This window comes from Luteimonas sp. RC10, assembly GCF_014192745.1.
Classification (GTDB): Bacteria; Pseudomonadota; Gammaproteobacteria; order Xanthomonadales; family Xanthomonadaceae; genus Luteimonas.
This window is the reverse complement of sequence record NZ_JACHYJ010000001.1, coordinates 397,415-599,535: the sequence shown is the minus strand read 5'-3', so window position 1 is coordinate 599,535 and position 202,121 is coordinate 397,415. Positions and strand designations below refer to the sequence as shown.

The 202,121-nt window shown below is 69.9% G+C and carries 185 protein-coding genes and 4 pseudogenes (1 of these 189 cut by a window edge); 93 read left to right on the top strand and 96 right to left on the bottom strand.

Annotated elements, in window-relative coordinates:
- On the bottom strand, positions 1-4,231 hold a 4,231-nt coding region (locus tag FHW73_RS17340; RefSeq protein WP_255492548.1), incomplete at its 3' end, for an ESPR-type extended signal peptide-containing protein.
- Between the two features lie 208 nt (positions 4,232-4,439).
- Between FHW73_RS17340 and FHW73_RS02610 the strand changes: the two genes are divergently transcribed.
- Positions 4,440-5,792, top strand: coding sequence for an ATP-binding protein (locus FHW73_RS02610; protein ID WP_183425141.1), 1,353 nt, complete (start codon positions 4,440-4,442; stop codon positions 5,790-5,792).
- Here FHW73_RS02610 and FHW73_RS02605 read toward each other — a convergent pair.
- The 6 genes from FHW73_RS02605 to FHW73_RS02580 form a co-directional block, all read right to left on the bottom strand.
- Positions 5,776-6,480 carry a response regulator transcription factor gene (locus FHW73_RS02605; RefSeq protein ID WP_183425140.1) on the bottom strand — a complete coding sequence of 235 codons (705 nt, stop codon included), beginning with the start codon at positions 6,478-6,480 and terminating at the stop codon, positions 5,776-5,778. The two genes, FHW73_RS02610 and FHW73_RS02605, sit on opposite strands and share 17 nt — an antisense overlap.
- A gap of 126 nt (positions 6,481-6,606) precedes the next feature.
- Positions 6,607-7,950 (bottom strand): ammonium transporter, encoded by a 1,344-nt coding sequence (gene amt / locus FHW73_RS02600; protein WP_255492547.1) that lies wholly within the window; start codon positions 7,948-7,950, stop codon positions 6,607-6,609.
- 19 nt (positions 7,951-7,969) lie between these two features.
- A complete protein-coding gene (locus FHW73_RS02595; RefSeq protein WP_183425138.1) occupies positions 7,970-8,308 on the bottom strand; it encodes a P-II family nitrogen regulator in 339 nt (112 codons plus the stop codon).
- A gap of 28 nt (positions 8,309-8,336) precedes the next feature.
- Entirely contained in the window at positions 8,337-9,041 is a 705-nt protein-coding gene (locus FHW73_RS02590; protein WP_183425137.1) for a TorF family putative porin, read from the bottom strand.
- Positions 9,042-9,269: 228 nt separating this feature from the next.
- Positions 9,270-10,679: a type I glutamate--ammonia ligase gene (glnA, locus tag FHW73_RS02585; protein WP_183425136.1), complete on the bottom strand. Its 1,410-nt coding sequence runs from the start codon at positions 10,677-10,679 to the stop codon at positions 9,270-9,272.
- Between the two features lie 167 nt (positions 10,680-10,846).
- Positions 10,847-11,320, bottom strand: a complete 474-nt coding sequence (locus FHW73_RS02580; protein ID WP_255492546.1) for an Lrp/AsnC family transcriptional regulator — start codon at positions 11,318-11,320, stop codon at positions 10,847-10,849.
- Positions 11,321-11,450: 130 nt separating this feature from the next.
- On the opposite strand from FHW73_RS02580, the gene phhA reads away from it, so the two are divergent.
- The gene (gene phhA / locus FHW73_RS02575; RefSeq protein ID WP_183425134.1) at positions 11,451-12,353 is read left to right on the top strand and encodes a phenylalanine 4-monooxygenase; all 903 of its coding nucleotides are present in this window, start codon (positions 11,451-11,453) and stop codon (positions 12,351-12,353) included.
- A gap of 34 nt (positions 12,354-12,387) precedes the next feature.
- Here the strand turns inward: phhA and FHW73_RS02570 are convergent, their stop codons facing one another.
- From FHW73_RS02570 to FHW73_RS02555, 4 genes are all read right to left on the bottom strand, one after another.
- Entirely contained in the window at positions 12,388-14,535 is a 2,148-nt protein-coding gene (locus FHW73_RS02570; protein WP_183425133.1) for a TonB-dependent receptor, read from the bottom strand.
- Positions 14,536-14,629: 94 nt separating this feature from the next.
- Positions 14,630-15,658 carry an alcohol dehydrogenase AdhP gene (adhP, locus tag FHW73_RS02565; RefSeq protein WP_183425132.1) on the bottom strand — a complete coding sequence of 343 codons (1,029 nt, stop codon included), beginning with the start codon at positions 15,656-15,658 and terminating at the stop codon, positions 14,630-14,632.
- Between the two features lie 99 nt (positions 15,659-15,757).
- A complete protein-coding gene (locus tag FHW73_RS02560) occupies positions 15,758-16,396 on the bottom strand; it encodes a response regulator transcription factor (protein ID WP_183425131.1) in 639 nt (212 codons plus the stop codon).
- Positions 16,393-17,646, bottom strand: a complete 1,254-nt coding sequence (locus FHW73_RS02555; protein WP_183425130.1) for a histidine kinase — start codon at positions 17,644-17,646, stop codon at positions 16,393-16,395. Before FHW73_RS02555 ends, FHW73_RS02560 begins: the two co-directional genes overlap by 4 nt.
- Between FHW73_RS02555 and FHW73_RS02550 the strand changes: the two genes are divergently transcribed.
- Both FHW73_RS02550 and FHW73_RS02545 read left to right on the top strand, forming a co-directional pair.
- Positions 17,645-18,076, top strand: coding sequence for a DUF2141 domain-containing protein (locus tag FHW73_RS02550; RefSeq protein ID WP_183425129.1), 432 nt, complete (start codon positions 17,645-17,647; stop codon positions 18,074-18,076). The two genes, FHW73_RS02555 and FHW73_RS02550, sit on opposite strands and share 2 nt — an antisense overlap.
- Positions 18,077-18,098: 22 nt before the next feature.
- Positions 18,099-19,616, top strand: a complete 1,518-nt coding sequence (locus FHW73_RS02545) for a carotenoid oxygenase family protein (protein ID WP_183425128.1) — start codon at positions 18,099-18,101, stop codon at positions 19,614-19,616.
- A gap of 76 nt (positions 19,617-19,692) precedes the next feature.
- On the opposite strand, the gene FHW73_RS02540 is transcribed toward FHW73_RS02545, so the two are convergent.
- Both FHW73_RS02540 and FHW73_RS02535 read right to left on the bottom strand, forming a co-directional pair.
- Positions 19,693-20,739, bottom strand: a complete 1,047-nt coding sequence (locus FHW73_RS02540) for a hypothetical protein (RefSeq protein ID WP_183425127.1) — start codon at positions 20,737-20,739, stop codon at positions 19,693-19,695.
- 7 nt (positions 20,740-20,746) lie between these two features.
- Complete coding sequence (locus FHW73_RS02535; protein WP_345776136.1) at positions 20,747-21,949, bottom strand: amino acid aminotransferase; 1,203 nt, start codon at positions 21,947-21,949, stop codon at positions 20,747-20,749.
- Between the two features lie 157 nt (positions 21,950-22,106).
- Here FHW73_RS02535 and FHW73_RS02530 point away from each other — a divergent pair, with 157 nt between their 5' ends.
- Positions 22,107-23,135, top strand: coding sequence for a class 1 fructose-bisphosphatase (locus FHW73_RS02530; protein WP_183425125.1), 1,029 nt, complete (start codon positions 22,107-22,109; stop codon positions 23,133-23,135).
- Positions 23,132-23,833 carry a 2OG-Fe(II) oxygenase gene (locus FHW73_RS02525; RefSeq protein ID WP_183425124.1) on the top strand — a complete coding sequence of 234 codons (702 nt, stop codon included), beginning with the start codon at positions 23,132-23,134 and terminating at the stop codon, positions 23,831-23,833. The genes FHW73_RS02530 and FHW73_RS02525 overlap by 4 nt, the downstream gene beginning before the upstream one ends.
- A 95-nt stretch (positions 23,834-23,928) precedes the next feature.
- On the opposite strand, the gene FHW73_RS02520 is transcribed toward FHW73_RS02525, so the two are convergent.
- The 3 genes from FHW73_RS02520 to FHW73_RS02510 form a co-directional block, all read right to left on the bottom strand.
- Positions 23,929-24,363 (bottom strand): response regulator, encoded by a 435-nt coding sequence (locus tag FHW73_RS02520; RefSeq protein WP_183425123.1) that lies wholly within the window; start codon positions 24,361-24,363, stop codon positions 23,929-23,931.
- A complete protein-coding gene (locus FHW73_RS02515) occupies positions 24,360-25,436 on the bottom strand; it encodes a PAS domain-containing sensor histidine kinase (RefSeq protein WP_183425122.1) in 1,077 nt (358 codons plus the stop codon). Before FHW73_RS02515 ends, FHW73_RS02520 begins: the two co-directional genes overlap by 4 nt.
- A gap of 80 nt (positions 25,437-25,516) precedes the next feature.
- The gene (locus tag FHW73_RS02510; RefSeq protein ID WP_183425121.1) at positions 25,517-26,614 is read right to left on the bottom strand and encodes a PA0069 family radical SAM protein; all 1,098 of its coding nucleotides are present in this window, start codon (positions 26,612-26,614) and stop codon (positions 25,517-25,519) included.
- Positions 26,615-26,719: 105 nt separating this feature from the next.
- On the opposite strand from FHW73_RS02510, the gene cls reads away from it, so the two are divergent.
- The 4 genes from cls (at position 26,720) to FHW73_RS02490 (ending at position 29,772) form a co-directional block, all read left to right on the top strand.
- Positions 26,720-28,162, top strand: coding sequence for a cardiolipin synthase (gene cls, locus FHW73_RS02505; protein WP_183425365.1), 1,443 nt, complete (start codon positions 26,720-26,722; stop codon positions 28,160-28,162).
- 53 nt (positions 28,163-28,215) lie between these two features.
- Entirely contained in the window at positions 28,216-28,593 is a 378-nt protein-coding gene (locus tag FHW73_RS02500) for a hypothetical protein (protein ID WP_183425120.1), read from the top strand.
- 124 nt (positions 28,594-28,717) lie between these two features.
- Positions 28,718-28,990: a hypothetical protein gene (locus tag FHW73_RS02495; protein WP_183425119.1), complete on the top strand. Its 273-nt coding sequence runs from the start codon at positions 28,718-28,720 to the stop codon at positions 28,988-28,990.
- Positions 28,987-29,772, top strand: coding sequence for a pyridoxine 5'-phosphate synthase (locus tag FHW73_RS02490; protein ID WP_183425118.1), 786 nt, complete (start codon positions 28,987-28,989; stop codon positions 29,770-29,772). The genes FHW73_RS02495 and FHW73_RS02490 overlap by 4 nt, the downstream gene beginning before the upstream one ends.
- Positions 29,773-30,235: 463 nt before the next feature.
- Here the strand turns inward: FHW73_RS02490 and FHW73_RS02485 are convergent, their stop codons facing one another.
- The 10 genes from FHW73_RS02485 to dnaA all read right to left on the bottom strand — a co-directional run bounded on the left by FHW73_RS02485 (position 30,236) and on the right by dnaA (position 42,278).
- Positions 30,236-30,646, bottom strand: coding sequence for a biopolymer transporter ExbD (locus FHW73_RS02485; protein ID WP_183425117.1), 411 nt, complete (start codon positions 30,644-30,646; stop codon positions 30,236-30,238).
- A 15-nt stretch (positions 30,647-30,661) separates the two neighbouring features.
- The gene (locus FHW73_RS02480) at positions 30,662-31,087 is read right to left on the bottom strand and encodes a biopolymer transporter ExbD (protein ID WP_183425116.1); all 426 of its coding nucleotides are present in this window, start codon (positions 31,085-31,087) and stop codon (positions 30,662-30,664) included.
- 34 nt (positions 31,088-31,121) lie between these two features.
- Complete coding sequence (locus tag FHW73_RS02475) at positions 31,122-31,877, bottom strand: MotA/TolQ/ExbB proton channel family protein (RefSeq protein ID WP_183425115.1); 756 nt, start codon at positions 31,875-31,877, stop codon at positions 31,122-31,124.
- A 108-nt stretch (positions 31,878-31,985) separates the two neighbouring features.
- Complete coding sequence (locus tag FHW73_RS02470) at positions 31,986-32,645, bottom strand: energy transducer TonB (RefSeq protein WP_183425114.1); 660 nt, start codon at positions 32,643-32,645, stop codon at positions 31,986-31,988.
- A gap of 135 nt (positions 32,646-32,780) precedes the next feature.
- A complete protein-coding gene (locus FHW73_RS02465; RefSeq protein ID WP_183425364.1) occupies positions 32,781-33,980 on the bottom strand; it encodes a tetratricopeptide repeat protein in 1,200 nt (399 codons plus the stop codon).
- A gap of 137 nt (positions 33,981-34,117) precedes the next feature.
- Entirely contained in the window at positions 34,118-34,924 is an 807-nt protein-coding gene (locus FHW73_RS02460) for a M48 family metallopeptidase (RefSeq protein WP_183425113.1), read from the bottom strand.
- A gap of 120 nt (positions 34,925-35,044) precedes the next feature.
- Positions 35,045-37,480 (bottom strand): DNA topoisomerase (ATP-hydrolyzing) subunit B, encoded by a 2,436-nt coding sequence (gene gyrB / locus FHW73_RS02455; RefSeq protein WP_183425112.1) that lies wholly within the window; start codon positions 37,478-37,480, stop codon positions 35,045-35,047.
- Between the two features lie 894 nt (positions 37,481-38,374).
- Positions 38,375-39,475, bottom strand: a complete 1,101-nt coding sequence (gene recF / locus FHW73_RS02450; protein WP_345776135.1) for a DNA replication/repair protein RecF — start codon at positions 39,473-39,475, stop codon at positions 38,375-38,377.
- Positions 39,476-39,577: 102 nt separating this feature from the next.
- On the bottom strand, positions 39,578-40,678 hold the full coding sequence (gene dnaN, locus FHW73_RS02445) for a DNA polymerase III subunit beta (protein WP_183425110.1): 1,101 nt from the start codon (positions 40,676-40,678) through the stop codon (positions 39,578-39,580).
- Between the two features lie 253 nt (positions 40,679-40,931).
- Positions 40,932-42,278, bottom strand: a complete 1,347-nt coding sequence (dnaA, locus tag FHW73_RS02440; RefSeq protein ID WP_183425109.1) for a chromosomal replication initiator protein DnaA — start codon at positions 42,276-42,278, stop codon at positions 40,932-40,934.
- Positions 42,279-42,499: 221 nt separating this feature from the next.
- Between dnaA and rpmH the strand changes: the two genes are divergently transcribed.
- From rpmH to FHW73_RS02415, 5 genes are all read left to right on the top strand, one after another.
- The gene (gene rpmH / locus FHW73_RS02435) at positions 42,500-42,640 is read left to right on the top strand and encodes a 50S ribosomal protein L34 (RefSeq protein WP_047138036.1); all 141 of its coding nucleotides are present in this window, start codon (positions 42,500-42,502) and stop codon (positions 42,638-42,640) included.
- A gap of 106 nt (positions 42,641-42,746) precedes the next feature.
- On the top strand, positions 42,747-43,133 hold the full coding sequence (gene rnpA / locus FHW73_RS02430) for a ribonuclease P protein component (RefSeq protein ID WP_255492544.1): 387 nt from the start codon (positions 42,747-42,749) through the stop codon (positions 43,131-43,133).
- Positions 43,134-43,146: 13 nt separating this feature from the next.
- Positions 43,147-44,853 carry a membrane protein insertase YidC gene (gene yidC, locus FHW73_RS02425; protein ID WP_183425107.1) on the top strand — a complete coding sequence of 569 codons (1,707 nt, stop codon included), beginning with the start codon at positions 43,147-43,149 and terminating at the stop codon, positions 44,851-44,853.
- A gap of 66 nt (positions 44,854-44,919) precedes the next feature.
- Positions 44,920-46,251: a tRNA uridine-5-carboxymethylaminomethyl(34) synthesis GTPase MnmE gene (gene mnmE, locus FHW73_RS02420; RefSeq protein ID WP_183425106.1), complete on the top strand. Its 1,332-nt coding sequence runs from the start codon at positions 44,920-44,922 to the stop codon at positions 46,249-46,251.
- 190 nt (positions 46,252-46,441) lie between these two features.
- Entirely contained in the window at positions 46,442-47,452 is a 1,011-nt protein-coding gene (locus tag FHW73_RS02415) for an energy transducer TonB (protein WP_345776134.1), read from the top strand.
- A gap of 80 nt (positions 47,453-47,532) precedes the next feature.
- On the opposite strand, the gene FHW73_RS02410 is transcribed toward FHW73_RS02415, so the two are convergent.
- The 7 genes from FHW73_RS02410 to FHW73_RS02380 form a co-directional block, all read right to left on the bottom strand.
- Entirely contained in the window at positions 47,533-48,714 is a 1,182-nt protein-coding gene (locus FHW73_RS02410; protein ID WP_183425104.1) for an ABC transporter permease, read from the bottom strand.
- Entirely contained in the window at positions 48,711-49,457 is a 747-nt protein-coding gene (locus tag FHW73_RS02405; protein ID WP_183425103.1) for an ATP-binding cassette domain-containing protein, read from the bottom strand. The genes FHW73_RS02410 and FHW73_RS02405 overlap by 4 nt, the downstream gene beginning before the upstream one ends.
- Before the next feature lie 46 nt (positions 49,458-49,503).
- Positions 49,504-51,030 (bottom strand): alpha/beta hydrolase, encoded by a 1,527-nt coding sequence (locus FHW73_RS02400; RefSeq protein WP_183425102.1) that lies wholly within the window; start codon positions 51,028-51,030, stop codon positions 49,504-49,506.
- Complete coding sequence (locus tag FHW73_RS02395; protein WP_055250723.1) at positions 51,027-51,227, bottom strand: helix-turn-helix transcriptional regulator; 201 nt, start codon at positions 51,225-51,227, stop codon at positions 51,027-51,029. Before FHW73_RS02395 ends, FHW73_RS02400 begins: the two co-directional genes overlap by 4 nt.
- A gap of 9 nt (positions 51,228-51,236) precedes the next feature.
- A complete protein-coding gene (locus FHW73_RS02390) occupies positions 51,237-51,812 on the bottom strand; it encodes a hypothetical protein (RefSeq protein WP_183425101.1) in 576 nt (191 codons plus the stop codon).
- A gap of 70 nt (positions 51,813-51,882) precedes the next feature.
- Entirely contained in the window at positions 51,883-52,971 is a 1,089-nt protein-coding gene (locus tag FHW73_RS02385; protein WP_221187392.1) for a hypothetical protein, read from the bottom strand.
- Between the two features lie 124 nt (positions 52,972-53,095).
- On the bottom strand, positions 53,096-53,857 hold the full coding sequence (locus FHW73_RS02380; protein ID WP_183425099.1) for a ferredoxin--NADP reductase: 762 nt from the start codon (positions 53,855-53,857) through the stop codon (positions 53,096-53,098).
- A 137-nt stretch (positions 53,858-53,994) separates the two neighbouring features.
- Here FHW73_RS02380 and FHW73_RS02375 point away from each other — a divergent pair, with 137 nt between their 5' ends.
- The 5 genes from FHW73_RS02375 to FHW73_RS02355 all read left to right on the top strand — a co-directional run bounded on the left by FHW73_RS02375 (position 53,995) and on the right by FHW73_RS02355 (position 58,215).
- Positions 53,995-54,963 (top strand): ABC transporter ATP-binding protein, encoded by a 969-nt coding sequence (locus FHW73_RS02375; RefSeq protein WP_183425098.1) that lies wholly within the window; start codon positions 53,995-53,997, stop codon positions 54,961-54,963.
- A gap of 55 nt (positions 54,964-55,018) precedes the next feature.
- Entirely contained in the window at positions 55,019-55,807 is a 789-nt protein-coding gene (locus FHW73_RS02370; RefSeq protein WP_183425097.1) for an ABC transporter permease, read from the top strand.
- Complete coding sequence (locus FHW73_RS02365; protein ID WP_183425096.1) at positions 55,807-56,559, top strand: DUF3800 domain-containing protein; 753 nt, start codon at positions 55,807-55,809, stop codon at positions 56,557-56,559. Before FHW73_RS02370 ends, FHW73_RS02365 begins: the two co-directional genes overlap by 1 nt.
- Before the next feature lie 123 nt (positions 56,560-56,682).
- Positions 56,683-57,639, top strand: a complete 957-nt coding sequence (gene panE / locus FHW73_RS02360) for a 2-dehydropantoate 2-reductase (protein ID WP_183425095.1) — start codon at positions 56,683-56,685, stop codon at positions 57,637-57,639.
- A 90-nt stretch (positions 57,640-57,729) separates the two neighbouring features.
- The gene (locus tag FHW73_RS02355; protein WP_183425094.1) at positions 57,730-58,215 is read left to right on the top strand and encodes a hypothetical protein; all 486 of its coding nucleotides are present in this window, start codon (positions 57,730-57,732) and stop codon (positions 58,213-58,215) included.
- Positions 58,216-58,235: 20 nt separating this feature from the next.
- Here FHW73_RS02355 and FHW73_RS02350 read toward each other — a convergent pair whose 3' ends face one another.
- Positions 58,236-60,971, bottom strand: coding sequence for a pitrilysin family protein (locus FHW73_RS02350; RefSeq protein ID WP_183425093.1), 2,736 nt, complete (start codon positions 60,969-60,971; stop codon positions 58,236-58,238).
- Between the two features lie 87 nt (positions 60,972-61,058).
- Here FHW73_RS02350 and FHW73_RS02345 point away from each other — a divergent pair, with 87 nt between their 5' ends.
- The 3 genes from FHW73_RS02345 (at position 61,059) to FHW73_RS02335 (ending at position 62,923) form a co-directional block, all read left to right on the top strand.
- Entirely contained in the window at positions 61,059-61,751 is a 693-nt protein-coding gene (locus FHW73_RS02345; RefSeq protein ID WP_183425092.1) for a pseudouridine synthase, read from the top strand.
- Between the two features lie 118 nt (positions 61,752-61,869).
- On the top strand, positions 61,870-62,280 hold the full coding sequence (arfB, locus tag FHW73_RS02340) for an alternative ribosome rescue aminoacyl-tRNA hydrolase ArfB (RefSeq protein WP_183425091.1): 411 nt from the start codon (positions 61,870-61,872) through the stop codon (positions 62,278-62,280).
- 34 nt (positions 62,281-62,314) lie between these two features.
- A complete protein-coding gene (locus FHW73_RS02335) occupies positions 62,315-62,923 on the top strand; it encodes a lysophospholipid acyltransferase family protein (RefSeq protein WP_183425090.1) in 609 nt (202 codons plus the stop codon).
- 4 nt (positions 62,924-62,927) lie between these two features.
- Here FHW73_RS02335 and FHW73_RS02330 read toward each other — a convergent pair whose 3' ends face one another.
- Complete coding sequence (locus FHW73_RS02330) at positions 62,928-63,230, bottom strand: hypothetical protein (RefSeq protein ID WP_183425089.1); 303 nt, start codon at positions 63,228-63,230, stop codon at positions 62,928-62,930.
- A gap of 178 nt (positions 63,231-63,408) precedes the next feature.
- Here FHW73_RS02330 and dcp point away from each other — a divergent pair, with 178 nt between their 5' ends.
- The 3 genes from dcp (at position 63,409) to FHW73_RS02315 (ending at position 66,906) form a co-directional block, all read left to right on the top strand.
- Entirely contained in the window at positions 63,409-65,562 is a 2,154-nt protein-coding gene (gene dcp, locus FHW73_RS02325; RefSeq protein ID WP_183425088.1) for a peptidyl-dipeptidase Dcp, read from the top strand.
- 317 nt (positions 65,563-65,879) lie between these two features.
- Positions 65,880-66,332, top strand: coding sequence for a nuclear transport factor 2 family protein (locus FHW73_RS02320; RefSeq protein ID WP_345776133.1), 453 nt, complete (start codon positions 65,880-65,882; stop codon positions 66,330-66,332).
- Between the two features lie 286 nt (positions 66,333-66,618).
- Entirely contained in the window at positions 66,619-66,906 is a 288-nt protein-coding gene (locus FHW73_RS02315) for a putative quinol monooxygenase (protein WP_183425087.1), read from the top strand.
- An 848-nt stretch (positions 66,907-67,754) separates the two neighbouring features.
- Here the strand turns inward: FHW73_RS02315 and FHW73_RS17335 are convergent.
- Positions 67,755-67,988, bottom strand: coding sequence for a hypothetical protein (locus tag FHW73_RS17335; protein ID WP_221187391.1), 234 nt, complete (start codon positions 67,986-67,988; stop codon positions 67,755-67,757).
- Between FHW73_RS17335 and FHW73_RS02305 the strand changes: the two genes are divergently transcribed.
- Positions 67,987-68,487, top strand: a complete 501-nt coding sequence (locus tag FHW73_RS02305; protein WP_183425085.1) for a hypothetical protein — start codon at positions 67,987-67,989, stop codon at positions 68,485-68,487. The two genes, FHW73_RS17335 and FHW73_RS02305, sit on opposite strands and share 2 nt — an antisense overlap.
- Before the next feature lie 175 nt (positions 68,488-68,662).
- Here the strand turns inward: FHW73_RS02305 and FHW73_RS02300 are convergent, their stop codons facing one another.
- On the bottom strand, positions 68,663-69,067 hold the full coding sequence (locus FHW73_RS02300) for a hypothetical protein (RefSeq protein WP_183425084.1): 405 nt from the start codon (positions 69,065-69,067) through the stop codon (positions 68,663-68,665).
- 527 nt (positions 69,068-69,594) lie between these two features.
- Here FHW73_RS02300 and FHW73_RS02290 point away from each other — a divergent pair.
- Both FHW73_RS02290 and FHW73_RS02285 read left to right on the top strand, forming a co-directional pair.
- Complete coding sequence (locus FHW73_RS02290; protein ID WP_183425083.1) at positions 69,595-70,359, top strand: SDR family oxidoreductase; 765 nt, start codon at positions 69,595-69,597, stop codon at positions 70,357-70,359.
- A gap of 94 nt (positions 70,360-70,453) precedes the next feature.
- Positions 70,454-70,840: an ester cyclase gene (locus FHW73_RS02285; protein WP_183425082.1), complete on the top strand. Its 387-nt coding sequence runs from the start codon at positions 70,454-70,456 to the stop codon at positions 70,838-70,840.
- A gap of 58 nt (positions 70,841-70,898) precedes the next feature.
- On the opposite strand, the gene FHW73_RS02280 is transcribed toward FHW73_RS02285, so the two are convergent.
- Positions 70,899-71,825, bottom strand: coding sequence for a LysR family transcriptional regulator (locus tag FHW73_RS02280; RefSeq protein WP_183425081.1), 927 nt, complete (start codon positions 71,823-71,825; stop codon positions 70,899-70,901).
- Positions 71,826-71,914: 89 nt separating this feature from the next.
- On the opposite strand from FHW73_RS02280, the gene FHW73_RS02275 reads away from it, so the two are divergent.
- From FHW73_RS02275 to FHW73_RS02265, 3 genes are all read left to right on the top strand, one after another.
- On the top strand, positions 71,915-72,391 hold the full coding sequence (locus tag FHW73_RS02275; RefSeq protein WP_183425080.1) for a DMT family transporter: 477 nt from the start codon (positions 71,915-71,917) through the stop codon (positions 72,389-72,391).
- A gap of 91 nt (positions 72,392-72,482) precedes the next feature.
- The gene (locus FHW73_RS02270; protein WP_183425079.1) at positions 72,483-73,217 is read left to right on the top strand and encodes a helix-turn-helix domain-containing protein; all 735 of its coding nucleotides are present in this window, start codon (positions 72,483-72,485) and stop codon (positions 73,215-73,217) included.
- Between the two features lie 97 nt (positions 73,218-73,314).
- A complete protein-coding gene (locus FHW73_RS02265) occupies positions 73,315-73,665 on the top strand; it encodes a VOC family protein (RefSeq protein ID WP_183425078.1) in 351 nt (116 codons plus the stop codon).
- A gap of 148 nt (positions 73,666-73,813) precedes the next feature.
- Here the strand turns inward: FHW73_RS02265 and FHW73_RS02260 are convergent, their stop codons facing one another.
- Positions 73,814-74,488, bottom strand: coding sequence for a hypothetical protein (locus FHW73_RS02260; protein WP_183425077.1), 675 nt, complete (start codon positions 74,486-74,488; stop codon positions 73,814-73,816).
- A 333-nt stretch (positions 74,489-74,821) separates the two neighbouring features.
- Between FHW73_RS02260 and FHW73_RS02255 the strand changes: the two genes are divergently transcribed.
- The gene (locus FHW73_RS02255; RefSeq protein ID WP_183425076.1) at positions 74,822-75,217 is read left to right on the top strand and encodes a GFA family protein; all 396 of its coding nucleotides are present in this window, start codon (positions 74,822-74,824) and stop codon (positions 75,215-75,217) included.
- Complete coding sequence (locus FHW73_RS02250; RefSeq protein WP_183425075.1) at positions 75,214-76,038, top strand: trypsin-like serine protease; 825 nt, start codon at positions 75,214-75,216, stop codon at positions 76,036-76,038. The genes FHW73_RS02255 and FHW73_RS02250 overlap by 4 nt, the downstream gene beginning before the upstream one ends.
- 33 nt (positions 76,039-76,071) lie before the next feature.
- Here FHW73_RS02250 and FHW73_RS02245 read toward each other — a convergent pair whose 3' ends face one another.
- The 3 genes from FHW73_RS02245 to mgtE all read right to left on the bottom strand — a co-directional run bounded on the left by FHW73_RS02245 (position 76,072) and on the right by mgtE (position 80,157).
- Positions 76,072-76,797, bottom strand: coding sequence for an ankyrin repeat domain-containing protein (locus FHW73_RS02245; RefSeq protein ID WP_183425074.1), 726 nt, complete (start codon positions 76,795-76,797; stop codon positions 76,072-76,074).
- Positions 76,798-76,900: 103 nt separating this feature from the next.
- Positions 76,901-78,649: a DUF2974 domain-containing protein gene (locus FHW73_RS02240; protein ID WP_183425073.1), complete on the bottom strand. Its 1,749-nt coding sequence runs from the start codon at positions 78,647-78,649 to the stop codon at positions 76,901-76,903.
- Between the two features lie 161 nt (positions 78,650-78,810).
- Positions 78,811-80,157 (bottom strand): magnesium transporter, encoded by a 1,347-nt coding sequence (gene mgtE, locus FHW73_RS02235; RefSeq protein WP_183425072.1) that lies wholly within the window; start codon positions 80,155-80,157, stop codon positions 78,811-78,813.
- Positions 80,158-80,447: 290 nt separating this feature from the next.
- On the opposite strand from mgtE, the gene FHW73_RS02230 reads away from it, so the two are divergent.
- The 4 genes from FHW73_RS02230 (at position 80,448) to FHW73_RS02215 (ending at position 83,250) form a co-directional block, all read left to right on the top strand.
- Positions 80,448-81,551, top strand: coding sequence for a catalase family peroxidase (locus tag FHW73_RS02230; RefSeq protein WP_183425071.1), 1,104 nt, complete (start codon positions 80,448-80,450; stop codon positions 81,549-81,551).
- Positions 81,548-82,105, top strand: a complete 558-nt coding sequence (locus FHW73_RS02225; RefSeq protein WP_183425070.1) for a cytochrome b — start codon at positions 81,548-81,550, stop codon at positions 82,103-82,105. The genes FHW73_RS02230 and FHW73_RS02225 overlap by 4 nt, the downstream gene beginning before the upstream one ends.
- Positions 82,106-82,178: 73 nt before the next feature.
- A complete protein-coding gene (locus tag FHW73_RS02220) occupies positions 82,179-82,760 on the top strand; it encodes a hypothetical protein (protein WP_183425069.1) in 582 nt (193 codons plus the stop codon).
- An 82-nt stretch (positions 82,761-82,842) separates the two neighbouring features.
- A complete protein-coding gene (locus tag FHW73_RS02215) occupies positions 82,843-83,250 on the top strand; it encodes a hypothetical protein (protein ID WP_183425068.1) in 408 nt (135 codons plus the stop codon).
- Positions 83,251-83,321: 71 nt separating this feature from the next.
- On the opposite strand, the gene FHW73_RS02210 is transcribed toward FHW73_RS02215, so the two are convergent.
- Positions 83,322-83,480, bottom strand: a complete 159-nt coding sequence (locus FHW73_RS02210) for a hypothetical protein (protein WP_183425067.1) — start codon at positions 83,478-83,480, stop codon at positions 83,322-83,324.
- A gap of 166 nt (positions 83,481-83,646) precedes the next feature.
- Here FHW73_RS02210 and FHW73_RS17395 point away from each other — a divergent pair.
- Positions 83,647-83,772: pseudogene (locus tag FHW73_RS17395) on the top strand (peptidase); the annotation flags it as partial.
- Positions 83,773-83,925: 153 nt separating this feature from the next.
- Positions 83,926-84,219 (top strand): HigA family addiction module antitoxin, encoded by a 294-nt coding sequence (locus FHW73_RS02200; RefSeq protein WP_183425066.1) that lies wholly within the window; start codon positions 83,926-83,928, stop codon positions 84,217-84,219.
- Positions 84,220-84,329: 110 nt separating this feature from the next.
- Here FHW73_RS02200 and FHW73_RS02195 read toward each other — a convergent pair whose 3' ends face one another.
- Positions 84,330-87,107 carry a TonB-dependent receptor gene (locus FHW73_RS02195; protein WP_183425065.1) on the bottom strand — a complete coding sequence of 926 codons (2,778 nt, stop codon included), beginning with the start codon at positions 87,105-87,107 and terminating at the stop codon, positions 84,330-84,332.
- Between the two features lie 287 nt (positions 87,108-87,394).
- On the opposite strand from FHW73_RS02195, the gene htpG reads away from it, so the two are divergent.
- Positions 87,395-89,302 (top strand): molecular chaperone HtpG, encoded by a 1,908-nt coding sequence (htpG, locus tag FHW73_RS02190; protein WP_183425064.1) that lies wholly within the window; start codon positions 87,395-87,397, stop codon positions 89,300-89,302.
- An 836-nt stretch (positions 89,303-90,138) separates the two neighbouring features.
- On the opposite strand, the gene FHW73_RS02185 is transcribed toward htpG, so the two are convergent.
- From FHW73_RS02185 to FHW73_RS02165, 5 genes are all read right to left on the bottom strand, one after another.
- Positions 90,139-91,605, bottom strand: a complete 1,467-nt coding sequence (locus FHW73_RS02185; protein WP_183425063.1) for an efflux transporter outer membrane subunit — start codon at positions 91,603-91,605, stop codon at positions 90,139-90,141.
- Complete coding sequence (locus FHW73_RS02180) at positions 91,599-92,351, bottom strand: SDR family oxidoreductase (protein WP_183425062.1); 753 nt, start codon at positions 92,349-92,351, stop codon at positions 91,599-91,601. The genes FHW73_RS02185 and FHW73_RS02180 overlap by 7 nt, the downstream gene beginning before the upstream one ends.
- Positions 92,352-92,372: 21 nt before the next feature.
- The gene (locus FHW73_RS02175; protein WP_183425061.1) at positions 92,373-95,543 is read right to left on the bottom strand and encodes a multidrug efflux RND transporter permease subunit; all 3,171 of its coding nucleotides are present in this window, start codon (positions 95,541-95,543) and stop codon (positions 92,373-92,375) included.
- Positions 95,544-95,735: 192 nt separating this feature from the next.
- Complete coding sequence (locus tag FHW73_RS02170; protein WP_183425060.1) at positions 95,736-96,905, bottom strand: efflux RND transporter periplasmic adaptor subunit; 1,170 nt, start codon at positions 96,903-96,905, stop codon at positions 95,736-95,738.
- The gene (locus FHW73_RS02165; RefSeq protein ID WP_183425059.1) at positions 96,902-97,735 is read right to left on the bottom strand and encodes an SDR family NAD(P)-dependent oxidoreductase; all 834 of its coding nucleotides are present in this window, start codon (positions 97,733-97,735) and stop codon (positions 96,902-96,904) included. Before FHW73_RS02165 ends, FHW73_RS02170 begins: the two co-directional genes overlap by 4 nt.
- 369 nt (positions 97,736-98,104) lie before the next feature.
- On the opposite strand from FHW73_RS02165, the pseudogene FHW73_RS02160 reads away from it, so the two are divergent.
- A pseudogene (locus tag FHW73_RS02160) lies at positions 98,105-99,016 on the top strand (LysR family transcriptional regulator); the annotation flags it as partial.
- A 180-nt stretch (positions 99,017-99,196) separates the two neighbouring features.
- Here the strand turns inward: FHW73_RS02160 and FHW73_RS02155 are convergent.
- The gene (locus tag FHW73_RS02155; RefSeq protein WP_183425057.1) at positions 99,197-100,165 is read right to left on the bottom strand and encodes a LysR family transcriptional regulator; all 969 of its coding nucleotides are present in this window, start codon (positions 100,163-100,165) and stop codon (positions 99,197-99,199) included.
- A 119-nt stretch (positions 100,166-100,284) separates the two neighbouring features.
- On the opposite strand from FHW73_RS02155, the gene aceB reads away from it, so the two are divergent.
- From aceB to FHW73_RS02115, 8 genes are all read left to right on the top strand, one after another.
- Entirely contained in the window at positions 100,285-101,925 is a 1,641-nt protein-coding gene (gene aceB, locus FHW73_RS02150; RefSeq protein ID WP_183425056.1) for a malate synthase A, read from the top strand.
- A 55-nt stretch (positions 101,926-101,980) separates the two neighbouring features.
- Positions 101,981-103,312 (top strand): isocitrate lyase, encoded by a 1,332-nt coding sequence (gene aceA, locus FHW73_RS02145; RefSeq protein WP_183425055.1) that lies wholly within the window; start codon positions 101,981-101,983, stop codon positions 103,310-103,312.
- A 250-nt stretch (positions 103,313-103,562) separates the two neighbouring features.
- Positions 103,563-103,769 (top strand): DUF6229 family protein, encoded by a 207-nt coding sequence (locus FHW73_RS02140; protein WP_183425054.1) that lies wholly within the window; start codon positions 103,563-103,565, stop codon positions 103,767-103,769.
- 9 nt (positions 103,770-103,778) lie between these two features.
- Entirely contained in the window at positions 103,779-106,670 is a 2,892-nt protein-coding gene (locus FHW73_RS02135) for a type 2 lanthipeptide synthetase LanM family protein (protein WP_183425053.1), read from the top strand.
- 39 nt (positions 106,671-106,709) lie between these two features.
- Positions 106,710-107,813 carry an ATP-binding protein gene (locus FHW73_RS02130; RefSeq protein ID WP_255492543.1) on the top strand — a complete coding sequence of 368 codons (1,104 nt, stop codon included), beginning with the start codon at positions 106,710-106,712 and terminating at the stop codon, positions 107,811-107,813.
- The gene (gene ntrC, locus FHW73_RS02125; RefSeq protein ID WP_183425051.1) at positions 107,810-109,255 is read left to right on the top strand and encodes a nitrogen regulation protein NR(I); all 1,446 of its coding nucleotides are present in this window, start codon (positions 107,810-107,812) and stop codon (positions 109,253-109,255) included. The genes FHW73_RS02130 and ntrC overlap by 4 nt, the downstream gene beginning before the upstream one ends.
- 54 nt (positions 109,256-109,309) lie before the next feature.
- On the top strand, positions 109,310-109,858 hold the full coding sequence (locus FHW73_RS02120; protein WP_183425050.1) for a superoxide dismutase family protein: 549 nt from the start codon (positions 109,310-109,312) through the stop codon (positions 109,856-109,858).
- 62 nt (positions 109,859-109,920) lie between these two features.
- Positions 109,921-110,541 (top strand): superoxide dismutase family protein, encoded by a 621-nt coding sequence (locus FHW73_RS02115; RefSeq protein WP_255492542.1) that lies wholly within the window; start codon positions 109,921-109,923, stop codon positions 110,539-110,541.
- 463 nt (positions 110,542-111,004) lie between these two features.
- Here FHW73_RS02115 and FHW73_RS02110 read toward each other — a convergent pair whose 3' ends face one another.
- A complete protein-coding gene (locus FHW73_RS02110) occupies positions 111,005-111,904 on the bottom strand; it encodes a hypothetical protein (RefSeq protein WP_183425048.1) in 900 nt (299 codons plus the stop codon).
- Positions 111,905-111,996: 92 nt separating this feature from the next.
- On the opposite strand from FHW73_RS02110, the gene FHW73_RS02105 reads away from it, so the two are divergent.
- Together FHW73_RS02105 and FHW73_RS02100 are read left to right on the top strand one after the other, a co-directional pair.
- Positions 111,997-113,274, top strand: a complete 1,278-nt coding sequence (locus tag FHW73_RS02105) for an acetyl-CoA C-acetyltransferase (protein WP_183425047.1) — start codon at positions 111,997-111,999, stop codon at positions 113,272-113,274.
- Positions 113,275-113,300: 26 nt separating this feature from the next.
- Complete coding sequence (locus tag FHW73_RS02100; protein ID WP_183425046.1) at positions 113,301-113,864, top strand: hypothetical protein; 564 nt, start codon at positions 113,301-113,303, stop codon at positions 113,862-113,864.
- A gap of 52 nt (positions 113,865-113,916) precedes the next feature.
- Here FHW73_RS02100 and FHW73_RS02095 read toward each other — a convergent pair whose 3' ends face one another.
- Together FHW73_RS02095 and FHW73_RS02090 are read right to left on the bottom strand one after the other, a co-directional pair.
- A complete protein-coding gene (locus tag FHW73_RS02095; RefSeq protein WP_183425045.1) occupies positions 113,917-115,188 on the bottom strand; it encodes a heme biosynthesis HemY N-terminal domain-containing protein in 1,272 nt (423 codons plus the stop codon).
- Between the two features lie 85 nt (positions 115,189-115,273).
- Positions 115,274-116,059, bottom strand: a complete 786-nt coding sequence (locus FHW73_RS02090) for a uroporphyrinogen-III synthase (protein WP_183425044.1) — start codon at positions 116,057-116,059, stop codon at positions 115,274-115,276.
- 67 nt (positions 116,060-116,126) lie between these two features.
- Between FHW73_RS02090 and FHW73_RS02085 the strand changes: the two genes are divergently transcribed.
- Both FHW73_RS02085 and FHW73_RS02080 read left to right on the top strand, forming a co-directional pair.
- Positions 116,127-116,594, top strand: a complete 468-nt coding sequence (locus tag FHW73_RS02085) for a YiiD C-terminal domain-containing protein (protein ID WP_183425043.1) — start codon at positions 116,127-116,129, stop codon at positions 116,592-116,594.
- Positions 116,595-116,701: 107 nt separating this feature from the next.
- On the top strand, positions 116,702-117,130 hold the full coding sequence (locus FHW73_RS02080) for a YkgJ family cysteine cluster protein (RefSeq protein WP_183425042.1): 429 nt from the start codon (positions 116,702-116,704) through the stop codon (positions 117,128-117,130).
- A 22-nt stretch (positions 117,131-117,152) separates the two neighbouring features.
- On the opposite strand, the gene FHW73_RS02075 is transcribed toward FHW73_RS02080, so the two are convergent.
- Positions 117,153-118,001: an alpha/beta fold hydrolase gene (locus FHW73_RS02075; RefSeq protein WP_183425362.1), complete on the bottom strand. Its 849-nt coding sequence runs from the start codon at positions 117,999-118,001 to the stop codon at positions 117,153-117,155.
- 200 nt (positions 118,002-118,201) lie between these two features.
- Between FHW73_RS02075 and FHW73_RS02070 the strand changes: the two genes are divergently transcribed.
- Positions 118,202-118,789: a biliverdin-producing heme oxygenase gene (locus FHW73_RS02070; protein ID WP_183425041.1), complete on the top strand. Its 588-nt coding sequence runs from the start codon at positions 118,202-118,204 to the stop codon at positions 118,787-118,789.
- The gene (locus FHW73_RS02065; RefSeq protein WP_183425040.1) at positions 118,786-120,504 is read left to right on the top strand and encodes a GAF domain-containing protein; all 1,719 of its coding nucleotides are present in this window, start codon (positions 118,786-118,788) and stop codon (positions 120,502-120,504) included. The genes FHW73_RS02070 and FHW73_RS02065 overlap by 4 nt, the downstream gene beginning before the upstream one ends.
- Before the next feature lie 87 nt (positions 120,505-120,591).
- On the opposite strand, the gene FHW73_RS02060 is transcribed toward FHW73_RS02065, so the two are convergent.
- The 3 genes from FHW73_RS02060 to FHW73_RS02050 form a co-directional block, all read right to left on the bottom strand.
- Positions 120,592-121,608 carry a 3-oxoacyl-ACP synthase III gene (locus FHW73_RS02060; RefSeq protein ID WP_183425039.1) on the bottom strand — a complete coding sequence of 339 codons (1,017 nt, stop codon included), beginning with the start codon at positions 121,606-121,608 and terminating at the stop codon, positions 120,592-120,594.
- A 153-nt stretch (positions 121,609-121,761) separates the two neighbouring features.
- On the bottom strand, positions 121,762-122,073 hold the full coding sequence (locus FHW73_RS02055) for a DUF4156 domain-containing protein (protein WP_183425038.1): 312 nt from the start codon (positions 122,071-122,073) through the stop codon (positions 121,762-121,764).
- Between the two features lie 77 nt (positions 122,074-122,150).
- Positions 122,151-124,919 carry a pitrilysin family protein gene (locus FHW73_RS02050; protein WP_255492611.1) on the bottom strand — a complete coding sequence of 923 codons (2,769 nt, stop codon included), beginning with the start codon at positions 124,917-124,919 and terminating at the stop codon, positions 122,151-122,153.
- A 283-nt stretch (positions 124,920-125,202) separates the two neighbouring features.
- Here FHW73_RS02050 and FHW73_RS02045 point away from each other — a divergent pair, with 283 nt between their 5' ends.
- From FHW73_RS02045 to FHW73_RS02035, 3 genes are all read left to right on the top strand, one after another.
- Complete coding sequence (locus tag FHW73_RS02045) at positions 125,203-125,907, top strand: SDR family oxidoreductase (protein ID WP_183425036.1); 705 nt, start codon at positions 125,203-125,205, stop codon at positions 125,905-125,907.
- 45 nt (positions 125,908-125,952) lie between these two features.
- On the top strand, positions 125,953-126,417 hold the full coding sequence (locus FHW73_RS02040) for a tRNA (cytidine(34)-2'-O)-methyltransferase (RefSeq protein WP_183425035.1): 465 nt from the start codon (positions 125,953-125,955) through the stop codon (positions 126,415-126,417).
- 251 nt (positions 126,418-126,668) lie between these two features.
- On the top strand, positions 126,669-127,247 hold the full coding sequence (locus FHW73_RS02035) for a diffusible signal factor-reguated Ax21 faimly protein (protein WP_183425034.1): 579 nt from the start codon (positions 126,669-126,671) through the stop codon (positions 127,245-127,247).
- A gap of 320 nt (positions 127,248-127,567) precedes the next feature.
- Here the strand turns inward: FHW73_RS02035 and FHW73_RS02030 are convergent, their stop codons facing one another.
- The 6 genes from FHW73_RS02030 to FHW73_RS02005 all read right to left on the bottom strand — a co-directional run bounded on the left by FHW73_RS02030 (position 127,568) and on the right by FHW73_RS02005 (position 131,132).
- The gene (locus tag FHW73_RS02030) at positions 127,568-127,858 is read right to left on the bottom strand and encodes a hypothetical protein (protein WP_183425033.1); all 291 of its coding nucleotides are present in this window, start codon (positions 127,856-127,858) and stop codon (positions 127,568-127,570) included.
- Positions 127,859-127,881: 23 nt separating this feature from the next.
- The gene (locus tag FHW73_RS02025; RefSeq protein ID WP_183425032.1) at positions 127,882-128,307 is read right to left on the bottom strand and encodes a hypothetical protein; all 426 of its coding nucleotides are present in this window, start codon (positions 128,305-128,307) and stop codon (positions 127,882-127,884) included.
- 227 nt (positions 128,308-128,534) lie between these two features.
- The gene (locus tag FHW73_RS02020; RefSeq protein WP_183425031.1) at positions 128,535-129,557 is read right to left on the bottom strand and encodes an NAD(P)H-dependent glycerol-3-phosphate dehydrogenase; all 1,023 of its coding nucleotides are present in this window, start codon (positions 129,555-129,557) and stop codon (positions 128,535-128,537) included.
- A 2-nt stretch (positions 129,558-129,559) separates the two neighbouring features.
- A complete protein-coding gene (secB, locus tag FHW73_RS02015) occupies positions 129,560-130,090 on the bottom strand; it encodes a protein-export chaperone SecB (protein WP_183425030.1) in 531 nt (176 codons plus the stop codon).
- A gap of 71 nt (positions 130,091-130,161) precedes the next feature.
- Positions 130,162-130,599, bottom strand: coding sequence for a rhodanese-like domain-containing protein (locus FHW73_RS02010; protein ID WP_183425029.1), 438 nt, complete (start codon positions 130,597-130,599; stop codon positions 130,162-130,164).
- Between the two features lie 101 nt (positions 130,600-130,700).
- Positions 130,701-131,132, bottom strand: a complete 432-nt coding sequence (locus FHW73_RS02005; RefSeq protein ID WP_183425028.1) for a hypothetical protein — start codon at positions 131,130-131,132, stop codon at positions 130,701-130,703.
- An 85-nt stretch (positions 131,133-131,217) separates the two neighbouring features.
- On the opposite strand from FHW73_RS02005, the gene oleC reads away from it, so the two are divergent.
- Both oleC and FHW73_RS01995 read left to right on the top strand, forming a co-directional pair.
- Positions 131,218-132,885 (top strand): olefin beta-lactone synthetase, encoded by a 1,668-nt coding sequence (gene oleC, locus FHW73_RS02000; RefSeq protein ID WP_183425027.1) that lies wholly within the window; start codon positions 131,218-131,220, stop codon positions 132,883-132,885.
- Entirely contained in the window at positions 132,878-134,461 is a 1,584-nt protein-coding gene (locus tag FHW73_RS01995) for a winged helix-turn-helix domain-containing protein (RefSeq protein ID WP_183425026.1), read from the top strand. Before oleC ends, FHW73_RS01995 begins: the two co-directional genes overlap by 8 nt.
- Here FHW73_RS01995 and FHW73_RS01990 read toward each other — a convergent pair.
- On the bottom strand, positions 134,445-135,551 hold the full coding sequence (locus tag FHW73_RS01990; RefSeq protein WP_183425025.1) for a serine hydrolase: 1,107 nt from the start codon (positions 135,549-135,551) through the stop codon (positions 134,445-134,447). The genes FHW73_RS01995 and FHW73_RS01990 overlap by 17 nt on opposite strands.
- A 170-nt stretch (positions 135,552-135,721) precedes the next feature.
- Between FHW73_RS01990 and oleD the strand changes: the two genes are divergently transcribed.
- From oleD to ubiB, 4 genes are all read left to right on the top strand, one after another.
- Positions 135,722-136,741: a 2-alkyl-3-oxoalkanoate reductase gene (gene oleD / locus FHW73_RS01985; protein ID WP_183425024.1), complete on the top strand. Its 1,020-nt coding sequence runs from the start codon at positions 135,722-135,724 to the stop codon at positions 136,739-136,741.
- Positions 136,742-136,797: 56 nt separating this feature from the next.
- Positions 136,798-136,956: a DUF1328 domain-containing protein gene (locus tag FHW73_RS01980; protein WP_047137175.1), complete on the top strand. Its 159-nt coding sequence runs from the start codon at positions 136,798-136,800 to the stop codon at positions 136,954-136,956.
- Between the two features lie 106 nt (positions 136,957-137,062).
- Positions 137,063-137,707, top strand: a complete 645-nt coding sequence (locus FHW73_RS01975) for an SCP2 sterol-binding domain-containing protein (protein ID WP_183425023.1) — start codon at positions 137,063-137,065, stop codon at positions 137,705-137,707.
- Positions 137,704-139,386, top strand: a complete 1,683-nt coding sequence (ubiB, locus tag FHW73_RS01970; RefSeq protein ID WP_183425022.1) for a ubiquinone biosynthesis regulatory protein kinase UbiB — start codon at positions 137,704-137,706, stop codon at positions 139,384-139,386. Before FHW73_RS01975 ends, ubiB begins: the two co-directional genes overlap by 4 nt.
- Positions 139,387-139,420: 34 nt before the next feature.
- On the opposite strand, the gene FHW73_RS01965 is transcribed toward ubiB, so the two are convergent.
- The 3 genes from FHW73_RS01965 to FHW73_RS01955 form a co-directional block, all read right to left on the bottom strand.
- A complete protein-coding gene (locus FHW73_RS01965; protein ID WP_183425021.1) occupies positions 139,421-140,317 on the bottom strand; it encodes a pirin family protein in 897 nt (298 codons plus the stop codon).
- Between the two features lie 222 nt (positions 140,318-140,539).
- Complete coding sequence (locus tag FHW73_RS01960; RefSeq protein ID WP_183425020.1) at positions 140,540-141,349, bottom strand: TatD family hydrolase; 810 nt, start codon at positions 141,347-141,349, stop codon at positions 140,540-140,542.
- A 91-nt stretch (positions 141,350-141,440) separates the two neighbouring features.
- A complete protein-coding gene (locus FHW73_RS01955) occupies positions 141,441-143,207 on the bottom strand; it encodes an endonuclease (protein WP_183425019.1) in 1,767 nt (588 codons plus the stop codon).
- 132 nt (positions 143,208-143,339) lie between these two features.
- On the opposite strand from FHW73_RS01955, the gene hrpB reads away from it, so the two are divergent.
- The 3 genes from hrpB to FHW73_RS01940 all read left to right on the top strand — a co-directional run bounded on the left by hrpB (position 143,340) and on the right by FHW73_RS01940 (position 147,706).
- Positions 143,340-145,895 (top strand): ATP-dependent helicase HrpB, encoded by a 2,556-nt coding sequence (gene hrpB / locus FHW73_RS01950; RefSeq protein ID WP_183425018.1) that lies wholly within the window; start codon positions 143,340-143,342, stop codon positions 145,893-145,895.
- Between the two features lie 190 nt (positions 145,896-146,085).
- Complete coding sequence (locus FHW73_RS01945) at positions 146,086-146,451, top strand: hypothetical protein (RefSeq protein WP_183425017.1); 366 nt, start codon at positions 146,086-146,088, stop codon at positions 146,449-146,451.
- Between the two features lie 205 nt (positions 146,452-146,656).
- Positions 146,657-147,706, top strand: a complete 1,050-nt coding sequence (locus FHW73_RS01940; protein WP_183425016.1) for a patatin-like phospholipase family protein — start codon at positions 146,657-146,659, stop codon at positions 147,704-147,706.
- Positions 147,707-147,756: 50 nt separating this feature from the next.
- On the opposite strand, the gene FHW73_RS01935 is transcribed toward FHW73_RS01940, so the two are convergent.
- The 4 genes and pseudogenes from FHW73_RS01935 to coaBC all read right to left on the bottom strand — a co-directional run bounded on the left by FHW73_RS01935 (position 147,757) and on the right by coaBC (position 152,848).
- Complete coding sequence (locus tag FHW73_RS01935; protein WP_255492541.1) at positions 147,757-148,662, bottom strand: DNA ligase; 906 nt, start codon at positions 148,660-148,662, stop codon at positions 147,757-147,759.
- Positions 148,663-148,860: 198 nt separating this feature from the next.
- Positions 148,861-151,164: a phosphomannomutase/phosphoglucomutase gene (locus tag FHW73_RS01930; RefSeq protein ID WP_183425015.1), complete on the bottom strand. Its 2,304-nt coding sequence runs from the start codon at positions 151,162-151,164 to the stop codon at positions 148,861-148,863.
- 12 nt (positions 151,165-151,176) lie between these two features.
- Entirely contained in the window at positions 151,177-151,635 is a 459-nt protein-coding gene (gene dut, locus FHW73_RS01925) for a dUTP diphosphatase (protein WP_183425014.1), read from the bottom strand.
- A pseudogene (gene coaBC / locus FHW73_RS01920) lies at positions 151,632-152,848 on the bottom strand (bifunctional phosphopantothenoylcysteine decarboxylase/phosphopantothenate--cysteine ligase CoaBC). Before coaBC ends, dut begins: the two are co-directional and overlap by 4 nt.
- Positions 152,849-153,024: 176 nt before the next feature.
- Here coaBC and radC point away from each other — a divergent pair.
- From radC to FHW73_RS01905, 3 genes are all read left to right on the top strand, one after another.
- Complete coding sequence (gene radC / locus FHW73_RS01915) at positions 153,025-153,699, top strand: DNA repair protein RadC (protein WP_183425013.1); 675 nt, start codon at positions 153,025-153,027, stop codon at positions 153,697-153,699.
- Between the two features lie 46 nt (positions 153,700-153,745).
- Positions 153,746-154,144, top strand: coding sequence for a YchJ family metal-binding protein (locus tag FHW73_RS01910; RefSeq protein WP_183425012.1), 399 nt, complete (start codon positions 153,746-153,748; stop codon positions 154,142-154,144).
- A 140-nt stretch (positions 154,145-154,284) separates the two neighbouring features.
- Positions 154,285-155,508, top strand: a complete 1,224-nt coding sequence (locus FHW73_RS01905) for a lytic murein transglycosylase (protein ID WP_183425011.1) — start codon at positions 154,285-154,287, stop codon at positions 155,506-155,508.
- Positions 155,509-155,598: 90 nt separating this feature from the next.
- Here the strand turns inward: FHW73_RS01905 and FHW73_RS01900 are convergent, their stop codons facing one another.
- Positions 155,599-156,177, bottom strand: coding sequence for a hypothetical protein (locus FHW73_RS01900; protein WP_183425010.1), 579 nt, complete (start codon positions 156,175-156,177; stop codon positions 155,599-155,601).
- A 7-nt stretch (positions 156,178-156,184) separates the two neighbouring features.
- Positions 156,185-157,273 (bottom strand): LysM domain-containing protein, encoded by a 1,089-nt coding sequence (locus tag FHW73_RS01895; RefSeq protein WP_183425009.1) that lies wholly within the window; start codon positions 157,271-157,273, stop codon positions 156,185-156,187.
- Between the two features lie 308 nt (positions 157,274-157,581).
- On the opposite strand from FHW73_RS01895, the gene FHW73_RS01890 reads away from it, so the two are divergent.
- Complete coding sequence (locus tag FHW73_RS01890) at positions 157,582-157,806, top strand: hypothetical protein (protein WP_183425008.1); 225 nt, start codon at positions 157,582-157,584, stop codon at positions 157,804-157,806.
- A 22-nt stretch (positions 157,807-157,828) separates the two neighbouring features.
- Here the strand turns inward: FHW73_RS01890 and FHW73_RS01885 are convergent, their stop codons facing one another.
- Complete coding sequence (locus FHW73_RS01885) at positions 157,829-158,248, bottom strand: I78 family peptidase inhibitor (RefSeq protein ID WP_183425007.1); 420 nt, start codon at positions 158,246-158,248, stop codon at positions 157,829-157,831.
- 235 nt (positions 158,249-158,483) lie between these two features.
- Between FHW73_RS01885 and FHW73_RS01880 the strand changes: the two genes are divergently transcribed.
- The gene (locus FHW73_RS01880) at positions 158,484-160,079 is read left to right on the top strand and encodes a M28 family metallopeptidase (protein ID WP_345776144.1); all 1,596 of its coding nucleotides are present in this window, start codon (positions 158,484-158,486) and stop codon (positions 160,077-160,079) included.
- A gap of 201 nt (positions 160,080-160,280) precedes the next feature.
- On the opposite strand, the gene FHW73_RS01875 is transcribed toward FHW73_RS01880, so the two are convergent.
- Entirely contained in the window at positions 160,281-160,592 is a 312-nt protein-coding gene (locus tag FHW73_RS01875) for a hypothetical protein (RefSeq protein WP_183425005.1), read from the bottom strand.
- Positions 160,593-160,868: 276 nt separating this feature from the next.
- Between FHW73_RS01875 and FHW73_RS01870 the strand changes: the two genes are divergently transcribed.
- From FHW73_RS01870 to FHW73_RS01835, 8 genes are all read left to right on the top strand, one after another.
- Entirely contained in the window at positions 160,869-161,933 is a 1,065-nt protein-coding gene (locus FHW73_RS01870; RefSeq protein ID WP_183425004.1) for a DUF4105 domain-containing protein, read from the top strand.
- The gene (locus FHW73_RS01865; RefSeq protein WP_183425003.1) at positions 161,930-163,942 is read left to right on the top strand and encodes an alpha/beta fold hydrolase; all 2,013 of its coding nucleotides are present in this window, start codon (positions 161,930-161,932) and stop codon (positions 163,940-163,942) included. Before FHW73_RS01870 ends, FHW73_RS01865 begins: the two co-directional genes overlap by 4 nt.
- A 256-nt stretch (positions 163,943-164,198) precedes the next feature.
- Positions 164,199-164,975 (top strand): ATP-binding cassette domain-containing protein, encoded by a 777-nt coding sequence (locus FHW73_RS01860; RefSeq protein ID WP_345776143.1) that lies wholly within the window; start codon positions 164,199-164,201, stop codon positions 164,973-164,975.
- A gap of 52 nt (positions 164,976-165,027) precedes the next feature.
- Positions 165,028-165,771, top strand: coding sequence for an MlaE family lipid ABC transporter permease subunit (locus tag FHW73_RS01855; RefSeq protein WP_183425001.1), 744 nt, complete (start codon positions 165,028-165,030; stop codon positions 165,769-165,771).
- Between the two features lie 67 nt (positions 165,772-165,838).
- On the top strand, positions 165,839-166,384 hold the full coding sequence (gene mlaD / locus FHW73_RS01850; protein ID WP_183425000.1) for an outer membrane lipid asymmetry maintenance protein MlaD: 546 nt from the start codon (positions 165,839-165,841) through the stop codon (positions 166,382-166,384).
- A gap of 5 nt (positions 166,385-166,389) precedes the next feature.
- Positions 166,390-167,055: an ABC transporter substrate-binding protein gene (locus FHW73_RS01845; RefSeq protein WP_183425360.1), complete on the top strand. Its 666-nt coding sequence runs from the start codon at positions 166,390-166,392 to the stop codon at positions 167,053-167,055.
- Positions 167,052-167,342 (top strand): STAS domain-containing protein, encoded by a 291-nt coding sequence (locus tag FHW73_RS01840; RefSeq protein ID WP_183424999.1) that lies wholly within the window; start codon positions 167,052-167,054, stop codon positions 167,340-167,342. Before FHW73_RS01845 ends, FHW73_RS01840 begins: the two co-directional genes overlap by 4 nt.
- Before the next feature lie 181 nt (positions 167,343-167,523).
- Positions 167,524-168,606, top strand: a complete 1,083-nt coding sequence (locus FHW73_RS01835; protein ID WP_183424998.1) for a VacJ family lipoprotein — start codon at positions 167,524-167,526, stop codon at positions 168,604-168,606.
- A gap of 57 nt (positions 168,607-168,663) precedes the next feature.
- Here FHW73_RS01835 and FHW73_RS01830 read toward each other — a convergent pair whose 3' ends face one another.
- Entirely contained in the window at positions 168,664-169,209 is a 546-nt protein-coding gene (locus tag FHW73_RS01830; RefSeq protein ID WP_183424997.1) for a glutathione peroxidase, read from the bottom strand.
- Between the two features lie 75 nt (positions 169,210-169,284).
- Positions 169,285-170,718 carry a DNA recombination protein RmuC gene (gene rmuC, locus FHW73_RS01825; RefSeq protein ID WP_183424996.1) on the bottom strand — a complete coding sequence of 478 codons (1,434 nt, stop codon included), beginning with the start codon at positions 170,716-170,718 and terminating at the stop codon, positions 169,285-169,287.
- 101 nt (positions 170,719-170,819) lie between these two features.
- Between rmuC and FHW73_RS01820 the strand changes: the two genes are divergently transcribed.
- A complete protein-coding gene (locus tag FHW73_RS01820) occupies positions 170,820-171,362 on the top strand; it encodes a nucleoside 2-deoxyribosyltransferase domain-containing protein (RefSeq protein ID WP_183424995.1) in 543 nt (180 codons plus the stop codon).
- An 18-nt stretch (positions 171,363-171,380) separates the two neighbouring features.
- Here the strand turns inward: FHW73_RS01820 and FHW73_RS01815 are convergent, their stop codons facing one another.
- Positions 171,381-172,529 (bottom strand): aldo/keto reductase, encoded by a 1,149-nt coding sequence (locus FHW73_RS01815; RefSeq protein ID WP_183424994.1) that lies wholly within the window; start codon positions 172,527-172,529, stop codon positions 171,381-171,383.
- Between the two features lie 214 nt (positions 172,530-172,743).
- Between FHW73_RS01815 and FHW73_RS01810 the strand changes: the two genes are divergently transcribed.
- Positions 172,744-173,352, top strand: coding sequence for a LysE family translocator (locus FHW73_RS01810; protein WP_255492540.1), 609 nt, complete (start codon positions 172,744-172,746; stop codon positions 173,350-173,352).
- Positions 173,353-173,378: 26 nt separating this feature from the next.
- Here the strand turns inward: FHW73_RS01810 and FHW73_RS01805 are convergent, their stop codons facing one another.
- The 5 genes from FHW73_RS01805 to FHW73_RS01785 all read right to left on the bottom strand — a co-directional run bounded on the left by FHW73_RS01805 (position 173,379) and on the right by FHW73_RS01785 (position 180,730).
- Positions 173,379-175,343, bottom strand: coding sequence for a S9 family peptidase (locus FHW73_RS01805; RefSeq protein ID WP_183424992.1), 1,965 nt, complete (start codon positions 175,341-175,343; stop codon positions 173,379-173,381).
- On the bottom strand, positions 175,340-176,320 hold the full coding sequence (locus tag FHW73_RS01800) for an alpha/beta hydrolase (protein WP_183424991.1): 981 nt from the start codon (positions 176,318-176,320) through the stop codon (positions 175,340-175,342). The genes FHW73_RS01805 and FHW73_RS01800 overlap by 4 nt, the downstream gene beginning before the upstream one ends.
- On the bottom strand, positions 176,317-176,949 hold the full coding sequence (locus tag FHW73_RS01795) for an FMN-binding negative transcriptional regulator (protein WP_183424990.1): 633 nt from the start codon (positions 176,947-176,949) through the stop codon (positions 176,317-176,319). The genes FHW73_RS01800 and FHW73_RS01795 overlap by 4 nt, the downstream gene beginning before the upstream one ends.
- Complete coding sequence (locus FHW73_RS01790) at positions 176,949-178,403, bottom strand: amidase family protein (RefSeq protein WP_183424989.1); 1,455 nt, start codon at positions 178,401-178,403, stop codon at positions 176,949-176,951. Before FHW73_RS01790 ends, FHW73_RS01795 begins: the two co-directional genes overlap by 1 nt.
- Before the next feature lie 74 nt (positions 178,404-178,477).
- On the bottom strand, positions 178,478-180,730 hold the full coding sequence (locus tag FHW73_RS01785) for a TonB-dependent receptor (protein WP_183424988.1): 2,253 nt from the start codon (positions 180,728-180,730) through the stop codon (positions 178,478-178,480).
- 282 nt (positions 180,731-181,012) lie between these two features.
- Between FHW73_RS01785 and FHW73_RS01780 the strand changes: the two genes are divergently transcribed.
- Positions 181,013-181,504 (top strand): Lrp/AsnC family transcriptional regulator, encoded by a 492-nt coding sequence (locus tag FHW73_RS01780; RefSeq protein WP_183424987.1) that lies wholly within the window; start codon positions 181,013-181,015, stop codon positions 181,502-181,504.
- 18 nt (positions 181,505-181,522) lie between these two features.
- Here FHW73_RS01780 and FHW73_RS01775 read toward each other — a convergent pair whose 3' ends face one another.
- The 6 genes and pseudogenes from FHW73_RS01775 to FHW73_RS01750 all read right to left on the bottom strand — a co-directional run.
- Complete coding sequence (locus tag FHW73_RS01775; RefSeq protein ID WP_345776131.1) at positions 181,523-183,541, bottom strand: NHL repeat-containing protein; 2,019 nt, start codon at positions 183,539-183,541, stop codon at positions 181,523-181,525.
- A gap of 76 nt (positions 183,542-183,617) precedes the next feature.
- The gene (locus tag FHW73_RS01770) at positions 183,618-184,790 is read right to left on the bottom strand and encodes a class I SAM-dependent rRNA methyltransferase (protein ID WP_183424986.1); all 1,173 of its coding nucleotides are present in this window, start codon (positions 184,788-184,790) and stop codon (positions 183,618-183,620) included.
- A 55-nt stretch (positions 184,791-184,845) separates the two neighbouring features.
- On the bottom strand, positions 184,846-185,613 hold the full coding sequence (locus FHW73_RS01765) for an endonuclease/exonuclease/phosphatase family protein (protein ID WP_345776130.1): 768 nt from the start codon (positions 185,611-185,613) through the stop codon (positions 184,846-184,848).
- 35 nt (positions 185,614-185,648) lie between these two features.
- Positions 185,649-186,446: a thiol:disulfide interchange protein DsbA/DsbL gene (locus FHW73_RS01760; protein ID WP_183424984.1), complete on the bottom strand. Its 798-nt coding sequence runs from the start codon at positions 186,444-186,446 to the stop codon at positions 185,649-185,651.
- 68 nt (positions 186,447-186,514) lie between these two features.
- Positions 186,515-187,174: a thiol:disulfide interchange protein DsbA/DsbL gene (locus FHW73_RS01755; RefSeq protein ID WP_183424983.1), complete on the bottom strand. Its 660-nt coding sequence runs from the start codon at positions 187,172-187,174 to the stop codon at positions 186,515-186,517.
- A 347-nt stretch (positions 187,175-187,521) separates the two neighbouring features.
- Positions 187,522-188,292, bottom strand: a pseudogene (locus tag FHW73_RS01750) (cytochrome c4); the annotation flags it as partial.
- 132 nt (positions 188,293-188,424) lie between these two features.
- On the opposite strand from FHW73_RS01750, the gene yihA reads away from it, so the two are divergent.
- Positions 188,425-189,054 (top strand): ribosome biogenesis GTP-binding protein YihA/YsxC, encoded by a 630-nt coding sequence (gene yihA, locus FHW73_RS01745; protein WP_183424981.1) that lies wholly within the window; start codon positions 188,425-188,427, stop codon positions 189,052-189,054.
- Between the two features lie 37 nt (positions 189,055-189,091).
- On the opposite strand, the gene FHW73_RS01740 is transcribed toward yihA, so the two are convergent.
- Together FHW73_RS01740 and FHW73_RS01735 are read right to left on the bottom strand one after the other, a co-directional pair.
- A complete protein-coding gene (locus FHW73_RS01740) occupies positions 189,092-189,385 on the bottom strand; it encodes a hypothetical protein (RefSeq protein WP_183424980.1) in 294 nt (97 codons plus the stop codon).
- An 89-nt stretch (positions 189,386-189,474) separates the two neighbouring features.
- Positions 189,475-190,464: a trypsin-like serine protease gene (locus FHW73_RS01735; protein ID WP_183424979.1), complete on the bottom strand. Its 990-nt coding sequence runs from the start codon at positions 190,462-190,464 to the stop codon at positions 189,475-189,477.
- A 564-nt stretch (positions 190,465-191,028) separates the two neighbouring features.
- Between FHW73_RS01735 and FHW73_RS01730 the strand changes: the two genes are divergently transcribed.
- Together FHW73_RS01730 and ppc are read left to right on the top strand one after the other, a co-directional pair.
- A complete protein-coding gene (locus tag FHW73_RS01730) occupies positions 191,029-192,393 on the top strand; it encodes a glutamate--cysteine ligase (protein ID WP_183424978.1) in 1,365 nt (454 codons plus the stop codon).
- A gap of 57 nt (positions 192,394-192,450) precedes the next feature.
- The gene (ppc, locus tag FHW73_RS01725) at positions 192,451-195,180 is read left to right on the top strand and encodes a phosphoenolpyruvate carboxylase (RefSeq protein WP_183424977.1); all 2,730 of its coding nucleotides are present in this window, start codon (positions 192,451-192,453) and stop codon (positions 195,178-195,180) included.
- A gap of 36 nt (positions 195,181-195,216) precedes the next feature.
- On the opposite strand, the gene FHW73_RS17330 is transcribed toward ppc, so the two are convergent.
- Genes FHW73_RS17330 through FHW73_RS01715 form a run of 3 tightly spaced genes read right to left on the bottom strand, consistent with a single transcriptional unit; the run spans position 195,217 to position 196,055 of the window.
- A complete protein-coding gene (locus tag FHW73_RS17330; protein WP_345776129.1) occupies positions 195,217-195,414 on the bottom strand; it encodes a HepT-like ribonuclease domain-containing protein in 198 nt (65 codons plus the stop codon).
- Positions 195,401-195,655, bottom strand: a complete 255-nt coding sequence (locus tag FHW73_RS17325; RefSeq protein WP_221187390.1) for a HepT-like ribonuclease domain-containing protein — start codon at positions 195,653-195,655, stop codon at positions 195,401-195,403. Before FHW73_RS17325 ends, FHW73_RS17330 begins: the two co-directional genes overlap by 14 nt.
- Complete coding sequence (locus tag FHW73_RS01715) at positions 195,645-196,055, bottom strand: nucleotidyltransferase domain-containing protein (RefSeq protein WP_221187389.1); 411 nt, start codon at positions 196,053-196,055, stop codon at positions 195,645-195,647. Before FHW73_RS01715 ends, FHW73_RS17325 begins: the two co-directional genes overlap by 11 nt.
- Positions 196,056-196,328: 273 nt before the next feature.
- Between FHW73_RS01715 and frmR the strand changes: the two genes are divergently transcribed.
- The 4 genes from frmR to fghA are packed head-to-tail and all read left to right on the top strand — an operon-like array spanning position 196,329 to position 198,967.
- Positions 196,329-196,601, top strand: coding sequence for a formaldehyde-responsive transcriptional repressor FrmR (frmR, locus tag FHW73_RS01710; protein WP_183424976.1), 273 nt, complete (start codon positions 196,329-196,331; stop codon positions 196,599-196,601).
- Between the two features lie 49 nt (positions 196,602-196,650).
- Entirely contained in the window at positions 196,651-197,760 is a 1,110-nt protein-coding gene (locus FHW73_RS01705; RefSeq protein ID WP_183424975.1) for an S-(hydroxymethyl)glutathione dehydrogenase/class III alcohol dehydrogenase, read from the top strand.
- 8 nt (positions 197,761-197,768) lie between these two features.
- Positions 197,769-198,140 (top strand): YqcC family protein, encoded by a 372-nt coding sequence (locus FHW73_RS01700; protein ID WP_183424974.1) that lies wholly within the window; start codon positions 197,769-197,771, stop codon positions 198,138-198,140.
- The gene (gene fghA, locus FHW73_RS01695) at positions 198,137-198,967 is read left to right on the top strand and encodes an S-formylglutathione hydrolase (protein WP_183424973.1); all 831 of its coding nucleotides are present in this window, start codon (positions 198,137-198,139) and stop codon (positions 198,965-198,967) included. The genes FHW73_RS01700 and fghA overlap by 4 nt, the downstream gene beginning before the upstream one ends.
- Positions 198,968-199,205: 238 nt before the next feature.
- Here the strand turns inward: fghA and FHW73_RS01690 are convergent, their stop codons facing one another.
- Together FHW73_RS01690 and FHW73_RS01685 are read right to left on the bottom strand one after the other, a co-directional pair.
- Positions 199,206-199,694, bottom strand: coding sequence for a hypothetical protein (locus FHW73_RS01690; RefSeq protein ID WP_183424972.1), 489 nt, complete (start codon positions 199,692-199,694; stop codon positions 199,206-199,208).
- A 45-nt stretch (positions 199,695-199,739) separates the two neighbouring features.
- A complete protein-coding gene (locus tag FHW73_RS01685) occupies positions 199,740-200,471 on the bottom strand; it encodes a ComF family protein (protein WP_183424971.1) in 732 nt (243 codons plus the stop codon).
- Between the two features lie 49 nt (positions 200,472-200,520).
- Between FHW73_RS01685 and bioB the strand changes: the two genes are divergently transcribed.
- Positions 200,521-201,594 (top strand): biotin synthase BioB, encoded by a 1,074-nt coding sequence (gene bioB / locus FHW73_RS01680; protein ID WP_183424970.1) that lies wholly within the window; start codon positions 200,521-200,523, stop codon positions 201,592-201,594.
- A gap of 27 nt (positions 201,595-201,621) precedes the next feature.
- Positions 201,622-202,121 carry the 5' portion of an 8-amino-7-oxononanoate synthase gene (gene bioF / locus FHW73_RS01675; protein ID WP_183424969.1) on the top strand. Its footprint extends 709 nt past the window's final position, so the window shows 500 of its 1,209 coding nt (coding positions 1-500); it begins with the start codon at positions 201,622-201,624; the stop codon falls past the right edge of the window.

Sequence of the window (202,121 nt, the reverse complement as noted above, 5' to 3'; positions counted from 1 at the left end):
CTGCATCGGTGCTGTCTTCGCTGAGATCGCCCGCGGCGACGTTGGTGATCACCGTGCCGTCGGCACCAGCCAGCGAGATGCGCGTCTTGTCGGCGTCGTCGTAGGCCACCGCGTTCTGCGCGATACCGGCCACATCGCCGATGCGCGTATCCAGATCGTCCACGCGACCTTCGACCGCGGTCACGCGCGTGTTCGTCTCGAACAGCTGACCGCCATTCACTGCATCGGTGCTGTCTTCGCTGAGATCGCCCGCGGCGACGTTGGTGATCACCGTGCCGTCGGCACCAGCCAGCGAGATGCGCGTCTTGTCGGCGTCATCGTAGGCCACCGCGTTCTGCGCGATGCCGGCGACATCGCCGATGCGCGTGTCCAGGTCGTCCACGCGGCCTTCCACCTGGGTCACGCGCGTGTTGGTCTCGAACAGCTGACCGCCATTCACTGCATCGGTGCTGGCTTCGCTGAGGTCGCCCGCAGCGACGTTGGTGATCACCGTGCCGTCAGCGCCCGCGAGCGAAAGCCGGGCCTTGTCGGCGGCGTCGTAGACCACGGCATTGGCCGAGAGCTCGCCCAGGCCGCCAGCGACCGCCTCGAGCTGGGCCAGGTTCACCGCATCGGTCGATTCGGTGCCGGCAGCGACGTTGGTGATCTGGCGCTCGGCGCCCGCACGGCCGACCGAGATCGTGTTCTCGCGATTGGCCCGCGAGTTCGCGCCCAGCGCGACGCTGTTGTCGACGCCGGTCCACAGGCCATTGGCCTGCTGGCGGCCGACGATGGCCGAGGTGCCCAGCGCGATCGAGTCCGATCCGTAGGTATTGGTGCCGACACCGATGGCGATGCTGTTGAGGTACAGGATCGGCGACGGCGCGAAGAAGTCGCCGTTCCAGACCATCGAGCGGTTGCCGATCGCGATCGAGTTCTGGCCGGCGGCCGCCGATGCCGTCCCCAAGGCGACGGCGTTGACGTTGCGGGCCGACGCTGCATTGCCCAGTGCCGTGCCGCCCTCGTAGAGGGCGTTTGCGCTCGACCCGACGACCGTGGTGCCCTTCGCGTTGGCGCGCGCACCCGAGCCGATCGCCGTGGTGAAATCGAACATGGCCTGCGCGCGATCGCCGATCGCGGTCGCATCATAAGCGGTCGCCTGGGTCCGATAGCCGATCGCGATCGAGCGGATCGCGGTGGCTTCGGCCAATGCACCGATCGCGGTGGCGGCATATTCGGTCGCCTGCGCACCGCCGCCGATCGCCGTCGACAGGCGGCCCTGCGCCTTGGTGTTGCGCAGGATCTGGCCCATGAAGTTCGAGCCGATCTCGTCTTCGCGCACGTCGACGATGCCACCGATCGCAACGGACGACTTGCCACTGGTCTCGGACTGCGCACCGATCGCGGTATTGAAGTCGCCGTTGGCCTGCGCGCCGGCGCCGGCAGCGGTCGCGCCCAGGCCCGAGGCCGCGGTCTGCTGGTGGACCACCACGCCGCGCGGCAGGGCGCTGTAGTCGATGTCGAGGACGCCACCGAGCGCAGTCGACGAATCACCGACCGCCAGACTGTCGCGACCGACCGCCGTCGCATTGCTCGCATACGAGACCGCGCCTGCGCCCAGCGCGACGGTGCCCGTCCCTACGGCCGCGGCCGCCTCGCCGGCCGCCAGCGTGTTCTCGCCGTCGGCGTAGGCGCCGGCATCGCTGTCGGCGCTGCCGGTGGCCTGCAGATAGCGCGAGGCATCCGCGGCCACCGCCTCGAGCTGGGACAGGTTCACCGCGTCGGTGGCCTGCGTGCCCGCGGCGACGTTGGTGATCTGCCGCTCGGCACCCACACGGCCGACCGAGACCGTATTGCTGCGATCGGCGATCGACCCTGCGCCCAGCGCCACCGCATCGTCGATATTGCTGGGCAGGCCGTCGGCTTCCAACATCGTCCAGCCGCCGACCGTTGCGCCGGCGCCCAGTGCGATCGAACGGCTGCCATGCACCTCGGCGCCGGTGCCCATGGCGATGCCGTCGGTGAACACGACGGTCTCCTCGCGCCAGGGATTGCTGTTCCACACGAAGGATTTGCCGATCGAGATGCTGTTCTCGGCGGCAGCCCAGGCGCCGCTGCCCAGCGCCGTGGCGCCGACGCCATTGGCCATCGCGGCCTCGCCGACGGCCGTTGCTTGCGCTGCGATCGCAGTGGCGAAGCTGCCCAATGCGGTCGCTCGGACGTGGGTGGCCCGTGCGCCGCCGCCGATCGCGGTCGCCCATTCTTCCGACGCCTCGGCGCGGTCGCCGATCGCGGTCGCGTCGTAGGCCGTCGCCTGGCTGGCATAGCCGATGGCCACCGCGCGGATGCCGCTCGCGCCGGCCAGTGCGCCGATCGCGGTGGCCGCGTAGTCGGTCGCTTGCGCGCCACCGCCGATCGCCGTCGACAGGCGGCCCGCCGCGCGGGTGTTCTGCAGCTCGACGCCGGCGAAGTCCTCGCCGAGCTGGTCTTCGCGCACATCCACGATGCCGCCGATCGCGACCGCGGACTTGCCGCTGGTCTCGGTCTGCGCACCGATCGCGGTGTTGAAGTCGTCGTCGGCACGGGCGCCCGCGCCGAGTGCCGTCGCTGCCAGCCCGTTGGCGGCGGTCTGCTGGTCGAGCACCACGCCGAACTCGCCCATCGCACCGTAGTCGAGCTGCAACATGCCGCCGAGCGCCGTCGACGACGCGCCCGTCGCAAGGCTGTCCTTGCCGATCGCGGTTGCGGTGTCGGCGTAGGCCAATGCGCCGCCGCCGACGGCGGTTGCACCTTGTCCAACGGCCGAGGCCGCCTCGCCTGCGGCCAGTGCATCGTCACCGTCGACGAATGCCCCCGCGTCGCTATCGGCGCTGCCACTGGCCTGGAAGTAGCGCAGGGATTCATTGGTGGCCGCCTGCAACTGCGCCAGGTTCACCGCATCGGTGGCCTGGGTGCCCGCGGCGACATGGGTGATCTGGCGCTCGGCGCCCGTACGGCCGACCGAGATCGTGTTCTCGCGGTTGGCCCACGAGTTCGCGCCCAGGGCGACGCTGTTGTCGACGCCGGTCCACAGCCCATTGGCCTGCTGGCGCCCGACGATGGCCGAGGTGCCCAGCGCGATCGAGTCCGATCCGTAGGTGTTGGTACCGACACCGATGGCGATGCTGTTGAGGTACAGGATCGGCGACGGCGCGAAGAAGTCGCCGTTCCAGACCATCGAGCGGTTACCGATCGCGATCGAGTTCTGGCCGGCGGCCGCCGATGCCGTCCCCAATGCAACGGCGTTGACATTGCGGGCCGACGCCGCATTGCCCAGGGCCGTACCGCCCTCATAGAGGGCGTTTGCGCTCGACCCGACGACCGTGGTGCCCTTCGCATTGGCGCGCGCGCCCGAGCCGATCGCCGTGGTGAAATCGAACGTGGCTTGCGCACGATCGCCGATTGCGGTCGCATCATAAGCGGTCGCCTGGGTCCGATAGCCGATCGCGATCGAGCGGATCGCGGTGGCTTCGGCCAATGCACCGATCGCGGTGGCGGCATATTCGGTCGCCTGCGCACCGCCGCCGATCGCGGTCGACAGGCGGCCGGCTGCCTTGGTGTTGCGCAGGATCTGGCCCATGAAGTTCGAGCCGATCTCGTCTTCGCGCACGTCGACGATGCCACCGATCGCAACGGCCGACTTGCCACTGGTCTCGGACTGCGCACCGATCGCGGTATTGAAGTCGCCGTTGGCCTGCGCACCGGCGCCGGCAGCGGTCGCACCCAGGCCCGAGGCCGCGGTCTGCTGGTGGACCACCACGCCGCGCGGCAGGGCGCTGTAGTCGATGTCGAGGACGCCACCGAGCGCAGTCGACGAATCACCGACCGCCAGACTGTCGCGACCGACCGCCGTCGCATTGTTCGCATACGACACCGCGCCTGCGCCCAGCGCGACCGTTCCGGCGCCGATCGCCGAGGCCGCTTCGCCCGCTGCCAGCGCGTTGTCGCCTTCGACGTAGGCGCCGACATCGCTGTCGGCGCTGCCGCTGGCCTGGAAGTAGTGCGCCACGGTGTCCGCGTCGACAGCGGCCGGTGTGTTGTAGGCCTGCACGCCGACGGCGGTGGCCTGCGCCAGTGCGGTCAGCGGCAGGGCCAGCACCAGGCCGGCCACGAATGCGCCTGCGCGGCGTCCGCTGCGGCTGCGCGCCAGTTCCGAGGCCACGACCATGCGGCCGAGCTCGGCGTTCCAGAGGGTGCGGTAGATGCGGTTCATTTCGGAGGTCTCCGGCAGCGTGTCATGAAGGCGAGCGCGGTCGTGCGGCAGGCTTGCGCCCGCCACCACCGGCTTTCCGTGTCTTGGCCCTGTCATCCAGATCGGATAGGGCGTCCCCGTCTGCGACCGTACGAGGCGTCGGCGCCTCTTGTCACCCGCACGTTCTCGCCGGAATATCACGCGATTCTCACCGCCCGCCGGACTCGCCATGTACCGCCCGTTCCTGCGCTGGCTCGATCGCGCACCGGTCATGGACCCGGTCGACCAGCGCAATGCGCGCGTGATCCAGGCGCTGTTGCTGTTTCTCGGCGTGACCGTGCCGGCGACGGTGGCCTTCGCCCTGGTGGCCAGCTGGCCGATGCTGCGTGCCGAAGGGCTGCCGTGGCAGAGCGTCGTGTCGCTGGCGATGAGCCTGGCGATCGGTCTGATCGCATTGGGCGGCGTGGCGCTGATCCGCCGCGGTCGCTTCCGCCTCGCGGTCAAGCTGCTGATCGGCGTGCTGCTGGCGGTGTTCGCGGTGAACATGGCGCTCAACGGCCTGCAGCAGCAGATCCCCGACCAGCTCGCCCAATTGCTGGTGATGCTGCTCAGCGGGCTGGTGCTGGGGCGACGCGCGCTGTGGACGAGCTTTGCGCTGCTCGCAACGAGCGTGGTGCTGGGCGCGGTGCAGGACGCGCACGTGCTGTTTGCGCAGACGCCGGCGCGTGCGTTCTACAACCTGCCGTCGGTGCTGTTCACCTACCTGCTCGTCGCCATCCTCATCGACCGCACGACCGAGGCGCTGCGCGAGAGCCTGCGCGAGTCCAATGCACGCGGCGCGGCGCTCGAGCAGGAGATCCGCGAACGCGAGCGCACGCATGCCCAGCTCATCCACGCGCAGAAGAAGGAAATCACCGAGCGCATGGCCAGCGGCATGGCGCACGATTTCAACAACATCTTCTCGGTGATCGCGGGGTTTTCGGCCGAACGCCACGAGGACGACGGCGGCAGCGATGCCCAGCGCGCCGCGCAGCTGGAGAGCAGCCTGGCCTCGGTCGAAGCCTCGGCGCGGCGCGGCATGGCGATCAGCCGCCGGCTGCTGCGCTTCAGTCGCCGCGACGAGACGCAGGTCGAGGTCTTCGATGCCGGCGAAGCGATCGATGCACTGCAACCGATGCTGCGGCAACTGCTCGACGCGCGCATCGTGCTGCGCTTCGATCGCGACACCGCGCCGCTGCCGATCCTGTTTGACCGCAGCCAGTTCGAGCTGATGCTGCTCAACCTGGCCTCCAATACACGCGATGCGATCAATGGCACGGGCGTATTCGACATCCAGGCGCGATGCGCAGCGGGCCACGTTGTGATCGACCTACGCGACGACGGCGCCGGCATGCCGCCCGAGGTGGCCGCGCGCGTGTTCGAACCGTTCTTCAGCACCAAGCCGGCCGACAGCGGCACTGGCCTGGGCCTGGCAGTCGTGCATGAGCTGGTGACCACCGCCGGCGGTACGATCGCAGTGACCAGCGCGCCGGGCGCCGGCACCACGTTCCGGATCGCGTTGCCGCTCAGTCCTGCGGCGTGAGCAGGTAGCCGCGGCCGTGTACGGCCGTCAGCGGCAGCGTTTCGCCGCAGCGCGTGCGGGCCTTGCTGCGCAGGCGATGGATCATCGAATCGATGCGGTGGGCATCGAAGTCATGCACCTGATCGGTCAACGCCTCGATCAGCGCTTCGCGTGCCACCAGTTCGCCGGGCGTGTCGAACAGCCGCCGGCACAGCCGCCGCTCGCTCTGGGTCAGGGCCGCCGAACCGCCCGACGGCGACAGCAGGCACCAGCCATCCGCACTCAAGCGCCATCGGCCGGGCGTGTCGCGTCCCTCGGTGGGCGTTGCAATGGTGTCCAGGCGCCGCGCGAGGCTGTGCAGCGTGGCGGCGAGCAGGTCGATCTCGATCGGCTTGGTCAGATAGGCATCGGCGCCTTCGGTCAGGCCGCGGACGCGGTCGCCGGTCTCGGCGCGGCTGGTCAGCATCACCACCCCCAGCTGGGGCCGTGTCTCGCGCAGCGCGCGTGCCAGGCTGAAGCCGTCGCCGTCGGGCAGCCCGACGTCGAGCACGACCAGCTCGACCGGGTGCGCATCGAGATGCGCGCGCAACGCCGCGATGGTCGCAAACCCCACCGCGTCGAAGCCAAAGCGCTGCAGGCCGGGCAGCAGGATCCGCTCGCGCAACATGGCCTCGTCCTCGAGCACAGCGACGTGCAGCGCAGCGGTCATCGACAGTGGCCAGGTCCGGTCATGTGGGCCGCATCCTAGCCCCGCCGCCGCGCAGCGGACAAATCACGTCTGCCTGCAAACGCGGGCGGCAGTCCCCACTGCCGCCCGCGCGGTCCCTTACCGCGATCAGGTCTCGTAGGCCGACTCGCCGTGCGAGACGATGTCCAGGCCCTGGCGCTCGTCCTCCTCGCTCACGCGCAGGCCGACCACCGCGCGCGTGACCAGGATCGCGAGCGTGGTGACGACGGCGCACCAGAGAATCGTGAACAGCACACTGAAGGTCTGCGCCCAGACCTGAGCACCGATCGAGCCCTCGATGCCGGTGCCGCCGAGCGAGGCGTCGCTGAAGACGCCGGTCAGGATCGCGCCGACGATGCCGCCGACCGCGTGCACGCCGAACACGTCGGCGGTGTCGTCGGCGCGCAGCAGGCGCTTGAGGCCGTTGACGCCCCACACGCACACCGCACCAGCGGCTGCACCGATCACCAACGCGCCGATCGGGCCGACACTGCCGGCAGCCGGCGTCACGCCGACCAGCCCGGCCACCGCGCCCGACGCCGCGCCCAGGGCCGACGGTCGCCCCTTGCTGATCGCTTCGACCAGGCTCCAGGCGACCACGCCGGCGGCCGTGGCCACCATCGTGTTGATCATCGCCAGCGCCGCACTGGCATCGGCGGCCAGCGCCGAGCCGGCATTGAAGCCGAACCAGCCCACCCACAGCAGCGAAGCGCCGATGAAGGTGAACGGCACGCTGTGCGGCTTGATCGCCTCGCGGCCGTAGCCCAGCCGCCGACCGACGAAGTAGGCGCCGACCAGTCCGGCGATGCCGGCGTTGATGTGCACCACGGTGCCACCGGCGAAGTCGATCACGCCCTTGTGCGCGAGGAAGCCGTCTTCGCCGCTCCACACCATGTGCACCATCGGCAGGTAGGCGAAGGTCACCCACAGCACCGAGAACAGCAGCACCGCACAGAACTTGATGCGCTCGGCGAAGGCGCCGATCACCAGCGCGGCGGTGATGCCGGCGAAGGTCGACTGGAACACCACGAACAACAGTTCGGGCAGGCCGCCGGCATCGCTCTGCGGGGTGATCCCGCGCAGGAACGCCTTGTCGGTGAACGAGCCGAAGAACGCGTTGCCGCTGGTGAACGCGGCACTGTAGCCATAGGCGATCCACAGCAGGATCACCACCGAGAACACCACCAGCACCTGCACCAGCACCGACAGCACGTTCTTGGCGCGCACCATGCCGCCGTAGAACAGCGCCAGGCCCGGCACCACCATCAACAGCACCAGCAAGGTCGAGGTGAGCATCCAGGCGACGTTGCCGCTGTCGAACACCGGGGCCGCAGCCTCGGGGGCCTGGGCCAGTGCGCCGGTCGATACGCCGAGCAGGGCAAGTGCACACAGCAGCGACGGGCCCGCTGCCTGCATCCGGGGGGTCCACCCGCGGGTTTGGATCGAGTTCATGGCATGTCTCCGGATGGGGTTAGAGCGCATCGGCGCCGATCTCGCCGGTACGGATACGCAGGACCTGTTCGAGCGCGACGACGAAGACCTTGCCGTCGCCGACCTTGCCGGTCGCCGCGGCCGCGGTGATCGCTTCGAGCGCGGCCTCGTAGGCCTCGTCCGTGACCGCGCATTCGATCTTGAGCTTGGGCAGAAAATCGACGACGTACTCGGCGCCGCGGTAGAGCTCGGTGTGGCCCTTCTGCCGGCCGAAGCCCTTGACCTCGGTGACCGTCAGGCCGGTCACCCCGGCCTCACCGAGCGCTTCGCGGACCTCGTCGAGCTTGAAGGGACGGATGATCGCGGTGATCAGTTTCATGGATGTCTCCGGTTGCGCGATCGCGGTGTCAGAACGACTTGGTGATCGCGAAGGTGAGGGTGTCGTCGGGACCGACGAGGTCGTTGTCATGCCACGTCAGGGCGAGATCGAAGCCGTTGTCGAAGGTCTTGCCGACGCCCGCCGACCAGAACGCGTAGGTCGCCGTCCCCGCGCTGCCGGCGACCCACTGCTTGCCGGCGGCGCCGTTGAGCGACCAGCCCGGGGCGAATTCCCAGCCCAGGCTGAGGTCGAGGTTGCTGCTGCCGTCCGAGTCGGGAATACCGAACAGATCGGTGACGGCGTAGGAATACTTCACGCTCAAGATGCCCCAGCGCAGCCCGGCATAGAGCTCGGTGGTGTCGGCCTTGTCGAAGCCGGCCGGGTAGCGGCCCGGATACCAGTAGTGCACAGCACCGACATCCCAGCCGATGCCCGACGCGCCGAAGTCGCCGCGAAAGCCGAGATAACCGTCGAGTTCGAGTTGGCTCGAGACCGCGGGATCACTGTCGGCGAGCCAACTGATGCTGCTGCCCCAGGTGCCGGCATAGAAGCCGCTCTCGTGCGCCCACTCCACGCCGCCCTGCAGGGCAGGCTTTTCGTCGGTCTGGCTGATCCCGCGGAACAGGTAATCGCTGGTCAGGGTGACCGTGCCGGACACCTGCGCGTGCGCGGCGCCTCCCGACAGCAGCCCTGCGCACAGCAGGACCTTGCATACGTGCTTGCATGACGACATGACAGGCTCCTCATCTGAAAGGAAAGCCCTCCCCGGTCATTGCTGCCTGCATCGGCGAAGCCGAGCAGATGGTGCTTCGGCGAGTCGACCTGCCCCCTGGCGGTCTCCGCCGCGACCGGCGCTCTGTGGCGTCTGTTGGCCGCTTCCGGTCCTGCGTTGATTGCGTATGGCGCCGCTTGCGCGGTGAAACGAAGAAGGGCCTGCCGTATGGCAGGCCCTTCGGGTGCATCAGATCGCGTAGTACATCTGATACTCAAGCGGATGGGTCGCGCCGCGGAACGCGGTGACCTCCTTCATCTTCAGCGCGATGTAGGCGTCGATGAAGTCGTCGGTGAACACGCCACCGGCCTTGAGGAATTCGCGGTCCTTGTCGAGCGCCTCGAGCGCCTGGTCGAGCGAATGGCAGACGGTCGGGAAGTTCTTCTCTTCCTCCGGCGGCAGGTCGTAGAGATCCTTGTCGCTGGGGCCGCCCGGGTCGATCTGGTTCTTGATGCCATCCAGGCCGGCCATCATCAGCGCGGCGAAGGTCAGGTAGCCCGACTGCATCGGATCGGGGAAGCGCATCTCGATGCGGCGTGCCTTCGGATTGGCGACGTAGGGAATGCGGCAGGACGCCGAGCGGTTGGAGGCCGAGTAGGCCAGCATCACCGGCGCCTCGAAGCCCGGCACCAGGCGCTTGTAGGAGTTGGTCGAGGCGTTGGCGAAGGCGTTGATCGCACGCGCATGCTTGAACACGCCGCCGATGTACCACAGCGCGGTCTGGCTCAGGCCGCCGTAGCCGTCACCGGTGAACAGATTGGTGCCGCCCTTGGCCAGCGACTGGTGCACGTGCATGCCGCTGCCGTTGTCGCCGACGATCGGCTTGGGCATGAAGGTCGCGGTCTTGCCGTTGCGGAAGGCGACGTTCTTGACGATGTACTTGAGCGTCTGCAGTTCGTCGGACTTGGCGACCAGCGAGTTGAAGCGGGTGCCGATCTCGCACTGGCCGGCATTGGCGACCTCGTGGTGGTGCACCTCGACCTCGATGCCGACCTGCGACAGGGTCTTGCACATCTCGGCGCGAATATCGTGCAGCGAGTCGAGCGGAGCGACCGGGAAATAGCCGCCCTTGATGCCCGGACGGTAGCCGCTGTTGCCGCCCTCGTATTCCTTGGCCGAGTTCCAGTGCGCCTCTTCCGAATCGATGTGGAAGAAGGTGTGGCCCATCTCGTTGCCGTAGCGCACCGAGTCGAAGATGAAGAACTCGGGCTCGGGGCCGAAGAAGGCCTGGTCGGCGATACCGCTGGACTTCAGGAAGGCCTCGGCCTTCTTGGCGATGCCGCGCGGGTCGCGCTCGTAGGACTGCATCGTCGTCGGATCGAGGATGTCGCAGGTGATCACCAGCGTCGGGTCGGCGGTGAACGGGTCGACGAAAGCGGTCGAGGGGTCGGGCATCAGCACCATGTCCGAGTTCTGGATACCGCGCCAGCCGCTGATCGACGAGCCGTCGAACATCTTGCCGTCCTCGAACAGGCCGGGCTCGACGATCGACTGCGGGAACGTGACGTGGTGCTGCACGCCGCGCATGTCGGTGAAACGCAGATCGATGAACTCGATCTTGTGGTCCTTGATCAGCTTTTCGACGTTGTCGATGGACATCGGGAACGACCGCCTTGAGGTTGGGTGTGCTGGTGATCAAGCAACCCTCGTGCCAACCGATGTCTGTCTTTCAGATCAATGGTTTGCGCCAAACCAGTGAATGACGTGATGGAGGCCATGCACCATTCTGGTGCTATCTTCTCGAGTTCGCACTGATCCGGTGCAAATCAGATCGGCAGCGGCAGTCCGCGCCAGGCCTTGACGGTGCGCAACACGAAACTGGAATTGACGTCGTCGACCGCCGGCTGGTTGAGCAGCCGGTCGAGCAGGAATCGCGAGAAGTGCTCCAGATCGCGCACCGCGACCTGCAACAGGTAGTCCATGTCGCCGGTCAGCGCGTGGCAGGCGACGACCTCGTCCCAGTCGTCGACCAGCTGCGCGAAACCGGCGACCGCGGCGCTGTCGTGATGCTTGAGTTGCACCCGGACGAAGGCCTGCAGCCCCAGGCCCAGACGCTCGGCGTTGACCTCGGCGCGGTAGCCGGCGATGACGCCGTCGCGTTCGAGCCGCTGGACCCGGCGCAGGCAGGCCGAGGCCGAGAGATGCACGCGCTCGGCGAGATCGGCGTTGCTCTGCCGGCCATTGCGCTGCAGCTCGGCGAGCAGCAGCAGATCGGTGCGGTCCAGCGTGGCAGCGACCATGGATTGCTCCATTCCGTATTCAGACGCACGGATCTTGCGCGCAAACCTGCGGTGCGCGCAACGAACGCAAGCCCGTTGCGGGCCTGCGGCGTTATCGTCGGAGGCCTCGTGTTCTTCCTAGGAGCGTGCGATGTCCGCCCAGCCTTCGAGCGCCCCGCGCCGGGTCGAGAACCTGCAGACCGACAAGGGCAAGGTCCCGGTCTATGCCACCGGCATCGTCGAGCAGCCGTGGGACGACTACAGCGCCGACGACCACGCCACCTGGGCCACGCTCTATGCGCGCCAGCGCGCACTGCTGGTCGGGCGCGCCTGCGACGAGTTCCTGGAGGCGCAGGACGCGATGGGCATGACACCCGACGCGATTCCCAAGTTCTCCGAGCTCAACACCGTGCTCGAGGCCGCGACCGGCTGGACGCTGATGGGCGTCGAGGGCCTGCTGCCCGAGCTCGATTTCTTCGACCACCTCGCCAATCGCCGCTTCCCGGTGACCTGGTGGATCCGCCGCCCCGACCAGATCGACTACATCGAGGAACCGGACCTGTTCCACGATCTGTTCGGCCACGTGCCGCTGCTGATGAACCCGGTGTTCGCCGACTACATGCAGGCCTACGGCCGCGGCGGGGTCAAGGCGCACGGCATCGGCCCCGAAGCGCTGCAGCATCTCACGCGGCTGTACTGGTACACGGTGGAGTTCGGGCTGATCCGACAGGCCGAAGGCCTGCGCATCTTCGGCGCCGGCATCGTGTCGTCGAAGGGCGAATCGATCCATTCGCTCGAATCCGATGCGCCCAACCGCATCGGGTTCGATCTGGCGCGGATCATGCGCACGCGCTACCGTATCGACACCTTCCAGAAGACCTATTTCGTCATCGACAGCTTCGAGCAGTTGATGGAGGCCACGCGCCCGGACTTCGCGCCGATCTATGCGCGGCTGGCGCCGCTGGACGCGATCGATGCCGGCACCGTGCAGGACAGCGACCGAGTGTTCCACCGCGGCACCGGCGAGGGCTGGGCCAGCGGCGGCGACGTGTAAGGCGGCGACTAAGCGCGATGTGCCGATCCGCGGTTCAGCGGTGCCAGGTCCACTGCGCGCCGAGCAGCACGCCGCGGCCGGGGCCGGGTTCGTAGAACCGGCCGTTGCCTTCGTTGACGATGACCGAGCCGATGTAGGCCTGGTCGAGCAGGTTGTCGACGCGCAGGAACGTGCGCAACTCGCCAGCCTCGAAGCGCCAGCGGCGTGCGCCTTCCAGATGCAGCAGCGCGTAGCCCGCGGCGCGGCCGGTCGCGAGATCGTCGACCACGACATCCCCCACGCCGACACCTTCGACCGCCGCACTCCAAGGGCCGCCGGTCCAGTCCAGCCGCGCGAACAGCTGGCGCGCCGGCACACCGGGGATGCGCGCGCCGGCCGCGACCGGCGTCGTCGGCACCGTGCAGCCCGCGCCGGTGCAGACGCGGTAGGCGTCACGGAAGCTCGCATCGAGCCAGGTCGCCGCGACATTCAGCTCGAACGCCTCGCCCAGCGGCTGGCGGAGCGACAGTTCGGCGCCCTGACGACGCGCGCGTCCGACATTCTGGAAACTGCTGCGGCCGCCGACATTGCGTGCGACCGCCAGCTCGTTGTCGGTATCGGCGCGGAACAGCGCGGCGTTCCACGTGGCGCCGGCGGGCGCACGCCACTTGGCGCCAAGCTCGAGGTTGTCGCTGATTGCCGGCGCGAGGTCGAACGCCAGCCCGGCGCCGCCATCGCTGCGATAGCCCAGCTCGTTGAAGGTCGGCGTCTCGAAGCCACGGCCGGCCGAGAGGTAGGCGCGCAGGTCGTCGCGCGGTGCGAACACCAGCCCGGCGACCGGCGAGGTCTGGCGGTAGGCGACGCGACCACTGTCGTCGGGATTGCCCGCGGTGACGTAGGCATCGCGCGAGACGAACTCGACCTCGCTGTGGCGCACACCGGCCAGCAGCGACCAGCGCGGCGCGAACGCCCAATACGCCTGCGCGAACTGGTCGCGGTTCTCGACCGTGTTGCGTTCGTCGCGGCGCCGCGCACCGCGCACGCCGAGCGTATCGCCGACGACATTCTCGAAGCCCTGGCGATGCTGGCGCTGGCGATCGGCGTTCGTGCCGACGGTCAGTTCCAGCGGCCGACCGGCGAGTGCACCCTCCCAGCTCCAACGCAGATCGAGACCGCCGTAGGCGTTGTCCAGGTCGATCACGCCGCCCGCGTTCAACGGATTGGCCTGGGCGGCCGCAGGAATCGGCAGGAATTGCACCACCGCGCGCTCGCCGCCATAGACCATCGCGCGCAACGTGTGCGCCTCGCCCACGCCATGTTCGTAGACCGCGCCAGCCTGCTGCTGGCGTACCGTCTTGCGGGTGTCGAACTGCCGCGCCACCGAGGCGACCTGGCGCGGGTTCGCACGGACCTGGTCGGCGGTCAGCCCCAGCGGATCCTGGGCCTCGATGTCGACCCAGTTGGCGACCAGATCCAGGCGCCGGCGGTCGCCCAGGTCGAAGCGCAGCTTCGCGTTCGCCGAGTCGCGGCGCGCGGCGCTGTGCTCGCGCCAGCCATCGGTGTCGAAACGCGACAGCGCGAGGTTGTAGCCGACCGACTCGCTGCCGCCGCGCAGTTGCGCGGCCAGGCTGGTGGTGGCGTCGCGGCCGCGGTTGGCCTTGAACCGCCAATCGTCGCCAGGCGCCCCATCGGCGCTCCAGATCTGCAGCACGCCGCCCGAGGAATTGCCGTACAACGACGAGAACGGGCCGCGCATGATCTCGATGCGGTCGCCGCCGACGAGGCTGAAGTGCGACAGCTGGCCCTGCCCGTCAGGCATCGAGGCCGGGATGCCGTCGGCATAGAGCCGCACGCCACGCACGCCGAAGGTCGAACGCGCGCCGAAGCCGCGGATCGACAGCTGGGTGTCCTGCGCGTGGTTCTGGCGATCGCGCGCCAGCAGCCCGGGCACGCCGGCCAGCGGCTCGGAGGCGACGGTACCGCTGCGGTTGCTGTCGACATCGTCGAGCCGCAATGCATCGACCGAGGCCGGGGTGTCGAAATCCGACACACCGCGCAGTCGGGTCGCGTCGACCCGCACCCGGTCGAGGGTGTGCGGCACCTCAATCGCGCGGGCCGGCAGCGCGGCGCACCAGGCGGCGATCGCCAGCGGCAGGGACGCGAGGAACGGGGCGGAGCGGAACGCGACGAACGGCAGAGACATCGGCAGGCAGGCGCAACGGGGGCGTGCACCGTAGCAGACGCCCCGCGACGCGCCTGTGCCGCCGGCCGCATGCGGGCCGGCGGCGCCGTGCAGTTCAGGCCGCGAAGTCGAGGACCACGCGTCCTTCGATCTTGCCCGCGTGCATGCGCGAGAACACGTCGTTGATGTTCTCCAGGCGATCGGTCGAGACCGTCGCGGCGACCTTGCCCTGCGCGGCGAAATCCAGCGACTCCTGCAGGTCCAGGCGGGTGCCAACGATCGAACCGCGCACGGTCACGCCGTTGAGCACCATGCCGAAGATGTCGAGCGGGAACTCGCCCGGCGGCAGGCCGTTGAGCGAGACCGTGCCGCCACGGCGGACCATGCCGATCGCCTGCTCGAAGGCCTTGGGCGAGACCGCGGTGACCAGCGCCCCGTGTGCGCCGCCGATCTCCTTCTTCAGATAGGCAACCGGATCGGTGGTGCGGGCGTTGACGGTGACCGTCGCGCCCAGCCGCTTGGCCAGGTCGAGCTTGTTGTCGTCGACATCGACCGCAGCCACGTTCAGCCCCATGGCGCGGGCGTACTGCACCGCCATGTGTCCCAGGCCGCCGATGCCCGAGATCACCACCCAGTCGCCGGGCTTGGTGTCGGTGACCTTCAGGCCCTTGTAGACGGTGACGCCGGCGCACAGCACCGGGGCGATCTCGACAAAGCCGACATTTTTCGGCAGATGGCCGACGTAGCCGGCATTGGCCAGCGCGTACTCGGCAAAACCGCCGTTGACCGAGTAGCCGCTGTTCTGCTGCGCCTCGCACAGCGTTTCCCAGCCGCCCAGGCAGTGTTCGCAATGGCCGCAGGCCGAGTACAGCCACGGAATGCCGACCCGGTCGCCTTCCTTGATGTGGGTCACGCCCTGGCCGACCGCGACCACGTGGCCCACGCCCTCGTGGCCCGGGATGAACGGCGGATTGGGCTTGACCGGCCAGTCGCCATCGACCGCATGCAGGTCGGTATGGCAGACGCCGCAGGCCTCGATCTTGACGAGGATGTCGCCGGCGGCCGGCCGCGGCACCTCGACCTCCTCGATGACCAGTGGCTTGCCGAACTCGCGGACCACCGCGGCCTTCATCGTCTTGTCCATCGTCCAGGCTCCAGCGCAGTCAAGGGACGATCAGGCTAGCGCGGCGCGGGCGCGGCCGCCTTGATCCGCATCAATCCCGTCTTCGCGGCGATGGCCGGGTCAGATGACGCGCAGCGTGATCGCCTTGAGCACCGCGCGCGTACGGTCGCGGGTGCCGAGCTTGTCGAGGATCGCCGAGACGTAGTTCTTCACCGTGCCCTCGGCCAGGAACAGGCTGCGCGCGATCTCCTTGTTGGAGTAGCCGCCGGCGAGCAGGCGCAGGATCGCGACCTCGCGTTCGTTGAAGGTCTCGCGCGGGGCCTGGTCGTCGTGGAACCGGTAGCGCGCCCGCACCGGTTCGGTGCTGACCGGCTGCAGCAGCGTCTCGCCCGCGGCGACGCGCGCGATCGCATCGCGCAGATCCTCGGGCGCGGCGTCCTTGAGCAGGAAGCCCTGTGCGCCGGCGTCGGTTGCGCGCAGCAGCAGGTCGCTGTCGTCGAAGGTGGTCAGCAGCAGCACCGGCGTGGTGTCGCCGCGCGCGCGCAGTGCGGTCAGCGCATCGATCCCGTCCAGGCCGGGCATGCGGATATCGCTGAGCACCACGTCGACCGGCTGCGCAGCGATCCGCTCGAGCAGGCTCGTGCCCGAGTCGACCTCGAACACGATGACGATGCCCTGGCGTTCCAGCAGCGCGCGCAAGCCGGCGCGGACCAGCGCCTGGTCGTCGGCGAGCGCAACACACACGGGGGTCGCGCTCACGCCGGCAGCTCCGCCTCGATCCGCATCGCACCACGGGCATTGCGCGCCAGGCGCACGCGGCCCCGCAACGCCGCCAGGCGCTCGCGCATGCCGGCGATGCCATTGCCTTCGCGCCAGTCCTCGCGCACCAGACCGTCGTCCTCGATGGTCACATGCAGCACATCGCCTGCGCGATGCAGGGCGACATCGAGCGTGTCCGCGTCGGCGTGCTTGGCCGCATTCGTCAGCGCTTCCTGCACCAGCCGCAGCACCGCCTCGGCGAGCGCGGGGTCCGTCACCTGCACATCGTCGGCGATCGCCAGCCGCAGCAACGGGCGCGGCATCGGCGCGGCGAGCGCGCGCAGCGCGGTCGCCAGATCCAGCCCACCGGGCTCGCGCATCGCCTGGACCACGTCGCGGATGTCGGCCAGCAGTTCGCCCGACAGCTGCTCGGCCACGCGCAGCTGCGGGTTATCTGCCAAGGCCGGTTCGTCGACCAGCGCACGCAGGTTCAGGCGCATCGCGGTGAGCTTGTGGCCGGCGACGTCGTGGAGCTCGCGCGCCACGCGCAGGCGCTCGGCATCGCGTGCGCTGTCGGCGAGCAGCGCGCGCGTGGCCAGCAGATCGGCATTGACGCGCGAAAGCGCATCGCGGGTGCGTTCGGCGCTGCGCGCGTAGTGCATGCACAACGCCGCGAAGGCCTGGAAGCCGGCGAAGATCAGCACCGCCATCAGCGGCGCGCCGAAGCCGGCGATGTGCTTGAGGATCAGGTAATAGACCGCGTCGGCGAGCACCAGCGCGATCGTCGCCACGCGCGGCGGCCAGTGCGAGAACGCCGCCGCGATCCACACCACCAGCAGGATCGGCGCAGTGCCGGGCTTGGGATCGAGCGCGATCAGGGCCAACGCGATCACCGGCAACAGCGCGCCCACCGCGTGCTCGACCCGTCGCAGCCGTGGCGGCCACAGCGACAGCGACAGGAAGCCGACGGCGAACAGGCCGAGCAGCAGCCAGGCCGTCGCCTGGCGCCCCGGCTCGTAGTACCGCATCGAGAACGCGACCGCGCCGAGCGTCAGCAACGCGGCGAGATTGAGCGGTTCGAACAGGCGGCGGGGCTGGGTCATGGCGCCATGCTGCAAGCCAGTGGCGGCGACGGCAATGGGCGGGGTGCAGAAAGTGACTTCCGGCACTGCGGATCGGTGACCACTGGCAGCAGGCGGCGGGGAACGGCGCACGGAGACTGTGGCCACACCCAACGAGGACCTCGCCATGCGCCGCACCCCCGCCTCCATCACCGCACCGTTCGCCCTGCTGGCCGCTGCCGCCCTCGCCGCGCCGGCGCATGCCGCCACCCTCGAGGTGTCCATTCGCGATGCCCGCAACCAGGACGGGCAGTTCCAGGTCGCCCTGGTCGATGCGGCGGGCTATGCCGGCGAGGCGCCGCCGATCGCCGGCCGCCTGCTGGCCCCCGAAGGCGATGTCACCCGCCTGCGCTTCGACGACGTGCCGGCCGGGCGCTACGCGTTGCTGGTGATCCACGACGAGAACGGCAACGGCAAGCTCGACACCAACCTCACCGGCATGCCGGTCGAAGGCTACGGCTTCAGCAACAACCCGCGGGTGATGCGCAAGCCGACGTTCGACGAGGCAGCGTTCGAAGTCGGTCGCGACACCACGGCGCTCGACATCGCGATCCGCTGATCCGGCCGACTCAGGAGCCCCCATGGACCGCCGCCGCTTCCTCCGCAATCTGCTCTCGGGCGCCACCATCGCCGCACTCGGGCCCGCGCTGTTGCACGGCGCGGACGCATTCGCCGGCGATCCGGCCGAGTTTGCCGCCGGCCTGCGCGAACACCCGTATCTGGCCGGCTGGCGCCAGGTGTCGGCCGAGGCCTTCGGCCCGACGACGGTGCAGATCGAAGGCCGCCTGCCAGCGGACTTCGCCGGCACGCTGTATCGCAACGGACCGGCCTGGTTCGAGCGCGACGGCTTCCGCTACGAGCACTGGTTCGACGGCGACGGCATGGTCCACGGCTGGCGTTTCGGCAACGGCACGGTGACCCACCGCGGGCGCATGGTGCAGACGCCGAAGTTCAAGCGCGAACGCAGCGCCGGACGCTTCAACACGCTGGCCGCGGGCACCACGGTCGCCGACCCGGTCGCACTGCGCAACAACGACGATGCCAGCACCGCCAACACCTCGGTGGTGGTCATCGGCGGGCGCCTGTTCGCGTTGAGCGAGGCCGGCTCGGCCTTCGAGCTCGACCCCGACGCGCTCGATACGATCGGTCCCAGGACCTGGCGGCCCGACCTGCAGGCACTGCCGTTCTCGGCCCATCCGCTGCAGGACCGCGACGGCAGCTGGTGGAACTTCGGGGCATTGTCGATGCTCGGCGGCGCCGGCCTGCTGGTGTGGCACATCGGCCGCGATGGGCAGCTGATCGACGCGCAGGTGCACGACATGGGCGCACCCGGCTACCTGCATGCCTTCGTGCAGACCGACCGGTATCTGGTCTTCCTGCTGACGCCGTTCGACTACACGCCGGCCGGGTCGTTCTTCGAAAGCCTGACCTTCGCGCCGCAACGCGCCTCCACGGTCCTGGTCGTCGACAAGACCGCACCCGACCGCGTTGCGCGCCGCTTCGAGGTCGAGTTCACGATGGCCTACCACTTCGGCGATGCCTTCGAGCGCGACGGCGAGATCACCGTGCGCACGATGCGGCTGGCCGATGTCGCACGGGCGCGTTCGCCGCATCGCGAGGCGATGTTCGGCCATCACGGGCCTGCCGCGCCCGCCGAGCTGGTCGAGCTCCGGCTGGACATGCGCACCGGCCGCGGCCGCTGGGAGACCACGGGCCTGGGCGGCATGGAGTTTCCGATGTTCGACGCGCGCACGCCGAGCAACCGTGGCGCCCGGCTCTACACCCCGACCAATGCCGGCGACGCGACCGCGCCGTACTTCAATGCGGTGCAGATGATCGACCCGGTCGCCGGCCGACGCGAGCTGCACCGCTACGGGCGCGACATCCTCGCCGAGGAACACGTCTTCATCCCGCGTCCGGGCAGCACGCGCCCAGACGACGGCTGGCTGGTCGGCACGCTGCTCGATCCCACGCGCGATCGCAGCGGCATCGCGGTGCTCGACGCCCAGCACATCGGTGACGGCCCGATCGCGACTGCCTGGCTGCCGTACGCATTCCCACTCGGCTTCCACGGCCACTTTGCGCAGGCCGCGGCCTGAGGCCGCGGCGTCGTGCCAGGCACCGCTTGCGCCATCGCCCGCGAGCGCGGGGCGCGGCGAAGCCGGGTCCGATGCCTCAGTCGCGCGCGAACGTCCGCGGCCGCGCCGCGACCCGGACCGGCCGTTCGCGCAGGCCCGCAGCACGCAGCCACTGCACCAGCGGCGGCGGAAGCGCGGGCAGTTCGGCGCTCGTGCCTTTGGGCACGCGCGCCACACCCGCCAGCAGGCTCACCGCCTCGACACCGGGCGCGGCGAGTTCAAGCCGCGCGTGGTCCGACGCGCTCTGCCAGCGGAACAGCGTGAGATCGCGCAAGGCGAAGACGCGTGGCGGCTGGCCGAGCCGTCCCAGGGTCAGACGCTCAGCATCGATGCGCAGCGTGACGGTCTCGGTACCGCGGCGCAGCAGGACCGTCAGCCCCAGGTAGCCGGGCAGGCCGACGACCAATGCGAAGATCAGGATTGCGCCGTAAGCACCGACGCGCAGCGTCGCGTCGTAGAACGTGATCAGGCCGGTGACCGCCAATCCCCCGGCGATCACCGTCACCGACGCGATCAGTGCGACGAGCGTGCGCGTGCGCATGGGCACAGCCGGAAAGCACAGCGTCCAGGCCGCGCCGTCGCGCTGCCAATCGGTCCGCGCCATCGTCGCTGCGCGCGCGTGGGCGTCGCGCTGGAAATGGCCGCTCACCCGACCGAGCAATGCCAGCCAGATCCAGCCGAACATCGGCGCGACGCCGAGCTGTATCCAGAGCACGGCATGGCGCAGCGACTCGGGGAGCGCGGACAGATCGGGCAGCTCGCCGTGGATCAACCACAGCACCACGCCCGCGCCCACTGCGGCGCCGGCAATATGCAGCCATACGCCCAGACGTGGCGAGACCCGCAAGGTCAACGCCACGAAGGACACGCCGCACAGCACCCCGGCCAGCAGCACCGCCAGGTACGGCGGGAACGCCATGCCGTGGCGCCCGGCAAGAATCGCGAACCCCGTGCAGGCCGCGGCCCAGGCCAGCGGCGAGCGACGCGCGCGCCGCCACCACGGCAGCCGCGCCGGGACCGGCGGCGGGCCCTGGCGCGCGCGGACGGCGGCGTTGCGGGATCGCGAACGCCGCCGGGCGCTCATGCCTGACTCAGCGCGCCACCGTCGCCACCGCCTCGGCGACGTAGTCGAGGGTCTTCAGGCTCAGCGCCGCGACGCAGATGCGCCCGGTGCCGACGGCGTAGATGCCGAACTCGTCGCGCAGCCGATCGACCTGCGCACGGCTCAGGCCCGAGTACGAGAACATGCCCGCCTGGTCCTGGATGAAGGCGAACTGCGGGGCGCCATGCGCGGCGAGCTTCTCGACCAGCCCGGCGCGCAGTGCGTGGATGCGCTCGCGCATCTGGCCGAGCTCGGCCTCCCAGCGCGCGCGCAGCTCGTCGCTGCCGAGCACCCCGGCGACCAACGCCGCGCCGTGCGTCGACGGGCTCGAGTAGTTCGCGCGCACGATGCGCTTGATCTGCGACTGCACCGCGCGGCTCTGCTCCGCGTTGGCCGAGACCACCGACAGGGCGCCGACGCGCTCGCCGTAGAGCGAGAACGACTTGGAATACGAGCTGGCGACGACGAACTCGGCGATGCCCGAGGCGGCAAGCAGACGCACGGCCGCGGCGTCCTGGGCGATGCCCTGGTCGAAGCCCTGGTAGGCCATGTCGACGAACGGGAACAGCCCGCGCTCGGCCAGCACCTCGATGACCTGGCGCCACTGGTCGGCGGTGAGATCGGCACCGGTCGGGTTGTGGCAGCAGGCGTGCAGCAGCACGACGGTGCCGGGCTCGAGCTTGCGCAGGTCGGCCAGCATGCCCTCGAAGTCGATGCCGTGGCGGGCGGCGTCGAAGTAGGTGTAGTCGACGACCTCGAAACCGACCGCGCCGAACACCGCACGGTGGTTCTCCCAGCTGGGGGTGCTGATCGCGATCGTCGCGTGCGGCAGCAGCTTCTTCAGCAGGTCGGCGCCGGTGCGCAGCGCGCCGCTGCCGCCGATCGTCTGGGTAGTCGCAACGCGGCCATCGGCCAGCAGCGGCGAATCGGCGCCGAACAGCAGTTCGCGGGTGGCCCGGGTGTAGTCGGGCATGCCGTCGATCGGCAGGTAGCCGCGCGGCTTGGCCTCGGCGGCCAGCCGCTGCTCGACCTCGCGCACCGCATCCAGCACCGGGATGCGGCCGGCCTCGTCGTAGTAGATGCCCACACCGAGATTGACCTTGGTGGTACGCGGATCGGCGTTGTAGGCGTCGGTCAAACCAAGGATGGGATCACCGGGGACGAGTTCGACAGCAGCGAAGAAGGAGGACACGGCACGGCCTGCGACGGTTGAGGGGAGGAGATGCGGCGCGCCAGGCGCGCGGCAAACCCATGCAGGATAGCCGGCCGGCGCCGCGCGCGCGACGCCGCCGGGACAGCGCGGCGCTTCCGGGCGACAATGCCGCCACCCTGTCCGCCGTGGAGCCGCCATGCCCGCCATCTCCCTGACCCGCCACCTGATCGAGGAGCAGCGCCTGGGGCACGTCACCCCGGACCTGCGGCTGCTGCTGGAGGTGGTCGCGCGTGCGTGCAAGCGCATCTCGGTGGCGGTGGGCAAGGGCGCGCTGGGCGATGTGCTCGGCGAGGCCGGCGGCGAGGCGGGCAGCATCAACGTCCAGGGCGAGGCGCAGAAGAAGCTCGACGTGATCAGCAACGAGATCCTGCTCGAGGCCAACGCCTGGGGCGGCCATCTGGCGGCGTGCGCCTCGGAGGAAATGGCCCACTGCGAGCCGATTCCCGACGCCTTCCCGCGCGGCAACTACCTGCTGGTGTTCGACCCGCTCGACGGCAGCTCCAACATCGACATCAACGCCAGCGTCGGCACGATCTTCTCGGTGCTGCGCTGTCCCGAGGGCACGGCCGCGGTCGAGGACGCGCACTTCCTGCAGGCCGGCCGCACCCAGGTCGCCGCCGGCTACTGCCTGTACGGGCCGAGCACGATGCTGGTGCTCACGATCGGCCACGGCACCCACGCCTTCACGCTGGACCGCGAGCAGGGCTCGTTCGTACTGACCCGCGCCCACCTGCGCATTCCCGAGACGACGCGCGAGTTCGCGATCAACATGTCCAACCAGCGCCATTGGGAAGCCCCGACGCAGGCTTATGTCGCCGACCTGCTGGCCGGCACCGACGGGCCCCGCGGCAAGGACTTCAACATGCGCTGGGTCGCGGCGATGGTCGCCGACGTGCACCGCATCCTGACCCGCGGCGGGATCTTCATCTATCCCTGGGACCGCAAGGATCCGTCCAAGCCCGGCAAGCTGCGGCTGATGTACGAGGCCAACCCGATGGCGATGCTGGTCGAACAGGCCGGCGGCGCGGCGACCAACGGACGCACGCGCATTCTCGACATCGAGCCCGACTCGCTGCACCAGCGCGTGCCGGTGTTCCTGGGCTCACGCGACGAAGTCGAGACCGCGACCGGCTACCACCTGCGGCACGACGGCGACGCGGCGTGAGTACGGCCGACTTCATCGAAGTCGTCCCCGGCGCCCTGGCGCCGCAGGCCTGCGCGGCGATCGTCGCGCGGCTGCGCGCCAGCCCCGACCTGCAGCCCGGGCAGGTCGGTGGCGGCCTGCACCCCGAGCTCAAGCGCAGCCGCGACCTGTCGCTGGGCGATCGCAGCGACTGGGCCGACGTGGTCCGGCAGCTCAACGTCGCGGTCTACGGCGGCCTCTTGCGCTACCTGCGCCGCTACCCCCAGGCGCTGATCGCGCCGCTGATGCTGCAGCAGCCCGATGCGGCCGGCACGCCCCGGCGGCTGGTCGCCGAGGACTTCGCCGACATGGACGACGCCCGGCTCGGCGGCCTGCTGCAGACCTGCCTTCGGCCCGGCCAGATCAACCTGCAGTGGTACGCGGCGGGCGAGGGCGGCTACCCGTACTGGCATTGCGAGCTGTTTCCGCGCGACGCCGGCTGCGAGACCCTGCACCGCCACCTGCTGTGGACGATCTACCTCAACGATGGTTTCGAAGCCGGGGAGACCGAGTTCCTGTTCCAGCAGCGCCGGATCGCGCCGCGCACCGGCGACCTGTTGATCGCGCCGACGGCGTTCACCCACACCCATCGCGGCAACAAGCCACAGGGCGGGGACAAGTTCATCGCCACCAGCTGGATTCTGTTCCAGCGCGCAGAGGCGCTGTACGGCAAGGGCTGAGGCCTTCCGGGCGTTGCGGCCCTGGGCCAGGCGCGTCGGCATCCGGCGCGCGCGCCCTGCACTCTGCCGCGACGTCGCCGGTCGGGAGGTCCGCGTCAGCCCCGCGGGTGGTTGAGCACCAGCCAGTACAGGCCGATCTGTTTGACAACTTCGACGAACTTGCCGAAATCCACCGGCTTGCGGATGTAGCTGTTGACGCCCAGCGCATAGCTCGCCTCGACATCGAACGGCTCGGTGCTGGTCGTGAGCACGACCACCGGCAGACCGCGCGTCGCCGGGCTGGCGCGCAGCGCCTGCAGCACCTCGCGACCGTCGAGCTTGGGCAGGTTGAGGTCGAGCAGCACGATCGACGGCAGCTCGCTCGCATCGCGTCCGGCGTGGCGGCCACGTGCGAACAGGTAATCGAGCGCCTCGGCGCCATCGCCGACCACCACCAGTCGACCATCGATCCGGGCTTCCGCGAATGCGATGCGGGTGAGCTCAGCGTCGTCGGGGTTGTCCTCGATCAACAGGATCGTGTGTTCGCTCATTGGGGCGATGCGTCCTCGGCCGGCGGTGCCGGCAGGTCGATGTGGAAAGTGGTGCCGACGTCCTCCGCCGATTCCACCCGGATGCGGCCGCCATGCGCATGCGCGAGCCGCTGGGCGATCGCCAGCCCCAATCCATGGCCGGCGCCGTCATCGGCGCCGTGCAAGCGCCGGAACGGCACGAACAGTCGATCAGCATAGCGCATGTCGAAGCCGCGACCGGCATCGCGTACACGCAGATGCAGGCGGTCGCCGACCCGCTCGCCATCGAGATCGATCCGCACGGTGTCGCAAGCGGCGGAGAACTTCCAGGCGTTGTGCAGCAGCTTGCCGAGCAGTTGCTTGAGGGCATGCTCGTCGCCCCAGGCCCACAGCCCGGGGGTGACGTGGAGCTGCGCCGCGCGCCCGGGATCGGCATCCTGCAGCTCGGCGCAGATCCAGTCGCCGAGCAGGCTGATGTCGACGGGCCCGGGCTGCCGCGGCGGACGGGCGGCGCGCAAGGTCTCGAGCAGTGCATCAATCAGGCCGCCGGCCTGCGTCGCCGCGCCGCGGATCCGCTGCACATGGTCGCGCACCACGGCAGCGTCGGCGTCCTCGCCCTGGGCGGCCAGCCGCCGGGAGAACTGCTCGATCGTGCGCACCGGCGCCCGCAGCTCGTGCGAGATGCCGAACGCCAGCGTTTCCTGCAGAAGTTCCATGGCCCGCAGCGCGGTCACATCGTGGACCTGCAGCAGCGCATCGCCGCCCGGCAACGGCGTCAGCGTCAACTGCAACGACCGCGCCCCATCCTCGCCCCGGTCGATCGTGACCGGGACCTCGTGCAGGCCGTCGCCCCCCCCGGCGAACCCGGCCAGCGCCTGGTCGAGTTGCGCGGCGACCGGTGTCAGCGCCTCGCGATGCGCGGCGGTGCCGACCAGCGCGTCCGGACTCTGGTCGAGCCACGCCGCCAACACGGCATTGACGCGCCGCCACGTGCCGTCGGGCGCGAGCTGCGCCAGACCGGTGGCGAGATGGTCGAACACATCGATCGCCGTAGCGGGTGCAGTGGGCGAGGGCGGGGAGACAACATCGGGCATGCGCGGCGCTAGGCGGCGGGAAGCCCGGCAGTGTAGAAAATCCAAGCGTGGACGTATCGTGCACGCGCCGTGAATGGGCCCTAGAACAGCGTTCCCTGCGGCGAGGGCGGGCGCGGCGCGACGAACAGGTCGGTCCGCAGCGGCGGCAGCCGGCCAAAACCCAGCGCGCGGCGCGCCCTGGCGAAGCGGTGGGCGAGCAGGTCGGCGAACGGCCCCTGGCCGCGCATGCGATGGCCGAAGCGGCTGTCGTAGTCGCGCCCGCCATGGAGTTGCTGCAGCAGGCTCATCACGTGCTGGGCGCGATCGGGATAGTGCAGGTCCAGCCATTCGCGCCACAGCGTCTTGAGCTCGTGCGGCAGGCGCAGCAGCACATAGCCTGCCGAGTCCGCCCCCGCCTCGCGCGCGGCGCCCAGGATCGCCTCCAGTTCGTGGTCGGTGATCGCCGGCACCACCGGCGCGACCATCACCCCGACCGGGATGCCGGCCGCCGCCAGCGCGCGCATCGCACGCAGGCGCGCATGCGGCGCGGCCGCCCGGGGTTCCATGCGGGCCGACAGGCGGTGGTCGAGCGTGGTCACCGAGAAGTGCACCGTCACCAGCCCCTGGGCCGCCAGCGGCGCGAGCAGGTCGAGGTCGCGCACGATGCCCGCGCTCTTGGTGATCAGGCTGAAAGGGTGCCGGGTCTCGCCCAGCAGCGCGATGAGTTCGCGGGTGACCTGGTAGCGGCGCTCGATGGGTTGGTAGGCGTCGGTGTTGATGCCCAGCGCCAGCGGTGCACAGACGTAACCCGGCTTGGCGAGCTCGACGCGCAGCCGTTCGGCGGCATTGGTCTTGGCGAACAGCCGGGTCTCGAAGTCCAGGCCGGGCGACAGGTCGAGGTAGGCGTGCGAGGGCCGCGCGAAGCAGTAGATGCAGCCATGCTCGCAGCCGCGGTAGGGATTGACCGAGCGGTCGAAGCCGACATCGGGCGAGCGGTTGCGGCTGAGCACGCTGCGTGCACGTTCCTCGACGACCACGGTCTCCGGCGCCGAGGCCTCGTCCTGCAGCATCTGCAGCGCGTCCCAGCCATCGTCCTCGGCCACCGCGACCTGTTTCTCGTAGCGTCCGGCGACCCAGGACGCGCTGCCGCGCCCCTTGCGGGCCGTGGGCACGGGCGGGCGGAGGCGGTCGGCGCTCATCGGGCCACAATGCCGGGCTGGCGTCTCAACCGGTGCGACGCGCCCGTCATCGCAGCGGCCGCGCGCGCATTTATCCTGTGCGCGGCGCAACCGGCGCCGCCATGGCTGGAATCGACCGTGCAGCGCGCCTGGGATTCGCTCGTCACCGCCCCGCACCTGCTCACGCTTCTGGTCGCCGGCTGGCTGCTGTATCTGGTCCTACTCGGCGGCTGGATCGTGCTGCAGAAGCGCGAGCCGGTCGCGACCCTGAGCTGGCTGCTCGGCCTGGCGCTGCTGCCCTACGTGGGGTTTCTGATCTACCACGTGTTCGGGCCGCAGAAGATCCACCGCAACCGGCTGCGTCGCAGCCGCAGCCGGGCCTCGATGCAGAGCGCCCAGGTCGACGCCGAGGAGGGCGAGGCCGCCGAGCTGGTGCGCCTGGCGCAGAACACCACCGGCCTGCCGGCGACGTCGTCGGCCGAGGTCGACCTGCTGGTCGACGGCGCGGCGAAGTACACCGCCTTGCTCGCCGACATCGCCAAGGCGCGCCACCACGTGCACCTGGAGTACTACATCTTCGAGCCCGACGCGACCGGCTCCGCGCTGCGCGACGCCCTGGTCGAACGCGCGCGCGCCGGGGTCCATGTGCGGCTGCTGCTCGATTTCGTCGGCACCCGGGCGCGGCGCAGCTTCTTCGCGCCCTTGGTCGAGGCCGGCGGCGAGCTCGCCTGGTTCCACCCGATGCGCTTCGGGCGGATCTGGCAACGCCCGTGGACCAACCTGCGCACCCACCGCAAGCTGGTCGTGATCGACGGCCGGATCGGCTACACCGGCGGCATGAACATCACCGACGAGCAGGACGAGCGCCTGCGCGCCGACGCCTACCGTGACCTGCATATGCGACTGATCGGCAAGTCCGTGCGCGTGCTGCAGCTGGTGTTCGCCGAAGACTGGGCCTACGCGACCGGCCGGCGCGACTTTCTCGCCGACGTCGAGGCGCAGACCCCGGCGGCCGATCCCGGCCCGATCCGCACCCAGGTGCTGACCTCGGGTCCGGACTCGAATTGGGAGGCCATCCATCGCCTCCATGTCGGCGCGATCCATGCCGCGCGGCATCGCGTGTGGCTGACCACGCCGTACTTCGTGCCGGGCGAGGCGGCGATGATGGCGCTGACCTCGGCCGCACTCGCCGGACTGGATGTCCGTCTGCTGGTGCCGCGCACCAGCGACTCGCAGCTGGTGACACTCGCCGCGCGGTCGTACTTCGGCCAGTTGCTGGTCGCCGGGGTCAAGATCTACGAGTACCGCTCGCGGATGTTGCACAGCAAATCGCTGCTGATCGACGACAGCCTGGCGATCATCGGCAGCGCGAATTTCGACCATCGCAGCTTCCGGCTGAACTTCGAGCTGTCGGTGCTGTTCGACGATCCAGGCGTCGCCGCTGCGCTTGCGCAGATCATCGAACGGGAGTTTGCCCATGCCCCGCGCGTACAGCGCGGCAGACACCGCCCGCTGCTGACTGCGCGATTGCCCGAGGCATTGGCGCGGCTGTGCTCGCCGCTGCTGTAATCGACACGCAACGCGCACCCGCCCGTCGCGCGTGCGCACGAGGACACGCTTCGATGATCCCCAACAACCAGGCGCCGCCCGTCCAGACGCCCGTCGAGCCGAAGCGGCTGCAGCTGTGGCAGGCGTTGTCGGACCTGTTTCTCGACACCGAGATCGACGACACCACGATCGTCGCGATCGCCCGCGTGGTGCGCGACACCGGCTACCCCGCCGCCGAGGTGCACCGCGCGCTCTGGGGCGAGGTCTTCCCGGTCCTGGCGCCCAACCTGCGCAGCGTGGCCGGCACCTGGTCGGGCTGGTCGGATGCCTGGCTGCTGGACCATCTGCGTGTCCATGCCGGCCCGGTGCAGCGGCCGCGCGGCCGGGTCGCCGATGCGATCGCCCACGACTGGGCCCGGGTTACCGCCCAGCTTCCGGCCGAGTTCGCCTGAGCCCAGGCGCTCGTCGATGGGCAACGGCACCGCGCGACCCCGGCCCGACGGCAGGTCACGATCGCCTCTGGCGCTGCGCCGGCGAGCGGTTAGACTGCACCCAAGTCAGGCGGAGGCCCTGCCCATGTCGTGGTTGTTGCTGCTGCTCGCGCTCGGCGCGATCGTCGTTGCGTTCACCACCACATCGGTGCCGGTGGCGGTGGTCGCCCTGCTGGTGTCGTTGGCGCTGGTCGTCATCGGCGTGCTCGGCCTGCTGGCCCAGCGCGTGGGCGAACGCAGCCGCAGCGAAGCGATGATGGTCGATCCGGTGGAACTGCGCCGTCTGCGCGAGCAGGCGCAAGCCCGCCGCGACGCCGCGGCTGCGACGCCGGACGTGCCGTCCCCGCCCAGCGCATGAGCGATGCGCTGGGCGCCCTTGCACGGTGCACGACGCGGCTGAGCGTCAACCTCAACAAGATCGCCGTGCTGCGCAATTCACGCGGCGGACGCGACCCCGACGTGCTGCACGCCGCCCGGGTCTGTCTGGATGCCGGCGCGCACGGCATCACCGTGCACCCGCGCCCCGATGCCCGACACATCCGCACCGATGATGTCCTTGCGCTGGGCGCACTGGCGGCCGCGCGTAGCGTCGAATTCAACATCGAGGGCAATCCCTTTGCACCTGCGCGCGGCGCGTATCTCGGGCTGCTTGCCCTGTGTGCGCAGGTCCGACCTGCGCAGGTCACGCTGGTGCCCGATGGCGATGCACAGCTGACCTCCGACCACGGCTTCGACTTCGCCCGCGACAGCGTCACGCTGCGCCCGCTTGTCGCCCAGCTGCACGCCCTGGGCTGCCGCGTCAGTCTGTTCGCCGATGCCGGCGCCGACATCGAGGCCGCGGTGGCCACCGGCGCAGACCGCATCGAGCTCTACACCGGCCCCTGGGCCGAGGCCTTCGCCGCCGGCACGCCCGAAGCCGCATTGCCCGGCCTCGTCGAGACGGCGCGCCGCGCACGCGCCGCGGGCCTGGGGGTCAATGCCGGCCACGACCTGAGCCAGGCCAACCTCGGCGCCCTGCTCGATGCGCTCGCGCCCGTGGATGAAGTCTCCATCGGCCACGCCCTGATCGGCGAGGCCCTCTACGACGGCCTGGCCAATACGGTTCGTCGCTATCTTGCGATCGTCAACGCGCAGGGCTGACGTCGGATCGGTTTTCCAGCTGGTGAGATCCGCCACTGCCGCGGATCGAAATCCTCCAAGGCCCCGCCCCCACCCGGCGCGCCAGGCGCGCCGTCCTCCCCCGCATGCGGGGGAGATGATCTGGGACCGCCTGCATCCCACGCACACGGCGGCGCGCCATCGCACAAGCCGCTTGGCTCCTTACCCCGCATCGCAGATGCATTGCGCTCCTGATGGGAGACGGTTGGGAATGAGGGCGCTTCGTGCCGGGTTCGCCTCGTGTCCTCCGCACATGGATGGCGAACCATGCCAGTGGAGTGCACTCGGCGACGCACGTCACGCGCATCGTGTTCGCTGCATACGCAGCCACGCCGCCATGCGTCAGCGTCACCGAACCGTGCAAAAAAAACGCCGCCCGAAGGCGGCGTCAAATGAAGCGGGGTAAGCGCCGAGCGTGCTGCAGGCGCGTCGGCGGTATTGCGGATTACTTGCGGACGAATCCGATCTTGAGCATCTGCGCGTTCTTGGCCTCGGCCAACACCTTCGCCAGCACGCCGTAATCGGCGTCTTCGTTGGTGTCGATCTCCAGCGTGGGCTGGTTGGTCGGATCGCGCTGGACTTCCGATTCCATCATGTTGCGCAGCGCCGAGACCGGCGTCGGGCTGTCGTTCCAGAAGATCTGGCCCGAGCCGTCGATGCGCAGCTTGATCGGTTCCGGCGGTTCCACCGGATTATCAGGCGGCGTCGAGGAACGCTGCGGCAGGTCGATGTCGATCGGATAGGACAACTGCGGCGCCGTCACCATGAAGATGATCAGCAGCACCAACATCACATCGCAGAGCGGAATGATGTTGATGTCGGCCATTGGGCCTTCGCCACCGGATGAAAATGCCATGGGTGATGCTCCGGTTTAGTTGCTTTCGGTCGTCGCCACGAAGCCGACCTTGCGCATGCCCTGGGCCTGCGCAACGTTGACCACCTGGTTGACGACCCGGTACTTCGCGGTCGAGTCGGCCCGGATGTTCACCGGCGGCTGAGGCGTCTTCTGCGCCTCGACCGACAGCGTGCTCTCGAGCAACTCGATCGACACCGGCTCGTCGTTGACGTAGATCTCGCCACTGTCGGTGATCGCGACCGTGATCGGCGGCGCCGGGGGCGCCGTCTCCGGACGCTCGTCCAGATTGGCCTGCGGCAACTCGACCTTGACCTTGTGCGCCATCATCGGTGCCGTGACCATGAAGATGATCAGCAGCACCAGCATGACGTCGACAAGCGGGACGATGTTGATCGTGGCGTTGACCTTGTCGTTACCGCCACCACCTGAGCTGAAAGCCATATCGGGACTCCGTTGTCGCTACTGACGTACGTTCTTAGACCTTGGCCGGCGGGACGGTATCGCCGACGCGCGAACCGGTGGCGAAGAAGTCGTGCAGGTCGTGCGCGAACGTGTCGAGCTTGTTGTTCGTGCCGCGGTTGAGGCGGACGAAGAAGTTGTAGCCCAGCACCGCCGGGATCGCGACGCCCAGACCGATCGCGGTCATGATCAGCGCCTCGCCCACGGGACCGGCCACTGCGCCGATGTCGGCCTGGCCGCTGGCACCGATGCGGATCAGGGCGCGGTAGATGCCCCACACCGTACCGAGCAGACCGACGAACGGTGCGGTCGCACCGACGGTCGCGAGCACGGTCAGACCGTTCTCGAGCTTCAGCGATTCACGGGTGACGGCCTGACGCAACGCGCGGTCGACGAACTCCGAACGGTTTAGCGACTCGACCAGGCGCGAGCCTTCGTGACGCTGGTGGTGCGCGGCGGCCTGAGCGGCGTCCAGGGCGACCTTCGAGAAGGGCTCGCTCTTGGGCTGCTCTTCCATGTGACGGATCGCGTCCTGGGCGTTCGGGGTTTCCCAGAACGTGTTGATGACGCGGTCCGAGCTGCCACGCAGGCGGGCATTCTTGATCGCGTTGTAGATGATCCAGTAGATCGACATGGCCGACATCGTGACGAGCACGATGAGGACGACCCAGCCGACCGCGTCCATGTGCTGAATCATGTCCGCGAAGCCCATCTGCTGCAGGGCTGCAGCGTTGCCGGCTCCGGTCGGGGCGGTGGTGGTTTCCTGCAGCATAACGCTTACCTTCTAGATGTAGTGGTTTGAAGAAGTGGAACGTGACGCGGGGACTAACAGGCACCCGCGGACGGGCGCCGAATCTGCGCGGCCGTCAGGCCGCCATGATCAACTGAGGCTGAAGTCGACCGGGACGCGGACGCGACCGGCGGCCGGCTGGCCATCCTTCATCGCCGGGGCGAACGACCACTTGCGTGCGGCCTCGATCGCGGCGCGGTCGAGATCGCGATTGCGGCTGGACTTCTCGACCGAAACATTGGTGACGTTGCCCTGCGCATCGACGTCGATGACGAGGATGACGGTGCCCTCGATCTGGGCGCGGGCAGCAGCCGGCGGGTAGCGCGGCGGGTTCATGTTCTTCGACGAGATGTCGACGCTGGCACCGATGTCAGCGACCTGCGCCGGCGGCGCGGGCGGGGCCGGCGGCGGGGCCGGCGTATCGATCGGCGACGGATCGTCGAACACGACCGGCGGCGCTTCCGGCGGCGGTGGCACCGGTGTCGGTCGCGGCGGCGACAGCTCCTTGATGGGCTGCGGCTTCGGCGGTTCCGGCGGCGGCGGCGGCGGCGGGGGGGGCGGCGGCGGCGGCTCGATGATGACCACGCGGGTGGCCATTTCTTCCTCGGGGGCCGCGTTCGGCGGATTCACCGGCGCCAGCAGCAGCATGACCGCGGCGGCGTGGAAGGCGACCACCATCGTGAATCCGGCGATGCGGGCCCAGTTCAGGCCTTCGTCTTCGTCGTTGGTCGTCGTCGAGCGTTGCGTCATGCGGAGAACTCACGTGAGGCCAGAGCGAAACGCTCCGGTGGAAAGGTCAACCTGCCGCCCTGTCTGGCGGCAGGAATCCTGAAGCTTATACCAATCCGAGTAACGTGCACCATCCGTGACGCGCAGAACTTTTCCTTAACGGGCGGAGATGATTCGCTCCGCGTCGGCGTTGGACTTGAGCCCCTTGGCGATGGCCTGACGCGCAGCTTCCTTGGCTTCCGCGCTGCGGCCTTCCTGATGCAGTGCGCGCGCCAGGTTGAGGTAGGTCTCGCCGTTCTCGGCCAGCGGCGCCGCCTTGCGCCAGGTCTCGATCGCCGGCTCGATCTGATCGGAGAAGTAGTAGGCCTGGGCGAGCGCGGACAGCGTGCGGTAGTCGGACTGCAGGATGTTCTTCTGCAGGCCTTCGTTGATCACCGCGATCGCCTCGCGCTCCTTGCCCTCGCTGTTGAGGTAGAGCGCGTAGAGGTTGCGGTACTCGGTGTCCTCGGTCAGCTGGCCGCTGCTGCGCAGACGCTCGAACACCTCGATCGCCTTGTCGTTCTGATCGGTCTGCAGGTACGACACCGCGAGGTTGATCTGCGAGCGCTTGTCGTCAGGCGTTGCCTGCGCGACCTGCTCGGCCAGACGCGTGGCCTCGGCGCTGTTGCCCGACTCGGCGTAGGCGCCCATCAGCACCTGCGTCCACTGCGGGTCGACCTCACCGCCGCCTTCGACCAGCGGCTTGAGCGTGGCGATCGCCTCGGGATACCGCTCCAGGCGATAGAGCAGATTGCCCTTGAGCGCCTGGTCCTTGGGATCGGTGGATGCGGATTCGGCGAGGTAGCGATCCAGGGACGCCAGCGCTGCGGCGTAGTCCTGCTCCTGTGCCTGCAGCTGGGCGACGATCAGCATCGCCTGGAAGTGGTTGTTGTTGTCCAGGCCGCCGCTGGCGATCGCCTGTTCGAGATAGGTGATCGCGCGGGCGTTGTCGTCGTTGAGCAGCAGCTGGCCGGCGAGCAATGCGGCCATCGACTTGTCGTACTCGTTCGCGCGTTCGTTGGCGATGATCTGATCGGCCAACGGCAGTCCCTTCCCCGCGTCCTGCGCGTTGTACGCCTCCGACAGCGCGTTGAGGTCCTTGACCAGACGCTGGCTGGCCTGCACGCCCGGCTCCTTGCGCGTGGCGTTGGGATAACGCGCTTCTTCCTTCTGCTGCGCCTGGCGACCGCCGCGACGCTCGCTGCGGTCGGCCGAGCGCGCGCTGCGATCGGCGCGGCTGCTGCGCTCGCTGCGGTCGCTACCGCCGTCGTCCTGCGCCATCGCCGGCGCGCCGAAGGCCAGCAGCGCGGTGGTCATCGCGGCGACCAGCGCCTTGTGGGAAAAACGGGACTTGGACATCGGGTCACCTCGATTGGGGTGGATGCGCCGCGAGCGCGAGCGCAGGAGTCTGGACGGCGATTATGGCCGACGCTTCGCCGTCGTGGGCAACCTGATCAGCCGCAATTGGGACGGCGACCGGCCGCACGGGCCTGTTCGTAGACCGGCACCAGCGAGGTCGCACGCGCCTGCAGTTCGGCAATGCGGTTCTGCGGATTGGGGTGCGTCGACAGCCATTGCGGCGGCTGGTTGCCGCCGCTGGCAGTGATCATGTTCTGCCACAGCGCGACGGCCGCACGCGGGTCGAACCCGGCCTTGGCCATCAACTCCTGCCCGACCACGTCCGCCTCGGTTTCCTGGGTGCGGGTACCGGGCAGCAGGAACGTCGCCTGCAGCGCCGCGCCGCCGAGCTGGCTGGTCGTCTGCTGCGCACCTTCGCCGTAGCGCGAGCCGAGCAACGCACCGGCCACGCCGAGCGCGCCCTGCGCGCCGAGCTGGCGAGTGATGCGCTCGTCGTGGTGGTTGGCGTAGACGTGGCCGATCTCGTGCGCGATGACCGCCGCCAGCTGGTCCTGGTTCTTGGCCACGGTCAGGATGCCGGTATGCACGCCGACCTTGCCGCCGGGCAACGCGAAGGCGTTGGGGTTGTCGTCCACGAACACCACGGACTCCCACTTGAGCTGCTGCCAGTTGGCGGGCAGCTCGCGCACGATATCGGTCACGATGCAGCGCACATAGGCCTGCTGCCGGGCATCGGTGGACTGACGGGTCTTGGCCTTGGTCTCGGCGAACGCCTGCTCGCCCATCTGGTTGAGCTGCGCCTGCGAGACGCCGCCCACGTACTGGGTGCGCCCGGTCGGCGACGTGGTGGTGGCGCAGGCGGTCAGCAGCAACGCAACGGCGGCTGCGATGGGCGCTTTCATGGTCCGGCTTCCCCTTGCTCGATACGGATGGTCAGGGCATCCGTTGTAGTGCGGCCCGGATTAACGTTCCGTCAATCCGGGCGCACGGCCTGCACGGCGCAGGCCGCGTGGTCACGGCCCTCAGACGTCGAGGTTGGCGACCTTGAGCGCGTTGTCGTCGATGAAGGCGCGGCGCGGCTCGACGACATCGCCCATCAGCGTGCTGAAGATCTCATCGGCCGCCACGGCGTCCTCGATCCGCACCTGCAGCAGGCGTCGCGTTTCGGGATTGACGGTGGTGTCCCACAGCTGCTCGGGGTTCATTTCGCCCAGGCCCTTGAAGCGCTGGATCTGGCGGCCCTTCTTGGCTTCCTCGAGCAGCCACGCCTGGGCGCCGGCGAAGGTCTTCACCGGCTGGGCGCGATTGCCGCGGACGATCTGCGCACCCTCGCGGATCAGGCCGTGCAGCTGGCGCGCGACCTCGCCGACCGCGCGCAGGTCGCCACTTTCGAGCGCGGCCAGCGGCACCATCTGGATCAGGTCGACGCCCATGTGCTGGCGTTCGATCGTCAGCACAGCGCCGCGCGATTCGTTGGCCGGCTGCACCGAGAACCGATAACGCGGACGACCGAGCCCGGACTGGTTGAGGCGCCCTTCCAGCGCACGCAATGCATCCTGCGCGGCCTCGGCATCGCCGGACAGCGGCGCGGCGTCGAGCAGCAGTTCCAGCACGGCCGGATCGTAGCGGTGCGCGTTGCGCGCGATCGCGTCCTTGGCTGCGGCGAAATCGAGCAGCAACCGCTCCAGGGCGAGGCCTTCGATCGCCGGCTCGCCGGCGGCCGGAATCAACTGCGCCCCTTCGACCGCATTGCCGGCCAGATAGGCATCGAGCGCAGCGTCGTCCTTGAGGTAGAGCTCGTTCTTGCCCTGCTTGATCTTGTACAGCGGCGGCAGGCCGATGTAGACATGGCCGCGCTCGATCAGCTCGGGCATCTGCCGGTAGAAGAACGTCAGCAGCAGCGTGCGGATATGCGAGCCGTCGACGTCGGCGTCGGTCATGATGATGATGCGGTGGTAGCGCAGCTTGTCGGGGTTGTACTCGTCCTTGCCGATACCGGTGCCGAGCGCGGTGATCAACGTGCCGACTTCGGCCGACGCGAGCATGCGGTCGAACCGCGCGCGCTCGACGTTGAGGATCTTGCCGCGCAGCGGCAGCACCGCCTGGTTGCGGCGATTGCGCCCCTGCTTGGCCGAACCGCCGGCCGAATCGCCCTCGACGATGAACAGTTCCGACAGCGCCGGGTCCTTTTCCTGGCAGTCGGCAAGCTTGCCCGGCAGGCCGGCGATGTCCAGCGCGCCCTTGCGTCGGGTCAGGTCGCGGGCCTTGCGTGCGGCCTCGCGCGCGCGGGCGGCATCGACGATCTTGCCGGCGATCGCACGCGCCTCGTTCGGGTTCTCTTCGAGGAACTCCTGCAGCCGCTGGCCGAAGGCGCTTTCAACGACCGGGCGCACCTCCGACGAGACCAGCTTTTCCTTGGTCTGCGACGAGAAGCTCGGGTCGGGCACCTTCACCGACAGCACCGCGATCATGCCCTCGCGCATGTCGTCGCCCGACAGCGCGACCTTGGCCTGCTTGGCGATGCCGTTGTGCTCGATGTACTGCGTCAGCGTGCGCGTGAGCGCGGCGCGGAAGCCCTGCAGATGCGTGCCGCCGTCCTTCTGCGGGATGTTGTTGGTGAAGCAGAACATCGTTTCCTGGTACGCGTCGGTCCACTGCAGCGCGACGTCGACCGTGATACCGCTCTGCTCGCCCGTGACCGAGATCACATTCGGGTGCAGCGGCGTCTTGAGCTGGGCCAGGTGCTCGACGAATGAGCGGATGCCGCCTTCGTACTGGTAGGTATCGCGCCGCCCTTCCCCGCGCAGGTCGACAAGCGTGACCTTGACGCCGGAGTTGAGGAACGAGAGCTCGCGCAGGCGCCGGGCCAGGATGTCGTAATGGAACGTGACGTCGGTGAACGTCGCCACCGCCGGCCAGAAGCGCAGCGTGGTCCCGCGCTTTGTCGAAGGCTCGCGGCGCTCGAGCGGGGCCACCGGCTCGCCGGTCGCGTATTCCTGGTGGTGGTGGTAGCCGTCGCGCCAGATGTCGAGCGTGAGCTTCTCGCTCAGCGCGTTGACCACCGAAACGCCCACGCCATGCAGGCCGCCGGAGACTTTGTAGCTGTTGTCGTCGAACTTACCGCCGGCGTGCAGCTGGGTCATGATGACCTGCGCTGCCGACACGCCCTCTTCCTTGTGGATGTCGACCGGGATACCACGGCCGTTGTCCGACACCGAGACCGAGCCGTCCTCGTGGATCGTCACGACGACCTCGTCGGCGTGGCCGGCGAGCGCCTCGTCGATCGCATTGTCCACGACCTCGAACACCATGTGATGCAGGCCGGTGCCATCGTGCACGTCGCCGATGTACATGCCCGGCCGCTTGCGGACGGCCTCGAGGCCGCGCAGCACGGTGATCCGGCTGGAGTCGTAATCGGTATTGGCGGGGGCGCCGCCGGGGATGGTCTCGTCGCTCATTCGATTCGCTGTCTGGCAGGCGCGCGGTCCGTGACGCGCAAGCGCCGCGAGGCGCCATGCGGCGGTCGAACAGGCCGGCATAGAGGGCCATCATACCACCCCACCCCGGCACGCCCCGGGGGTGGTTCCACGTGGAACCTTTGCGTTCAACGGCGTCGAATTGCGTTGCTGGTGGCCGGCGTCTTGCCGGCAATCGCGGTGGGACGGATGGGACGGGAAGCAGCCGAGCGAGGGGCGCGGGCGCGCACGCTGGGTCGAATGCGAGTCCTAGTCCCCAAGCCTCAGATCGCCCGCCCCGGCGCAGAGTGCGCCTGCCCGCACATCAGATCCTCGGGGAGTGCTCAAACAAGCACTGCAGTGGCACCGCAGGGCGGGATCGACCGGGCTGCATGGCGGTCGATGCCGCCAGATGCCGTGCGCGGCCTGCGCTAAGGCCTACATCCGCTGCGCCACCGTCAAAGCTTCGCTACTCTGCGTTGCGTCGCGTCTACCGTCGCTGGCGGCCGACCACGAACAAGTCGGGCGCGGGCGGCGCCACTCGCTCGCGCGATCCGCGCTCGCCGTCCCTGCACGGGCCCGGACGCCGCATGCAGTGGCGTGGCCAAGGCGATCGCCCCGCCCCGCAGCTTCAGCAGGGCGGAATGCGGAAAACGAAGCCATCGGTGCTCCAAGTCGAGCACGGGTCGCAGCGGCGCTGTTCACCGCGGCCGAGTGTGTAGCACCCGACCGAGAAGAGGCTCGCCAGCATCCCGCTTTGACAGCCGTGCACACCGCGAAGCGAAGCGCTGGATAAGGTTCCACGTGAAACACAGCTCACGCTTGGCCTACAGAAGGTGGTTCCACGTGGAACACCATCTGTGCGACAGGCAACCGACGTAGCCGGGCAACTTCGACTCAGCTGACGCTTTCGACCTTGCCGTGTTCCACGTGGAACACACGCGCCTCGGCCACCAGCGCCGCCGGCCAGTGCGAAGGCTGCTCCGTGCCTGTCAGCAGGACCTGCGCATCCGCGGCCTGCAGGAACTCGAGCACCTGACGCTGGTGATCGCGATCGAGTTCCGAAGCGAGATCGTCGAGTGCCACGACCGGCCAGCGTCCAGCCGCCGCGTCTGCGCAATCCGCGGCTTGGGCCAGCAGGCAGCACAGGGCGGCCTGCTTGGCCTGGCCACGCGACAGCAAGCCCTGCTCGGGCCGCGCCTCGAATGCGATCCGCCAGTCCGCGCGGTGCGGGCCGACGGACGTGTGGCCAAGCGCACGATCGCGGTCGCGCGCGACCAGCAGCGCGTCTGCCAGCGACAGGTCGTTCCTGCGCCACCCGGGCAGAAACGAGAGCGTCGCCTCGCCCAGCGCCGGCGCCAGCACCGCCGCAATCCGCTGCAATGCCGCTTGGAGCCGGCCCAGATAGGCTTCGCGGCGCAGATCGAGCGGTTGGCCCGCCTCTGCAAGCTCGTGGTCCCAGGCGTCCAGCTGTGATCCCCCGACCCCGGCCTTCAGTAGCGCGTTGCGCTGGCGCAGGGCCCGCGCGTAGCGTCGCCACTGCCCCAGGAAGTCATGTTCCACGTGGAACAGCCCCCAATCGAGGTAGCGCCTGCGGATCTCGCTCCCCCCGGAGATCAGTGCATGGCTGCCGGGTTCGAAGGTCACGACCATCAGTGCCGCGCATAACTCGCCGAGTTGGCTCACGGATGCGCCATCCAGGCGTCCCGTCCACGCCTGTCCGCTATGCCGCAGACCCGCGCGCCGCCGATGTTCGGGGTGCACAGGATCCGGTTGCCACTCCGCAAAGACCTCCAACGCATCGGCACCGCGCTGGATCAGGCCGTCACGGACCCGGCCGCGGAAGCTGCGGCCGTAGGCCAGCAGATGCAGGCCCTCGAGCACACTGCTTTTGCCGGCCCCATTCGCGCCGAGCAGCAGGTTCAAGCGCGGCCCCGGCGCAAGAGAGACCGCGTCCAGGTTCCTTACGCGGCCAAGATCGAGACGGGTCAGCTGCACGCAATTCCTGTGAGGTCGGAAACGGAAAACGCCCGGCATGGCCGGGCGCTTGTTCCACGTGAAACATTGCGTCGGGCGGGCCCGCGCATGATAGACCGGGCGTCAGAGACGCAGCGGCATCACCACATGGCGGCTGCGCTCGTCCGCCGCCTCGCGCACCAGCGCCGAGGAATTGGCGTCACGCAACTTCAGAATCACCTGTTCGCCGCGCAGCGCCGTCAGCGCGTCAAGCAGGTAGTTGACGTTGAAGCCGACTGCGAGCTCGTCGACCTTGGTGTCAGCCTCGACCTCTTCGTGCGCCTCTTCCTGCTCGGGGTTGTGCGCATTGATCCGCAGCATCCCCGGCGAAACCTCGACACGCACACCGCGGTACTTCTCGTTGGACAGGATCGCCACGCGCTGCAGCGCGGCGCGCAGCAGTTCGCGATCCACCGCGACTTCGCGATCGGCGCCGATCGGAATCACCGCCTCGTAGTCGGGGAAGCGGCCATCGATGAGCTTGCTGGTGAAGGTCACATCGTCGCGCTTGACCCGCAGATGGTTGCGGCCGAGTTCCAGCTCCAGGATCTTGTCGCCCCCCTCGAGCAGGCGCTGCAACTCGGTCACGCCCTTGCGCGGCAGGATGATCTGGCGCTTGGTCTGCACCGCCGTTTCGAGTTCGGTCTCGCACAATGCCAAACGGTGGCCATCGGTTGCCACGCAACGCAGGCGGGTCTCGCCCAGGTCGAACAGCAGGCCGTTGAGGTAATAACGCACGTCCTGCTGCGCCATCGCGAACGCGGTCCGTTCGATCAGCTCCTTGAGCGCGGCTTCCGGCACGGCGATGCGCTCGGTCGCTTCGACCTCGTCCACCGACGGGAAGTCCCCTGCCGGCAGGCTCGCCAGCGTGAAACGGCTGCGGCCGGCCTGCACCGTGATCTTGTCGCCCGACTGCGAGATCGCGACCTTGCTGCCATCGGGCAGCGCACGAACGATGTCGAACAGCTTGCGCGCCGGAATCGTGGTCTCGCCGTTCTGCGCGTCGTCGACGGCACGGCGCGAGACCATTTCGACTTCGAGGTCGGTACCGGTCAACGACAGCTGGCCGTCCTGGACCTGGACCAGCAGGTTCGCCAGCACGGGCAGGGTCTGACGCCGCTCGACGACGTTGACGACCTGGGCCAGCGGCTTGAGCAGGGTTTCGCGTTGCAGACTGAAGCGCATGTCGGTGTTATCCCCTTGAGCCGTGCTTTCTTAAGATGGTTATAAATCTAAAAAAGGTGGAGCTGGAAGCAGCGAAAACCGGGTGATATCTCATTTAAGCTGCTGATTTCTAACAATATTTCCGACCTTCAAACCCGGTGGACAGCGCCTGTGGAGAAGTGGATCAAGCTGTGGACAAGTTTGCAGGTCCGAAATTGTCCACATGCTGTCCACTGCGCGTCCCGGTGTTGTGCGGTCCCCGGATTTGCGCAGCTTACTCGCTGAGCTTGCGGATCAGCTTGTCCCAATCCTCGCGTAATTTGCCGTCGCTTTCGATCAGGGTGCGGATCTGACGGCAGGCGTGCAGTACCGTCGTGTGGTCGCGCCCGGCAAAAGCCTCGCCGATCTCCGGCAGGCTGTGCTCGGTCAGCTCCTTGGACAGTGCCATCGCCACCTGCCGGGGCCGCGCCAGCGAGCGCGTACGGCGCTTGGACAGCAGGTCCTTGATCTGCAGGCCGTAGTAGTCGGCGACGACCTTCTGGATGTTGGCAATGCTGATCGCCTGCTGTTGGGCGCGCAGCAGATCGCGCAGCGTCTCGGTCGCGAACTCGACGGTGATCGCCCGGCCCATGAAGTTCGCGCGCGCAGCCAGCGTATTGAGTGCGCCCTCGAGGTCGCGCACGTTCGAATGCATCTTCTTGGCCAGCAGGAACGCCACGTCGTCGGGCACCTGGGTGCCGCGCTCGGCGGCCTTGGCCAGCACGATTGCCGCGCGGGTCTCGAAGTCCGGCGGGTCGATCGCCACCGACAGGCCCCAGGCCAGCCGCGACTTGAGCCGCGGCTCCAGGCCGTCGACCTCACGTGGGTAGCGGTCGCAGGTCATGATGATCTGCTGCTTGCTGTCGAACAGCGTGTTGAAGGTATGGAAGAACTCTTCCTGGGTCCGGTCCTTGCCGGCGAAGAACTGGATGTCGTCGATCAGCAGCGCGTCGATCTGGCGGAACTGACGCTTGAACTGGTCCGACGTCTTTTCCTGGATCGAGCGGAAGAACGCGCTGTAGAACTCCTCCGAACGCAGATACAGCACGCGCGCGCGCGGGTTCTGCCGGCGCATCTCGTTGCCGGCGGCGAACATCAGGTGGGTCTTGCCCAGGCCGGTGCCGCCGTAGAGCAGCAGCGGGTTGTGTGCGCGGTCGCCGGGCTTGAGTGCGGCCTGCCAGGCCGCGGCACGGCCCATCTGGTTGCTGCGGCCTTCGACGAAGTTGTCGAAGGTGTAATGGCTGTCCATGTTGCCGGCGAACGCCTCGATCGGCGCGGCGGGCGTGCTGGCCCGGGCCTCGCCGAACGGCGTGGGGGCGGCTTGCGGCGGCGGCGGTGCGGCGGCGCGCGGCAGCGACCCGACCTGCAGGCTCACCTCGTCATGGCCGGCGAAATGGGCCAGCAATTCGCGGATGCGGGGCATGTAGCGCGCCTGCACCTCGTCGCGGACGAACGCATTCGGGGCGTAGAGCACCGTGGCCTGCGCATCGGCCCGGGCCTGCAGCGGCTTGAGCCAGGTGTGGACTTCCTCGGCCGGATACTCGGCTTCGAGGCGTTGGAGGCAGCGGGGCCAGACATCCATAGGGCGCGCAATCGACCAAAAAGTACGGTGCGGCCGTCGCGCAGCCGCGCGACTTCCGGCACCGGGAAAGAGGGCTGGCAGACTACCATGTCGCTGTCGGCACTCGCCCTGCGACGCCATGGCACGCCCGCCGCGTGGCGGAAGGCCGACTTGACCGGCCCGGCACGGCGCCGCTAGAATTTCCGGTTCCTTTTCGTCGCGTTGCCCCAGAAGGCGTCACCATGGCTACCAAGCGCACCTACCAACCCAGCAACCTCAAGCGCAAGCGCGACCACGGCTTCCGTGCCCGCATGGCGACTGCCGACGGCCGCAAGATCCTGGCCCGTCGCCGCGCCAAGGGCCGCAAGGTCCTCTCGGCCTAATCGCCGCCAGGATGCTTCCTGTCGGAACGGTGCGCCGCGACCCGCCGCGCGCCGTTCCGTCCGCCGCGCCATCCCGATGAACGCAGGTGCCCGCTACCCGCGGCACATGCGCGTTCGCGCGCGTGCCGATTTCGATCGCATCTTCGCCAGCGCGACCCGCACCGCGTCGCCGTTGCTGGCCGTGCACCTGTTGCCCGAGCCCGGCCCGGCCCGCCTGGGGCTGGCGGTCTCGCGCAAGGTCGACAAGCGTGCGGTCGGCCGCAACCGCATCAAGCGCGTGTTGCGCGACCAGTTCCGCCTGCTGCAGGCCGAGCTCAAGCCCGGTAGCTATGTCGTCGTCGCCCGCCCGCCCGCGGCCGGCGCCGACAACGCGGCGCTGCGCACTGCCTTCATCTCCGCACTGCGGCGTGCCCGCGCGTTGCCGCTGGCCGCCCCGGTCGGCACAATGCCCGCCTCCCCGATTCCATCCACGCCGGCCACGTCCGGCGCATGAGCCTGCCCGCCTGATGAACCAGATCCGTACTTTCCTGATCCTCGCCTGGCTGATGGTCGCCGTGCTGCTCTGGATGGAGTGGGGCAAGGAGAAGGCGGCTGCCGCGCAGCCGGCCCAGACCAGTGCCGCCACCGCCTCGCCGACCGTGCCGACGCCGCAGGCGCCGGGTGCGGCCGTGCCCGAAGCGCCGGCTGCGACCGCGGCGCCCACCGTGCCCGGTGCGACCTCCGCGCCGGCGACCAGTGCCGCCGCCGCTGCGCGCCGCGTGGTGGTGCAGACCGATGTACTGCGCGTCGTGCTCGATGGCGGCAACGTCGTCGAGGCCGACCTGCTGGCCTATCCGCAGACCCGCGACGCCGACAGCCCGCCGGTGCGCATGCTCGATACCGATCCGCTGCATTACTACGCCGCGCAGGCCGGTTGGGTCAGTGGCAACAATGCCGCGCCCAGCCACGAGGGCGCATTCGTGCCCGAGGGCCAGGCCACGTCCTACACGCTGGCCGACGGTGAAGGCACCCTGGTGGTGCCGTTCGTGTGGACCGGTGCCGACGGCGTCACCATCCGCCGCAACTTCGTGTTCTCGCGTGCCGACTACGCGATCGAAGTGCGCGACGAGATCGTCAACGCCGGCAGCGCGCCGTGGCAGGGCTTCGCCTATCGCCAGCTGATCCGCACCGCACCTGCGGTCAAGCGCGGCATGACCAATCCCGAGTCCTACAGCCTGGTCGGTGCGACCTGGTTCGGCAGTGAGATCGGCTACAGCCGCCGCCAGCTCGGCGACTTCGAAAGCGACGGCCCGCTCAACGCGAAGGACACCCAGGTGTGGATCGCGATGGCGCAGCACCACTTCTTCAGCGCCTGGATTCCGCGCGCCGACGATGCGAGCACGATCTCGATGCAGGTCGATCGCAGCACGGGCGCACCGCGCTACCTGATTCGCGAACTTGGCCCGCCGATTTCGGTCGCCGCCGGTCAGCAGGCCGCCACCAGCGCCCGGCTGTGGATCGGACCCAAGCAGGTCGACCTGATCAAGGCGCAGGGCGTGCGTGGTCTCGACCGCGTCGTCGACTACAGCCGCTTCACCCTGTTCGCGATGCTCGGCGAAGGCCTGTTCTGGGTGCTGGCCAAGCTGCACGGCCTGATCGGCAACTGGGGTTGGTCGATCATCGGCCTGGTGCTGCTGGTGAAGCTGGCGCTCTATCCGCTGTCGGTCGCCCAGTACAAGTCGATGGCGAAGATGCGCAAGTTCCAGCCGCGCATCGCCCAGCTCAAGGAACGCTACGGGGACGACAAGCAGAAGTTCCAGATGGCGATGATGGAGCTGTACAAGAAGGAGAAGATCAACCCGATCGGCGGCTGCCTGCCGGTGCTGCTGCAGATGCCGGTGTTCTTCGCGCTGTACTGGGTGCTGCTCGAATCGGTGGAACTGCGCCACACGCCGTGGATGCTGTGGATCCAGGACCTGACCGCGCGCGACCCCTACTTCATCCTGCCGGTGCTCAACATCGCGATCATGTGGGCGACGCAGAAGCTCACGCCGATGGTCGGCGTCGACCCGATGCAGCAGAAGATCATGCAGCTGATGCCGCTGATCTTCGGCGTGATCATGATCTTCTTCCCCTCGGGCCTGGTGCTGTACTGGGTCACCAACGGCGGCCTGGGCCTGCTGCAGCAGTGGTGGATGATCAAGCGCTACAGCGAGGCGCCGGCCAAGGCCTGACGGCCGCGCCGACGCGATCTCCACGAGCCCGCCGCATGGCGGGCTCGTGCGTTGAGGAGCAACGACATGACCCCAGCCACCGACACCATCGCTGCGATCGCCACTGCACCCGGCGCTGGCGGCGTCGGCATCGTGCGACTCTCGGGCCCGCGTGCGTCCGAGATCGCGCAGGCGCTGTGCGGTCGGGTGTTGCGGCCGCGTCATGCCCATCATGTGCGGTTCGAGAATGATGATGGCGAGACTCTCGACGACGGCATCGCGATCGCGTTTGCCGGCCCGGCCAGCTATACCGGCGAAGACGTCGTGGAGCTGCAGGGCCATGGCAGCCCGGTCGTGCTGCAGCAGGTGCTGGCCCGGTGCCGCGCGCTCGGCGCGCGGCTCGCGCGGCCCGGTGAGTTCAGCGAACGCGCATTCCTCAATGGCCGCCTCGACCTGACCCAGGCCGAAGCCGTCGCCGACCTGATCGCCGCTGGCGACGTGCGCGCCGCACGTGCCGCGCGTCGCGCGCTCGACGGCGCGTTCTCGACCCGCTGCGATGCACTGGCCGCCGAGCTGCTGCACCTGCGTGTGCACGTCGAGGCGATGATCGATTTTTCCGACGAGCCGATCGATGCGCTCGGCGGCGATGTCGTGGCTGAGCGGCTCGATGCGCTGGCCACCTCGCTGGCTGTGCTGCTTGCCGAAGCCGAGCAGGGACGCCGGCTGCGCGATGGCCTGCATGCGGTGATCGTCGGCCCGCCGAATGCGGGCAAGAGTTCGCTGCTCAATGCGCTGGCCGGCAGCGAGCGCGCGATCGTCACCGAGATCGCCGGCACCACGCGCGACCTGCTGCACGAAACGGTGCGCATCGCCGGTGCCGAACTGACTCTGGTCGACACCGCTGGCTTGCGCGAAGCCGGAGACGCGATCGAGCGCGAGGGCATCCGCCGCGCCCGTGCCGAACTGCGTCGCGCGGACTTGGCGATCGTCGTGCTCGATGCGCGCGATCCGGACGCGGGCCTGAGCGCGGTGGCCGGTGACATCCAGGATGTGCCGGCGCGCTTGGTCGTGCACAACAAGGTCGACCTGCTCGAGGGCGCGGCCACGGACGATGACGTGGTCCGTGTTTCCGCGCGCACAGGGGCGGGCCTGGACCTGCTGCGTGCCGCACTGGCAACGCAGGTCGCCGGGCCCGCGGCCGGCGAAGGCGCGTTCACTGCCCGGCAGCGCCACGTCGATGCCCTGCGCATTGCCGCCGATGCGGTGGCCGACGCGCGCGCAACGCTGCAGGCGCAGACCCTGGAACTGACGGCGGAGGCCTTGCGCATGGCCCACGACGCGGTCGGTGAGATCACCGGCCGCGTCCTGCCCGACGATCTGCTGGGGCATATCTTCTCGAGCTTCTGCATCGGCAAGTAGGCCGTTCCAGTGCCGGACACTCGCGCCGATAACGCACATGTTCGGTGAACACGCTGCCAACGCGCCTACAATCGGAGCCCGCACGCCGACCTGCGCGGTTGACAAATCGCCTGCGCTGCCGCGTGCTACGCACTTTGAAGAACAGGCACCCTGGGGAACGATGATGGTCTCGAATCGATCGACGCCCGCAGTGTCGTCGCGGACCGGGCTGGCCGCGGCGTTGTGCGTGGCGCTGGGACTGGCCGCCTGCGGGGGCCGGGACGAGGCACCCGAGCCCGACGCGGCACCGGCCGAGACCGCGGACGTGAGCCGCCAAGCGGCCGACGATGCGCTGGCCGCACTCTCGGCGGACGATCTGCGCAAGGCGGCCGGCCAGGCGTATCAGGACAGCCGGCTGTACTTTCCGCCCGGCGAGAACGCGATGGAGTACTACCTCGCGCTGCGCGACAAGACGCGCGGTGATGCCGCGGCGACCAGCGCGCTGATCGACCTGCTGCCGCTGACCGTGATTGCCACCGAGCAGAACCGCGACCGCGGCGATTTCGCCGAGGCGCGCCGACTGCTGGGACTGATCGAACGTACCGACGCCACCCACCCGGCGCTCGGCCGGTTGCGCACCAGCATCGCGACCGCCGAAGAAGCGGCCGTGCATCAGCAGCGCGGCGCCGCGCAGGAGGCCGAGCGCCAACAGCAGATCGCGCGCGAGCGCGCACAGCAGCAGCGCGAGCAGCAGGTCTCGGCGGCGCAGCAGCTGCCGGGGCCGCCACCGGCCGAGACCACCGGCGCGCGCAGCGCACCGGCGTCTGCGCCGACGCCAACGCCGGCGCCTGCGCAGCCGGCCCCGCGCCCAGCGCAGGACACGCCGCGCCCCGCACCCGCACGCCCGGCGCCCACCCCGGCCACCGAAGCGCCGCCGCCCGAAGCGGCGCCGGCCCCGGCGCCGGTCCAGCTGCATCCATTGAGCACCCCGGCGCCGCGTTATCCCCCGGATGCGTTGCGGGCCGGCATCAGCGGTGAGGTGCAGGTCGAGTTCACCGTCGCGGTCGATGGCTCGGTGAGCAGCGCGCGCATCGTGCGCGCCGATCCGCCCCGCACCTTCGATCGCGAGGCGTTGTCCGCAGTGCGACGCTGGCGCTTCGAGCCGGTACCGGCACCGGTCACCACGCGCCGCACGATCGGCTTCTCACCGACTGCCAACTGACGCAAGCGCCCACCGACGCGTGGTCGGTGGGCACGCTGGGGCGCGTGTAACGCACGCGCCCCCATGCCGTCTGCGCGATCTCAGCCCGAGATCGCGAGCCGCTCCTGGCGGTAGCGCCACACCGCCAGGCCCCAGAACACCGCCACCAACGCGAAGCTGGCGAGCAGATACACCGCCCAGACCTGCGGCGCGATCGGCTCGGCGCGGATGATCTTGAGCAGCAGCTGGTTCTGCGACAGGAACGGCACCGCGAACTGCCACAACTCGGTCTTGATCGGATTGATGATCAGCACGAACGTCGGAATCATCGGCAGCAGCATCAGCCAGACGATGTGGCTCTGCGCTTCCTTCATGCTCTTGGCCGCGGCCGCGAGGAAGGTCAGCAGCGACGTGCCGATGAACAACATCGGCAGCAGCACCAGCAGCATCTTGCCGATCGCCGCCAGCCGGACGTCGAGCATGCGGGTCATGCCGGTGCCGATCTGGGCGCTGAGCTTGAATGCCAGCAACGTCAGCAGCAACGACAACAGGCCGATCACGCAGGCGGCGAGCATCTTGCCGCTGACGATCGCACCGCGTGCGGCCGGCGTGGCCAGCAGCGGCTCGATCGACTGCCGCTCGCGTTCGCCGGCGGTCGCATCGATGATCAGGTACGAGCCGCCGATGAAGCTCGACAGGATCAGCAGATATGGCAACAGCGCCGCGAGCAGCATGCCGCGCTTGGCCTCTTCGCTCGCCATGTCGCGCGTACCGACCGCGATCGGCTGCACCACCGACGGGTCGATACCGCGTGCGAGCAGACGCAACGCGCCCACCTGCTGCCCGTAGCTGGCGATCGCTGCGCGCACCCGCGTGGCCGGTGTCTGCGCGTTGCGCTGGGTGCTGTCGCTGATGACCTCGACTGTCGCCGGGCGCCCGGCCTGCCAGTCCTCGGCGAACGAAGCCGGGATCTCGATCGCGACGTCGACGTCCTGCCGGGCGATGGCCGCATCGAGGTCGTCGGGCGCATCGACCGCGACGATGCCCAGCGTCGCCAGGTGCGCGACCAGGTTCGGCGCATGCGCCGCGCCCAGCACCGGGACTTCGAGAACGCGGTCCTGTTCGGTCTTGGCGCGCTTTTCCATCATCACGTTCATGCCGGTCATCAGCACCGGATACAGCAGCGGGCCGAGCAGCAGCGCCATGAACAGCGTGCGCCGGTCGCGCCCGATATCGAGCAGCTCCTTGCGCATCACGCACCACATCCATCGCAGTGCGCTCATGCCAGCAGCCCCTCTTCCGAACCGATCGCATGCACGAAGGCGTCTTCGAGATTCTGCGTGCCGTAGCGCGCGCGCAGTTCGTCGGCGGTGCCGGCGGCCACCACGCGCCCCTTGGCGATGATGACGATGCGGTCGCACAGCGCGGCGACCTCTTGCATGATGTGGCTGGAGAAGATCACGCAGCGGCCCTCGTCGCGCAGCTTGAACAGGAATTCGCGCATCGCGCGGGTGGTCATCACATCCAGGCCATTGGTCGGCTCGTCGAGGATGACGTTGCGGGGGTCGTGCACCAGGGCGCGCGCGATCGCGGTCTTGGTGCGCTGGCCCTGGCTGAAGCCATCGGTCTGGCGGTCGAGGATCTCGCCCATGTCCAGCTGGTCGCTCAGCGCCTGGGTGCGTGTGGCGATCTGGGCCTGGCTCATGCCGTGCAGCTGGCCGAAGTAGTGGATGTTCTCGCGTGCGGTCAGCCGCTTGTAGACGCCGCGTGCGTCGGGCAGCACGCCCAGCACGCGACGCACGGCGGCCGGGTCGCGGCTCGCGTCGATGCCGTCCACCAGCACCTGGCCGCGGTCGGGCTTCATCAGCGTGTAGAGCATGCGCAGCGTCGTGGTCTTGCCGGCGCCGTTGGGACCGAGCAGGCCGGTGATGCGGCCATCCTCGGCGACGAAGTCCACGCCGTCGACCGCCTGGACCAGGCCGGCCTTGGTCTTGAACGCCTTGTGCAATTGCTGGGCGGTGATCATCGATGGAGCTCCGAAAGGAAGAGGGGCATCGCGAAGCGCGGCACGGTCATGGCGACCACCCGTTGAAGCTGGTGAACGGCGGCACCGGGCGCATCGCGTCCAAGCACTTGGCGTCGAGCGCCTTGGCATCGGTGGATTCGATGAACTGCGCGAGCAGCTTGGGCGCGCAGCCGAGCGCGAACGTGCCGTGCCCTTGGCCCTTGAACACCAGATGGCGTCCGTTCGGCAGGCCGGCCAGCACGCGCTCGGCGTAGGCGGGCGGCGTCACCGGATCGAGTTCGCCCGACATCAGCAGGGCCGGCACATCGGACTGCAGGGCCGCGGTGTGGTTGGCCGGCGGCGCGCCGGTCGGCCAGGTGCGGCACGCGCCGAAGAACATGCGCGCGACACCGGGTCCCAGGATCGTATCGGCGACGCGACCGTCCTCGCGGTAACGGCCTGCGTCCTCGGCGCAGATCACCGACCACTGCATGCCGCGCGTCATCTGACCGTCGACGTTGCTGTACATCAGTTGCGACAGCGACATCAGCGGGCCGTAGCGGCCCTGCGCCGCTTCGTCGAGGATCAACGGCAGCAGCGACGCGGTCTGTGGCGCGTACGAGAACAGGAACGCGAGGCCGGTCACCGTGTCCGGCGTGACCACGCCGTCGCGCTGCGCGCCGGTGGTCGGGTCGCGATAGGTCACCGGTGCGGGCGTTGCGTGCAGCGTCGACAGCACACCGCGCAGCTGGGCCTGCAGATCGGTGGGAAAGCGTGCGCGGCATCCGGCGTCCTGGGCGCATTGCTTGGATTGCAGCGCCAGCGCGTCCTCGAAGGTGTGCGCGAACTCGCCGCCGACGACCAGGTCGTTCGGGGCCACGCCGTCGAGCACGATGCTGCGTGTGTGCTGCGGATACGCCATCGCGTACTGCTGGGCGACGCGGGTGCCGTAGGACCCGCCGACCAGGTTGATCTGATCGGCACCGAGGGCGGCGCGCACCGTGTCGAGGTCGCGAATCGCATTGGCAGTCGTGTAGAAACGTGGATCGGCGCGGCCGTCGAGGCCGGCCAGGCATCGCCCGACATAGGCGTCGAGCGCGGCGTCGTCGGGCGCGGTCAGCGCATCGAGTTCCAGCGCCTGGCCATCGGCATCGGTGCAGGTCAGCGGGTTCGAACCGCCGGTCCCGCGCTGGTCGACCAGCACGATGTCGCGCTGGCGGCGTACCTCACGCAAGCCGGCATTGATCTGCGCGGCGAGTTCGGTCGCGGCCTGGCCCGGACCGCCGGCGAGGAAGAACACCGGATCGGCGGTGCCGCCGTCCTTCGCATCGGCCGGCAGCCAGGCGATGTTGAGTGCGATGCGCCGGGCGTCGGGCGCGTCGGGATTCTCGGGCACCTCGTAGGTGGCGCACTGCGCCTCGACCCGGGTGGCCGCATTGCCCCCGTCAAGCGTGCAGGCGTGGAAGGGGATCTGCCCGAACATCCGCGTCGGCCGGGCGGCCTCGCCGGTTGCTGGTACCGGCGCGCCCCCGCTGCAGCCGGCGAGCGCGATGCCCGCGGCCAGCGTCAGCACGGAAAACCTCGATGTCCTCATGGAACGTCCTCGAACAGAAAAATGGATTCGATGGGCTCGGCGAACTCGCGTGCGATCCGGAACGCCAGCGGCAGGCTGGGGTCGTACTTTTCCGTCTCGATCGCGTTGATCGTCTGTCTCGACACTTCCAGACGTTCGCCCAGCTGTGCTTGTGACCAACCCCGTGCCTCGCGCAGCGCCCGCACCCGACTCTTCATGCCGACCCCTTACCGGTACCGCCGCGCGACGACCGATTTTGCGATGCCGTAGAGGCCGCACACCAGGGGGAACACCCACAGCATCGCGGCGCTTGCCGGCACGTCGATGACCTGCGCCGCCTGCAGGAAGCCGCCGGTCATGTAGCCGAAGGACACCAGCGCGGCGGCGATGCAGATCGCTTCGAGCTCGATACGCTGCTGCAGCTCGTCCACGCCGCGGATGAAGCGCAGCATCGCGCGCATCAGCAGCGCGATCGGCGCGACCGGCAGCAGTGCGATCAGTGCCCGCAGCGCCGTCGCCTCCACCGTGCGCAGCAGCAGCAACGACGCGAACAGCAGCGCCATGTAGCTGACCATGCCGACCGTCATGTCGCGGCTGTAGCGGCGCCGCAGGGCGGGCGGCGCATCCATGCAGCCGGACGCACCGCGGCGCATCGAGACCGCGCCGATCAGCACCGCCGACAGCAGGACCAGCGCCGGTGCCCAGGCGGGGACTGTGGGCAGCAGCAGACGCAGCGCGATCGCAGCGGCCATCAACATCGCGGCGACGGCCAGCAGCGGTTGGGTGTGCAAGGAACGGGTCATGGCGGTCTGTTCTGTCAAGTGTGCTTGACAGTGAGCATGCGGCTGCACCGAACCCGGTGTCAAGCGTGCTTTACATCGATGGCGCAAGCGACTGGGCGAGTCTCTCGAGCCGTTCGTCGAAGACCGTCCGGCTGGCCGCGTCCGGAATCCGGTCGGCCAGCGCGCGCGCATGGGCCAGGTGCGTCGCCAGCGCGGTCGCATCGCCATCGAGCTGCGCGAGCTCGGCATCCAGCCACGCCCGGTAGGGCGAAAGATCCAGCAGCCCGCCTTCGCAGCGCGGACGCCAGGCCGCCAGCAAGGCCCGGTCGCCGACCAGCAACGCCGCATGGCTGGCCAGCGTAACGGCGATCGGGCCTTGCGACACCGTGGGCGCGGCCGCGAACGCCGCTGTCAGCGCGACGGCGTCGGGCCAGGCGGTCGCGGCATCGCGTCGGTCGATCGCGCGCGACAGGCGCAGCATCCGTCCGCTCAGCGCCAGGCCGTCGCTGGCGATCGTGGCCGGCAGTCCAGGGATGGACGCCTCGGGCCAGTCGCGCGGCCGCACCCCGGCCAGGCTCAACGCCATCAGCTGGTTGATCTGCAGGTGCAGCGCGGCATCGGGCGTGCGGCGCAGCAGGTCCAGCAACACGCGGCCATCCAGACGCCAGCCGGAGAACTGCAGCGGCAGCAGATTGCCCAGGCCCATCAGCGCGGCGGCGATCGCGCTGCCCAGACCAGCGGCCGCGAGCTGCACCGGCATCGGCAGCCACATCGCACAGGCGAACAGCGCCGCCGCGGTGACAAGATTGGCCATTGGCCCGCCGAGCAGGAAGATGGCCTGGTCGAGGCGCAACAGCCCGCGCTCACCGCTGGGCAGCAGTGCGGCAAACCCACCGATGCCGCGGATCCCGCCGCCCCGGCGCCAGTGCCAGCGCGCGCCGCGTCGCTCGAATCGGAACGGGCCCACGCCGAACGCGATCGCGTGCATGCCGCGCGCCAGACCGGCCACTGCGTGCCCGGCCTCGTGCAGCACGATGTGCGGCCACACCGACAGCACAACGCCGAGCAGCAGCGCAGTCATCGACCCAGGCGGCAGGGCGTCCAGCAGCGGGACGCCGATCATCGCCGCGCCGAGGCCGACCACGACACCGCCGACCATCCCGCCCAACGTCGGCAGCATGCGGCGCCACCCGGCACGCTTGGGGACCGGTGCATCGGGCGGAGGCGGCATCAGCGCCGCGACGTCCGGGTCGCCCGCTGGCAGCGGCAATCGGGCGTCCGGTGCTGACACGGCGGCCCCCGGCCTACTTGCTGCTGACGTACTTCTCGCGCCGGATCCGCGGCACCGGCAGGCCGAAGCCCTTCAGTGCCTCGAACGCCGCATCGACCATGTCCGGGTTGCCGCACAGGTAGGCGATATCGTCGGCGTTGGGCGCGAACTCGCCGACGAACTGCTGCACATAGCCGTGGCGCACGTCGGCATGCGCATGCGGGCTCCCGGGCGCCGGCAGCTCGCGCGAGAAGCACGGCACGAAGCGGAACTGCGCGTGCGCCTGTGCGAAGGCGCGGAAATCGTCGCCGTAGAGCAACTCGGCCGGCGTGCGCGCACCCAGCAACAGCACGACCTCCACGCCGCGCTCGGCGATCGCCCGTTCCAGCAGCGGCAGCATCGACCGGTACGGCGTCACGCCGGTGCCGGTCCCGATCAGCAGGTAGCGGCGGTTGCTGTCCTGCGGCAGCAGACAGAACCGGCCGAACGGGCCACTGGCCTGGACATGGTCGCCGAGCGCCAGGCCCTCGAACAGCGCCGCCGCCGCGCCCCCGGGCACATAGCTGACCGCGATCTCCACCGCCTCGCCCGGTCCCATCGCATGGTCGTGGATCGTCGCCAGCGAATAGGAGCGCTTGGTCGGCGTGCCGTCGGCGTAGGCGAAGTGCACCTGAATGAACTGGCCGGGCACGAAATCCAGCGGCTGGCCATCGTCGCGCACGAACGACAGATGGGCGACGGTGGGCGCGATCATGCGCCGGCCGGTGAGCTTGAGCGGGAAATGCTGGATGGCCACGGGTCAACCGGATCGTAAGCGGAACGGGCGCGCGTCCGCGCAACGGTGTATCGCGGGGCCGGGTGCGACCGGGCGCCTATACTAGCGTCTTCCGCCGAGGCCTCCCCCGGGCCGCCGGCTCCGGACCCCTCGCACCCATGACCCCAAGCCGCCCCCTGCCGGCCGATGTGCCGGCGCTGTCCGTCCGTGAACTGCGCAAGACCTACGCCGGTGGCGTGGAGGCGCTCAAGGGCATCTCGCTCGATGTCGCGCCGGGCGATTTCCATGCCCTGCTCGGCCCCAACGGCGCGGGCAAGAGCACGCTGATCGGCATCGTCTCCTCGCTGGTCAACATGAGCGCAGGCAGCGTCGAAGTATTCGGCGTGGACATCGTCCGCCAGCGCGACCAGGCCATGCGTCTGCTCGGCCTGGTGCCGCAGGAAATCAACTTCAACCTGTTCGAAAAGCCCTTCGACATCCTGGTCAACTACGCCGGCTTCTACGGCGTGCCGCGCCGCGAGGCCGCCGAGCGCGCCGAGGCCGAGCTGCGCGCCGCGCAGCTGTGGGACAAGGCGCACGTGATGAGTCGCACGCTGTCGGGCGGCATGAAGCGGCGGCTGATGATCGCCCGCGCGATGATGACCCGGCCCCGGCTGCTGATCCTCGACGAGCCGACGGCCGGCGTGGACATCGAGATCCGCCGCGGCATGTGGCGCGCACTGCGCGAGATCAACGCCGCGGGCACGACGATCATCCTGACCACGCATTACCTCGAGGAAGCCGAGTCGCTGTGCCGCAATCTGGCGATCATCGACCACGGTCGCATCGTCGAGCAGGGCCCGATCCGGGCGCTGCTCGCCCAGCTCGACGTCGAGGGTTTCATGCTCGACATCGACGGGACGCTACCCGACGCATTGCCGGCGATCGACGGCGTGACGATCGCTGCGCCCGATGCGCACACGCTCGACATCGACATGCCGCGCGCGATGGATCTCAACCGCGTGTTCGCCGCACTCGATGCGGCCGGCCTGCGCGTGCGCTCGATGCGGACCAAGTCGAACCGACTGGAAGAACTGTTCGTGCGGCTGACCGCACGCGATGCGGGATCGGGACAGCGGGCGTCGTAGACGCCAGTCGCGCGCAGCCGCCCTTCCCCTTCCCCTCTTTCGACAGACGCCGAGCATGAGCACAGAACCCACCACGACTGCCCGCAACCTGATCGCCCTGGGCACGATCGCCCGGCGCGAGATCGTGCGCATCCTGCGCATCTGGGCCCAGACCCTGGTGCCGCCGGCGATCACGATGACGCTGTACTTCCTGATCTTCGGCGGCCTGATCGGCGCGCGCATCGGCGACATGGGCGGCGTGTCCTACATGGACTTCATCGTGCCGGGCCTGGTGATGATGAGCGTCATCCAGAACAGCTACGGCAACATCTCCTCGAGCTTCTTCGGCGCGAAGTTCGGCCGCCATGTCGAGGAACTGCTGGTCAGCCCGATGCCCGGCTGGGTCGTGCTCGGCGGCTACGTGCTCGGCGCGGTCGTGCGCGGCGTTGCGGTCGGCGTGATCGTGCTCGGCATCGCGATGCTGTTCACCCATGTGCGCATCCCGCATCCGCTGGTCACGTTGAGCACGGTGCTGCTGGGCGCCACGATCTTCTCGCTGGCCGGCTTCATCAACGCGGTCTACGCCAAGAAGTTCGACGACGTGGCGATCGTGCCGACCTTCATCCTGACCCCGCTGACCTACCTGGGCGGCGTGTTCTACTCGGTCAAGCTGCTGCCCGACTGGGCCGAGGCCGCGACCCACGCCAACCCGATCTTCTACATGGTCAACGCGTTCCGCTACGGCCTGCTCGGCACCTCGGACATTCCGCTGACCATAGCCTATGCACTGATGCTGGGCTTCGTGGTCGTGCTGACCGTGGTTGCGCTGACCCTGCTCAAGCGCGGGGTCGGCCTGCGCAGCTGATGTCGAGCTTCAGCGACTACCTCGTGTTCGTCGACGAAAGCGGCGACCATGGAATGGCCAGCATTGATCCGGCCTATCCGCTGTTCGTGCTCTCGTGTTGTCTGATCAGTAAGCACGACTACATGGCGACTGTGGTGCCCGCGATTCAGAGGATCAAGTTCGCGGTCTTTGGTCATGATGCAGTGGTCCTGCACGAGCGCGAGATCCGGCGCGATATCGGACCATTCGCGATCCTGCGCGATCCTGACCGCAAGCGCGCCTTCTTGGAGGCGTTGACAGACGCATTGGCGGCGACGCCGATGGCCGTTTTCGCAGCCGTCATCGATAAGCGGCGCTTGCAGGATCGCGAACGCGATGAGAATCCCTACGAGGTGTCCTTGCGGTTCTGCCTGGAGCGGATCTACTACCGACTCCGTCGTCAGGGGCAGACAGGGGATACCCATCAAACGCTGACCACGCATGTACTCTGCGAGTCGCGCGGAAACAACGAAGACAGAGATCTGGAACTGTCCTTCAGGCGCATCTGCTCAGGTGACAACTACGGCGGGCAATCCATTCCTTTCGAGCCTGTCATCTGCCACAAACGAAGCAACTCGATTGGCCTGCAACTGGCTGACCTTGTGGCCAGGCCCATCGGAATGCACCAGCTCAAGCCGGAACAACCCAACCGAGCGTGGGATGTCATCCATGAAAAGCTCGATTGCGATTCGCAAGGGCGTTACATGGGATACGGGCTGAAATGCTTTCCTTGAAAAACAAAAGGCCCCGGCGTTTCCGCCAGAGCCCAATGCCGACCGAGAATCCCCGATCCGGGGTAAATCGTATCGTTTCCGTTCGATCCCGTCCACCTCAGGCCTGAATCGGAGAAGACTTCTATGCGCATTCTTGTCCTCGGTGCCGGCGGCACCGGCGGCTACTTCGGCGGCCGGTTGGCCCAGGCCGGCGTCGACGTCACGTTCCTGGTGCGCCCGACGCGCGCAGCGCAACTCGCACGAGAAGGCCTGCGCCTGCGCAGTCCGCTTGGCGATGCCGACCTTGCGGTCGCGCACGTCACCGCCGATGCGCTGCCGGCACTCGCCGCGGCGCAGCCGTTCGATCTGGTCGTGCTCAGCTGCAAGGCCTACGACCTGGACACCGCGATCGACGCCATCGCGCCGGCGGTCGGCGCCGGCACGTCAGTGATGCCGATCCTCAACGGCTTGCAGCACTACGCCGCGCTCGATGCACGCTTCGGCGCGGACCGGGTGCTCGGTGGCTTGTGCTTCATCAGCGCGGTCAAGGGCCCGGAAGGCGAGGTCGTGCACCTGCCCTCGCCGCCGTCGTTGACGTTCGGCGAACGCGATCCGGCCCGCAACGGCAGCGCACGCACCCAGGCATTGGCGCAGGCCTGTGCACGCGCCGAGGGGTTCGAGGCCGTGCGCAGCGACGACTTCCTGCAAGCGGCCTGGAACAAGTTCAGTTTCCTCACCGCGATGGCCGCGGCGACCTGCCTGATGCGCGCCAGCATCGGCCGGATCGTCGCCAGCGACGAGGGCGCCGCGTTCGTGGCCGCGCTGCACGACGAATGCCTCGCGGTCGCCGCCGCGCAGGGCCAGGCCATTCCGGCGCAGGCGGCCGAGCAGGCCCGGTCGCTGCTGACCCGCGCCGGCTCACCGGCCACCGCGTCGATGCTGCGAGATCTCGAATCGGGCCAGGATGTCGAGGCGGCGCAGATCGTCGGCGACATGCTGGCACGTGCCCGCCAGCACGGCATCGCGGCGCCACGGCTGCAGGCCGCCTGGGTGCATCTGCAGTGCTACCGCAGCCGCCGTGAGAGCCCGGCCACGCCGTAAATCGACCCCGCGGCCGTGCAGCCGGGCCACCACGCCGGCTCTGCTAGGCTCGAGACCTACCCGATCATGGAGATCCCCCGGATGCGGCCATTGCGTGTACGACTTCCCCTGGGCCTGGCGATCGCCGGTGCGCTCGCACTTGCCGCCTGCGGCGACCGACCAGCCGACAGCGCGCCCGCTGCGCAGACCGAGCCGGTCGAAGACACCCGCACGGTGCCCTCGGAGGCTGCGGCCGCGCAACTCGAGGACGGCAGCGCGCCGGTCGAGGCGCCGCTGACCGGCGACGCCGCGACGACGATGCTGACCCAGCTCGCCGGCCTCGGCGGCGCGATGCACGCAGCGGTCGAGCTGTGCGACCCGACTATCCCGGCCGACCAGTTGGCGCAGGCCAAGACCCGCCAGCAGCAGGAGTTCGTGAAGATGGGCGGCGACGCGGCGATGTTCGACCGCGAGTTCGCGTCGGCGCATGACAAGGTGCGCGCGCAGTACGACAGTGCGACGCCGGCGCAGCAACAGCAGATGTGCGCCGAGCTCGAATCGATGGCCTCCTCGGCGCCGGCGCCGGCCACCGAGTAACGGCAACGCGCCGCGCGGGGCTACGGCCCCGCGGCAGACGCGTCCAGATCGCCGGCGATGACGGTTGTGATCGCGTCGGGGTCGAGGTGCCGCGCCATCGCCGCGCGCACGGCCTCGGCATCGAGACCGCGCAGCCTGTCCTCGAACGCGGCCGAATAGGCCATGTCGCGTTCCAGGTAGAGGTTGTCGTTGAGCGTGCCGGCCAGTTGCGCATCGCTCGCGCGTGCCGTGCGGCGCGCCAGCAGCAGGCCGTCGCGCGTCTGCGCCAGTTCGGTCGCGTCGATGCCATCGTTGAGCAGTCGACGCAGTTCCTCGTCGAAGGCCTGCGCCACTTTGGCGATGTTCTCCGGCGCAGCAATCGCCTGCGCCGAGAATGTGCCGACGGTATCGAACGCGCTGGCGCCGAAGCTCGAACTGACCCCATAGCTCAAGCCGTCGCGCTGGCGGATGCGGTCGGCCAGCCGTGACTTCATACCGCCGCTGCCGAACAGATGGTTGCCCAGATACAACGCCGGATAATCCGGGTGATCCTGGCCCAGCGGCAGCGCCTGCTGCGCCAGGAACACCGCGTTCGGCCGGTCGGGCGTGACCACGCGCAGCTGCGCCGCCGGCTGCGCTGCATATGGCGTGGGAATGCGCACGAACGGCGTGGCCGGGCGCCAGTCGCCGAACAGCGCTTCGAGTTGCGCATGCACCACCTCGGCATCAACATCGCCGACGACCGCGATCGTCGTGCCCGGGCCCATGCCGTAGAACGCACGGTGGAAGGCCGCTGCCTCGTCGCGCGTCGTCGCCTCGAGCCCAGTGATGCGCTGCTCGAACGTACGCGCGTGGAAGGGATGGCCAGGTGGGAAGATGTCGAAGTGCTGCGCCATCGCCTGATTGGCCACCGCGCCCGGCTCGCTCATGCTGCCCTGGATGCCGGTGATCCACTGCGTGCGCAGCTGGTCGAATTCGTCCTGCGGAAACGTCGGCCGGCGCAGCACGGTCGCGGTCAGATCGAGCAGATCGGCCAGGTGCGCCCGGTCGGTCGAGGCGGCGACGCTGACCGTGGTCGCGCCGCCACTGGCGCCCAGCGTCGAGCGCAGCGCGGTGAGCCGCCGCGAGATCGCCGCACGGTCCAGATCGCCGGCGCCGCGCATCAGCAAGCCGCCGGCCAGCATCGCCGCATCGGTGCGCCCGGTCAGCGTGTCCTCGCTGCCCAGGCGCAGGGTCATGCGCAGTTGTACTGCCTGGCCGCGGGTGGCCTTGTCGAGCACGGCCAGCCTGGCGCCATTGGACAGCGTCCAGGTCCGCGTGCGTGCGTCGATCGCCTCGGGTGTCGGATCGAAGGCCTCGCCGGCCGCGAGCGCGGGCCGGCCGACGAAATCGGCCAGCAGCGTCGCCGCGTCCGGCGCCTCGGGAATCTCGATGCGCTCGGGCGTGTCGGTCGGCACGAAGTGGCCGGTCGTGCGGTTGTCGCGGCGCAGGTAGGCGCGCGCCACGCGCTGCACGTCGGCCGCGGTCACCGTCTCCAGCCGGTCGCGCGCATGCAGCAGCAAGCGCCAGTCGCCCTGCGCGATCGCGTCCGACAACGCCACGCCGACGGCATTGGGGTCGCGCAGCGCGCGCTCGAAGCCGGCCAGCAGCCGCGCCCGCGCCTCGTCCACCTCGTCGTCGGTGAACGGCGCCGGGTCCTGTTCGAGGACGTCGAGCAGCCGCGCCTGCAGCGCCTCCAGGTCGCTGTCTGCCGGGGCCTCGACGACCACGCTGAGGTAGCCCGGCTCATCCAGGCTGTAACCCGTGGCCGAGACCGAGGTCGCCAGGCCCGGTTCGACCAGGGCCCGGTGCAGCCGGCCGCTGGGCGCATGCCCGAGCACCTGCGCCAGCACCGTCAGCGCGCCGGCATCGGGATGCCGGCCGGCGGGAATGTGATAGCCCGCGGCCAGGTAGGGCGTGCGGCCGACGCGGCGCACCACGACGTGGCGCTCGCCGTCCTGCGCCGGCTCGCGGGTGTAGGTGCGCGGCAGCGCGCTTGCCGGCTGCGGCAGCGTGCCGAAGTGCGCGGCCACCCGCTCAAGTGCGTGCGCGGGATCGAAATCGCCGGCGATCACCACCACCGCGTTGTCCGGCCGATACCAGGTGCGATAGAACGCCTGTAGCCGCGCGATCGGCATGCCCTCGATGTCGCTGCGCGCACCGATCGTGGGATTGCCGTAGTTGTGCCAGTCGTAGGCGGCTGACATCAGCCGCTGCACCAGCACCCGCACCGGATTGTTCTCGCCGGCCTCCAGTTCGTTACGGACCACGGTCATCTCGCTGTCGAGATCCTCGCGCGCGATTCGCGAGGCGACCATGCGATCGGCCTCCATCCCCAGCAGCCAGTCGAGCGTGGCCGGATCGCTGGAGAAGCTGGCGAAATAGTTGGTGCGGTCGAACCAGGTCGTGCCGTTGAAGCGGATGCCGCGCCGCTTCATCTCGCCGGGGATGTCGGAATGCGTCGGCGTGCCCTTGAACAGCAGGTGCTCGAGCAGGTGCGCCATGCCGGTCTCGCCGTAACCCTCGTGGCGCGAGCCGACGCGGTAGGTCACGTTGACCGTGGTCACCGGCTTGCCGGGGTCGGGGAACAGCACCAGCTGCAGGCCGTTGTCGAAGCGGTACTCGCTGATGCCCTCGGCGCTGTGCACCGGCGCGTCGAGCTGCGGGGCCGCGGCGGCCGGCGCGATGCCCACGCACAGCAGCAGCGCGACCAGGCAGACACGGAGGCGGCGACGCATGCGGTTTCCCTTCGGGCGAGACGATCGCCGAAAATAGCAGATCGCATCCGCGCGCCCGGATGCCCCACGACGCCCGGAGCGCAAGTGATGACGATCGATGTGCGGTATGTGGACGACTGGCTGGCCGTGGTCGACAAGCCTGCCGGCCTGATGGTCCACGACAGCGCGCTCGCGCGAGGCGAGCATGATTTTCTTGCCGATCGCCTGCGCCTGCAGTTCGGCCGGCCGCTGTTCCTGGTCCACCGGCTCGACCGCGCCACCAGTGGCTGCCTGCTGCTGGCTTTCGACCGCGACACCGCCTCGGCGCTGGGCACGCAGTGGATGGCGCGCAGCGTCGACAAGCACTACCTGGCGGTATGCCGCGGCTGGCCGGAACCCGAGCTCGAGGTCGACCACCCGCTCGACGGCGGCCCCGGCAAGCCGCTGAAGAAGCCTGCGGTCACACGGTTCACGCGGTTGGCGAGCACCGAGCTGGCGCTGCCGTCGGCCGGCTTTGCGACCTCGCGTTACGCATTGCTGCGCGCCGAACCGATGACCGGCCGCTTCCGGCAGATCCGCCGCCACCTCAAGCACCTCTCGCACCACCTGATCGGCGACACCAGCCACGGCGACGGCCGCCACAACCGCCATTTCCGCAGGCTCGGCATCCACCGCATGCTGCTGCACGCCGAGCGCCTGCGTTTCACCCATCCGCAGACCGGCGAGCGCATGGACATCGCCGCCCCACCGGGCGATGCGTTCGCCAAGGCGCTGCTGCTGTTCCCCGGCCAACCGGCATAGAAGCGGATGCGGCCCTCCCCCGCCATGCGGAGGAGGGTTGGGTGGGGGCAAGCGGCCTTGGACCTGCTTCCGCGTGCCGCGAACGCGCGTTGACAGCCACCCTCTACAATCGCCGTCGATGTCCACGCCGCCCGCCATTCCCGAGTCCGAACTCGTCGAACGCTTCGTGCGCGCGAGCGGACCGGGCGGGCAGAACGTCAACAAGGTGTCGACCGCGGTCGAGTTGCGCTTCGACATCGCCGGTTCACCGTCGCTGCCAGACGCGGTACGCGCCCGCCTGCTGGCGCGTCGCGACCGCCGGGTGACCGATGCCGGCGTGCTGGTCATCAGCGCCCAGCGCTTCCGCACCCAGGAGCGCAACCGCGAGGATGCCCGCGAACGTCTGGCCGCGTTCGTGGCGACCGGTTACGAAGTGCCCAAGCCACGCGTCGCCACCCGCCCCACGCGGGGTGCCAAGGAACGTCGACTGGGCGCCAAACGCGAACGCAGTACCATCAAGCGCGGTCGCGCCGGGCGCGACTGGGAATGACGCCCGTCAGAACGGGCCTTCGCGCCGAGGACGCATGAGCACATCGAAGTACCCGTTTCTGATCCCCGTCCCGCCGCTAGCGCCGCGGGTCAAACCCAGCCGGCTCGCGCGCTGGATCGGGCGCAGCATCCTGCGCCTGGGCGGCTGGCGCATGGTCGGCGAGTTGCCGAACATCCCACGGCTGGTGCTCATCGGCGCCCCGCATTCGTCCAACTGGGACGGCGTGTGGGGCTTCGCGGCCAAGGCCGCGCTGGGGCTGGATATCCGCGTGCTCGGCAAGGATTCGCTGTTCCGCGTGCCGGTGCTTGGCTGGGCGCTGCGCGGTCTGGGTGTGATCCCGGTCGACCGCAGTCGCGCCTCGCGCGTGGTCGAACAGGCGGCCGCGGCGATCCACGGCGAGACCCCGTTCTGGTACGGCCTGGCGCCCGAAGGCACGCGCAAGCGCGTCGAGCGCTGGAAGACCGGCTTCTGGAAGATCGCCAAGGCCGCCAACGTCCCGATCCAGACCCTGTACTTCCACTACCCCGACAAGGTCATCGGCTTCGGCCCGCTGATCGAGCCGGGCGACGACCTCGATGCCGACATGGCCAGGATCCGCGCCTGGTACGCCCCGTGGATGGGCAAGAACCGCGGCACCGTCTGAGGGGTCACTCCCCCTCCGGCCAGGGCGGTACCGCCTTGCTTTGCCCCGGCGCCAGCCCGCCGATGTGCGCCAGCACCGCCGCGTACTCCGGCGTGCCCGGCCGATAGCGGAACTCGCTCTCGCCGTGGGCCGCCCCGCCGTCGAGTGTCGCACGCAACCGCAGCACCAATGTGCCGTCCTCGCGCATCACCGCGATTCCGATCGACGCGGCCTCAGCGCTGGGCGCCGGGGCTGCCGGCGTATCGGCCGCGCCCGCTGCCCCAGACACGCCGCCCAGCGCCACCAGGATCAGGCAGTAACGCAACATCGCGGTGCTCCATGGGAAAGGGACCCGCTCAAGGTGCCCTATTCGCCGGCCATCCACCTGAACCGGCAAACCAACGGCACATTTCCAAGCTCTACCATTGGGCGCACCCTGCGCGGTTGGCGGGCCGCGTGCCGCGACCGACGCCGTCACTGCGCTGTCCCCTAACGGAGTTCCCTCCATGTTGCATAAGCTGCTTCTGTCTTCCGCGATCGCGCTGGCGCTCACCGCCTGCGGCGACCGCCCTGCTGCCGAGTCCACGATGCCCGCCACTGATGCTTCCGCCGCGGCCGCGCCGGCCGACAACCCCCTGTTCGTCGCCAGCACGCTGCCGTTCCAGGCGCCGCCCTTCGACAAGCTCAAGGACGCCGACTACCAGCCGGCGATCGAAGAGGGCATGAAGCAGCACCTGGCCGAGATCCGCAAGATCGCCGACAACACCGAGGCGCCCACGGTCGAGAACACCATCGAAGCGATGGAGCGCAGCGGCGAACTGCTGACCCGTGCGGCCAACGTGTTCTTCATGCTCACCGGCGCCAACACCAACGACACCCTGCAGGCGGCCGAAGAAGCGTTGGCACCCAAGCTCGCCGAGCACAGCGACGCCATCTACCTCGACCCCGCACTGTTTGCCCGGGTCAAGACCCTGTACGACCAGCGCGACACGCTGGGCCTCACCCCCCAGCAGGCCACCGTGCTCGCGCACACGCACGACAACTTCGTGCGCGCGGGCGCGTTGCTCAATGACGCCGACAAGGCCGAACTGCGCAAGCTCAACGCCGAGTCGTCCACGCTGTCGACCGCGTTCGGCAACAAGCTGCTGGCCGCCAGCAATGCCGGCGGCGTGTTCGTCACCGACGTGGCCGAACTTGACGGCCTCGACGCCGGCGCGATCGCCGCCGCGGCCGATGCCGCCAAGGCCGCCGGCAAGGACGGCCAGTGGCTGCTGAGCCTGCAGAACACCACCCAGCAGCCGGTGCTGGCCTCGCTGAAGAACCGCGACTTGCGCGAGCGTGTGCTCGCCGCCTCCACCGGCCGCGCCGAGAAGGGCGACGCCAACGACACCCGCGCCACGATCCAGCGTCTGGCCGAACTGCGCGCGCGCCAGGCCCAGCTGCTCGGCTATCCCAACTATGCCGCCTACAGCATCGCCGACCAGATGGCGAAGACCCCGGAAGCCGCGCTCAAGCTGCTGACCGATACCGTGCCGGCCGCCACCGCACGCGCACGTGCCGAGCTGGCGAAGATCCAGGGCGTGGTCGACGCACAGAACGGCGGCTTCACCGCCGGCGCGGCCGACTGGGACTTCTATGCCGAGCAGGTCCGCAAGGCCGAGTTCGACCTCGACGAAGCGCAGATCAAGCCCTACTTCGAGCTCGACCGCGTGCTCAACGACGGCGTGTTCTTTGCCGCCAACCAGCTCTACGGCATCACCGCCAAGGAGCGCAAGGACATCCCGGTCTATCACCCCGATGTGCGCGTGTTCGACATCATGGATGCCGACGGCAAGCAGCTCGCGCTGTTCTACCTCGACCCGTTCAAGCGCGACAGCAAGCAGGGCGGCGCGTGGATGGGCAACTTCGTCGAGCAGAACGGCCTGACCGGCACCATCCCGGTGGTCTACAACGTCGAGAACTTCACCAAGCCTGCCGCCGGCCAGCCTGCGCTGCTGAGCTTCGACGATGTGACCACGCTGTTCCACGAGTTCGGCCACGCGCTGCACGGCTTCTTCTCCAACACCAAGTACCCGTCGGTCGCCGGTACCAACACCCCGCGCGATTTCGTCGAGTTCCCCTCGCAGTTCAACGAACACTGGGCGCTGGACCCGAAGGTGTTCGCCAACTACGCCAAGCACCACGAGACCGGTGAAGCGATGCCGCAGGATCTGGTCGACCGGATCGTCAAGGCGCGCACCTTCAACCAGGGCTACGCGACCACCGAATACCTCTCCGCCGCACTGCTCGACCTCGCCTGGCACACGCTGCCGGCCGGCGAGGCCAAGCAGGACGTCGACGCGTTCGAAAAGCAGGCGCTCGAGAAGTACAAGGTCGACCTCGCCGCCGTGCCGCCGCGCTACCGCACCAGCTACTTCAGCCACATCTGGGGTGGCGGCTACGCAGCCGGCTACTACGCCTACTTCGGCGCCGAGGTGCTCGACCATGACGCCTTCCAGTGGTTCCGCGAGAACGGCGGCCTGACCCGCGAGAACGGCCAGACCTTCCGCGACAAGATCCTGTCGATCGGCCACTCGCGCGACCTCGCCACCGCCTACCGCGAGTTCCGCGGCAAGGACCCGAGCGTCGAGCCGTTGCTGGAGCATCGTGGGTTGAAGTGAGGCCCGTCGCGCGCTGCGGCGCATGACATGCAGCACCGAGCGGGGCGGCCTTCGGGCCGCCCCGTTTTCGTCTGCGCGGGTGCGCGACGCGCTGGGGGCCACATGCCCAGGCATCGCCCGCTGATCAAGACGTATCGAGCTGTCACGCCTTGCGCCGAGCGCGACGGATAGCAAGAGCCCGCATGGCGCCCCATACTCGATGCAGGGCCCCGCCGCGGGGCGAATGCCGCCCGGATGCGCGGCGCCACAAGGGACCACCGCCGATGCGTTGGATTGCAGTCTTCATTGTCGTTGTGGGCCTGGCGCTTGCCGTGAGGGTGTCGCAGGCCCAGCCGTCTCCCGAATCAGGAACGCGGGTCGAGCACGAGGACGTCGCATTGCCTCCTGAGTTGGCGCGTGTGCTTCGCGATTACGAGCAGGCATGGCGCGCCGGAGACGCCGCGGCGCTCGCTGCGCTGTTCGCCGAGGACGGCTTCGTGCTGCAAAGCAATCGCCCGCCGGTCCGCGGCCGCCCGGCCATCCAAGCGGCGTATGCAGGCCAGGGCGGCGGGCCGCTACGGCTACGCGCGCTCACGTTCGCCGCTGAAGGCACCATCGCCTACATCGTCGGCGTCTATGGCTACGGCGATGCGCCCGGCGACACAGGCAAGTTCACGCTCACGCTGAGACGCGAAAACGCCGATGCATCGTGGCAGATCGCCTCGGACATGGACAATTCGAATGCGCCGCCGCCACGCGCGCAAGGCTCGAATGCGTCCGCGCAACCGTAGACCGCTGAGCTTTGAGCTGCGCGCGCAACCATCCGACTCCGCGTCGCGCCGTTAGGCGGACCACCTCATTGTCGGAACCGGCAAGATGCAACCCACGCGCGCTGTCGCATCTCGCCAGCAGCGCGCCTAGACCCTGCCCAGTGGGCAGCATGCAATGCGTCCGACGCCGCCAATCAACGCCGCGTGTCGGCCTCCAGATCGCGGCGGAGTAACTGAGCGCGCTCTTCCTGCTCAGGTCAGAGCGCGCGCGGCGGCGCACACACACGATGACACCAGGAACAACGACATGCTGAAAGTGATTGCGCAAGACTTCATCAAGGCCGAATACCTCGATGCCGTGGCCCCGCTCTATCGAGAGCTTGTCGAGAAAACCAGACAGGAGCCGCTGTGCATTTCGTACGATCTGTACGTCGATCAGAAGGATCCGGGGCATTTCGTCTTCATCGAGCAGTGGCCGGACCGGGCGGCCCTGGATGCACACTGCAACACCGAGCATTTCCGGCGACTGGTGCCGCTGATCGACAAGCACCAACGGGCGCCGGGAACCTATCTGCTCATGGACGCTTTCGAGTGAGCTGCGGATGGATGCTGACTTGTCAGAACAGACGGGCCATCGTCAATGAGCGTGTACCGATTAGCCGCTCACGGCCGTAGCCGGTTGATCGCGACGATGACTAAAGCAACGATATCTAACAACTTGTTCAATCCAACGCTCCTTCGCGGTTAGCTCAACGCGAGGGTTAGGCCATATGCCCAGATCACCAGTGACGGTTAGAGCAATCTCGGATGCCGAGGCGGATGTTATCGAGCGTGTACTCGCGGTTGCAGCCACAGACGCATCTGTTGAAGGCTTGATCGAGCAGGTTCGTGCGCTCCAAGTGATTGGTCGCTGCGATTGTGGTTGTGCATCGGTGGAATTCTGCAGGCCTGCTCCTGGGCAGATGCCTCGTATCGTTGCCGATGTGGTGGCCGAATCTCCAGATGGTGAGGGCGTCGGTTTGATTGTTTGGGCACTGGACAATCATCTATCGGGATTGGAGGTCTATAGCGATTCGGACCGCCCGGCGCCTCTTCCAGTAGTGGGATCCATATCGTGTTGCAACCCGGACAGTGACACGAGGGCAGCCAAAAACCCATCTAAGCCGACGCCGCTTCGGAATCCTTGATGCTAATGTCGCGCCGCACATTAAGACCACTGATATCAAGCGAATCCAAGGTATCTGCCGGCGTTCGGCCCACAGAAGCCGCACCGCTTCGGGTTGGTGCAAGCGGGCCGTCAGTCGTTAATGACCGCGGCGATCCTCGGTTGAAACTGGGCTTTAAATGATCCACTTCGTCACCTCCCGGCAATCCTATGAGCGACTGGTCGCGTCATCAGCATGGCCACCCGTGGCACTGTGGCTTACGGTCGACGTGCTGGATTCATTCGAGCTGGCAGCCCTGCGCAGGCAAGGGCTGACTGTTACGGACTTCACGAGTCACTTCGATGTGAGCAACGCCGTTGAGATGGCAGATGCGCTTGATACCATTCGGGAGCATCATCCGGGTCATGCCGGGTCTATGGACGGTTCGGTTGTTACCTGACACGTGTTCAAGCGTTGTTGCTTCGCGACGCGTCCAGATCAAACCATAGCTGCGCATGGAGAGTGCTGTCATGTCCTGGAAGAGTTTCGCTTCTGTTGCTGCGGTTTGTCTGTCGATCGCATTGTCGGCAACGGGCTGTAGCCCCGCCACGCCTGAGACGCAGACTGCGATCCCAACGTCCGGGGGCGATCCCGCGGCGGCCCTTGTTGAGCGCTTCAAGATGGGGGCGGGCCTTGAAAGCCTTGCCAACCAGGCAGCGGGCGCGACAACGACGTTTGCCACACTGGCGCAGCAGCATGGCGCTGCGGAGGCCAAGCACTTGGTGGCCGGCGAGATTGCGAGGCTGGTGCCTGCCTACCAGGCACGGTGGGATCGGAATCTGGCGACGATCTATGCGAAGCACTTCACGCCAGACGAGCTTCGTTCTCTTGCGACACAAGGGACGGGTTCGCCCGACGCCGCCAAGTTTCGCTCGACACAGGCAACCGTCGCGGCCGACATGCAGGCGGTTTCAAGCCCACTTCTGCAGCAGCTGGTGACGGAAGCATTACACAATGCGCTTCAGCGATAGGCGTTGCGTGCCCGTCTGTTCGTTCAACTCACTCCGATAAAGGTCAGAGTGCAGTGTCCCGCGCTGCGCTCTGCGGTGCGGTCCGCGCGGGAGGCGCGCGCGGTCGGGCTGCACGCCGCACTGATTCGAGGACTCGACCTTGCCTGGTGCCCGACCGGCGCCGCCGTAGGAAGTGTCATCGTGTCGGCACGATGAGCGTATTGGCTGAGATGTAGGGGCCACCGCATCGCTCGGCGCGTGGGCGGTCTTCGATGTTGTCGCCGATTGCGTCGACACCGCCACCGCCGAGGCGGATGTGATCCCCGGCGCGTGCCGAGGTCCCCGTATGGCCATCGACAACGCCAGGCGTCCCGTTGTGATCGACACCTCGGAAGTGGCTGTGCCAGATGATCGTCCGGGGCGGTTGGCCATGGACCTTGAGCCTGAAGCATTGGTCTTCGTAGACCAGTCTGCCTTCCGCAGCGGCGGTGAGGTAGACGACCTCTGCATCATCCGCAGGCGGCATGAATCGCAGCAGGTGTGGCATCTCCGTTTGGCGGGCGCCCTGTTGGGCGAAACTCGCCAGCATGATCGATGCCAACGCAAGTATCGATCGGATTAAGGTGGGCCGTGTACGGCGATGCATGGCGCTCCTCGTCTACCAGCGGCGTGTTGAAGCAGGGGGGCGCACGCACCGCCGTCGTGCTGTCTGAGCGAGTGTGCGCCCGGCCATCGTTCTAGCATGCCCGCCTCTTCTGCCAGCAGACGACTGCATTCTGCGAGCACATCAAAGGTGACATCGCGCATGTGCACGCTCGAGAGTGAAGTGGTCCATCGCGATTGAATCGCCTGCTTCAATGCGCGGGATTGGCCTCGCCTTGGACAGTTCGTCCATGACGATGCCCGGCATCACGGCGGGCCGCTCGGCTCGGATGGCTATCACGCGATGCTCGAGTCGAATCACGCGCAGATCCCGGATCTGCACTTCGAAACCGGGGTCAGAGTGCAATTTCGTCTACCGCATCGCCATGCGCGTGTGTGGTCATCCAATGTCGTGTCCGAACATGGCGAGCGCAGATTCCATTCGGCGCCCATGCTCCGCGCTCCTTCGAGACAGTGGAGCCCCCTATGCAACGCTTGTACGGCAAGGTCGCGCTCATCACAGGCGCCAGTTCCGGCATCGGCCAGGCCACGGCGCACTTGTTCGCACGCGAGGGTGCCTGTGTGGTGTTGGCCGCTCGTCGCGATGCACGGCTGCAGGCCATCGCGACGGAGATCATCGATGCCGGCGGCCAAGCCGCGTGGCTGGCCGGTGACGTACGTGAAGAAGCCTATGCCCAAGCGCTGGTCGCGCTGGCGACCTCACGCTTCGGCGGACTGGACATCGCGTTCAACAACGCCGGCACGCTCGGCGCGCGGGTCCCGACCACGACGCTTGCGGCGCAGGCCTGGCGCGCGGCGCTCGACACCAATCTCAGCGGCGCGTTCTTCGGTGCCAAGCACCAGATTCCGGCAATGCTGGCGCGCGGGGGTGGGTCGCTGATCTTCACTTCCACCTTCGTCGGCCACACCGTCGGCTTCCCCTGTACCGCCGCGTATGCCGCCAGCAAGGCCGGCCTGATCGGTCTGACCCGGGCGCTGGCCGCTGAGTTCGGTCCGCAGGCGATCCGGGTCAATGCGTTGCTGCCAGGTGGTACGCACACGCCGATGGCGGAGGAGATGAACGGCACACCGGAGGCATTGGCGCAGGTCGCGCAACTGCATGCACTCAAGCGGATCGCGCAGCCCGAGGAGCTTGCGCGCGCTGCGTTGTTCCTGGCTTCCGACGAGGCGGCGTTCATGACCGGCAGCGCGATGCTGGTCGATGGCGGCGTATCGATCAATCGCAGTTGAACTGAGGACATGGTACGCATCGGTCGTCGAACAGGCGCTCTTGACCAGGCCTAAGATGGACACAACAGTCTGCATATCGGAGGTGACACCGCGCATGCGCAAGCTCGAGCGTGAAGCGATCTATCGCGACTACATCGCCTGCCTCAATGCGCGGGATTGGGCTCGCCTCGGACAGTTCGTCCATGACGATGTCCGTCATAACGGCAGGCCGCTCGGGCTCGATGGCTATCGCGCAATGCTCGAGAACGATCACGCGCAGATCCCGGATCTGCACTTTCAGATCAAGAGGCTGATCGCCGATCCGCAGCAGGTGGCATGCAGGCTTCGCTTCGATGTCACCCCGCGTGGCGAGTTCCTGGGCCTGCCGGTGAATGGGCGCCGTGTCACGTTCTGCGAACACGCCCTGTATGCGTTTCGGGACCAGAAGATCCACGAGGTCTGGTCGATCATCGACAAGGCCGCGATCGAGGCCCAGCTCTGAACCGGGGCCAGCGTGCAATTGTTGGCGGCGCCCGCGTTCGTGCGCGCGGGCGACCGCCTCAATCCGTCGCGGCGGGGTGTCCCGCCTGGGCCACGCGTACGACCGTGTCGCGTAACCAGATGTGCGCGGGGTCGCGCTGCCGGCGTTGATGCCAGATCAGGTCGAAGTCGAACCGGGCAATCGCCAGCGGCGGCGCGAAGATGCGCAGGCACGGGTCGGTGGCGATCGAATCGAGATTGCGCCGGGCGACGGTCAGGATCAGATCGGTGCCGGCGATCAGGTCGTTGGCCACGCCCCAGTGCGGCAGGGTCATCGCGACCCGCCTGCGCAGGCCGTCGCGTGCGAGGGCACGGTCGATCTCGTTGTCGCTCTCCGCGCGCAGGGCGACCAGCACATGCGGGCGCGCCAGCCAGGCCTCGCGATCGAGCGTGCCGCTTGCCGGTAATGTCGATGCGTCGGCCAGGCAGGCGAAGTCCTCGACGAAAAGCGTGTGCGTGCGCACCGCGTCCGGGTGACGACCGGGAAACACCCCCAGTGCCATCTCGATCTCGCCGTCGATGACGTCCGCCAACATCGATTCGCGGCTGGCCTGGTTGATGACAAGGTCGATCCCCGGTGCCTGGCTGCGCAGCGTGCGCGCCAGCCCCGGCAGCAGCACGCGCGCGCCGTAGTCCGACATCGCGAGCCGGAAGGTCCGCTGCGCGGAGGCCGGGTCGAACGTCGGCGGGTCGAGCAGCGCGCCCAGTTGCTCGAGTGCCTCGGTCAGCGGCTGCATCAGAGCACTCGCCCGCGCGGTCAATTCGAGCTTACCGGCGCGCCGGACCAGCAGCGGGTCGTCGAACAGCCGGCGCAGGTGCGCCAACGCGTGGCTCACCGCCGGCTGGCTTCTGTGCAGCCGCAACGCCGCGCGGGAAATGTGCCGCTCCGACAGCAGCGCATGCAGGGTGACCAACAGGTTGAGATCCATCCGCCTCAAGTTATTCATAGAGCGAATAATGAGTGGTAGAAGTTCGAATTTCCATTCGTGATTCTGATTCGTAGAGTGGCTAGCACCCTCACGACTGGAGCGAACACATGTCTTCTCCGATTTCCTACGCCGGCGCTGGCCTGGCGCTGGCTGCCGTGGTCGCCGGGGCGCTGGTGCCGTTCCAGGCCGGCAGCAATGCGGCGCTGGGGCGCGCGCTCGGCCATCCGCTGTGGGCGACCGTGGCCTCGTTGCTGGTCAGCCTGCTGGTCGTGCTGCCGGTTATCGTGGCCATGCGGGCGCCGTCGCCATCGCTCGGCCAAGCGGGCGCCCTGCCGATTTGGGCCTGGTTCGGCGGTGTCGCCGGCGTGATCTACATCACCTCGGCGCTGATGCTGACCCCGCGCCTGGGGGCGACCAGCTTCATTGTCTGCATCGTCGCCGGGCAGATGATCACGTCCCTGCTGATCGATCACTTCGGGCTGATGGGCTTGCCGGTGAAAGAAGCGAACCTGGGTCGCATCGGCGGCGTGCTGACGATCCTCGCCGGCATGGTGATGGTGCAGTGGTCGTCCACGGTGCGTTAGAACGGCACGCAGGGCGCCCCACCGGATGCCGCCCTCTCCCAGCAGCATGCGGAGATGGTCGGCGCCGCTTGCCCGATGCCATCATCACGGCATGTCGCGTGACCCCGAGCTGCCAGCGTCGGCCTATGCAGAAGTGCCGCCGCCAGCGGACGTGCGCGATCGCGTCAGGCGCGTGTGGCGCTACCAGTCCGGCGCCGCGCCGGCCGCACCGCTGATCCTGCCGGATGGGTGTGTCGACCTGATCTGGGATGGCGCCCGGTTGTTCATCGCCGGTCCCGACCAGCAGGCCACGCCTGCCCAACTCGCGCCGGGCGCCACGCTCACCGGCCTGCGCCTGGCGCCAGGCGTGGCGCACCGTTTGCTCGGCACGCCGATGCAGGCGCTTGCCGACCAGCGCATCGCCGCCGACGCCGTGATCGGCCCGCGCGCAGGCGTGCTGGAACGTCGCCTGCTCGACGGCGCCGATCCGGCCCGGACCTTGCTCGCGGCGGTGGCTGAGCGCGGGGTGCAGCCTGATCCGCGCATGGCCTGGCTGTTCGCGCAACTGAGCGGGCCGGATGCGCCGCCTCTCCCCGAGCTGGCCCGGCAATTGGGCCTCAGCGAGCGGAGCCTGCACCGCCACTGCCTGCAGGCCTTCGGCTATGGGCCCAAGGTGCTGGATCGCATATTGCGCCTGCAGCGATGGCTGCGTCTGGCATCAGGTGCGATCACGTTGACGCGGGCGGCGTTCGATGCCGGCTACGCCGATGCCAGCCATCTGTCGCACGACGTGCGGCGCCTGACCGGGTTGACGCCAACGGCCTTGCTGCGCGATCACGGCCATTGAGCCTGCGCGGCCACCGCGCGGCCGGCTGTCCGATTCTTGCAAGCCGTCCGGGCCGCGGCGCTCGACAATGTCCGCTCCCCGACTGCCAGGATTCGCCATGACCCGCTCCGACGCCCATCACCGCATCGACTATCTCGAGTACGCCGTGGCCTCCATCGCGGCGTCGCGGCGCTTCTACGGCGAGGCCTTCGGCTGGACGTTCCAGGACTACGGCCCCGACTACTGCGAGTTCCGCGACGGCCGCCTGACCGGTGGTTTCTTCCACGGCACGCCGACGCCAGGCGGTGCGCTTGTGGTGCTGGGGTCCGATGATCTCGTCGCCAGCGAGGCCGCGGTGCTGCGCGCGGGCGGCCGCATCGTCCGGCCGGCCTTCGATTTCCCGGGCGGGCGGCGCTTCCATTTCGCCGATCCCGACGGCTACGAGCTCGCGGTCTGGTCGCAGGCGTGAAGCTGCTGCCGCCGCGTCGTTGCAACGACGCGGCGAGGGGGCATCCACCGCGCGTGGTGACGCATGCGCCGATCTGGCCGATGCCCATCGGCGGACCTGCGCGGCCTGCCGATGGCCGGTCGCGCGTACAGGCGACTGCGCGACGTGCTTAGAGAAACGCGAGGATCATGTGACCGGCCAGGAACGCCAGGAAGCCGATGAGCACGTAGGCAGCCATGAACGAGAAGATCCAGTCCTGACGCAGCTGCAGGCGCAGTGTTTCGTCCGGCGGCAGCGTGCCCGCCTCCAGGCGCTTGTGATCGCCGCGCAGTAACAGCATCGCCAGCACCAGGCTGACCGCCATCGGCACGTACACCACCACCAGCGCGGCGAGGCTGGAGAACGAACTGCGCCCGGCGCTGAAGCGGACGAGGAACGCGTTCAGGGCTTCGTGATGTCCCAAGGGCGCATAGGCAGCGAGCAACGAGGCGATGCCGACCGCGTAGAGCGCGCTATACCCCGCACGCTGCCGACCGGTCGTGCGGACGCGTGGCACGGGCGGGCTCGCCACGCCGATCACCGGCACTGGCGCACCGGGTTGCAGCTCGCCCGCTGCGGTTTTGCGGCTGACGGCCCAGAACCGCCGGTACAACGCGCGGTGCACGATCGGCAGGCCGACGACACTCAGCAGGCCCGTCAACATCATGTTGAGCACGGCGTCGGCCGAGACCTTGGCGGTGGTGTAGACGTTGACGGCGTAGACCAGACCGATCCATGCCAGCAGCAGCACGGCCACCAGCGCGCCGCCCAAGAGGTAGATACCGAGCTGACGTGCAAGCTTCATGGGCGAGGTCTGGCCATGGCGAAGGTGCCCCGGCGGGCATCGCGATCGTAACGGGCGACGGGATCATCAGGCACCGGCGGGCGCAGGACGGGCGGCAGGTCGCATGGCCGTGCCGGGTGCCGCGATGTGGCGCACAATGCCGCTCTCTCCTGTCGGGCGATGTCTCATGGCGCTGCCGTCCCTGTCTTCCTCGCTCTTGCGCAACGTCGGCGTTGCTTCATCCGCCGGCGCGACCGCCCCGCGGTGGAATGGCCACGACCGCGCGCGCGCGTCCGACCGGTGCATGTGCGCACCCAGCCACACCGCCACCGGCTGCGGTGCGGGGCTGCGGCCATGACCGGCCTGCCTCGCGGCAAGCGCACGGTCGTGGGCACCTGCCACTGCAAGGCCGTCGCGTTCGAAGTCGATCTGATCGACGGCTTCGAGAACATCCGCCGCTGCAACTGCTCCTTGTGCAGCCGCAAGGGCGCGATCATGGCCGGTGCGACGCTGGACCGCCTGCGCGTGATTCGTGGCGCCGATGTGCTGACGCTGTACCAGTGGAACACGAAGATCGCCAAGCATTGGTTCTGCAGCGTGTGCGGCATCTATACCCATCACCAGCGCCGCAGCGTGCCGACCGAGTACGGCTTCAACCTGGCCTGCATCGAGGGCATCGATCTCGACGCGATCGGTGAGATCGGCCGCAGCAACGGTGCCGCGCAGAGCCTCGTGGGGGACGCCGCATGATCCGGGCCCTCGGGGTCGCGGTTCTGTTCGCGGCATGCGCGACCGCCGGCGCGGTTGTCGTGCGCGACGATGTCGACGATCGCCAGTACCGGGTGTCGGACTCCGAGCTCCCCGCGCTGGTCGACATGCCTGGCGAAGGGCATGGCGTGCTGATCGCGCCGAGCTGGGTCGTGACCGCCGCGCACACGCTGCCCATGCAGGGCGGCCCTAAGTCGGTCGTGCTGGGCGGGCGATCGCGCGAGGTCGCCGATGTCGTGGTCCATCCCGGCTACAGGACGCTGCCGCAATCGTTGATCGATCAGGCGATGGCCAGTGGCGAGGCGATGCTGATCGTAGTGGCCCTGGCCGGGTCGGACGACATCGCGCTGATCCGGTTGAAGCAGCCGGTCGAGGACATCGTGCCCGTCGGGCTCTATCACGGCAGCGACGAGGCCGGGCACGTGGTCAAGCTGTTGGGCAAAGGCGCGACCGGGACCGGGGCGACAGGGCACGACCCGGGCGGCCCGAACCGCACCGTACTTCGTCGCGCGTTCAACCGGGTCACCAGCGCGCATGAGCGTTGGCTGTGTTACGTCTTCGATGCACCGCCGGCGGGGCTCCCCCTTGAAGGGGCGCTCGGCAATGGCGACAGCGGCGGTCCCTTGCTCATCGAGACCGACGGGCAATGGCAGCTGGCTGGCCTGGGGGCCTGGAAGGTCGTGGCAGGCGACGTGAGGACGGCGCGGCCCGGGCGCTACGGCCAGACGACCTGCAACGTGCGCCTGAGTCACTATGCGGACTGGATCGAGGACGTGATGTCCGGGCAGGCGTCGGTCCCCTGATCGACCGCGCGCTGCGGCGCGCGGCCGCAGCCCTCAGCGCGTCGGCGTGGGCTCCAGGTGTGCCCGAATCCACAGATAGTCGCGGCGCACCGGTGCGGTCAGAACCGAGGGATCGCCGTCGTAGAGGTAACTGCCGACTGTGGCGCCGGTGTCGTCGGTGGCCTGCGGGTCGGCGCCCGCTTCCATGAAACGCTTCACCGACGGGATGTCGTTGACCAACGCAGCCTGATGCAGCGGGGTGAGGCCCGCGCGGTCGCGGACATCGAGCCTGGCGCCGGCGGCGAGCAGGCGCTCGATGTTGTCGGGCTCTCGGGCGCGTAGCGCCTCGAACAGCGCCGTCTGGCCGTTGCGCGGATTGGGCACGTCCACGGCGACGCCGTGTTCGAGCAGCAGGCCGATCCAGTCGTCGTCCTTGGACAGCGCGGCTTCGTGCAATGCGGTGCGGCCCTTGGCATCGCCCCGGGTGGGGTCGGCGCCGAGCGTGAGCAGCAAGCGCACGGCTTCACGGTCGCCCTGGCGGATCAGCCAGTTGAGCGCGGGCGTGCCGTCCTCGTCGGTGGCGTTGGGGTTGGCGCCTGCCGTGAGCAGTTGCCGTGCGAGCGCAGCGTCGCCGCTGCGAACGGCGGCGATGAACGGGGCCTGGTCGGGATTGGCGAACGTGGGCGCGTCCGGGGTCATCGGCGAGTGTCCTTGGGTGCAACCGGAGGTCGCCAGCAGCAGCGCGGCGAACAGCAGGTGCGGAAGCGGGCGACGGTTCATGGTGCGCAGCATGCCGCAAGAGGCGTCAAGCTGCGTGTGATCTTCCCCCGCAGACCGCGCCGCGCAGCGCTGTGTGGAGAGCGCGCACGCACCGCGTCGCGGCTCACTTGAACGGATTGAGGAAGTCGACCACCTTGCCGGTGCCTTCGGTCACGCCGCGACCGAAGTCGCGCGCGCCGTCGGCGACGGTCTGCGCCACATCACCGGCGGTGTCGCTGACGGTCTGGCCCAGGTCGCCAGCGAAGTCCGCCAATGCTTCGAAGCCGTCGCCCAGCGTATCGGTGGCCGTGTCGATGGCCTCGCCTACGCCGTCGGCGGCATTGCTGATCGTGCTGCCGGCGCTCTCGACGAAGCCGGCCACCGCATCGGCCGGTGTCTGCAGCCCAGTGATGCGACCCAGGTCGCGGACGAAGCCGCCAGCTGCCTGGGTGGTGTTCTGGGCGGAATCGCCGACCAGGCGGACGGCGCCATCGAGCACATCGCCGGCGGTATCGACGCTGGCGTCGGCCAGGTCGCCGAGCAATCCGCCGGTCGCGGCCACGCCCCGGCCCCGGGCGAAGTCGGTGACGAAGTCGCCGACGCCGGTCCTCAGTGCGGACGCCGTGCCGGCCAGGTCGCCGCCGAGGTCGGCGACCTCGCGGATGCCGGAGGCGAGCGTGTTGAACTGCAGGTCGCCGACGGCCTCGACACCGGCCACGAGGGTATCGGTGCCGAAGGCAGTGGCCGCGCCGGCCACGTCGCCCAGGGCATCGCTGCCGGGCCCGACCACGGCGCCTGCGCCGTTGAGCAGGCTGCCCACGATCCAGCTCTCCGGGGTCGCGCCGGGGCCGTTGCGCAGCACCTCGCCGACCGTGCCCAGGCCGGTCGCGAGACCGGCGCCGAGTGCGTCGATACCGGCATCGACTCGCCCGCCGAGGGTATCGCCGGTACTGGGACCGAGCGCGGGATCGGTGGGCGTGCCGTGTTCGAAGGCCTCGACATAGACTGCGTTCGGGCCGCCGCCGCCATGCAGGTCGCCGAAGCCGGTGCCCGGCGGCGGGTCGATGCGCAGCGCATGGCCCACGGCCTCGGGCGGCGAGCCGACCAATGGCAGTGCCGGGAGATCCTCCTGCGCGGCGGTCAGCTGGTCGCCGTTGACGGCGTAGCGGCGGACCTGACCGGTCTCGGCGACGCTGTCGCGGATGGCATTGGGGTTGAAGCCCAGGCTTTCGAGGGTCTCGTTGCTGAGGCCAGAACTATTGAAAGTGACCGCCGATGCGCCGGTGGCGAGCGACGCGGCCGAGGCCAGGCCGCCGCCGAGCGAATGCCCGGTCAGCGCGACGTTGCCGTCGCCGAAGACGCGCTCGGCATGCTTGGCCAGCTCGATCGCGCTGCTGTACTGGGACGACGCCATGCCCAGGCCCTGCTGGCCGTTGTTCACCCAGTCCATGTACTCGCTCGGCTTGCCGCCAAGCTCCGAGCCGCGATAGGCGACGACGTAGCCGCCGTCCTCGTGCTGGTAGATCTCGGCGTGGAAGCCGGTGCGATCGTCGTTGAGCAAGGCCGGATCGAGTGGGATGCGGTTGCCATGCGCGTCGATCATGCTCATGCCGTCGGCGCTGGGCTGCAGCGGGGTCCAGCCGGCCAACGCGAGGGTCTTGGCGTACTCGGTGCTCTCGGGCGCGTAGGCGCCATTGGCCATCATCGCGAACAACGGGTCGCGGGCGTCCGGTGCGGTGCCCTGGACGCTGTCGCTCAGGCGGTGATCGCCGGCCCGGATGTTGTCGGCGACCGGTGCGCGTGGCGGCGGAGGGGCCTGTTGCGGCAGCGCGTGGATCCGACCGGAATCAGCGAGAGCGATGGCGGGGGCCATGGGACATCCATCCGCAGGGTTAATGGCATGACAGTAATCGCCGCGCAGGCGGCGGACCACTCGGGCAGACCCTAGTGGAACGGCCAGGGCGGGACTGACCCCGATGCCTGGGGCGCGGACCGCACACGCCGTCCGCGCCCCAGGCATGACGCGCTCCGGCGTTACAACAACGTGCCGCCGAGGATCGCGGCGGCGATGCTGAAATAGATCACCAGACCGCTCACGTCGACCAGCGTGGCGACGAACGGCGCCGAGGCGCTGGCCGGGTCGAAGCCCAGGCGCTGCAGCGCGAACGGCAGCATCGCGCCGGCCAGCGAGCCGAAGGTGACGATGCCCAGCAATGCGGCGCCGATGGTCAGCGCGATCAGCATCCAGTGCGGGCCGTAGTCGTAGAAGCCGGCCAACTGCCAGATCGTGATGCGGGCGATGCCGAGCAGGCCGAGGATTGCGCCGAGGGTCATGCCGGTGGGCAGCTCGCGCAGCGCGACGCGCCACCAGTCGCGCAGGCGGATCTCCTGCAGGGCAAGGCTGCGGATCAACAGCGACGTGGCCTGGCCGCCGGAGTTGCCGCCCGAACTCATGATCAGCGGGATGAACAAGGTCAGCACCAGCGCCTTCGACAGCGCGTCCTCGTAGTGCTGCATCGCACTGGCGGTGAGCATCTCGCCGAGAAACAGCACGCTCAGCCAGCCGGCGCGCTTGCGGATCATCGCCAGCAGACCGATCTGCATGTACGGCCGGTCCAGGGCCTCGACGCCGCCGAAACGGTGCACGTCCTCGTTGGATTCGGCGATCAGCGCATCGAGTACGTCGTCGACGGTGACGATGCCCACGAGCTGCCGCTGTGAGTCGAGGACCGGGATCGCGAGCAGGTCGTGGCGGCGGATCAGCCGGGCGACTTCCTCCTGGTCGGTGGTCGGTGTCACGAACACCGGCGGGTTGGTCTGGGCGGCGTCGAGGATTGGCGCATCGGGATCGGCGGTGATCAGCCGGCGCAGCGTCACCACCTGCTGCAGTGCGCGGGTCTGTGGGTCGAGGACGTAGATCGCGTAGATCGTCTCGCGCTCGCGTTCGACCTCGCGCACGTGCTGCAGGACGTCGCCGACACGCTGGTCGGCGGTGACGCTGACGAACTCGGTCGTCATCAGGCTGCCGGCGCTGCTGGGCGGGTAGTGCATCAGGTCGCGCAGCGCCTGCTGGGTGACCACCGGCAGGGCGGCGATGAGACGTTCGCGCACGTCTGCGTCCAGCGCCAGCAGCAGGTCGGCGGCGCGGTCGTCGGCCATGGCGTCGAGCAAGGTGCTGGCCTGCGCGGGCGGCAGCCGTTGCAGGATCTGCGCGGCGTCGGTCAGCTCGGGCTGTTCGAGCAGGCGCACGCCGCGCGCGGGGGGCACTTGCGCGACCAGGCGCGCGGCCTCGACGACATCCAGTTGGTTGAGATGCTCGACGGCATCGGCGGTGTTGAACGCCGCCAGCGGACCGGTGGCGGTGGGGTGTTGCTTGAACATGGGCTGCCTCGCAGTGCCGCAACAGCGGCGCGGGCAGCCGGTCCTTGCGGACGTCAGGCCGTCGTTGCCGTGGGCGGCGTCAAAGATCGACTGGGACTGTCGCTGGACATCGGAAGGTGTTTTCGCGAATGGGCGACGCGGCTGCGTCGCGGTGCGCGCAGTCTGGTCGCGCACCGCGCACGGGTCAACACACGCAGGGCCCGCGGGTCGGCCGTGGTTGGGGACAATGGCGACGTTGCGGCAGCGCGTGCAGGGGTATGCTCGGCCGCAGCCACCTTCGGGACGCCACGATGCCCTCCGCCGAGCCGCCGTCTTCCGGCCCTGCGCGCCGCCGCGCGCTGCGGGCATACGCCGCCATCGCCGCGATTGTCGGCGCGCTGTTGCTGCTGTTCGCATGGACCGCTGGTTGGTTGAGCCTCGGACGGCTGACGCCCGCGCGCATGACCGATGCGATCGAGGCGACCTCGACCACACCGTTCCCCGGCTTTCGACGCGCGCATGCGAAGGGCGTGTGCGTGGCTGGGCATTTCGAGGGCCTTCCGGCGGGCACGGCATTGAGCCGGGCTGCCGTGTTCGCCAGCCCGCGCACGCCGGTGCTCGGCCGGCTGTCGATCGGCGGTGGCTCGCCCTATGGGCTGGATGCGCAGGCGCGCGTACGCAGCATGGCGCTGGTGCTCGACAGCCCGGACGGCAGCCAGTGGCGCATGGCGATGAACAGTTTTCCGTTCTTCGGGGCGGCGTCGATCGAGACCTTCTTCGAGCAGACGCGTGCGTCGGCGCCGGATCCGGCGACCGGCAAGCCTGATCCTGCGCGCATGGCGGCGTTCGCCGCGCGCCATCCCGAGGCGCAGCGCTTCGCCGCCTGGGCCAAGGCGGCGCCGTGGTCGGACAGCTTCGCCAACACGCAGTACAACGGCATCCATGCCTACCGCTTCATCGACCCCGCAGGCATGTCGCGGCTGGTGCGCTGGTCGATGCGACCGCAGGCGCCGTTTGTGGAGATGGACGCGGCGCAGCGCGAGGCGGCCGAGCGCGACTATCTGCAGGACGAGCTGCGCGCGCGGCTGGCGCGCGGTCCGCTGCGTTGGGACATGGTCGTCACCCTCGCCGGTCCCGACGACGATGCTCGCGACCCGAGCACGCCGTGGCCGGAGGCGCGCGAGCAGGTGGTGGTCGGCACGCTGGTGCTGACCCAGGCGCAGGACCAAGCGACCGGTCCGTGCCGCGATCTCAACTTCGATCCCACCCTCGTGCCGCCGGGTGTGGCGTTGTCTGAGGACCCGATCCTGGCCGCGCGCGCATCGGTGTACGCGCAGTCCTTCGATCGCCGCGAGCGCGAGATCGCGCGCGGTGCCGACGTCGATGGCGTGCCGCCGCAGGAGACCGCGCGATGAGCGCCCGGCCCGATCACCACGATGCCTTCGCCCGCCTACTGCACTGGAGCATGGCGGTGCTGATCTTGGCGATGCTGTTCATTGGCGTGGCGATGGTCGCCTCGATGACGCTGCGCCCGTCGCTGCTCGCACTGCACCGGCCGATCGGTGCGTTGCTGCTGGTGCTGGCGCTCGTGCGCCTGGCGCATCGCCTGATCCGCCGCACGCCGGCACTGCCGTCGGACCTGCCGCGTTGGCAGCGCGCCGCCGCGCACGCCTCGCATGTCGCCCTGTACGCGCTGATGCTGGCGATGCCGCTGATCGGCTGGGCGATGGTGTCGGCCGCCGGCAATCCAGTGGTGTTGTGGGGCGATGTGCGATTGCCGGCGATCGCGCCGCACGATCCCGCGCTCTACAGCGTGTTGCGCGCCGCACATGCATGGCTCGCCCGCGCGCTGCTGGCGGTGATCGCGTTGCATCTGGCCGCCGCGCTCCGGCATGCATGGGTGCGCCGGGACGGGGTGTTCCGGACGATGGCGCCGTGGCCACTCGAGCGCCGCATGCGGCCTCGGTGAACGCGCCGATCATTGCGGTACATCTGGCCTCGCTTCATCGACAATACGCGGATCGACCTCACGGAGCCTGGGCATGTTCGGACGTTTCAAGCGCAAGCCGCAGCCGGCGGTGGTCACGGTCAGCCTCAATGCGCGGCTGGCGCCGGCCGATCGCGCGGCGCTTGAGGATGCGTTCGGGGATCTGTGCCGGCATCGTGAGATCGACGCCGAAGTCGTGGGCGGCGGCACGCTGCTGGCCGAGAGCGGAGAGGTCAAGGCCTGCGACATCGAGATCCAGCTGTCCGATGCCTCGCCGGCCCAGATCGAGTTCGTCCGCGAGGCCTTCACCGCGATGCTCGCACCGGTCGGCTCGCGCTTGCATGTGCCCGATCGTGACACGCCGATCGTGTTTGGTGCCCATCAAGGCCTGGCGCTCTACCTCAATGGCACCGATCTGCCGCAAGCGGTGTACGACACCTGCGACATCCACCACGTCGTCGAAGAATGCGAGCGCCTGCTGGGCGAGCGTGGCATGGTCAACAGCCATTGGCAGGGGCCGAGCGAGACGGCGTTGTACATGTACGGCGCCGACTTCGAGCAGATGCATGCGGCGATTCGCCCGTTCCTCGACGCCTATCCGCTGTGCCGCGAATGCCGGGTGGAACGGATCGCCTGACCGGCGCTGTCGAGCGTCGACCGGCCTGCTAGCATCGCCCGGCCGTCGCCATCGGGGCGACGCACGACACGAGGGGATCGCGATGCGCAATTGGGGAATCGGCGCTGCACTGGCGCTGGGGATGATGGCGGCTTCGGCAACGGCGGGCGCCAATGAGGGGCAACGGCGTGAGGTGCCCTCGCAGGATGGCGCCTTCACCGGCGAGATCGTCGGCACGCCGGCCGAAGGCAGCAAGTTCGCACAGCTGCAGATCGGCATGAGCATGCAGGATGTCCAGGAGCTCATGGACCGCGCGCCGGACCGGTTCCATACCTACGAATCGGGCAAGCGCTGGATTCCGTTCTACTTCGGCAACGACGCGACGCGCCTGCAGGCGCTGTTCCGCGGCGAGGGCTGCCTGATCTTCACCGGCGGCAATGTCTGGGGTGGCGGCGGCAGCGAGTTGATCGAGATCGAGGTCGATCCCTCGGGCGATTGCTACCAGCCCTGAGTGCGACAACGCCCCGGGCGGCTCGGTGTCCTTGCCTTGCAGGCGGACGCCGGGCCGTCCGACGGATCGGGTCAAGCGGCGTGGCGGAAGTCGGGATAGACCGGTTCGGCCGGCGCAGGTGTGGGCGTATCGGCGACGGGCGGCGGCACGGCGACGGCCGGCGGCGGCACATGCGTGCCCTCCATGACCATGGCCAGCACCTCGAACGCGGAATAGGGCAGGACGTTCATAACGGCTCCGGGTGACGGCGACTGGCGGTGCGTCGCCGGTGGGTGTGGTGCCAAGTTAGAGCCCCCCTGGACGCCCGGCATTGATGCAGATCAACCGTAGGCCGCGCCGAGATCGTCCGTCCGGCAGCACGTTGTTGCGTAATGGGCAACATGCTGCGCTGGCGGCATGATCAAGTCATTCCGGTACAAGGAACTTCGCCGGTCCTACGTGACAGGCAGCACGGCCGGGAGCCAGGCCGGACACGCGAAGCGGCTGCAGATGCAGCTCGCTGCGCTGGACACGGCTTCGATCGTGGAGGACATGGAGATTCCAGGCTTTCGCCTCCATTCGCTCAAAGGTCGGATGCAGGGGGCGCTGGGCGATGTCCGTCAACGGCTACTGGCGGCTGACATTCGAGTTCCGGGACGGTAATGCATACGTGCTGGACTACGAGGATTATCACGGATGGCCATGTACAACCCGCCGCATCCCGGCGCATTCATCGTCGCGGTCTACCTGGAGCCTAACGGCGTCAGCGGGCGGATGTTGGCTGAAAAGCTGGATGTGTCCGCCTCCACGCTGAGCAGAATCCTCAACGGCACGAGTCGTGTCACGCCGGAAATGGCGCTGCGGCTCGCCAAGGCGATCGGGAGAACACCCGAGAGTTGGCTCGCGATGCAGGATGCCTTCGATCTGTGGGTGGCGCGTCGCGAAGTCGACCTGCGGCGCGTCGGCAAACTCGAGCTCGAAGCCGCCTGACCTGGAGGGCTGCTCGTTGCGGCGTGCAGACGCACGTCTTCGATTGGTGATTGCAGACATGCGGACGCCCCGACAAGCGGGGCGTCCGGGTCCTGCCGATTGCGGGAAGATCAGTTGAACTTGAACTTCGCACCGACCGTGAAGTAACGGCCGATCGCGCCGCTGAAGTCCATCGGGTTGTAGTTGATGGCGCCGTAGGTCAGCGGGTCGAGCGGCGCGACGCGGTCGGTGAGGTTGGCGACCGAGCCGAACACTTCCCAGTGCTCGGTCGGCATCCAGCGTGCCGACAGGTCGATGGTGTAGAACGAGGCCAGCTTGCAGCCGCCGGGGGCATCGTCGCCGTTGGCGAAGCTGTTCGCGCAGCCGCTGCCCTCATACGAGAAGTTGCTGATGCTGTCGCGCCAGTTCACGACGCTGCTGATCGCGAACTGGTCCATCTCCCAGGTGGCGCCGAAGTTGGCCTTGTTCTTCGGGGTGCCGATGCAGTTGGTCACATCGCAGTTGCCGTGGGTGCCGGCGAACTCGTAGACCGTGCCATCGACGTCGACGCGTTCGAACTTGCTGATGTGGGTGAGCTGCAGGTCCAGACGCAGGCGGCCCGCATCGCCCAGCTCGATCCGCTGTTCGAGATCGACGTCGAAGCCTTCGACGGTCGTCGACGAGGCGTTCTCGTAGCCCACCAGCACCGCGAGGATCGAGCCGCTGCCCGGGGTGCCCGGGATCACGTTGGTGCCGCGGATCACATTGGCACCACCGGCGGCGATCGCCGCGTCGGCACTGCCGCCGAAGATCTCGTCGGTGCGCTTGATGCGGAATGCGTCGAGTGCGAGCGAGCCGCCGGTCCAGGGCGAGAGCACCAGGCCGAGTGTCGTGCTCTTGGATTCCTCGGGCCGCAGGTCCGGGTTGGGCGAGGTGATCAGCGCGATCGAACCGGCATCGCAGTCCTGCGGCTCGTGACCCGGCGCAGCGCAGCGTACGGGGTCGACCGCGGTGCTGAAGGCCGCCAGGCCGCCGGTGCCGGCCTCGGCCGGATTCGGGGCGCGGAAGCCCTCGGCATAGGTGCCGCGCAGCGCGATCCAGTCGGCGGGCGACCACTTCACGCCGACCTTGGGCGTGGTCGAGGTCTCGCCGCCGTCGTACTTGTCCACGCGCAGCGCACCGGTCAGTTCCAGGGTCTCGTGCACCGGCGCCTGCAACTCGACATAGGCGCTGGAGACCTTTTCCACGCCGCCATAGGCCGAGTAACCCAGGCCGATGATGTCGCCGATGTCGGTGTAGGTCTGCGGGGTGAGCAGCACCGATTGGCGGCGGTACTCGGCGCCGACTGCCAGGCCCAGCGGGCCACCGGCCAGATCGGCCAGCGAACGCGTGGCCTTGGCATCGATGATGTCCAGGCGGGTGCGGCCGGTGGCGCGGATGCGTGGCGAGATGTAGTCGTACAGTGCCTGGGTGTTGCGGCCGGCATCGTCGCCGATGCGCCACCAGCCGACCGGACTGTTGGGGTCCTCGAGCACGGTCTTGACGTGGCTGTAGCGCAGGAAGCCGGTGCGCTCGTTGGTCAGGTCGGTGCCCGAGTGCAGGTAACCGACGTCGTAATCCCAGGCCCCGGCAGTGCCCTTGAAGCCGAGCAGCAGGCGCATGAAGCGGCTGTCGTTGTAGGTCGTGCGCGGGCCGACGTCGAACGCGGCGTAGCGCAGGCGGTTTGCGGTGCCGGGGTACGGGTTGTCCGGATGGTCCGGGCCGAGCACGACCGCGCCGGGGCCAGGGTCGGAGGCGTTGACCGGGCCGCCCGGATAGCCCCAGGCGCCAGACGCGCTCGACGGCGTGTTCTGGAACACGGTCTGCTTGTTGGCGATGCCCAGTTCCATGTACAGCTCGCTGCTGTCGCCGACTGCGAAGGCAGCGCGCGAGAAGAAGTTCACGTATTTCTCTTCGGGCGACAGGTCGCGGAAGCGGGCGACGTCCCACAGGCAGCCGCCCGCCGGATCCTGCGGGGTCACGTCCGACAGGCCGGCGCAGCCGGGCAGCGACTCGAATCGGCCGGTGATCGGATTCTGGATCGCACCACTCGGGCTGGCGCCGGCGCCGGTGCCGCCGCCGGTGATGCGGCCGGGCAGGTTGCCGCCGATGCCGTAGCCCCAGCGGCGGGTGTCGCCGGTCCCGATCCAGTCGCGGTCGCGGCGGTCGTAGAGCCGGATGGCATCGGTCTTGGCGGCCTCGATGCTGAAAAAGGCGTTGTAGCCGTCCTCGGTCAGGCTGCCGGTGCCCGCGGTCAGCGAGGCCTTGGGCTGGTCGCCGCCGCCATCGCCCGACCAGCCGTAGGACACGGTCGCCACCGCGCCGGTGAAATCGGTGCGCAGGATCACGTTGACGACGCCGGCGATCGCATCCGAGCCGTAGACCGACGAGGCACCGTCCTTGAGCACTTCGATGCGCTCGACCGCGTCGAGCGGGATCGTGCTCAGGTCGGTGAACACCTTCTGGCCGTCGTCGGCCAGGCCGAACGGCGCCATGCGACGGCCGTTGAGCAGCACCAGCGTCGAGCCGGCGCCCAGACCGCGCAGCGAGATCGCCGCGCCGCCACCGGCAAAGCCGTTGCCGAAGCTCTTGGGCACCGAACCCGCGCCATCGATCGCCAGGCTTTGCAGGTACTCACCCACCGTGGTCTTGCCGGTGCGATCGATCTGCTCGCGCGAGATCACCTGCACCGGCGAGGCGGTCTCGGTATCGGTGCGCGGGATGTTGGAACCGGTCACAGTGATGCGGTCGAGCGTGGTGGTGCTCTGCTGGGCAGCGGCCTGCAGCGGCAGCGCGATGGCCGCCAGCGCAAGGGGAATCGAGATGGCGAGCGCATGGCGGCGTGGCGCGCGGCGAGTGAACGGAGTCATGGCAACGGGCGTCCTGTATGCAAAGGGGCAAAAGGGGGGAATGCGCCGGCCCGCAGCGCTGCCGGGGACGGTTGGCGCAGTTAAGATCTCGTTAATGTGAAGAATTCGTGAGAGTGGCGAATTCAGGTTTTGACCGTTCTGGAGCGTTCAACGCCGGTTTAGCGAGTCAACACGGCCCGGCTGGACGCAAGTGCGGTCCAGCGAGGGCGCGCGCGATGCCCGGGCGGCTTGATTCCGCCGCGAGCAGACCAATATCGGCGCTCTCGCAACACGCCACACGGACCGTCATGACCGCCACCACCGAGACCCGTAAGTTCGAAGCCGAAGTCGCCCAGGTGCTGCACCTGGTGACGCACTCGCTGTACTCGCACAAGGAGATTTTCCTGCGCGAACTGATCTCCAATGCCTCCGACGCCTGCGACAAGCTGCGCTTCGAGTCGATCGCCAACCCGGAGCTGCTGGCCGGGACCGGCGAACTGCATATCGATGTGAGCTGGGACAAGGCCGCGCGCACGGTGACCATCCGCGACAACGGCATCGGCATGACCCGCGACGACGTGGTCGCCAATATCGGCACCATCGCCAGCTCCGGTACGCGCCGGTTCCTGGAAGCGATGAGCGGCGAGCAGAAGGCCGATGCCCGGTTGATCGGTCAGTTCGGCGTGGGCTTCTATTCGGCCTTCGTCGTCGCCGACCGGGTGACCGTGCTCACCCGCCATGCCGGTGCCGCGCCCGAGGCCGGCGTGAAGTGGGAGAGCGACGGGCGCGGCGAGTACGCGCTCGAAGCCGTCACGCTGCCCGAGCGCGGCACCACCGTGATCCTGCACCTGAAGGCGGATGAGGACGAGTTCCTCGACGGCTGGAAGCTGCGCTCGCTGGTGCGCAAGTACTCCGACCACGTCGCGTTCCCGATCCGCATGCCCAAGGACGCGCCGTCGTCGGCCGACGACGCAGCGGACGAGAACGCGGCCAAGGCCGACGCCGCGCCGGAATGGGAAACCGCCAACGACGCCTCGGCGTTGTGGACCAAGCCCAAGTCCGAGATCTCCGACGAGGACTACCAGGCCTTCTACAAGGCGCTCGGCCACGACTTCAACGATGCGGCTGCGTGGACCCACAACCGCGTCGAGGGCAGCCAGAGCTTCACCACGCTGCTGTACCTGCCTTCGCAGCCGCCGTTCGATCTGATGATGGGGGGGCGCGACGAGCGCAAGGGCCTGAAGCTCTACATCAAGCGCGTGTTCGTCATGGACGCGGCCGAGGAGCTGCTGCCGAACTATCTGCGCTTCGTGCGCGGCGTCGTCGATGCCGACGACCTGCCGCTCAATGTCAGCCGCGAGCTGCTGCAGCACAACCGTCAGCTCGAACGCATCAAGGGCGCGTGCGTGAAGCGCGTGCTCGACCTGATCGAGAAGCTCGCGCGCGACGATGCCGACAAGTTCGCCGCGTTCTACAAGGCCTTCGGCAATACGCTCAAGGAAGGCATCGTCGAAGACCCCGCCAACCGCGAACGCATCGCCAAGCTGCTGCGCTTCGCCTCGACCAAGGGCGAGGGCGCCGCGCAGACCGTGTCGTTGGACGACTACGTCGGCCGCATGGCCGTGGGCCAGGACACGATCTGGTACATCACCGCCGACGGCTACGCCGCCGCGGCCGGCAGCCCGCAACTCGAGGCCTTCCGTGCGAAGGACATCGAGGTGCTGCTGATGTTCGATCGCATCGACGAGTGGATGCTGGGCCATCTGCACGAGTACGCCGGCAAGTCGCTGAAGAACGTCGCCAAGGGTGAACTGCCGCTCGACGCTGCCGACAAGGCCAAGCAGGAGGAAGCGGCGAAGGCTGCGGCGCCGTTGATCGAGCGGCTCAAGGGCCTGCTCGGCGACCGCGTGGGCGACGTGCGCGTCTCTGCGCGCCTGACCGACTCGCCCTCGTGCCTGGCGCTGGCCGACTACGAGATGGCGCCGCACCTGGCGCGTCTGCTGCGTGAGGCCGGCCAGGCGATCCCCGACAGCAAGCCGACGCTGGAGATCAATCCGCAACACCCGCTGCTGCAGCGGATCGAGGCCGAGGCCGACGAGGCGAAGGCGACCGACCTGGCCACGCTGCTGCTCGAACAGGCCGAGATCGCGGCCGGTGCGCCGCTGCCCGACCCGGCTGCCTTCGTGCAGCGCCTTAACCGCGTCCTGCTGGGCTGAGCGTTGCGTGCCCTCCCCGCCTTGCCGGGAGGGTTGGGTGCGGCCGAGCGGCTGCGGAGCGGCACTCCGAAGGGGCTGCATGAAAGCCCTGCCCCCACCCGGCGCCAGTGGCGCCGACCTCCCCCGCACGCGGGGGAGGTGTGATGCGCGCGCATGGGTGCCGTACACGGTGACGCGCGCATGGGCTGCCGACTTCATGTCACCGGTGCGGCGGACCTGAGCCCTCCCCCGCATTGCGGGGGAGGGTTGGGTGGGGGCTGAGCAGGTCGCGGGGGGATGCGGAAAGCGACTGCGTAAAAGCCCTGCCCCCACCCGGCGCCGGCGGCGCCGACCTCCCCGCACGCGGGGGAGGCGTGATGCGCACGCATGGGTGCCGCACACGGTGACGCGCGCATGCGCTGCCGACTTCAGTCACCGGTGCGCCGAACCTGAGCCCTCCCCCGCATTGCGGGGGAGGGTTGGGTGGGGGCCGAGCAGGTCGCGGGGGCTATGCGGAAAGCGACTGCGAAAAAGCCCGCGCCCCCACCCGGCGCCGGTGGCGCCGACCTCCCCGCACGCGGGGGAGGTGTGATGCGCGCGCATGGGTGCCGACGGTGACGCGCGCATGGGCTGCCGACTTCATGTCACCGGCGCGGCGGACCTGAGCCCTCCCCCGCATTGCGGGGGAGGGTTGGGTGGGGGCCGAGCGGGTCGCGGACGGGGATCCGGAAGAGACTGCGTGGACGCCCTTCCCCACCCGGCGCCCATGGCACCGATCTCCTCTGCAAGCGGACGGTGTGCCGAGCGTCCTTCGAGCGATGGACGTTCCTGCAATCGGACAGGGGCGTCGAGGCAGGTCAGCGTTGCGAGACCTGTGTGTCGAGGGACTCGCGTTGCGGGAGCGACTGCGGCCAGCCGCCGGCGAGTGCGCGGTACAGGGCCACGGCGCCGGTGGCGGTACGGGTTCGGCCTGCGGCGAAGGCGTCTTCTGCCTGCAACTGCGTGCGCTCGGCGTCGAGGACGTCGAGCAGTCCGGTCGCGCCGGCTTCGAAGCGCATGCGGGCCAGCCGGGCGGCGCGGGCGCTGTCGCGGGCGGCGCGTTCGAGTTCGACGTCCTCGTCGTGCGCGCGATCGAAGCGTGCGAGCGCGTTGCCCGTGTCCTCGAGCGCGCGCAGTACGGTCTGCTGGTAGCGCGCCAGTTCCAGCTCGGCGTCGGCGTCGGCCGCAGCGATGCGGGCGCGCACGCGGCCGATGTCGAGGAACGACCAGTCGATGCCGAGGGCGACCAGCCGGGTCTCGCTGTCGCGCTTGAACAGCGCGTCGACTTCGCCGGCCTGGCTGCCGATCAGGCCACCGAGCGTGAGCCGCGGGAACAGGTCGGCGGTCGCCACCCCCACGCGCGCGGTCGCGGCGTGCAGCCGGTGCTCGGCGGCCGAGACATCCGGGCGCAGCCGCAGCACGTCGGCCGGCGTGCCGGGATCGATCGCGCGCGGCACGGCGGGCAGATCGCGCGCGGCGCTAAGGGCATCGCGCAGGGCGTCGGGTGTGCGCCCGGTCAGGACCGCGATGCGATGGATCGCGACCGCGATCTCGGCCTCCAGCGCCGGGATCCGCGATGCGGTCGAGGCCGCCTGCGCGGAAGCGCGCGCGCTGTCGAAGTCGCTGTCCTGGCCGGCGTTGCGGCGAGCCTCGACCAGCGCCAGCGTGTGCTGCTGGTTGCCGGCATTCTCGGTCGCCACGCGCAGCCGCTCCTGCAGGCCGCGCAGGTCGAGGTAGGCGGTCGCGACCTCGCCGACGATCGCCACCTGCAAGGCGCGCAGGTCGTCGGCACTCGCCGCCGCTTCGGCACGGCCGGCCTCGACGCCGCGGCGCACGCGGCCGAACAGGTCGAGTTCCCAGCTTGCGCCGATGCCGGCCTCGAAGGCGTCGCTGTCGCGTGCGGCACGCGGGACGCCCGGTGCCTGGTCGGCGCTGGCCCGGCTGCTGGTCGCCCGGCCGCTGGCGTCGATCGTCGGCCACTGGTCGAAGCGCGCGTTGCGCAGCAAGGCGTTGGCGCGGTCGAAGCGGGCGAGTGCGATGCGCAGGTCGTGGTTGGCCGTCAGCGCATCGTCGACCAGCGCGGTGAGCTGCGGGTCGCCAAAGGCCTGCCAGAAGGCGCCGTCGGCCGGTGCGGCGACGGGCGCCGCCGCTGCCGTATCGGTCACAGGCGCCTGCACGCCGAAGGTCTCGGGCACCGCCATCGTGGGACGCACGTGGTCCGGGCCGACGGCGCAGGCGGCGAGCAACGCCGCGGCCAGGGTGGCGATGAGCGGGCGCGTCACCATGGCAGTGCCTGGTCGAAGTAGAAGTAGCCACCGGTCGGGCCGTCGTCGTCGATCAGCGCGAGCCGCACACTGGTGCGCGCGCCGTCGACGACCTCAAGCTCGCCGTTCTGCTCGTCGCCCGCCTTGTTCATGTCGGTGCGCACGTAGCCCGGATGGATGGTGTTGACCTTGATGCCGGCCTCCTTGAGCACGTGCGCCAGGTGTACGGTCCACGCATTCACCGCGGTCTTGGACACGTTGTAGGCCGGTATGCCTTTCATGTCGTAGATGAAGGAGGCTGGGTCCTGGTGCTGGCTGATGGAGCCGAGCAGGCTCGAGACATTGACGATCCGGCCCGCCTTGGACTTATGCAGCAGCGGCAGCAGCGCCTGCGTGGTCGCGATCAGGCCGAACACGTTGGTCTCGAACGTCGTGCGCCAGGTGTCGAGCGACTGGCCGGTGGTGCCCTGGGTCGGGTCGTCGGCAACGATGCCCGCGTTGTTGACCAGGATGTCGAGACGGCCGTGGCGTGCCTCGATCGTCTTCGCGGCCTCGGCGATGCTGGCGGCGTCGGTGACGTCGAGCGCGATCGCTTCGACCGGCAGACCTTCGGCCTGCAGCTTGAGCGCGGCTTCGACCGCGCGGTCGCGATCGCGACCGGCCAGCAGTGTGTGCACGCCGGCAGTGCTGAGCTGGCGCACGGTCTCCAGGCCAATGCCACGGGTGGCGCCGGTGACCAGTGCGATGCGGGAATCGGAAACGGACATGGAGCAACTCCTAGCGGGGGATCAGGAATGGGCCGGTGCGACGGGCGCGACCGGTGCGTGCGAGACGAGCGGCCGGTTCGCGAGCTTGCGCATCGCGACGTAGAACACCGGCGTCAAGAACAGGCCGAAGAGCGTGACGCCCAACATGCCGGCGAACACGGTGATGCCGGTGATCGAACGGACTTCTGCGCCCGCGCCGGTGGACAGCACCAGCGGCACGGTGCCGGCGATGAACGCGACCGAGGTCATGACGATCGGCCGCAGGCGCAGGCGGCTGGCTTCCAGCGCGGACGTGATGATGTCCTTGCCCTGCATCTCCAGCTCGCGGGCGAACTCGACGATCAGGATTGCGTTCTTGCAGGCCAGACCCATCAGCACCACCAGGCCCACCTGCACGAACACGTTGTTGTCGCCGCCGGCCAGCCATACGCCGAACAGGGCGGACAGCAACGTCATCGGCACGATCAGAATCACCGCCAGCGGCAGCGACCAGCTTTCGTACAGCGCGGCCAGCACCAGGAACGCGAGCATCACCGCCAGCGGGAACACCACCAGCGCCGCGCCGCTCTGGTTGGACTGCTGGTAGCTCAGGTCGCTCCAGCCGATGCCCATGCCGTTCGGGAGCACCTGGCCGGCGAGCTCGGTGACCTTGGCCATCGCCTCGCCCGACGACAGCACGCGCGGGTCGGCATCCCCCAGCAGATCGGCGGCGGGATACCCGTTGAAGCGGATCACCGGGTCCGGGCCATAGGTCTGGCGGACATTCACCATCGAGCCCACCGGCACCATCTCGCCGGCCGCATTGCGCGTGCGCAGGGCGGCGATGTCCGCCACGTCTTCGCGGAACGGGCCGTCGGCCTGGGCGATGACCTGCCAGGTGCGTCCGAACATGTTGAAGTCGTTGACGTAGGCCGAGCCCAGATAGGTCTGCAGCGTGTCGAACAGCTCGGTCAGCGGCACGCCCTGGGCCTTGGCCTTGACGCGATCGACCTCGGCATCGAGCTGCGGCACGTTGGCCTGGTAGCTGCTGATCGGATAGCCCAGCCCCGGCGTCTGCATCGCGGCAGCCTGGAAGGCCTGCACCGCGGCCTGCAGCTCGCCGTAGCCCAGACGCGTGCGGTCCTCGACGAACAACGACCACCCCGACCCGTTGCCCAGGCCCTGGATCGGCGGCGGCATGAAGGCGAAGGTGAAGCCTTCCTGGATGGTCGAGAACTTCTGGTTGAGCTCGGCGGTGATCTCCTCGGCGCTGCGGCTGCGCTCGGAGAACGGATCGAGCGTGAAGAACACCACGCCGTTGTTGGGCGTATTGGTGAACTGCAGCGGGTTCAGGCCCGGGAACGCGATCTCGCTGGCGACGCCGTCGACCTCGCTGGCGAGTGCCGCCATCCGCTTGAGTACCGCATCGGTACGCTCGATCGACGCGCCTTCGGGCATCTTGACGCCTGCGATCACGTACATCTTGTCCTGCACCGGAATGAAGCCGGCCGGCACGATCTTGAACATCAGGGCGGCGCCCGCCAGCAGCACGGCATAGACCACGAACACGACACCGCGACGGCCCAATGAACGCGAGACGGCGCCTTCGTAGCGCTCGGAGTTGCGCTGGAAGAAGCGGTTGAACGGACGGAACACCCAGCCGAATGCGCGGTCGATGAGCCGGGTCAGCCGGTCCTTCGGCGCGCCGTGCGGCTGCAGAAGCTTGGCCGCCAGGGCCGGCGACAGCGTCAACGAGTTGATTGCCGAGATCACGGTGGAAATGGCGATGGTCACCGCAAACTGCTTGTAGAACTGGCCGGTGACGCCGGTCAGGAAGGCCATCGGCACGAACACCGCGCACAGCACCAGCGCGATCGCGATGATCGGCCCGGACACCTCGCGCATCGCCAAGTGGGCCGCTTCCAGCGGGGAGGCGCCCAGCTCGATATGCCGCTCGACGTTCTCGACCACCACGATGGCGTCGTCGACGACGATGCCGATCGCCAGCACCAGGCCGAACAGCGTGAGCGTGTTGATCGAGTAGCCGAGCAGATACAGCACCGCGAACGTGCCGACGATCGATACCGGGACGGCGAGCAGCGGAATGATCGATGCGCGCCAGGTCTGCAGGAACAGGATCACCACCAGCACCACCAGCAGCGTGGCCTCGATCAGCGTCGTGACGACCGACTTGATGGAATCGCGCACGAAGATCGTGGTGTCGTAGATCGACTGGATCTCCACGCCGGGCGGGAGCGAAGGCCGCAGCCGTTCCATCGTCGCGACCACGCCGTCACGGATCTCGAGCGCGTTCGCGCCCGGGGCCTGGAAGACACCGATGGCCGCGGCGTTCTTGCCATCCAGGCGCGCCCGCAGCGTGTAGTCGCCGGCGGCCAGTTCGATCCGGGCCACGTCGGCCAGACGCACCAGCTCGCCGTCGCTGCCGGCCTTGAGCACGATGTCGCCGAATTCCTCGACGGTCTCCAGGCGACCCTTGGCATTGATCGGCAGCAAGAAGTCGCTGCCATTGGGCATCGGTTCGGCGCCGAGCTGGCCTGCCGACACCTGCACGTTCTGTTCGCGCACCGAACGCACCACATCGCCCGCGGTCAGGCCGCGCGCGGCGATCTTGTCCGGATCCAGCCACAGGCGCATTGCATAGTCGCCACCGCCGAAGACCTGGGCATCGCCCACGCCCGCGATCTTGGCGATCTCGTCCTTGACGTGCAGGCGCATGTAGTTGCGCAGGTACAGCGAATCGTAGCGGCCGTCCTGGGAGGTCAGATGCACGACCATCAGGAACACCGGCGACTGCTTCTGCGTGGTCACGCCCTGCCGCCGGACGTCCTCGGGCAGTCGGGCCTGCGCCTGCGCCACACGGTTCTGGACGCGCACCGCGGCATCGTCGGCGTCGGTGCCGGGCTTGAAGGTCACGGTGAGCTGCAGCACGCCGTCGGAGCCGGCCACGGACTTGATGTACATCATGTCCTCGACGCCGTTGATGGCCTCCTCGAGCGGGGTCGCCACCGTTTCGGCGATCACCTTCGGGTTGGCGCCGGGATACACCGTGCGCACGACCACCGAGGGCGGCACGACTTCCGGGTACTCGCCGATCGGCAACAGGGGCATCGCGATCAGACCGCCGGCGAAGATCAGGATCGACAGCACCGCGGCGAAGATCGGCCGGTCGATGAAGAAGCGGGAAAAGTCCACGGGAAGATCCTTGTGGGCGGCGCGAGGGCCGCAACGTAAGAAAACGCGGAAACAGCGGGGCTTTCTCCGCTATGGAGAAGCGCCTCGAGGGGTGGATGCGCACCGGGCTTGCTCGGCAAGACCCGGCCCGCACCCGATGCACTGCGCGCGCCGGCCTCTTCCCGGAAAGGCAGAGGCCTCGGCGATGCGACCTCAGTGTTGTGCGACCGCCTCGACGGGCTGGCCACCACGCATTGCGACCGTCTGCGGTGCGACCGGCATGCCGGGCATGAAGACCTTCTGCACGCCATTGACGATGACGCGATCGCCGGCCGCCAGGCCCGACTCGACCACGCGCAGGCCATCGACCATGCGCCCGGGGACGATGTCGCGGCGCTGCGCGGTGTTGCCCTCGCCCAGCACGTAGACGTACTTGCGGTCCTGGTCGGTCAATACGGCCTTGTCGTCGATCAGCACCGCCTCGCGCGCCGCCGCGCCTTCGAGCTGCACGCGGGCGAACAGGCCCGGCGTGAACCGGCGGTCGGGGTTGGGCAGCACGGCGCGGGCGCGGACAGTGCCGGTCGCCGGATCGACCTGGTTGTCGAGGAAGTCGACGGTGCCGGTATGCGGGTAGCCGGTCTCATCCGACAGGCCCACGCGCACCGCGTTGCGGCCGGCGGTGCGCGCGCCTTCGCGGGCCAGTGCCTGGTGCCGCAGGAACGTGCGCTCGTCGGTCTCGAAGTAGACGTGCACCGGATCCTGCGAGACCACCGTGGTCAGCAGCGAGGCGTCGGCCTGGGCGAGATTGCCGGTGGTCAGCAAAGCGCGCCCGGCGCGGCCGTCGACCGGCGCGCGGACCTGGGTGAAAGCCAGGTCCAGCTTCGCGGTCTCGACTGCGGCCTGCGCGGCGCGTACCGCCGCCTCGGCTTCGGCGCGTCCGGCGCTGCGGGCCTCGAAGTCGTCGCGCGAGATCGCGCTGGCCTCGATCAACGACTGCGCGCGGTCGTGCCGCGTCGCTGCCAGCTGCGCCTCGGCGCGGGCCCGGGCCAGTTCGGCCTCGGCGCGCTGCAACGCGGCGCGGTACGGACGCGGGTCGATGACGAACAGCAGGTCGCCCTGCTTCACTTCGTCGCCTTCCGCGTAGGCCACGCGCTCGACGTAGCCGCTGACGCGCGGCCGCAGCTCGACGCTCTCGACCGCAGCGATCCGGCCGGTGGCGTCGTTCCAGTCCTTGACCGGCTCGGCGAGCACCGCGGCGACCCCGACTTCGGGCGGAGGCGGCGGGCCGGCCGATTCGGCGCGGCTGTCGCAGCCGGCCACAGTGACGGCGATCGCGGCGGCCAGCAGCGAACCGGCCAGGGCGCGGGTGAGGATGGGGGTCATGAGCGGAACTCCTGGGGGGATCGGGAACGGGCCGCGATGCGCTGCAGCAGCGCCTGCGCGGCGGTGTCGTGGGTCGATGCGGGGACGCACGGCGGCGGTGCGAGATCGATGTCGTCGGACAGGCCGGGCGGGCGCACCGGGCCGGTCGGGAAACGCAGCAGCGCGGCGTCGGGGCGCAGGCGGCCGTCGACCATGCGCAGCGCGTAGTCGGCGATCGCATCGGCGTCCGGCCACTGGGTGCAGGCATGCGTGGCGTTGTGCGCGGTGCGCACCGGCGAGTCGATCGCCAGCATCTGCACCCGGACCGGCAACGTCCGCGCTTCCTCGTGCAGCACACGGGCGAGCATCTGCAACGCGGCCGCACCGATCGAACGGTGGCCGTAGCCCGACCAGGGCTGCTCGGCGCCGGGGCCGCCGACCAGGACATAGGCGCCGCCGGGGACCGGTGCCAGCAGCGGCAACAGATGGCGCGCGGCGGCCAGATGCGGCAGCAGGTCCTCGTCGAGTCGCCGGCGCAGAAAGTCGGCCGGTGCGTCGAGCAGCCGGCGTGCCGGGGCGACGCCGCGGATCGCCGCGACCACCGCGCCGGGCCGGGGGCCGGCCAGCGCGGCGACACGGTTCGCGAGCGCGGCGGCGTCGGCATCGCTGGACAGCGCCGCGGCCAGCGGCACCACGGTCGCGCCGTGACGCTCGCGCAGCGCAGCGAGCGCGGCGCCATCGCGGGCCACCGCAATCGTCCGACGTCCGGCGGCGGCAGCGCGGGCGATCAAGCGCGTGCCGATCGTTCCGGTCGCGCCGAGTACCAGCAGCGGAGACATTGTCCCGGTCATGGGATTTTGTCTCCCGAAAAGCAGGCTTCGACCGGGGGTGGGATCCCCTGGTCGAGGGTCGAGGCCCCCAGCCAGGCCCACATCCGGCGCCAGTCGAAGCCACCGCCACGCACCCCGCGGGGGACCGCAATGCGGGCGCTAGACGATTGATTCGGCGGGATTTCCAACCCACGCCGAGGCGCAGCGGTGCGGCCCTTGCTGGGGGTGGCGCGTGTGCTGGCAACAGGGCGGTCGAGGGCCATCGGCGGGCTCCGGTCGGGGGAGGCTGCAGACGATAGGCCGCGATCGAGGACTTGATTAGTCCCGATTCGAGGGAATAATTGTCCCTCGAACGGGCCAATCGCGTCCGTCCCCCACCGGAGCGCGCGCATGGCCCACGATCTCAACGACACGCTGATCTTCGTCAAGGTGGTCGAGCAGGGCAGCTTCATCGCTGCCGCCAACGCACTCGGCCTGCCCAAGACCACGGTCAGCCGCAAGGTGCAGGAGCTCGAACAGCGGCTGGGCGCACGGCTGCTGCACCGGACCACGCGTCGCCTGGGGCTGACCGAGGCCGGCGCGGTCTATCACGAGCATTGCCAGCGCATCGCGCGCGGACTCGAAGAGGCCGAGGCCGCGGTGGGCCAATTGCAGGGCGGTCCGCGCGGCTGGCTGCGTTTCACCGTGCCCTACTCGATCGGCATCACCTGGATCGCGCCGCTGCTCGGCGATTTCCAGGCGCAGTACCCGGAGATCCTGCTCGATATGCACATGGGCAACGAGCATCTCGATCTGATCGGCGGCGAAGCCGACCTGGCGTTGCGCGTGGGCACCCTGCCCGACTCCAACTTCGTCGCGCGCAAGCTCGGCAGTCTGCGCACGCAGGTCTTCGCCAGCCCCGCCTACATCGAAAAGCACGGCGAGCCGCTGCATCCCGACGATCTGCAGCACCACCGCACACTGGTGATGCGCAAGAGTCGCAATCCGCACAATGGCCGCTTCGTGTGGTCGCTGACCGATGGGCAGGCGCTGCGCGAGTTCCCGGTCAATCCGCAGCTGGTCGGCAACGATCCGGCGGCCCTCAACTGGGCGCTGATCAAGGGCGAGGGCCTGATGTTGACCGGCGACGTGATGGCCAAGGCCTTCGTCGAGGCGGGCATGGTGCAGCGCGTGCTCGCCGGCTGGACCGGTCCGGAGGTCGACTTCAACGCGGTGTTCGCAGGCGGCCGACTGGTCTCGCCGAAGGTCCGTGCGTTCGTCGACTTCCTGATCGAGCGCCTGAACTTCGACGCCGACCATATGCAGACCCTGTGCATGGTGCAGAAGCAGGCGATGGAGGCCAAGGTCGCCGGCGAGGTCGCGCTGGCGCAGTTGGAGAAGGCCTCGCGCCGATCTGCAGCCCCTGGCCCCGAGCGCGCCGAGCCGGTGACCGCCGGCCGGTGACGGCCGGCCCGCGGCGCGGGCGATGCCCGCCGCCGCCGCTCAGCGTTCCGAGTGCCCGCTGCCGCTGCCGTCGCGGCGGGCGAACAGATCCGGGCGGATCAGCTCGACGAACGCGCGGGCCTGCGGCGAGAGCAGCTTGCCCTTGCGCACGACCACGCCGTAGCTGCGTGCGGGAAACCATTCCGACACCGGACGCGTCGCCAGTCGCGCCGCATCGCCCGCCTCCAGGCAGATCGCGCTGGCGATGGAGATGCCCATGCCCATCGCGACGTACTGCTTGATCACCTCCCAGCCGCCGACTTCCAGCGCGAGCGTGTAGGGCACGCGTGCCTGCTGGAACACCTGATCGACCAGGCGGTAGGTCACGTGCCGCTTCGGCGGCAGGATCAGGCCGTAGCGCGCGATCTCCTCGAGCGTGATCCGCCGCGCGCGCGCCAGCGCGTGGTCGGGCGGGGTGAGCAGAACAGGCTCGAAGCGATAGACCGGTGCGTAGTCGAGGTCCGGCGGCACGTCGACCATCGAGCCGACCACCAGGTCGACCGTGTCGCTGCGCAGCAGGTCGTTGCCGTCGGCGGTGATCGCGTCGTGCAGTGTCAGCCGCACATCGGGATGCTGGCGGCGGAACAGTTCGACGATCTTCGGCAGCAGATACAGGATGGTGGAGCTGTTGGCCGCAATCGTCAGCGCACCGGCGTCCAGGCCGCCGACCTCGCGGCGGAACGCGGCCGGCAAGCCGTCGATGCCCTCCACCAGCGGCAGCGCCAGGTCGTAGAGCACCTCACCGGCCCGGGTGGGCACCAGGCGCCGGCCGCTGCGTTCGAGCAACTTGACCCCGAGTTCGCGTTCGAGCGCCTGCAACTGCAGCGAGATCGCAGGCTGGCTGACGTAGAGCGCCTCGGCGGCCCGCGACACCGAGCCCAGGCGGGTCGTCTGACAGAACGCGCGCAGCGGCTTGAGCCGGTCGCTCTTGTACGGAAACCGCAACGGGGGCGGGGACTTGGCGGCCATTCCGATTCGAGTATCAGCTGAACTCATAGTTCGCATTGACAGAACTCGTTTGTCAAATACCCGGCGTGGAGAGACGGTCTGCTGCACCGCACCACCACCCGAGAGAGGCCGAGTTGCCGATGAACGCCGTCCACCGATTGCACGCGCTGCCCCCCGATGCCGCGTGCGACCTGCCCGTGGGGCTGCCTGCCGGAACGCCCGTCGACCTGCTCGACGAGGCGGCCCAGGCCTTCCTCGCCGGCCTGCACCGCGAGTTCGAGGCCCGGCGCCAGGCCCTGCTCCGCGCCCGGCACACCCGCCAGGCCGCCTTCGATGCCGGTGCCCTGCCCGACTTCCGCGCCGACACCCGCGGCATCCGCGAGTCGGCATGGACCGTCGCGCCGGCCCCGGTCGCGTTGCGCGACCGCCGGGTCGAGATCACCGGACCGGTCGATCCGAAGATGGTCATCAACGCGCTCAACTCCGGCGCGCAGTGCTACATGGCCGATTTCGAGGATTCGACCTCGCCGACCTGGGCCAATCTGCTGACCGGCCAGCGCGCGCTGCGCGAAGCGGCCGCCGGCAGCCTGACCTTCGAAGGCAACGGCAAGCGCTATGCCTTGCTGCCCGAGGCGCGGCAGGCGGTGCTGATCGTGCGGCCGCGCGGCTGGCACCTGGACGAGAAGCACGTGCTCGTGGACGGCGCGCCGATGTCGGCGGCGCTGTTCGATGCCGGCCTGTTCGCGTTCCACAACGCCCATGCGCTGGCCGCGCGCGACCGCGGGCCCTACCTCTACCTGCCCAAGCTGCAGTCGATGGAAGAAGCGCAACTGTGGGACGACGCGCTGGCGCACATCGAGCGCGCGCTGGGCCTGCCGGTCGGACAGATCCGGGTCACGGTGCTGATCGAGACCCTGCCCGCCGCCTTCGAGATGGACGAGATCCTGCACGCGCTGCGCGGGCGGATCGCCGGCCTCAACTGCGGGCGCTGGGATTACATCTTTTCCTACATCAAGACCTTCCGACGGCACCGCGACCGCGTGCTGCCCGAGCGCGGCCAGGTGACGATGACCCAGCCCTTCCTCAAGGCCTACTCCGAACTGCTGATCCAGACCTGTCACCGCCGCGGCGCGCACGCGATGGGCGGCATGGCGGCGCAGATCCCGATCCCGGGCGACGAGGCCGCGAACGAAGCGGCAATGGACCGGGTGCGCGCCGACAAGTTGCGCGAAGTCACCGCCGGCCACGACGGCACCTGGGTCGCGCATCCGGCGCTGATCCCGATCGCGCGGCAGGTGTTCGATGCGCGCATGCGTGGGCCGCACCAGCATGCGATGACGCGCGACGACGTGCTGGTCGCGCGCGACGACCTGATCGCGCCGTCGCTGGGCACGATCACCCACGCCGGCTTCGCCGGCAACGTCGAAGTCTGCGTGCGCTACCTCGCTGCCTGGCTCGACGGCAACGGCTGCGTGCCGATCCACGGAATGATGGAGGACGCCGCGACCGCCGAGATCGCACGCGCGCAGTTGTGGCAGTGGCTGCACCACGCCGATGCCGATGCGAGCGGCGCGCCCGGCATGCCGCTGCATCTCGACGATGGCACCGCGATCGATGATGCGCTGTTCGACCGTGTCCTGCTGTCGCTGCCCTCGCGCCTGGCGCGGCAAGCGGTCCCCGGCGCCGCCCGGGTGGCCGAGGCCATCGCCCTGCTCGAAGCGCTGACCCGGGCCGACACGCTGGCCGACTTCCTGACATTGCCGGCGTACGAGCGGCTGTGACACGCCGCTGCGCCGACATCTCCCATCACGCATCACCACACCAGAGGAACCGCCCATGACCACGCGCCAGCACCAGATCGACGCCCTGCAGCACGAATGGACCACTGACCCGCGCTGGAGCGGCATCCAGCGCACCTATACCGCAGCCGACGTCGTGCGCCTGCGCGGCAGTGTGCAGCCCGAACACACGCTGGCCCGCCGCGGTGCGCAGCGGCTGTGGACATTGCTCAACGGACAGGCCAAGAAGGGCTACATCAATGCGTTCGGCGCGATCAGTGCCGGGCAGGCGATGCAGCAGGCCAAGGCGGGACTGGAGGCGGTGTACCTGTCGGGCTGGCAGGTTGCGGCCGATGGCAACACATCCGAGACCATGTATCCCGACCAGTCGCTGTACGCTTACGACTCGGTGCCGGCGATGGTGCGCCGGATCAACAACACCTTCCAGCGTGCCGACGAGATCCAGTGGAAGAACATCGCCGACGGCAAGCTCGATGCGCGCGAGGCGATCGATTTCTTCCTGCCGATCGTCGCCGACGGCGAGGCCGGCTTCGGCGGCGTGCTCAATGCCTACGAACTGATGAAGAACATGATCGTCGCCGGCGCGGCGGGCGTGCACTTCGAGGACCAACTGGCGGCGGTCAAGAAGTGCGGCCACATGGGCGGCAAGGTGTTGGTGCCGACCCAGGAGGCGGTGCAGAAGCTCATCGCCGCGCGCCTGGCCGCCGACGTGCTCGGCGTGCCGTCGATCGTGCTGGCGCGCACCGATGCCGAGGCGGCCACCTTGCTGACCTCCGACTTCGATGCCAACGACGCGCCGTTCGTGACCGGCGAACGCACCGCCGAGGGCTTCTACAAGGTCCGCAACGGCCTGGAGCAGGCGATCAGCCGCGGCGTCGCCTACGCCCCGTTCGCCGACCTGGTGTGGTGCGAGACCGGCACCCCGGACCTGGGCTTTGCGCGCGAGTTCGCCCAGGCCGTCCAGGCCGCCACACCGGGCAAGCTGCTGGCCTACAACTGCTCGCCGAGCTTCAACTGGAAGAAGAACCTCGACGATCGCCAGATCGCTTCATTCCAGGACGAACTGTCAGCGCTGGGCTACAAATTCCAGTTCATCACCCTGGCCGGCATCCACATCAACTGGTTCAACAGCTTCCGGTTCGCGCACGACTACGCGCGCGGCGAAGGCATGCGCCACTACGTCGAGCAGGTGCAGGAACGCGAATTCGCCGCCCGCGACCAGGGCTACACCTTCGTCTCTCACCAGCAGGAAGTCGGTGCCGGCTACTTCGACGATGTGACCACCGTGATCCAGGGCGGCGCCTCCAGCGTGACCGCACTGACCGGCTCGACCGAGGAGGCACAGTTCTACGCCACGCGGGCCGCGTGAGGCACAGCGTCGATGGCGCGCTGCACCATCGAGGGACTCGCGTGTGACGCGCGTCGCGATTGAACGACGTCGGCGTGTTGAAACGCACGTCGACGTCGTGCGCGGGCTTGTGGTCGTGTGGAGAAGTGCAGAGAATCGGTCGGTGTTGGCGGTCCAGGAATGCCGCACGTTGGATGATGGAACCTTGCGGTGTCGTACTGCTGGCACGTGGAAGTTCGATTCTCAACTCACCAGGAAAGGAGTCAATGTCATGAACGACATGAATTACAGCGAGTGCGAGTTCGACCAGGCAGCCGAGTGGCGCGCGTCCGCGGGTGCGGACAATCCGGCAGGGGCTCTGTTTATCGGCGGCGAGTATGCCGAAGCCGACATCGCCGGTGGCGATGTGGCGATGACCGTCTTCAACTGTACGAACTGTGCCGATTGCACGGGGTCGATCACGATCAACTGCAAGTAATTCGGCGCAATGCCTGCAACGACTGCGGGCGAATTCGATGAAGCGCTGGGCTGCCTGATCGTCGATGCTGTCGACGGCCTGGCAGCCCAGCTCGCATCGATCGCCGATCTCGTCGAGCGCGAGCGCGCGCTCATTCTTCGTGGCGCCCAGACCAGCCTGCTCGCGGTATTGAACGGCAAGTTGAGCCGACTGCTGCTGCTCGAGCTCAATGCCGCCCGTGTCAATGGTCAATTGGTCGGCGAGACATCGCAGCAGCGCTGGCAACAGTTCATCGCGCAGGCCTCGACGCCCGGCTTCTGGCAGGCGTTGTCGCGCCACTATCCGACCCTGTTGCCCCGCGTGGACGCCATCGTTCGCAACCGCTGCGCCAGCTTGGTCGAGTTCGCCGTCCGGTTCGCGGCCGATCGCGCCCAGCTCGACACGTTCCACGGCGCGCCACTGGGCGAACTGCAATCGCTGACCCTGAGCGCGGGCGACAGCCATCGCGGCGGCCGCGCCGTGATGCTGGCCCATTGCGCCCATGGCAGCCTGGTCTACAAGCCGCGGTCGATGGCGATCGACAACGCACTGGCGCGTTTCATCGCGGCTGCGATGGATCGGGGCGCGATGCAGTCGCATATCCGGGTACCGCGTGTGCTCGATCGAGGCGACTACGGCTGGAGCGAGTTCGTCGCGCATCGTCATGTCGACGGCGATGCGCAGCTGCCGGGCTTCTACCGTGGGATCGGTCAATGGCTCGCGCTGATGCGCCTGCTCGGCGGCTGCGACCTGCATGCCGAAAACCTGATCGCCCATGGCGCATGCCCGGTCATCATCGACTGCGAAACCGTGTTCGCACCGCGGCTCAAGCCAGTGGTGTCGGGGATGGGCGACGCCTTCGATCTCGCATCCGAACGCATCAGCGGCAGCGTGATGAACATCGGGCTGCTGCCCAACCGTGGCGGCGGTCTGGGCTGGCGCGGTGTCGATGTCTCGGGCGTCGGCGCGTTGCCCGGACAACAGCCGCGGGTGCCGCAGTCGCGGATCGTCCAGGCGGGGTCGGACGACGCGCGCATCGGCACGGTCATGGCGGAAACGCGTCCAGCGCAGAACCACCCCAGTGCGCGTCCGTCACTAGGTGAGCACTGGTCGTCGATCCTGCAGGGCTTCGACGACACCACGGCCATGTTGCAGCGCCTGGATGCGGCCGATGCCTTGGCGCCGTTGCTGGCGCCCTTCGCGCCGTGTCCGATCCGCATCGTGCCCCGATCGACCGAGGCCTACGCGGAGCTCGGGCGGATGCTCTGGCACCCGGTCTCGTTGCACAAGCCGCCGGAGGCCGAGCGTCGCGCGCACGCGCTGCTTGCGAAGATGGCCGACCAAAAGGCCCTCGCACCCAGCGACGATGCGGTGATCGCAGCCGAGATCGCGGACCTGCTCGAAGGCGACATCCCGTTCTTCGCCACCACGCCCGGCCATGGCCAGTTGCAGGCGCCCCGGGGCACAACATGGCTCGCCCCCCGCGATCTGGTCGCCGCGTCGCTGCAGCATTGGCGCCAGGCCGACTGGGCGCTGGAGCGCGAGATCATCAAGTCCACGCTGGTCAGCGCCTACGAGAGCGATGTCTGGTCGGCGCCAGTGGTCGGGTTGCGCGCCGAGTCGCCGCAGCTCGACGACCTCGAGCCGCGTCGCCGGCGCTTGGCCGCACGGATGATGACGCTGCTGGGCGAGGCGAGCCTGCGCGGCGACGATGGCAGCGTCACCTGGATCGCGTCCGTGCTGGGGCAGACCGGCCGCACCGTGCAGCCATTGGGCCAGGATCTGTACGGCGGGATTTCCGGCATCGCATTGCTGGCGGCGGCCTACCAGCGTGAAATGCAGGCGGGGCGTGCGGATGACCTGCCCGGTATCGACGATCTGGTGGCGCGGCTGCTGACGACGATGCGCCTGGCCGAGACCCAGTCGTTCCTGCGGCGTGCGCGCGTCCAGCAACCGCGTCCGCCGGCACTGGGCGGCTACATCGGGCTCGGCTCGCAGGTCTGGACCTGGCTGATGCTCGAACGTTGGGGCGTGGTGCGGGGCGAAGGCCTGGAGCACGCCTGCAGGCTTGCGGAGCTGGTGCCGGTGGCAGCAGACGCCGACGATGTCGGCGACCTGCTGACCGGCAAGGCGGGCGCGATCGTGCCGCTCATCCAGTTGGCGAGCGCCAGTGGCGATGCGCGCTATCTCGACATGGCCATCGACCTGGGCGACCGCCTGTGTGCGGCTGCGCAGTGCGAAGACGGCGTCGCCTACTGGACGCATGCCCGCTGGCCACGCGGCATGGGCGGATTCGCTCATGGCGTCACCGGCATCGCCTGGGCCCTGTCGCGCCTGGCCGTTGCGAGCGGTCAGGCGCGCTTCGAGGCGGTGGCGAGGCAGGCCGATGCCTTCGAGGAGCGCCTGTACCAGCCGGAGGCGGGCAACTGGCTGGACCTGCGCATGCTCGAAGGGGCGCAGGCCCCCGCGGCCTGGTGCCATGGCGCCGTCGGCATCGGGCTGGCCTTGGCCGATCGCCAGCCTGGGCTCGACGATCCGCAAGTGCGTGCACGCGTCGCCGCCGCGGCGAAGACTGCCTGGCAGCATGGCGTCGGCCTCAACCACGGCATCTGCCATGGCGACATGGGGGCGTGGGAACTCCTCGATCTCGCCTGCCGCGCCGGCCTGGCGCCCGACGGACTCGACGCCGAATCGTTGCTGGCCGCCGTGCTCACCAGCCTCGAGACGCACGGGCCGGTGTGTGGCTTGGCCGGTACCGCCTACGCGCCCGGCCTGATGGGCGGCCTGGCCGGCGTCGCCTACCAGTTGCTGCGCGCCCATCCGGCGCATGCGCTGCCTTCGGTGATGGTGATGGGCGACGAGTCGGGCGCCTGCGACACGTAGAGGGCGCCCGGGCGGGCGGCGATGCACTACATTGGTGCGATGCTCGCCGCTACCCTGCCCGCTGCCGACTTCGATGCGCTGGCCACGCCCCTGGTGTGGGCGGGGGCGGATGGTCGCATCCGCGACTGCAATCTGGCCTTCGCGCGCTGGCTGGGCGTGGGCCGGCGGCGGCTGCTGGAGCAGCCGCTGGCCGCCCTGGAGGTCGAGGGCGAGACCTTGCGGCAGGCGCTGCGTCAGTCCGGCGACGACAGCGACGCGCCGCTGCGGTTGCGGCGTTTGGCGCTGGCCTTCCTCGGCGGTGAGCCGCGCTTTGCCGACGCCTGGGTGACGCGCGCCGCCGATGGCGGCGTGCTGCTCGAGGCGCACCCGGTGGACGAGTTTCCGGGCGCCGATCCGACGCTGGCGATGCCGCTGGCGCTGTCGGCGGCGCTGCGCGGGCTGGCGCACGAACTGCGCAATCCGCTGGCCGGGCTCAAGGGCGCGGCGCAGTTGCTGGCCCGTCGCGCCGGCGACGGCGAGACCGAGGAACTCGTCGCGCTGGTCGGCTCGGAGGTCGGCCGGCTCAGTGCGCTGGTCGACCAGCTGTTGTCGCCGCAGGCGCCGCAACCGCATCGGCCGTTGAATATCCACGGTGTCCTGGAACAGGTCCTGCGGCTGGCCGAAGCCGATGCCGGTTGGGCGGTGCGGATGGTCCGCGACTACGATCCCAGCCTGCCGGAGTTGGCGGGCGATGCCGATCGGCTGACCCAGGCGATCTGGAATCTGGTGCGCAACGCGATCCAGGCGGGCGCGGCGAATGTGACTCTGCGCACCCGCGCCGCGCTGGGCGCGCGTATCGGCGACGAGGTGCATGCGATGGCCTTGCGGCTGGAAGTCGTCGACGACGGCCGCGGCGTGCCGGGCGATCTCGTCGAGCAGATCTTCCTGCCCCTGGTGTCCGGGCGTCCGGACGGCAGTGGGCTCGGGCTGGCCTTGGCCCAGCAGGTCGCGCGCGAACATCGCGGCGCGCTCGTCTACCGCTCGCGCCCGGGCCACACCGTGTTCACGCTGCAGCTGCCGTTTCCGCCGCTCGACGCCACGTCCGCGCGGCCGGTCGACGCCTCTGCCGATACCGGCGCCTCCGAGGATCCTGTTTCCCCATGACGTCCCCTGCCCGCCGCATCTGGGTCGTCGATGACGATCGCGCCGTCCGCTTCGTCCTCGCCACCGCGCTCAGTGAGGCGGGCTACGACGTGTCCGGTTTCGACAGCGCGCAGGCGGTGCACGAGGCCTTGCTGCGGCGTGCGGCGCCCGACCTGCTGTTCACCGACGTGCGCATGCCCGGCGACAGCGGCCTGCAGTTGCTCGATGCGCTCAAGCAGGCGCATCCGCAGTTGCCGGTCGTGGTGATGTCGGCCTACACCGATGTCGCCAGCACCGCCGGTGCGTTCCGCGGCGGCGCGCAGGAGTTCCTGTCCAAGCCCTTCGATCTCGACGAGGCGGTCGCCCTGGCCGCACGCGTGCTTGGCGACCGCGAGCCTGCACCGGGCGGCCCCGATGCGTCGGCCGTGGAGGGCATGGACGCGGGTGCGGACGATGCGCTGGTCGGCGACACGCCGCAGATGCGGCAGCTGTTCCGCGCGATCGGCCGACTCGCGCAGGCGCCGGTCGCGGTGCTGGTGACCGGCGAGACCGGCACCGGCAAGGAGTTGGTCGCACGCGCGCTGCACCGCGAATCCCCACGCGCAGGCCGTCCGTTCGTCGCCCTCAACACCGCCGCGATCCCGGCCGAACTGCTGGAAAGCGAATTGTTCGGCCACGAGGCTGGCGCGTTCACCGGCGCGGCGCGGCGCCATGTCGGCCGCTTCGAGCAGGCCGACGGCGGCACGCTGTTTCTCGACGAGATCGGCGACATGCCCGCCTCGCTGCAGACGCGGCTACTGCGTGTTCTGGCCGAAGACGAGTTCTTCCGGGTCGGCGGCCGCGAGCTGATCCGGGTCGACGTGCGGGTGATCGCCGCGACCCACCAGGATCTCGAAGCGCTGGTCGCGCAGGGGCGCTTCCGCGCCGACCTGTTGCATCGGCTGGACGTCGTGCGCCTGCGCCTGCCGCCGCTGCGCGAGCGGCGCGATGACGTGCCGCGACTGGCCGAGCGCTTCCTGCAGGCGGCCGCCGCCAAGCTCGACGCGCCGGCCAAGCGACTGGGCCGCACGGCGCTGCAACGGCTGGCGGCGTACGACTGGCCGGGCAATGTGCGCGAGTTGCAGAACCTGTGCTGGCGGTTGGCGGCCCTGGCGCCGTCGGAGCGCATCACCGTGCAGGATCTCGACGCGCTGTTGCCGGTGCAGTCCGGGCTTGCGCGGTCGAGCGAGGCGGCGCCGGGCGAGGCCTCGCACTGGGAGGACGCGCTGCGCGCCTGGGCCGATCTGCGGCTGCGCGCCGGCGATGCCGATCTCCATGCCCAGGCCCGCGAGCGGCTGGATCGGGTGCTGCTGGAAACCGCGCTGGCCCAGACCGGGGGGCGCCGCGCCGAGGCGGCGGTGCGCCTGGGCGTCGGCCGCAACACCCTGACCCGCAAGCTCGGTGCCCGCGGCCGGCGCGGCTGAGCGGTGCCGGGGCCTTCATCCGCACTGAACTCCCGATCCATAAGGTGTCGTCCGATGCTTCGATCGTTCCGTCCCGCCCTGTCTCTGCTCGCCGCGGCGCTGGTCGTGGGCTGCGCCAGCGCGCCGCGCCCGACGCCGGCGCCCGCCGCCGTGGCCACACCGCCATTGGCCGGCACCGGCACCGCGAACGCCGCGGTGGCCAACCTCGCCTCGGCGTCGGGCACCCTGGTCAGCGGCCGGGTGATGCTCAGCCCGGCGCAAGGCGGCGTGCGCGTGCGCGGCGAGCTCGGCGGCCTGGTCCGCAACGGCACCCACAACCTGCGCCTGCATGCCCGCGGCGACTGCAGCGCGGTCGATGCCGCCAGTGCCGGGCCCGAGTACGACGCCCAGCGCGGTGCGCCGTCGCAGCTGCCCGACTCGGGCGAGCGCGGGCGAATCCTCGCCGATGCGCGCGGTGTCGCTGTGGTCGACCTGCTGCTGCCCGGTGCGGTGCTGGGCGGCGGCGCGCCCAATGATGTCGTCGGCCGCGCGCTGCTGGTGCTCGGCGCGACCCCCGGCGCGATCAGCGCACGCGTCGCCTGCGGCGTCGTCCGGATCGAATGATCCGCCTGCGTTCATCCCGTTTTCGGCGCACTGCGCCCTTTCGACCCCGAAGGAGTGTTCCCATGTCCCAGACCCGTCTCTTCGCGCCCGCCGTCGCGGTGCTCGCGCTGGCGCTCTCCGCCTGCGGCAACAGCAGCACGACCGACAACACGGATGCCGCCGCCGAGGCCGATCGCGCCGCCGCGCCCGCGTCGGGCCAGGCATCGGCCCCTGCGGCCGAGACCGCGGCTGCCAGTGCCAGTGCCAGCGCCGACCTTGCCCCGACCCAAGGTCGCGAGACCGCCGGCACCTTGCGCTTTGCGATGGTCGATGGCCGCATCCAGGTCACCGGCACGGTCACCGGCCTGCCGCCGGGCGGCACGCACGGTTTCCATGTGCATGAGCACGGCGATTGCAGCGCGCCGGACGGCACCAGCGCCGGGGGGCACTTCAATCCGGCCAGCAGCGACCATGGCCGGGTCGGCCACGGTGCGCACCATGTTGGCGACAGCGACAACATCGTCGCCGGCACCGATGGCACTGCGTCGGTCGAGGGCTGGCTGGAAGGCGCAACGCTCGGCGATGGCGCACCGACCGACATCGTCGGCAAGGCGGTCATCGTCCATGCCAATGCCGACGACTACGTCACCCAGCCGACCGGCAACGCCGGCGACCGGCTGGCCTGTGGCGTGATTCGCTCCTGACGGACTGGAGACTCTACCCGTGGGGGCCTTGTGCCTCGCAGGTAGCGCTGGGCAGGGCGCAGTGAAAGTCTCGCCCCCACCCGATGCCTACGGCATCGACCTCCCCCGCGCGCGGGGGAGGTGAGTCCAGAACGGCTGCGAAGTCGTGTCCATTTCCACTCGGGCGCGAATGCCATCAAGCCCTCCCCCGCATTGCGGGGGAGGGTTGGGTGGGGGCAGAAGGTCGCGGTGGCATGCGGAAGCCATTGCCCCTACCCGATGCCTGCGGCATCGAACTCCTCGCATCGCGGGGAAGGTGCGCCCAGAACGGCTGCGAAGTCGCGGCCATTTCGACTCTGGCGCGATGCCATCAAGCCCTCCCCGCATCGCGGGGGAGATGCGTCCAGCTTGGCAGCGAAACGGTCACATCCCGCCGACCTCCCGCGCAGGGAGGTGGTCTGCGGTGCCGACGGTCTGACGGTGGTCAGGCCAGCGCGGTGCGCGGGTCCTGGCCCGGGGTGACGTGCACGAACTCGACCGGCACGCCGTGCGCCTGCAGCACGGCGGCGAACTGGCGCTGGCGGGCCTCGTGCATCGCCAGGCCATGGGCGAGGCGGCCTTCGTCCTGCTCGCCGGGCGCGCAGCGCCGCCGCCAATCGTCGGGTCCCAACAACGCCATGCGCACTTCGCCCTCGGCATGCCGCAGCAGCGGTTCGGGCGGTGCGTCGAGCCAGATTTCATCGGCTGGTGCCAGCAGCGCGGTCTCGAGCACGTCCCACAGCGGCTCCAGCCCCTGGTTGCGGTACTGCAGCGCGGTCATCGCCAACAGGTCGTGCAGCGTCAGGTAGCGGGCGTGTTCGATCCGCGCGCCGAACGCGTCCTGCGCCTGCAACGCGGTGTCGGCCTGCACCATGCCCAGGTCGAGCAGCATCGATTCCATGTGCGCCGAGACCGCCTCGGTCGCGGCGGGTTCGCCGACAAACAGATACGGCAGCACGCGCAGGCGACCGCCGGCCAGTTCCGGGTCGGCACGGAACGGCAGCGGCGTTTCGCCCTTGTCGTCGGCGCCGAAGGCGATGATCCGCGGCCCCTGCCCGGCTTGCGGCGCGCGCGCGCGCAGTTCCTCCAGCCGACGGTGCACCGGCCAGCCGGGGCGCAGCAGTTCGGCGGGATCGAAATGCGCCGCGGCAAAGACCAGGTCGAGGTCGCGCACGCCGGGCACCAGCACGCCCAGATCGCGCCCCAGGCGCGTGGCCAGTGCCCCGGCCGCCTGCTGGCCCACGGCATCACGCGCCGGCACTGAGTCGTCGCTCAGTTCCAGGGCCAGGACGCCGCGCACGAGCGGCGCGGCATCGTGTCGGGAAATGTCGGGATCTGCGGTCATTGGCCGTCCACACGGGCAGGGATACACTCGTTCACATTATGCCCGTCCCGTGTCGTGGACAGTCTCACGCAAGCCCCTGCGAGGAAAATCCGATGCTGCTAGGTCGTCCCGTCGCCGTGCTCGGTGGCGTTCGCATCCCGTTCTGTCGCCAGAACACCGCGTACGCCGACGTCGGCAACCTGGGCATGTCGGTGCGCACACTCGGCGCCCTGGTCGAGAAGTTCGGCCTGCATGGGCAGCAGCTGGGCGAGGTGGCGATGGGGGCGGTGATCAAGCATTCGAGCGACTGGAACCTCGGGCGCGAGGCCGCACTGTCGTCGGGGCTGTCGGCGCTGACGCCGGGCATCACCATGCAGCGCGCCTGCGGCACCTCGCTCGACACCATCGTGGCGATCGGCAACAAGATCGCGACCGGTCAGATCGAATCGGGCATCGGCGGCGGCTCGGACACCACGTCCGACGTGCCGATCGTCTACGGCCGCACGCTGCGTCGTCGACTGCTGACGGCCAACGCGGCCAAGTCCACCAAGGACCGGATCGCGGCGTTCCGGGGATTTCGTCCACGCGAGCTCAAGCCCGATTTCCCGGGTGTGGCCGAGCCGCGTACCGGCAAGTCGATGGGCGAGCACTGCGAGGACATGGCCAAGGAGTGGAGCATCTCGCGCGATTCGCAGGACGAGCTCGCGGTCGCCTCGCACCACAAACTCGCCGCGGCCTACGAGCGTGGGTTCTTCGACGATCTGGTCGTGAGCTTCCGCGGCGTTGCGCGCGACAACATCCTCAGGCCCGACACCTCGATCGAGAAGCTCGCCACGCTCAAGCCTGCGTTCGACAAGGTCTCGGGCCGCGGCACGCTGACCGCCGCCAACTCCACGCCGCTCACCGACGGCGCGGCCGCGTGCCTGCTGGCCAGCGACGATTGGGCCGCCGCGCATGGGCACGAGGTGCTGTGCCACATCCGCGACGCGCATGTGGCTGCGGTCGACTTCGTGCACGGGGAAGGCCTGCTGATGGCGCCGACAGTTGCGGTCGCGCAGATGCTCGCGCGCAATGGCCTGACGCTGCAGGACTTCGACCTCTACGAGATCCACGAAGCGTTCGCCGCGCAGGTGTTGTGCACGCTGCGCGCGTGGGAGAGCGCGGACTACTGCCGCACACGGCTGGGCCTGGACGCACCGCTGGGGCGGATCGATCCGCAGAAGATCAATCCACTCGGCTCGTCGCTGGCGACCGGCCATCCGTTCGCGGCGACCGGTGCGCGCATCGTCGCCACCACCGCCAAGCAGCTTGTCGAGCGCGGCGGTGGCCGGGCGTTGATTTCGATCTGCACCGCCGGCGGCATGGGCGTGGTCGCGATCCTCGAGCGTTGACCGCACCTCCATCCAAGGCCGCCGCCATGTCCGATCTCCCTGCCACCGCGCGCCGGCTCGGGCTGCTCGCCGCGGCCCTGCTCGTCGCACTGGCCGCCTGCAGCGAGGCGCCCGCGCCGTCGCGTGGGCCTGCGGTCATTTCGGCGCCCCCTCCACCCGAGGCGTTGCCGGACTGCGACGCGATCGCCACCGCGCTGGGCGAACTGATCGACGGCCTGGCGGTCGTCGACCCCGCCGGAACCCGCCAGGACAGCGCGGACGCCTTCAGCCTGAGCTGCGCCTGGCGCGGGGCCGACGACGGCGCCGCATTGGGGGCGATCGTGATCGTCGACCAGCAGCCGCTGACCGAGGCCGACATGCGCCGGGCCGGGCTGTACGTGGACGATCCGCGGGTCGCCGCGCTCGGCGGCTTCATCGCCTATCCCGAAGGCCGACTGGACGGCACCGAGATCCTGGGGCCGGTCGGGCCGCAGGTGATCGTCGGTCCGGTCACGGTGACGCTGGCCGCGAACGCGCGTGGTGCGGTGGCCGATGTGACGTTGACGCAGGCCGTCGATGGCGCGGTGGCGATCCATCGCCTGATGCGCTGACAACGGCGGGCGTTGGCCGCGGCCGCCTGTCGAGGCGACCGCGGCGCTTGGCTCAGGGCCGCGGCGTGAGGTCGTCGGGATCGCGCAGGTGCGGCAGGCCGTGATCGTCCCGCCGCTCGGCCGCTGCCATCGTCGGCGCCGATGCGTCCACGGGCAACGCCAGGATCGGTTCGTTGCGTGCTGCCCGCAGTGCGTTGGCGTAGCACAGCCGCGCGGTGCGCTCGTCGCCCTCGGCCGCGTAGCCGTCGCCGAGCTGGACCCAGGCCTCGCTGCCGGCTCCCTGTTCTGCCGCGCGCTGCAGCAGCGTGCGTCCGCGACCCCAGTCGCGGCGCGCATGATGCAGCCGCGCCAGGCCCAGCATCGCCGCCGGACTGGCCGGATACGTCTGCAGCCAGCGCTCCAGGCGCGTGCGCCGATGCTCGGGGTCGCCGACATCGAGCATCGCGTAACGGGAGGCCAGTTGCTCGTCCCAACGGGTATCGAGTGCGGTTTCCAGGCTGCGCAGCGCGGCGTCGTGCCAGCCCAGCGCAAATGCGCGATCGACATAGGCCAGCACCACCGGGGTCTCGGTGCGCAGCCCCTTGGGCAGCGCTTCCCAGCGTTCGGCGAGCACGTTGGCATCGGCCGCCTCGTGCAGCGACGCCGCGGCCCAGCGGACCTCGCGGGCGGCGAGCTCGGATTCGGGGAGCGCCTGCTGGCGCCGCAGTGCGCCGAGCAACCCATAGGCTTCGGCCGCGTGTCCGGTCTGGGCCCAGGCGTCGGCACGCAACGCCAGGCCGCGTGGCGGCAGCGGCTGTGCGCCCGGGGCATCGAGTGCGGTCAGCGCATCGATCGGACGGTCTTCGAGCATGGCGATCTGCGCCAGGGCGATGGCGCGCGTCGCTGGATGCCGGTCGCCCAGGCCATCCAGATGCGCACGCGCGGCCGCCGCGTCGCCGCGTGCGAACGCGGCCTGCGCGGCCGCCAGGCGGGCGGCGGGCTCGTAGTGCGGGTTTTCGTTGGCCGACTGCGTGAGCAGCTTCTCGGCGCGTGCGTAGTGGCCCTGGTGCAAGGCGTCGAGCCCCTCGCCCAGGCGGCTCTGGGCCCGCGATTCGCGATAGCGGCCCCAACTGCGGAACGGCAAGGCGATCAGGCTCATCACGAGCCACAGCAGTACCAAGGCACCCAGTGCCATGGCGATGGCGTTGACCAGCGTGGTACTGCGGTCGAGGCCGTCGTAACGGAGGATGACCAGGCCGGGGTCGCTGGACAGCAACAGCTGCGCGGCCAGTGCGCCCAACAGGGCAATGACGATCCAGATCAGCAACGCACGAAGCAGGGACATGGGGAGGCTTCCGTAAAGGCGATGCGAAGACAGGCTACGGTGCCTGACAGCATCGTGATGGCCCCGTGGTGGGCCGGAGCGCCATTCAGGATACGTGCGCAACCGCCTGCGAGGCCGGCACCGCGGCCGCCAACAGCGACGCCGGACGGGCATCGACGGCGACCCGGACGTCGGCAAATCCCAGGTGGCGCGCCAGCCCGGCGAGCCGTTCGCTGGCGGCCAGGGCCTGCGCGCGCTGCAGGCGCACACACACCGTGTCCGGCACCTGCGCCAGCAGCGCAGTCAGCGCCTCGCCGCTGCTGACCGGCAACAGCCAGGGGTCGGGCAAGGCCTGCAGGACCGCCAGCCGGCGCGCGGATGGTCGGACCGGCACGCGCGCGTAGACATCGGCGCGTCGCAGGCGCGCGCCCGCGGCCTCGAGCGTGGCGGCGATCATGCCGCGGCCGCCGGGGGCGGTGACCAGGCCCACGCTGCGCCCGGCCAGATCGTGCAGGGGCAGCAGCGCCAGCAGGCCTTCACTGTCCATGCGTGTCGGCGCGCGCACCGCCACGCCGCGGTCCGCCAGCGCGGCGGCCGTGCCGGCGCCGACGCCAAGCCAGTCCTGGCCATCCCGGCGCAGCAAGGGCTGCAAGGCTGCGGCCGCGGCCACCGCCGGCGGACTGGAGAAGATCACGATCTCGGCGTCGAGTGCGGCCTGCAGCGAGGCGCGGACCGTGTCGCTGTCGCGCTGGACGATACGCCACGGCGACAGCGCGAACGTGCGCGCACCCAGACGCGCGGCGGCGCGTCGCAATGCGACGTGGGCCCCGACCGGGCGCAGCGAGATGACGTAGTATCCCGCCAGAAGCGAGGAAGCCGGCGCGACATGCATGCGGCAAGCTTGGTGGCTGCCGGGGAACGGCGCAAGCCGGACGACTCTTCCCCCGACAGGACACCCGATGCAACACGAAGACCCGCTGCGCAGGCTCGCGGCGCACTACGCTTCCATGCCGCCCGTCGCCGCGATGCGGATCGACATCGCCGGCTTCGATGGCGAGCGCCTGCGCCTGCGCGCCCCGCTCGCCGAGCACGTCAATGACAAGGGGTCGGCCTTCGGCGGCAGCCTGGTGTCGCTGATGACGCTCGCCGGCTGGGGACTGACCACCCTGCGTACCGAAGCGGCCGGCCTCGATGCCGATGTCTACGTCGCCGATTCGCAGATCCGCTACCGCGCGCCGCTGTGCGATGACCTGCAGGCCGAGGCCGTGCTGTCGGAGGGCGACTGGGACACGTTCGTGCGGACCCTGCGCACCCGCGGGCGCGCGCGCGTGCAACTGGCCGCGCAGGTGGTGCTGCCCGACGGCGCGGTCGCGACCGGCATGCAAGCCCGTTACGCCGCGATTCTGCGGCCCGGCGCCGAGCGTTGAGCCTCTCGGGCTGAACGCCGCGCGCAGCACGGCGGGAGGCTCTTGCGCGAGCCGCCGCCGCGGTCGAGAATCCGCGCCCCGCCTGCCTCCTCCCACCCGGTCGCGCCATGCCGCATCCGTGTCTGTCCTGTGGTGCGTGCTGCGCGCATTTCCGCATCGGTTTCCACTGGAGCGAGGCCGACCCCGAGCTCGGTGGGCAGGTGCCGCCGGCGCTGACCGAACCGCTGCGCACGCACGAGCGCGCGATGCGCGGCACCTCCTGCGCGCAGCCGCGCTGCATCGCGCTCGATGCCGACATCGGGCGCTACTCGCGCTGCACGATCCATCCGGTGCGTCCCTCGGTCTGCGCGGCGGTGCCGGCCTCGCTCGAATTCGGCGAACGCAGCGGCCAGTGCGACCGGGCGCGGCTGGCGCACGGTCTGCCGCTGCTGACCGCCGCCGACTGGCGCTGGCGCGACGAGGCGGCCAACGACGACGAACCCGACGACAACGGCCACAGCCCGACCACGCCGACGGTTCCGCCCATTGCCGCCTGAACGGATCCCGCGTCCGCGCGGACTAGGCTGGCAGTGGATGGCGCTCGAGGAAGGCGCGGATCCGCGGCACCAGCACCGCGTGCCGGTCCTCCAGCACGTAGTGACCGGCGTCGTCGAAGGCCTCGACCTCGGCCTGCGGCAGCGCCTGGCGGAAGCCGTCGAGGAAATGCCGGTCGAAGACGAAATCGCGCAGGCCCCAGCCGATGAACGCCGGGCGATCGGCGTAGCCGGGCAGCGCCCGGCCGGCGGCTTCGAGCAGCGGCCAGGCGCGATCGTCCGGGCTCAGCGGGATGTCCTGCATGAAGCGCACCGTGGCGATCCGGTTGCGCCAACTGTCGTACGGAGCGACATAGGCGCGGCGCACATCGGCGGGCATGCGGTGTTCGACCCCCAGCCACGACGCCCCGGCCGAGAACGCGTTGAAGCCGCGGATGATCCATTCGCCGACGGTGTAGTCGCGGCCCAGCGCGATCTGCCAGGGCATCGCCTTGGCGGCCGGCATCGGGAATGCGGCGGTGTTGGTGATCACCAGCCGCTGCACCTGCGCCTGGTGCGCAAGCGCCCAGCCGAAGCCGATCATGCCGCCCCAGTCGTGCACGGCGAGCGTCAGCGGGCCGTCGATGCCCAGGTGCGCGAGCAGCGTGCCGACGTCCTCGACGCGCGAGGCCAGCGTGTAGTCGTAGCGGGGCGAAGCGCGCGGGCCGTCGTCGGGCTTGTCCGACAGGCCCATGCCGACATGGTCGGGCACGATGCAGCGATAGCGGTCGCGCAGGCCGCGCACCAGATGACGCCAGTAGTAGCTCCACGACGGATTGCCGTGGAGCATCAACACGACCTCGCCGTCGCGCGGACCCTCGTCGAGGTAATGCATGCCGATGCCCGGCCGCACTTCCAGACGATGGCGGGCGAAGTCGTAATCGGGAAAATTTTGCACGGTGACGTGAATCCAGCGCGGGCAGACGGGCGCGCCATTGTAGGCGTCAGGGTCTCAAATGCCTGGCGCGCCGGCGATCTGCACGCAATGTCGGATTCCAACAGATGGCGACGATGCGGGTCGGTATGCTTTTTTCGATGAATGCGAGCGTTCACCAGCCGGTCGCCCCCCCCGTCGATGCCCGGCAGTTCCTGCGTCGCCAGACGCAGCATCTGCACGCACGCGTGGACGCGTTCTTCGTCGACGGATTGCAGAGCGCGGGCGACTACGCGCGCTACCTGGTCGGCATGCATCGCTTTGCGGCCGACCATGAGATTGCCGTCGGCACCTTGCCGCGCCAGTCGTTCTGGCTCGCCTGCGATCTGCAGACGCTCGGCTTGGCGCCGTTGCCGCCCGGTGGCGTCTGTACGCCGGTCGCCAACGCCGACGAGCGCCTGGGCTGGGAGTACGTGATGGCCGGCAGCAGTGTCGGTGCCCGCTATCTGTTGCGGCACGCGCTGGCACTCGGTCATGACGAAGCGGCCGGCGCGCGGTTCCTCACCCGTCATGCGGCCGATGGCGGTTGGGCCCGCGTGCTCGAACGCCTCGCGGCCTGCGCGCCGGAAGACGGCGCGCTGATGGCGCGGCTGCAACGTGGTGCCTGCGATGCGTTCGTCCAGGTGCAAGGTTGTTTCGAACGCAGTTTTCACACTCACCCGGCCGCCGCTCAGGAGTCCGCCGCATGAACACCGCCCTCGAGCGCGCGCTGCAGGTCTGTGCCAACGAACCGATCCACCTGTCCGGGGCGATCCAGCCGCACGGGTATCTCATCAGTTGCCACCTGCCCGATTGGACCATCCACCACGTCTCGGCCAACATCGAATCGCTGATGGGCGTGGGCCCGGAGGACATGCTGCGGCACACGCTGCGGGAGTTCTTGACCGACGACCTGATCCAGGCGGTGGCCGAGACCATCGGCTTTGGCGAATCCGGCGCGCCGCCGCAGCGCGCGGCGGTGGGCAACATCGGCCCAATGGCGCATCTGTGCGATGTCAGCGTGCACGTCGTCGACGGGCTGGTGCACCTGGAGATCGAGCCGCAGCCGCGCAGCGCCGCCGAGCGCTCGCCGACCGTGGTCGCGCAGGCGATGATCGCCCGCGTGGCCGGCAGCGACGATATCGTCGACTTTCACCAGCGGGTCGCCGAGCAGGTGCGCCTGTTGACCGGCTATGACCGGGTGATGGTCTACCGCTTCCGCCATGACGATTCGGGCGAGGTGATCGCCGAATCGCGCGATTCGGCACTGACGTCCTATCTGGGTCTGCGCTATCCCGCGTCCGACATCCCGGTACAGGCGCGCACGCTGTACCTGCGCAACCGCATCCGCGTGATCCCCGATGCGACCTACGTGCCGGTGCCGATCCTGCCCGATCGCGACGGACGCGGGGCGCCGTTGGACCTGGCGCAGATGGCGTTGCGCAGCGTCTCACCGGTGCATCTGGAGTACCTGGCCAACATGGGCGTGGTCGCGTCGATGTCGATCTCGATCGTGTCTGCCGGCCGCCTGTGGGGCCTGATCGCCTGCCATCACCGCACGGTGCGGCGAGTGCCGCCGGGCGTGCGCGCGGCCGCCGATCTGTTCGGATTGTTCGTCTCGATGCGGGTGGCGGCGCGCGAGCAGCAGCGGGCGCTGGCGCTGGAGGAAAGTGCCCGCGGTGTGCGCGAGACCCTGGCCCTGCGGCTCGACAATGCGATCGACCCGCGACTGGCGCTGGCCACCGAGCTCGATCTGTTGGCGCGCGCGGTCGATTGCGACGGCGTCGGCCTGTTGCAGGCTGGACATTGGCACAGCGCCGGGCGTACACCCGGCCAAGGCCAGGTGCCGGGGCTGCTGGACTGGATCCAGCGCAACGATGCGGGTACCGGCCTGGTGAGCACCGATGCCGCCGCCGACTGGAGCCGCGACCCGGACGAGGCCGACGGCATCGCCGGCGTGCTGGCGTTGCCGCTCGACCCGGCGCGCGAAGAATGGCTGTTCTTCTTCCGCTGCGAGGAGGTCCAGGACGTGCGCTGGGCCGGTCGTCCGGACGCGCCGTTCCTGATCGACGAGGATGGCGGCCGCATCGGCCCGCGGTCGAGCTTTGCTGCCTGGCATGAGACCGTGCGCGGCATCGGCGTGCCGTGGTCGGATGCCGATCGCCGGATCGTCGGTCGACTGCAGGTGGCCCTGCGTGAGCGCTACCGGCACAGCGTGCTGCATGCCGAGGTCGGCGACCTGCGCGCGCATCGCGCGCGCATGGACGTGCGCGAACAGCGTACCCGGCTGATGCAGATGTCCGAACTGCTCGACGGTCTGGTGCACGTCAGCCCGCAGGAAGCGGCGCAGCTGTCGGCACGGATCAATGGCCTGGAGGCCGAACTGCAGTCGCTGATCGGGCCGGCGCACGCCGTCGAGGAGTGACGCCTCGCCGCGGGCCGGTCTGGCCGGCCTGCGACGACGGTAACGCCGCCTGGCGTCCGCGCGATGCGCGCGGCGCCGGACCGCTGGTTACCAGACCACCTCGGCCATCGAGCAGTTCAGGCCCGAACCGATGCCCAGCAGGGCGACCCGGTTGCCCTTCTTCAGGCGGCCCATCTCGCGCAGCTTGCTCAGCACGATCGGCACCGAGGCCGGGCCGATGTTGCCGTGCTCGCCGAAGATCGTGTGGACCTTCTTCGGATCGATGCCGAAGGCCTGCACGAACGACGCGGTGTGCACCTTGCTGACCTGGTGGATCACGAACTCGTCGAGCTCGTCGACGACCCAGCCCAGCGCCTCGCGCGCGGCGACGAAGGTCTTCTGCGCCAGCTTCATGCCTTCGAGCAGCAGCATGCGGGTGTCGGTGACCATGCGGTCGAGGTTGCCGCGGCACAGGGTGTTCCACTCGGTCGCCGAGCGGGTCACGCCGCCCTTGTAGCGCGGCGCGTCGGGCACCAGGTCGGCGCGCGCGAGCACCATCGCCGCCGAGCCGCAGCCCAGCGTCAGCGTGGCCAGCTCGTTGCGGAAGTCCTCTTCGGTGGCGTCGGGGTGCAGCAGACGCTCCATGGTCTTCTCGTAGGCGAGATTGGCGGTCTCGCCGTCGACAATCAGCGCGTAGTCGATCTCGCCCAGCTCGATCATGCGGCTGGCGACATCCATGCCGTTGACGAACGCCAGGCAGGCATTGGCCAGGTCGTAGTTCTGGCAGGTGTCGCCGATGCCGAGGTTGCCGCCGACGATGCTCGCCGTGGACGGCTCGAGGAAGTCGCGGCTGACCGAGGTGTTGACCAGCAGGCCCAGCTGCGTGGCCTCGATGCCGGCATCGTCGAGCGCCTTGCGTCCGGCCAGTGTCGCCGCGTCGGACGCCAACGTATCGTCGTCCCACAGGTGACGTGCGTGGATGCCGGCGATGTCCTTGAGGACGTCGGTCTTGATGCCGAGGCGGTCGAGAGTCGGCTTCAGCCGGGCGTTGATGTCGTCGCTGGACAGACGGTGCGGCGCATCGACATGGGCGAGGCCGGCAATGGCGACGTTTTCAAAAAGCATGGGCTGGGCGCCGGATGTGGCAAAGGGAGCCGCATAGGGTAACCGCTTCGCCGGGGCGACGCATGTTGCGGGCGCGCTTTACGCCGCCCGCCCATTCGAGGATTGACCCGGCAACGTCTCCCTGTGGCCGGTCCGCAGAGGCGGGTGCCGTGTTCAGCGTCCGCAGCGCCAGGCGGCGAAACGCTGGCTGCCGGCAACCGGCTCGCCCAGCGGGCTGATGGTGTCGGCCGCCAGGCCTGGCGCCTCGTTGCGCGCCAGGGTCTCGAGCTCTTCGCGCACGCGCAGCGCGTTGCGTTCCACGAACGCGATGCTGTGCTTGACCGAGACCTCGACTTCGCCGCGCTTCTCGCAGTTGCCCGGTGCCGCGTTGACCACGCGCACCGCGCTCGCGCCGGGCGCCATGTGCACCCAGGTACAGCCGGTGGCGGACACAGACAACAGCAGGACCAACAGGGACTTGCGCATGGAGACTCCGGACGTTCGGGGAAGGGCGCGGTGCCCGCCATTGTGGCGGGCTTGGCGCGGACGCGCGATCAATACGTTCACCGAGCCACTGGCTTACCGTCGGCGTCGAGCACCTGGACCTCGCCCAGTTCAAGGGCACGGACCGGCGCCTCGATCTTCGACAGATCGCCCACCACCACCCAGGTCAGTGCTGAGGGGTCGAGCGTGCGCGCCACGCCGGTCAGGTCGGTCACGGTCATCGCCTCGATTTCGGCCTTGCGCTGGAAGACGTAGTCGTCCGGACGACCGAAGCGCAGGTTGCCGCCGATCGTCGACATCACCGACCACGCCGTTTCATAGGCGCCAGGCAGGCTCAGGGTCTGGATCGCCTTGGCGCGTGCGAGTTCGGCTTCGGTGGGCGGGCGCTCGCCGTCGGCGACCTCGGCCAGCTCGCGCTGGATCTCGGCCATCGCCTCGGCGGTCTTGTCGATCTGCACCGGGGCCGAGGCCATCCAGGGGCGCTGGCCCAGCGTGCCGGTCGCCGAACTGCGTGCGCCGTAGGACCAGTGTTTCTCCTCGCGCAGGTTCATGTTCAAGCGCGCGGTGAAGTCGCCGCCGACGACGGTGTTGAGCATGTCGAAGCGGGTGGCGGCCGGGTCGTTCGTGGGCGGGATCACCTGGGCTGCGAAGATGTTGGCCTGCACCGAGCCCGGCTGGTCGATCAGGAACACCCGCGGCGCACTCGGACGGGCGACCTCGGGCACGGTGATCGGAGCGGGCGCGGCACCGGCACCGCGCCAGTCGCCGAAGTGCTTCTCCAGCAGCGGCACGATCTCCTCAAGCGTGGTGTCGCCGACCACGATCAGCGTCGCGCCCTCCGGGCGCACCCAGTCGCGATGGAAGGCCACCAGATCCTCGCGCGTGAGCTTGGCGATCGAGGCCTCGTCGCCGCTGCCGGTGAACGGGATCGCATAGGGATGGCCGGCGCCGTAGACCAATGGCGGCAGCACGCGCATCGCCACGCTCGACGGCCGTGCCTTCTCCTGGCCGATGCCGGCGATCCAGCTGGCGCGGATGCGCTCGATCTCCTTGGGCTCGAAGTTCGGCCGACGGACCATGTCCGCGAACAGCGCCAACGACGCGTCGAGGTTTTCCTTGAGCGCGGACACGTAGGCGTTGCTGCCGTCGAGCGACGCGCCAGCGCCCAGGCTGGCGCCCAGCGATTCGACGCGGTCGGCGAAGTCCAGCGCGCCCAGGCCGCCGGCGCCTTCGTCGAGCACGCTCATCGTGAAGCTCGCGGTGCCCGGCGTGCGCCCCTGGTCGGCGGTGTAGCCGCCGCCGAACTCGTAGCTCAGTTGCACCACCGGGATCTCCGGGCGGCGGGCGAGGATCACCTGCGTGCCGTTGGCGAGCGTCGCGCGCTGCTGCTCGGGGAACTTCAGTTCGGGGAACGCGGTGGTCCGGGGCACGCCCTGGCTGCGATCGACATCGGTGCGCGTGGCGCGGTACTTCGGATCGGGCACCGGCGGGGTGAACGGCGCCGGCGTGACCGCGGGGTCCTCGGCCAGCGGCGTGCGTGCGCCCGGCACCACGGTGATGGTGTGGCTGCCGACATCGAGCCACTTCGCGCCGGCCGCCTTGACGTCATCGATGGTGGTTGCGGCCACGTTCGCCAGCGCTTCGCGGAAGCAGCCCGGGTCGCCGTCGTAGACGGTGCATTCGGCCAGCGCGTCGGCTTTGCCGCCGAATCCGCCGATGCGCTCGATGCCGCGCACGAACCCGGCGCGGAACGAAGTCTTGGCGCGCTCGAGCTCGTCGGCCGTGGGGCCCTGGGCGATCAGGCGCTGCAGCTCCTCTTCGATCGCCGCTTCCACCTGCGCCGGGTCCACGCCCTGCTTGACGGTCGCCATGACGATGAAGTTCGAGCCCAGCTGCGAGCCATAGGCCCCGGCGCTGATGTTGTCGACCAGCCGGTCGTCGTGCAGCAGGCGCTTGTCCAGGCGCGAGGCCTTTGCGCCGCCGAGCACGCTGGCCAGCACCTGCAGATGGTCGAGGTCGGCGGTACCGAGTTCGGCGACGTTCCACGCACGGTAGATCCGCACCTGCGGCACCTGGTCTTCCATGGTTTCGTGGGTGTCGGCGGTGCGCCGGGCGACATCCACCTGCGGCTGGGCCATCGTCGGGCCAGCGGGAATGTCGCCGAAGTAGCGCGCAACCTTCTCCTTGGCCGTCGCCAGGTCGATGTCGCCGGCCAGCACCAGCACCGCGTTGTTGGGGCCGTACCAGGTGCGGAACCACTGTTTGACGTCGTCGAGCGAGGCCGCGTCGAGATCGTTCATCGAGCCGATCACGCCGTGGTGGTACGGATGGCCCTTGGGATAGAGCGCGCGGGTGAGCTTGTCCCACACCTGGCCATAGGGCTGATTCTCGCCCTGGCGCTTCTCGTTCTGCACCACGCCGCGCTGCTCATCGAGCGCGGCCTGGTCGATCGCGCCGAGCAGATGACCCATGCGGTCGGATTCCATCCACAGCGCCATGTCCAGCGCCGTGGTCGGCACGTTCTGGAAATAGTTCGTGCGGTCGGTGTTGGTGGTGCCGTTTTGGTCGGTGACGCCAACCTGCTTGAAGGGCTCGAAGAACTCGCCGTGGTGGTTCTCGCTGCCCTGGAACATCAGGTGCTCGAACAGGTGCGCAAAGCCGCTGCGGCCAGCCGGCTCGTCCTTGCTGCCGACGTGGTACCAGATGTTGACCGCGACGATCGGTGCCTTGCGATCGGTGTGGACCACCACGCGCAGCCCATTGGGCAGCGTGAAGCTCTCGAAGGGGATGTCGACGCCGACGGCGGCCGAGGCGGGCGCTTGCGCCATGACCGACGGTGCGAGACCGGCACCGACCAGGGCGAGCCCGGTGGCCAGCGCCAACAGGGCGCGGCGGGGACGGAAGGAGGCGGGACGGGCGAGACCGACGGACATGCGCAATTCCTGAGCAACGGGCCGCACGGGGGCGGACGATGCGCCCATCCTAGCCACACGCCCGCGCGCTGGCACGGGTCGCAGGTCATGCCCGGCGGTTGTGCCTGCGGCCGCCACGACCTCGCCCTCATCGCCGCCGGTCTAGGGTGGGCCGGACTGTCCGATGGAGTCTGCCGCCATGCCTGAGTGGACATTGGTCACCGGCGCCAACCGGGGCTTGGGGTTGGAATTCGTCCGTCAGCGGCTGGCGGCCGGTGCGCCTGTCGTTGCGACCTGCCGGCAGCCGGGACGTGCGACCGCGCTCAACGCGCTCGCCGGTGAACACCCCGGCCACCTCAAGGTCCTGCCGCTCGATGCGATCGATCCGCGCTCGCGCGCCGAACTGGTGCGCGAGTTGCCGCTGGCGATCGGCAAGGGCGGCCGGATCGATCTGCTGGTCAACAACGCCGGTGTCCTGCATGGCGGCGAGCGCTTCGGGCACCTGGATGGCGACACGCTCGAGCACAGCCTGCGCACCAACGCGGTCGCGCCGCTGCTGCTGACCCAGGCGCTGGCACCGTGGCTGGCCGGCGGCGCGCGCGTGGCCAACCTGTCCTCGCAACTGGGTTCGATCGCCGGCACCACCCGCTTCGGCACACCCAGCTATGCGATCAGCAAGGCCGCGCTGAACATGGCGACGGTGCAGCTGGCGCATGCGCTGCGCGAGCGCGGCGTGGTCGTCGTGGCGCTGCACCCCGGTTGGGTCCGCACCAACATGGGCGGTGGCCAGGCGAGCGAGGCGCCCGACGAGTCGGTGGCCGGGCTGCTGCGGGTGATCGACGGCCTGTCGGCCAGCGACAGCGGCCAGTTCCTCGACTGGACCGGGGCCCGCTTGCCCTGGTGATGGCCCGAGCGCGGACAATGGCCACCCGCGCGCCCGGTTCCGCCCATGTTCGACGTCATCCTGCATACCCCCGAGATCCCGCCCAACACCGGCAATGTTATCCGCCTGTGTGCCAATACCGGCGCGCGGCTGCACCTGGTGCGTCCGCTGGGCTTCGACCTCGATGACCGCAATCTGCGGCGCGCCGGGCTCGACTACCACGAGTACGCCCCGCTGCAGGTCCATGACAGCCTGGACGCGGCGCTGGCGGCGATCGCGCCGGCCCGGTTGTTCGCATTGAGCACCCGCAACGCGGTGCGCTATGACACCCCGGCGTTCGCACCCGGCGACGCCTTCCTGTTCGGCAGCGAGACCCGGGGCTTGCCGGATGCGGTGCTGGCGGCGGTGCCGGCCGGCCGGCGGTTGCGACTGCCGATGCGACCGGACAACCGCAGCCTCAACCTGTCGAACGCGGTGGCGGTGGTCGTCTTCGAGGCTTGGCGGCAGCAGGGCTTCGACGGCGGGGCATGACCGGACTGAATGCCGTGCCAAAAGTTCCTGTACTGGAAAGTTCAATATTCAGCCGGGATTTCAGCGCCCGGGCCGAAGATGCGGCTCACGGCCCGGGTGGTCGTGCTTCCCCTCCCCCTCGAAGCGCCATCCCCTCCCCGCCACCCGGGCCGTCCCTTTCGATGCGTCAGCGCGTCGCGCAACACCCACAAGACCCATAACAAGCAAGACCGGTGTCCGTTGTTCCGATTCAAAGAGAGAGAGTTGTCCCCATGAAGCGCATCCTGCCGATCGCGGCCCTCGCCGCCGTCCTTCCGTTCGCCGCCAATGCGGCCCAGGGCCTGTCCTACAACTACGTCGAAGGCGGCTACTCGGCCAGCAAGGCCGATATCGCCCCGATCAACCGCGACGTCGATTCCGACGGCTGGTCGATCCGCGGCGCCGCCGCGTTCCACCCCAACTTCCACGCGTTCGGCGACTACACCCGCGAAAGCATCGACCACGTCCACCGCGACCGCGACCAGTGGCGGCTGGGCATCGGCTACAACCACGAATTGTCGGACCGCACCGATCTGCTGACCCGCGTGGCCTATCAGAACATCGACTTCGGCCAGGGCCTCGACGCCAGCGGCTACGCTGTCGAAGTGGGTGCGCGCAGCGCGCTGCTGCCGGCGCTCGAAGGCTATGCGCTGGCCGGCTACGAGCACTACGGCCGCGGTATCGACAGCGAGTTCTACGGTCGCCTTGGCGCGCAGTGGAAGTTCAATCCCAACTTCGGCGTCGCCGGCGACGTCAAGCTCATCAAGGGCGGCGACGTGCAGTGGTTCGTCGGCCCCCGGCTGAGCTGGTAAGTCCCCCGCGGCATCCGGTCCGCGCTTCCCCTGGCGCGTCCCCTCTCCCCTACTGGATGCTGCACCGACCCGGCCGGAAACGGCCGGGTTTTTTATGTGCGGATTGCTGCCTGGCGACGGGCGGACCGGACGGGCGAAACCGGACGCGCGAAACCGGACGCGCCCGGACGCCGTCCATCTGTCGTGCGGGATCGATCCGCAGCAGAACCGGAATTGGGTCGGCGGCCGCGCGCGGGTCAGCGGCCCTTGATTCAGGCCGCCGGTCACTGCGTGGATTGCCGTCATGGCAGTGCGGGCGCCATTCCGTAGGCTGGCGTTGCTCAGCGCAGCAGGCAGGCGATGAAGACGCCGAGCAACACGGCATGGATCGCCAGCCCATGCCGGCCTGTGAGAACGGTGGCCGGATGGCGCCGCTGCAGGCGCCAGGCCAACAGCGCCGAGTGCAGCAGCAACAGGCCCAGCGGCCAGGTCGCGAAAAACAACAGCAAGCCGATCGGGTCGGGTCCTCCGCCATCGACAGCACGTGGCGGTTCGTAATACAGCAGCCAGCCTGCCCAGACCGACAGCGCAAGCACGCTGAGCATCAGGCTGGCGCCGTAGTACCGCGCCATGGCGCGGGAGGGCGGGATGGGCATCATCCGGCCGACCGTCTGGCCTCGTCCTGCAGCGCCCATTGCACCTGTCGCGTCCGCAGGCTCAGCAGCATCCGCGAGTGGGGCAGGCAACTCACTTCCACGTCCTCGTCGACCTGCAGCCTTGCGTAGATCGCCTCGTGGATCGCGAACACGTGGCGCGCGCCCGCCGGCTCCCGGATCCGCACACTGTGGACCGCAAGCTGTTCGACATGGGTCAGCACGCGCGCCTCCACGATCCCTGTGATCACGGCCTTCTGTCCTGCTTTGAGATCGCGCCGCATGTCGGCCGTCATGACGCTGACGATCGCCACAAGCACGAGAACCCCGAGTGCGATGATGCCCAGGATGAAGGCGTAGTCGGTCCAGTCCAGCGACATCACGAAAAAGCAGCCGGCAAGCACCACGGTGATCGCAAGGCCGACCATGCACAGGACGACCCTCGCATCAGTGACGCGAGGGATCGCTCGCCTGTCGTCTTCGCTCAGGGGCACACGCGTTTCGATCTCGGCGCTTCCTTAAGATCGCAGCTGTGGCCGGACGGCAGCCGGTCCGACACGATGGCCGCAACGCCAGCCGGTCCAGACCGGGCCTGCGGGGCACAGCATCGCAGACGGGGGCATCGCCGCGCACCCCCGCCAGGCGCCAACGCAGCCTAGAACAGCGCGCCGGTGTATTCGGGCTTGCGTTCGCGGGCCATCAGCCGGGCGAGACCCTCGGCGGGGCTGATCTCGCCGTGCAGCACGGCCTGGACATTGCTGGAGATCGGCAATTCGATCTCGTGGCGGTTCGCCAGTCGCATGACCTCGTCGGCGGTCTGCACCGACTCGACCACCTGGCCGATCGCGCGCACCGCATCCTCGAGCCGTTCGCCCCGGCCCAGGGCCAGGCCCAGCCGGCGATTGCGCGACAGATCGCCCGAACACGTCAGCACCAGATCGCCCAGGCCCGCCAGCCCCATCAGCGTCTCGGGGCGACCGCCGATCGCGCGGTTCAGGCGCAGCATCTCGTTGAGGCCACGGGTGATCAGGCCGGTGCGGGCATTGAGGCCCAACTCCATGCCGTCGGCCGCACCGGTGGCGACCGCCAGCACGTTCTTCATCGCACCACCGAGCTCGGCGCCGCGCATGTCGGTGCCGGTGTAGGCCCGGAAGCTCGGCCCGTGCAGCACATCGGCGACGCTGCGGGCGAAATCCTCGTCCTCGGACTGCACCGTCACCGCAGTCGGCAGCCCGGACGCGACCTCCTTGGCGAACGACGGCCCGGTGACCACGGCCAGCGGCACGTCGTCGCCGACCAGTTCGCCGGCGACCTCGTGCAGGAACCGGCCCGAGCCGGGCTCGAAGCCCTTGGTCGCCCACGAGATGCCGACACCGGGCGCCCGCAGCGGTGCCAGCTCGGCCAGCGTCTCGCGGAACGCATGCGAAGGCACCACGACCAGGATCAGCCTGGCGCCCTCGAGCGCACGCGCCAGATCGGTGGTCGCACGCAACCGCTCCGGCAACGGGATGCCGGGCAGGTAGCGCGGATTCTCATGGCGCTGGTCGATCGCCTCGACCGTCGCCGCATCCCGGCCCCACAGCGTGGTGGGGTGGCCGTTGCGGGCGATCAGCGAGGCGAGCGCGGTGCCCCAGGAGCCCGCGCCCAGCACCGCGACGGCAGTCGCGCGATCGGTCACGCTCAGGCGTTGCCGATCTGGTCGGTCGTCGGCTGGCCAGCGGCCTGCTGGTTGCCGCGCTGGCGCAGACCCTCGGCATACAGCGCGTCGAAGTTGATCGGCTGCAGCAGGAAGGGCGGGAAGCCGCCGGCCTGGATCAGGTCGCCGATCAGCTGACGCGCGTAGGGGTAGAGCACGTTCGGGCACTGGGTGCCGAGCAGCGCGTCGAGCGTGCCGCTGTCGAACCCGGCCAGACCGAAGACGCCGGCCTGCTTGACCTCGGCGACGTAGACGGTGTTGTTGTCGTCTTCGCCGATCGTGCAGGTCAGGGTGATCGCCAGCACGACTTCATAGGCGTTGTCGCCCACGCGCTGCACGCTCTGGTTGAGGTTCATGTTGAGCTGCGGCTGGGCCTGCTCGTTGAAGATCTGCGGGGCCTTGGGCGACTCGAACGAGACGTCCTTGACGTAGATCTTCTCGACGCTGAACTGCGCGCCGGCCGGCTGCTCCGGGGCTGCGCCGTTGGCGCCGTTGTTGGCCTGTTCTTCGGACATGGGATCGACTCCAGCGATGATGGGGATGAGGCGGATCGCCGATTATGGCACCCGCGAAGGACGGTCGGCCGTCAGCCGCGGCCCTTGACCAGCGGCAGATCGGCCTGCTGCCAGCCGGCGATGCCGCCGTCGAGCACGTAGACATTCTGGAAGCCGGCCTTCTTCAGCCGTTTGGCGGCATCGCCGGCGGTGCTGCCGGTCTTGCACACCAGCACGACCGGCAGCGCCTTGGCCGCGGCGAGCTGCTTGCTCTCCGGGTCGAACTGGCTCATCTGCACGTTCTTGGCGCCGGGAATGTGGCCCTTGCCGAAGTCGGCGCTCGGGCGCAGGTCGACGACCAGTGCGTTGTCGCGGTTCACAAGCGCGGTCAGCTCGGCCGGGCGCAGGGCCTTGAAGCCGCGGAACAGCCGCGAGATCTCATTGAAGACGATCGCCACCGTCAGCACGGCGAGGATCAGCGACAACATCTGGTTTCGGCCCAGGAAGGCCAGCAGTTCTTCGAAGTTCACGACACGATTCGCGCAGCGTCAGCGGGCGGCGATTGTCGCACACCGCGCCGGGCGCACCACCGGGGGCCGCGATCGGGGGCCAAGGCGGCTGCCGACGCCGGCTATTCGCCTTCCCAGAAGTCGGGCAGGCCGCTGACGTTCCACCAGGTGCCGGCGTCCGGGTCCCAGCGCCAGCGTTCGGTATGACGCAGCGTGCGTTCGGCCATCGAGTGGCGGTTGACCACCCGGATCTCGACCTCGCGCAGGGCCTCGTCCTGGCCGGCCTGGCCACCGAGCGCGCGGTAGCCGGTGACCTGCAGCTGGGCGTAGCGGGCGAAGGCCAGCTCGCCCATCGGCTGCTCGGCACGCACCTCGGGGTCGACCAACTGCCAGGCGCCCTCGATGTCGTTCCAGCGCATCGCGCTCGCCCAGGCGTTGTGCACCCGCTCCAGTGCGCTGCGTTGCTTGCCGCTGCTGGCGCAGCCGCCGATCGCCAGCGCCAGTGCGGCGAGCAGGACCAGCAGCGGCAGGGAGGAGCGGCGGATCGCGCGCATCGGCAGGGTCCAGGGCAACGGGCGTTGGCGCATCGTAGCCGCAACGCCTGCCGGCCGGGCCCGGCTCGCCGGTATCCTGTGGCCGATGACGCATTCCGATGCCCCCAGCCCCGCCGTCGAGGCGGTCAACATCGCGGCCGCGTTGCCGCGTCTGGCGCGCGAGCGCCCCCACCAGATTGCGCTGCGCTGCCCCGGCCCCGATGGGCGCTACCGCGATGCGCATGCGCTCAGCTACGCCGCGCTCGATGCCCGCAGCGACGCGATTGCCGCCGGCCTGGCGGCGCGCGGCATCGTTCGCGGCACTCGCACGGTGCTGATGGTGCGGCCCAGCCCCGAGTTCTTCCTGTTGATGTTCGCGCTGTTCAAGGCCGGTGCGGTGCCGGTGCTGGTCGATCCGGGCATCGACCGGCGCGCGCTGCGGCAGTGCCTGGACGAGGCGCAGGCGCAGGCGTTCATCGGCATTCCGCTGGCGCAGGTCGCGCGCGTGCTGCTGGGCTGGGCGCGCTCGGCGACGATCCGCATCACCACCGGCCGCCGCGCGGTGCTGGCCGACGCGACCCTGGCCCAGGTCGAGCGCGCCGGCACCGGCGCCGGGCCGCAGCTCGCGGCGACGGCCGCCGACGAGGTTGCCGCGATCCTGTTCACCAGCGGCTCGACCGGCGTGCCCAAGGGCGTGGTCTACCGGCACCGCCATTTCGTCGCGCAGATCGCGATGCTGCGCGACGCGTTCGGCATCCCGCCCGGCGGCGTCGACCTGCCGACGTTCCCGCCGTTCGCCCTGTTCGATCCGGCGCTGGGCCTGACCTCGATCGTCCCGGACATGGACCCGACCCGTCCGGCGCGTGCCGACCCGCACAAGCTGCACGCCGCGATCGCGCGCTTTGGCGTCGACCAGTTGTTCGGCTCGCCGGCACTGATGCGGGTGCTCGCCACGCACGGCGCGCCGCTGCCGGGCGTGCGCCGGGTGACCTCGGCCGGCGCGCCGGTGCCGCCGGATATCGTGGCAACGATGCTCGCGCTGCTGCCGCCCGAGGCCTCGCTGTGGACACCGTACGGCGCCACCGAATGCCTGCCAGTCGCGGTCGTCGAAGGCCGCGAACTGCTGGCATTGCGTACCCGCACCGAGCAGGGCGCCGGTACCTGTGTCGGCCGGCCGGTCCCACCCAACGAGGTGCGGATCATCGGTGTCGACGATGCCGCGATCGCCACGTGGTCGGACGCGCTGGAGCTCCCGCGCGGGCAGATCGGCGAGATCACCGTCGCCGGACCGACGGCGACCGACAGCTACTTCGGCCGCGAGGCGCAGACCCGGCTGGCGAAGATCGCCGAGACCCTGCCCGACGGCAGCACGCGCATCGTCCACCGCATGGGCGACCTGGGCTATTTCGACAGCGAGGGCCGGCTGTGGTTCTGCGGGCGCAAGGGCCATCGTGTCGTCACCGCCAGCGGTACGCTGTGCACCGAACAGGTCGAGCCGGTGTTCAACGTCCATCCCGATGTCGCGCGCACCGCCTTGGTCGGCGTCGGCCCTGCTGGCCGCCAGACCCCGGTGCTGTGCGTGGAGCTGCAACCCGGTGTGGGCAAGAGCGAGGACGCGCGCATCGCCGACGAGCTGCGCCACATCGGTGCCGGTTTCGTGCACACCGCCGGCATCGCGACGGTGCTGTTCCACCCGCGCTTCCCGGTCGACATCCGCCATAACGCCAAGATCGGCCGAGAGACGCTGGCCGCCTGGGCCGCCGCGCGTGTCTGAGTCCGCCGCCGCGTCGCCTGCGCACTATCGTCTCGACGACCTGCGCATCGACGTGGCCCGGCAGCGGGTGGAGCGCGATGACGGCCAGGTGCTGGACGTGGCCGGGCTCAGCTTCCGCCTGCTGCATTACCTGTTGATGCAGGGTACGCGGGTGGTCGGCTTCGACGAACTGATCGCGCAGGTCTGGGCGCCCGCGCTGGTCGGCGAGGACACCGTGACCCAGCGCGTGCGCCTGCTGCGCCAGGCGCTCGGCGATGACGGACGCCGGGCGCGTTACCTGCGCTCGGTGCGCGGCTGCGGCTATCAGCTGTGCAGCCCGCCACGTCCGGACGACGATGCGTTGCGCGTGTCCCACGTCCGCGGCCGGGCGCTCGTTGCCGCTGCGGTGCTGGCGCTGTTGCCGGTGATCGCTGCGATTGGCTGGTGGTCGTGGCCGCGACCGGCTGCGCAGGCGCTATCGCCGCTGCTGCAGCGTGCCGACTACTACGCCAGCATCGGCCAGCGCGAGAACAACGCGCGTGCGCTCGCGCTGTACCGCCAGCGCCTGCAAGAAGCGCCGGCCGACGTGCAGGCCGTGCTGGGCCTGGCCCGCGCGCATGCCGCGCGACTGTGCCTGTATGGCGGCGACCTCGCCGATGCCGACCGCGCGCAGGCGCTCGCCGAACACGTGCTCGCGCGCCAGCCGCACCTGGCGGCCGCGCACGCGGCACTGGGCTATGCCCACGACTGCCGCGGCGAGGTGGCCACGGCACTGGCCGGCTACGAACGCGCGGTGGCCCTGGACCCCGACGCCGATGCCGCGCGGGCGTCGGCCGCCTACCTGTACGCGCGCCAGGGCCGGCTGGCCGATGCGCTGGCGGCCAACCTGGCCGTGCACCGCCCTGAGGATGCGCGGTTCCTGGCGCTGCAGATCGCCGCCGACCTCGACCTGCTCGGCTATGCCGACGCGGCCGAAGGCCGCTACCGGCGCAGCTTCCAGCTCTATCCCGACAACGTGTTCTCCAACCTCGCCTGGCCGAGCTTCCTGTACCGCCACGGGCGCGGCGCGCAGGCGCAGGCGGCGCTGGATGAGGCGCTGACGCGCGGCACCGACCACGCGGGCCTGCAACTGCTGGCCGCCGAGCTGGCGTTGCAGCGCGGCGATCTCGATGTCGCGCGGCATGCGGCGCAGCGCGCGCGTGCGCTCAAGCCGCATGCGAGCCTGCCGGCGACGGTCGCCTGGATCGTCGGGGCCGAGCCGCGGCCTGCGGCACCGGCGCTGCGCGCACGCATCGCCGCGCTGCGCACGGGGCTGGCCAGGGGCGGCGATCCGCTCGACGGACTCGATGCCGCGCTGCTGGCATCGCTGGCCGGCGATCGCGCGGCGGCGCTCGATGCGTTGGACGGCGCGGTCACGGCGGGCCATCGTGATGCGGACTACCTGCGGGTCTCGCCGCTGTTCGCCGACCTGTGCGGCGAACCGGGCTTCGCCGCGGTGCTGTCGCGGATCGACGCCAGCATCGCGCGCGATCGGGCGCGCGTGCAGGCCGCCGGGCACCTGCCGGCCGACGCGGTCGCGGTCACGGCAGCGCGCTGAGCACGTAGTCCTGCAGCAAGGCCCGGGTCTGCGTGTGCATGCCCGGCCGGTTGTAATGGGTCCGGGTCACGACCACGACCAGCCGTTCTTCGGGAATGACGAAAACCGCGTTGCCGCCATTGCCCGACATCGTCCAGGCCTGCCACCGCCGCGCGCCCGCGGCCACATCGAAGCGCCACAGCTGGTAGCCGTAGTCGGCATCGAACGGTGTCCGCGCGCGTGGCTGCAGCATCGCGTCGATCCACGCCGCCGACAGCACGCGGCGGTCCTGCCAGCGACCGCCATCGGCGAGCAACTGCCCGAGCCGGGCGAGGTCCCGGCTGCGGTAGCCGGTGCCGCCGCCGCCCATGCCGGTGCCTTCGGGTGCGCGCTTCCAGGCCGCCTCCGCGATGCCCAGCGGTCGCTCCAGTGTCGCGCGCGCGAAGTCGGCCAGCGCCATGCCGCTGGCGCGCTCGACGATCGCGCCCAGCAGCAGGCTGTTGGCGGTGCAGTAGGCGAACGCCCGCCCGTACGGACTGTCGGCCGGTCGCGTCTGCCACGGCGCGTAGCCGCGCTCGGGCAGATCGAGCGCGAAACCCGTCCAGTCCGCGCTCACGTACATGCGTTCCTCGTGGCCACTGGAGAAGGTGTTGTTGTCGTCGCACTCCCATTGCGCGCTCATCGTCAGCAGGTCCTCGACGGTCGTCGCGTCCTTGAACGCGCCGGGGTGGGCTGGCCGGCGGTCGGGGAAGAAGCGCAGCACCGGCGTGCGGACATCGGCGATCAGGCCGCGATCGATCGCCGCGCCCACCAGCAACGCGGTCACGCTCTTGGTCAGCGAACGGGTGTCGTGCAGCGTGTCGCGCTCGGCGCCGTCGAAGTAGGCCTCGTGGATCAACGCACCACGGTGGACGATCAGCACACTGGTGGTGTCGGGCGCCGCGCCTGCTGTGATCGCGGCATCGAGCGCCGAGAGCTTTGCGGCGTCCCAGCCCAGACGGATGGGATCGGCGACCGGCCAGCCATCGTCCAGCGCCGGAGGCGACGCGGTGGCGGTGGACAGCGGGCAGGCGAGGGTGGCCAGCAGAAGCAGGCGCGGCAGGATGGACATCGTCGGCACTCCGTTCGGGGAGCGGCCAGCCCACCAAAGCGGCGGATGAAGTGCCCGGTGGCGGGATGAAGGTTTCTGAAGGGCTTGCCGATCAAGCGCTTGCACGCACCTGCGTCGCCAGTCCGGCAGGCGCCCGCTATCGTGTGCGCTTCTCAAGCGTGGAGCGCGACATGCAGATCCTGGTCACCGGCGGCGGCGGCTTCCTCGGGCAGGCCCTGTGCCGCGGCCTGGTCGCGCGTGGCCACACGGTCGCCAGCTTCAACCGCGGTCACTATCCCGAACTCGAGGCGCTGGGCGTGCGCCAGATCCGTGGCGACCTTGCCGACCGCGACGACGTGCGCGCGGCGGCGGCCGGCATGGAGGCGATCTTCCACAACGCCGCCAAGGCCGGCGCGTGGGGCGACTACGACAGCTACCACCAGGCCAACGTCGTCGGCACCCAGCACGTGCTCGACGCCTGCCGGGCGCAGGGCGTCGGCCGGCTGGTTTACACCTCCACGCCGAGCGTCACCCATCGCGCCACGCATCCGGTCGAGGGCGGCACGGCCGACACCGTGCCCTACGGCGAGGGATTCAAGGCGCCGTACGCGGCGACCAAGGCGATCGCCGAGCGCGCCGTGCTGGCGGCTAACGGTCCGGACCTCGCCACGGTCGCGCTTCGACCGCGGCTGATCTGGGGGCCGGGCGACCAGCAACTGCTGCCGCGCCTGGTCGAGCGGGCCCGCGCCGGCCGGCTGCGCTTCGTCGGCGACGGCGAAAACCGCATCGACACCACCTATATCGACAACGCTGCGCAGGCGCACTTCGACGCATTCGCGCATCTGGCGCCCGGCGCGGCCTGCGCTGGCCGCGCGTACTTCGTCAGCAATGGCGAGCCGACCACGGTGCGCTGGATCATCAACGCGCTGCTCGAAGCGGCCGGTGCGCCGCCCGTGCACAAGACCATTCCGTTCCGCGCAGCCTATGCGGCCGGTGCGGTGTGCGAAACGCTGTGGCCGCTGCTGCGCCTGTCCGGCGAGCCGCCGATGACCCGCTTCCTGGCCGAGCAACTGAGCACCAGCCACTGGTACGACATGGCGCCGGCGACGCGGGACTTCGGCTACCGGCCCGCGGTTTCCCTTCACGATGGACTCATCCGGCTGAAAGATTCGCTCCAAGCGCCGGCGCGCCATCACCTGATCGCGACCTGAGCGGGCATACGGTGGCCCCGTAGCCGCTACTGGCCGAAACCCACCAGGAGACCACCATGCTCAGATATGCCGTCATCTTCCTCGTCGTCGCCATCATCGCCGGTGTCCTCGGCTTCAGCGGCGTGGCCGGTGCCGCCACCAATATCGCCTGGATCCTGTTCGTGGTGTTCCTGATCCTGGCCGTGATCTCGATGCTGCGTGGCCGAGGGGTCTGACGCCCCGACCGCATCGTCGCGATGACGCAAAAGGCCCGCCACTGGCGGGCCTTTTGCGTTGCGCGGCGCGAGCGCTGCGGCCTGGGCCCGACGCTACAATCGCGCCATGGCCGACCTTCCGTTCTCTCCGTTCTCCCTGCTCAAGCCGATGGCCGGCCGCGCGCTGGAGACCGCGCTCAACCGCGCGATCGCGCTCGATGCCGACACCGGGGCGGCGCTGCGCGCCCTCGACGGCCAGCAGATTGCGCTGGCGCTGAGTGCGCCGCCACTGGCGCTGACCTTGCGCGTGGACGGCGACCGCCTGCGCGTGGGCCCGGTCGATCCGGAGGTCGAGGCCGATCTGTCGGTGCGGACCACGTTGGCCGGCGCGCTCGGTCAGCTGCCGTTCCTGCGTCGCGGCGACGCGCCGCCGATCGGCCAGGTCCGGGTCTCGGGCGATGCCGAGCTGGCGCGCCGGCTGCAGCGCCTGGCCGCGGGCTTCGATCCCGACTGGCAGCGTCCGTTCGTCGCCGTGCTCGGCGAGGTCGTCGGTGTGCAGGTCGCCAATGCCTTCGCCGCGGCGTTGCGCCAGGCGCAGGACGTCGGCCGCAACCTGGCCCAGAGCGCGGCCGAGTACGTGACCGAGGAAACGCGCGATGTGGTGCCGCGCGCCGAACTCGAGGCCTTCTACGACGATGTCGACGGCCTGCGCGACGACGTCGAGCGGCTCGCGGTGCGAGTGGCCCGGCTCGGTCGCGGGACCGCCGCATGAAGGGCCTGCTGCGCGCTTCGCGCATCGGCCGGGTGCTGCTGCGTTACCGGCTCGACGACCTGCTCGACGGCACGCCGGCCGAACGCTGGCTGCGGCTCGCACGGCCGTTCGTGCCACGGGCCTCGGCCGCGATCGCGGCACAGTCGCGTGGCGCCCGGCTGCGGCTGGCGTTGCAGGAACTCGGTCCGATCTTCGTGAAGTTCGGGCAGATCCTCTCGACCCGTCGCGACATCGTGCCGCCGGACATCGTCGACGACCTGGCGCTGTTGCAGGACCGGGTGGCGCCGTTCGATGGCGCGTTGGCGCAGGCGATCGTCGAGCGCGAGCTGGCGATGCCGATCGCGCAGGCCTTCGTCGCCTTCGACCCGGTGCCGCTGGCCTCGGCGTCGATCGCCCAGGTGCATGCGGCGATGCTGCCCGGCACCGACGACGGCCCGCCGCGCGAGGTCGTGGTCAAGGTGCTGCGCCCGGGCATCGAAAAACAGATCGCCGCCGACGTCGCGCTGCTGCGCAATCTCGCCGCGCTGGTCGCGCGCACGCATCCCAATGCCGACAAGATCCGCCCGCGCGAGGTCGTGGCCGAGATCGAGAACACCCTCGCCGCCGAACTCGACCTGCAGCGCGAAGGTGCCAACGCCTCGGTGCTGCGTCGCTTCTGGGCGCAGTCGAGCGATCTCTACGTGCCGGCGCCGGTCTGGGAGCGCACCGCCCAACGCGTGCTCACGCTCGAGCGCGTCTACGGCATTCCCAGCGACGACATCGCCGCGCTCGACGCGGCCGGCATCGATCGCTCCGCGCTGGCGGCCAAGGGCGTGCGGGTGTTCTACACCCAGGTCTTCCGCGACAACTTCTTCCACGCCGACGCGCACGCGGGCAACATCTGGGTCGATCCCGAGCGCACGACCAATCCGCGCTTCATCGCGCTCGACTTCGGCATCATGGGCCAGCTCTCGCGCGAGGATCAGTACTACCTTGCCGAGAACTTCATGGCGATCTTCCGTCGTGACTACCGCCGCATCGCCGAACTGCACGTGCAGGCAGGCTGGATGCCGGCGCATCTGCGCATCGACGAGCTCGAGGCGGCGGTGCGTGCGGTGTGCGAGCCGTACTTCACCCGCCCGTTGTCGGAGATCTCGCTGGGCGAGGTGCTGGGCAAGCTGTTCCGCACCGCGCAGCGCTATGAACTGACCCTGCAGCCGCAGCTGATCCTGCTGCAGAAGACCCTGCTGAGCATCGAGGGCATCGGCCGGCTGCTCGACCCGAAGCTCGATATCTGGGCGGTCGCCCGTCCGGTGCTCGAGCGCATCCTCGTCGAGCGCTACAGCCCGCCGCGGCTGCTGCGCGAGTTCCGCGATCGCCTGCCCGAACTGGTCACCCGCGCGCCGGAAATGCCGCAGCTGCTGCACGCCTGGCTCAAGCAGCAGGTCGAAGGCCGACACGAACTGCGCATGCGCTCCGACGACCTGGCGATGCTGACCACGACGATGCAGGGCATGCAACGCCGGGTGGTCGCGGCGATTCTCGGCGTGGGCCTGTTGATCGTCGCGGCGGTGCTCTACGCGCTCGAGGCCGGTGGCCCGCGTGTCGTCGGCGTGCCGGTCGCGACCTGGGTTGCGGGCATCGGCGGCGTCTGGGCCTTGCTCGCCGCGTGGCCGCGGCGCGGAGGCGGACCGCGGTAGTCGCTGGCGCGGTCGCGGTCGTGCGCCGCCCGCGTTACGACATCGCCGGTGGCGCTGGAAACGGCGTGTTGTCGGGAAGCGGGATGAACTCCGCATCGTCGGCGTCGGGCAGTTTCATCCGGCCGGCCGTCCAGTCCGCCGCCGCTTGCGCCAGACGCTCGCGCGAGGACGAGACGAAGTTCCAGTAGATGAAGCGCTCGCCGACCGGCTCCCCGCCCAGCACCATCACCGTGGCCTGCTCGGCGGCGCGTACGCGCGATGCCGCCGCGCCCAGCACCAGCATCGTCCCGGCGCCGTAGCGTGTGCCGTCCAGTTCGACTGCGCCGGTGGCGACGTAGAGGCCGCGTTCCCGGTAACCGCCTGGAATCTCCGCGACCGCGCCGGGGGCCAGGTCGAGATGGGCGTAGAACAGCGGCGACAGCGTCTTGGCGCCTGCGTGCAGCCCGTAGGCGCTGCCGGCGATGAGATGACCGGTCACGCCCGCCTCGTCCCACTGCGGCAGGTCATGCCCGGCGTGATGCGAGAACGCGGGCGCGATCTCCTCCTGCCCATCGGGCAACGCCACCCAGGCTTGGATGCCGTGCACGCGGTCGCCGTGCTGCCGCGCATGATCGAATCGCTCGCTGTGGGTGATGCCGCTGCCGGCGGTCATCCAGTTGACCTCGTGCGGCTTGACCGCCTGGGCGTAGCCGAGGCTGTCGCGATGCATGATCTGGCCCGAGAACAGATAGCTCACGGTCGACAAGCCGATGTGCGGATGGGGTCGGACATCGACGCTGCGATCGATGCCGGCGGGCAGGTCGACCGGGCCCATATGGTCGAAGAACACGAAAGGCCCGATCATGCGGCGCTTGGCGAACGGCAGCACGCGACCGACCGAGAAGCCGCCCCCCAGGTCGTGGCGGCGCTGGGGAATGATCATGTCGATCATGCGATCTGTCCTGATGGCGGAGCGGCGAGCATCGCATGCCCGCCGTCGGCGATGCTTCGCGCCGCTTGCGCGGCTGCCGGCGGCGTACCCGGATCACGGGCATCGCGATGCAGGCCCGGTCCACGGGCCGGGGAGTCACGCGCTGGGTCGGTGGCCCGATGGCGCCACTGCTGGCCGGTGTTTGCGGGGGCTGAAAGGAGCGCGTTTATCGGGCCCGGATCATCAGTCCAGGCCGAAGAATGCCGCCGCAGTGGCTGTGGTCGCCTGCGCAGTCGCCTCGGGCGTTTCGCTTCGGTCGCGCGCGAGTTCGGCGACGATATGCGGCAGGAACGCCGGCTCGTTGCGGCGGTCCTTGGGCATGGGATCGAGCGTGCGCGGCAACAGATACGGCGCGTCGGTTTCGACCATCAGCCGGTGCGCCGGGATGTTGGGCACCAACTCGCGCAGGTGGCGGCCGCGGCGTTCGTCGCACAGCCAGCCGGTGATGCCGATGTGCCAGTCGCGGTCGAGGCAGTCGAACAGTTCGCGCCGGCCGGCGGTGAAGCAGTGCACGACCACCGGTCCGATCCGGCCCTCGAAATCCTGCATGATCGCGACGAAGTCGTCGTGCGCGTCGCGCTGGTGCAGGAACAGCGGCTTGGGCGTGCCGGCGGCGGCCAGATCGGCCGCGATCTGCAGCTGGCGCTCGAAGGCGCGGCGTTGCGCCGGGCGCGGCGAGAAATCGCGGAAGTAATCGAGCCCGCATTCGCCCACCGCCACGACCTCGGCATGCGCATGCAGCGCGCGCAGTTCGGCGTCGCATTCCTCGGTGTACTCGGCCGCATGGTGCGGATGCACGCCGGCGGTCGCGTACAGCAGGCCGGGGTGCTGGCGCGCGAGTTCGAGCGCCTTGGGCGAGTGCTCGCGGCTGGCGCCGGTGACGATCATCCGGGTCACGCCGGCATCGCGCGCGCGGGTCAGCACGGCGTCGCGGTCGCGGTCGAAGCTGTCGTGGGTGAGATTGGCGCCGATGTCGATCAGGGGCGGGGGCACGCGCGAGCACCTTGTGGAACGGGCCGCGCATTGTAGGCCGGCACGCGCGTCGCCCGGCACGACGCGCGTGCCGGGCGGACGCGGAGGGCTTTCAGTTCGCCAACTGGCAGCTGGCCGGCCGACTGCTCTCGAACAAGGCGCGGGTCGCCCACTCGGGATGGTCGACGAACGGATTGCGGTTGCCCTGGAAGCTGTAGACGACCTCGTTGCGCGCGCGTTCGGCGGCATCCGGCGGGTCGGCCTGGTGCCAGGCCAGCAGTGTCGACAGCAGGCCCATATAGGCCGGCGAGGCCGAGGTGCCGACGATGCGGCTGCGGTCGTCGGTCAGTTCCAGGTCGGGCTCGGACTGGCCAGTCGAGGGATGCGTGCCGCCCTCGTAGCGGATCGCCATGTACAGCACCGCGCGCGCCATGTCGCCCTTGCGATGGCGCCAGACCTGGAAGCCGGCGTTGTCGGTCCAGTTCGAATTGCCGGGGAACGTGCCGGTGCCGCCGCCGACGCCGTGGTTGGCTTCGGTCGCACGCTCGCTGCAGCTGGCCTGCGTACTGCAGTCGGCGAACGGCTTGTTGCCACGCGCGGCGTTGTGGTCGGTGTCGGTGAGATAGAGCATGTGCGCGTCGGTGTGCGGCGCATTGGGCAGGCCCTTGTCGCCGGTCGCGCTCGGGAATCCCAGCGACTTGGGCCAAGTGTGCTCGCGGTTGTAGGTCAGGCCGCTGCCGGTGCCCGCGCGGCCCGACACCTTGGTGTAACTGCGGTTGCGATAGACGTCGAGGATCCGGCCCGGATCGTTGGGATCTTCGTCGGCGATCTCCAGGATCGTCCAGGTGCTGGTGCCGCTGCCGCTGTAGGGATACGAGGTGTGGCCGCGGATCGTGGCGTGCAGCGAGCAGCGCAGTTGCGCGGCGCTGCTGGTGTTGACGCGGCCGTAGTAGTCGCCGCCGCCGGTGCTGCCGCTGGCGACGGTGAACGCGACGCTGGCATCGCTGGCCGGCTGCAGTCCATCGGCGTCGTGGATGGCCGCGGCGCTGATACTGAGCGTGCACGCCTCGCCGCCATGCAGCGCGGTGCCGGTCGACAACGCGAAGTGCGTGCCGCTGGTCGGGTGGTCGAGCGCGATCGTGCCCGACGTCGCGCATTGCAGCGCGAACGCGCCCGGCGACAGCGTGACCGCTTCGCTGAACTCCACCGACAGATCGCCGGCGGCCGGGAAATCGCCGGCACCGGCCACAGGGCGGGTCGCGACCACCGCCGGCGGCGTGCCCGAGCCACCGCCGTTACCGGCGAAGGTCTGGCCGGTGTTGCAGGCCCCGAAGGTCTGCGACGCCGACGACGCCCAGTCGAAGTCGGCGGCGGTCGCGCCGCTGCCGGTGAGCTGCAGCGAGGTGCCGACCGGCGCCGACGCACTCTCGGACACCGGCAGGTTGTGGCTGGACAGCCCGGCGGCCGGGCCGTTGCCGGCGACGATCGTGCCTTCGTAGCTGATGAACTGCACGACGTTGCCGGCCGCGTCGACGAGCGCGATGCCGTCGTTGGGGCCGTTTTGCAAGCCGTCGCGTGGGAAGGTCACCGTCGCGATCGACACCGCCGCCCCGCAACTGCGCGGCTGGCCGGCGGGGACCGCCACATTGCCGTAGGTCGTCGCCGCGTTCGGCGTGTTGCTGCCGTTGTAGAGCCACAGTCGGTAACTGGCGAGGTTCTCGCCGGCGGTGGCGACGATCTCCACGGCCTCGCCGACATCGGCACCGGCGTTGTCGTAGTGCAGCTCGTTGACGAACACCTCGGCATGCGCAGCCGGGGCTGCGAGCAGGGCGAGCAGCCACGCCGCAGCGCGGACGGGACGGGGACGGCAAGGGGACATGGCGATTCCGGGCTCGGAGACGTGCCGACCTTAAGCGCCACAGATGACGGTTGCCACCCGGGACAACCCTAAGCGGTCGCCGGCGCGCGCCACGCCTATCGCGCGGCCGACCGGCCCGCTAGCCTGTGCGCCGTGACCACCGCCGCTGCTCCCGATTTTCCGATTGCCCCGTTGCTGCCCGAGCTCCTCGCCAGCCTGGCCGCGCATCCGCGCCTGGTGCTCGAGGCGCCGCCCGGTGCCGGCAAGACCACCCAGGTGCCGCTGGCGCTGCTGGACGCGCCGTGGCTCGCTGGCCGTCGCATCGTGATGCTCGAGCCGCGCCGGGTCGCGGCGCGTTCGGCCGCGACCTTCATGGCCCGCCAGCTCGGCGAGGAGGTCGGCGGTACGGTCGGTTACCGCATCCGCTTCGAGCACCGGGTGTCGGCGCGCACGCGCATCGAGGTCGTGACCGAAGGCATCCTGACCCGGATGCTGCAGGACGATCCCGAGCTCGGCGGCGATGGGCCAGGCAGCGTCGGTGCGCTGCTGTTCGACGAATTCCACGAGCGGCATCTGGCCGGCGACCTGGGGCTGGCGCTGGCGCGCGAGGTGCAAGCGAGCCTGCGCGACGACCTGCGCATCGTGGTGATGTCGGCCACGCTCGACGGCGCGCGCATCGCGCAGTGGTTGGATGCGCCGCGGCTGTCGAGCGCGGGGCGCAGCTTCCCGGTCGAGGTCGCCCACGCGCCGCCGCGTCAGGGCGAAGCGCTGGCGCAGCAGGTGCGTCGCGTGCTCGCCGACGCGCTCGCCGCGCATCCGGGCGATGCGCTGGTGTTCCTGCCCGGCCAGCGCGAGATTGCGCGCGTGCAGGCGCAGCTGACAGCCGATGCCGAACGACTCGATCCGGGCACTGCCGGCGGCACGCCCGAGGTGCTCGCGCTGCACGGCGAGCTGCCGGTCGAGGCGCAGGCGCATGTGCTGCAGCCGGCCGCCGACGGCCGGCGTCGGGTGGTGCTGGCGACCAACGTTGCCGAGAGCAGCGTCACGCTGCCGGGCGTGCGCATCGTGATCGACAGCGGACTGGCGCGCGAACCGCGCTTCGATCCCAACAGTGGGTTCTCGCGGCTGGATGCGGTGACGATCAGTCAGGCCTCGGCCGACCAGCGTGCCGGCCGTGCCGGTCGCGTCGCGCCGGGCGTGGCGCTGCGCCTGTGGCCAGAATCGCAGCGGCTCGAACCGCAGCGTCGTCCCGAAATCGCGCAGGTCGAGCTGGCGGCGCTCGCACTCGAGTTGGCGGCCTGGGGCGACAACGCGCTCGCCTTTCCCGATGCGCCGCCGGTCGGTGCACTGGCGGCCGCCCGCGATCTGCTGCGCCGGCTCGACGCGCTCGATGCCGGGGACGCGATCACGCCGCTCGGCCGACGCATGCTCGCCCTCGGTACCCATCCGCGGTTGGCGGCGATGCTGTTGGCTGCCGACACGCCCGCCGCACGTGCGCTGGCCTGCGACCTGTGCGCGCTGATCGAGGCGCGCGATCCGATGCGCGGCGCGACGCGTTCGGATGCGCTGGCCGTGCGTTGGCAGGCGCTGGCCGCGTTCCGCGCCGGGCGCGTGCCGGCCGATGCCGCGCGCTCGGCGCTGGCGACGATCGATGCGGCGGCCCGGCAATGGCGGCGACGCCTGCGGGTCGAGGTCGCGCCGCCATCGAGCGTGCCGGCGCATGCACTCGGCGACCTGCTCGCGCACGCCTTCCCGGACCGGATCGGGCATCGCCATGCCCGCGATGCCCGACGCTATGGCCTGAGCAACGGACGCATGGCCCGGTTGTTCGACGACAGTGCCTTGCTCGGCGAACCGTGGATCGTTGCCAGTGACTTGCGCTTCGAGGCGCGCGACGCGCTGCTGCTGCGCGGCGCGCCGGTCGACGAGGCGCAGCTGCGCCGGGCCTGGCCTGCGCGCTTCGTCGTCGCCGACGAGACCCATTGGGATGCCGGCAAGCGCGCGCTGGTGGGCATGCGCGTGCAGCGCTTCGACGGCATCGTGCTCGACGCCCGTCCCAATGGCCGGGTCGATCCGGCGCAGGCTGCGCGCGCGCTCAGCGACGCGGTCGGCGAACTCGGGCTCGACGTGCTGCCGTGGCGCGACGGGCTGCGCCAATGGCAGGCGCGGGTCGAAGGCCTGCGGGCGTGGATGCCCGAACTGGGCCTGCCCGACCTGTCCGATGCCGCGCTGCTGGCCACCCGCGAGGATTGGCTGGCGCCGGCGTTCGCCGGCTGTACGCGCCTCGACGCGCTGGACGCCGACACGTTCGCGCAGGCGTTGCAGGGCCGACTCGACTGGACGCAGCGCCAGCAGCTCGACCGTCTGACGCCGGTGCGGATCACGGTGCCGTCCGGCCAGGCGCGCGCCATCGACTACGGCCTCGAGGCCGACGGCACGCCACGCGCGCCCGTGCTCGCGGTCAAGCTGCAGGAACTGTTCGGACTGGCCGACACGCCGGCGATCGCCGATGGCCGCGTCGCGCTGACGATCCACCTGCTGTCGCCGGCCGGCCGGCCGCTGCAGGTCACCCGCGACCTGCAGGGGTTCTGGGCGCGCACATATCCGGAGGTGCGCAAGGAGATGAAGGGGCGGTATCCGAAGCATCCGTGGCCGGAGGATCCGTGGAACGCCCCAGCAACGCATCGGGCCAAACCGCGGGGTACCTAGCGACATTGGGATCCGGACCCGTGGCGACGGTGTGGCATGGGCGCAGGTGTTGGGGGTGCGTGGCGCGGCGCGGCGCGTCCGCACAACGGCGGTTGAACGTGCCGGCGAGCGGGGCCTGCGCTCACGCTGGATCGACGGTCGCCGACGCACACTGACCGCCTTTCCTCATGGTCATTCTCAGGAGCCCCCGATGAGCAAGTTCGAAGCGCTGTCCGACAAGGCCGTGTCGCTGGTCGGCCAGGCAGGCGACAGCCTGCGCCACGCGATTCCGGGCACGGCGGAAAAGTGGCTCAAGACCGGTCTGACCGTGGGCGCCGCGCGCACCGGCGCGAAGGTCGCCGGCGGGTTCCTGCGCCGCAACCCGGCGATCGTGGCGGCCAGCGCCATCGGCCTGGGCCTGGTCTGGGTCGCTGCGCGGCAGTACCGCAAGAAGCAGGCGAACGGCGCTCTCCAGGGCAACGCGCGCCGGATCGAGGCCGGCAACGCGGCCGCGCGCAAGCGTTCGGCCAATGCGGCGCGCGGACGCAGCGCAGCGGGCGAGGCCGACGAGGGCTGAGCCGCACCGGCGCTCACGCGCCATGGCTCGCGTTGATGTGCGGATAGGGCGGCCGATCCCGTTGGGGGTCGGCCGTTTTCCGTCGTGCCGGTCCGGCGGGCGAGGGCGGTCCATGCGCCTGCACGCGTCGCGTCATGCCGCCGGTCCCTGCCCGCGCGCGACGGGCCCCGGTATCCTCGCGCCTCGTCCCTTCGATCCCACTGCCATGCGTCCACGCCTCCCGTCGTTTTCCATCTCGCGCCGCGCACCGCTGACGCTCGTGCTGTGCGCTCTGACGATGCTTGCGGCCGGCTGCGGACGCGACAACGTCAAACCGGTGCCGGCGACGCCTGCTGCGACGCCCGCGGCGCCCGCGACCAGGACGCCGCCGGTCCGGATCGGCCTGGCGTTGGGTGGTGGCGCGGCCAAGGGGTTTGCGCACATCGGTGTGATCAAGATGCTCGAAGCCAATGGCATCAAGGCCGATGTCGTCGCCGGGACCAGTGCCGGCAGCGTGGTCGGCGCGCTGTACGCAAGCGGCATGGATCCGTTCCGGATGCAGGAGCGGGCAGTGGCGCTCGATGAATCGAGCATTCGCGATGTGCGGCTGTTCTCCGGCGGCCTGGTGCAGGGCGTCGCGCTGCAGGACTACGTCAATCGCGAGGTCGGCAACCGCACGATCGACCGCTTGCCGATTCCGTTCGCGGCCGTCGCCACGCGTTTGGAAACCGGCGACCGCATCGTGTTCGTCCGCGGCAATACCGGCCAGGCGGTGCGCGCCTCGAGCAGCGTGCCGGGCGTGTTCGAGCCGGTAAAGATCGGCGACCGCCACTATGTCGACGGCGGGGTCGTCAGCCCGGTGCCGGTGGACGCGGCCCGCCAACTCGGCGCCGACCTGGTGATCGCGGTCGACATTTCCAGCAAGGCCAGCGGCAGCACGCCGGGCAGCATGCTGGGCATCGTCAACCAGTCGATCGCGATCATGGGCCAGAACCTTGGGCGTCAGGAACTGGCGCGCGCGGACGTGGTGATCCGACCGCAGGTCAACGACATCGGGCCGGCGAGTTTCGAACAGCGCAACGCAGCGATCCTGCAGGGCGAGCGTGCTGCGCTGGCCGCGATACCGCGCATCCGCGAGAAGCTCGCCGAACTCGAGCGCGCACGTGCGGCTGCGCGTGCGCCCGCCAAGCCGGTCGAGCCCGAGCCAGTGGACATCGACTGCGGTGACAGTTGGGTACGCAGGCTCAATCCCTTCGCCAAGGAACGCGCCTGCTGACCGCGCGGGCGCGTGCGGCGTTGCAGTCGCTCTGACGCCGACGAGCTTGCTCAGCGAGGCGCCGCGATAGGCGCGCCGGTGCCTTCGTCGGGCCGCCGGCCGCGCGGTTCATCGTCGCGCACCCGCAGGAACCGGGCGAAACGCGGCAGGCCGTTGCTGGTCACGCCGTTGTGGCGGTAGGTGACCAGGCTGCCGATCGCGGGCGGGTCGATCCGTTGTGCGTCCCGCAGCCCGCTGCCGATCCGGAACCGGCGCCCGTCGCGATGCTCGACCAGCAGTGCGCCGACCATCCCGGTGTACTTGCCCTTGCCCGGCAGATAGCCCACCACCCGCGCCTCGGCATCGTCGAACGGCTTGAGCTTGCGCAGTGCGGGACTGCGGCCGGCGGCGTAGCGCGCGTCGCGGTGGTGCAGCATCAATCCCTCGCCGCCGCTGGCGACGACCTCGGCCAGCCGGGCATCGAGCGCAGGCTGCGAGGGCAGGCGGGCCTGCGCCACCATCGCCAAGTGCGGATGCGTCATGCGCACGGTCAGCTGCCGCATCGCGACAACGCGATCGGAGAACGGACCGGGATGGCCGGGCAGGTCGAAGACCAGGAACCGCAGCTGCCGCCAGCGCGGATCGGTCGGGTCGGCGCCGCGCACGAGCGCGCTCGTCTCCTCGAACCGGCCGCGCCCGAGCCACAGCTCGCCGTCCATCGGCCCATCGGGCCAGCCGCGGGTGAAGCCCGCCGGGACCGCAATGCGCTGGCCGCCACGCGTCCACAGTGCCTGGCCGTCCCAGCGCCCGCGCACGCCGTCGAGTTTCTCGCTGACGTAATAGGCGCCCACGTCGATCTCGCCGTGCAGGTCGGTGGCCAGCATCAGCGCATCAGCGGCGGGCTGTGCAGGCACCGGCATCGGCGCGAGGCCGGTGCACAGCCACAGCAGGCAGGACAAGCGGATCGGCATCGACATGACGGCACTCCGGTGAAGGTGTGCTGCCAGCCTCGCTCACGACGTCGAGGCAGGACATCGGCCTGTCGCCCGTGCCGATGTCGGATTCGGCCGCGAATGCGGGTCAGGGTGCCCGCGTCGCCCGCCATTGGCGAAGACGCAAAGCGCACCAGGGCGCATGGGTCGCAGGCGGCCGCGCGGCGCCGCCCGCAAGGCGGCTTAGAACGGCAGCGTCAGCCCGGGTTCGATCGCGAGCAGGCGCTCGCGGAACAGCGCCTGGATCCGCGCCAGTGCCTGCGCATCGTCGGCATCGAAGCGCAGCACCAGCACCGGCGTTGTGTTGGACGCGCGCACCAGTCCCCAGCCATCGGGCCAGTCCGCACGCAGCCCGTCGATCGTCGACAGCCGCGCGCCGTCGAATGTGGCCTGCGCGAGGAACCGGGCGACGAAGGCGTGCGGGTCGCCGCCGGGCACGTCGACCTTGAGCTCGGGCGTCGAGACGCCGACCGGCAGCGCGTGGAGCGCGGCGGTGGGGTCGGCCTGCAGCGCGAGGATCTCCAGCAGCCGCGCAGCGGCGTAGAGGCCGTCGTCGAAGCCGAACCAGCGCTCGGCGAAGAAGAAATGCCCGCTCATCTCGCCAGCCAGTTCGGCACCGGTCTCGCGCATCTTGGCCTTGATCAGCGAGTGGCCGGTCTTCCACATCAATGGGCTGCCGCCGTGGCGCAGCACGTGGCCGGTCAACCGCCCGGTGCATTTGACGTCGTGGACGATCAACGCACCGGGATTGCGTTCGAGCAGGTCGGCGGCAAACAGCATCAGCAAGCGATCGGCGTCGATGATGGCGCCATCGGCGGCAACCACACCCAGCCGGTCGCCATCACCGTCGAAGGCCACGCCCAGGTCGGCGCCCATGCGCTTGACCACATCGATGAGGTCGGCCAGGTTGCGCGGCTCGCTCGGATCGGGATGGTGGTTCGGGAAGGTGCCGTCGATCTCGCAATGCAGCGGGATCACGTCGGCGCCGATCGCCTCGAGCACGCGCGGGCCCAGGGTGCCGGCCGCACCGTTGCCGGCATCGACGACGACCTTCAGCGGCCGTGCGATCTGGATGTCGTCGGCGATGCGCCGGACGTAGTCGTCGGCGAGGTCGCGCTCGACCAGCCCACCCGGCACTGGCGCGGCATACAGGCGTTCACCTGCGATGCGCGCGTGCAGCTCGGCGATGGCCTCGCCGGCCAGCGTCTCGCCGCCGACAACGATCTTGAAGCCGTTGTATTCGGGCGGGTTGTGGCTGCCGGTGATCGAGACGCAGCAGCCGGTCCGCAGGTGGTAGGCGGCGAAGTAGGTCAGCGGGGTCGGCACCAGGCCGATATCGACGACATTGCGTCCGCTTGCGCGCAGGCCGGCGATGAGGCCTGCGGCGAGGTCGGGCCCCGAAAGGCGGCCGTCGCGACCGACCACGATCTCGTCAAGTCCCTGCTCGTGCATCAGCGAGCCGATCGCGCGTCCGATCCGCTCGGCGATCGCGGCATCGAGCGTGCGCCCGACGACACCGCGGATGTCGTAGGCGCGGAAGATCGCAGGATCGAGTTGCGCCGCTGCCGGTTTGGGTGCGCTGGCCGGTGCCGGGCGGGGCGCCGGCCGGTCCACATCCGCGGTCTGCAACGACTGGGCGAGGGTGGGCTCGGCATCGGATTCACTGCCAGCAGGCGAGCGCCGCCGTGCGAGCCGCCCGGCCGCGATCGCCAGGGCCAACAGCGTTGCGGCGAGCCCCCACAACGGCAATGCGGACAGTCCAAGTGGCGGGCGACCGACGTGCGGAGTCGCTGCGACGATCCGCAGCTGCGTGCCCGGCACCGGTCGGCCCAGGCGCTCGGCGACGTTCGACAGCGCCGGCTCGCCGCGCGCCATCAGGGTCTGGCTTCCCTGCCGCAGTGCGACGTAGGTCGCCGGGTCGACCTCGACGGCGGCCAGGCCGGCGGTCGCGCGTTCGAGCGGGAGCGCCGCGATCGCCACGCCCACCGGGCGCTCACCCACGCGCGCCGGCGCGGTGACCAGGATCTGCGGACCGGCGGGGCCGCCGGCCACCATCAACACCGGCTCGCCGGCGGCGACCGCGCTCTCCAGAGCCGCGAGCCGGCCGAAACGGCCCGGCGCCAGGGCGTTGTATTCGCTGCGCAGGTCGTGCGGGACCACCGCGACGCCGGTCGCACCTGGCCAGTCGCGGCCGAGCGCGGCACCGGCGGCATCCAGGCGGCCGTCCTGCAGCGCGCGCTGCACCGGCGCGCTGGCCAGGCGTTCGCGCATCCGCCGCAGCTCGGCCTGCAGCGCCTGGCCGGTCGCATCGACCGCGGCGTCGCGCGCCTGCGTCACGCTGGTGCTGCGCTGCCCGGCCTGCCACTGACGGACGCCCTGCCAGGCGCACCACAGGGCCAGCAGTGCCAGCACCACGGCGAGCACCGGTGCGACGCGTCCCAACTGCGTCATCAGTTCGCGTGTGCGATGCGGATCCTTCTCGCCCATGGCCTGTCCCCGTCAGCGTACGCCCGAGTGCCCGAATCCCCCGGCCCCACGTGCGGTGTCGACAAAAGTATCCACCACGTTGAGCGTCGCATGCACCACCGGCAGCAGCACCAGTTGCGCGATGCGGTCGCCCGGTTCGATGGTGAAGGCGTCCTTGCCGCGGTGCCAGACGCTGATCATCAGCGGGCCCTGGTAGTCGGCATCGATCAGGCCGGTGCCGTTGCCGAGCACGATGCCGTGCTTGTGGCCCAGGCCCGAGCGCGGCAACACGACCGCGCACAGTCCCGGATCGCCGATATGGATCGCCAGCCCCGAGGGCACCAGCGCGACGTCGCCGGGCAACAGCGCCAATGGCTCGTCGAGGGCCGCGCGCAGGTCAAGACCGGCACTGCCTTCGGTGGCATAGGCCGGCAGCGGCCACTGCTGGCCGAAGCGGGCATCGAGCACGCGGACGTCGAGGATGTGGTTCATGGCGGCTCCGGATCGAGGCGGTGGGCGATCAGCGCGACCAGGTCGGCCGCGACCGCGGTCTTGGGGCCGGGCCCCAGCGAATGCTGGCCGGCGGCGTCGTGCACCACCAGCAGGTTGTCGTCGCCCTCGAACCCGCTGCCGGCGACGCCGACGCGGTTGGCCGCGATCAGGTCGACGCGCTTGGCGGCGAGCTTGTGGCGGGCGTTGTCATCGACATCGTCGGTCTCGGCGGCGAAGCCGACCATCAGCCGGGGCCGGCGCGGGTCGGCGGCGAGCTCGGCGAGGATGTCGCGCGTGCGCACCAGTTCGAGCGTCAGGCCGGCCTCGCCCACACGCTTCTTGATCTTCGACGTGGCGACCCGAGCCGGGGTGAAGTCCGCGACCGCTGCGGCGCCGACGTAGATGTCGGCGGGCAGGGCAGCGAACACCGCGGCATGCATCTGCGCGGCCGAGCGCACGTCCACACGCGTCACGCCATCGGGCGTGGGCAGGTGCACGGGACCGGCCACCAGCTGCACATCGGCACCGGCCTGCGCGGCGGCCGCGGCTACCGCGAAGCCCATCTTGCCGCTGCTGCGGTTGCCCAGGAACCGCACCGGGTCGAGGTCTTCGTAGGTCGGTCCGGCACTGACGATCACCCGCCGGCCCGCCAGCGGCCCGCTCATGCCGGCAGCGCCGCGACGATCGCGGTCGGCTCGGCCAGCCGTCCCGGGCCCGATTCGCCTTCGGCCAGCGGGCCGTCTTCCGGCCCCACCACCTGCGCGCCTCGCTCGCGCAGCAGCGCGAGATTGGCCTGCGTGGCCGGGTGCAGCCACATGCGGTGGTTCATCGCCGGGCACACGGTCAGCGGCGCAGTCGTCGCCAGGCACAGCGTGGTGACCAGGTTGTCGGCAAAGCCATGCGCGAGCTTGGCCAGCGTGTTCGCAGTCGCAGGCGCTACGACCACGCGCGTGGCCCACCGAGCCAGCTCGATGTGGCCCATCGCGGCCTCGGCGCCCGGGTCCCACAAGGTGGTGCGCACCGGTTCGCCCGACACCGCCTGGAAGGTCGCGGCCGAGACGAAGTGCAGCGCGCTGTCGGTCATCGCCACGCGCACCTGGGCGCCGGCATCACGCAGACGCCGCACGAGCTCGGCGGCCTTGTAGGCGGCGATGCCGCCGCACACGCACAGCAGGATGCGCTGCCCATGCAGCGAGGTCGACGCGCCAGCCATGGTCGGGGAAGCCCTACCGGAAAATCGACCGACAGCTTACCCGAAGCGAGGTGGACCGCTGGCTGCGCCGGGGCGTGCGCACGCGTTGCAATACAGGTCCCGCCGGCATCGGCGATGCGCGTCCGACACCCTCCCCGTCGCGTCGCGCCGGTGCCGGCTCCCCAACGGAGGCGGCGATGCACATCTCGAAATGGCCCAAGAGCGAGCGACCGCGCGAGAAACTCTTTGCCCGGGGCGCGGGCGCGCTGTCGGATGCGGAGTTGCTGGCGATCTTCCTGGGCTCGGGCCTGCGCGGCATGGATGCGGTGGCGACCGGCCGCCAACTGCTCAAGGACCACGGCTCGCTGCGCGCGCTGCTCGAGCGCGGGCCGCAGGGGCTCGCGCAGCTGCCGGGCCTGGGCCTGGCGCGCGCCAGTGGCCTGAGCGCCGCACTCGAAGTGGGCAACCGGGTGCTGGCCCAGACGCTCGAATGCGGCGAGGCGATCACCGATCCCGGCGCCGCCGGTCGCTATTTCACTCAGCGTCTGCGTGGCCTTCCCCATGAAGTCTTCGCCGTGCTCTATCTCGACGCCCGGCACCGCGCGCTGGCCTTCGAGGAGGTGTTCCAGGGCACGATCGACAATGCCGAGGTGTATCCGCGCGAACTCGCACGGCGCGCGCTCGCGCACAACGCCGCCGCGATCATCGTCGGCCACAACCATCCCAGCGGCAGCAACTGCCCCAGTGGCGCCGACCGCACGGTCACCAGCACGATCCGCCAGGCGCTGTCGCTGGTCGATGTGCGTGTGCTCGATCACTTCGTCATCGGCGAGGGTGAGGCGGTGTCACTGGCTGCAACGGGGTTTCTGTGAGCACGTGCCGCTCGCGATCGCGCCACGGTGCTTGCACAATGCCCGGATGCCCGCACCCGATCCGTCCTCCCTGACCGCCTGTCCCTGTGGCCGCCGCCTGGCGTTCGACGAGTGCTGTGGTCGCATCCACGCCGGCATGCCCGCGCCGGATGCCGAAACCCTGATGCGCGCGCGCTACAGCGCCTACGTGCGCGGCGATGTCGACTACCTGCGGACGAGTTGGCATCCGCGCACCTGTCCGCCGGATCTCGATCTGCGCGGGCCGCAGCCCACGTGGCTGGGCCTGGACGTGCGCGCGTTCGACGTGCTGGAGGACGACCGCGCCGAGGTCGAGTTCGTCGCGCGCTATCGCATCGGCGGCGGCAGCGTCGTGCGCATGCGCGAGTGCAGCCGCTTCGTGCGCGAGGACGGTCACTGGTACTACGTCGACGGCGACGTGGCCTGAGACCGGGTCCACATTGCGCACTTCACCGTGGGTCGTGCGCTGCCGCCTGAGCGGCGCGTTAAACCCAAATCCACGCACGCGTCCGCTGCCGGCCTCGTGAGGCACAGTGGCGTGGCTGTTCCGCCCCGGAGTTCCATTCGATGAAGAACCCTTTGCGTGCCGTCACCACGTTCGCACTGCTGGGTGCAGCCGGCGCGGTGGCCGCGGCCACGCCGCCGCCACCGCCTGCCAACCCGGCAGCGTTCGCTCAGTGCCTGGCCGGTATCCGCGGCGATGCCGCCAAGCGCGGCATTCCCGGCGACGCTTTCGATCGGCTGACGTCCGACCTGCAGCCGGACATGAGCGTGTTGCCGCTGCTCGACGCGCAACCCGAGTTCACCACGCCGCTGTGGGACTACCTGGCCGGGCTGGTGGATGCGCAGCGCGTCGAGGATGGCCGCGCGATGCTGGCCGAGCACCGCGACCTGCTGGCGCGGGTGTCGGCGCAGTACGGTGTCGATGCCGAGACCGTCGTTGCGGTCTGGGGCGTGGAGAGCGACTACGGCCGCATCTCGGGCAAGCGGCCGCTGCGCGTGTCGCTCGCCACGCTGGCCTGCAACGGGCGCCGGCAGCCATTCTTCCGTGGCGAGTTCCTGGCGCTGCTCGACCTCCTGCACAAGGGCGATCTGCGCGATCCGGGCTTGACCGGCTCTTGGGCCGGTGCTTTTGGCCACACGCAGTTCATGCCCAGCACCTACGCGCGTATCGCGGTGGATTTCGACGGCGACGGCCGCCGCGATCTCGTCGACAGCATCCCCGACGCCCTGGCCTCGACCGCGAACTACCTCGCGCGCGCCGGTTGGCGCAGCGGTCAGCCCTGGGGCTACGAGGTCCGGTTGCCGGCTGGCTTTGCGATCGCGCAGGCCGGACGCACGAACCGCCGGCCGGTGTCCGACTGGGCCGCGCGCGGCGTGACCCGGGTCGATGGCGGCGCGTTGCCGGCCGGCGATACCCGCGCGGCGGTGATCGCACCGACCGGGGCCTCGGGCCCGGCGTTCCTGGTGCTGCGCAACTACGATGCGATCTATTCCTACAACGCCGCCGAAAGCTACGCGCTGGCGATCGCCTTGCTCGCCGACCAGTTGCGAGGCGGGACCGGTCTGAAGACACCGTGGCCGACCGACGATCCTGGGCTGTCGCGCGCCGACCGCCGCGCATTGCAGACCCTGCTCGCTGCGCGCGGACACGACATCGGTGAGGTCGACGGGATGATCGGGACAGCCACCCGGCGTGCGATTCAGGCCGAGCAGCGCCGGCTCGGGCTCAGCCCCGACGACGGCCGGGCAGGGCGCCGCATTCTCGAGGCCTTGCAGGCCGGACGTTAGCGAGCGGATGCCCTGCGCCTTCGCCGGTACGCCTGCCGTCGGCGTGTGCGCACGCCGACACTGGCCTGGGTCACAAGGCGCGCGCTGCGATTACTGGCGGCGTTGGTAGCGTCCGTTGAAGTCCGCGCCGTTGCCGCACAGCGCGGCGTCGGCCTCGACGACGATGCTGGGCCCGTCGAAGCGAACCGTGATCGAAGCGGGCGCGCGCTTGAGGTCGGCGACGGTCACCGACATCAGTTCGCCCTCGAACGGCATGACGTTCGCTTCGATGCCGTCGTCACGCAGTGGGCCGCGGGCGTGGAGCTCGCAGTCGGCCGCCACGGCTGCACCATCGCTCGCTGCGCTGCCGCCACGCAGCACCACGTCCCAGTTCGCGCCGTCGGCGCTCGGTGTCAGCTCAAGGTCGGCCACGTGCACGCCCCGCAACGCATAGTGCCCGGCATGTTCGGGTTGCTCGGAAGGCGGACGGTCTGCGTTTGCTGTGCCTTGCGACGGCGCCGTGCCACGTGCCGTCTTGTCCGGCGGCGCGGCCGCCTGTGAGCAGCTCGACAGGGCGAACGCCAGGCAGGTGGCGGCGGTCAAGGTAATGGCAGGACGCACAGGGACAGGGGGCATGCCATCGGCTCCGTCGTCGGTCGTTGCGCCGCACGATAGCCGGACCGCGGTCATCGATGCATCACGGCTGGTCGAGCATCGCCAACGCATCGGCGCGTTCGTTCTCGAACCGCTCGGCCACACTGCGTTGCGTGGACGCAGGTGCACTGCTGAAGTACACCAAGGTGCCGTCGGCGTTGCGGCGACCGCGCTCGTCGTAGATCGCATCGATCAATGCACGGTCGTACGCGACACCGTCGTCGGGCGACAGCCCACCTGCTTCGACGTTACGCACGGCGCGGGTGATCGCATTTGTCGCGGGCCCATGCTGGACCGCTGTGGACCAGACGGCGTCCTGCACCGCCGCCGAGCGGCCCGACACATCGAGACCAGTGTTGGTCAGCACGCGCTCGGTCTGCACGTCGTAGTGGGTCCGCTGGATATAGGCATGCTGCGCGTTGGCGAACGCCCCGGGCTCGCGCGCTGCGATGTCGCGCCAGGTCGCGCTGAAGGCAGGCGTCCCGGGGGCCGCGTCGCCGAACGCGTCTGCCCAGCGGCTGCCCTCCTGCGCAAGGAATTCCTGCGGGCGACCGCGATTGGTCGCCAACTGGTAGCTCCCGTAGGACACGCCCCCTGGATCGCCGGCGCCAGTCGACACGGTGCCCGGGCCGCGTCCGCCGGTCTCGTACTGCTCCGACAACTGGCCCAGACGATGGTCCCCGGCATCGGCGGGTGGAGCGGGCGGGGTGTCGATCGCGTCGATGGCGGGTGTCGGCTCAGTCGGCGCGGGAGATGCGCCACGATCGCCCGGCAGCGCGATCGACTGGCCGGCGTGGATCAGGTCGGGATTGCGGATGTGCGGGTTCGCGTCGAGCAGGGCGCGTACCGTAGTGGCGTGAGCAGCGGCGATGCTCGACAGCGTGTCGCCAGCACGCACGTCCACAGCGCCATTCCCGGCGGGCACGATGATCGTGTCACCGGGATACAGCACGTCGGGGTTGCGGATCTGGGGATTGGCCGCCATCAAGCCGGCGATATCGGTCCCGTAGCGCTGGGCGATGGCCGACAGCGTGTCGCCGCGCTCGACTATGTGCTGCGGCCCGGTCTCATGTGTCTCGGGTCGGCGCTCGGCGGCCAGACCGGACGACGTCGTCGAATGGATCGTGTTCACCTGGCGCTCCCGTCATGAGAGGGAGTGCCAGCCTCGCGCGTGACGACCGCGCAGGCATTCCCGGGCCGACCCTAGGCGGCCGGTCGGTTCAGAAGGGGAATGCCGTCCGCCGCTGGCGGGGTTCGGCAAGCGGGAACGGCCAGCGACCCCGTCGCGGCCGGGAAATCAATCGTCATGGTGTGGGCGGTGCTGATGCCAGCGTGGGCATCGCAGCGCTGCGTGCAGCGCCTGGTCAGCGGGCCGGCCTTGCATAGGCGGCGTGTGCCTGCAATCGTCGAGACCGTCATCACGCAACGGAGCCTGGAACCATGCGCAGCCTGTGGAGCTTGGCGGCGGCCCTGCCGCTTGCCGCCTGCGGCACGATGGACTATCGCGACACCAACGCGGCGGTCGACAACAACCCGTTGTGCGTCAGCCGGCCCGACCAGCCAGGTGAGCCGGTCTCGCGCGACTGCGAGCGTTACGGCGAGGGGCGTTGGCGCAGCAAGTCCGACGCCCAACCGGTCGAGTTCGGCAGGCGCGACGAGCGCTGATCCGCCCGCCGCGCCAGCGGCATCAGCCGCAGCGGAATCCGGTGATCCGGCCTTCGGCGTCGAGGTCGATGTTCAGTCGGTCCTCACGGAAATCCATCGTCACCGCATCGCCGGGACGGATCACGCGATGGGTGCGGGCGCCGGCGTCCTGCCGGGCCTTGTCGAAGAGCGCGTCGGTGCCCGCCTGGCCGATCATCGCCTGCACCGCCTCGGTGTCGCAGGGCGTGGTGCCGATCGCGCCCTCGGCCGACGGCTCACCGGCCGCGGCTTCAGTCTCGATCGCACTGCCGGCACCGGTGTCGGCATCGGCGACGCCGGCGGCGGGCGGTTCCTCCTCGAAGCCCTCGTCATGGGCGGGTGCGCAGGCAGCCAGTGCAAACGCGGGCACCAGCAAGGCGGCCAGCATGGGCCGGGGCAGCGAAACGCGGAGGCGTCGTGACATGCAGTGCTCCTGTCGGGGGGACCATCCTCCACTGTAGCCGCTGGCAGGGGCCCGGGCCAATTGCGGCATGATGGAGAAAATTCATGTGAGGAAGCCCCCGCCAATGCCACGCCGCGCTGTGCCTGCCGCTCTCCTGTCCACCGCTCTGGTGTTGTCGCTGGCCGGCGTGCCGGCGTTCGCCGCTGTCGCCGGTCCCGACCCCAGCTCCGGCCCTGCTCCGGGCGCAACGGCCGATGTGCCGGGTGGCGGGATCGTTGCCGACAACCTCGCGCGGCACCTGTCGGTGCTCGCCTCCGACGCATTCGAAGGGCGCGCGCCGACGACCGAGGGCGAGCGCAAGACCATCGCCTACATCGCCGAACAGTTCGCGCAGGCCGGGTTGTCGCCGGGCGGCGACGACGGCGGCTGGACCCAGGCGGTCGTGCTCGAGCGCAGTGCGATCGTCGGTCCGGTCGAGGCGCGCGTGCATGTCGGCGGGCAGACGCGCGCGCTCGCCAATGGCGACGACATCGCGGTCGAGACCCTGCGGCCGGGTGGACGCGTGGACCTGGCTAATCTGCCGGTCGTGTTCGCCGGCTACGGCATCACGGCGCCGGAACTCGACTGGGACGACTACGCCGGGCTCGACGTCGCCGGCAAGCTGGTCGTGGTGCTGATCAACGATCCCGATTTCGAGGCCGAGGCGCCGGGTCGCTTCGGCGGGCGGGCGCTGACCTGGTACGGCCGCTGGACCTACAAGTACGAAGAGGCGGCGCGCCGCGGCGCGGCGGGCGTGCTGATCGTCCACGAGACCGAGCCGGCGTCCTACCCGTGGGCGACGGTGCGCAACGGTCGCGCCGGGCCGCAGTACGACATCGTCCGCGCCGACGCTCAGACCCATCACCTGCCGATGCGCGGCTGGATGCAGCGCGAGGTCGCGGTGCGCCTGTTCGCCGATGCCGGGCTCGATTTCGAGGCCGAGAAGCGCCGGGCGCAGCAGCCCGGTTTCCGTGGCGGCGCGCTCGGCGATGCGCGCCTGGACATCGCCTTCGATGTGCAGCGCGAGCGCGTGACCAGCCACAACGTGGTCGGTGTGCTGCCGGGCGCGTCGCGTCCAGACGAGACGGTCGTGCTGTCGGGTCACTGGGACAGCTTCGGGGTCGGCGAGCCCGATGCCAGCGGCGATGCGATCATCAACGGCGCGGTCGACAACGCGACCGCGATCGCGTCGCTGATCGAACTGGCGCGCGTGTTCGCCGCCGGCCCGCGCCCGGCCCGCACGCTGCAGTTCATCGCGTTGACGGCCGAGGAGAATGGCCTGCTCGGTGCGACTTACTACGCGGCCAATCCGCTGCGTCCGCTCGAGACCACGGCCGCGGTGCTGAACATGGAAATGTGGAGCCCGGACGGCGAAACCCGCGACATCTCGTCCTGGGGCAACGGCCGCGTGTCGCTGGAGCGCGACCTGGCCGCGGCCGCAGCCGTCGATGGCCGCAGTTGGTCGCCCGATCCCAATCTCGAAGCCGGGCTGTTCTACCGCGCCGACCATTTCGCGTTCGCCCAGGCCGGTGTGCCTGCGCTGACGATCGGGCCGGGCATGGACCAGCTCGATGGCGGCGTGGCCGGCGGCAAGGCGGCGCGCGCCGATTACTTCGCGCACCGCTACCACCAGCCGGGCGACGCCTTCGACGACAGCTGGGACATGGCCGGACCAACTGCCGATACGCGCACGGTCTACCGTCTGGCGGCCGCGCTCGCCAATACGACCGACTGGCCGCAGTGGAACGACGACAGCGAGTTCCGCGCGCGCCGCATTGTCAGCGACGACGCCCGCCGCAGTCCGCCGCGCTGAGAGGCGAGGGCGGCGGTGCAGGCAAGCGGTGGACTGTTGCGACACCGTGCGTCTACCGCGCCTGCTGGCGCCGGCATGACACCAATAAAAAGCCGCCCGTGAGACACGGGCGGCAACACCGGTTGAGAGAGAGCGTTGCGCTGGTTGCGCGTCGAACCGGGCAGAGAGAGCTGGGTGGAGAAAAGGGCCAGCCCCGCGCGATCAGGTGCCGGTCGTCGAGTCCTGACCGGTCGGCGGTGCCGGCGGCGTGGTGGTCGGATCGGTCGGCGGCTGCATCGTGGGATCGGTCGGCGGCGGCATGGTCGGATCGACCGGATCGTTCGGCGGCAGCGTCGGGTCGGTCGGCGGCGGCGTCATCGGATCGCTGGGCGGTGGTGTTGGCGAGTCCATCGGTGGCGGTGCGGTCGCCGGGTCGGTCGTCGGCGCAGGGCCCGTGGCCGGGGTGTCGTGGTTATTACACGCGGTCAGCGCGAAGGCAGCCGCAGCCGCGAGAGGAAGCACGATACGACGCATGGAAAACTCCTGGGTCGGTCGGAAGTGACGCGCCCAGTCTTTCGCGTCGTATGTCGCGGGGGTGTCGTGGTTTGGCTCAAATTGCGTAAGTTGCGCCCAGGCGGCGCAGCTCGTTCAGGCTCGCAGCAACCGTTGAGACGCTCCCCGCAGCATGCATGCTCCTATGGACAGCGTGCTGGCGGCGTTCGACCCGCCGATCAAATAGTGTACTTACGGGTTCAAATATTGCTAGGATGAACACGTCCTGCCATCGCAGGCCCGGCTCAGACCCGCGACATGGCGCCCGATTCCCTCACCGATCCACCCTCGACGACCGCGCGCCGCCCAGTGAGGCCTTGGCTCGGCACCGCCGTGGCCGCGCTGGCGGTCGTGCCCGTGGCGGTGTGGGGCGCATTCGCGCTGGGATACCAGGCGCCCGAGCCTTGGCGATGGTTGCTGATCGCGGTCTGGCTGGTCGTCGCCGTGGCTGTGCTGGTGTCCCTGCCGCCGCGGCCGCGGCAAGCGCGCGGTCGCATTGCCCCGATCATCGGCGGGATCGCACTGCTGATGCTGCTCGGCTGGTGGCAGACCTTGCTGCCCTCGCATGCGCGGCTGTGGGCTGACGATGTCGCGCGATTGCTCGAGGCCGATGTCGAAGGCAATCGGGTCACGCTCCGCAATGTCCGCAATTTCGACTGGCGCAGCGATAACGACTACACCGTGCGCTGGGAGACGCGAACCTACGACCTCGAGCGTCTGGTGTCGGCCGACCTGATCCTGTCGTACTGGATGGGCCCGCATATCGCCCACATGCTGGTCTCGTTCGGTTTCGACGATGGCCGCCAACTGGTCTTTTCGCTGGAAATCCGCAAGGAGCGCGACGAGTCGTTCTCGGCGGTCGGCGGCTTCTTCCGCCAGTTCGAAACCGTGCTGGTGGCCGCCGACGAATACGACATCGTGCGCGTGCGCAGCAATATCCGTGGCGAGGATGTGTATCTGTACCGGCTCGATGTGCCGCCGGCGCAACTGCGCGAGGTGTTCCTGGGCTATCTCGACGAGGCGGCCCGGCTGCAGCGCAAGCCGCGCTTCTACAACACGCTGACCAGCAACTGCACGACGATCGTGTTCGCGCTCGCGCGTCGCATCGCGCCTGCGCTGCCGCTCGATTACCGGCTGCTGCTGTCGGGGCACTTCGACGGCTATGCCTACGACCACGACGGGTTGGTACCGGGCTATGACCTCGAGACGCTGCGCGCGGCCGGCCGCATCACCGCGCGCGCGCGCGCCTTCGACGGGCCGGCAGCCGAGTTCCCGCGTGCGATCCGCCAGGGCGTGCCGGGCGTGCCCGCCGCCACGCCATGACGGGCCGTTCGTCCACGTGGCTGGGGCGGACCGTCACCGCCGCACTGCTGGTGGCCGCGCTCGGCGGCTGCGCGATCCTGCGCGAGTTCGGGCCCTCGGTTGCGGTCACGCCGATGACGCCCGGCGAAACCATCGCGTTGCAGCGTGGCGACATCCTGACCACCGGCCGCCTCAGCGCCGCCACCGCGCAGACGATCCGCGTCGCCGGTCTCGACACCGCCGCCTGCGTGCAGCCGTCGATCGATTGCATCCGTGCCTTGTCGGGCGTGGAGGGCATTGCCGACGAACGCCTGCAATCGGCGCTATCGGAACTGTGGTTGCAGCACGCCCTGACGCTGGCCTCGCCGGTGCCTGGAAAACCGGTCGACCCGGCGAGCGCCGATGCCCGGCTGCAGGCGCTGCTGGAAGCCGCGCGCCATGCCTACGTGTACCTGTTCTACACCGCGCGTTCGCCAGGCGAGCGTGCATTCGAGGATCGCCAGACCCAGGTCCGCGACTGGTACAACCATGCCGTCCAGGCGGCCTCGACGCAGCTGTTCGACACGCGCTTGCGCAGCGCACCGGCGACCGACCGCATCGAGGTCGCCGGCTGGACGCTGCATATGGACGTGACCGGCGTGCGCCTGCCCGGCGGCACGGACATGCCGCAGGAACTGCTGCCGGCCGCGTCGCTGTCGTTCAAGGGCCTGCGCAGCATCTATCGCCGCGATGGCTTCGGCGCCGAGCTGGTGGCGGTGATGGACGACCCGGTGGCCGCCGCCGCGTCGGCCGCACCCGACGCGCGCGCCGGTCACCGCCCGGACGTGCCGGCATGGAGCGAGATGCCGTCTCCGAGCCTGACCCTGCTGTTTCGCTTTCCGGGCGAGGATGCAGCCGAGGTCCTGGCCACGCGCGAGGTGCTGGCCAGCGCGCACGATCCCTATATCGAGGACACCGTGGTGCTGCGTGGCCAGTCGGTGCCGCTGGCCGCGAACTTCAGCGCCGGCTACGGGTTGTGGCTGGCGCGCTCGGGGTTCGCCGTGCAGTCGCTGCGCACCTTGCTCGGCCGCGAGCGCGGGATCGAGCGCCCGCATCTGTACATGATGCAGCCCTACGATCCGCAGCGTCGCATCGTGCTGATGATCCATGGCCTGGCCAGCAGTCCCGAGGCCTGGGTCAACGTCGCCAACGAGATCATGGGCGACGAGGCGCTGCGCCGGAATTACCAGGTCTGGCAGGTCTACTACCCGACCAACATGCCGATCGCGCTCAACCAGGCCGCGATCCGGCGCCTGGTGATCGACGCGCTGGCGCATGTCGACCCCGGCGGGCAGGCGCCGGCCTCGCACGACATCGTGCTGGTCGGCCACAGCATGGGTGGAGTGATCGCGCGATTGCTGGTGTCCTCGTCGGGCGATGCGCTGTGGAACACGTTCGTCCAGACGCGCGAGATCGAACCGGCACGGCTGGCGCGGATCCGCCCTCGGCTCGAGCCGATGCTGCGCTTCGAGCCGCTGCCGCAGGTCGGGCGCGCCGTGTTCATCGCCGCGCCGCACCGTGGCACCGAGGTTGCGGGCACCCGGCTGGGGCGCTGGGTGTCGGGCCTGGTGCGGCTGCCGCTGACCTTGCTCGAGGGCTTCGGCGACGTGATCCAGGCCCTGGCGGGCCACGATGAGGACCGGCGCGAGGCGCGTTTGCCCAACAGCATCGACAACCTGTCCAAGGACGATCCATTCGTGCGCGCGGCCGCGCAGTTTCCGATCTCACCCGCGGTGCGGCTGCATTCGATCATCGCGCGCCGCAGCGCCGAGGGGGGCCTGGAGGACAGTGACGACGGCCTGGTGCCGTACCGCAGCGCGCACCTGCCGGGCGCGCTGTCGGAAAAGATCATCGTGTCCGGGCACAGCGTGCAGGAGACCGCACCGGCGGTTCTGGAGATCCGCCGGATCCTGCATGAGGACATGGCCGAGCGGACGGACACCACGCCGGCGGAGCCTGCCCGCGAGGCAGTTGCCGACCCGGGCGCATGACCCGCGGCAGGACGGCCGGCGATCGACCCGGCTCGCGGCCGGCCAGGCAATCGGATGCCGCCGCCGCATCGCCGCGCTGGCGCGAACGCGAACAGGCCTGCAGATAACGCGTCGCACACTGCGGTGCGGCGTTCAGGCAGGACTGAATTACTGTACTATTCGGTTCAGTCACTCCGCCTGTGTTCAGTTGCACTTCGCCACCCTTGACGGGTTTTTAACTTCGGCCGCTTGCGTGTCCTTCGATCCTGCCCCCGACATCGCCGTCCGTCTCGACCGGGTCCGCCTCGATCGCGGCGGCCGGACCGTGCTTGCGGACATCGACCTGACGGTGCCACGCGGCAGCGTGACCGCGGTGCTGGGGCCGTCGGGCAGTGGCAAGTCGACCCTGCTCTCGGCGCTGACCGGCGAGCTGGTGCCGGCCGCCGGCAAGGTCGAGGTATTCGGGCGTCCGGTGCCGCAGCGCCAGCGCGCGCTGCTGGAGATGCGCAAGAGCATCGGCGTACTGCTGCAGGGCAACGGCCTGCTGACCGATCTCACCGCGGCCGAGAACATCGCGTTGCCGCTGCGCATCCACACCGACCTGCCCAAGCCGGTGATCGCGCGGCTGGTCGATATGAAGCTGCAGGCGGTGGGCCTGCGCGCGGCTGCCGACCTGTACCCGCGCGAGCTGTCGGGCGGCATGGCGCGCCGCGTCGCGCTGGCCCGCGCGCTGGCGCTCGATCCGCCGCTGATGATCTACGACGAGCCGCTGACCGGCCTGGATCCGATCGCCTCGGGCGTGATCATGAGCCTGATCGCCCGGCTCAATGCCAGCCTGGGGCTGACCAGCATCGTGGTGACCCACCATGTCCACGAGACGCTGCCGGTCGCCGACCGCGCGGTGGTGATCGCCAACGGCCGGATCGTATTCGCCGGCACCCCGGCCGCGCTCGAGGCCTCCGACGACCCGCTGGTGCGGCAGTTCCTGCGCGGCGAGCCCGATGGGCCGATCGCGTTCGACCGTGCCGACCTCGCCCGGACGGAGGCCGCATGACGCGTTCGATCCGCTTGCGTACGACCCGCCATCGCTGCTCGGGACGCCGCCGATGACCGCCGCCATCCGCTCGCTCGGTCGCGCCGGGCTGTTCTCGTTGTCGGTGCTGCGCGCCTCCCGCCCGACCGCCGATTTCTTCGCCGAACTGCTGCGCGAGGTCTACAAGATCGGCGGCCGCTCGTTGCCGATCATTGCCGTGGGCGGTGCCTTCGTCGGCCTGTCGCTGACGCTGCTGGGCTATCGCGCGCTGGAGACCTATGGCGCCAGCAACCAGGTCAGCGTGCTGATCGGCCTGGGCCTGTACCGGGAACTGGCGCCGGTGCTGACCGCGCTGCTGTTCGTGGGCCGTGCCGGCAGTTCGATCGCCGCCGAACTGGGCCTGATGCGGGCGACCGACCAGATCACCGCACTCGGCCTAATGGCGATCGATCCGGTCGCCAAGGCGGTCGCGCCGCGGTTCTGGGCGGCGGTGCTCTGCGTGCCGCTGCTGACCGCGTTCTTCTGCAGCCTGGCGCTGTCGGCGAGCTGGTTCCAGGCGGTCCAGGTGCTGGGGATCGACAACGGCATGTTCTGGCAGACGATGCAGGACGCGGTCGATTTCCGTGGTGACTTTCTGACCACGTTCCTGAAGTCGGCGGTGTTCGGCGGCACCGCGGCGCTGGTCGCGTCCTATGTGGGCTTCCACGCCGAGCCGACGATCGAGGGCACCTCGGTCGCCACCACCCGCGCGGTGGTCAACGCCTCGCTGCTGGTGCTGATGTTCAACTTCGTGATGTCCGCATTCCTGTTCCGTTGATGCCGATTCCGGCATCCGGTCCTCCCCTTCACCGCCACACAGGCGGCCCGCTGCAAAGGTGACACCCATGACAAGCGCCCGTGGTCCCCGTCTCGAGTTCGCCGTCGGCGCGTTTCTGCTGCTTGCACTCGGCTCGCTGCTGGTGCTGGCGATCGCCTCGACCAACGGCAAGTTCGGCTTCGCCCGTGGCGGCACGTACGAACTGACCGCGCGTTTCAGCAATCTCGGCCAGTTGCGCCCCAATGCCCCGGTGAAGATCGGCGGTGTGACCATCGGCCGGGTCGAGAAGATCGATCTGGACCCGGTGAAGTTCGATTCGATCGCGACCCTGGCGATCGAGAAGCGCTATGCCGAGATCCCGGCCGACACCTCGGCCGCGATCCTCACCGGCGGCCTGCTCGGCGAGAGCTACGTCGGCCTGTCGCCCGGTGGCGACGTCGAATCGCTGCAGCCCGGCGAGGAGATCGCGTTCACCTCGCCGGCGGTCGACCTGATCCAGATGGTCGGCAAATACATGTTCAGCGGTGGCGGCAATGCCGCCCCGTCGGCGGACGAACCGCCCGCCGCCGCGTCCCCCGACGCGTCCCCCCGTGACGAAGGAGTGCTCCCATGATCCGCATGCCCCTGATCCGCCGTGTGCTGCCGTTGGCCCTGGCCGCCGCTCTCACCCTGCCGGCCGCGGCCGTGTTCGCGCAGGCCCGTCCGGCCGCCGCGCCGGCCGCTGCCGCCCAGGCCGGCTCGCCGAGCCAGCTGGTGCTGGCCAACAGCGAACGCGTGCTCAAGACCATCGAGACCCGCCGCGCCGAATTCAGCCGCGACCGCGCCGCGCTGCAGCGCTTTATCACCGGCGAGTTCGACACCATGTTCGACCGCGACTATGCCGCGCGCCAGGTGCTCGGGCGGCATGGCCGCGGCGCCTCGGACGCCGACGTCAAGGCGTTTGGCGACGCGCTGGCCGAGAACCTGATGCGCCGCTACGGCTCGTCGCTGCTGGACTTCAACACCCAGCTGCGCGTGCGCATCAAGTCCGAGGCGCCGTTGCCGCGCGGCCTGGGCGTGCGCGTGTCCAGCGAACTGCTGCGCAGCGGCGGTGAGCCGGTGCCGGTCGACTACCTGATGCGCCAGAGCGGCGGCACCTGGAAGGTGTTCGACGTCATGGTCGAGGGCGTGTCGTTCGTGCGCACGTTCCGCGAGCAGTTCGATCCCGAGCTGCAGCGCAAGTCGATCCAGCAGGTCGCGCGCGAGCTGCGCGCCGGCCAGATCCAGGCCGACGCCGGCCAATGAGCGCGCCTGCCGCCGCCTCGGTCCGGCGCGACGGCGATGCCCTGGCGTTCGCTGGCGCGTTGTCGACGGCCACGGTGCCGGGGCTGTGGCCGCGCGTGCAGCCGCTGCGCGCCGGTGCCCGCCAGCTCGACCTGACCGCGGTCACCGCGGTCGACAGCGCCGGGCTCGCGTTGCTGGCCGAACTGGCCGGCGACGGTGCGCTCGCGGTCCAGGGCGAGCCGCCTGGCCTGGCCGAGTTGCGCAGCGCCTACCGGCTGACTCCGGCGCTGGCCTACGTGCGCGCGTGAGACGCGCCGCGCTGGACGGCGGGTGTATCGTCGTCGTCGCCGACGCGGTCGGTCCCGCCCCAAGGTTGCGCCTGCGCGCGACTGCGGCGCAGGACACCGGGGGGACGACGGCGCGGCCGCCGGCGCCCCGGCGATGCAGGGCTTCTTGATGTTTCATCGGCACCCCCACCGGACTTTTCCGATGTCGACTCCGCTTCGTACGCTCCGTCCGATCCTGCCGCTGCTGGCCGCAGCGACACTCGCCGCCTGCGCCGGGACCGGCGCCCCGCGCGATCGTGTCCCCTCGCCGGTGGCGATCGATGCGCCTGCGCCGGCCGAAGTGCCCGATGCGGCCCAGGCCGATGCGTCCGAGCAGCCGGTCGCCCCCGATCAGGCCACGGTCGTGGCCGCCCTCGACGATGCCGCGCGCATCGCCGGCGATGCCACCCCCGCCGATGGCACGCCGGTTGCCGGCGCGCCGACCCAGGCCGAACTCGATTACGCCGCCCTGTATGGCGAGCAGGTCTACGATCCGGTGGCCGACCCGACGCTGCCGGCCGCCGCGCAGATGCCGCGCAGCTACGATCCGTGGGAACCGTTCAATCGCAAGATGTTCGCGTTCAACAGCGCGGTCGACCGCGGCGTCGCCAAGCCGCTGGCCAAGGTCTATGCGAAGATCGTGCCGCGGCCGGTGCGGCTGGGGGTGAGCAACTTCTTCAGCAACCTCGGCCAGCCGGTCACCGCGCTCAATGCGCTGCTGCAGGGGCGGCCGAAGGACGCCGGCCAGTCGCTGGGCCGGTTCGTGGTCAACAGCACGCTGGGCATCGGCGGCATCTTCGATCCGGCCACCGATGCGGAGATCCCGCATCGCGATGCCGATTTCGGCCAGACGCTGGGCGTGTGGGGCTGGCGCAACTCGCGCTATGTGGAACTGCCGCTGTTCGGCCCGCGCACGTTGCGCGACGGTTTCGGCATGGTCGGCGATGCGCCGCTGTCGCCGCTGCGCCAGCTCGACGACGATCCCTGGCGCTACGGCCTGCAGGGCCTGCAACTGGTCGACCTGCGTACGCGGTTGTTCGTCGTCGACAGCATGCGCGAGGGCGCGACCGACGAGTACGCGCTGATTCGCGATGCCTGGATGCAGCGCCGCGCCTACCAGATCGAGTCGGTACGCCGGCACCGCAGCGACGACGACGACCTGCCGGATTACCTCTACGAGGACGACGCGATGCCGACCGTGCCGGTCGATGCGATCCCGGTGGTGCCCGGCATCTCCAACCCCTGAGTCACGGCGGGGGCCGCACGCGGCCCGCCGTCGGTCGTGTCGGCCAGGCGAAGCCGCTCAGCCCGCCAGCGCGGCCTCGATCGCGGCGCGCAGCCGCGGATCGTCGGCGGTCACGTCCGGCGCGAAGCGGTCGACGACGCGGCCGTGGCGATCGATCAGGAACTTCTCGAAATTCCACAGCACGCCCGGCGCCGGGTTGGGGGTCATGCCGTGGTCGCGCAGGCGCTCGCGCATCGGACCCTCGCCGGTCGCCTCCGGCCGTGCCGCGGTCAGCGCGGCATACAGCGGATGCGCGTCCGGCCCGGTCACGGCGATCTTGGAAAACAGCGGAAAGCCCACGTCGTAGTGGAGCGTGCAGAACTGCTGGATCTCCGCGTCGCTGCCCGGCTCCTGGCCGGCGAAATCGTTGGCCGGAAAGCCGAGGATCTCCAGCCCCGCGTCATGCTTCTCGCGATACAGGGCTTCGAGTCCGGCGTACTGCGGCGTCAGACCGCACTTGGACGCCACATTGACCACCAGCAGCGCCTTGCCGGCATAAGCACCGAGCATCGTGGTGTCGCCGTCGATGGTGGTCAGCGGGATATCGGTCAGTGCTGCGGTCATGGTGTGCGTCGGTAGGTGGGGCGCTCCGATCATGCCATCGCCGCGCGGGCATTGCCGCCGCGTTGCGTGGGCCGGTCAGTCCTGCGCGTCGACGCTGTCGTCGAGCGTATCGCCCAGCAGCGCCTGCGCATCGGGGCCGGGCAGCGACTCGACGCCGCGCAGCTGGCGCTCGATCGCGCGCGTGCGCACGCCGGCCGCCTTGATGCTGTTCTGCACGGTGTCGAGCTGGCTGGTGGCCCGCTCGAGCACGGTCGCGAACTTGCCGAACTCGGTCTTGACCGCGCCAAGCACCTGCCACACCTCGCTCGAGCGTTTCTCGATCGCCAGCGTGCGAAAACCCATCTGCAGGCTGTTGAGCAGCGCGGTGATCGTCGTCGGCCCGGCGACCACGATACGGTGCTCGCGCTGCAGCAGGTCGACCAGACCGGCGCGGCGGATGACCTCGGCGTAAAGCCCCTCGGTCGGCAGGAACATCACCGCGAAGTCGGTCGTGTGCGGCGGGCACACGTACTTGTCGCAGATTGATTTCGCCTGCACCCGGATCGCGCGTTCGAGCTGGGCGACCGCGGTCTTCACGGCCTCCGCGTCGCCCTGTTCCTGCGCATCGAGCAGGCGTTCGTAATCCTCGCGCGGGAACTTCGCATCGACCGGCAGCCACACGACGGCATCGGCGTCGCCGCGGCCCGGCAGGCGGATCGCAAAATCCACGATCTCCGCGCCGCCCGGCTTGACCCGCACGCCACGGCCGTACTGGTCCTGCGTCAGCGTCTGCTCGAGGATGTTGTCCAACTGCACCTCGCCCCAGCCGCCGCGGTTCTTGACGTTGCTCAGCACGCGCTTGAGGTCGCCCACGCCGGTTGCCAGTTGTTGCATCTCGCCCAGTCCGCGCTGCACCTGTTCGAGCCGCTCGGACACCAGCTTGAACGACGCGCCCAGGCGCGCCTCGAGCGTGGTCTGCAGCTTCTCGTCGACCGTCGCGCGCATCTGCTCAAGCTTGGCGGCGTTGTCGGCCTGCAAGGCGCGCAGCTGCTGCTCGAGCGTGGCGCGCATCTCGCCGATGCGCTGCTCGTTGCGCTGGGTCAACTCGTTCAGGCGCGCGCCGAGCGCATCGGCGAACCGCTGCTGCTGGTCCGCGCCCTCGGTGCGGGCCTTGCGCGCGTCCTCGCCCAGCGCGGCGCGCAGCACGTCGAGGCGTTCGTCGGTGGTGCGGGTGAACGCATCGAGCCGTGCATCGGTGCGCACGGTGAACTCGTCCAGCCGCTGGTCGGTGCGTGCGGCGACTGCTTGCAGCTGCGCGCCGAACGCGTCGATGCGCTGCGCCTGTGCCGCAGCGAAGCCATCGAGCTGCTGGCGCAACTCGGTCCGGCCCGCGCGCTGCTCCTCGCGCAGCGCCCGCTCCAGCGCGTCGCCGCCCGCGCCGGAACGGCGCAACAGCAGCACCACGAGCAGGCCCGTCGCGACCGCGACGAGGACGAGGATCAAGGCAAGCAGGACGATATGCGGGTTCATCGGTGCCAAGTGTAGCCAGCCCGGTCTCATGCGGTGCGTCGGCGGCGGCGATGATGGCGCGCGTCTGCGATCATGGCGGGCCCTGTGCAGGTATGGCCACGATGCTCCGACCCTTGCTCGCACCGTTGCTCGCGATCGCCGCACTCGCGCCGCTGTCGGCGGCCGCGGCGACGACGGTCGTCTCGCCCGAGCCGCTGCCCGACGACGGCCGGCCGACGGTGTTTCTGGCCGGCAGCATCGAGATGGGCCGCGCCGGCGATTGGCAGCAGCAGGTCCAGGCTGCGCTCGCCGATCTGGACGTGGTGCTGCTCAATCCGCGCCGTGCGGACTGGAACCCGGCCTGGCGGCCGGAGGCGGACGAGCCTGAGTTCCGGCGCCAGGTGGAATGGGAGCTCGAGGCGCTGGAGCGGGCGGATCTGGTGCTGATGTATTTCGCGCCGGGCACGCAGAGTCCGATCACATTGCTGGAGTTCGGCCTGTACGCGCGCTCGGGCAAGCTGCTGCTGGCGGCGCCAGCCGGCTACTTCCGCAAGGGCAACCTGGACATCACCGCCGAGCGCTACGGCGTGCCGCGCGTGGAGACCCTGCCGGCACTGATCGAGGCGGTGCGCACCCGGCTGGCCGTCTCGCACCCGGCGCCGTAGCGCCGGGCGCAGGGCGCGTCAGCCCGCTGCGGGCACCGGCGCGTGCTCGGCGACGATGCCGGCGCGGCGCAGGTCGTCCCAGACGCCGCCGGGAATCGCTACCGACATCGAGGCGATGTTCTCCTGCACCTGCCGCGCGTTGCGCGCGCCGGGCACGATCGCCGAGACGACCTCGGGCGCATTGGCGAACTGCAAGGCCACGGTGCGCAGATCGACGCCATGTGTGCGCACGATCTCCTCGGCCTTTGCGCGCTTCTGCTGGGCATCGCCCGGCACCGGCTGCGACCCGTACAGATAACGGTCGCGCCCGGTCAGGAAGCCGGCGAGCAGCGGCGAGCCGACGATGACCGAGATGTCCTTTTCGGCGAGCTTAGGGAAGGTGTCGTCGAGCGCGCGCTGGTGGTCGAGCAGCGAGTACTGGCAGGCGAGCAGGAAGATGTCCGGGTCGGCCACTTCGATTGCGCGCAGCGCCGGGTCGGGCGTGTTGACGCCCATGCCCCAGGCCTTGATCAGGCCTTCTTCGCGCATCTTGGTCAGCTCGACGAAGGCGCCGGTGCGGGCCTGCTCGAAGTACTCGGTCCAGCGCTCGCCCATGTCGCCGTTGTCGGGCGACAGGTCGTGGATCAGCACGATGTCGATCGCGTCGATGCCCAGGCGCTGCAGGCTGTCCTCGATCGAACGGCGGGTGCCGGCCGCGCTGTAGTCGTAGCGGTAGTCGAACGGCGGCGGGTCCTTCCAGCCGACCTTGGGCGTGTCCTGCGTCGCGGTCAGCAGGCGGCCGACCTTGCTGGAGATGACGTACTCCGCGCGCGGCTTCTGGCCCAGCACGTGGCCGAAGCGCCGCTCGGAGCGGCCGAGGCCGTACCAGGGCGAGGTGTCGAACAGCCGCATGCCGCCGTCCCACGCGGCCTCCAGCGTGGCCTGCGCGTCGTCTTCGGTGACGACCGCCCAGTTGTTGCCGAGCGGCGCGCCGCCGAGTCCGACGCGCGCGCTCGGACGGTATCTGCGACCGCCTGCGGGATTGGTCGGCAGCGCAGCGGACCGGCGACGACCCTGGGTCGGCAGGACATCGCCGGGCGTGGTCTGCGCGCTGGCAATCAGCGGCGCGGTGGCAAGGGTGGCGGCGCCAAGCGCGGCGGCGGACAAAAAGCTGCGACGTGAATGCATGGGAATCTCCGGCGACAGGGGATGGCGACCATCGCGTCCCGACCGTTCGGCCGCCCTGCATCGATGCCCGCGACTGCACACCGTGCCGGTCACGCCGACGAGGCGACGTGAATCCGATCGGCACCGCGGCGGCCATGCCTGTTCCGCGCCGTGAACGGCCGCGTCGCCTGCGTATCATGCGTGCTCGATCCGCGGCGCTGATGACATGGGCTGGATGGGCATTTCCGATCTGCCGACCTTCGTGGTCGCGGTGCTCGTGTTCCTCGCGATTCCGGGGCCGGGGACATTTGCGCTGCTGACCGCGACTGCGCGCGGTGGTATGCGCGGGGGCTATGCGGCGTTCTTCGGTCTGGCGCTCGGCGACCAGGTGCTGCTGTGGTTGGCCGCCGGTGGCGTGGCCGCACTGCTCGCCGCCAACCCGATGCTGTTTCGCGGCGTGCAATGGCTCGGCGCCGTGTATCTGGTGTGGATCGGTGTGCAGCTGCTGCGCAGGCGCGGCGACGGCGCGGGCAGGGTCGCGATGGGGAACGGCCACTGGTTCGGCCAGGGCGTGCTGATCACGCTGCTCAATCCCAAAGCCGTGCTGTTCTACATGGCGTTCTTTCCGCTGTTCATCGATCCGGCGCAGCACCGCGGCGTGACGACGTTCGCGGCGATGGCGGGACTGATCGGCCTGCTTGGGCTGCTGTACTGCTCGCTGCTGATCCTCGCCGGCCATGCGCTACGTGCGCGCGTCGCCCGCGATCCGCGCATCACCCGCTGGCTGCGACGGATCGCCGGCGCCTGCCTGGTCGGCTTCGGCGTGCGGCTTGCGTTCAACTGACGCAGCCGCGTCAGCACCGACTCTGCTCAGTGCAGGCTGCGATCGAGCCAGTCGATGACGCGGTGCTGCAGGTCGATCTCGTGCGCCTGTTCGTGGAACCAGTGCGGCCCGCGCGGATAGGTGATCAGCTCGACCGGCGTGCCATTGAAGCGCAGTGCGCGATGGAACATCTGCGCCTGCGACAGCGGCACACGTGCATCGGCTTCGCCATGCAGGATCAGCAGCGGCACCTGGATGTCGCGCGCGTGGTGGACCGGCGATTGCGCGTCGTAGCGCGTGCGCTCGCGCAACGGATCGCCGAAGTAGCCGGGCAGGTAGTCGGGCACGTCATTGGTCAGCGCCGCGCTTGCAAGGTCGAGCACGCCGGCGCCGACGATCGCGGTGCGGAACCGCTTGCTGCGCGCGACCGCCCACGCGGAGAGATACCCGCCGTAGCTCCAGCCGCCGATCGCGACGCGACCCGGATCGGCGATGCCGTCGCGCTCGAGCAGGTCGAGCCCGTCGAGCACGTCCTGCAACGGCCCGTCGCCCCAGTCGCCGCGCGCGAGCTCGGCGAAGGCATTGCCGTTTCCTTCCGATCCGCGCGGGTTCGGCAGCAACACCGCGTAACCACGCGTGGCGAGCAACTGCGCCCATTCGTGCCACGAGCCCTGCCAGCCGGACCACCACGCCCAGGCGGGTCCGCCATGGATCTGCACCAGCGTCGGCAGCCGCGTCGTGCCGTCCCAGTCGGGCGGAGTGACCAGCAGCGCGCTGATCGAACGGCCATCGCGCGAGGCCGGCCATTCGAGTTCGCGCACCTGGCCCAGCCGCCAGCCGGCGACCTGCGGATGGTGGTCGCTGCGTTGCGCCAGCCGCGCGCCGTCGAACGTCCAGACATTGCCGGGGCTGTCGTCGCGCAGGCCGAGATAGGCGGCGCGGCCATTGGCGGCGACGGTGAAGCTGCGAAATGGGATCTGCGGTCGCGCGCGTTCGGTCGCGGCACCGGTCGCCGCGTCCAACTGCACGAAGGCGCCGCGCATGCCGCGCTGACCTTGCCCGAGCAGCGTCGCATCGTCCTGCCAGCGCGCAAGCCACAGCGTGCCCGGCCAGTGTGCGCCGAGCGCGATGCGGGTACCGCGATCAATGTCATGCACGATCGGTGTGGCGACCATGCCGTGCACGCCCAGGCGCCCGTACAGCAGCCGGCGGCCGTCGGGCGACCACTGCAGCGGGTGCGCCGAGGCGTGCGGCTCCAGCGGCGCGCCGATGCGTCCGCTGGCGATATCGAGCAGCACCACCGCCGAGTCGTACCAGTAGTCGTTGAGCGTGGTGCCCGAGGATGTGCGCAGCGCCAGCGTGCGGCCGTCGGGCGACCACGCCAGGTCGTGGACCTGCAGGCCGACCGGCGTGAGCGCACGCGCCGCGCCATCGGGCGGTGCACGCAGCCACACGCGCGAGAAGCGCGTCGGTCGCTCGACGACGACGGCATCGTCCTTGGCCGCCAGACGTGCGGCCTCGATCGGCGACGGTGGGTCGGTCTGCAGCCAGGCGAGCTGCGCGCCATCAAACGACAGGTCGAACGCAGTCACATCGGCGACCGATTCGGTCAGTGGCATCGCCGCATCGCCGTCGGCGTCGACGCGCCAGACCTGGGTCGATCCGGTCGTGTCGGCACCCGGCCGCGGCCGGTCGGACAGGAACAGCAGCTGCCGGCCGTCGCGCGACCAGCGTGGCTGACGGTCCTGGGCCGCGTCCGGCACCGGTAGGGCGCGTGGTGCGGTGTCGCCGTCGAACGCCACGCGCCAGAGTTGCGTGCGCGGCGCTGCGCCGCCGGGCTGCGGCGTGCCGACGGTGTAGGCGATGCGACGCCCGTCGGGCGCGATCTGCGGATCGTCGACGGCAGCCAGCGAGGCGATGTCCTCGGGCGTCGGCAGGTGATTGCGCGCGGTGGTGTTTGCCGCGGCCAGTGCGGGCAGGAGCAGCAGGCCCAGGCTCAGGCGGCCGATCATGCGCCCACGCCTGCAGGCGCCAGCCGCGTGCGCAGCCAGCCGGCGCCGCGCGCCAGCGCGTCGCGGGCGATCTCGGACACCGACATCGCCTCCAGGAAGCTGTGCGGCGCGCCGGCATAGGCCTGCGTGTCGACCTCGACACCACTCGCACGCAGGCGCGCCGCCATCGCCGCGTTCTGCGTAGCGAGCACGTCGCGCTCGCCCCACAGCAGCAGCGTCGGCGGCAGGGCGTGCAATGCGGCGTGCGCGGGCACGGCGGCGGGGTCGCGACAGCGGTCGGCCGTTGCGCCGAGGTAGGCGCGCCAGTAGTCGGCCATCTCGTCGGCGCTGAGCATGGCATCGGCGGCGCCGAGCGTCGCGGCCGAGTCGGCGTCGATCGCGGTATCGAACGCACCGTAGTGCAGCAGCAAGCCGGCCAGTCCCGTGTGCCCGTCCGCGTCGCGCAACTGCAGCGCGGTGGCGAGTGCGAGGTTGGCGCCAGCCGAGTCGCCGCCGACCGCCAGCCGCGTGGCATCGAGGCCGAAGTCGTCGGCGCGCGTGCGCAAGGCACGCACCGCGTCCACGCATTGCCGCAGCGCGGTCGGATAGGGATGCTCGGGCGCGAGCGCGTAGTCGATGCCGATCACGACGATGCCCGCGCGCGCGGCCAGTTCGCGCATCAGCCGGTCGTGGGTGTCGAGGCTGAAGAGGCACCAGCCGCCGCCGTGCACGTAGACCAGTGCAGGGGCCGGATGGCGCAGCCCCGCCGGGCGGTAGAGTCGCAGGTCGAAGGTGCCTGCCGCGCTATCGATGCGATGCGTCGTGATCTGCGCCATCGTCGGCCCGCCCGCACGCCATGGCGTACGCACGGTCTCCGCGATCGCGCGCCGCTGCGGCCAGTCGAGCGAGCGGCCACCCGCCAGGCGTGCGCCTTCGCTGCAGATCGCGGTCACGAAGCCGCGCAGCATCGGATCCAGCGCGTCGTGCGCTGCGCTCATGCGTCGCGGTCCGCGGCGAAGTCGCGCATCCAGTCCACCAGCGCGTGCTCGCCGCCGCGGGTGAGGCCGGCCAGCAACTGCGCGAAGTCGTGCGGCGCCTCATCCTGGCCGAGCTTGAATGTGGCACGGGTGGCGACGATGTGGCCGCGGATCGCGGTCACGCCAGTCGCCAGGCGCGCGTAGCGCTCGCCCATCTCCTGCATCGACCAGGCGTTCGGGCGGCCGGCTTCCATCGACGTCACCAGCGCATCGAGCTCGTCGGCGATGTCGGCCTCGCGGTCGCTGCAGGCGACCTCCAGCGTGAACGCAGCTGCGGCGTAGTTCCAGCTCGGCGCCTGGGTGCGGTCGTCGAGCCAGCTCGGCGAGACGTAGGCGTGCGGGCCGATGACCAGCGCGTGGGCCAGTGGGTCGCGCCGCAGGCGCGCCACGTGCGGATTGCGCCGCGCCAGGTGCCCGCGCAGCGCAATCAGCTGGCCCTGGTCGTCGCATTCCACGCGCAGCGGCAGCGGTGTGAACGCGGCATCGTCGCCGCCGGTCGAAACCAGCCAGGCGAAGGGTTGCGTCTGGATCAGGCGCACGATGTCGCCGTCGTGGCGGGGCGCATAGCGGGTGTCGCGGGCATGACCCATCAGCGTGTGTCCTCGTAGGTGGCCACCGATGTCGGTGGCCAGCGATCTTGCCAGGGTGCGGCCGCTTCCAGTTCGTAGGCCAGCGCCAGCAGCAGCGCCTCCTGGCCGCGATCGGCGGCGAACTGCACCCCGATCGGCAGGCCGTCAGCGCCATGCACCAGTGGCAGCGAGATCGCGGGCGTGCCGGCGAGGTTCTGCAGCGGCGTGTAGGCGATCCATTCGAACATCGCCGGCAACAGTGCGGCGAAGTCGCGGTCGGGGGCCAGCGTGCCCAGCGTCGGTGGCAGCGTGCGCAGGGTCGGGCACAGCAGCACGTCGTAGTGGGCGTGGAAGCGCGAGAACACATCCGGCAGCGCGGCCACGGTGGTCCAGGCGCGTTCGAGCTCGGCGATGCCGCAGTGCGCCTCGTGCCAGCGCGCCAGGCCCAAGGTCCACGGCTCGAGCGCACACTCGGCGAACGCGGCGCCGCCCTGGGCGGTTGCCAGTTCGACCGCGTCCACGCCCAGGCGCGACCACAAGGTGTGCAGGGCCGCCCAGACTGCGTGGCCGTCCAGCGGCCAGGTCACCGTTTCGACGTCATGGCCGAGGGATGCGCACAGCTGCGCGGCCAACTGGGTCGCCGCCGCGACCTCGGTGTCGGGTGCCAGGCCCGGCAGCGATTCGAGCACCAGGCCGATGCGCAGGCGTCGGCGATCCGGCCCGGTCACCTGGAGCGGCCGGTCGGGATGCGCGGTGGCGAAGGCCCAGGCGGTGTCGCGGACGCTGCGCGACATCAGACTGTCGGCCACGATCAGGTCTTCGATGGCATGGCGGCCGCGCACCGGCACGCAGGCCCCGCGTCCGGGCTTGAGCCCGACGACGCCGCAGGCCGAGGCCGGAATGCGGATCGAGCCGGCGCCGTCGCTGCCGTGCGCCAGCGGCACGATGCCGGCGGCGAGTGCCGCACCGGCCCCGCCGCTGGAGCCGCCGGGCGAATGCGCCCGCGACCACGGGTTGCGCGTGACCGGCCCGAGCAGCGGCTCGGTCGAGCCCATCAGGCCGAATTCGGGCATCGTGCTCTTGCCGATCGCCACCAGACCCGCGGCGTCGAAGCGCTGCACGAAGGGTGGGGCCTCGGTCGCCGGTTCGCTGCTGCGGCTGCGTGAGCCGCCGCGCGTGGGCATGCCCGGCACGCGCAGCGAATCCTTCGCCAGCCACGGCACGCCGGCCAGCGGTGCGGCCGGGTCCGGGCCCGCGGCATCGAGTGCGCGGGCGCGCTGCCGGGCCGCGTCGAAGGCCTGGTGGCTCAACGCGCCGAGTGCGGGATCGAGCAGTTGCGCGCGCACGATCGCCGCCTCGGTGAGTTCGAGCGCGGACAGCTCGCCGCTGCTGCGCAGCGCTGCCTGCGCGTGCGCGTCCAGCCGGCCCAGCGCCAGCGCGTCGGCGCGTCCGGCCGGGGAATCGAATGACGTCATGGACTCGTGGATCTCCTCTCTCGCCGTCACCGGCGTTGGCCGGCGAGGCCGGCGTGGTGAACTGCGGCGCGGCGTCAGTAACGCCAGTGCACCGTCACGCCGAACGTGCGCGGCCGCACTAGGCCCTGGCCGATGCCGTTGACCTCGGACACGCTGCGGGTAATGCCGCGCACATCGCCGAGGTTGCTGCCGAACAGCGTCAGGTCGGTGGTCCCGAAGGTCATGCGGTAGCGCAGGTCGACCGTGTTGTAGTTGCCTTGGGTGTGGCGGACTGCGCCGGGCACGGCCGAGGCCAGGTCGCTGATGCCACTGCCGACGTACTGATGGGCAAGCGTGAGCGTCGGCGCAAAGCGCGTGTCGAACTGGTAATTGAGCACGTTGCTGACGGTCCAGTCGGCCGAGCCGGGCAACTGCGCGCCGGCCGGCGCGGTGCCGGCCCAGAGGATCTCCAGGTCCTCGTCCAGCCGCGCCTGTTGCCAGGTGGCGGCCAACTGCCAGTCGAAGCCGGCGACCGGCCGCCAGGTGGTCGCGAGTTCGACGCCGCGGCTGTAGGCCTGGCCGCCGTTGCTGGCGTAGTTGTAGAAATCGGGGGTCTGCAGGCGCAGCTGGATGTCCTTCCAGTCGACGTAGAACAGCGTCGCATCGACCAGCCAGCGGCCGTCGGCGAAGCTGCTGCGCGCACCGAGCTCATAGTTGACCAGGCTGTCGCTGCGCGAGCCGGGCGGAATCGGATAGGCGCTCAGGCCGCCGGTGTTGGGCTCGCCGAAGCGGAAGCCCTCCGACACCAGCGCATAGACCATCAGATCCTGCGACGGCGTCCAGGTCAGCGAGGCCTTCGGATTGAAGCCGTCCTCGTCGGTGCGCGCGCGGGTGATGATCGGGTCGCCCGGCCAGGTCGAGAAACCGACCTGGGTGCTGCGCGATTCGACCCGGGTGCGGAAGAAACGACCGCCGAGCGTGGCTTTCCACTGGTCGTTGAAGTGGAACGTCCCCTCGCCGAAGATCGCCAGTTCGCTGCCGTCGAGATGGCTGTAGAACGCGTTGAAGATCGCATCGTCCGGCGCGATGACCGCGCCGCTGCCGGGTCCGAACAGCGGCGACCGGTCGAACGCGCCGGCCGCGCCCTGCGCGCCGAGCGCCTCGTACGTGGCCTTGTCGGTCTCGAACACCATGCCGCCCACCAGCCATTCGAGCCGCTGCGCGCCCGATGAGGCCAGCCGCAGCTCCAGGCTGCGGCCGGTGCTCTCGCCACCGGAGGCGATGTACAGCGGGGTGTCGAGGTCGAGCCCGAGGTCGGCGTTGTAGGCGCCGCGGATCGGGGTGTAGTCGAACTGCCAGTCCTGACGCTTGTCCTGCTGGGCGAGCAGCGCGGTCAGCGTGGCGAAGCCCAGGTCCTGGTCCAGCCGCAGGCTGTGCACCGCGACCTTGGTGTCGGTGAATTCGGGAATCGCCGTGCTGCGCTCGAACTCGCCGAGCCCGGCGATGCGATAGCTGTTGTCGTCGGCGTCGGTGTTCTGCCACAGGCTCAACCAGCTCAGCGTGGTGGCCTGCGACGGCGTCAGCGTGATCGACAGGCGACCGCCGGCGGTGCGGCTGGCATTGCTGCCGTCACGGCCCAGGCCGACGTTGTCGAGGTAGCCTGGATCCTCGCGCAGCTGCGCGACCGCGCGCACCGCGAGCACGTCCTCGGCAATCGGCAGGTTGACCATCGCCTTGGCGCCGAAGCCGACATCGGCATTGCGGGTCTGGCTGGCGGTGAGCTCGGCGGCGGCGTCGAAACCCGAGGCGTCGGCGAGGTTGGCGACGTAATTGATCGCTCCGCCCATCGATGCCGAGCCGAACAGCGTGCCCTGCGGTCCGCGCAGCACCTCGACGCGATTGATGTCGAAGGCGTCGATGTCGGGGACGACGATCGTCCAGCCCGGCTCGGTCAGCGGTACTTCGTTGAGGAAGTAGCCGGTGGTGGTCTGCCCCTGCACATTGCCCGAACTGGTCGCGATGCCGCGCATGACCACGTGCGAGACGCCGGGCTGGTAGTTGTTGAACACCACGCCGGGCGTGCGCTGGATGTAATCGGCCAGCGACTGCGCGCCGAGGTCTTCGAGTTGCTGGCCGGTGACCGCCGACACCGAGCCGGCGATCTCGCGCACCGATTCCTGGCGCTTGCCGGCGGTGACGACGATGGTGTCGAGCTCGGTGGTCGAGGGCGGGGCGCCGATGGCGGCCGGGTCCTGCGCCAGCGCCAGGCCCGAGGCCGTCATCAGCGGAAGACACAGGCAGGCCAGATGAAGCGCGCGGGCCAGACGTGAGACGGTAGGCGGCTGCATGGAAATCCCCGGTTGGCGGTGGCTGGACACGGATCGGTGTCATGGCGGCGCCGGGCGTCCCCTTCCCGGCGCGGTCGCGATGCATTTCGAGTATTAGAAGACGCGCGCGACCGCGTCCAGCAGATTCCACGGCTGCCGGATATCGCGTAAGCCGTTGAATCCAATATGGAAGGGCCAGAGCGGCCCGCATATGCGGCGGAATCGGCCGCACAATTTCGCAGGATCTGCGTCCCGCGCCCCGAAATTCGGTACGTTGTACCGTCCCTGCCGCCGCCGACCGCCATGACGATCCGTCCGCCCGATCGCACCGACCTGAGAATCCTCGACGTGCTGCAGCAGGACGCGCGCATCACCAACCAAGCGCTGGCCGAGCGCGTCGCGTTGTCGCCAAGCGCGTGTCTGGCGCGCGTGCGCGCGCTGGAGCAGCGCGGCCTGATCCACAGCTACCGCGCCCAGGTCGCGGTCGATCGTATCCGCTCGGCGACCATCGTCATGGCGCAGGTCAGCTTCCGCCAGCACGCGCTCGAGGGGTTCACCGAGTTCGATCGCCGCATCCTGGCGATGCCCGAGATCGTCGAGGCCAGCCGCGTGTCCGGTCCCTACGACTACATGCTGCGGGTCATCGTCCGCGACGTGCACCACTGGAAGGACGTCGCCCGCGCGCTGCTCAGCGGCGACGACGGCGTGGAGAAGATCGTCTCGCACTTCCTGATGGACGAGGTCAAGGCCTTCGCCGGCTATCCCTTGACCGACGACGCGCCCGCGCCGCGCTAAGCAATGCGCCGCGACGCCTCAATCCAGCCGCAGCGGCAGCTCGCGCGTGGCGGAGTTGCCGCTGGCGTCGCGCACCACCGCGCGCAGCACGTAGTCGCCGGCGGTCAGCGTCGCCGGGTCCCACAGCGCCGGCTCGAGGCGACCGTCGCGCACGAGGTTGTTGATCGCGTAGCGGAAGCGCGTGCGTGAGGCGCCGTGCACGGTGATGCCGCTGTCGGCCGCGTAGGCGACGCGCACCGCTTCGCGATGCGGCGGCATGCGATCGAAGTCGATCGTCATCACCGGGGTCTCGAAGCCGGGCAGCGGCGTGCCGTCGGCCGCGAGCAACTGCCAGCCCAGCGCGTGCAGGCCCAGGCGCCGGCGCGGCAGGTTGCCATCGACCTGGTCCCAGGCCTCGACGACGATCTGCACGCCGCCGCCCGCGCGCGGCACGCGCAGCCGGCCGTCCTCGCGCTCGACGATCGGCTGGTCGCTCGCGTCGAGCAGGGCGAGGTCGTCGATGCGCGGCGCGACGGTGTCGACGAAGTTGCGGAAGCGCAGTCCGATCGCGTTGCGCTGATAACCGGGTGGACCGACCATCAGGTGCACATGTGCCTGCGCGTTGATCGTGCCGATCGCATCGCCCGCGCGTAGCCGCGCACCGCGCGCGATGCGCACGCGCGCGGTGCGCCCGTCGTCTCCGGCGATCAGCTGGAAGCGCGGATCGAGCGCGTCGCCGCGCGGCGTGCGGCCCACGCGCATGTGCATATAGGTCAGGTCATCGAGGACCAGGTGCTCGGCCTGGTCGCCGAATCCGGCGGCGGCGAACGGGCTGGCGATCTTGGCGTCGGCGATCACCAGCACGGGCGTGCCGACATCGCCGCGCACGTCGAACCCCGCATGCAGGTGATTGCGCGACTCGCCACGGAAGTTGCCGCGCACCTCGCCCAGTGTGCCGACGACCTCGTGCCAGCCGTCCTGCGGTGCCAGCGGCCAGCGGCCGCGGGTGTCGGGCAGCGCGACGTCCGGCGCCGGGCCGACGGCGGCATTGGCGAGGTTCTGCTTGGCGCGTTGCGGGCGGACCTGCACGACGCGGTGGACGCGATACGCGGCGGCGTCGGCGACCCACAGCCGGTTCCAGGCATCGAACGCGAGCCCGGCCGGCCGCGCCAGCCGCTGGGCCATGTCGCGGCCGGTCAGCACGTGCGTGCGGCCGTCGGGCGTGATCTGCAGCACGCGCCCGCGCGCGAGCTCGCCGAGGTAGAGCCGGCCCTGGGCATCGATCGCGATCGAGATCGGTGCCGACGGCGCGTCGCCCTGCAGGACCGGCGTGGTCGTGGTGCCATCGGGCGCGATGCGGCGCAGTGCATGGTTGCCGGTATCGGCGACCCAGACGATGCCCTCGGCATCGACCGCGACCCCACTGGGCGTATCGAAACGCGCCTGCGCGCCGGGGCCATCGGCGAAACCCGGCCGGCCGTCGCCGGCCAGCGTGCGCACCTGGCCGTGGTCGATCACGCGGATGCGGTCGTTGAAGCCGTCGGCCACGAAGACCCGGCCGGCCGTGTCGACCGCGACCCCGGTCGGCGCATGGAAGCGCGCTTGGCTCGCCGGGCCATCGGCGAAGCCGGCCTCGCCGGTCCCGGCCAGCGTCGTCACCGTGCCGTCGGGCGCGACCGCGCGGATCGCGTGGTTACCGGTATCGGCAACCAGCAGCGTACCCGCGGCGTCGATCGCCAGGCCCGAGGGCGTGTGCAAGCGCGCCAGCGCGCCGCGACCGTCGGCGAAGCCCTCGACCCCGCCGGCAAACGTGTCGACACGGCCGTCGGCCGTGATGCGCCGAATGCGATTGGACGCGCCACCCTCGGCAATGAAGGCCGTGCCGTCAGCGGCGACCGTGATGCCGTAGGGGTCGTCGAAGCGCGCCAGTGTGCGCTCGCCGTCGACCGTGCCGCGATGTCCATCGCCGGCCGCCAGCTCGATGCGCGCCGGCAGGCCCGCCGGCGGCGGGCCGAGGGGTGGCGGTTCACTGTGCCGATGCTCCCACCAGACGCTCACCACCAGTGCGGCGAGTGTCAGCGCCGCTACGCCCCACAGCGCCCGGCGTGCGCCGGGCCGCAGCCGCGCCGTCACCCTAGTCGAGCACGCGGCAGAACACCGCCTTCAGATAGCGTGACTCCTGCACATGCGCCAGGAACGGATGGTCGGGGCCGGCGCCGGCGACCTTCAGCACCTGGATCGTGCGGCCGGCGTAGAACGCCGCGCGGCGCAGCATGTCCAGGAACTGCTCCTCGCTGACCAGGCCGGTGCACGAGAACGTCGCCAGCAGACCGCCCGGCTTCACCACGCCGAGCGCCAGCTTGTTCATGTCCAGGTACTTCTTCAGCGCCGGGATCACCTGGTCGCGGTCGCGGGTCATCTTGGCCGGGTCGAGCACGACGACGTCGTAGGCGTCGCCTGCGTTCGCCGCATCGCGCAGCCACGGGAAGATGTCGGCCTGGACGAAGCGGATGCGCACGTCATTGAGACGGGCATTGCCCTTGGCGATCTCGATCACGTCCTCGTCGATGTCGACGCCGACCACCTCGCTGGCGCCGCGCACGGCCGCGTACACGCCGAAACCGCCGGTGTTGCAGCACAGGTCGAGCATGCGCTTGCCCGCGACCTGGCGGCTGAGCCACTCGCGGTTCTCGCGCTGGTCGGCAAAGAAGCCGGTCTTGTGCGCGCCGGCCGGATCGGCGCGGAAGCGCACGCCGTGCTCGGTGATGATCGCAGGCTCGGCCGGCGTGCTGCCGCGGAAGTCGAAGCTCTCCTGCTTCTGCACGTGTTCGTCGGCGAAGCTGTGGAACCGGCAGCCGGGGAACTGCTCGCGCAGCGCCTCGAAGATCCAGTCGCGGTGGCGGAAAGCGCCGGCGCTGAAGAACTCGACCACCAGCAGGTCGCCATAGCGGTCGACGACCAGGCCGCTGATGCCGTCGCCTTCGCTGTGCACCACGCGCCAGGCGTCGGAGACCGCGTCGAGCCCGAGCACCTCGCGGCGCAGCGCGACCGCGTCGGCGATCTTGCGCGAGAACCAGCCCGCGTCGACCGGAACATCGGGATGCGTTTCGAGGATGCGCACGGCGATGCGCGAATGGCCGTTGTAGAAGCCGCGGCCGATCCACTCGCCGTCGACGCCGACGACCTCGACGATGCTGCCGGGCTTGGGCCGCTGCGCGGGCTTGTCGACCAGGCGCTGGAAGATCCAGGGATGACTCGAACGCCAGGCGTTCTTGAGGCGGACGACGGGATTGGGGGTGTTGGTCATCGCGGCATTCTACGCGCTCGCCGCGCAGTGGCCGCCCGCAGACGGGCGGCGCGACTCAGCGGCGCAGCGCGTCGGCCGGCACCACCAGCTCGGTCGACAACGCCAGGTGGTCGGAGAACGCCGCCGGCAGTGCCTGCATGTTCGTGCACTGCAACGTGCGCGTGGCAAGGATGTGGTCGATCGCGCGCTGCGGTCGCCAGCTGGGGAAGGTGTGCACCTCGCAGGCCGGCGGCTGCAGGCCGGTGCCGCGGTAGAGCACGTCCATCTCCGGGCGGTCCCAGGTGCAGTTGAAGTCGCCCATCAGCACCGCATTGGGGTAGTCCTGCAGCACCTCGGAAATGAAGGCCAGCTGCGAGCGCCGCGACTGCGCGCCCAGCGAAAGGTGCGCGATCGCGACCACCAGGCCTTCGGTGCCTTCGCCGAACCGGCTCAGCAGCACGCCGCGTCCGCCGATCCGGCCGGGCAGGGCGTGATTGATGACCTCCACCGGTTCGAGCCGGCTCAACAGCCCGTTGGCGCTGGAGGCGACCGCGCCGACGCGGCGGTTGGGCTGGTGACTCCAGAAATCGAAGCCGCCACGCTCGGCGAGGTAATGGGTCTGGTTGGTGAAGCCCGAGCGCCAACTGCCGGGATCGGCCTCCTGCAGGCCGACGATGTCGTGGCGGCCGGCCAGCGCCGCGATCGCATCGAGCGCGGTGCGCTTGCCGGCCGGCAGCACGTGCGACCAGCTGCGGGTCGCATAGTCGGTGTAGCGGCGCGTACTCGAACCGGCCTGGATGTTGGCGCTGAGCAGCCGCAGGCGCTGCGGTGCGGGTTCGGACACTGGGGCGGGCGTGGGTTCGGGCTGCGGCATCGGCCCTAGCGTGCGGCACGCTCCGTTGCGATCAGGTGATCGGCGATGCGCAGCATGTCCTCGAGCGATTTGCGGCCGATGATGCGGTACTTGCCGGCCACGACCAGCGTCGGTGTGGAGTCGACGCCGCTGCGGGTCGCGAACTGGCGCGCCCGGCCGAGGTTGGCATTGACCGCAAAGCTCTGCATCGTGCTGCGGAAACGCTGCGGGTCCACGCCCAGGCTGCCGTAGAAGGCCACGATGCTGTCGGCATCGGCGTTCTGGCGCAGCTTGCGCTCGATGTGGATGGCGTTGAACGTCGCATCGTGGGTACGCGCCAGCGTGCCCATCGCCTCGGAGGCGTAGAACGCGCGCGGGAACTGGTCGTTCTGATCGAACACCACCGGCACGGCGACGAAATTGACGTCGTCGGGCAGCTTGGCCTTCCAGGCGTTGACCAGCGGCTCGAACGCGGCGCAATGGCCGCACCAGTAAGCGAACACCTCGGCGACCTCGATCTTGCCGGCGGTCTGGGCGAACGGCTGGCCGTTGTCGATGACGATGTAGTCGGTACCGGCGACCGGGGCCGGGCCCTGGGGTGCGACGATCGGATTGTGGGCGGCCGGGGCGGCGGCTGCGGCCTCGGTGCCTGCCTCGGCGGCCGGCGGCGGGGCCGCGTCGGTCGCGGGCGCCTGCTCGTTCGCGGGCGCGGCGGCCTGCGCGGTCGGTGCGGCATCGGGCGCGGCGGCCGGATCGGGCTGCTGGCCACAGGCGGCGAGCAGGACGGGGGCGAGCAGCACCAGCAAGGAATGGCGGATCTTCATGGATGGTCTCTCGATGTGAGCGGTCGGGACGGGGGCTCGGTCGCTGGCGCGGTGGCGGTCGCGTCGGCTCAGGGCCGGGCGCGTTCCCGGGCGATGAGCTGGTCGGCGATCGTCAGCGACTCCTCGAGGCTACGCCCCTGGACCCGATAGCGACCATTGATGATGAGCGTCGGCGTGCCCTGCAGGCCAGTGCGCAGCGCGAAGGCCTGCGCCGCGTTCAGCCGCTCGTCGGTCTGCGCGCTGGTCATCGCGGTCTTGAACGCCGCCTGCGACGGCGCGCCATGCGCGGCGTAGAACGCCGCCAGTGTGTCGAGGCTCGCACCACTGCGCGGCAGCGCGCCGGTCTTGTGGACCGCGTCGAACACGGCCGTATGCGTGCGCTTGTCGATGCCGAGCGCCTGCGCGGCGAAGAACGCCCGGGCGAACGGGTCGCCCGCGGTGAACACCGCCGGCAGGTAGGTGAAGCGCACATCACGCGGCTGCCGGGCCAGCCATGCGTCGATCATCGGCTGGAAATGGAAGCAGTGGATGCAGCCGTAGGAGAACACCTCGACTACCTCGACATGGCCGTCGAGCGGCTGCCACGGCGTGCCGCCTTCGATCACGACGTAGTCGACATCCTCCACCGGCGCGGGCGACTGCGCGGCAGCGGGCAGGGCGGCCGACAGCGCGAGCAATGCGCAGGCCAGCCAACGGGACCAGGCGGGGACGGAGCGGAAGACGGACATGGCGGTGTGGACTCCTGGAGCTGCGCGGCGCAGGCCGGCCTGGAACACGGGGGTGGAGACAGGATAGGACGGACACGCGAACGCCGGCGCGGGAGGCCCGGCCGGCGTTGCGGACGATACGGGATCGGGCGGGACCGTGCATGGCCGCCGCCCGGCGGCGCCACTCACTCGGTCGCGGGCGCCGGCTCGGCAGGCGCGTCGGCGGCCGGGGCCGCATCGGCGGCGCCGTCGCCCTGCTGGGCCTGCTCGGCGGTCGCGTCGGTCGGCGGGACCGGCTGCTCGGCCGGCGGCGTGGCCGGTGCCGGCATCGCCGCGGCCTGGGCTTCGATCGCGGCCAGCATCTTCGGGTCGGGGCGGTGGTGCAGGCCCTGCATGTAGCTGGCGAGCGCCTCGATCTCCTGGTCGGTCAGCGGCTTGGCGACCGTGGCCATGATGTCGAACAGGTGGCGGTCGGCTTCCTGGGTCTCACCGGCGCGGTAGGCCTGCAGGCGCGCGGCGCTGTACCAGGCCTGCTGGCCGCCGACATGCGGATACGCCGGGCCGGGGTTGCCGCTGCCCGCCGGGCCGTGGCAGGCCATGCAGGCTGGAATGCCGCGCTTGGCGTCGCCGCTGCGGAACAGCGTCTGGCCGATCTCGTAGAACTTCATGCCGTCGTAGGGGCCGCCTTCGACGACCGCATCGTCGGCGATGCCCGCACCGCTCTTCTGCAGCGCGTAGTGCGCGCCCAGGTCGCGCATGTCCTGCGCGCTGAGCATCGCCGCGAACGGCTGCATGATCGGACTCATGCGCTCGCCGCTCTTGAACAGCGCCAGCTGCCGGGCGATGTAGCGCTCGCCCTGGCCGGCGATGCGCGGGTAGACCGTCGGTGCAGCCTCGGCGTTGCCGTCCACGCCGTGGCAGGCGGCGCAGGTACCGGCCAGCTGGCCGCCCTTCTGCGCATCGCCCGGACGCGCCTTGGCCAGCGCGGCGACCGCGTTGACGTCGGGATGGCTGTCCAGATCGACGGCCTCCACTTCGGGGGCATCGGGCAGTGGCGCCACGGTGGACTGGGCGAACGCGACCGCGCCGACCACGAGGGCGGCAAGGCCGGCGATAGCAAAGACGCGAGCGTGGCGCATGGCTGGGCTCCGAGAATTCTCGACGCTGCGGCCGGCGGAATGCGGCTCGCGAGGGTTGAAATTATGTGTGGCGGACCCGAAGCGGTCAAACCGCGACCGGACGCCGCAGGGGCGGTGTGCCAAGCTATGCCGATGTCCAATCCTTTCAACCGCGCCGCGTACCTGCTCGCCGCGCACGTTCCGCGCCAGCTTCCGCCCGACGACGGCTTCGAAGTCGCGTTCGCCGGTCGCTCCAATGCCGGCAAGTCCAGCGCGCTCAATGCGCTGTGCCGGCAGAACGCGCTGGCGCGCGTGTCCAAGACCCCGGGCCGCACGCAGCAGCTGGTGTATTTCGAACTGCCGCCGCACGAGCGCCGGTTCCTGGTCGACCTGCCGGGCTACGGCTATGCCAAGGTGCCGCGCGAGCTGCAGGCCCACTGGCAGGCGTTCATCGCCGACTACTTCGCCAATCGCCAGGCGCTGCGCGGTCTGGTGGTGGTCATGGACATCCGCCACCCGCTCAAGGACTACGACCGGCAGATGATCGAGTTCGCGGTCCGCAACGGCACCCCGGCGCATGCGCTGCTGACCAAGGCCGACAAGCTCGGGCGCGGTGCGGCGGGCAACACTTTGCAGGCGGTGCGCCGCGAACTGCAGGCCCAGCACGGCGAGCAGGTCAGCGTGCAGACGTTCTCGTCGGAGTCCAAGGCCGGCGTCGACGAACTGCGCGCGGTGGTCGCGCGCTGGATGGAGATCGGCGCACCGGCTCCCGGCGCGGACTAGACGGCGCGCCTTCGTACGGCGCGCACGGCCCAGCGCGCTACTGCGGCGCGGTCGGACGTGCCACGCCGACCCGCGGCATCGCTTCGAGCTCGTCGATCACCTCGCGCGGCGCGCGCAGGCGGATCTGCACCGGGAACGATTCCTGCACCACGACGTCCTCGACGACGCCGCGTCGTTCCAGTGCCTGGACCCGCTCGAGCACCGGGTCGGGTGATTCGGCGCTGCCGGCGATGGTGGCCGCTTCGAGCGGCGCGCGCTGGGTGGAGGTCGGCGTGGCGCCGCAGGCGGTCAACAGCACCGGCAGCGCGAAGGCGGCAAGCAACGATTTCATGGCGTCTCCCATGGGTCCTGGAAGGACCGCCACGGCGCCCGTGCCCGGGGCGCCATGGCGGTCGTCGGCCTGCATCGGCAACGCGCCGGTCAGGGGTTGGCGGAGATCCAGTTCTGCACCGTGTTCTGCACCGTGGCAGTGATCCGCGTGCCGCAGTTCTGGCTCGACGAGCCGGTCGTGTGCACACCGCGCACGACATAGCCGCTGTCGTAGATCCCGCTGCCGCTGTTGCCGCCAGCGGTGTCGATCGTATAGCAGAGCCGGAACGAGCCGCTGGTGTTGACCGTGCCCGAGTGCCGCCACATCGTGCCGAACGGCTTGTCGCCCGGGTAGCCGGTGATGGTGTGGGTGCCGCCGCCGTAGGTGCCCCAGGCCGCGTAGCCGCCGTGCGGCGGCGCGCTGAGCACGATCAACGCATAGTCGTAGTTGGTGTTGGCACCATTGTGATACTCGGCCGTCGTCATGACCCGGCTCCAGGACGTCGTGCCCCAGGGCTGGTAGCTGCCGTTCTGCGCCACGGTGAAGTTGAGGCTGGAGTAGAAGCTGCCCGCGCCGTTGGACACGCAATGGCCGGCAGTGAGCACATGCTTGGGGCCGATCAGCGTGCCGGTGCAGCCGATGCCGATGCGGCCGATGTTGTAGAACGGCGCGACGGTGGTGTTGGTCACCTGCACACGGTTGTCGGCACCGATGACCACCTTGGGCGAGGCCGTCGGCAGGCCGTCGGCCCGGGGCAGCGAAGGCGGCATTCCCGGCGTTGCGGCAGGCGCGCGGCCCAACACCTCGAGGGCCTCGATCGCCTGCTCGAACAGCGCGACATCGCGCGGATCCATCGTCGCGATGTACTGGTCGCCCTCGCGCGTGGCCATGATCGTGCTCAGGCCCCCGGCTTTCTGCAGCAGGGTCGGGGGGCGGTTTGCGGCGGCGGTCTCGGGCTGGACGCCGGTCACCAGATCGTCGCCGTGGATGAACCGGGCCTTCTGGCCCAGCTTCTGGAACGTCAGGGGCTCGGCGCTCGCCACGCCAGCGCTCAGTGCGCCCAGCGCGAGGGTCAACCCCAATGCGGTCACATGCTTCATCGCAGTACTCCTTGTGTCGATGGATGGTCCTAAGCGGGATGCGCCGGAAAGAACGTGTCGCGAACACCCGGGCCGCCCGGCGGTGCGGTCCGGCATGCGTTCGATGGCGATGGCGTCGATGCCGGGCGACGCGCAGCTGCGCGGCAAACGTGAGGCATCGATACGGCAACGACCTTGCGGGCACCTCCCTGTCCTGCGCCGCGACATGCGGCGACTGGCCTCCAGCCGATACGGCGTGCAATGGCGCGGTGCGACAGACCGTCGCAGCGATCGCGAGCGGCCACTATGGGCACAAACCCGGGGGCGCGGCTGTGATTGGGGTCACGGATGATCGGGCGCGCTTGCGCCTGCGCATATTCATCTGGACGTGAATGCGCCCGCGCCATGCGACAGGCCTTGTGCGGCCATGCCGTCCCGCGTCCGGCGTCGCCTGGGCGAGCGCTGCATCGGCGGAATTCTGCGGCCCGATCCGCTCAACGATCGCCGCCGATGCAACCGGTATAGTGCGCGGATTCCGCGGCTGGCCTGCGGCTGTCCCCGCCCTTTCCGCCGAGCATCATCGCCTTGTCCAGCCCCAGCCACGTTGCCGATACGCCGATCACCGACCGCAACGCACTGGTGGACGTCCTGGCTTCGGGCGAGAAGCCGGCTGACGACTGGCGCATCGGGACCGAGCACGAGAAGTTCGGCTTCCGCCTGTCCGACCTGCGCCCGCCGACCTTCGACGGCCCGCAGGGCATTGAGGCGCTGCTGACCGGGCTCACCCGGTTTGGCTGGGCGCCGGTCGACGAGAATGGCCGCACCGTCGCCCTGCTCAAGGATGGCGCGTCGGTGACGCTCGAGCCGGCCGGGCAGCTGGAGCTGTCGGGCGCGCCGCTGATCGACATCCACGCCACCTGCAGCGAGGTGCACGCGCACCTGCGTGAAGTGCGCGCAGTTGCCGAAGAGCTGGGTCTGGGCTTTCTGGGCATGGGCTTCCAGCCCAAGTGGCGGCGCGACGAGATGCCGTGGATGCCCAAGGGTCGCTACCGGATCATGCGCGACTACATGCCCAAGGTCGGCACGCTCGGCCTGGACATGATGACCCGCACCTGCACAGTGCAGGTCAATCTGGACTACGCGTCCGAAGCGGACATGGTCAAGAAGTTCCGCGTGTCGCTGGCGTTGCAGCCGGTGGCGACCGCGCTGTTCGCCGATTCGCCGTTCACCGAAGGCAAGCCGAACGGCTTTCTGAGCTACCGCTCGCACATCTGGACAGACACCGACGCCGACCGCACCGGCATGCTCGACTTCGTGTTCGAGGACGGCTTCGGCTACGAGCGCTACGTCGACTATCTGCTCGACGTGCCGATGTACTTCTCCTATCGCGATGGGGTCTACCACGACGCCAGTGGTCAGAGCTTCCGCGACTTCCTGCGGGGCGCGCTGCCGGCGCTGCCCGGCCAGCTGCCGACGCTGCGCGACTGGTCCGATCACATGACCACCGCGTTCCCCGAGGTGCGGCTCAAGAAGTACCTGGAGATGCGCGGCGCCGACGGCGGCCCCTGGGGCCGGCTGTGCGCGCTGCCCGCGTTCTGGGTCGGCCTGCTCTATGACGACACCGCGCTCGACGCGGCCTGGGATCTGGTGCGCGACCTCACGCTCACCGAGCGCAATGCGCTGCGCGACGCGGTACCGCGGCAGGCGCTCGCCACGCCGTGGCGCCATGGCACGCTGCGCGACCTGGCGATCGAGGCGCTGAAGATCTCCGCCGCCGGCCTGCAGCGCCGCGCCCGTGTCAACGGCGACGGCCAGGACGAGCGCGTGTTCCTGGAGACGCTGATCGAGATCGCCGAGTCGGGCCAGACCCCGGCCGAACAGAAGCTCGCGCTGTACCACGGCCCCTGGCAGGGCGACATCGACCGCGTGTTCCGCGAGTTCGCCTACTGAGGCGTCGGGCCGCGCGTCCGTCACCCGACACGGCCTCGGCTTGTGTAAGTTGTCGGGATGACGCCAGACGCCTCCCAAGATCCCGCTCCGCCGCTGCGCGACGTCGAGTTCGCGCGCACCGATACCCTGCTGCGCGACGATGTCCGCCGACTCGGCGCGATGGTCGGCGACATGCTCGCCGAGCAAGCCTCGCCGGCGCTGCTCGAGCGCGTCGAAGCGCTGCGGCGCGCGGCGATCGCGCGGCGCGAATCCGGTACCCCGGTCAATGCGCTGGCCGAGGGCCTGTCGCAGGTCGGCACCGACGATGCCGAGGCACTGGTGCGCGCCTTCGCTGCCTACTTCGGCGCGGTCAATCTCGCCGAGCGCGTGCATCGCATCCGCCGCCGCCGCGACTACCAGCGCGCCAGCGACGCGCCGCAACCCGGTGGACTGGAAGCGGTGGTGCGCGCGCTGCACGACGACGGCGTGAGCCTCGAGGACTTGCAGGCGTGCCTGGCGCGACTGCATGTCGAGCCGGTGTTCACCGCGCACCCCACCGAGGCGGTGCGCCGGGTGCTGCTGGAAAAGGAGCGCACGATCGTCGAGCGGCTGATCGCCGACATCGACCGCGAACGCACGCCAACCGAGCGCAGGGCCGACGATGCCCGGATCGGGCAGGCGCTCGCCTCGGCCTGGCAGACCTCCGAATCGCCGGCGCGCAAACCCACGGTCGCCGACGAGGTCGACCATGTCGGCTTCTATCTGTCGAACGTGCTCTACCGCGTGCTGCCGGTGTTCTACGAAGCGCTCGGCGACGCGATCGAACGCGTCTACGGCACGCGGCCGACGTTGCCGCAGGTGCTGCGCTTCGGCACCTGGGTCGGCGGCGACATGGACGGCAATCCCAACGTCAACGCCGACACCATGCGCGCCGCGCTCGGCGCCCAGCGCAGCCTGGCACTGGCGCAGTACCGCCGCGACCTGCGCGGGCTGGGCCACGTGCTGACCCAGACCCTGGGCCGGGCGACGATCGACGAGGCGGTGCTGGCGCGGGTCGACGACTACCGGCGGCGGCTGCCCGACGCCGAGGCGGTGCTCAACCCGCGGCACGCCGACATGCCCTACCGGCGGCTGCTCGACCTGATCGACGCGCGCTTGGCGGCGACCGCGGCCGAGCACCGCGCCGGCTATCCCGACGCCGGCGCGTTCATCGACGACCTGACGTTGATCGACGCGAGCCTGCGCGCGCACCGCGGCGAGCACGCCGGGCGCTTCGCGCTCGAACGGTTGCTGTGGCGGGCGCGCACCTTCGGCTTCCATCTCGCCGCGCTCGACCTGCGCCAGGATTCGGCGGTCCACGACGAGGTGCTCGGCCGGATTGACGGCGGCGACTGGACCGCGCGCGATGTCGCCACGCGCGTCGAACGCCTGCACGCGATGCTCGATGCGCCGCCGCGCGCACCCGCCGGCGACGACGGTGATGTCGTCTCCTCGACCCTCGGCGTGTTCCGCGCTGTGGTCGATCTGCGTCGCAGCCACGGCGAGGCTGCGACCGGCCTGTACATCATCTCGATGGCACGCAGCGCCGCCGATGCACTGGCGGTGCTGGCGCTGGCGCGCATCGCCGGTTGCGTCGAGGACGGCAACGTACCGCTCGACGTCGCCCCGCTGTTCGAGACGGTCGACGACCTGGAGGCGGCGCCGGCGGTCATGCGCGCGCTGTTCGACGATCCCCGCTATCGGGCGCACCTGGATACGCGCGGTGACCGTCAGACCGTCATGCTCGGCTACTCGGACAGCGCCAAGGACGGTGGCCTGCTGGCCTCGCGCTGGGCGCTGCAGCGCACCCAGGTCGAACTGACCGCGCTGGCCCAGGCGGCCGGGGTGCGCATCGCCTTCTTCCATGGCCGAGGCGGCTCGGTCAGTCGCGGCGGCGGCAAGACCGGCCGCGCGATCCAGGCCGCGCCGCGCGGCTCGGTCGATGGCGTGCTGCGCGTGACCGAGCAGGGCGAGGTGATCCACCGCAAGTACGGCATCCGCGCGCTGGCGTTGCGCAATCTCGAACAGACCGCCGCCGCGGTGCTGCAGGCCACGCTGCGGCCGCGCCCGGCCGACCCGCGCGAGGATGCCTGGCGGGAATTGGCCGGTGAGCTCGCCGGCGTCTCGCGCACGCATTACCGCGCACTGGTGCACGAGCGCGAGGACTTCCCCGATTACTTCCGCGCCGCCACGCCGATCGATGTCATCGAGCGGCTGCAGATCGGCTCGCGGCCCTCGCGCCGGCGCGAGGGCGGTATCGCCAACCTGCGCGCGATTCCGTGGGTGTTCGCCTGGGCGCAGAACCGCTCCGGCCTGACCGGCTGGTACGGCCTGGGCACCGCGCTCGCGCACGGCATCGAGCGCCACGGCCGCGCCGCGATGACCGAGATGGCCCGCGACTGGCCGTTCTTCCGCGCCGCGCTCGACGATGTCGAGATGCTGCTGGCCAAGAGCGACATCGACATCTTCGAACGCTACTCGCAGCTGGCCGGCGACGCCCATGCCGCGTTCTTCCCCGAGATCGCGGCCGAGTTCCACCGCACCCGCGACGCGATCCTGCTGCTCAAGGGCCAGGACGCGCTGCTGGCCGACGACTACCGCCTGCAGCTGTCGATCCGCCTGCGCAACCCCTACGTCGATCCGATCAGCCTGCTGCAGGTCGAACTGCTGCGCCGCTGGCGCGCCGCCGAGCGCGAGGACGACGACCTGCTGCGCGCGCTGATTTCCACCGTCAACGGCATCGCCGCGGGCATCCAGAACACCGGCTGAGCCGCGCGGTTTCGGCGCATGCCGGCCGGCCGCGCGTCAGTTCGACGCGCCGCCTTCGGTCTGGGCATCGCCCAACATCATTGCCATGGCGTAGTCCTCGAACTCGACCAGATGCCGGGTAATGACCGCGACCGTGATCGGCAGTTGCAGCGTCTGGTACTCGTGAACTGCGATGTTGCAATAGCCCACCATGCGCTGAAGCGCACTGGCCAGATCGCCATCAATCCAGTTCACGGCGGCGAGTAGGGCGAAGACGTCGCGTGCGCTTTTGGGGGATGCCGATGCGTTCGCGCCGGATCAGATGCTGCCCCATGTCCAGCGCCGCTTCGCAGGCGCGCTGGATATTCAGGATCGCAGCGTCTTGCCGCGTGTGGTCGTCACCGAACGTCGCCGGGTCGCGCGCGTACTCCTCGCGCGCCCTGCGGACGCAACGCTCGATCGTTGCCGCCTTGTTCAACAGCACGTCATCGGCCATGAATGCGTCCCTCCCGGCGGATGTCCGACAGCAGTCCGGCGCGAGCGCGATCGAGCTCCAGTTTCTCGCCCAGGACGGCGCATTCGAACAGGCCCGCACGAACATCCGCAGCCCACCACCGTTCGCCGCGGGTCAGCACCTGGTGCTGCATGACCGTCGACGCACGTCGCAGGTCCAACAGATCCACATCGCAACCGGCCGCCTCGGCCAGATCGCTCGCCAACTGCCACAAGGCCACCGGCTCGGCATAGCCCTCGACCAGAACGGCGAGATCCAGAACAAGCCGGTCCACAAGGGGAGGCGCGGTGCTGGCGCCTCCGGACCATAGTCTGAGCCCGTCGGAGCGGCCGTCGCGAGGGCCGTGACCTGGAAGCTGCGGATCAAAGGCGGTGCGGCCCATCGGTGCGCGGCACGAGGAGGGCTGTTGCCATCGCAGTGTGCGTACTGGGGCGAGGCCACGCCATCGGGACCAAGAAGCGCGTGTCACCAACGGTCCTGTTGGATTTCGGCTCTACAGCCACTCGGCCGTGCGCATGCGTTTGCCTTCAGGCGACGATGCCGGCGCACTGCTGCGGCATCCGCCAGGATGGACACAGCGTGCACGCCAGGCGGTTTGCGCGAACGCCGCACCTTCGCGATATACTCCACCCCAGTACCGAATCGCAGGCCGGCCATGCCCCATTCGCCCGAGGAAAAAAAGCGTGTGCTTGCCCGTGTGCGTCGCATGCGCGGCCAGCTCGACGCGCTCGAGCGCGCGCTCGAGGCCGGCGCGGACTGCGCGCCGGTGCTCCAGCAGCTCGCGGCGATCCGCGGTGCGGTCAACGGCCTGATGGCCGGTGTGCTCGAAAGTCACCTGCGCGAGGAACTCGCCGGGGCCAGCAGTGCCGACCGGCGGCAGGCCTCGATCGACGACGCCATCGCGCTGGTCCGGTCCTACCTGCGCTGAGCGGCCCGCCGCCCGCGCGTTCCTTGTCCTGTTCCCTGGAGTCATCGCCATGAAATCCCGTGCTGCCGTCGCCTTCGCCCCCGGGCAACCGCTGAAGATCGTCGAGATCGACGTCGCGCCGCCCAAGGCCGGCGAGGTGCTGGTGAAGATCACCCACACCGGCGTCTGCCACACCGACGCGTTCACGCTGTCGGGCGACGATCCGGAAGGGCTGTTCCCCGCCGTGCTCGGCCACGAGGGCGCGGGCATCGTCGTCGAGGTGGGTGAGGGCGTGACCTCGGTCAAGCCGGGCGATCACGTGATTCCGCTCTACACCGCCGAATGCGGCGAGTGCCTGTTCTGCAAGTCGGGCAAGACCAACCTGTGCGTCGCCGTGCGCGCCACCCAGGGCAAGGGCGTGATGCCCGACGGCACCACGCGCTTTTCGTACAACGGCGAGCCGATCTATCACTACATGGGCTGCTCGACCTTCAGCGAGTACACCGTCGTGGCCGAGGTCTCGCTGGCGAAGATCAATCCCGACGCCAACCCCGAGCACGTCTGCCTGCTCGGCTGCGGCGTGACCACCGGCATCGGCGCGGTGCACAACACCGCCAAGGTGCAGGCAGGCGACAGCGTGGCCGTGTTCGGTCTGGGCGGCATCGGCCTGGCGGTGATCCAGGGCGCGCGTCAGGCCAAGGCCGGGCGCATCATTGCCGTGGACACCAACCCGTCGAAGTTCGAGCTGGCGCGCGAGTTCGGCGCCACCGACTGCGTGAATCCGAAGGACTTCGACCAGCCGATCCAGCAGGTGATCGTCGAGATGACCGGCTGGGGCGTGGACCATTCGTTCGAGTGCATCGGCAACGTCAATGTGATGCGCGCCGCGCTCGAATGCGCCCACCGCGGCTGGGGCCAGAGCGTGATCATCGGCGTCGCCGGTGCCGGCCAGGAAATCAGTACGCGGCCGTTCCAGCTGGTCACCGGGCGCAAGTGGCTCGGCACCGCGTTCGGTGGCGTCAAGGGCCGTTCGCAGTTGCCGGGCATGGTCGAGGACGCGATGAAGGGCGAGATCGAACTGGCACCGTTCGTTACCCACACGATGGGCCTGGACGCGATCAATGACGCCTTCGACCTGATGCACGAGGGCAAGTCGATCCGCTCGGTCGTCCATTACTGAGCCGCAGCGTGGGCTGGTTCGACGCCCTGCGCCGGCCGCGCGCGGTCGATCCGCGCGCGGCCCTGGTCGATCCGATCGAACAGGCGCTGCGCGCGTTGGGCTGGGTCGAGGGCGAGGTGGGGGCGCCGCGCGCGGTGGATTCGCCGTTCGGCATTGACGAGATGCCGTTCGAGCACTGGTTGGCGCAGGTGTTCCTGCCACGCCTGCACGAGGCACGCGCCGATGGCCAATGGCCAACGCGCAGTGACGTGGCCGTGGCCGCTTATCGCAATCTCGACGGCCAGCCCGACGCCCAACCCTTGCTGCGCCTTCTCTCGCAGCTGGATGAACTGATCAATACACGAGCCGGCCAAAGGCCGGCATGCAGGAGCGCCTCATGAAACGCATCGAACACCGCGCCAGCTTCGGCGGTTGGCAGGACGTCTACGAACACGCCTCGGACACGCTCGGTTGCATGATGCGGTTCGCGGTCTATCTGCCACCGCAGGCCGAGCACGGCCCGCTGCCGGTGCTGTACTGGCTGAGCGGTCTGACCTGCAACGAGCAGAACTTCATCACCAAGGCCGGTGCGCAGCGTTACGCGGCCGAACATGGCGTTATGCTCGTCGCGCCCGACACCAGCCCGCGCGGCGAGGGTGTGGCCGATGCCGAGGGCTACGACCTCGGCCAGGGCGCCGGCTTCTATGTCGACGCCACGCAGGCGCCATGGTCGGCGCACTACCGCATGCACGATTACGTCGCGCGCGAGCTGCCTGCGCTGATCGAAGCGCACTTCCCGGCGACAGACGCGCGCGCGATCAGCGGGCACTCGATGGGCGGCCATGGCGCATTGGTGACCGCGCTCAAGCATCCGGGGCGCTACCGCAGCGTGTCGGCGTTCTCGCCGATCGTCGCGCCCAGCCAGGTGCCGTGGGGCGAAAAGGCGTTCTCGGCGTATCTGGGCGATGACCGCGCCGCCTGGCAGGCCTGGGATGCGTGCGCACTGGTGACCATCGCGAGTGAGCGGCTGCCGTTGCTGATCGACCAGGGCGATGCCGACGAGTTCCTCGACGGCCAGCTGCGCCCGCAGCTGTTGCAGGCCGCGTGCGAGGCCGCCGGCCATCCGCTCGAGCTGCGCATGCAGCCTGGCTACGACCACAGCTACTACTTCATCGCCAGTTTCATCGGCGACCACATCGCTCACCATGCCGGCGCGCTGCGCGGTTGATGCTCGGGCGTTGGGGCTGCGCGAATTGCCCCCACCCCAGCCCTCCCCCGCACGCGGGGGAGGGCAGCGCGCCCGAGCATCGCGCGCCATTCGGTATCCCCGCACCGATCGGGCGCTACTCAACGCGCACAGCCGAGCCTCGCAGGCCCACACTCCTCGCGCCAATCGAGCGCCCACACTAAGGCGCGCGCTGATCGCTCCCTCCCCCGCATGCGGGGGAGGGCTGGGGTGGGGGCGGCTACTGGTCGTCGCTGACCACCAACGAGCGGTGCAGGCGTTCGGCCTCCTCGAGCGTGTCGGTCGCCACCTGGAAGCCGTCGGAGAAGGGACCGGCAATCCGTGCGGCAAGCAGCAGTCTGTCGTTCGCGACCAGGCCCAACTGCCGGGCGATATGGTCGGTGGTCAGCGCCTCGAGTTGGGCGGCACCTGACGGGGCGAGCTCGACCACGAGCGCGGGACGGTCGCCGAGGCTCTCAGCGCGGACCGAACGGACCTCGGTGCCGGGGATCGTATCGACGTGGCGCAGATGGAGCGTGCGGCCGTCATCGGTGGTCCAAGCGCGGGTCGTCTCGCTGCCCGGCGGTGCATCGCGTGCGGGTTCCAGGTGCAATTCGATGTCGACATAGCGCTCGGACACGATCGGCTCGGCGGGCGTCTGGCTGCAGCCGGGCAGCGCGACGAGTGCGGACAGGGCAAGCAGGATAGACAGCAGCGGCGTTCGTGACATGGGCAGGACCGTGTGGGGGACGTCGCATCATCCTACCTGCCGCGCTCACGGCACCCGCGCGCAGACCCAGGCATCGACGCGCGCGATGCCGAGGCGGCGCAAGGCGAGCGCCGCCGCGTGCAGGGTCGCGCCGGTGGTCATGACGTCGTCGACCAGCGCGACGTGCGCAGGCAAAGCGCCACGTGCGGTCGCCACGAAAGCGTCGCGGACATTGCGACGCCGTGCCGGTGCATCGAGCCGGGACTGCGGCGCGGTCGCACGCTGCCGACGCAGCAGGTCGGCGCGCAGCGGCAGCGCGAGCGCACGTGACAGCGGACGCGCCAGCTCAAGCGCCTGGTCGTAGCCGCGTGTGCGCAGCCGCGCCGGGTGCAGCGGCACCGGCACCAGCGCGTCGGGCCGCGGCCGCGAGGCCAAGGCCCGCGCCATGGATGCCGACAGCAGCGCGCCGGCGGCGAGGTCGCGATGGAACTTCAGCCGCGGTAGCAGGCGGTCGACCGGAAAGCCATAGACGAACGCCGCGTAGGTCGCCTCGAGCGGCGGCGGGCGGCGCAGGCAGCCCCCGCATAGCGCGTCGCCGGCCGCCAGCGGGACCGCGCAGCGCGCGCAGGCCGGGCCGCTCCACGGCAGCGCCGCGGCGCAGGCCGCACACAGCGCGCGGCCATCGTCGCCGCGTTCCTCGCACACCAGACAGCGTGCCGCGAACAGGCGTCGCAGCCAGCGATGGCCACGGCGCTCGTCAACCGCCGGGCCGGGCGTCTGGTTGACAGCCTGTGTCATGCTTTCCAGACTGCCGGCCCTGTCCCGCCGCGACCGTCGGAAAACCACCATGTCTGTTGTCAGCCACGCCCGCGATACCGCCGGCCAGCCCCCCCTGCGTCACGACTGGAGCCGTTCGGAGGTCGAAGCGCTGTTCGCGCTGCCGCTGACCGAGCTGCTGTTCCGCGCCGCGCAAGTGCATCGTGAGCACTTCGATCCGGCCGAGGTCCAGGTCAGCACGCTGCTGTCGGTCAAGACCGGCGGCTGCCCGGAAGACTGCGCCTACTGCCCGCAGGCCCAGCGCTATCACACCGGGGTCGATGCAACGAAGCTGATGGCCACCGAGGCGGTGCTCGAGAAGGCGCGCCAGGCCAAGGCCGCCGGCGCGACCCGCTTCTGCATGGGCGCGGCGTGGCGCTCGCCCAAGGACCGCGATATCCCGAAGGTCGCGGCGATGATCCGCGAGGTCAAGGCGCTGGGCATGGAGACCTGCGCCACGCTGGGCATGCTCAGCGGCGAGCAGGCGCGCGCACTCAAGGACGCGGGCCTGGACTACTACAACCACAACATCGACACCGACCCCGAGTACTACGACGCGATCATCCGCACGCGTGATCTGCAGGACCGCTTCGACACCCTCGAGCACGTGCGCGAGGCGGGCCTGAAGACCTGCTGCGGCGGCATCGTCGGCATGGGCGAGAGCGGTCGCCAGCGCGCCGGTCTGCTGCGCACGCTGGCCAACCTGCCGGCGCATCCCGATTCGGTGCCGATCAACCGGCTGGTGCAGGTCGAGGGCACGCCGCTGCACGGCACCGAGCAGATCGACCCGTTCGACTTCGTGCGCACGATCGCGGTCGCGCGGATCCTGATGCCGCGCTCGATGGTGCGGCTGTCGGCCGGGCGCCAGGACATGAGCGACGAGCTGCAGGCGATGTGCTTTCTGGCCGGCGCGAACTCGATCTTCTACGGCGAGCAGTTGCTGACCACCGGCAATCCCGACACCGAGCGCGACCTGGCGCTGTTCGCGCGCCTGGGCCTGCGGCCGATGCAGGTGATGGTCGATGCCGCCGACCACGACCATCCGGGGACCGTGCACGCCGACATCATCGAACTGCCGCAGCACCCGGCGAGCTGCGCGGCATGACGCCGGCGCGCGCGGACGCGGGCGGCGATGGCGCCTGAGCGGCCCGACCTGCGCGAACGCGCGCGTGCGGCGCGGCTGGCGCGCGACGCCCGCCATGCCCGTCGGCGGCGGCGCACAGTCGCGCGCCGCGACGGCATGCGCTGCGAGGTCGACGGCCGTTGGCTGCTGAACTTCTGCGGCAACGACTACCTCGGCCTGGCCCAGCATCCGGACGTGGCGACGGCGCTGCGCGACGCGGCGCTCGATGACGGTGTCGGCAGTGGCGGCTCGCACCTGGTCTGTGGTCACCACGCCCGCCATGTCGCGCTCGAGCGCGAGCTCGCCGACTGGCTGCAGGTGCCGGCGGCGCTGCTGATGGGCAGTGGGTTTGCGGCCAACCTCGCGGTGCTGCAGGCGCTGCTGGGCGAGGACGATGCCTGCGTGCAGGACCGGCTCAACCACGCCAGCCTGATCGACGCCGCGCGGCTGGCCGGGTGCCGGCTGCGCCGCTATCCGCACGGCGACGCGCAAGGCGCGCTGCGCCAGTT

Excerpts from the sequence above, each read along its gene's own strand:
- FHW73_RS02610 (WP_183425141.1), top strand. The coding sequence starts at position 4,440 with ATGTACCGCCCGTTCCTGCGCTGGCTCGATCGCGCACCGGTCATGGAC.
- FHW73_RS02605 (WP_183425140.1), bottom strand. The coding sequence starts at position 6,480 with ATGACCGCTGCGCTGCACGTCGCTGTGCTCGAGGACGAGGCCATGTTG.
- amt (WP_255492547.1), bottom strand. The coding sequence starts at position 7,950 with ATGAACTCGATCCAAACCCGCGGGTGGACCCCCCGGATGCAGGCAGCG.
- FHW73_RS02595 (WP_183425138.1), bottom strand. The coding sequence starts at position 8,308 with ATGAAACTGATCACCGCGATCATCCGTCCCTTCAAGCTCGACGAGGTC.
- FHW73_RS02590 (WP_183425137.1), bottom strand. The coding sequence starts at position 9,041 with ATGTCGTCATGCAAGCACGTATGCAAGGTCCTGCTGTGCGCAGGGCTG.
- glnA (WP_183425136.1), bottom strand. The coding sequence starts at position 10,679 with ATGTCCATCGACAACGTCGAAAAGCTGATCAAGGACCACAAGATCGAG.
- FHW73_RS02580 (WP_255492546.1), bottom strand. The coding sequence starts at position 11,320 with ATGGTCGCTGCCACGCTGGACCGCACCGATCTGCTGCTGCTCGCCGAG.
- phhA (WP_183425134.1), top strand. The coding sequence starts at position 11,451 with ATGTCCGCCCAGCCTTCGAGCGCCCCGCGCCGGGTCGAGAACCTGCAG.
- FHW73_RS02570 (WP_183425133.1), bottom strand. The coding sequence starts at position 14,535 with ATGTCTCTGCCGTTCGTCGCGTTCCGCTCCGCCCCGTTCCTCGCGTCC.
- adhP (WP_183425132.1), bottom strand. The coding sequence starts at position 15,658 with ATGGACAAGACGATGAAGGCCGCGGTGGTCCGCGAGTTCGGCAAGCCA.
- FHW73_RS02550 (WP_183425129.1), top strand. The coding sequence starts at position 17,645 with ATGCGCCGCACCCCCGCCTCCATCACCGCACCGTTCGCCCTGCTGGCC.
- FHW73_RS02555 (WP_183425130.1), bottom strand. The coding sequence starts at position 17,646 with ATGGCGAGGTCCTCGTTGGGTGTGGCCACAGTCTCCGTGCGCCGTTCC.
- FHW73_RS02545 (WP_183425128.1), top strand. The coding sequence starts at position 18,099 with ATGGACCGCCGCCGCTTCCTCCGCAATCTGCTCTCGGGCGCCACCATC.
- FHW73_RS02540 (WP_183425127.1), bottom strand. The coding sequence starts at position 20,739 with ATGAGCGCCCGGCGGCGTTCGCGATCCCGCAACGCCGCCGTCCGCGCG.
- FHW73_RS02530 (WP_183425125.1), top strand. The coding sequence starts at position 22,107 with ATGCCCGCCATCTCCCTGACCCGCCACCTGATCGAGGAGCAGCGCCTG.
- FHW73_RS02520 (WP_183425123.1), bottom strand. The coding sequence starts at position 24,363 with ATGAGCGAACACACGATCCTGTTGATCGAGGACAACCCCGACGACGCT.
- FHW73_RS02515 (WP_183425122.1), bottom strand. The coding sequence starts at position 25,436 with ATGCCCGATGTTGTCTCCCCGCCCTCGCCCACTGCACCCGCTACGGCG.
- FHW73_RS02510 (WP_183425121.1), bottom strand. The coding sequence starts at position 26,614 with ATGAGCGCCGACCGCCTCCGCCCGCCCGTGCCCACGGCCCGCAAGGGG.
- FHW73_RS02500 (WP_183425120.1), top strand. The coding sequence starts at position 28,216 with ATGATCCCCAACAACCAGGCGCCGCCCGTCCAGACGCCCGTCGAGCCG.
- FHW73_RS02495 (WP_183425119.1), top strand. The coding sequence starts at position 28,718 with ATGTCGTGGTTGTTGCTGCTGCTCGCGCTCGGCGCGATCGTCGTTGCG.
- FHW73_RS02490 (WP_183425118.1), top strand. The coding sequence starts at position 28,987 with ATGAGCGATGCGCTGGGCGCCCTTGCACGGTGCACGACGCGGCTGAGC.
- FHW73_RS02485 (WP_183425117.1), bottom strand. The coding sequence starts at position 30,646 with ATGGCATTTTCATCCGGTGGCGAAGGCCCAATGGCCGACATCAACATC.
- FHW73_RS02480 (WP_183425116.1), bottom strand. The coding sequence starts at position 31,087 with ATGGCTTTCAGCTCAGGTGGTGGCGGTAACGACAAGGTCAACGCCACG.
- FHW73_RS02475 (WP_183425115.1), bottom strand. The coding sequence starts at position 31,877 with ATGCTGCAGGAAACCACCACCGCCCCGACCGGAGCCGGCAACGCTGCA.
- FHW73_RS02470 (WP_183425114.1), bottom strand. The coding sequence starts at position 32,645 with ATGACGCAACGCTCGACGACGACCAACGACGAAGACGAAGGCCTGAAC.
- FHW73_RS02465 (WP_183425364.1), bottom strand. The coding sequence starts at position 33,980 with ATGACCACCGCGCTGCTGGCCTTCGGCGCGCCGGCGATGGCGCAGGAC.
- FHW73_RS02460 (WP_183425113.1), bottom strand. The coding sequence starts at position 34,924 with ATGAAAGCGCCCATCGCAGCCGCCGTTGCGTTGCTGCTGACCGCCTGC.
- gyrB (WP_183425112.1), bottom strand. The coding sequence starts at position 37,480 with ATGAGCGACGAGACCATCCCCGGCGGCGCCCCCGCCAATACCGATTAC.
- dnaN (WP_183425110.1), bottom strand. The coding sequence starts at position 40,678 with ATGCGCTTCAGTCTGCAACGCGAAACCCTGCTCAAGCCGCTGGCCCAG.
- dnaA (WP_183425109.1), bottom strand. The coding sequence starts at position 42,278 with ATGGATGTCTGGCCCCGCTGCCTCCAACGCCTCGAAGCCGAGTATCCG.
- rpmH (WP_047138036.1), top strand. The coding sequence starts at position 42,500 with ATGGCTACCAAGCGCACCTACCAACCCAGCAACCTCAAGCGCAAGCGC.
- rnpA (WP_255492544.1), top strand. The coding sequence starts at position 42,747 with ATGCGCGTTCGCGCGCGTGCCGATTTCGATCGCATCTTCGCCAGCGCG.
- yidC (WP_183425107.1), top strand. The coding sequence starts at position 43,147 with ATGAACCAGATCCGTACTTTCCTGATCCTCGCCTGGCTGATGGTCGCC.
- mnmE (WP_183425106.1), top strand. The coding sequence starts at position 44,920 with ATGACCCCAGCCACCGACACCATCGCTGCGATCGCCACTGCACCCGGC.
- FHW73_RS02410 (WP_183425104.1), bottom strand. The coding sequence starts at position 48,714 with ATGAGCGCACTGCGATGGATGTGGTGCGTGATGCGCAAGGAGCTGCTC.
- FHW73_RS02405 (WP_183425103.1), bottom strand. The coding sequence starts at position 49,457 with ATGATCACCGCCCAGCAATTGCACAAGGCGTTCAAGACCAAGGCCGGC.
- FHW73_RS02400 (WP_183425102.1), bottom strand. The coding sequence starts at position 51,030 with ATGAGGACATCGAGGTTTTCCGTGCTGACGCTGGCCGCGGGCATCGCG.
- FHW73_RS02395 (WP_055250723.1), bottom strand. The coding sequence starts at position 51,227 with ATGAAGAGTCGGGTGCGGGCGCTGCGCGAGGCACGGGGTTGGTCACAA.
- FHW73_RS02390 (WP_183425101.1), bottom strand. The coding sequence starts at position 51,812 with ATGACCCGTTCCTTGCACACCCAACCGCTGCTGGCCGTCGCCGCGATG.
- FHW73_RS02385 (WP_221187392.1), bottom strand. The coding sequence starts at position 52,971 with ATGCTGCCGACGTTGGGCGGGATGGTCGGCGGTGTCGTGGTCGGCCTC.
- FHW73_RS02375 (WP_183425098.1), top strand. The coding sequence starts at position 53,995 with ATGACCCCAAGCCGCCCCCTGCCGGCCGATGTGCCGGCGCTGTCCGTC.
- FHW73_RS02370 (WP_183425097.1), top strand. The coding sequence starts at position 55,019 with ATGAGCACAGAACCCACCACGACTGCCCGCAACCTGATCGCCCTGGGC.
- FHW73_RS02365 (WP_183425096.1), top strand. The coding sequence starts at position 55,807 with ATGTCGAGCTTCAGCGACTACCTCGTGTTCGTCGACGAAAGCGGCGAC.
- panE (WP_183425095.1), top strand. The coding sequence starts at position 56,683 with ATGCGCATTCTTGTCCTCGGTGCCGGCGGCACCGGCGGCTACTTCGGC.
- FHW73_RS02350 (WP_183425093.1), bottom strand. The coding sequence starts at position 60,971 with ATGCGTCGCCGCCTCCGTGTCTGCCTGGTCGCGCTGCTGCTGTGCGTG.
- FHW73_RS02345 (WP_183425092.1), top strand. The coding sequence starts at position 61,059 with ATGACGATCGATGTGCGGTATGTGGACGACTGGCTGGCCGTGGTCGAC.
- arfB (WP_183425091.1), top strand. The coding sequence starts at position 61,870 with ATGTCCACGCCGCCCGCCATTCCCGAGTCCGAACTCGTCGAACGCTTC.
- FHW73_RS02335 (WP_183425090.1), top strand. The coding sequence starts at position 62,315 with ATGAGCACATCGAAGTACCCGTTTCTGATCCCCGTCCCGCCGCTAGCG.
- FHW73_RS02330 (WP_183425089.1), bottom strand. The coding sequence starts at position 63,230 with ATGTTGCGTTACTGCCTGATCCTGGTGGCGCTGGGCGGCGTGTCTGGG.
- dcp (WP_183425088.1), top strand. The coding sequence starts at position 63,409 with ATGTTGCATAAGCTGCTTCTGTCTTCCGCGATCGCGCTGGCGCTCACC.
- FHW73_RS02315 (WP_183425087.1), top strand. The coding sequence starts at position 66,619 with ATGCTGAAAGTGATTGCGCAAGACTTCATCAAGGCCGAATACCTCGAT.
- FHW73_RS02305 (WP_183425085.1), top strand. The coding sequence starts at position 67,987 with ATGTCCTGGAAGAGTTTCGCTTCTGTTGCTGCGGTTTGTCTGTCGATC.
- FHW73_RS17335 (WP_221187391.1), bottom strand. The coding sequence starts at position 67,988 with ATGACAGCACTCTCCATGCGCAGCTATGGTTTGATCTGGACGCGTCGC.
- FHW73_RS02290 (WP_183425083.1), top strand. The coding sequence starts at position 69,595 with ATGCAACGCTTGTACGGCAAGGTCGCGCTCATCACAGGCGCCAGTTCC.
- FHW73_RS02285 (WP_183425082.1), top strand. The coding sequence starts at position 70,454 with ATGCGCAAGCTCGAGCGTGAAGCGATCTATCGCGACTACATCGCCTGC.
- FHW73_RS02280 (WP_183425081.1), bottom strand. The coding sequence starts at position 71,825 with ATGAATAACTTGAGGCGGATGGATCTCAACCTGTTGGTCACCCTGCAT.
- FHW73_RS02275 (WP_183425080.1), top strand. The coding sequence starts at position 71,915 with ATGTCTTCTCCGATTTCCTACGCCGGCGCTGGCCTGGCGCTGGCTGCC.
- FHW73_RS02270 (WP_183425079.1), top strand. The coding sequence starts at position 72,483 with ATGTCGCGTGACCCCGAGCTGCCAGCGTCGGCCTATGCAGAAGTGCCG.
- FHW73_RS02265 (WP_183425078.1), top strand. The coding sequence starts at position 73,315 with ATGACCCGCTCCGACGCCCATCACCGCATCGACTATCTCGAGTACGCC.
- FHW73_RS02260 (WP_183425077.1), bottom strand. The coding sequence starts at position 74,488 with ATGAAGCTTGCACGTCAGCTCGGTATCTACCTCTTGGGCGGCGCGCTG.
- FHW73_RS02255 (WP_183425076.1), top strand. The coding sequence starts at position 74,822 with ATGACCGGCCTGCCTCGCGGCAAGCGCACGGTCGTGGGCACCTGCCAC.
- FHW73_RS02250 (WP_183425075.1), top strand. The coding sequence starts at position 75,214 with ATGATCCGGGCCCTCGGGGTCGCGGTTCTGTTCGCGGCATGCGCGACC.
- FHW73_RS02245 (WP_183425074.1), bottom strand. The coding sequence starts at position 76,797 with ATGAACCGTCGCCCGCTTCCGCACCTGCTGTTCGCCGCGCTGCTGCTG.
- FHW73_RS02240 (WP_183425073.1), bottom strand. The coding sequence starts at position 78,649 with ATGGCCCCCGCCATCGCTCTCGCTGATTCCGGTCGGATCCACGCGCTG.
- mgtE (WP_183425072.1), bottom strand. The coding sequence starts at position 80,157 with ATGTTCAAGCAACACCCCACCGCCACCGGTCCGCTGGCGGCGTTCAAC.
- FHW73_RS02230 (WP_183425071.1), top strand. The coding sequence starts at position 80,448 with ATGCCCTCCGCCGAGCCGCCGTCTTCCGGCCCTGCGCGCCGCCGCGCG.
- FHW73_RS02225 (WP_183425070.1), top strand. The coding sequence starts at position 81,548 with ATGAGCGCCCGGCCCGATCACCACGATGCCTTCGCCCGCCTACTGCAC.
- FHW73_RS02220 (WP_183425069.1), top strand. The coding sequence starts at position 82,179 with ATGTTCGGACGTTTCAAGCGCAAGCCGCAGCCGGCGGTGGTCACGGTC.
- FHW73_RS02215 (WP_183425068.1), top strand. The coding sequence starts at position 82,843 with ATGCGCAATTGGGGAATCGGCGCTGCACTGGCGCTGGGGATGATGGCG.
- FHW73_RS02210 (WP_183425067.1), bottom strand. The coding sequence starts at position 83,480 with ATGAACGTCCTGCCCTATTCCGCGTTCGAGGTGCTGGCCATGGTCATG.
- FHW73_RS02200 (WP_183425066.1), top strand. The coding sequence starts at position 83,926 with ATGGCCATGTACAACCCGCCGCATCCCGGCGCATTCATCGTCGCGGTC.
- FHW73_RS02195 (WP_183425065.1), bottom strand. The coding sequence starts at position 87,107 with ATGACTCCGTTCACTCGCCGCGCGCCACGCCGCCATGCGCTCGCCATC.
- htpG (WP_183425064.1), top strand. The coding sequence starts at position 87,395 with ATGACCGCCACCACCGAGACCCGTAAGTTCGAAGCCGAAGTCGCCCAG.
- FHW73_RS02185 (WP_183425063.1), bottom strand. The coding sequence starts at position 91,605 with ATGGTGACGCGCCCGCTCATCGCCACCCTGGCCGCGGCGTTGCTCGCC.
- FHW73_RS02180 (WP_183425062.1), bottom strand. The coding sequence starts at position 92,351 with ATGTCCGTTTCCGATTCCCGCATCGCACTGGTCACCGGCGCCACCCGT.
- FHW73_RS02170 (WP_183425060.1), bottom strand. The coding sequence starts at position 96,905 with ATGACCCCCATCCTCACCCGCGCCCTGGCCGGTTCGCTGCTGGCCGCC.
- FHW73_RS02165 (WP_183425059.1), bottom strand. The coding sequence starts at position 97,735 with ATGACCGGGACAATGTCTCCGCTGCTGGTACTCGGCGCGACCGGAACG.
- FHW73_RS02155 (WP_183425057.1), bottom strand. The coding sequence starts at position 100,165 with ATGGCCGCCAAGTCCCCGCCCCCGTTGCGGTTTCCGTACAAGAGCGAC.
- aceB (WP_183425056.1), top strand. The coding sequence starts at position 100,285 with ATGAACGCCGTCCACCGATTGCACGCGCTGCCCCCCGATGCCGCGTGC.
- aceA (WP_183425055.1), top strand. The coding sequence starts at position 101,981 with ATGACCACGCGCCAGCACCAGATCGACGCCCTGCAGCACGAATGGACC.
- FHW73_RS02140 (WP_183425054.1), top strand. The coding sequence starts at position 103,563 with ATGAACGACATGAATTACAGCGAGTGCGAGTTCGACCAGGCAGCCGAG.
- FHW73_RS02135 (WP_183425053.1), top strand. The coding sequence starts at position 103,779 with ATGCCTGCAACGACTGCGGGCGAATTCGATGAAGCGCTGGGCTGCCTG.
- FHW73_RS02130 (WP_255492543.1), top strand. The coding sequence starts at position 106,710 with ATGCTCGCCGCTACCCTGCCCGCTGCCGACTTCGATGCGCTGGCCACG.
- ntrC (WP_183425051.1), top strand. The coding sequence starts at position 107,810 with ATGACGTCCCCTGCCCGCCGCATCTGGGTCGTCGATGACGATCGCGCC.
- FHW73_RS02120 (WP_183425050.1), top strand. The coding sequence starts at position 109,310 with ATGCTTCGATCGTTCCGTCCCGCCCTGTCTCTGCTCGCCGCGGCGCTG.
- FHW73_RS02115 (WP_255492542.1), top strand. The coding sequence starts at position 109,921 with ATGTCCCAGACCCGTCTCTTCGCGCCCGCCGTCGCGGTGCTCGCGCTG.
- FHW73_RS02110 (WP_183425048.1), bottom strand. The coding sequence starts at position 111,904 with ATGACCGCAGATCCCGACATTTCCCGACACGATGCCGCGCCGCTCGTG.
- FHW73_RS02105 (WP_183425047.1), top strand. The coding sequence starts at position 111,997 with ATGCTGCTAGGTCGTCCCGTCGCCGTGCTCGGTGGCGTTCGCATCCCG.
- FHW73_RS02100 (WP_183425046.1), top strand. The coding sequence starts at position 113,301 with ATGTCCGATCTCCCTGCCACCGCGCGCCGGCTCGGGCTGCTCGCCGCG.
- FHW73_RS02095 (WP_183425045.1), bottom strand. The coding sequence starts at position 115,188 with ATGTCCCTGCTTCGTGCGTTGCTGATCTGGATCGTCATTGCCCTGTTG.
- FHW73_RS02090 (WP_183425044.1), bottom strand. The coding sequence starts at position 116,059 with ATGCATGTCGCGCCGGCTTCCTCGCTTCTGGCGGGATACTACGTCATC.
- FHW73_RS02085 (WP_183425043.1), top strand. The coding sequence starts at position 116,127 with ATGCAACACGAAGACCCGCTGCGCAGGCTCGCGGCGCACTACGCTTCC.
- FHW73_RS02080 (WP_183425042.1), top strand. The coding sequence starts at position 116,702 with ATGCCGCATCCGTGTCTGTCCTGTGGTGCGTGCTGCGCGCATTTCCGC.
- FHW73_RS02075 (WP_183425362.1), bottom strand. The coding sequence starts at position 118,001 with ATGCATTACCTCGACGAGGGTCCGCGCGACGGCGAGGTCGTGTTGATG.
- FHW73_RS02070 (WP_183425041.1), top strand. The coding sequence starts at position 118,202 with ATGAATGCGAGCGTTCACCAGCCGGTCGCCCCCCCCGTCGATGCCCGG.
- FHW73_RS02065 (WP_183425040.1), top strand. The coding sequence starts at position 118,786 with ATGAACACCGCCCTCGAGCGCGCGCTGCAGGTCTGTGCCAACGAACCG.
- FHW73_RS02060 (WP_183425039.1), bottom strand. The coding sequence starts at position 121,608 with ATGCTTTTTGAAAACGTCGCCATTGCCGGCCTCGCCCATGTCGATGCG.
- FHW73_RS02055 (WP_183425038.1), bottom strand. The coding sequence starts at position 122,073 with ATGCGCAAGTCCCTGTTGGTCCTGCTGTTGTCTGTGTCCGCCACCGGC.
- FHW73_RS02050 (WP_255492611.1), bottom strand. The coding sequence starts at position 124,919 with ATGGCGCAAGCGCCCGCCTCGGCCGCCGTCGGCGTCGACATCCCCTTC.
- FHW73_RS02045 (WP_183425036.1), top strand. The coding sequence starts at position 125,203 with ATGCCTGAGTGGACATTGGTCACCGGCGCCAACCGGGGCTTGGGGTTG.
- FHW73_RS02040 (WP_183425035.1), top strand. The coding sequence starts at position 125,953 with ATGTTCGACGTCATCCTGCATACCCCCGAGATCCCGCCCAACACCGGC.
- FHW73_RS02035 (WP_183425034.1), top strand. The coding sequence starts at position 126,669 with ATGAAGCGCATCCTGCCGATCGCGGCCCTCGCCGCCGTCCTTCCGTTC.
- FHW73_RS02030 (WP_183425033.1), bottom strand. The coding sequence starts at position 127,858 with ATGGCGCGGTACTACGGCGCCAGCCTGATGCTCAGCGTGCTTGCGCTG.
- FHW73_RS02025 (WP_183425032.1), bottom strand. The coding sequence starts at position 128,307 with ATGGTCGGCCTTGCGATCACCGTGGTGCTTGCCGGCTGCTTTTTCGTG.
- secB (WP_183425030.1), bottom strand. The coding sequence starts at position 130,090 with ATGTCCGAAGAACAGGCCAACAACGGCGCCAACGGCGCAGCCCCGGAG.
- FHW73_RS02005 (WP_183425028.1), bottom strand. The coding sequence starts at position 131,132 with ATGCGCGCGATCCGCCGCTCCTCCCTGCCGCTGCTGGTCCTGCTCGCC.
- oleC (WP_183425027.1), top strand. The coding sequence starts at position 131,218 with ATGACGCATTCCGATGCCCCCAGCCCCGCCGTCGAGGCGGTCAACATC.
- FHW73_RS01990 (WP_183425025.1), bottom strand. The coding sequence starts at position 135,551 with ATGTCCATCCTGCCGCGCCTGCTTCTGCTGGCCACCCTCGCCTGCCCG.
- oleD (WP_183425024.1), top strand. The coding sequence starts at position 135,722 with ATGCAGATCCTGGTCACCGGCGGCGGCGGCTTCCTCGGGCAGGCCCTG.
- FHW73_RS01980 (WP_047137175.1), top strand. The coding sequence starts at position 136,798 with ATGCTCAGATATGCCGTCATCTTCCTCGTCGTCGCCATCATCGCCGGT.
- FHW73_RS01975 (WP_183425023.1), top strand. The coding sequence starts at position 137,063 with ATGGCCGACCTTCCGTTCTCTCCGTTCTCCCTGCTCAAGCCGATGGCC.
- ubiB (WP_183425022.1), top strand. The coding sequence starts at position 137,704 with ATGAAGGGCCTGCTGCGCGCTTCGCGCATCGGCCGGGTGCTGCTGCGT.
- FHW73_RS01965 (WP_183425021.1), bottom strand. The coding sequence starts at position 140,317 with ATGATCGACATGATCATTCCCCAGCGCCGCCACGACCTGGGGGGCGGC.
- FHW73_RS01955 (WP_183425019.1), bottom strand. The coding sequence starts at position 143,207 with ATGTCCCCTTGCCGTCCCCGTCCCGTCCGCGCTGCGGCGTGGCTGCTC.
- FHW73_RS01945 (WP_183425017.1), top strand. The coding sequence starts at position 146,086 with ATGAGCAAGTTCGAAGCGCTGTCCGACAAGGCCGTGTCGCTGGTCGGC.
- FHW73_RS01940 (WP_183425016.1), top strand. The coding sequence starts at position 146,657 with ATGCGTCCACGCCTCCCGTCGTTTTCCATCTCGCGCCGCGCACCGCTG.
- FHW73_RS01935 (WP_255492541.1), bottom strand. The coding sequence starts at position 148,662 with ATGTCGATGCCGATCCGCTTGTCCTGCCTGCTGTGGCTGTGCACCGGC.
- FHW73_RS01930 (WP_183425015.1), bottom strand. The coding sequence starts at position 151,164 with ATGGGCGAGAAGGATCCGCATCGCACACGCGAACTGATGACGCAGTTG.
- dut (WP_183425014.1), bottom strand. The coding sequence starts at position 151,635 with ATGAACCACATCCTCGACGTCCGCGTGCTCGATGCCCGCTTCGGCCAG.
- radC (WP_183425013.1), top strand. The coding sequence starts at position 153,025 with ATGCACATCTCGAAATGGCCCAAGAGCGAGCGACCGCGCGAGAAACTC.
- FHW73_RS01910 (WP_183425012.1), top strand. The coding sequence starts at position 153,746 with ATGCCCGCACCCGATCCGTCCTCCCTGACCGCCTGTCCCTGTGGCCGC.
- FHW73_RS01905 (WP_183425011.1), top strand. The coding sequence starts at position 154,285 with ATGAAGAACCCTTTGCGTGCCGTCACCACGTTCGCACTGCTGGGTGCA.
- FHW73_RS01900 (WP_183425010.1), bottom strand. The coding sequence starts at position 156,177 with ATGACCGCGGTCCGGCTATCGTGCGGCGCAACGACCGACGACGGAGCC.
- FHW73_RS01890 (WP_183425008.1), top strand. The coding sequence starts at position 157,582 with ATGCGCAGCCTGTGGAGCTTGGCGGCGGCCCTGCCGCTTGCCGCCTGC.
- FHW73_RS01885 (WP_183425007.1), bottom strand. The coding sequence starts at position 158,248 with ATGTCACGACGCCTCCGCGTTTCGCTGCCCCGGCCCATGCTGGCCGCC.
- FHW73_RS01875 (WP_183425005.1), bottom strand. The coding sequence starts at position 160,592 with ATGCGTCGTATCGTGCTTCCTCTCGCGGCTGCGGCTGCCTTCGCGCTG.
- FHW73_RS01870 (WP_183425004.1), top strand. The coding sequence starts at position 160,869 with ATGGCGCCCGATTCCCTCACCGATCCACCCTCGACGACCGCGCGCCGC.
- FHW73_RS01865 (WP_183425003.1), top strand. The coding sequence starts at position 161,930 with ATGACGGGCCGTTCGTCCACGTGGCTGGGGCGGACCGTCACCGCCGCA.
- FHW73_RS01855 (WP_183425001.1), top strand. The coding sequence starts at position 165,028 with ATGACCGCCGCCATCCGCTCGCTCGGTCGCGCCGGGCTGTTCTCGTTG.
- mlaD (WP_183425000.1), top strand. The coding sequence starts at position 165,839 with ATGACAAGCGCCCGTGGTCCCCGTCTCGAGTTCGCCGTCGGCGCGTTT.
- FHW73_RS01845 (WP_183425360.1), top strand. The coding sequence starts at position 166,390 with ATGCCCCTGATCCGCCGTGTGCTGCCGTTGGCCCTGGCCGCCGCTCTC.
- FHW73_RS01840 (WP_183424999.1), top strand. The coding sequence starts at position 167,052 with ATGAGCGCGCCTGCCGCCGCCTCGGTCCGGCGCGACGGCGATGCCCTG.
- FHW73_RS01835 (WP_183424998.1), top strand. The coding sequence starts at position 167,524 with ATGTCGACTCCGCTTCGTACGCTCCGTCCGATCCTGCCGCTGCTGGCC.
- FHW73_RS01830 (WP_183424997.1), bottom strand. The coding sequence starts at position 169,209 with ATGACCGCAGCACTGACCGATATCCCGCTGACCACCATCGACGGCGAC.
- rmuC (WP_183424996.1), bottom strand. The coding sequence starts at position 170,718 with ATGAACCCGCATATCGTCCTGCTTGCCTTGATCCTCGTCCTCGTCGCG.
- FHW73_RS01820 (WP_183424995.1), top strand. The coding sequence starts at position 170,820 with ATGCTCCGACCCTTGCTCGCACCGTTGCTCGCGATCGCCGCACTCGCG.
- FHW73_RS01815 (WP_183424994.1), bottom strand. The coding sequence starts at position 172,529 with ATGCATTCACGTCGCAGCTTTTTGTCCGCCGCCGCGCTTGGCGCCGCC.
- FHW73_RS01810 (WP_255492540.1), top strand. The coding sequence starts at position 172,744 with ATGGGCATTTCCGATCTGCCGACCTTCGTGGTCGCGGTGCTCGTGTTC.
- FHW73_RS01805 (WP_183424992.1), bottom strand. The coding sequence starts at position 175,343 with ATGATCGGCCGCCTGAGCCTGGGCCTGCTGCTCCTGCCCGCACTGGCC.
- FHW73_RS01800 (WP_183424991.1), bottom strand. The coding sequence starts at position 176,320 with ATGAGCGCAGCGCACGACGCGCTGGATCCGATGCTGCGCGGCTTCGTG.
- FHW73_RS01795 (WP_183424990.1), bottom strand. The coding sequence starts at position 176,949 with ATGGGTCATGCCCGCGACACCCGCTATGCGCCCCGCCACGACGGCGAC.
- FHW73_RS01790 (WP_183424989.1), bottom strand. The coding sequence starts at position 178,403 with ATGACGTCATTCGATTCCCCGGCCGGACGCGCCGACGCGCTGGCGCTG.
- FHW73_RS01785 (WP_183424988.1), bottom strand. The coding sequence starts at position 180,730 with ATGCAGCCGCCTACCGTCTCACGTCTGGCCCGCGCGCTTCATCTGGCC.
- FHW73_RS01780 (WP_183424987.1), top strand. The coding sequence starts at position 181,013 with ATGACGATCCGTCCGCCCGATCGCACCGACCTGAGAATCCTCGACGTG.
- FHW73_RS01770 (WP_183424986.1), bottom strand. The coding sequence starts at position 184,790 with ATGACCAACACCCCCAATCCCGTCGTCCGCCTCAAGAACGCCTGGCGT.
- FHW73_RS01760 (WP_183424984.1), bottom strand. The coding sequence starts at position 186,446 with ATGAAGATCCGCCATTCCTTGCTGGTGCTGCTCGCCCCCGTCCTGCTC.
- FHW73_RS01755 (WP_183424983.1), bottom strand. The coding sequence starts at position 187,174 with ATGTCCGTCTTCCGCTCCGTCCCCGCCTGGTCCCGTTGGCTGGCCTGC.
- yihA (WP_183424981.1), top strand. The coding sequence starts at position 188,425 with ATGTCCAATCCTTTCAACCGCGCCGCGTACCTGCTCGCCGCGCACGTT.
- FHW73_RS01740 (WP_183424980.1), bottom strand. The coding sequence starts at position 189,385 with ATGAAATCGTTGCTTGCCGCCTTCGCGCTGCCGGTGCTGTTGACCGCC.
- FHW73_RS01735 (WP_183424979.1), bottom strand. The coding sequence starts at position 190,464 with ATGAAGCATGTGACCGCATTGGGGTTGACCCTCGCGCTGGGCGCACTG.
- ppc (WP_183424977.1), top strand. The coding sequence starts at position 192,451 with ATGACGCCAGACGCCTCCCAAGATCCCGCTCCGCCGCTGCGCGACGTC.
- FHW73_RS17325 (WP_221187390.1), bottom strand. The coding sequence starts at position 195,655 with ATGGCCGATGACGTGCTGTTGAACAAGGCGGCAACGATCGAGCGTTGC.
- FHW73_RS01715 (WP_221187389.1), bottom strand. The coding sequence starts at position 196,055 with ATGGGCCGCACCGCCTTTGATCCGCAGCTTCCAGGTCACGGCCCTCGC.
- frmR (WP_183424976.1), top strand. The coding sequence starts at position 196,329 with ATGCCCCATTCGCCCGAGGAAAAAAAGCGTGTGCTTGCCCGTGTGCGT.
- FHW73_RS01705 (WP_183424975.1), top strand. The coding sequence starts at position 196,651 with ATGAAATCCCGTGCTGCCGTCGCCTTCGCCCCCGGGCAACCGCTGAAG.
- fghA (WP_183424973.1), top strand. The coding sequence starts at position 198,137 with ATGAAACGCATCGAACACCGCGCCAGCTTCGGCGGTTGGCAGGACGTC.
- FHW73_RS01690 (WP_183424972.1), bottom strand. The coding sequence starts at position 199,694 with ATGTCACGAACGCCGCTGCTGTCTATCCTGCTTGCCCTGTCCGCACTC.
- FHW73_RS01685 (WP_183424971.1), bottom strand. The coding sequence starts at position 200,471 with ATGACACAGGCTGTCAACCAGACGCCCGGCCCGGCGGTTGACGAGCGC.
- bioB (WP_183424970.1), top strand. The coding sequence starts at position 200,521 with ATGTCTGTTGTCAGCCACGCCCGCGATACCGCCGGCCAGCCCCCCCTG.